Genomic DNA, 230,686 nt, shown 5'->3' on the forward strand with positions numbered 1-230,686 from the left:
TCAAGAACAGCTCTGCGCACGACACTAAAACGACAAAGGAGAAAACGAAGAACTTGACCATGGCCGCAGACCCGAAGCATACCTAACAGGCGGGGCAGTTCTCAGTGGAAACGACGGGGCAGTTCTCAGTGGCAATCAACAGTGAATCTCATATTTCTGCAAGTGATCAAATAGAAGCCACAGGAAACGCCTTATTAATAACGTGAGAGCTCTCTATGAAGTTGTCAGCCGACATAAGACGTCGGATGCTCCGTTACCCAACTATTCGATAGCAGAGACCCTCTGCGTTGCGCTGCTGTGACGCTCACGACATTATCCCCCTTGAGCGAAATCGCCGAACAAGTCCAGCTTGCGGCGGTTAAGGCGGCGCATGTCCCCACGCCTTATCGTGACGCTGTTGCGGTCGAAAAACTCCAATATCTGGATTGCCACCTTGCGGCCGCTATCGACCCGGTCACGAAAGCGCGCCGCGATGAACCAGCCGCTGTCGAAGGCCGCATCCATATCCGACAATATGCCAATCATTTCGGCGATCGTCGCCCGCAGGAAAAAATGGTCGTGCGCCACTTCATGCACCCGACCCATGCGCCCGGCGAGCTTGAGCAGGCGGCGAATATCTTCCTCCCTTTCGTCCAGAAGTCCCGCAATATCGCGCACGCGCGGCGGACGGAAACGGGCGGCGCCGCCAAGCAGCGGCGCGATGCGCTGCCAGAGCGCCTCGTCGGCATCGCTCATCGTCACTTCATGATCGCGGAGGCGCAGCCACGCACCGTCCAGTCTCAAAAGGTCGGCCTCGACCAGCGCGGCAATGGCGGCGCGAAAAGCCGGTGTGGGCAGGCGCGGTTTCAACAACAGGCGCAGCCGTTCGACACCCATGCCGATCAGGTCCGGATTTTCCGCATGAAAAATGCCAAGGCGCGCCAGAATATCCTCACGTAGCGCATTCCACCGCTCCGGCAACAGCAGGAGCACGGAATTCGGCTGCGGCAGCATCACGGCATCGAGCGCTTGCGCCAGACGTTGCGGATCGTCGGCCAAGGCGCGGTCGCGCAGGAATGCCGCCGCATCAAGATAATAAGGTTCGGCAGACAGCAGCGCCCGCGCCGCCTGCACGGGATCATCGATGGAATGAGCGTCGAGTTGAGCCATGCGCTCCGGGCTGCGGCGCTTGCGCTGCGGCGGGCGCAAATCCAGAAAACGACCGCCGCCGATGGTGCGTTGTGCAGAAACATCCCGGATGACGAAACGGTCTCCTGCCGCCGCCGCGATGGGGCGATCCAGCACCAGTTGCACCCGGTCTTCCGCGCCGGGCCGCAGCTCCTCATCCCGCAGAAGCACGATGCGCGCCCCGACCTCGGCTGCGGCATGATGCAGGCGAACCGGGAACCACTGGCCGACCGGCTTTTTCTCCGAAGGCAGGATTTGCAGCGATGCATCGATGCGGTCCGCCGGGCGGTGAAGGCCGGGCGACAACAGCATGTCGCCCCGATGCACTGCCTCTTTCGATATGCCCTCGCCCGCCAGATTGAGCGCGCAGCGATCACCCGCCTCAGCAGTTTCGCTCGGCCTGTTCTGCGCATGGATGGTGCGGACACGCGCTTCCCTGCCGGACGGGCTGATGAGAAGATGGTCGCCGGTGGCGACCTTGCCGGAAAGCACCGTGCCGGTGACCACGGTTCCAGCGCCCTTGAGCGTAAAGGAACGATCCACCGCAAGACGAAAACGTCCCGAGGCCCGGCGCCCGCCGAATGCATGCGCTTCATTTTCCAGCAAGGTTCTGAGTTCGTCGATCCCGGCCCCGGAAACAGTGGAGACCGCCAGAACAGGAATATCGGCCAGTCCCGTCAGCGCCAGTTCATTGCGGATGGCGCTTTCGACTTCTACGAGGCGTTCCGGCTCGGCAAGATCGGATTTGGTGATGACGGCGACGCCGCGCCGGATGCCGAGCAGGTTGACGATTGCCAGATGTTCCCGCGTTTGCGGCATGATCCCATCATCGGCGGCGACAACCAGCATGACGAAATCGATGCTCGCCGCCCCGGCAAGCATCGTATGCACGAATTTTTCATGCCCCGGCACGTCGACAAAGCCGAGAGTATGCTTTTCATCGCCGGAGAGAGGCAGATAAGCAAAGCCGAGATCGATGGAAATTCCACGTTCTTTTTCTTCTTTCAGCCGATCCGTATCGACCTTGGTCAGCGCCCGCACCAGCGCGGTCTTGCCATGATCGATATGTCCCGCCGTTCCGACGATCATGAGCGGCGCACCGCAAGAGACGACAGATTGTGCAGAAAGCCGTCTTCATCCTCAAGGCAGCGCAGATCGAGCACGAAGGCACCCTTTTCGATCCGCCCGATGACGGGCAGAGGCAAAGCGCGCAATGAACTGGCAAGCGCTGTCAGCGCCGTGCCGCTGCCATCCTTCGGCACAATCGACAATCCGGCGCTTGGAACCGTTGAAAGCGGCAATGCGCCGGAGCCGATCTGGCTGGCGCAATCCGTCACCGCCACGATGAAAGCCGGGCCAAGCGCTTTTTCAAGCTGCGGCTTGAGCCTCGCCGCCTGCGCGGCGATTTCCGACTGCGGGCGCGCGAGATAGCGGATGGTCGGCAGCTTTTCGGAAAGCCGTTCCGGGTTGCGATAAAGTTTCAGCGTCGCTTCCAGGGCCGCCAGCCTGATCTTGTCGACCCGCAAGGCGCGCTTCATCGGGTTCTTGTTGATGCGGGCAATCAAATCGCGCCGCCCGACGATGAACCCCGCCTGCGGTCCGCCCAAAAGCTTATCGCCGGAAAAGGTGACGATATCCGCGCCTTCGGCAACCGCCTCGCGCACTGTCGGCTCATGGGCGAGGCCGAAAGCAGCCAGATCGGCAAGCGTGCCGGAGCCAAGATCATTGACCAGCGGCACGCCCTTGCCTCGCGCGATTGCCGCCAGTTCCGGTGCCGTGACTTCCCGCGTGAAACCTTCGATGCGGTAATTGGAGGTATGGACCTTCAGCACAAGGCCGGTATCGGGGTTGATTGCATTCTCGTAATCACGCGGATGGGTGCGGTTGGTGGTGCCGACTTCGACAAGCCGCGTCCCGGCGCGGGTCATGATATCCGGCATGCGGAACGCGCCGCCGATCTCGATCAGTTCGCCACGCGACACAATGGCTTCCTTGCCCGCGGCAAGGCTGTTCAGCACCAGAAGCACGGCGGCGGCATTGTTGTTGACGACGGTTGCGTCTTCCGCGCCCGTCAGTTCGCAGACAAGCGCGCGCAGATGGTCGTCGCGCTCGCCACGCGATCCCGACACCAGATCAAACTCAAGCGAAACCGCCTGCCGCATCGCTTGCGTGGCGGCCTCGATTGCGGCTTCGGCAAGGATAGCGCGTCCCAGATTGGTGTGCAGGACCGTGCCGGTCAGGTTGAACAGCGGGCGCAGGCTCGACTGCCCGGATGCTGCAAGCAGATGGAGAACCCGTTCCGCCAGATGCGTATTGCTGGAGAGCGAAGCACCGGATTTCACCGCCTCGCGCTCGTCGTGCAGAACCTTGCGAACGGCCTCCGTCAGCGATGCGTGGCCAAAATTCTCCGAGGCTCCGGCAAGTTCGGGCATGTGCAGGATGGCGTCCACAGACGGCAGATGACGCAGTGACGTCTTGATCTGGTCCATGCCGCCTCACAATCCGGCAAGAAGCGGGGAGAAGCCACCTCGCCTGTAAGGCGTCTCGCGCATCAGCATATCAAGGCCGAGGCTCGCAACATCGTCGGCCACCGGATCGGCATCCGCAGACAGATGCTGGTAGATGATCTTGACCCAGCTTTGGCATTCGTCGCAGGTTTCGGCCTTGATGATGCCGCCGCCTTCTTCAACGTGCTTGTAGCCAATGCCCTTTGTGGAACCGCAGCACACGCATTTGACCCGCACATAATGCCAGAGCGTATTGCACACGGAACAGGAGCAGAAGCGCGCGCCATGCGCACCGAGCCAGCCGACGACCATCGAGCTTGACGGCATGCTGCCGCAAGACGGGCAGACGCCATCGGCGACCGGCTTTACCGATTTCGCGTCGAGCGCCGAGGCAAGCCGCGTGAAATGGAGCTGCAATCCCGCCCAGATATAAATATGTTCGGCAATCGCCTGCGGCGGCAGAACACCGGCGAAAAGCGCCTCGATCATCCGGCGGCGCTCATCAGTGCTGCTTTGCGCCACACGCTCCAGCGCATCGGCGGCATCCTGCGGCTTGGCGATTGTGTCGGCGCGCGCGAAAAGCCGGTCGAAGATGGTGTCGAGCGCCTCGTCCGATAGGACATCCGCACGATCGATCGACGGCATGCCGAACTCGCGTCCCCGGACGTTCTCCTGGCGCGCAACGACAGGACCGAGACCAGCCTCGATTTCTGACTGCGCCTCGCTCAGATCGGCGATGAATTCCAGATAGGGTTTCAGCGGGCTGACCGAGGCCAGAAGACGCAGGCGCTCCGCTCGTCTGGCGAAAAGTGCGCCGGGGTCCGGCAATTGCACGAAGGGTGGGGCCGATATTTCGCCGATGACCGTCGGGTCCGGCACCAGATCTTTCTTGCCTGCCATGTCACTCCTCACGAACCCAACGGGCCACGTGGACCACTGAATATGGTCGCCCTCAAATGACGACCGCGTAAGTTCAGGCGGCAGGCTTGCTGCCGCCCTGTTTCACTTTCTGCTTCGATGCCAGTTCGCGCAACCATTTGCGGTGGTGCCGCCATGCCCAGCCGCCGCTCACCGTGCCCCTCGTCATGGCATGGATGGTGCCCTTCACCCAGATCGCGGCATAGACATGCACGATCCAGACGCAGATTGCCGCCACCGCCGCCATGGAGTGAACAAACAAGGCCCATCGCTGCTGGTTGATGCTGGTATAAGACCCGAAATATTCGTTCCAGATCATCAGGCCGGAACCGATCAGGATGATAATCAGGAGCGACATGGACCAGAAAACCAGTTTCTGACCGGCATTATATTTGCCGACTTCGGGCAGTTTTTCCTCATTGCCGGCAATCACGTCATTGGCCTGCGCCAGCCATTGGCTGTCTTCGCGCTTCCATAGATTGGCGCTCCAGAAGCGCAGGAAAAGCCCGAGGAAACTGAAGAACAGGACAACGCCAATCCATGGATGGATGGCGCGTGTCCATTGTCCGCCGCCGAACAGGCCCGACAGGAAAAACAGCGACGGATGAAACATGGCAAGGCCGGAGAGTGCCAGAAGCACGAGGCTGATGGCGGTGATCCAGTGGTTGAGGCGCGCGCCGCCGGAATAGCGATGCACCCGGACCGGCTTGCCGGGCTCTATGCCGTCGCCGCGTTCAACATCCTTGAAATCGGTCCTGCTCATGAGCTTTTTTCTCCCGTGAGCTTTTCGGCCTGTTCCTCGTCATGCTCCGTCACGACATTTGGCCCCTTGAAGATATAATGCAACAGACCCGCCGCGGCGGCCAGCCCCATTGCCGCCATACCCGCATATTTGGACACGCCCTTCCACGCCTCGACAACCGGGCTGATGCGCGGATTGTTCGGCAGGTTGGCATAGATTTCAGGCTTGTCGGCATGATGCAGCACATACATGACATGCGTGCCGCCAACGCCCGGCGGATCGTAAAGCCCGGCATTTTCAAAGCCGCGCGATTTCAGGTCCTTGATGCGGCCGTCGGCCCATTCCTTCATCTCGTCCTTGGTGCCATAGACAATGGCCTGTGTCGGGCAGGCCTTGGCGCAGGCCGGCCCCTGTCCCACCGCGATGCGGTCGGAACAGAGCGTGCATTTATAGGCCTTGTTCGTCACCGGCGAGATGCGCGGAATGTCGAACGGACAGCCCTTGATGCAATAGCCGCAGCCGATGCAGTTCTCATGGATGAAATCGACGATGCCATTGGAATATTGCACGATTGCGCCCGGCGCCGGGCAGGCCTTGAGACAGCCGGGGTCCTCGCAATGCATGCAGCCATCCTTGCGGATCAGCCATTCCAGATTGCCGGTATCGGGATTGTCCCACTCGGTAAAGCGCATCAGCGTGAAGGTATCGGGCGTCAGGTCGTGCGGATTGTCATAGACACCGACATTGACGCCCACTTCCTCATGCGTGTCGTTCCATTCGGCGCAGGCCGACTGACAGGCCTTGCAGCCGATGCATTTCGACACGTCGATGAGCTTCGCCACCTCGGTCTGGCGCTCAGTTGGCGGCGTCACGTTCGACGCCGACCGCCTGATCAGGTCCTTGTCACCGAAACGCGGCTGTTGCGGCGTGACATCGGGATTGGGAACGGGTGGAAACATCTCTAATCCCTCCTATGCCACTGGCGCGCTTGAGCGCTCGATATTGACCAGAAACGCCTTGAACTCCGGCGTCTCGATATTCGCGTCGCCGACGAAAGGCGTCAGCGAATTGGGGCCGAAGCCCTTGCGGGCGGCACCCATGAAGCCCCAATGGAGCGGGATGCCCACCACATGCACCGTCTTGCCGTCGCAGATGAGCGGCTTGATGCGCTTGGTGACCACGGCCTTGGCCTTGACCGAGCCGCGCTTCGACCACACGCGCACCCAGTCGCCCTTGGCGATGCCCTTTTCCTTCGCCAGCTCCTCCGAAATTTCCACGAAGAATTCCGGCTGCAGGACGGCGTTCACATGAACATGCTTGGTCCAGTAGTGGAAATGCTCCGTCAGACGGTAGGAGGTTGCGGCGTAAGGGAATTCCTCCGAAGCCGTTTCCGCGAACTGCTTGAAGTCGTCGTTGAAGACACGCGCCACCGGATTGCCCCGAACCTTCGGTGCAATCACATTGGCGACCGGCGATTCAAACGGCTCGTAATGGGCCGGGAACGGACCGTCGCGCATCATGCCGCGGCTGAACAGGCGCGAGGAGCCTTCCGCATTCATGATGAACGGCCCGACCTCCTGCGGCTTGGCGGTCGGCGCAATGTCCGGCACGTCATAGCCGCTCCATTTCGAACCGTCCCACTCGATGAGCTTGCGGCTCGGGTCCCACGGCTTGCCGTCAATATCGGCGGAGGCGCGGTTATAGAGAATGCGGCGGTTCGCTGGCCATGCCCACGACCAGTTGAGATAGGCGCCCGTCTCATCCGGATCGTGATTGTCGCGGCGGGCCATATTGTTGCCCGCCTCGGTGAAGCAGCCGGAATAGATCCAGCAGCCCGACGCCGTCGAACCGTCGTCGCGCAGCGCCGCGAAGCCGGACAGAAGCTTGCCCGCCTCGGCAACGACCTTGGTAGGATCGGCCGGATCGGTCACCGTGGAAAGCGCGCGGCCGTTCAGTTCCTTGGCCAGCTCTTCCGCCGTCGGCTCGCCCTCATCCGCATAATCCCAGGTGACGTTGAGGATCGGATCGGGGAAAGCGCCGCCTTCCTTGCGATAAAGCTCCCGCAGCCGCAGGAAAATCTGCGCCATGATCCAGTTGTCGGTCTTCGCCTCGCCGGGTGGCGTTGCGCCGGGCCAGTGCCATTGCAGCCAGCGCCCGGAATTGGTGAGCGAACCCTCATCCTCGGCAAAGCAGGTGGAGGGAAGCTGGAACACTTCCGTCTGGATCGAAGCCGAATCCACATCGTTATATTCGCCGTGGTTTTCCCAGAAGCGCGAGGTTTCCGTTTCCAGCGGGTCCATGGTCACGAGGAATTTCAGCTTCGACAAGGCGTCGGTCAGCTTCTTGCGGTTCGGCACCGCCATCAGCGGATTGAACCCCTGACAGACATAGCCGTTGACCTTGCCTTCATGCATCATGTCAAAGATGCGCAGCATGTCGTAGTTCGGCACGTCGAGCTTCGGCAGCCAGTCATAGGCAAAGTCGTTCTCGACCGTCGCCGCATTGCCCCACATGGCCTTCTGGAAACTGACGAAGAACTTGCGATAGTTCTGCCAGTAGCTCATCTGGTTCGGGCGCAGCGGCTTGAAACCGCGTGTCGACATATAGGTCTCGAGATCGGTTTCCTTTTCGACCGGGATATTCATATAGCCCGGCAGGAGGTTGGACATGAGACCGATATCGGTCAGCCCCTGAATGTTGGAGTGGCCGCGCAGCGCATTCATGCCGCCGCCGCGCACGCCGATATTGCCAAGGATAAGCTGCAGCATCGCCATGCAGCGAATGTTCTGCGATCCCTTGGAATGCTGCGTCCAGCCGAGCGCATACATCGACGTCATCGTCTTGTCCGGCGCCGAGCATTCGGACATCATCTGCGCCACTTTCAGGAATTTCTCCTTCGGCGTGCCGCAGATGCGCTCCACCATTTCCAGCGTGAACACGGAAACATGCTGCTTCAAAAGGTTCCACACGCAGCGCGGGTTCTGCAACGTGTCGTCGACGACCGCATAACCATCGTCGCCGATCACATAGTCCCAGCTTGAGCGGTCATAATCCCGCTTTTCCTCGTCATAGCCGGTAAACAGCCCGTCCTTATATTCGAAGCCATCCTTGATGATGTAGCTGGCATTGGTGAAATGCTTCACATAATCCCACTGCACCTTGTCATTCTGGATGCAGTAATTGATGACGCCGAGCAGGAAGGCGATATCCGAGCCTTGCCGGATAGGCGCGTAGAAGTCCGCGACCGACGCCGTGCGCGTGAAGCGCGGATCGACGACGATCAGCTTCGCGCCGCGATGGTGCTTGGCCTCCGTCACCCATTTGAAGCCGCACGGATGCGCTTCCGCCGCATTGCCGCCCATGACGACGACGAGATCGGTGTTCTTGATATCGGTCCAGGAGTTGGTCATTGCTCCGCGGCCAAATGTTGGGGCGAGACTCGCCACCGTCGGGCCGTGTCAGACGCGTGCCTGGTTATCGAATGCAACTATGCCTGTGCTGCGCACCACCTTGTAGGTGAGGAACGCCGTTTCATTGGTGGTGGCCGAAGCCGCGAGGAAGCCTGTCGACGTCCAGCGGTTGACCGTGGTGCCCGCCGCGTTCTTCGCGATGAAATTGGCGTCGCGGTCGTCCTTCAGATGCCGCGCGATACGGTCGAGGGCATCTTCCCAGGAAATCTGCTTGAATTCGGACGAGCCCGGCTCGCGCACCCGCGGATTTTTCAGGCGGGTTTCCGCCTTCACGAAATCCTTCAGCGCCGCACCCTTCGGGCAAAGCGTGCCGCGATTGGTGGGGTGATCCGTATCGCCTTCGACATGGATCAGTTCTGCCTTCTCGCCCTTGCGCACATCGCCCTTGGAATAAAGGATGACGCCGCAGGCGACCGAGCAATAGGGGCAGGTGTTCCGGGTTTCGGTCGTATTGGTCAGCTTGAAGGGACGAATGGATTCGGCATAGGCGCTTTCCACCGCACCGAAACCGAAGGACCCAAGCGCCGAAGCCGCCACCACCGCCCCCGTTCCGCCCAGAAACTGGCGGCGTGAGAGCTCCACATTCATTGCGCTGCACCTCCCTGACCCTCGGAAGAAATGCCAAAGCACATTCTTCCTTAAATTGGACTTGCCTGACAACAGTTCACCGCAATAAACCCAAGTTGTCAACCGAACGGCAGGTTAATTTAATTAACAATAAGACCTATTTATCAATAACATGAATTTCACTGTCATGTATTAATACATCAATCGTTTCACAGGATTGACTTGAAAATCTGATGGCTGATTGACGTTACCGTGTAAAAACGCCAGACTGACAAGGTGGCTTCTTTTGTTGCTCCCGAGTTTCGGGGCCTGAATTTTGAGCAGCTCCTGCCTCGCCTCGGCTTCCTTGCTCCGATGCGACGGGTTGATTTGGCCCTCGGTTCAGGCAGTTTCCAACCGGGCAAAGCCGCATCCGGATTTCCTGAAATCATTGCATGTTCGACACTTTCCGGCCTGGAGGCCGCGAAGCGATTTTTCTCGCGCCAACGCAACAAGAGCAATTCAAAGCATAAAAGGGGATCGTCATGAACCGTCGGGAACTTCTCAAATCCGGTGCGGCCTGCGCCGCTTTCAGCATGCTGCCAAGTTTTGCATCTGCGGCCTCCAACATGTTCGCGCCGCGGCCTTCGGACTGGCGCAGCTTCGAGATCACCACCAGCATCACGCCTGCCGCTTCAAAGGAGGTCATTCGTGTCTGGGTTCCGCTGGCAGGGTTCAATGCCGATGACTGGAACCGCCCGGAGGGCAATCGCTGGACGACCAATGCGAAGGTCGCACGGCTCGACCGCGATCCGGCGAGCGGCACCGGCCTGCTTTATCTCGAATGGGATGGCGGCGAAGAAAACCCGCAGGCCGAAATCATCAGCCTCATCGCCACCCGCGACCGCGCAAGCAACCTCGATACCTCGGCGAAGGCCGTGCCGCTGACCCGTGCCGAACGTGACCGCTATCTGGCCGGGACGCGCCTTGCGCCGGTCGATGGCATCGTCAAGCAAACCGCTGACAAGATCGTCGCGGGTGCGGACAACGATCAGGAGAAGGCCCGCCGGATCTATGATTGGGTCGTCGCCAACACCTACAGGCGCGCCGCGACCCGCGGCTGCGGTGACGGCAATATCGTCGCCATGCTCGACAGCGGCGATCTCGGCGGCAAATGCGCCGACATCAATCCGCTGTTCGTGGCCCTCGTCCGGGCAGCGGGAATCCCGGCTCGCGACCTTTATGGCGTGCGCGTTGCGCCTTCCGCCTTCGGCTACAAGAGCCTCGGCGCGAAGAACGAAGTCATCACCAAGGCCCAGCACTGCCGCGCCGAAATTTACCTCGACGGCATCGGCTGGGTGGCGACCGATCCGGCGGATGTACGCAAGGTGATGCTGGAAGAGGAAAAGGACGGGCTTGGTGCCGACGATCCGCGCGTCGTCGCCGTGCGGCAGAAGCTGTTCGGTTCATGGGAGGGCAACTGGATCGCCTTCAATGATGGCAGCGATATCGCCTTGCCGTCTGCTCAAGGACCCGAACTCGGCTTCCTCATGTATCCGCAGGCCGAAGTCGCAAGTGCCCGGTTGGACTGCCTCGATGCGGACAGTTTCCGCTACGCGATGACCGCGCGCGAGATAACCGTATAATTCCGAGGGTATCATGGATATTGCATCGCCTATTCGTCTCAGCACGCTCGCCCATGGCGGCGGCTGCGGCTGCAAGCTCGCTCCAGCCGTTTTGCAGGATCTGCTGTCGGACCAGCCGGTCATGCAGCCTTTCAGCCAACTTCTGGTTGGCACGGAAACCGGCGACGATGCCGCCGTCTGGCAGCTTGACGACGAAAACTGCGTGATCGCCACCACGGATTTCTTCATGCCGATGGTGGACGATCCGTTCGATTTCGGACGCATCGCGGCCACCAATGCGATATCCGACGTCTACGCCATGGGCGGAACACCGATCATGGCGCTGGCGATCCTCGGCATGCCGGTGAACAAGATGCCCGCCGAAATGATCCGCGAAATCCTGAAAGGCGGCTCCAGCATCTGCGCTGAAGCGGGCATTCCGGTCGCGGGCGGGCATTCCATCGACGCACCGGAACCGATCTACGGACTGGCGGTCATCGGCACCTGCAAGCTTTCGAACCTGCGCAAGAACAGCGGCGCACGTCCCGGCGACAGGCTGATCCTGACCAAGGGGATCGGCGTCGGCATCTATTCCGCCGCCTTCAAGAAGCAGGCACTCGACCGCGCCGGTTATGAAGAAATGATGGCGTCGGTCACGCTCCTGAACCGGGTTGGCGCCGAACTCGGCAAGGATGACGCCGTCCACGCCGTCACCGATGTGACCGGCTTCGGCATCCTCGGCCATGCGCTGGAAATGGCGCGCGGCTCGAATGCAGGCATTGCGCTGGACTATGCCGCCCTGCCCTTTCTCCATCAGGCTGAACATCTGGCGCAGGGTGGTTTCGTCACCGGAGCCTCCACCCGAAATTGGGCAAGCTACGGCCATGATGTGCGGCTCCCCGGTGACTATCCGCTCTGGAAACAGCAATTACTGACCGACCCGCAGACATCCGGCGGCCTTCTCGTATCCTGCGCGCCGGAGGAAGCTGAAAGGCTTCTGGGCAGCATCCGCGCCGCCGGTTATCCCTCTGCAAGCATCATCGGAAAGGTGACGGATGATAAGGGCCGCGTGACTGTGGCCGATTGAATGGAATTGAGGCGGCTCATCAACAGTTCGCTTCACGGATAGGTCAACGCCCTCTGGAAATCGCTGCCGCGAGGCGATAAAGGCAATAGCGCGTCCCGAAAAGTGCGAAGCGGTTTTCGGAAAAGATGCGCGTAAAAAACAAATGGATAATATTTTCCAGAGGGACATTATGGGCTATTTTCCAAGTTGGCGTTTGACATCAAACGCCGTCGTGCTTCCCGACGAGCGCCTTCCGGCCTCCGCCGCCATTCCAATGGGCGTGCAGCATCTTCTTGCCATGTCCGGCTCGACCATCGTCGCGCCATTGCTGATGGGTTTCGATCCCAATGTGGCCGTCTTCTTTTCCGGCATCGGCACGCTTCTGTTCTTCCTGCTGACGGCAGGCCGTGTGCCGAGCTATCTCGGTTCATCCTTCGCATTCATCGCAGTCGTCATCGCCGCGACGGGCTATGGCGGCTCCGGCCCCAATCCCAATATCGCAATCGCGCTTGGCGGCATCATCGCCTGCGGCGCGCTTTATGCGCTTATCGGCCTTGTGGTCATGGCCATCGGCACAGGTTGGGTCGAACGGCTGATGCCCCCGGTCGTCACCGGCGCCATCGGCGTTTCCATCGGCCTCAACCTCGCGCCGGTCGCTGTCGGCCAGTTGAAGGGAAGCGGCACGCATATCACCATCGCACTGCTTACCGTTCTCTGCATGGGCATGATCGCCGCCTATGGGCCGCGTGGAACCAAACGCCTGTCGGTGCTCTTTGCGCTGCTGTTCGGCTACCTGCTGGTCCTCATCCTCGGCAATGGCCTTGGCATCGTGCCGGGCATCGATTTCACCGCCGTCAGCAATGCCGCATGGTTCGGCCTGCCGCATTTCACCACGCCTGAATTCAACTGGCAGGCGATCACCCTCATCGCGCCGGTCGCCATCGTGCTGGTGGCGGAAAACCTCGGCCACATCAAGGCGCTTGGTTCCATCACCGGCCAGAGCATGGACCGCTACATCGGCCGCGGCTTTCTTGGTGACGGCATCGCGACCATGATTTCCGGCTCGGGCGGCGGCACCGGCGTCACCACCTATGCGGAAAACATCGGCGTCATGGCGATGACCAAGGTCTATTCGACGCTGATCTTCGTTATCGCCGCCGTCATGGCGCTGATCCTCGGCATGTCGCCAAAATTCGGCGCGATCCTGCAAACGATCCCGGCTCCGGTTCTGGCCGGTCTTGCCGTTTCGGTGTTCGGCCTGATCGCTTCTGCCATGGCGCGCATCTGGATCGTCAATAAGGTGGATTTCGCGGATTCCCGCAACCTGTTCACCGCTGGCGTGGCGCTGATTTTCGGCGCTGGCGACTTCACCTTGAAGATCGGCGAATTCGCTCTCGGCGGCATTGCCACGTCGACCATTGCTGCACTGGTTTTCTATCAGCTGCTTGGCATCGGCCGCCGCGACAAGCCGGCCGAATAAAGCCAGCCAGCCAAATAAAACAGGAAGGAGCGGGCATCCGTCCGCTCCTTCCACTGCCGAAGCAGGTCCTGCTTGATTGGCATCAAATACTGCATCTCTATATTCGTCTATGTCCGAGAATGACGATCAATCGGATGAGACGGGTTCCATGCTGTCAGACCTTTTCGAACATAACCGGCAGTGGGCCGCGGAAAAACGCCGGGAAGACCCTGAATATTTCAGCCGGCTGTCATCCATGCAGCGCCCGGAATATCTCTGGATTGGCTGTTCCGACAGCCGTGTCCCGGCCAATGTCGTCACCGGATTGCAGCCGGGCGAAGTGTTCGTGCACCGCAATGTCGCCAACCTCGTCCACCGCGCCGATCTCAACCTGCTGTCGGTGCTTGAATTTGCGGTCGAGGTGCTGGAGATCAGGCACATCATCGTCTGCGGTCATTATGGATGCGGCGGCGTGCGCGCCGCCATGGCCGGATATGGCCACGGCATCATCGACAACTGGTTGCAGCCGGTGCGCGATATCGCGCAGGCCCATGAACAGGAGCTGGACCGCTTTACCGACCCCGAAGAGCGCCTGAACCGGCTTTGCGAGCTGACCGTCGCCTCGCAGGTGGAAAGCCTGTCGCGCACGCCGGTTCTGCAATCGGCCTGGAAACAGAACAAGGATATCGTCGTGCACGGCTGGATTTACGGCCTCAAGGATGGCCTGTTGCGCGACCTTGAATGCGACTGCACGAAAAGCGTGCTGCATTTTTCATGTCAGCACGCGGGATGATCTGCAAGCAGCTTTTCGGCCCTGATGCGCATGTCGGGCGCAAGTTCGGACGAGCGCCGCGCAATCTTGTCGAAACAGACAGACGTTACCTCATTGACCGCACGCAGTTCACCGTCGAGCGAACCCAACATCGTCTGGCGAAAGGTGATTGATGAGCGCCCGACTTTCAACACTTGCGAACGGATCGTCAGCAGGTCTCCGGCGGGCACTTCCCGCTTATATTCGGTTGTCGAGCGTACATCCGCCCAGCCAAATGCGTCATCGGGAATTTTTCCTGCAATGTGACCCAAAAGCTGAAAGCTCGCATCGTCGAACATTGCCGCATAATGCCGGACATTCATATGCCCCATGACATCGCACATCCACGGATGCGCGACGCCGACAAAGGTACCGAGGCCGCTCATCGCGCCACCGACTGATAACCACCGAGGAAGGCTGTGAGATTATCGCCGAGTGCATCGCACAGATAGCCGCCTTCCTGCACGATGACGGTCGGCAGTCGAAGCTTTGCGATTGCTTCGGCGATGCGTCCGAAACCGCCGGTCGTGACCGACAACCCGCCGAACGGGTCGCCCTCAAACGGGTCGAGGCCGAGCGCGACCACAATCGCATCGGGCGCGAAGGCTTCGATGCGGCGGAAGGCCGTGTCGAGCGAGGCGAGGAATTCGGCGTCGCCCGATTTGCGCGGCAGCGGCAGGTTGAGATTGTAGCCAAGCCCCGCCCCTTCTCCGCGTTCGTCGGCGTGGCCCCAGAAGAATGGATAGAAACGCACGGGATCGGCATGGATGGAGACGGTCAGCACGTCGGGGCGAGAATAGAAAATGCCTTGCGTGCCGTTGCCGTGATGAAGATCGACGTCGAGGATCGCTACGCGCTGGGCCTTTGAGCGCAGGCGCTCTGCCGCGACCGCCGAATTGTTGACGAAGCAGAAGCCGCCCGCCACATCGGCAAAGGCGTGATGCCCCGGCGGGCGGCAAAGCGCATAGGCCGCAACCTCGCCGCCCAGCACCGCATCGGCGGCATCGACTGCGCTCCACGCACTCCAGCACACGCTTTCCCAAGTATGTTCAGCAATCGGGCAGGCCGTATCGGCCATGTGATAGCCGACCTGCCCCACGGCAGACGCCGGATAGCGGCCATCACGCGCCAGCGGATGGATGTTCGGGATCACCTCTTCCGACGCCTCCTCGATGCGCCGCCAGCGGGCATGGATGTGCTGAAGAAATTCCAGGTATTCCGGCGTATGCACGGCTGCAATCGGGCCAAGGCCGTGATTTTGCGGGCGGATGATCTCGCAGCCTGCGGCCTTCGCACCAGCCAGCAGGCGCTCGACACGCTCCGGCTGTTCGGGGTTCGGCTGCGGCGCGCCGCTGGAAAGAAAGGCTTTCGGGTCGTGACGCTTCTGCTCGACGGCGTAAAAGGCTTTCATGACTGCTCCCTGCTTTGATTGATGCGGGCCAGGCGGGTGAAATCCTCGCCATAGGCGCCGTGATCGCGGTCGGATTCGATCCAGCCGATACCGAGCCGCTCATAAAATCTCTGCGCTGCGATATTGTCGCGGTCGACAGCCAGCCGCAGATAGACGCCGCCCCGCGCCATCGACCAGGAGGCGACATGGCGCAGAAGCACTTCGCCGATCCCGTTGCCGCGAAAGGCTTCATCGACATAGAGGTCCTGCACATAGACGCCGGGCTTGCCGAACCATGTCGAGAAGATGGGGAAGAACAGGGCAAGCCCGGCAAATGCCCCGTCTACCTCGGCGATCAGGCTGGTGAAAGCAGCGTAGGGGCCGAAGCCGTAGCGGCGAAAATCCTCGACCGTGCTGGAGATTCTGTCGGCAGCGCCAAGCCCTTCGCCCATGATGCGGATCGCCTCGTGGATCAATTCGGCATCGGCGGCTTCGCCAAGCCGCACCGTAACGCCTGTTTTGTTGTCCAACACGATTTTCGGCATCAAAACGCCACCCTGTCTCCGCCTTTGAGACCCAGATATTCACGTGCCTCGTCGGGTGTCGCAACGTCCAGCGACAGGCCATCGAGGATGCTTCGGATGCGCCGTACCTGATCGGCATTGCTTTTGGCAAGCTGGCCGCGCCCGTCATAAAGGCTGTCTTCCAGCCCGACACGGACATTGCCGCCCATGGCGGCCGCCATGGTGATCATCGGGATCTGGTGCCGCCCTGCGGCCAGCACGGAGAAGGAATAATCGTCCCCGAACAACTTGTCGGCAATCCGCTTCATATGCATGAGATTGTCAGGGTCTGCCCCGATGCCGCCCAGCACGCCGAAGACGAACTGGATGAACAGATGACCGGATACCAGCCCCCGGTCGCGGAAATGCGCCAGCGAATAGAGATGGCCGACGTCGTAGCATTCGAATTCGAAGCGCGTGCCGCAGCCCTGCCCGAGACTGGTCAGAATACCTTCCATATCCGCGAAAGTGTTCTTGAAGATCGAATGGCGCGTGGCTTCCAGCAGTTCCGGCTCCCATGCGTGTTTCCACTCACGCGGCTTGTCGAGTGCCGGGAACAGCGCGAAGTTCATCGAGCCCATATTGAGCGAACACATTTCCGGCTGCGCCTTGAGCGGCGCGGCTAGCCGGTCTTCCAGCGTCATCAGCGACGAGCCACCGGTGGAAATATTCACCACGGCAGATGTCGATTGCTTGATGCGCGGCAGGAACTGCATGAACAGGTCCGGATTGGCGGACGGCCTGCCGTCATGCGGATCGCGGGCGTGAAGATGCAGGATGGATGCGCCCGCTTCCGCCGCCGCAATGGCTTCGCTCGCAATCTCGTCCGGCGTCACCGGCAGATGCGGCGACATGGAGGGCGTGTGCACGGAGCCTGTCACCGCGCAGGTGATGATCACCTTGCGTTGCGTCTTCTTCTTGTCGGTCATGATCCGGCTTCCTCACGCATTTACAGGTAGATTGAGTTCACGCGCCAGAACCTCCAGCGTGTCGCCAAGAATGGCGGTGATCTCGCCGACCTGTTCGCGGCTCACGATCATAGGCGGGCAGACGAGGAAATGATCGCCCTCGACGCCGCCGCGTGTGCGGCGCGAATAGATGATGAGCCCGCGCTCATAGGCGAGATCGACCATGCGCTGATGGGCGTTCAACTCCTTCGGCAGCGGCTTCATGGTTTCAGGATCGGAAACAAATTCGGCAGCGAGCAGCAGGCCCTTGCCGCGCACGTCGCCGATGAAGGGGAAGCGTTTTGCAAGCCCTACCAGCTCGCCTTTCAGCGCATCGCCCATGCGGGCGGCATTGCCGACAAGGTCAAGACGATCAATCTCCTGCAACACCGCCTTGCCTGCCGCGCAGGCCAGCGGATTACCGGCATAGGTGAAGCCATGCAGGAAGCCGCCCGCGTCCAGAACCGGCTGCACGATGCGGGCTGGTGCCGCCATCGCGCCAAGCGGGCAATAGCCGGAGGCAAAGCCCTTGGAAAGCGCAATCAGGTCTGGCTTGCAGTTCCAGTGGTCGCCGCCCAAAAACTTGCCAGTGCGTCCTGCGCCGCTCATCACCTCGTCATGGATTAGCAGGATGCCATACCGATCACAGATTTCGCGGATGCGCGGATAATAGCTGTCGGGCGCGACAAGCGCGCCTGTGGACGCCCCGCCGATCGGCTCCATGATGAAGGCGAGCACGCTTTCAGGGCCTTCTTCCTGAATCTTCTCCTCCAGCATGTCGGCATATTTCTGGCCGCGCTGTTCCATCGAAAGATTGTCGCGGTCGAGATAGGCGGTCGGCGCCGGAACTTTCGGCATTTCACGCATGATCGGCGCGAAAGGCTCGCTCAAGGCCGCATAGCCGGTGACGGCGAGCGCGCCAAGCGTGCCGCCATGGTAGGATGGAAAGCGCGAGATCACTTTCCAGCGCTTGCCCTGCCCGGTCGCGACCGCCCATTGGCGCGCAAGCTTGATGCAGGATTCGACCGCTTCCGAACCGCCGGAAACGAAGAAAATCCTGTCCAGACCTTCCGGCATCCGCTCTGCGGCCATGCGTGCCAGATCTTCCGCCGGTTCATTTTCGAAATGCAGGCGATAGGCGAAGGTCACGCGGTCCATCTGCTCTTTCATGGCATCGAGCACGTTGCGATTGCCATGGCCGATATTGACCACCATCGCGCCGCTCGACCCGTCGATGACGCGGCGTCCGTCCTGATCCCAGATGTAGATGCCCTCGGCGCGATCCACCAGCGGCCTGCGCAGGCGCGACTGGTAGAAAAGATGCGATGCCGGGCGTTCATTCTGTGCTTTTGTGTTGAGCATGGCGTTACTCTGTCAGCGCTTGAGATATTGGTTGAGAACATTGGCGGTCACGCGCTCGACCATGCGGTCGCCGCGCTTGAGGGCCGCCACCCATTCGCAGCTTCCGGCGTGGAAAACCTCGCCCTTGCCGCGCGGGAAATTGACGATCATGCCGCAGCCGCGCTTGATGCTTTCGACGGCTGCATCTCCATCATTGCCGATCAGCGTATCGGCCACGAATTTGGCATCGGCATCGGAAAGGAACTGGTCGTCGGCTGGAATATCCGCGCTCTCTTCCTTGAGCGACGACATGCCGAGCGCCAATATCTGCAATCCATCCGGTGCGCCGCTGCCTTCTTCCGGCTCCGGCAGTCCGCCCCGGATCACATAGTCGAGCCCGTCGACTTCGTAGCCAAAGGCGTGACCATCCGCGCCGAGAAGATCGCCGTAATAGATGCCGGTGCCAGCAAAGGCCCAGTGTTCGGGGCGATAGACAGGGAAACCGCGCACGCCGCGCGGGGCGCAACCGCCCCAGCCGACATATAGCCCGCGCAATGCGTTGAGGCCGAATGTCTCCGCTGCGGGCCGCCCGGTTTCTTTCGCTTCCCAGCAGCCGCTGGTGCGGCGCGGATCGGCAGAGCGATAGACCGGGTCTTCTGCGCGGGCGCGATATTTGTAGCAGGTCTGCCGCTTGCCATTATCCTCAAGCCGGGTCTGCCACATGAAGTTGCCGGCAAAACGTGCCGCACGACCGCCGCCATCGACATAATTGTCGACGGCATCGCGCATCTCCCATGTCCAATATTCGTCGTGACCGACAAAAACCACGCAGTCATAACCGTCGAGGATTTCCGGCGAGAAATGCAATTCGTGCTGGCTGGCGAGATCGACCGCATAGCCTTCCCGCTCGGCCCAGCGGAAGAACAGGCTGTCATAGCTTGCCCAGCCGGAAGACGCATATTTCTTGGAATAGCCATTGGCATAGGCCCATTCCATATGCGGATAGCGCGGCGGAGCCGCAGGCGGCGTTACAAATTCCAGCGGAACACGAGGCGCATCAGACGGCAGCAGCGCGAAGCCGCGACAGAACGGGCGCTCGATGCTCACCGTCGTCGCATATTGATCGCCATTTGGCCCGGTAATGCCCTGATAATGGTTGGAACCGCCCCAGGTATTATAGGCGGTCCATGTGCCGGTTGCCGCGATTTGCAGGATACGGCCCGGCTTGCGGCCCGCCGCAGGACGCAGGATGAACAGGTGATGGCAGTGGATTGGCTCTCCGTCATTGCCATGCGCTTTCAGCGTGATGCGATAAGCGCCGGAAGGCCAGTTCTCATCCGTCCTGAAGGCAAACGTCGTTTCCCATCCGCAGCCGACAACCGAACATTGCGCCGGTGTTTCCTGCCATTTGCAATCTATCCCGCGCTTGGCGAAGACTGGCGTTTCCACCGCCCCGTCCCGCACGATCTCGATATCGAAACGCGAGGCGGTCGCACTCACCTGCAAATGGACGGTCGCGCCCGGCAGGTAGGAATAGGCGTCGGTGTAGCACCAGATTTCACCGCGCGGACCGTCCATGCCGGGATATTCGTAATAATGGCCGAGGACAGCCTCGCGCCGCTGCGCCGGGGTCAGCCCGAAATCGGGAAAATCGCTAGCGGTTCTCTCGTTCATTGCGGCACCTCACGCAGCCAGATATTTCTTGAGGAAGGAACGGGTGCGCTCCTGTACCGGATTGCTCAAAATCTGGTCCGGCGGCCCTTCTTCCACCACCACGCCGCCATCCATGAACAGGATGCGGTCGGCGACCTCGCCCGCAAAACGCATCTCGTGCGTGACGATCAGCATCGTCATGTGTTCGGCGGCAAGCTGCTTCATGACGGCGTTGACCTCATCCACCAGTTCTGGATCGAGCGCCGAGGTTGCCTCGTCAAACAGCATCACTTTCGGCTGCATGGCGAGCGCACGCGCAATGGCGACACGCTGCTTCTGACCGCCCGACAGGCGTGAGGGATAGACATCGATCTTGTCGGCAAACCCCACCTTCGACAATAGCTCCAGCGCCAGAGCGCGGGCCGCGTCCTTGGCCATGCCCTTGAGCTTGATCGGGCCGAGCGTGATGTTTTCCAGCACGGTCAGGTGCGGGAACAGGTTGAAGTGCTGGAACACCATGCCCATCTGCTGGCGCACCGCATTGATGTGCTTTTCAAAGGCCGGTCCAGCCAGTGGCTGGTTGACCTGCACGCCGTCGAGCCAGACCTCGCCGCCATTCAGCGTTTCCAGATGATTGATCGACCGCAGAAGCGTGCTCTTGCCGGAGCCGCTCGGACCGATGATCGCAACGATCTGGCCGCGCGCCACGGAAAGGTCGATGCCTTTCAGCACTTCCAGCGCGCCGTAAGCCTTGCGGGCGCCCTTCACCTCGACCATCGGCCTTGCCGATTTGGAGCTGCTCATCGCGTGACCTCCACTTTTCTTTCAATGCGCCGCAGGCCTGCTTCAAGCACGAGATTGACCACGTAATAGATGGCCGCGACGGTGATATAGAATTCAAACGGGCTGAAGGTTTCGCTGATGGCAAGCTGGGCGCTGTGCACCAGTTCCGCAATGCCGATGATCGAAACCAGCGACGTATCCTTCAGAAGAACGATCATGTTGTTGCCGATGGGCGGGATCGTGTTGCGGATCGCCTGCGGAATGACGATATAGCGCAAGGCCTGACCATGGCTGAAACCGATGGAGCGGGCACCTTCCATCTGGCCCGGATCGACAGCCACAATGCCTGCGCGGATGATATCCGCATTATAGACCGCAAAATGCAGGCTGAGGCCGATGATGCCCGCGCCAAGCGCCGGGATATCAATGCCGATTTGAACCAGTCCGAAATAGATCAGGAACAGTTGCAGCAGAAGCGGCGTGCCCATGAACAGCCACATGAAGAACCGCACCGGCCATGCAAGGATTGTGGGCGCATAAAGCACCACCAGCGCAAATGCGATGCCAAGCACGAAGCTGAAGAAGGCGGAAGCAACGGTCAGAATCAGCGTCCACCAAAGGCCGGTCAGAAGCAGGTCCGTATAGGGAGAGACGATGCTGAAATCGAGAGCTTGCATCCGGTCCCCCTCACTGCGCCGCGAAACGCTTGTCGAGCAGATCGACCCCGCGCGCCACGACATAGATGATGATCATGTAAAGAACGGCGGCGACGCCGAAAATCTCGAACGGCTTGTAGGTCGAGCCGATGAAGCGCTGCGCGGTATAGGTCAGTTCAACTACCGAAATGGTGGAAACCAGCGCCGAGCCTTTCAAAAGGGCGATGGCGTTGACGCCGAGCGGGCGGATCATCAGCCGGGCGGCCTGCGGCAGCACGACGAGCCGCATGGTCTGGCCGCGCCCGAAGCCAATAGAGCGCGCCGCTTCGCTCTGGCCGCGATCCACGCTCTGGATTGCGCCCCGGATCGATTCCGACATATAGGCGCCGATATTCAGCCCGAGCCCGATGACGCCCGCGGCAAACGGCTCCAGATTGATGCCGATCTGTGGACCGCCAAAATAGAGGATAAAGAGCTGGACAAGGCATGGCGTGCCGCGAAAGACGCTGACATAGGCAGCCGCCAACCCGCGCAGAATGGGGGAGCGCGACAGGCGCGCTGCCACAAGCAATGCTGCCACTGCAAGGCCAAGGATCAGGGCCAGCGCGGAAATTTGCACAGTCACCCATGCCGCCTCTAGAAAAAACGGGAGGACGCGCTGCATCAACGCAAAATCCATCGGAAAACTCCGGTCAATCGGTTCTCAACCGGCCCAGACATATGCCGGGCCGGGATGGCGACAGATCAGCGAATGTCGCTGCCGACCCATTCCATCGAGATTTTCTCGTAGGTGCCGTCGGCCATGATCTCGTCGAGAGCCTTCTGCATGGCTGCCTTCAGCTCCGGATTGTTCTTGCGGATGGCAATGCCGATGGCCACGCTGCCGCCTTCAATGTCCGGCGTATCAAGCTTGCGGACCTTCTGCCCGGTTTCCTTGATCGCCACCATGACCGGGATATTATCGACGACGATGGCGTCGACGCGGCCCGAATTCAGCTCGAGCATCAGTTCCGGCAAGCCCTTATAGGTGCGAATGGTCCAGCCGCCCTGCTCCCGCGCCCATTTCTCATGGGTTTCGCCAAGCGTCACGCCCAGCGTCTTGCCCTTGAGATCATCGAGCTTCTGAACGGCGGAATCTTCCTTCACGAAAACCGCGCGGCCCGCGTGATAATAGGGTCCGACGAAGTCCACGGCCTTCTCGCGTTCCGGCGTGATGGTCATGGAGCCGACGACCGTATCGAACTTGCCTGCACGAAGACCCGCGACGATACCGTCCCACGCCGTGGTGATGAGCTGCGGCTTCAACTTCATGCGCTCGGCAATCGCCGAACCGATGGACGCATCGAAGCCCACGACCTCGTTCTTCTCGTTGACGAAATTGAACGGCGGGTACTGGCCGCTCATGGCGATCTTGAGCTCTCCCGATGCCTTGATCTTTTCAAGATCATCCGCCTGTGCAGGCGCAACCGCGAAGACTGCGGTGGCGGCAATAGCGGCAGCGGCAATGAAACCCGTGAATTTGCTAAACATGTTGTTCCCGACTTCCTCTTGTTGTTTTTCTTGAGGCTTGTTTCTGCCCCTCAATATTCATGATTGCTTTTATGGATGCATTTCGCAAATAGATAATGGGAATGGATCACATAGATTTCATGAATGGATAAACCATGTCGTTGCATCGCCCCGAACGCCTTGTCTGGGATCTGGACTGGAACCTGCTGCGCAGTTTCGTGGTGATCGCAGAGGTGAAAAGCATCACCCGCGCCGCCGAACGTCTCAACCTCAAACAGCCGAGCGTGAGCAATGCCTTGCGCCGTCTGGAAGACCGCATCGGCCAACGGCTGGTGGAGCGTGACGCCACGCATTTTGAACTGACGGAAGTTGGCAAACTGCTCTATGAACAGAGCATTGAGGTCTTCGGCGCCATTTCGCAATTGCCGCAGCTGGTGCGCGGGGTGGGAGATGACGTGACCGGCCATGTCACCATATCGGTCGCAAGCCACATTATCTCGCCGATCTTCGATCAGGCGCTTGCGCTCTTCCACGAACAGCATCCCCGCGCGACCCTGACGATCAACGTATCCGCCAGCACCGAAGTCGCCCGGCTGGTACGGGAGAAGCGCGCTTCGTTCGGTCTGGGGCTGGTGAGCAATCGCGATCCGGCGCTGGATTACACCATGGTCTATCGGGAGTTCTTCGGCTTTTTCTGCGGGCCTCGCCATCGCATGTTCGGCCAGTCGGGACTGACGCTCGCCGATCTGAAGGGAGAACCCTCGGTGTCGTTCCAGACCGACCATATTGCCGACGCGTTGCGCCCTGTGGCCTTGCTGCGCAGCGAAGCGCGGCTTTCGCCGGAGGTGGTCGGCACGTCATCGAGCCTCGAGGAAGTGCGCCGAATGATCATCACCGGCCTTGGCATCGGCCCGCTGCCGCTGCATGTGGCGCGACGCGAGATCGATGACGGTCTTCTCTGGCGGCTGCCGCCCTATGAAAACCCTCCGGCAATCGATGTTTTCCTGATCCACAATCCGGAGACCAATCTCAACAAGGCGGAGAAGGCCATGCTGGCCGGATTAAAGGGGCTGATTGCCTCCACGCCACTGGAAGAGCGTATCTACGGCGATTGACGAGCGGGGGGTAACCCGCTCGCCTATAGGTTTATTCCGCCGGTTCTGCTGCGCATAGCGCATCACATTCGGCAGTTTCCCCCGTAGCGGAGAGGTTTGCCTGACCAAGCGCGACGATGGCCATTGCGCTGAGGCTCGCCACGACCGAAACCCAGAAGCCGTTTGCTGCGCCGAAATTGTCGACCACCCAACCGGAAACAAACGCACCGAACGCCATCCCGATACCGATGCCGGTCATGACCCAGGTTATGCCTTCGGTCAGCATCGTCTCAGGCACGCGGCGTTCGATGAGGCCGAAGGCGGTAATGAATGTCGGAGAAATCGCAACACCGCTGACGAACACCGCCGTTGCCAGAAGCACGGTCGATGTACCCGCGAACGGGAGTGGCAATGCCGTCAGCGCCAGCACGCTGACCGCAATCAGTAACTGGCGTTGCAATGGAATGCGGATCGACAATGCGCCAAGCGTTATCCCCACAAGAAACGAACCAATCGCATAGACACCGATGACGATGCTGGCTGCGCCGGGCTGGCCAAGCTCACGCGTGATCGCCACCGCGCTGACTTCAGCCGTCGCAAAGGTCGAGCCGACGAAAACCAGCGCCAGCGTGATGATCTGAACGGGACGCGACCAGATCGCGGAACGTTGCGGATTGTTGCGGTCGAGCGCGCGAACCGGCGGCTCGCTGGAACGCTGAAGCAGGAAAGCAACCGTACCCACGGCGAGGAAAGCCGTGCTGATTAGCATTCCCGCTTCCGGAAACAGCGAAACCGCCAAGGCCACGGAAAGGGAAGCACCCGAAATATAGACCAGCTCGTCCGCCGCCGATTCGAACGCAAAAGCCGTGTTCAGTTCGGGACGGTTGCGGAAAATTTCCGTCCATCTTGCCCGCACCATGGCCGGAATGCTGGGCATGGCACCGGCAAAGAATGCCGAGAGGAACAGGGTCCAGTTTGCCCAGCCCTGATTTGTAGCCAAGATCAGGAAGACGAAAGCGATCACCGAAACGACTGTAGCAGGCATGATGATACGACTTTGCCCGTAACGATCAACGAGCCGTGAAATCTGCGGCGACAAGAACGCATTCGTCAGCGCGAAAGTCGCCGAAACGGCGCCCGCCAGCCAATATTCGCCACGGGTCTGCGCAAGCATGGCCACGATGCCGACCGGCACCATCGCGAAAGGAAGCCGGGCGAAAAAGGCAGCCGCCGAAAAACCGATAGCGCCCGGAGCGCTGAAAATCTCTCTGTATGGATTGGACATCGGAGTAGGTCCTTGAAAGGGGGAAATTGCATCACTTACATACGGTCCGTATGTTAATTAAATAATTGATACGCGGCGTATGTCAACTAATATACGCGGCGTATCTGAATAAATGGAGCCGCCATGCGTAAACCCCGAAGCGAGATGATTGCCGAAACAAGGACGAAGCTGATGGCGGCGGGCCGCAAGGCTTTCGGCACCGTTGGTTACACGGAGGCTTCGATGGATGATTTCACCGCCTCCGCCGGGCTGACACGCGGCGCGCTCTATCATCATTTCGGCGACAAGAAGGGTCTTTTGCGGGCCGTGATCAATGAAATCGATTGCGAGATGGCCGCAAGGCTATGCACGATTTCCGCGAAGGCGCCCAACCGGTGGCAGGCCTTTGTCGACGAGAATGTCGCCTATATCGAAATGGCGCTTGAGCCTGAAATCCAGCGCATCATGTTTCGCGACGGACCGGCGGTGTTCGGCGATCCATCCTGCTGGCCGAGCGCCAATGGCTGTATCCGCACCATCACCACAAGCCTCGATGCCTTGCGTGAGGAAGGCGTCATCGTCGATATCGATTCGGAGGCTGCCGCACGGCTGATCAATGCGGCCAGCAGCAGCGCGGCGCAATGGATCGCCAATTCAGACGATCCCCAAGCCACCTCGAAGCGGGCGGTCAAGGCATTCCGGACGCTTCTCGAAGGCCTGTTGAAGCGGGAGGGTTGAGCTAACCCGACACGATCGAGGTGAAATCAGCCATGCCCGCGAAACGGGCGGCGCGAACCTTGCCGTATTTGCTCTTATCGATGACAAGATGTTTTTCGACGGCGCGCTGCATGGCCATCTGCTTGATCGGTACTTCGTGAAAATGCGAGCACGTGACCCCGTGCTGCTCATCGACACCGCCAGCCGACAGAAAAGCCTTGTTGATGTTGACGCGCTTCAGGACATCGATCCCCTCGTCGCCCGAAAACGATGCCGCCTCCGGGTGGTAGAGCCCGCCCAGAACGATGAGACGCACATCGCTGCGCTGCGACAGGATTTCGGCGATGTTGAGCGCGTAGCAGACGACCGTAATATGCTGGTTCTGCGGAATGCGGTGGGCCAGGTGGGGCATCGTGGTGCCGCAATCGATAAAAACCGTGTCATAAGGTTCGATCAGCGCGGCTGCCGCGGCACAAGCCTGCGCTTTTGCATTGGCATGGCTGTCCTTTTCAAAATCAAAGACATAGTCGCCGTTCGCGCCATCTTGTGTGGGGATAATGTAACCACCCAAACAATTGAGCGCACCGCCGTCGCTGCCTATATCGCGGCGGATCGTCATTTCAGAAACGCCAAGACGCGCTGCCGCATCGCGCAGACGAAGCACGCCAACTTCATCGACCAGCGCCGCCAGTTCGGCGATCCGCTCTTCTTTCCGGCTGATTCTGCTCAAGCTGTCCCCAATTCCTGCAATCTGATCACTCGTTTATATGTCCGTGACATTTCACGCAATTGCGATCATCCGACCTTGACAGGTCGAACACAAATGTGAAACGATCCAAACATAATGATCGGATTGTAACATTATAATTCGCATTGTTGGGAGGATATGACAACAGGGTTTTGCGCGCGCCGGACAGAATTCCGTTCGCAGCGTCAAACAGGCGGGAAAGCAGATTGATTTCGCCCGGCAGGGAAGCCGGGCTTGGAGGAGAACGCCGACGCACTCACCGTTCCTGAGATGCGTCGGCGTAGCAACAGTTGTGCCTGTCTGAGCCATCCAAGGCAGACGGCCAGGAATTCCCAGGGAGGAAAAACCGGTGAAAAAATTTCTAGCATCCGTGGCGATTGCCATGTCCGTTGCCGTTCCGAACGCTTTTGCGGAAGGCGTTGTTGATACGTCGAAGATCAACAAGGAACTCATCACCACGGCCAACGACAAGAAGTACACCATCGCGACAGTTGTGAAGGTGGATGGCATTGCATGGTTCGACCGCATGCGCGACGGCGTCGACCAGTTCAAGGCCGATACCGGCAATGACGTCTGGATGGTCGGTCCGAGCCAGGCGGACGCCGCGGCACAGGTGCAGATCGTCGAAAACCTGATCGCACAGGGCGTGGACGCCATTGCCATCGTGCCGTTCTCGGTTGAAGCCGTGGAGCCGGTTCTGAAAAAGGCGCGCGAGCGCGGCATCGTGGTCATCAGCCACGAGGCATCCAACATCCAGAATGTCGACTACGACATCGAAGCCTTCGACAACAAGGCTTACGGCGCCAACCTCATGAAAGAACTCGGCAAGTCGATGGGCGGCAAGGGCAAATATATCGCCACTGTCGGCGGACTGACCGCCAAGTCGCAGATGGAATGGATCGACGGCGCCGTCGAATACCAGAAGGCCAACTTCCCGGAAATGGAAGAAGCGACCGGCCGCCTCGAAACCTATGACGATGCCAATACCGACTATAACAAGCTCAAGGAAGCGATGACCGCCTATCCGGACATCAAGGGCATTCTCGGCGCGCCGATGCCGACTTCTGCCGGTGCCGGACGCCTGATCGCCGAAGGCGGTCTCAAGGGCAAGGTCTTCTTCGCGGGCACGGGCCTCGTCTCGGTGGCTGGCGAATATCTGAAGAACGACGACATCCAGTATATCCAGTTCTGGGACCCTGCGGTTGCGGGCTACGCCATGAACATGCTGGCGGTCGCTGCGCTTGAAAAGAAGAACGACCAGATCAAGGCCGGTCTCAATCTGGGCCTGCCGGGCTATGAAAGCCTGCTTGCGCCGGACGCTGCCAGGCCGAACCTGCTCTATGGCGCAGGCTGGGTCGGCGTGACCAAGGAAAACATGGATAAGTACGACTTCTGATATCCATGGAGGTTGGATGGGAGGGGTCCCCCGGCTCCTCCCGCCCGACCAAACGCATTCCAGCCTTGCACGAGGCCCCAATGAGTGAAAATCTGATCGAACTGCGCCATATCGGAAAACGCTTCGGTGGCGTCAGGGCGCTGGACGATGTTTCCTTTGCCATCAAGCCGGGCGAAATCCACTGCCTGGCAGGCGAGAACGGCTCCGGTAAATCCACCATCATCAAGGTCATGTCGGGCGTCTACACGCCGGAGGACGGCGAGATACTGATCGACGGCAAGCCGGTCGGCAAGCTCGATCCGGTCAAGTCCGTTCATCATGGCATTCAGGTGATCTATCAGGATTTCTCGCTGTTCGGAAACCTGACCGTTGCCGAAAATCTGGCCATCAATACTTTTCTCATCGAAGGCCGCAAGGGCGTCGACTGGAAGCGCGTGCGCGAACTGGCGCAGAAGGCGCTGGACAGGCTTGGCGTCAGCATCGACCTCGACGCGGATGTGGACAGCCTGCCGACATCGGGCAAGCAGATCGTGGCGATTGCGCGCGCCGTCATGGCTGACGCCCGCCTCATCATCATGGACGAACCGACAACCGCACTGACGCGGCATGAAGTCGACGCGCTGTTCAAGATCGTGCGCGATATTCAGGCGCAGGGCATCGCCGTGCTCTTTGTCAGCCACAAGATGCGCGAGATGCTGGAAATCAGCGAAAGGCTGACCGTCTTCCGCAATGGCAAGAAAGTTGCCGAAGGCCCGATTTCCGATTTCGACGAGCCGTCGATCACCCGCGCCATGACCGGTCAGGAACTTACGTCGGACCATTATCACTGGACCCCGCGCGAGGGCGCTTCGGCCAGTCCGACGCTTGAAATCACCAATCTTTCCGTTCCCGGTTCCGTGGAAAATGCCAGCCTCACCCTGCATGCGGGCGAGATCGTCGGCATATCCGGGCTGATCGGCTCGGGCCGCACGGAACTGGCGCTGGCGCTCTTCGGCATGAAGCCGGATTTCACCGGCACCGTGCATATCGACGGCAAGCAGGTCCACCCGAAAACCGTGCAGGAAGGGATTGCCTGCGGCGTCGCCTATGTGCCGGAAGACCGTCTGACGGAAGGCCTGTTCCTGACGCAATCGATCGAACGTAACATCATCGTCACCTCGATCGAGAAATTCGTGCGTGGTCTCTTCATCGACCGCGGACAAGCCGATGCCACCACCCGCGACATGTTTTCCGCAATGCACATCGTCGCCCCCGGTCCGCATACGCCGGTCAATCACCTCTCAGGCGGCAACGCGCAGCGCGTGGTGCTGGCGCGCTGGCTTCTGACGGGCGCGAAAGTGCTGATCCTCAACGGGCCGACCGTCGGCGTCGATGTCGGCTCCAAGGCGCAGATCCACAACATCATCCGCAAGCTCGCGCGCGATGAAGGGCTGGCCGTGTTGATGATTTCCGACGATGTGCCCGAGCTGGTGCAGAACTGCAATCGCGTGCTGGTGATGCATCGCGGACGTTTCGTCGATGAGCTTTCCGGTGAAACCATGACCGAAGATGCCGTCAACGACCGGCTCAAGACGCTGAATTGAGGAACCGGCACATGAAATTCTTCCGCAGTACCGAATTCATCATTGCCTGCGTTCTGTTCGCGGCGATGGTCATTATCGGCCTCATCAATCCGGCATTCTGGTCGCTGGACAACATCTTCGGCCTTCTGCGCTCCAATGTCGTGATCGGCATCATGGCGCTCGGCGTTCTGCTGGTGATGATTTCCGGCGGCATCGATGTTTCCTTCACCGCCTTTGCCATCGCGGCCATGTATCTGACCGTCCGCGCCATGGTCTATCTCGGCTATGACGGCGTGTTTATTCCGTTTGTGGCGGCAACGCTGATCGGCCTGCTGCTCGGCGCATTCAACGGCTTCATCATCCATCGCTTCAAGATGATCCCGCTGATCGTGACGCTCGGCACCGGCTCCATCGTGCGCGGGCTGGTGCTGGGCCTTGTCGGCACCAGCATCGTCAACATCAACAAGATGCCGAAGGAACTGATCGAGTTCGGCAAGACAGACGTGATTTCGCTGACATCGGCCTCCGGCACGGCATTCGGCCTGACTGCGATGTTCGTCGTCTATCTGGCGCTGGCGCTGCTGATCCACCTGATCCTCAACCATACGATGATCGGGCGCAGCGTTTATGCCTATGGCGGCTCGCCGGAAGCGGCAAAGCGCGTCGGCTTCAACACCCGCCGCACGATCTTCTTCGTCTATTGCGTCGCCGGGGCGCTCGCAGGCTTCGCGGGGCTTCTGCATTCCTCGATGATCTGGCTTGCCAATCCGCGCGATTTCGTCGGGCTGGAGCTGGACGTGATCGCAGCCGTGGTTCTGGGTGGCGCATCGATCTTCGGCGGGCGCGGCACGGTTCTCGGCACGCTGATGGGCGTCTTCATGCTCGTCATGGTCAAGAACTCGCTCATCATCATGAAGGTGGACACCACATGGCAGCGCGTCGTGGTGGGTCTCATCATCATCGTGGCCACCGCCATCACCGCATGGCGCGACCGCAAAAGCATAGCCTGAGGAGACAAGCGACATGAAACAGTCATTCGACATGCGCCGCATCCTTGGCGGAGACAACAACATCATCCAACTCATCGTCATCACCGTGCTGGTCTTCGCGCTGATGACCTGGATGAACCCGGACAAGTTCCTGCGCTATTACAACTTCGAATCCATCAGCTACATCATGCCGGAGCTTGGCATCCTCTCCATCGCCATGATGATTGCCATGCTGACGGGCGGCATCGACCTTTCCGTGGTGGGCATCGCCAATCTGGCGGGCATCGTCGCGGGCGTCTATTTCCACTCCTCCATGGTGCAGGCGGCACAGGCTTCCGGCTCGGGAATGCTGTTCTACACCATCATCGGCATATTGCTCGCCCTGCTGGTCGGGCTTGTGTCGGGGCTGGTCAACGGGCTTCTGATCGCCCGGCTGCGCATCACGCCGATCCTTGCCACGCTCGGCACCGGACAGGTGCTGATGGGGCTTGCCCTGGTTCTGACCGGCGGGCCTGCCATCGTCGGTTTTCCCGATGCGTGGAACTGGGTCGGCAACGGCAAGCTGTTCGGCATCGCTACGCCTTTCCTGCTGTTCATCGCGGTGTGCATCCTCGTGGCAATCCTGCTGACGCGCACGACGCTTGGCATCAATCTTATGCTGATCGGCACCAACCCGCGGGCGGCCGTCTTTGCCGGTATCCGCAAGGAGCGCATGGTCCTCTATTCCTACATGCTGACCGGCGTGCTCGCCTCCATAGCCGGGATCATCCTCTCGGGCCGCACCAACGCCGCCAAGTCGGACTATGGCGCATCCTACCTGCTGCAAGCCGTGCTGATCGCCGTTCTCGGCGGCACCAATCCGGCTGGCGGCAAGGGGCGCGTGCTGGGCATAGCCATCGCGCTCGTGGCACTGATGCTGCTTTCCTCCGGCTTTCAGATGATGCGGTTCTCCAACCACCTCATCGATTTCATCTGGGGCGCTTTCCTCATTCTCGTCATCGCGATCAACGCATCGCGCAATCAGGGCAGGTGATCCCTTATGCAGGACATCGAATTTCATCTTCGCCGTCAGGATTTTGTCCAACAGCCGCATGTGATCGCCAACACCTATGGCCTCAGCGTCACCGCCTTTCGTTATCCAAGCGGCATTGAGGCGCTGCTGGTCGAGAACGAACGCGGCAACATCATCGTGCTGCCCTTCATGGGCCAGATGATCTGGGGCGCGGAATTCGACGGCGTGGACCTTACCATGGGCAACAGCTTCTCCTTGCCGCGCCCGGCAACCACCATCGTCGAGACCTACGGCTGCTTTGCATTCCACAGCGGCATCCTGCGCAATGGCTGTCCTTCGCCTCAGGACAATCATCTTCTGCATGGCGAAATGGCCTGTGCGAAAATGGACAAGGCCGGTCTTCTGTTTGGCCAGGACGAGCGCGGCGCCTTTGTCGAAATCACCGGCGAATATGAATATGTGATGGGCTTCGGCGCGCATTATCTGGCACGGCCAAGCGTGCGTCTTCATGCCGACGAAACGCTGTTCGACATCACCATGGACGTGGAGAACCTTTCATCCGCCCCGATGGAGCTGATGTATATGTGCCACGTCAATTTCGCCTATGCGGAAGGCGCGCGGATCGTGCAGCCGGTGCCCTATACGCCGGATCATGTGCAGGTGCGCACCGCCGTTCCGGGCCATGTTACGCCCAACGACGATTACCTTTCGCTGATCGATGAACTGGCCGCCGACCCGGCCGCGATGGAAGTGCTGGACGAGCCGGAGCGCTACGATCCCGAGCAGGTCTTCTATATTCGCGGCCTGCCGGAAGATGCCGACGGCAACACGCATCTGATGATGCAGCTTCCCGAGGGCGACGGTTTCGGCATTTCCTACCCGACCGACATCTTCCCCAAGACCGTGCGCTGGATTCTCGTGAACGGAGACGCTCAGGTTGCAGCCTTTGCCCTCCCCTCGACCTGTGAGCCGGAAGGCTATCTGGCCGAAAAAGCCAAGAACAATGTGCGGCTGCTGGCGTCGGGCGAGCGCGCCGTTTTCCCCGTGCGCGTCGGCTATCTCGATACGACAGCCGCCGAACGGTTTGAAGCCACGATCAAGGCACTCTGACATTTCAAAGGAACGTCTCATGACCAGAAAGATCGGAGTGGTCGGCTCCAACATGGTGGACCTCATCACCTATGTGAACCGCATGCCCGGCCCCGGCGAAACGCTGGAAGCGCCGACATTTGAAATCGGCTGCGGAGGCAAGGGCGCCAATCAGGCGGTAGCTGCCGCGCGCCTTGGCGCGGATGTAATGATGGTCACGCGTGTGGGCGACGATATTTTCGCCGACAACACCATCCGCAACCTGAACGAGTTCGGCGTCGATACGCGCCATGTGCGCAAGGTTCCCGGCAAGTCGAGCGGCGTCGCCCCCATCTTTGTCGAACCGTCCGGCGAAAACTCCATCCTGATCGTCAAGGGCGCCAATGCCGATCTTCTGCCCGCCGAAGTCGACAAGGCGGCCGACGATCTGAAAGTTTGCGGCCTCATCCTGATGCAGATGGAAGTGCCGGTCGAAACCGTCTACCACACCATCGCCTTTGCCGCCGAAAACGGCATTGAAACCATTTTGAATCCTGCGCCTGCCGCTGCCGATCTCGATCCCGAGCTGATCCGGCAGGTGACCTTTCTCGTGCCGAACGAGAGCGAACTGGCAATTCTCTCCGGCCTGCCGACCGGCACGGATGACGAAATCGTCACCGCAGCGCGCTCGCTCATCGCGCGCGGCATCCGCACCGTCATCGTTACGCTTGGCGGGCGCGGCGCGCGCATGATTACGGCAAGCGAAATCGTCAATATTCCGCCGGTCAAGGTCACGCCGAAGGACACGACCGGCGCAGGCGACGCCTTTATCGGCTCCTTTGCCCGCTTTTATGCCGAAACCGGCGATGTGGAAGCCTCGCTTCGCAAGGCGGCCCTTTATGCAGCCCATTCCATCACCCGGCCCGGCACGCAGAAGGCCTATGCCAGCCGGGAAGAATTCGAAACGTTCTGCCGCGACCACGCCCCCTCGACCGAATGCGCCTGATCGCAACTGAACCCATGAACGGACAATGAAATGACCGAAGCCCTCCCCCGCAATAACGGGACACCGCTCAAACCGGAATGGTTTGAGGACGTGTCCGTCAATCGCAGCGCGTCCGAGCGCCGCGCCGCCACGATCAGCGCTCGCCGTTCGGTCAAGAAGGAATATCAGGCCGCGTGGCTCATCCGCGCCATTCAGTGCATCGACCTGACGACACTTGCCGGCGATGATACGGCGGGCCGCGTGCGCAGGCTCTGCGCCAAGGCGCGCCGCCCGGTGCGCGAGGATATTCTGGAAGCGCTGGGCCTCGCAGATGCAGGCATCACCACCGGCGCGGTCTGCGTTTATCCGACCATGGTTCCGCATGCTGTCAAGGCGCTTGAAGGTTCCGGCATTCCGGTCGCCTCGGTAGCGACCGGCTTTCCCGCCGGTTTGACGCCGTTGCCGCTTCGCCTTGCCGAAATCACCTATGCGGTGGGTGAGGGCGCGCATGAAATCGACATTGTGATTACCCGCGAGCATGTGCTGACGCAGAATTGGTCAGCCCTCTATGACGAGATTGCAGCCATGCGCGAAGCCTGCGGCGACGCGCATATGAAGGCGATCCTCGCCACCGGCGACCTCAACACGCTGACCAATGTCTATCGCGCTTCGATGGTGGCGATGCAGGCAGGTTCGGATTTCATCAAGACCTCGACCGGCAAGGAAGACGTCAACGCCACCTTGCCCGTGAGCCTGACCATGGTGCGGGCACTACGCGATTATGGCGAGCTTTCCGGCCAGAGCGTCGGCTTCAAGCCTGCGGGCGGGCTCAAGACCGCCAAGGATGCGCTCGCCTGGCTGACGCTGATGAAGGAAGAACTTGGGCTTCGCTGGCTGGAGCCTGATCTGTTCCGCATCGGCGCATCGTCGATGCTCGGCGATATCGAACGGCAATTGGAGCACTTCGTGACCGGACGCTACTCCGCCGCCAACCGTCACGCTGCTGCATAAGGAATTCCAGAATGCGACCCATCAAGGACATTCTCAAGACCATGGAATACGGACCTTCCCCCGAAGCAAACGGCGATGTGAACCTGTGGCTGGAACAGCATGGCCGCTCTTTCGGCCACTATATCAACGGTGCATTCGTCAAACCGGAAGGCCGCAAGGCGATTGCCGTCGCCAATCCGGCCAGCGGCGACAAGCTCGCTGAAATCATCTGCGGCAATGCGGAAGATGTCGATCAGGCCGTGAAAGCCGCGCGCGCGGCTTTCGGCAAATGGTCGAAACTCTCCGGCTATGAGCGCGCCAAATATCTCTATGCCATCGCCCGCCATATCCAGAAGCGCGAACGCTTTCTGGCCGTGCTGGAAACCATGGACAATGGCAAGCCGATCCGCGAAACCCGCGATATCGACATTCCGCTCGCTGCCCGCCATTTCTACCATCATGCAGGCTGGGCCGAGATGGTGGAAGACGAGTTCAAGGGCTTTTCGCCGGTCGGCGTCTGCGGTCAGGCGATCCCGTGGAACTTTCCGCTTCTCATGCTTGCCTGGAAGATCGCGCCAGCACTTGCCGCCGGTAACACGGTGGTGCTGAAGCCTGCCGATCTGACGCCGCTTTCGGCCATCGCCTTTGCTGAAATCTGCCATGAAGTCGGACTGCCTGCCGGTGTCGTCAACATCGTGCAGGGCGACGGCACCACCGGCGCGGAAATCTGCGGCCATGGCGGCGTGGACAAGGTGGCCTTCACCGGTTCCACACAGGTTGGCCGCGTCATCCGCGAACAGATTGCCGGATCGGGCAAAAAGCTGTCGCTGGAACTGGGCGGAAAATCGCCCTTCATCGTGTTTGAAGACGCCGATCTCGATGCCGCCGTCGAAGGCGTGGTCGATGCGATCTGGTTCAATCAGGGCGAAGTGTGTTGCGCCGGTTCGCGCCTGCTGGTGCAGGAAGGCATTGCCGACCGCTTCTATGCCAAGCTCAGAAAGCGCCTCGAAAGCTTGCGTGTTGGCGATCCGCTCGACAAATCCACCGATGTCGGCGCTATCGTCTCCCCCGGTCAGGTGAAGCGCATTTCCGATCTGGTCCAGAAGGGCATCGAGGAAGGCGGCGAACTGTGGCAGACGCCGAACCCGCTTCCGGCAAAGGGCAATTATATTGCGCCCGGCTTCTTCACCGGGGTGGATCAGGCCTCGACTGTCTGTCAGGTGGAAATCTTCGGGCCGATTGCGGCAGCGACAACGTTCCGCACACCGGATGAAGCCGTCTCCCTCGCCAACAATACACGTTATGGGCTTGCCGCGTCGATCTGGTCTGAAAACATCAATGTCGCGCTTGATCTTGCAGCGCGGGTGAAGGCTGGTGTCGTCTGGATCAACTGCACCAATATGCTGGATGCGGGCGCAGGCTTCGGCGGCTACCGCGAAAGCGGCTTCGGTCGCGAAGGCGCGCGCGAGGGCATGTACGAATACCTTGTTTCCGACTGGGAAAAGGCACTCCCTTCGGCCAAGGTTGCGGAAGCCTTCGTGCCATCGGCATCGCCCGCCGGTGATGACAAGATCGCCGTCGACGGCATCGACCGGACAATGAAGAACTATATTGGCGGCAAGCAGGCGCGCCCGGATGGCGGCTACAGCTATTCGGTCATCGGCAAGGGCGGTGCGGTCATCGGTCAGGCTGGCATCGGCAACCGCAAGGACATCCGCAACGCAGTGGAAGCGGCGACCAAGGCTGGAAGCTGGGGCGCAGCAACAGCCCATAACCGGGCGCAGGTGCTCTATTATCTTGGTGAAAACCTTGATGCCCGCCGCGCGGATTTCGTGGCACGGCTGATCGAAAGCACCGGCGTCAACGAGAAAAAGGCGGAAGAGGAATTGGAAGCCTCACTGCGCCGCATCTTCTATTATGCCGCGCAGGCCGACAAGTTCGACGGTGCGGTGCACTCCACCAAGTCGCGCCATGTGACACTGGCGATGAATGAACCGTGGGGCGTGATGGGTGTCGTCTGCCCGGACGAAGCGCCGCTTCTCTCCCTTGTTTCGCTCGTGCTTCCCGCCATCGCCATGGGCAACCGGACTGTGGTGGTGCCCTCAAGCCGCCATCCGCTGATCGCAGGCGATTTCTATCAGGTGCTCGACACGTCAGACGTGCCGGGCGGCGTGGTCAACATTGTCACCGGAGAGCGCGACCTTCTGACGAAGACGCTGGCCGAACACGACGATGTTGCCGCTATTTGGTATTTCGGCTCACGCGAGGGCAGCGCGATGGTCGAGAAGGCTTCTGCCGGCAATCTCAAGGCCACCTGGGTCGGCAATGGCCGTGTCCCCAACTGGCTTAACAAGGCCGACGGACAGGGCCGTGATTATCTGCGCCGGGCCATTCAGGTGAAGAATATCTGGGTGCCTTACGGAGCATAAAAGCTGAAAGGCCCGCTTCGGCGGGCCTTTTGCTGAGCATTTACTGTGGCACCCACAGAATGGCGTCCGGATTGATCCCGAGTAGCAGCGCCTGCGCGACTGCGCGCGCCTTCAACTCTTGGCTTGCTTCCGGATCGCGCGACAGCACCCAGAAGTAACTGCGCGTAGAACCGACGACAATCGACCACTGATAGCCCCCTTCGTCGATATCAACGATATTGTAGCCGCCATAGAACGGCCCGAAGAAGGAAACTTTCAACGCGCCTTCGTCGGGAGACCGGACAAAACGCGCGGTCCCGGTGGCTTGCGTCCAGCGTCCTTTCCACGGATCGAATCCGCGATTGACCACTTTGACCGTTTGATCGGGATTCAACGAATATTCCGCAGTCGTGCGCGTCAGGCCGCGCTCAAAACGGTTTTCAAGCCGCCCCACTTCGTACCACTTGCCGAGATAGCGTGTGAGATCGAAGGGTTTAACAGGAACTATTCCCTGCGGAATTTGCGGCGAACTTGCCCGTGTCAGCGCGTATCCCACTGCCAATCCCGTCAGGCCGAGGGCGAGTTTTCCAAATCTCATCGTCTTCCCTTCTTTTCGCATGAAGAGAAAAACCGATGCCCGGGCGATTGGTTCCCCACAGCTGGCAGGACGCCCCGCAACGTCATCCAACTGTCACGCAATCCGAATAAAAGCTCCCAAGTCATTTGGATTGCGGGAAAATGTTACACTCCTCTAATATAAAAGCGGATATTGCCGTTCGGGCAGAGGGGCTGAATCTTGCCTACGGTCCGGCCACGATATTGAAAAATATCGATCTTTCCCTGCCGCGCGGACAGACACTCGCCCTGCTGGGGCCGTCCGGTTGCGGCAAGACCACCCTGCTTCGTCTCGTCGCCGGTCTTCTCGCTCCAACGAAGGGATCGATCACAATCAACGGCATCACCGTGGCAGATGCCGCGACGGCCACCTTCGTCCCGCCTGAAAAGCGGCACCTCGGCATGGTGTTTCAGGATTATGCGCTCTGGCCGCATATGACAGTTTTCGGCAATGTGTCCTTTCCGCTCGAAATGCGCGGGTTTGGCCGCGCCGAGCGGGAAAAGCGCGTTGCCTCGGCGCTCGCCCGCGTTGGCCTCGCCGGGTTCGGCGAGCGTGCGATCAGCGATATGTCGGGCGGCCAGCAGCAGCGTGTCGCCATTGCCCGCGCCATCGTTGCCGAACCGGGACTGGTCCTGTTCGACGAGCCGCTTTCCAATCTCGACCGGGAACTGCGCGAAAACATGGTCACCGAGATCGGACAGCTTGTGGCCAATCTGGGCCTGACCGCGATCTATGTCACCCACGACCAGAGCGAGGCCTTTTCGCTGGCCGATCAGGTGGCTGTCATGCGCGCAGGTGTGATCGAGCAACTGGCGGCACCTGAGGCGCTTGTCGCCGAACCCGCCACGCCGGAGGTTGCCGATTTCCTGCGGCTCGGTTGTGTCGTGCCAGTCGACCAGCGCGACAATGCCTACAAGATCGCGCGCACCGAAATCCACATCGCCCACGGGTCCGCCGCCGGACAGGCAACGCATGTGCTGTTGCCGTCACGCTCCGTGCGCAGCGTTCCCCATCACGAAGCAGCAATTCCCGCGACCGTGCTGCGCTCGCAGTTTCGCGGTGACGGTCATCTGACCACAGTGCGCATCGGTTCTGAGCAGGACGGTCACGAACTGACCTATCTCGACAGCATCCGCCTTTCACCCGGCGTTCCGGTCGGTATTTCGGTCGATGCCAATCAGCTCCGCTGGTTCTCGAAATAAGACCATTCCATCAGGCAACATCTCAGGAGACACAGATGAAAAAATCCATCCTCGCCGCGGGGCTTGCGCTTGTCACCGCTTTGCTGGCCAGTACGGCAGCCTATGCAGACATCACCGTCTATTCGGCTGGTCCCGGCAGCCTGATCGAAAAGCTTGCCGCAGGCTTCACCGCCAAGACCGGCGCGAAGGTCAACGTCTTCCAGGCCACAACCGGCAAGGTGATGGCGCGCATTGAAGCGGAAGCCGCCAATCCGGTTGTCGATGTTCTGATTTCGGCATCCTGGGACACGGCAACCGACTTCGCCAAGCGCGACTGGCTGGTGGCCTATACCAGCCCGAATGCCGAGAAAGTGCCGGACTTCCTCAAGAATGAAACCGCTGTCGCGCAGGGCGTTTCGGCCCTCGGCATCGCCTGGAACCCGGCAAGCAAGACGCCAAAGCCTGCCGAGTGGGCCGATCTCGCCAAGCCCGAATACAAGGATCTGGTCAATCTGCCGGACCCGGCACAGTCGGGTGCAACCTTCGAGCTCATCGCCGCCCTTCAAGCCCAGCAGGGCTGGGACCTGTTCAAGAACCTGCATGAAAACGGTGCCACTGTCGCCGGTGCCAATGCGGAAGCCTTGAACCCCGTCCTTCAGGGCGCGAAGGCCGCCGTGTTCGGTGCCGTCGATTACATCTCGCTTGCCGGCAAGGCGAAAGGTGAATCCATCGACGTCATTTTCCCGACGTCGGGCACCGTGATCGCGCCGCGCCCGGCCATGATCCTCAAATGGTCGAAGAACCAGGATGAGGCCAAGCAGTTCATCGACTACATGCTGTCCGACGAAGGCCAGAAAATGGTTGCCGACACCTATCTGATGCCTTCGCGCACCGACGTTCCGGCCAATCGCCCGCTGATCGGCGATCTGAAAATCCTGCCGATCGACGCGAAGGAAGTCTACGGCAAGCGCGACGAGACGCTGAAGGAATTCGGCGCCGCCTTCGCAGCCAGCAACTAATATTTGAGGGGCAGAAAGACATGACGACAGGCAGTACGGCGGCTCGCAATCCGCTCGGGTTCGTTGCGGTTGCCGGGCTCGCATTCATCGTCGCGGTGCCGTTTGTCTTCATCGTTCTTCAGGCTGTCTTTCCGCAACTGGGGAGAGGCTCGCTGGCCGAGCCTTTCCTGCACCTCCCGGCCCTGTTTGAAGACCCCAAGCTTTTGCGCATGAGCGGGAACACTGTGCTGCTGGGGCTTTCGGTGGTCGTGCTTTCCGCCTTCATCGCTGTTCCGCTCGCCGTTTTCCGTGCGCTCTACAAGGTGCCTTTTGCTGTGCTGTGGGATGTGCTGATGCTCGTGCCTTTCATGATCCCGCCCTATATCGCCACGCTTGGCTGGATCATGACGCTACAGCCGCGCGGCTATCTGGAACAGCTCGCCGGTTTCAATCTGGCACCCTTCCTGTTCTCGGTCAGCGGCATGAGCTTCGTCATGGCGCTGAACACGTTTCCGCTCGTCTATTTTGCGGTGTCGCGCACGATTGAAGCGGTTGGTGCGCGCTATTCCGATGTCGGTCGCGTATTCGGCGCTTCGCCGTGGCGATCCTTCTTCCGCATCACCCTGCCGCTGGCGACACCGGGACTTGCGGCAAGCCTTCTTCTGGTTTTCGCCGCAGCCATCGAGGAATATGGCACGCCAGCAGCCCTTGGACGCCGTTCCGGCTTTGAAGTTCTGGTGACGGAGATCGATCTGCGCATTTCCGACTGGCCCATTGACCTGGCAGGTGCTGCCGTCTTTTCGCTAGCGCTTGTCTGCCTGTCGCTGGCGGCTTTTCTGGTCCAGCGCTGGATATTGACGCGCCGCTCCTATGTGACGACCGGTGGCAAGCCGCAGGCAAAAGACAAGCGCCCGCTCGGAGCGCTCACCATTCCTGTGGTGGCTCTCTTCGCCCTCGTCGCCTTTGCTGCAACGGGCGTTCCCCTCCTGGCCATTCTGGCGACTGCTCTTTCCAAAACGGTGTCCGGCGGGCTGGTAGCGTCGAACCTCGGCTTCGATAATTTTGCCGCCATTGCCGAAAACAGCGCGGGCGGTATGCGTGCGCTCGCCAACAGCCTGTCGCTTGGCGTTGCAAGCGCCCTGCTGACCGGACTGCTCGGCGCGGTTGCTGCCTATGCCGTCGTGAAGATGCGTTTTCGCGGACGCTTCTGGCTCGATATACTGACCGTGCTGCCCAATGCCTTGCCCGGCGTCGTTGTCGCGGTCGGCCTCATTCTGGCATGGAACCAGCCTGCCCTGCCCGTCTCGCCCTACAACACACCGCTGATCCTGCTGCTTGCTTATTGCTGCATTCTTCTGCCGCAGCCGATCCGCTACGCATCGGCTGCCTTCCACCAGATCGGCGACAATCTGGAAGCTGCAGCACGTGTTTGCGGCGCAAGCAGCTTCACCGCTTTTCGCCGCATCATGCTGCCGCTGATCGCCCCTAGCCTCATAACGGCGATGCTGCTGGTCTTTGCCGTTGCCACGCGCGAACTGGTCGCATCCATTCTGGTTGCGCCGGTTGGAATGCAGACCATTTCGATCTTCATCTGGCGGCAGTTTGAACAGGGATCTGTCGGCCTCGGCATGGCCATGGCATTCATCGCCATCCTCATCACCACGCTTCTGCCGCTCGTCCTGATGGGCTTGTTGAAGCGCTCGGGCCTCGTGAGGATGTGACACAAATACCGCACCGCCCGGAGACGATGCGGATTTCTGTTAAAGCGCGCGGATTTTGCGGGCGGTTGCCTGCAACAGCGTGAACGCCTCAAAACGCCTGTCATGCCATTTGACGCGTTCGGCATCCGGCCTGTTCACCGCACCGAGTCCCGACATGGCGTGCATGGCGGCGGCAAGATCGGAATACGCGCCAGACGCAACCGCGCCCAGCATGGCCGAACCGAGCAGAACCGGCTCCGGCGACGTAGACGCGGCAATGACGAGGCCCGTCGTATCGGCAAGCACCTGCCGCACGAGATTGGAACGCGCCGCGCCGCCGGAAACCACGATAGTATCGGTTTCGATGCCCTTGGCTGTCTGCGCCTCCACAATCTGCCGCGCGCCATAGCCAAGCCCGCACAGACCGGCGAGATAAAGCCCGGTCAGGCTGTCAAGCCCAGCATCGAGATCGAGCCCGGCAATAACCGCGCGTGCATCAGGATCAGCGAACGGCGCCCGGTTGCCGAGAAATTCCGGCACGACATGAAGGTCACCGATAATCGCAGCCGTTTTTTCAACGCCACCCCTTGCTTCCACTTCAGCAGCAAGGCTGTCGGCCAAGCTCTTGCCCTGCGTAGCCGCCTGCTTTTCGGCTTCCGCCGCGAAAGGATGCATGTGGATCAGGTGATCGATAGCAGCACCCGCCGCCGACTGCCCGCCTTCATTGAGCCACAGGCCCGGCACCATGGCCGAATAATACGGCCCCCAGACGCCATCCACGAAAACCGGCTGTTCGGTTGTGGTCATGGTGCAGGCCGACGTGCCGAAGACATAGGCCATGCGCGACAATATCCGGCCTTCCGAACCGCGCGCGCCCACCGTTCCGATACCGCCCGCATGGGCGTCGATCAGACCGGCGGCAATCGCTGTGCCCGGCACGAGACCAAGCTCGGCCGCTGCCTCTGCGCTCAGGCCACCAAGCTTTTCGCCGCCAGCACGAACGTCGGTACCGATGCGGGCGAAATTTTCGTCCGCCAGTTCGCCGAGGCCAACTTGCCGGAAATAGGCTTCATCCCAGCGCTTTTCATGGCTGAGATAAGTCCATTTGCAGGTGACTGTGCAGGCGGAGCGCGCCAGACTGCCGCAGGATTTCCACGTCAGGAAATCGGTCAGATCGAAAAACTGCCAGGCAGCGGCGAAGGTTTCCCGCTTGTTTTCCTTCAGCCACAACAGCTTCGGCGTTTCCATTTCGGGCGAAATAGTGCCGCCAACATAGTCGAGAACCTTGGCCTTCGTCGCATTGATGCGCTCGGCCTGAGCGACTGCGCGATGATCCATCCACACGATGATATCACGCACGGGATCGTTGGACGGACCGACGGCGAGCGGCTTGCCGCCCTCGCCCAGCACCACCAGCGAGCATGTGGCGTCATAGCCGATACCGGCAATGCGCGCCGGATCGACACCCGCAATCTTGACGGCCTCGCGCACGCTTTCGCACACCGCCTGCCATATATTGGCGCTCGACTGTTCGACAATGCTGCCCGCCTCGCGCCAGATGGTAATGTCGCGCTTGGCCGAAGCAAGCATGGTGCCGCTGCCATCGAAAAGACCGGCGCGGGCGCTGCCGGTGCCGACATCGACGCCCAGATAATAGCTGGTCATGGTCGCTCCCATCTACAGATCAAGGCTCTGCGGAAGAATGACCAGATCGCGAATGGTGATGTTGCGCGGGCGCGTCAGCATGAACATCACCGATTCCGCAACTTCTTTCGCTTCCATAAGGCTGCCATTGGCCAGCGCCTCGTCCAGCTTGGCCTTGGGCCAATCGCTGATGAGAGCGGTGACGACCGGCCCCGGCAGGACGCCGCCGACGCGGATACCATGCGGGGCGACCTGACGGCGCACGGTATGCACAAAGGCCTGAACGGCATGCTTCGACGCCGTATAGATCGGCTCCCAGATCACCGGCACGACACCGGCGACGGAGCTTGTCATGATGATATCGCCGGTCTTGCGCTCCATCATATGCGGCAGCACCGCATGGATGGTGCGAAAGGCTGCATTGATGTTGAGGTTCAACATGCGGTCCCATGCATCCGGGTCGCCTTCCCACAAGGGGCCGCCGATATAGGCACCGGCATTGGCGTGAAACACGTCGAGCTGGCCAGCCTGTTCGAGAATCTGCGGCATCATGGTGGCGACCGACGCCGGATTGAGCAGATCGATGACCAGCGGCTTCGCCTTGTCGCCGAGTTCGGCGCATTTTTCGACCAGCGCCTTCTCGTCACGATCGACGAGAAACACCGTCATGCCCGCTTCGATCATATGCTTTGCACATTCAAAGCCGATGCCGGAGGCGGCACCGGTGACGGCGCCCACTTTTCCATTGAGATCCTGAGCCATTTTTTCAGTCCTTAGCGGTTTAGGCGCGGCCGTGCGACTGGCGCGAGCGGCGGGCAAGAGAATCGACGATCACGGCGATGGCAAGCACTGCGCCTGTAATCATGTAGCGAAGCGAAGAGGACAGATCGAGCAGCGTCAAACCGCTGGCAATCGACTGGATGACGATAATGCCGAGCAAGGCCGACCATGCGCTGCCGCGTCCGCCGAAAAGGCTGGTGCCGCCTATGACGGCTGCCGCGATGGCGTTGAGATTGACGTCACCGGTACCGGCCTGCTGGCTGGAGGAGGCAAGGCGCGACGCTGCGAGAATGCCACCGGCTGCGGCGAGAACCGAACAGGTCATGAAGGCCGACATATAGATGAACTTCACATTGATGCCAGCACGGCGCGCAGCTTCGCGGTTACCGCCGACGGCCTGCATGGCGCGGCCCCATTTGGTGCGGGTGAGCGCGTAATTCATCGCAATCACCAGCGCCACGAACAGGCCGAACATCCACGGCACGCCGCGCGACTGGTTGAGATAGAACACCGCGCCACCGACAATAACGGTGATGACAATGGCCTTGAGCGCGATCCCAGCTGACGACGGCGCCGACAGTCCGGCCTCACGGCGGCGCTGGGCGGAGCGAAATCCGGTGAAGAAGATGGCAAGCCCGGCAATCAGCACCAGCGCATAGGAAAGCGGGCGCGGCATGACCAGAAGCTGGCCGAAGCTGACGAGCCACGAGCCGTAAGGCAGGTTGATGGAGCCGGTATTGCCGAGCAGATAAAGCTGAAGGCCGAGCGCTGCCAGCAGACCAGCCAGCGTGGAAACGAAGCTTGGCATGCTGAAGCGGTTATAGAGAAAGGCGTAAAGCAGGCCGATCAGCGCGCCGGTGCAAAGTGCCGCCAGCATCGCGACCCCGACAGGCCAGCCGTGATTGACCCAGAGCACGCCGACGATGGCCGACGCCAGACCGCTAACCGAACCGACCGAGAGGTCGATCTCGCCAAGCATCAGGATGCAGACGATGCCGAGTGAAATCACGCCGATGGTCGAGCAGTCGAACAGCAGGTTGACGAGGTTGTTGCTCGACAGAAAGACCGGATTCAACGTCTGGAAGACGGTCCAGATGATGACTAGGCCGACGATAACCGGCAGCGATCCAAGATCGCCCGAACGAACACGGTCGAAGAAGTTGCGCAGCGCGCCTGAAACGCCTTCGTCATGGCGCACGCGTGTATCCTGGCGGTCGAGAGGGGTATTTCCGGTTGCCTGGTTCATTATGCTTCTCCCCGATCATGGGCCTGACCGGCTTCATGCTGCGCCTGCCGCCGTTCAGCGCGGCGGGAAACGGAATTGCTGCTCGCGCCAGTAATGGCCGCGACCAGTTCCTCATTCGAGGAATCCGGATAGAAAACACCGTTGTTGCGGCCAAGGCGCAGCACGACGATGCGGTCTGCCACGGCGCGCACGTCTTCCATATTATGGCTGATCATCAGGACGCCGAGCCCGCGATCGCGGACGCGCTCGATAAGATCGAGAACTTCAGCCGTCTGCGCAACGCCCAGCGCTGCCGTCGGCTCATCAAGCATGATGAGCTTCGGATCGAGCAGCAGCGAACGCGAGATCGCAACCGTCTGGCGCTGGCCACCGGACAGCGAAGCCACCGGCTCGCGCACGCTTGGAATGCGCGCCGACAATTCGTTCAGAAGCTTCCACGCCTTGATTTCCATCGACACTTCGTCGAGGCGATAAGGGCTCATTTCGCGGCCAAGAAAAATATTGGCGACGACATCGAGATTCTCGCACAGCGCCAAGTCCTGAAAGACCGTCGCGATGCCGAGATCAAGCGCTACGCCGGGCGAGGAAAGCACAACTTTCTCGCCGTTGAACTCGATGGTGCCGGATGTCGGCTGATGCACGCCTGCCAGCGTCTTGATGAGGGTGGACTTTCCCGCGCCATTATCGCCGACAAGCGCGACAACCTCGCCCGGAAAGACTTCCAGATCGATATCGGTCAGCGCTGAAACAGCGCCGAAATTCTTGGATATGCCGCTGAGGCGCAACACTGGTTGCCGCGACGATGCGGTTGGTTTGTTTTCCTGGGACATGGTTCGCTTTCCCCGGCATATCGTACGATATGCCATTATCGCATGAACTCGCCCGACCAGAATACTGGCCGGGCGTATCGTTGCTTACTTGGTGATGCCGAGCTTCTTGCAGCCTTCGGCATAGCGGTCGACGCACAGCGTATCAGCGGAAACGATGTTCTTGTCGATGATCTCCGCCTTGAGATTTTCTGCCGTTACGACCACCGGAACGAAGAGCTTCGACGGCGTGTTGTAGAGCGTGGCTTCGGCCTTCGGGGTTTCGCCGTTCAAAAGCTGACCCGCAACGCGTGCAGCTTCCGCAGCGACAATTTCAGACGGCTTGTTGATCGTGTTGTACTGATCGCCCGAAATGATGAGCTGAAGTGCTGCAATCGTCGCATCATTGCCGGTAACCGGCGGAAGCGGATCGATACCGGCGGCCTTCATGGCTGCAATCGCGCCGCCTGCGGTGCCGTCATTGGCAGCCACCACCCCGACGATCTGGTCATTGAAGCGGGTGATCTGGCCGCTGGCCCATTGCTGTGCCTTGCTCGGCGCCCATTCCGGCGTGTCATATTCGGCAAGCGTCTTGTAGCCGCTATCCTTAAGTCCGGCATGAATGCCGTTCTTGATGAGACCGGCTGCGGCATCGGTCGGCGAACCGTTGATTTGCAGAACGCCGCCCTTGTCGCCCGGCACGCCCTTGTCCTTCAGGTTCTTGACCAGCGATTCCGCAATCGACTTGCCAATGGCTTCATTGTCGAACGACACGTAGAAATCCGACGTCGCATCCGGGATCGGGCGGTCATAGGCGATGACCTTGATATCCTGCGACTGGGCGAGCTTGACCAGCGAAGCTGCCGCTGCCGTGTCAACCGCATCGAGCACAATCACCTTCGCGCCCTGCGAAATAACCGAGTTGAACTGCTGCTGCTGCTTGCTCGCATCGCCATCGGCGTTGAGATAAAGCACCTTGCAGCTTTCGCAGATTTTCTTCATCTCTGCGGCAAAGCCCGGATAATCGCGCTCCTCGTAACGTGTCGATGCCTGATCCGGCATCAAAAAGCCGACTACCGCATCCTTCACTTCCGCCTGCGCATTGCTTGCGAAAGACGACAGCATCACCGCAGCGAAAGCTGCCTTACCAAACATATTCTTCATGCCTCACTCCCACTGTTCTTCAGCTCCGGTTCGCACAACCTGGCAAGCGGATTCCAATCCCGCCCGGCTCCGTATTTCTCAGGTAGTGGCCTCCCACTCCATGATCCCGCTCCTTCGTAGCCTTCGCATTGCGGCCTATCAGAGCAAAATCATGTTGCACCATCGATAGTGCAACATCACCATCGCTTAACATCCCCTATCCGGTCAAGAGGGAAATGATGAAGAAACAGGGCCGATTGCCACCCCTCCCACTTGCAGCCAGCGGTCTCGACCCGCTAAGATCATGCTTCCATTCCAACGGATAAGCATGTTTGATGAGTGTTTCCCGCAAAGTAACCATCTATGATATATCGGAGAGAGCGGGTGTATCCGCCTCTACAGTTGCTTCCGTCATGAATGGGTCGTGGGAAAATCGAAGAATTACCAAAGCAACAGCGGATAAGGTCAGAATAATAGCCGGCGAGCTCGGCTATACAATCAACCTTCAAGCACGAGGGCTGCGCATATCGAATTCCGGCCTGATCGGCATGATCTTGCCTATGCTGGACAATCGCTATTTCAGTTCGATGGCGGCCTCGTTCGAAACGGTGGCACGTTCAAGGAATCTTATTCCCGTTGTGGCCAGCACATTGCGCGACCCGCAGCAGGAACGCAGCACTGTGGAAACATTGATTGCCCATAATATCGATGCGCTGCTGATCGCAGGCGCCACCGACCCCGACAGTGTCGCCAAACTCTGCGAAAAGGCCCACCTGAAGCATATCAATGTAGACCTGCCGGGCAGACACGGCGCCTCCGTAATCAGCGACAATTACGATGGCGCTCGCCAGCTTACCCGTCACATTGCCGAACGCAGATCACGTCGCAAGGAAAACAGTTTCTATTTTATTGGTGGCGTCGACAGCGACCACAACACGCGTGCGCGCGTGCGAGGCTATCAGGATGAGCTGGCTGCGCAGAACCTTCCGGTTCACGCTGGCACGATCATGACAAATGGCTACGGCCCCGATATCGCTGCAAAAACGATCCGGGATATCTACAACGAATTGAACGGACTGCCCGAGGCATTGTTCGTCAACTCGACGAGCCCCTTTGAAGGCATCGTGAGCTTTCTAAAAACGCTTCCGGTTGACGAGGTTCGAGAATGTTCCATCGGATGCTTCGACTGGGATCCCTTCATCGAGGTTCTCCACTTCCCGGTCGTTATGGCCCGGCAGAATGTTCAGGCAATGATCGAACGCGCCTTTGAACTTCTCGACGAACCCGCCCAAACAACCGATCTGCCGGAAATGATACCTACGGAACTGATCATCCCTCGCGGTGTTTGAACTTCAATCGATTGACCATCGAAACATGTCAGCCAAAGAGCCTCTCAGCGATGGGCGGACAGAGGTGGCTCGGGAAAATTGAACCGTTGTGATAAGTGGCTTTCGGCCTTTGAACACGGCAGTATGCCGGGAACAGGAGCCAAGATGACGAAACGCCCCCGCCGCAATCATAGCACCGCCTTTAAGGCGAAAGTCGCGCTCGCCGCGATCAAGGGGGAAAAGACAATGGTCGAACTCGCGCAGCAGTTCGACGGGATCTGTTGCAAAAATTTCGGTTGGGCAAAGCGTGGCCTACCGCTGGACGCAACTATGCTGCAAGTGCTGTGAATTGTTGTTTGAGTGAAGCGGTGCGGTTGACCCGAAATTGCCTTGCAGCTTGCGCATCATGTGAACCAATTCAATACCGGCAAGCGTGATCCAGGCGGCCGGCTTCGAACTTGAAGCCGAGCATCGACCGGATCCGGCGCTTGACACGGCGGTGATCCTGCTCGATGGCATTGTTCATGTATTTGCTGGATCGGATAGCGATGGGTCCTCCGGCCTGCCGCAACGGTTCTCCGCATCGGACTGCATGATGGCCATGCGGTTGGTCTGGCTGCCGTCAATGGTGATCCGTTCCGGCTTGCCATGGCGCGCCAGAACCTTGCGCAGAAAGCGCTTCGCGGCCTGGAGATCGCGGTTTGTGGTGAAGTAGAACTCGACCGTATCGCCATAGTTGTCGAGGGCGCGATACAGATAAAACCACGCGCCTTTGACCTTTACAGAAGTCTCGTCGAGGTTCCATTGCCGCGCGACCTCGCCTTTTCTCCGATTGAAGCAGTCAAGCAGCTTGGGGCTGAAATGCAAAACCTGAGCTTCAAGCCCAATCAAAATTGGCGGATCGTCTCACGCACCTGATCATCAATATGATCCGTGACTTTCTTGGCGGCTTCACGTTTTTCGGTGGCCCGAACGATACTCGTTTCGCTCTCTTCAAGAATTTTCAGATACTTGGTTTTCAAGTCGCTATTCTCGGGGACGGCACCGATGTTTTCTCGGATGCGCTCCTGCTCTTCAGCAAGCCGCTGAATATCTTCACTGGTTTTTTCCAATTCCCTGTGCGCATCGACCTGCTTCCTGCGTGCCTCGGCCAGCTGTGCAAGCTTTTCCGCTACTCCCTTGTCGGCGGCGGAAGACGACCAGCCAAGCAGAACGTCCGGTTCCGCGTCAGCCAGTGTGTAGCTGTTGTTTAGGAGCAATTCGTCTACCGCGGTGACGGAAGCTTCGCCCCCCGCTTCAACATTTGCCTGCAACCGGTGATGCGTGGCGGTTCGACCGTTCTCTGCTTGCGACACAAACGACCAGCCATCACGAACCGGATGTTCGATCACGATTGTCCGTTCACCATCCAGAGCACCCGAAATCGTATAGGTTGTGGTTTCCAGCAGTTTTTCTGTCGTGCGGATCGTCCCATCCACGATTTTGATATCCACGATCTTCTGCGTTGGCTTGCGATCCTCGGTTACGGTCACTTTCCGGTCCGTGGCAAAACTTGCCATGCGTGTATCGCCCTTGGGCAAGCCCGTGAGTTCGGCATCACCAATATAGCCTGCATTGGCATCATAAACGGTCAGGATACCGCCCGGCATGCTTGCGCCCGTCGAATTGCTGATCTTGATCGCCGCAATCGGATGGCGCAGCTTGCTTCCCGCGGTATAGACAGAAACCATCTGTGCCTCCACCGAGGCATCCGCAATAGGGACCGAGAGGGTATCGCCATTTGCCAGATCATAGCTGCCGGGCAAATCGAACGTGGCTGAAGTGTCGCTTTCGGTGGCAGTTGCGCCAGTCTCCGCCTCCCCTGTCCCACCCCCATAGTCCGCAGGAGCCGGCGCTGCTGCCGCCTGGTCTGCTACAGTCTCCATGGTTGGCGCCATCATGGCTTTTTTATCGGAAGCGGCGCGCGTCCGAACTCGATTTGACAAGTTGCCTGTATCGGGAGCCGCCACATTATCCGACGCCGTGTTGACGACGACTTCTGATCGTTCTTTCCAGTAGAGCTGATGCAAGCGCTGTTTCAGAGTAACGGGATCGGCGGAGGACAGAGCGATCTTCACACCTTTCCAATCTACTCCGCTGGCATTTTCAAGTATGGCCCACGCCTGAAGACGAGCTTTGGCGTCCTTGCCGACGACCACCCGATAGGCTGTCTTCCAGATCGGCGCAGCGATCACATAGCTAAGCCGAACTTCTTGTCCACCAACTCCGGCAATATGTACATTAACGACACGTGCACCGTCATTCTTTGCGCGTCCCGTCGCCGCAACCGCGTCGGCCAGTTTCTGGCGCATCTCCGGATCTTCGACTGTCAGCGCGGCATCGTCGCCCAATTTGAGTGTGTCAATCCTGTCGTCCTTGCCAAGCACCGTCAGCAATGCACGTTCTGCCGTTTTCTCGCTGCCGCGCGTTTCCACGCCAAGAACCTTGCCCATCACTGTTTTTCCGCCACTCGTGACCGATACCACCGTGCCTTGCATGGACGCGAGTAGTGCAGGCGCTGACACCAGAGTTTCAGGCGTGAACGGCAGGCCCTTGAAAGTCTCCTCGAGAGGCCTGGGTCCGGCGAGCGATATCCGATCGATCGTTCCAGCGTTGCCATTCAAGACGAGGCTTTTCAGAATATCGTCCACCTGGTCGAAAGGCACTTCGATCTGTATCGTTCCGTCAGCCGTTAGGGTGGCTTTTCTGGAAATTTCCGCCAGTCCGCCAGAGGACAACCGGATCGCGTCGATCCCACCGCTATCACCCGCTACGGCGATACCGGAAAGTGCAGTGCCAAGGAGCAGTGCGGCAGCCCCGGCTACATGGATGCGTTGGAACACGGTTAAATCTCCTCAGAACAGAATCGGCGTAGGGCCTTATCGTTTTCGGAATTTCGGTCAAAACTTCGGCTTCGTCGTGGCTTTTTCCGCCATACAGACGTTAATCATCGATTTGATCCCAGAATAGGAAGCCTGCATAGCCATCCACAAGTGTCTTATGGAGGATGGCCAGCCCCGATACGACGGAAGGCCGGACGAGCGGCCCTGCTGGCTATGCTTCCAGCATAATCGTGTGCACGGTCGCAGCCTGCACGGCTTTTGGCGAATAGACCAGGGGACAATGGTCGCCCTCAAGCCAGCGAGGAAGAAGGTCCTTATAATGGGGTGAGCCGGGCAGGCCAGACTGTCCCGGATTGTTGACAAACAGGCTGTTGTCCCATTCTCCCACATCGATCACTATCCGAACCGACGGACCAGCCAGAACAGAAAAATCATTGAAGCGGTAATTGGCATAATTGAGAGTGGAGCTGCTACCGCCCAACTCCAAAGCCTCGAGGGACCAAGCCTCCTCCGTCAGAGATTGCAAGGGATGAGACAGCTTGAGTTGATGAACACGGCCCCAAGACCATTCCTCCGGTCTCTCTCCCATCAATGACACGCATTCTGCCCAGGCGTCATCAAGACTTTGTGCAATATCCTTGTGGACATTTCCAACCGGCTCCGCTTCTTCCAGCCATTCCACGATGCTGGGAGCATCGAACGGCATGAGCATCGGAATGATATGGGGCTCCGCGCCTTCCCTTCGGGCGACAAATGGGCCGAGATGCTTGCTGAGCCAAACTTCAAATAAAGCGGCAGGAGCTGAATTTGCTGCCAGATTACCGTCCCAGTTTCGAAGCAGTTGCCATGCGGCGGTTTCGTCCGTCACCTCCATCGCTTTCAGGCATTTCAGAGCGCGCGCGGCAATCGGCGAAAAGGTCGAACATTGCAATTCCACGCAATCCTCAAGGGAAATCAGCGTATCGCGCGACAGTTCCCGATGCAACGTATCATGCCTGCTGCTGTCGAGCCATTCATAGCCAATGGTCGGGCTTGCGGCAGCCCACTCATCCGGTACGTTCATCGCATTGGCGGTCGCGATGAAACCACGCGCGGGATTGATCTCGGACGGCCCTGCTTGCGGGAGCAGATAACCGTTCCATTCGTAGCGCCCATCACCGGGAACGGGTAACAAGCCATCCCAATTCTGACGTATGGGCGACGCACCGGAAGGTTTCCATGCAATCTTATTGGTCGTATCCGCGTAAATGTGATTGACGGACGGACAGCCCCATCCATTCAACGCTTCGGCATATTCCGCATAGCTCCTTGCCTTCATGACGGAGAGGCTGGCCATGTAAGGTGCCATACCAGCATCCATCCAGACGGTTCGCAATCCAAAAGCCCTGTTGTTCTCAGCATCCCGATAGATGACAGGGCCATGGCGGGTAAACTCCAGCGTCACCGTCTGGTCTGGACAACCTTTTACTGGAATGGCTTCCGTAATGGTCGTGACTTTTTCCCAACCATCCCGATAGGCATATTGCTCAGGATCATCTTCACGGGTCCGATAGACATAGATATCTTCCTGATCCGCCCCGAAAATGGTGAGCCCGAAAGCGGCAGTCCCGTTATGGCCCATCGATATCCCCGGTACCATTGGTTCACCGGCACCGATCACATCAAGGCCCGGCGCAGACAGATGCACTACGTAACGGATAGACGGCAAGACATGCGTTCGATGCGGATCAAGCGCCAGTATCGGGCGCCCTGTAGTGGTTTTCTCGGCTGAGATTGCCCAATTGTTTGAGCCTTCTTCGAAGGAAGCCCTGATGATCTCTCCAGAGGGCGCAACGGTCGTCCAGAGAGCTGCGTTCTCAAGCGTGGCCGCAAGCCTGTCACGGGAAAAGGTCGCCGGACTGACGGCAAGGTTGAAATCACGCAAAACTCGATCCGTCATGATCGCCGGATCAAACCCGTTGACCGGCTTTGAGACAACGCCATGCGACAACTGCTTGCGCAACCTATCAAGCCTTGCGCCAAGCTCGCTTCCAACAGCGGCCATCACCTTTGACCGTAACAATTCGGAAGATGCATTGCGTGTCAGCGAGTGGGTTCGCACACGCACCACATCTTCCGCCTTCCATCGGTCGGGGCGATGGCCAAGCAGCGTAAATTCCGGCGGAAGTGGTATCGAACCCGCATCGCAGGCATCAATATAGGTATTGATCCCGTTGGCGAATGCGAAGCAGATTTCTTCCGAGTGAGGACCGTAGGCTTTCCATTCGGGTGCCATATCGCCACGATAGAGAAACAGCCGCGCCGCCCTGTCCTGTTCGAGATAGCCGGGACCGAAATCCCGCGCCAGCAGGCCAAGACCGCGCTTGCGCGCGATATCGATCTGCCAGAGGCGATCACGTGCGGCATTCCAGCCTTGCGCGAAGAAAAGATCATGAAGATTGTTCGCCTGGATATGGGCTACTCCCCACTGGTCCACCCTGATCGTAACATCTTCCTTAAGGCCTGGAACCTCATGGGCTGCAAGTCGCTTCTCGTCGCGCATGGCCGCATCCGTTTTGTTCAGTTGAGCCGCAGAAACAGCCCTGCGTGGAGACGCGCCCGTTCTATCAGGCTGTCCTCGAAGATATGTTCACCCAGGGTATGGAGACCTTCGCCCCGAACGCCGATGGAATCGAGCGTCGGCACGCCAAGTGCGCCTGTGAAATTGCCGTCCGAACCACCACCCGAACTCTGGGCCGTCATCGTGAAACCGATCTCCTTCGCAATATCGTTGGCGAAGTTGAAGAGCTCCATGTCCTGCGGCTGCCCGTGATCCCAAACCGGGCGCGTGACGCCACGCGTCACGATGAATTCCACATCATCTTTCACGCCGGCAAGCGCCAAGATGCGAGAAACACCCTCTTCCAGATCCTGCTGGGTCTTGGCCATGCTGAGTGCTTCCGCCTTGCAGCTCGAAGATACGCAATTGACCCATTGTCCCGCATGAATGACACCGACCGAAAAGGTGCAGTCATCTGTGGTGAGCGCTTCAATATCGATGATCTTTTCCGCCATGCGGCGGATGGCGGAACGGCCTTCCTGAAGCATCCAGCCAGCATGGCTCGGACGTCCAACGGTTTCAAGATTATAGCGTGCAATCGCGTAACGCCCCACGACGGCCCCGCCGTCGCGACGCGCCGGCTCAGGGACAAGCACATATTTGTTTTTTAGTGCTTCCTGTTCGATCAAATCACGTGTGGAGGGCGTTCCGACTTCTTCATCGGGCGTCAGCAGGAACGTCACCGGCAGCTTTGTCGTCAGTCCCGAACGGGCGATCTGGCGCATTGCCTCGAGGGCCACGAAATTGCCGCCCTTCATATCCTGGATGCCCGGCCCGTAAATCTTACCGTCCTCGCGGCGATAAGGGTTCACATTGATGACGCCGAGCGGATGGACCGTATCGAGATGGCCGGAAACCAGAATACCCGGCCTGCCTTGATCCGCATGCGGAAAACGGGCGCGCAACGACCCGCCAAAGCCCATGCGTCCGGGTATGATTTCCACGCTCGCACCGGCAGCAGCAAAATCATAGGCCGCAGTGTCAACCATGCGGTTCACAGCGGTCGCGTCGAAGGTCGGACTTTCTGTTTCGATCCATGGACGCAAGCGGGCAATCATATCATCGAGATCAAACGGCAATTCATGCGCACTCATGCGGAAAGTTCCTTATTCACTGGCAAACGGGTTTCCACGATCCGGGCATAGATCGACGATCCGATTGGCAACGTCGCGGGATCGAGCGTAAAGGCGGGATTGTGGAGGGCGGCTTTGCCGCCATGCAGCACATTGATGTAAGCACCGGGAACGCGGGCGAGCATGTCGGCGAAATCTTCGCTGCCCATGAAGGCGGGGCAATCCTCGGTCACGTTTTCCTCGCCCAGCACATCGCGTGCTGCGGCGATATAAGCGTCGGTTAATTCATGATCGTTGCGCAGAACATCAAACACGTTGCGGATATCGACATCGACAGTAATGCCGAAACCTGCAGCGATACCGGCACAGATCTCGCGCAGGCGGGTTTCGGCAAGATCGCAGACCCGCTTTTCGAAATAACGGATCGTGCCGGTGATCGTGGCGACTTCCGGCACGATGTTATAGGCACTGCCGGTATGGAATTGCGTGCAGGAGACGACACAGGCTTCCGTAGCTGGAATATTGCGGGACACAATGGTTTGCAGTTGGCCGACGAGATCGGCACCGATCACCAGCACGTCACGCGCATTATGCGGCTGGGCCGCATGGCTGCCCTTGCCGGTCAGCTTGATGTCGAAAAAGCTGGCGCCCGCCATGGCTGCGCCCTTGCGGATCGCGGCTTTGCCCAGTGTACCAAGAGGCTGATTGTGCATTCCATAGATTTCATCACAGGGAAATCGCTCGAAAAGCCCTTCCGAAATCATCCTGCGCGCTCCACCAAGGCCTTCTTCGGCTGGCTGGAAGACGAAAACCGCGCTGCCTTCGAAATTGCGCGTTGCCGCCAGATACTGTGCGGCGCCAAGCAGCATTGTCGTGTGTCCGTCATGACCGCACGCATGCATGCGCCCCGGGTTCTGCGAGGTGTAAGGGACGCCGGAAATCTCATCGATGGGCAGTGCGTCCATATCGGCGCGCAGGCCGATGCGGCGATTGCCACCATTGCGCCCCGTCAGTATCCCGACGACACCAGTTCCGGCGATGCCGGTATGAACTTCATCGAAACCCCATCTTTCCAGCAGACCGGCCACAACGCCGGAAGCATGTTTCTCCTCGAAGCCAATTTCGGGATGACGATGGAGATCTTCGAAAACCGCGCGCATCTCGCCGGCTTTCTCCTCAATAAACGGTATGATGGGCATGATTTCATTCCTGTTTGAAACTTTGAAGAGGACCAGGGCTGCCACCGGCAGCCCTTCGATCAGGCTGCAGGACGTCCCGCGGCAAAATCCCAGAAGCGGCCCGGGGCGGCTTCGATCAACGAACGCGTATAGTCGTGGGAAGGATTGCCAAGCACGTCCGCGGCGTTACCCTGCTCCACAACCTGGCCGTGCTTCATTACCAGCACTTCATCGCAAATCTGTGCCGCAACACGCAGGTCATGCGTGATGAAAATGATCGCGATGCCGGTATCCTTCTGCAATTCTGCCAGAAGATCGAGAACCTGCGCCTGCACGGAGACATCGAGCGCAGACACGGCTTCATCGGCAACGAGAATGTCCGGGCGAAGAGCGACGGCACGCGCAATCGCGATGCGCTGGCGCTGCCCGCCCGAAAACTGATGCGGATATCGTTTCAGCGCATCTTCCGGCAATGAAACGATCTTGAGCAAACGCCTCGCTTCGGTGACCGCATCCTCATAGGGAACGCCATAGTTCAGCGGCCCTTCGGTCAGGCTCTGTTCGATGGTCCAGCGGGGATTGAGCGAGCGGAACGGGTCCTGAAAGACCACCTGAAGTTTTTTGCGGAACGGCTTCATGTCGCGTTTTCCAAGATGTGCAATGTCACGTCCACCCACGACGATTTGTCCTTCCGTCGGCTCAATCAGGCGCATGATCGAACGCGCCACGGTGGTTTTGCCTGAACCGGATTCGCCAACAATGCCGAGTGTTCGGCCCGGCTGGAGGTCGAAGCTGACCGCGCGCGATGCCTTGACGCCGGGCTTTCTGCTGAAAAGGCCCCCGCTTCGATAAGTCATACCGAGATCACGCACCCGGATGACGGCTTCGCGCTCTTCGTGCCCGCGCGCAGGGCGAGGAATGAGACTTGGTACGGAGCCAAGCAGATCCTTCGTGTATTGCTGTTGAGGTTCAGACAGAACCTGACGAATGGTGCCACGCTCCACGATTTCGCCGCTGCGCATGACGCAGACGCGGTCCGCGATCTCGGCAACGACGCCCATATCATGCGTGATGAACAGAACCGCTGTTCCGTGCTTTTCCTGTAGCTCCGCGATCAGGGACAGAATCTGCTTCTGTGTCGTTACGTCGAGCGCTGTGGTCGGCTCATCAGCAATCAGAACCACGGGCTCCAGGATAAGCGCCATGGCAATCATGATGCGCTGGCGCTGCCCGCCCGACAACTGATGCGGATAGCTTTGATAGATGCGTTCCACGTCCGGCAGATGGACCTGCTCCATGATATTGATGACTTTGGCACGCTTGGCGGCAGCCGAAAGCCCGGTATGGATATCCAGAACTTCCGTGATCTGCTCTCCGACCCGCATCACAGGATTGAGTGCGGTCATCGGCTCCTGAAAGATCATTGAGATGCGCGTGGCACGCATCTTCTTCATATCGGCTGGCGAAAGTTGCAGCAGGTCCCGCCCGTCAAGGCGGATTGCACCACCCGTCACGCGCAGTGCGTTTTGCGGCAAAAGCCCCATGGCTGTGAGGGATGTGACGGATTTTCCCGAACCCGATTCACCTACGAGACAGACGGTTTCGCCTTTTCGAATATCGAAGCTCACGCCGCGAAGTACAGGCGTGCCGGCGGGAAGTGCCACGGCAAGATTATCCACTTCCAACACGACGGGCTCTGCCGAAAAGTCACGATTTCGCAGTTCCATGTCAGCCCTCCCGCTTTTTCAGGCGCGGATCGAGCGTATCGCGAGCCGCATCGCCCAGAAGGTTGATAGAAAGGACGCATAGCGTCAGCAAAAGTCCCGGCCAGAGCACGATCGACGGCTTGATGCGAAAGAACTGGCGCCCTTCCGCCATGATGTTCCCCCAGGTCGGTATCTCGGTGCTGATGCCAGCTCCGAGAAAGGAAAGAATTGCTTCGGTAAGGATCGCCGATGCAACGATATATGTGCCCTGCACGATCAGCGGTGCCATTGTGTTCGGCAGAAGATGACGAAACAGGATTTTCGGTGTGCTGGAACCGAGCGCCAAGGCGGCCTCGACATAAGGCTCCTCTCTGGCACTGAGAATGACTGAACGGACCAGACGCACCACCCGGGGAATTTCCGGAATGGTGATCGCCACGATCACCGAGCCAATGGAGGGCCCATTGAGCGCGACCAGCGCAATGGCGATCAGGATTGAGGGCATCGCCATCAGAGCATCCATCATGCGCATGATGATTGCATCGGCAGTACGGAAGAAGCCGGCGATAAGACCGATGAATACACCAACCATTATCGAGGAAACCGCCGCGAAAAGCCCGATGAGGAGGGAAATGCGTCCCCCGAGGATCATACGTGAGAAAAGGTCCCGACCGTAATTGTCCGTGCCAAGCAGATATTCGTCCGAGGGTGGCTTGAGGCGCATCATCGGGTTCATGGCGAGTGGATCGTGGGGTGCGATCCACGGAGAGACAAGGGTGAGAAGAATGATTGCGGCGAGAAGCAAGGCAGCAATCAGCGGTCCGATGCCAACGCGGGCGACGCGCGGCAGCGAAAACAGGCGAAGCATCCAGTGCATGCCAGCCGATGTCGATTCTGTGCGCATCAATAACGAATCCTCGGGTCGAACAATGTGTATGAAAGATCGATCAGCAGATTAACGAACACATAGAGTGCACTCGTCAGCAGGATCATGGCCTGAATTACCGGATAATCACGGGCAAGCACCGCATCGACCGTCAGGCGGCCGATACCGGGTATGTTGAAGATGCTTTCGGTAACCACGACGCCGGAGATCAGCAGCGCAAACCCCGTCCCCACAATGGTAACGACAGGCACGGCCGCATTTTTCAAAGCGTGCACGAACAGAAGACGGCGATCACTCACACCCTTGGCGCGCGCGGTGCGGATATAATCCTCGCCCAGAACGTCCAGCATCGCTGCCCGGGTCATGCGGGCAATCAGTGCGATATAGATGGAAGCCAGTGTCAGCGCAGGCAGGATTGCCCGTTCCATGAAGGCGCCCAAACCCGCCGAGATCGGCTTGAACCCCTGTACCGGCAGCCAGCCCAGATTGACCGAAAAGACCAGCAACAGCACATAGCCGACAAGAAAAACCGGGACGGAAAAGCCGAGGACGGAAAAGCTCATTACCAGATAGTCGATCCACGAGCGGTGGCGCCATGCGGCAAGTACACCCATAGGGATAGCGACAAGGACCGCGATGATGATGGTCAGGACAGCGATCGAAATCGTCGGTCCGATGCGCTGCGAAACCATATCAAGAACAGGCACGCCCGAAATCAGCGAAACACCAAGATCGCCCTGAAAGATCCTTCCCATCCATGTGAAATATTGCGTCAGGATCGGTTCATTAAGGCCCATGGCCTCACGAATACGCTCCAATTGCTCCGTCGTCGCAGCATCCCCCGCGAGAATTGCAGCCGGATCGCCCGGCGTCAGTCTCAGGAGGAGGAATACGAAAATCGATACCAGCAACAACACCGGCACCAGTGCAAAAATGCGTTTTAGGAGATAGACAGCCATATGCACGCCCCGCGTGATGCGGAACCGGCAGGAAAAACCGGCTCCGCGGTGGACTGGGAGTTATCGCGCCCGGAACAGATGAGCACGATAACCGCGGGCAAAATTACTCTTCGGTCTTCTTGACGTTCCAGAAGACCGGCACTGGCGAACCCAGCATATCGATGACATTGGCACGACGCCCCTGAGGCGGGTTGTATTCGCCGAGGGGGATGTAGAGTACATTTTCAAGCGTGTGCGCCTGGATCTTCTCGATCACAGCTTTCTGATCTTCAGGCGTCTGAGCTGAAATATACTCTTTCTTCAACGCTTCGATCTTGTCATCCTGCGGCCAGCCGAACCAGCCTTGATCGCCGCGGCCATTCAACATGACCGAGTTCAGCGGCGTCCAGATTTCCGGTATCTGCCAATTCGTGAAGAAGATATTCCATCCCCCCTTGGACGGTTCGTCCTTGGACGCGCGGCGGCCAACCAGCGTTTGCCAATCCATCGGCTGCATGTCGACATTAAACCCGGCGGCTCGCAACTGTTGTGCGGCAACAACAGGCTGCGGCGACAAGCTGGTAACATCCGTCGGCTGCATCAGCACAACCGGCTTGCCGTCATAGCCCGCCTTCTGCAACAGCGCCTTCGCTTCTTCGATATTGCCCTGCCCTGTGATGCTCTCGGAACCGACATTGGTGGCATTGGGCGTTCCGCAACCAAAGATCGCTCCACAAACCTTGTAATAGTTCGGATCAGCCATCAGCGCGGCAAGCACCGGCTCCTGCGACATGGCGAGAAAAGCGGCGCGGCGGATATCGGGATTGTCGAAAGGCGGTTGCTTGAAGTTGAGACGGCCCATCGTCTGGTATCCCAGAGGATCTCGCTGCTCCAGCACAACACTGTCGTCACCTTCGAGCAATGGAACAAGATCAACGGGAACCTGCTCGATATAGTCGATCTCGCCGCTGGTCAGGGCGTTTACCGCTGTCTGCGCATCGGTCATCGTGACCCAGCGCACCTTGTCGACATTGACGACCTTGCCGCCAGCCATCCAGTTTGCCGGTTCCTTGCGCGGAACATAATCCTCATTCTTGACGTAGCTCACGCCGACGCCGGGCTGGAACTCACCCGGCACGAATTTGAACGGGCCGGAACCTATGTGTTCGGTGATGGCCGTGTCCGCCGGCGTCGCCGCGATACGCGCTGGCATGATGAAAGGAGGCAGAGCCGCCTGCTTGGCCAGTGTATCGAGGAAGGGCGCAAACGGCTCCTTTAGGGTCCAGACAAGGGTTTTGTCATCGGTCGCCTTGAGTGAATCCGTGATGTCCATGATAAGCTGGCCGCCAGCATCGCGCTTGGACCAGCGCTCCAGTGAAGCCACGGCATCAGCAGCAGTGACAGGCGCTCCATCGTGGAATTTCAGACCGTCGCGCAGCGTGAAAGTATAGACCTTCTTGTCGTCTGAAACGGTCCAGTCCGCCATCTGCGGCTGCGGCTTGAAGTTCTCGTCTACGGCGATCAACACGTCATAGATCATATAGGCATGATCGCGCGTGATATGCGCAGTCGTGATTATCGGATCGAGAATGCGCAAATCCGAATGCATCACGGCCGTGAGCGTGGTTTCCGCCCATGCGTTGCCAGCGCCCAGAGCAAACAAGGAAGCGGCAACGCCATATTTCAGCCTGCGAAGAACGGGGCCAGGTTCAGGAGATTTGAAAAACTGCATCTGCTTGGGTTCCTCTGAAGGTTGTTTTTGTTTTTATTTAAATTCCGGTCCGAGCGGCTCCAGCCGTATGCCCGAACGCAAATTTTTCCATGACAGTCTGGCCGGGCTGAGCGGCATCGCGCCCGGTGCGGTGCAGACCAGAAGTTGTTCGGCTATGGGTGCAAAGTCTGCACGAAAATGTACCGAGCTCTTGTTGACGAGAATGGCTTCCTTCTCCGGCTCGATACCCACCATGCGATAAAGCGCACGATCGGCCATCTGGGCGAGATTGGTGGTGACGACGATCCGTGTGCCGCCCAGACGCAGACAGGCTGACGGCCCCATGTTCAGCCAGGTTCCACCATAATAGGGTCCTGTCGCATGAGCCTTGCCGTCGGAAAGCTTTTCCACGGTAAACAGGGCCTTGAACGGCGCGTCGCCCTCTATCCCCGACTTGCCGCCGAGCGCAATTTCCACCGCCGCTCCCTCTCCGGCCTGATGTGCAATCCTTGCCGCTTCCGGGTCATGAATGCAGCCGATGGAAGCCCGCTCCGCGCCACAGGCAACGAGTGCGCGAAGCATCCCGGTTGTATCAGAACTACCACCTGCTCCCGGATTATCCTGCGTATCCGCGATGATGATCGGTCGGCGCGCATCGCGCGCTAGCTCAATCGCCTTCGCCACTCCCTCCTCCGGCTGATAGGCCGTACCGGCAAAGGAAGGTTCGGCCGCGGCCAATGCGGCAATGACCGCGTCTGCATGGGCCTCAACGGCTGTCCGATCCCAACCATAGGCGAAAACCGACGGGCCGCATTCGGCAAAGTCTGCCGCCGGAAAGCCCATGAACAAGGATGCCGTCAGCACATTCTCAGGCAGCTCCGCCGCCATGGCATAAAGGCCTTTGGCCGGCTCCTCATCCGTACATTGCCAGGCAATCGGGATCAGGTAATCCCCCTGCCGCATTGCCTTGTGCCAGCCTTTCGGCTTGTCCATCAAAGCCTGCAACGCCTGTGCCGCCCGGTAGCCGGTTTCGGCCATATCAACATGCGGATAGGTGCGAAAACCCACCATCACATCGCAATGTTCGAACATCCTTCGCGTGATATTTCCGTGAAGATCAAGGGCGACAGCTATCGGTTCGGTCGGGCGAACCGCACGGACACGCGCAAGAAGCTCCCCTTCGCCATCGTCGACATGCGCGGCGACCATAGCACCATGCAAGTCGATGAAGATCCCGTCGAGCTGGCCGCAATCCTTAAGCCCTTCGACAATTTCCGAAACGATGGCTTCATAGGCATCCCGGGTGACCGGGGCGGATGGAATGGCGCCGGCCCACAAAATGGGAACGACTTCCCACCCCGCCTCGCGAGCGAAATCCAGCGCACCGGCAATGCCGAGATTTACATTGCGCGCATTTTGAAGAACCGCCTCGCCGCGAGACAGCGGAATATATCCGCCTCCCTGGACAAACGCCGCCATATCGGCTGGCGCCGAGGCGAAGGTGTTCGTTTCATGCAAGAAGCCAGCCACAGCCACGCGCTTGAGCACGAGCATACTCCCATCTACCGATTTATCCCCAGAGCGAAACCGTGTATCTGTCAGCGATACATCTATATTGTTTTTAATGATAGGAATCAATTTTGCTCCTTGTCAATCTATGAATGGCGACTAAAGCTTGTTCCCATGAACCAATTTCGCGACCTGACCGGACTGTCCACTTTCGACCCTGACGAAGCGGATGAATTCAAAAACGACCCCTTGTTTCTACGTTCGGTTGCGCGCACGGTCGCTGTGCTGTCCGCCTTCCAGAGCGCTCGACACCCGCTATCCCTTACGCAGATAGCGACCGCATCGGGACTTGATCGCAGCGCGACGCAACGCATCGTCAATTCGCTTATGAAGCTCGGCATGGTTGCGCGGGACCCGGAGGATCGCGGCTATCTTCCCGGCTTGCGAATTCTCGATATGACACATGACTTTCTGCGGCTGAACCCGATGCTGCAGCGAGCCAATCCGGTTATGCTGGAACTGCGCCGAAGGGTGCGCGAACGCGTGGATCTATCGCTTTTCGATGATATACGGCTGGTCTATGCCCTGCGTATGCCGTCAAAACACGAAGTCTTCAGCGCTACCATCGTTGGCAATGCGGTTCCCACTTACTGCACGGCGGGCGGCATCGCAGTCCTGTCGCGCCTGCCGGACGACCGGATTGCGGATATCGTAAACCGTTCCGACCTCACCCCGTTCACGCCCTATACGATCACCGATCTTGCCGGCGTAATGGAACAGGTCGATGCGACGCGCAGACGGGGACACTCCGTTCTCTGCCGTCAGTTGCTGGCCCACGAAATAGCAATCGGCGCGCCCGTTACCGATGCAAAGGGTGTGCCCATCGGAGCAATCCATATCGCCGGCAATTTACAGGAATGGTCGGTAGAAAGCTTCAGCGACAATTTTGGGCCCTTGATTGAAAATGCCGCCCGCACGGTTTCCGAGCGTCCCAGGCCTTTCGACGCCAGGAACGCACCCGTCGTCTAATCCGGCCTCGATGATCTCCTGGTTTCGGCCAGAGTCCTTCGGCGTAACCGATTGAACGGATTTTCCCCTCGCTTCATCTTCCCTCCTGAAGCGGCCAGGAGACTAAATAGCGAGTACCGAGATTTTCGACCATCAGCGGTGATGGTTGCGGGATATCTCGGCACAGCACCCCAGCCTTTCCGCGCTATTTTGAAAGAAGCAGTCTGACCTCAATGGTTCAAGGCGCGCTTGAACAGAGGGCCGTGTGCTGCAATGGCTATCTCGCCATAAGTGAGTTCGGCCCACGGCCTATGTGTCCGGCTAGCTCGCCGAAGTGGCCAATCACAGTTTTCCGCAGTATGACGCGATCGAAATCAGTCTCGGCTCGCACCTTTTTCTGTACTTACGAGATGGCCAGGCTGGAACGCCACCCTGGCGGTCGTGATCGGGCCCAGGGCATTCCAGGTCGTGCGATGCATGATCAGCAATGCCTGCCCTGGTTCAGTCTGTAGCAATCTGGCATCGCGGCGATTGGCATTTTCGGCTGAAAATGTCAGGTCAGCTCTCAAATAAGGCGCGTTGCGCACCAACCATTCATTGGCATTCAGTTGCCAGAAATCCGCCTTTTCAAGTTCAGGTGATGCGCGCAGATTGACCCAGCGGTCCTCCAGTTGGAAGGGCTGGCCATTGCCGTAATGCACAGCCCGCATGTGAACGAGAATCTCCCCTTCCGGAAGACCGATCCGCGCCGCAATCTCTGCCGGGATCGGACTTTTTCGCTGTGCTACGACGCGATAACTGTAGACCATGCCGGCCTGTTCGACCTGTTCACGCACAATCGAGATTGAAACTGTCGCCTTGCGCACCGGATCAATCGCTATACGGGTACCGGCTCGGCGGCGGCGATCCAACAATCCTTCGTCGGCCAGAAGCTGCAATGCCTTGTTGACGGTTGCTCGCGCGACGTCAAACTCGATCGCAAGATCGGCCTCGTCTGGAATTCGGTCGCCCTGACGCCATTCAAGTTCAACGATGCGGCGCCGCACTTCGCTGGCAATTTTCTGTGCTTTTGGAGACGTCGAGCCCAGATGGCCGCCAGATCGCTTGTCGATCACATGCACTCCTGCAATCCGCCGATAGAAATCAGGTAATCAGCAATCATACGATCATGGTCAAGTTGCCTGCCATTTCGCATCCTATGACGCCTCGCAGCCCGGACGTCACTGGCTAGCCTATTTGGCATCGAATTTACGTCCTGCAGCCGCGCTCCTGCATTCAACCCTAAGGAGACGCAGCGGCAATTCAACACGCTGAGCGCCGAACGATACATGTCCATTCCGACTTTCGCAATACGAACGCCCACACCGTGCTCGCCAGTTTAGCCCATCGATAAGTTTAAACATATAAAGAAATAAGTTTAGACATATATAAATTTTTATGATTAGCTCAAAGAATAACGAGGCTTTCGGGAGCAAGCCCAGATGCAGATTTTGAAGCATGCCACCGCGCGTAAGGAGGGAAAGCAGAGGAGCTCTCTCCCTGCAGAACGTACTTCCATCATTCTCGAAGACGACCGAGCCGAACGGACCGAAATCCCGGGCCGGGAGTTGAAAATATGAGCGGCCCGCTGACCGGAATCCGAGTGCTCGATCTGTCCCGCGTTCTCGCGGGGCCGTATTGCACGGCACTACTCGCCGATCTGGGCGCGGAAATCATCAAGCTGGAACCACTTTCCGGCGACGACTATCGACATGTCGGGCCGTTCAAGGAGGGTGAAAGTGCCTTGTTCACGCTCAACAATCGCGGCAAAAAAAGCATAGCACTCGATCTTAAAAACCAAGCTGACCTGGAACTGGCGCAGACGCTCGCGGCGCGCGTGGACGTAGTTGTCGAAAATTTCCGTCCGGGCGTTGCCGCCCGGCTGGGACTTGGCGCAGCCGCCCTGCGCGAAGCCAATCCCCGGCTCATCTATTGTTCCATTTCCGGTTTCGGACAGGAGGGACCGTTCAGGGACCTTCCAGCCTATGACCTGGTGGTGCAGGCCATGTCCGGCTTGATGACAGCGACCGGCGAGGAAGGCGGCGCGCCACTGAAAACCGGCGAAAGCATCGCCGATCTGATCGCGGGCCTGTTTGCTAGCTGGTCGATTATGGCCGCACTGGTTCAGCGCAATGCAACGGGGCATGGCGCGACGCTCGATGTTGCCATGTATGACGCGCTGTTTTCGATGTTGACCACCAGCCACGCCCAGCATTTCTACAGCGGCGTTCTGCCAAGCCGTGTTGGCAACCGACATCCGATATCCACGCCTTTCGGCTGTTTCAAGACAAGTGACGGCGAGGTGGTAATCGCAGTGCTGAACGGAGGGCAGTTCGGAAAACTGGCAAAACTGATGGGCAAACCCGAGATTGCTGAAGATCCGCGTTTTGCCAGCGACAGCAGCCGTACCGAGCATGAACCGGCACTCAAGGCACTCATCGAGGAATGGTCGGGCAGCCTGACCACTGAAGACGCGGTGTCTGCGCTGGCAGCGGAAGGTCTGCCAGCGGCGCCAATCTGGAACATCGCGCAGGCCGCCGACAATGAACATGCCACCGCACGCAGCCTTGTCACCCAGCTTGCCCATTCGGTTCTTGGCGAGGTTCCAGTGGTTGGACAGCCCGTTCGTTTCAATGGACACAAGCCCGTCGCTGCGACCGCCGCACCACGACTTGGCGGCGACATCGCAACGGTGTTGAAGGAATTCGGACTGAAGGAGCGCGCATGACGCAGTTCAATGATCCTTGGCATATGCTGGCCGAAGAAGAGAGCCTGTTCTGCGATGTGCTGGAGCGGATATGTGCTGACAAAATTGCGCCGCTGGCGGCAGAGACCGACGAGACATCGCGCTTTGTCGACCGGCAGATCGCCACGCTCGGCGAAGCAGGCATGATGGGAGCCAACTTGCCGGAAGCCTATGGCGGCAGCGGCATTTCCGCGCCCGCTCTGTTGCGAGCCGTGTCGATCGTGGCTGCCGCCTGCGGGTCCACCGCCTCGGCACTGACAGCGCATTATCTGGCAACCGATTCCATTCTGATCGGCGGCACCGAGGCTCAGAAACAGGAGTGGTTGCCCAAAGCTGCCAGCGGGGAAGCGCTCGCCGCCTTCGCGCTCACCGAGCCGACAGCAGGCTCCGATCCTGCAGACATGAAGACACGTGCCAGGCGAATAGAAGGCGGCTGGCATCTCAAAGGCACAAAGTGCTTTATTTCGAACGGCGGTGTGGCCGACTTCATTGTGGTTTATGCAGTGACTGATCCTGCAAAGGCGCATCGAGGTATTTCTGCTTTTATTCTGCCGAAGGATACCCCCGGTTTCGAGGCGGGTCCGGCCGAGAAGACAATGGGCCTCAAAGGCGGCCATGTCTTCACGCTCAATCTGGACTGCACGCTTCCCGAACATGCTTTGCTCGGTGAAGAGGGTAAGGGCTTTCGCACTGCCATGCAAGTGCTCGACAATGGCCGCATTGAAGTGGCCGCCCAATGTCTCGGCCTTGCTGGCGCGGCGATGAATGCTGCCATCGCCTATGCGAAAGAACGCATCATCGGCGGCATGCCGCTGTCGGAACGGCAGGGCATTCGATGGATGATTGCCGATATGGCCCTTGCATATCATTCTGCACTTTTGCTGTCGCAGGAAGCCTCGCGCCAGCGCGATCTGGCGCATCACCATGGTGGACGCTTTTCGCTGGCAGCATCCATGGCCAAGCTCGGCGCTTCCGAAGCAGCCGGGAAAATAGCTGATATAGCGCTGCAAATACATGGCGGTTACGGTTATACGCGTGATTTCCCCATAGAGCGGATCAATCGAGACCTGCGCATTATGCGTATCTATGAAGGGTCCAGCGAAATCCAGCGCATGATCATCTCCGGCAATATGCTGGCCTGACGGGGGTTGGTTATCATCTCGCCCGACTTTTCTGTGAGCGGCCATATCCGGCACCACGTGAAATGTGCTTAATAACGTTCTGTAGGGCGAACATCGCCACGCAGTTTATCTGGGAGAAAATAAAATGACGTTTTCGGGAACATTGAAATCCGCCCTCCTCGGTATCGCCGTGCTGGGCTTGACCATGCCTGCAATGGCCGATCAGCTGTCGGATATCAAGGCGAAGGGCAAGATTGAAACAGCCACCGATATGCACTATGCGCCGTTCGACATGCTGACCAACGGCACGTATGAAGGTATGACGAAGGATCTCTTCGACGGCGTCGCCAAGGAACTCGGCGCAGAGCCGGTTTACCAGGATATTCCGTGGACTGCGGAACTTCCCGGTCTCGAGGTGAAGAAGTTTGATATCGTGATCGCGCCCGTCACCATCACCCCCGAGCGTCTCGAACGCTACGCCTTCAGCCTGCCGATCGCCGACGCCACGGTGGCGCTGGTGCATGCCGCCAGCAACACCGAAATGAAGAAGCCAGAGGACATCAAGGGCAAGACCGTCGGCGTCCAGCAGGGCACGGCTCAGTTCAAGCAGTTGCAGGCTTTTGGTGAGAAGCTCGGCGGCGTGACCGTTAAGGAATACGGGACCACCGACGAGGCTTATGCCGACCTGGCGGCCGGACGTCTGGATGCCGTCGCCGGCTCCTTGCCCAACCTCACCTATCTGGTGAAGACACGGCCGGAAACCTTCGCGATGTTTGACAAGCCGACCTTCGGCAATCCGACCTACTTCGCCTGGGTGGCTCGCAAGGACGCCGACAGTGCAAGCTTCATCAAGGCAGTGAATGACGCGATTCTCAAGATGACGGATGACGGCCGCATCAAGACTATTCAGGAGAAATGGCTGGGCACCTATACCGAACTGCCTCGCGAAGTTCCGACCAAGTGATACGACATGCGGGCAGGAGCAATCCTGCCCGCCACCAAACGGAGCAGCGATGTTTTCCACCTCGACCTTTCTGGCCAGCTTCGGGCCGCTCTTCTGGGCGGCGCGTTTCACGCTGCTGATATCCTTGCTGGGCATCGGACTGGGACTGGTGATCGGCGCGCTGATCTGCGCGGCGGCACTTTCCCGTAGAGTCTGGCTGCGCAGGTTTGCTGCACTCTGGGTGAGTTTTCTGCGCGGGGTGCCGCTGCTGGTGCAGCTTCTGCTTTGCTATTATCTTCTGCCCGTCATCGGCATCAATGTTCCCGCGCTGGTCGCCGCCGTGGTTACGGTCGGCATCTGTTCCAGCGCCTATGTTTCGGAAATCTGGCGCGGTGCGATCATCGCCTTGCCCCCCGGACAGGCCGAAGCCGCAACCGCCATCGGCATGGGTCCGCGCGACATCTGGACCCGGATCATCCTGCCGCAGGCGGCCAGGCTTTCACTGCCTGCCCTAGTCAATGAGATGATCCTGCTGGTCAAGGCTTCGTCGCTGGTTTCCGTGGTCGGCATACTGGAAGTCACACGCGCCAGCCAGGCACAGGCGGCTACCACTTTCCGTCCTCTGGAAGTGTATGTTGCAGCCGCGTGCATCTATCTGCTCATCAATCTTTGCCTCGCCGCACTGGGGCGCTATCTCGAACACAGGATGAGCGCCACATGAGCCTGACGATCCTGCAACAATATTGGCCCATCCTATCGAACGGCTTTGCGCTGACGATCCTGTGCTGGGCGCTGGGTACTCTCTTTGGCATGGCGCTGGGTCTTGTCATCGCGCTCGTGCAGCGCTACGGGCCGCGCCCGGTGTCCTGGCTGATCCAGGCCTATATCGAGATCATTCGCGGCACTCCCTTTCTCGTGCAGCTCTTCGTTCTCTATTATGGCGGCCCGCTGATCGGATTGCGGCTCGAGGCGCTGACTGCGGGGCTTGTGGGCCTGACGGTCTACGGCAGCCCCTATTTCGCCGAAATCTTCCGCGCCGGCTTCCTCGCCGTGCCGGTGGGACAGCTTGAGGCCGCCCGAGCCATCGGCATGTCGGAACCAACCATCGTGCGTCGGATTCTCCTGCCGCTCGGCCTCGTCTCGGCCCTACCTGCACTGGTCAATTTCTCGATCATTCTGACCAAGGAAACTGTGATCCTGTCGATCATCACGGTGCCTGAACTCATGTATTCTGTGCAGCGCATGTCCACGGAAACCTTCCGCTATCTCGAAGCAAATCTCGTATTGGCGCTGTTTTTCTGGGCACTGGTCGAGACAATCTCACGCGCCGGCCGCTGGCTGGAAGCGCGCATAACGAAACATCTGGTTGAAAGGACGTAAGATGCTTGCCGCGTCATCCGTCGAGATCCGCAAGGTCAACAAATTCTACGGCCCCTTTCATGCGCTGAAAGATGTGAACTTGTCTATCCTGCCCGGCAAGGTCACCTGTCTGATTGGGCCGTCAGGCTCGGGCAAGTCCACGCTGCTGCGCTGCATCAATTTTCTGGAGGAATATGATTCCGGCGAAATCAGCATCGATGGGCAGATGATCGGTTATGTCAGCCCAGGCGGTCGCAAGATGCCGGCCAGCAAGCTGCGGGAGATGCGCCGCTCCATCGGCATGGTGTTCCAGCAGTTCAATCTGTGGCCGCACATGACCGCGCTTCAGAATGTCGCCGAGGGACTGCTGCGCGTACGTGGCCTGCCGAGGGCGGAAGCAGAGGCCCGCGCTGCCGAGGCATTGAGAAAAGTGGGACTGTCTGACAAGACAGCCAGCTTTCCTTCCCGCCTGTCCGGCGGCCAGCAGCAGCGGGTGGCCATCGCCCGCGCCATCGCCATGGAGCCGCGACTGATGTTATTCGACGAGCCTACATCGGCGCTCGATCCTGAACTGGTTGGTGAAGTGCTGAGCGTGATGAAGACGCTTGCTGCTGAAGGAATGACCATGGTCGTGGTAACCCATGAAATGGGGTTTGCGGCCCATGTCGCCGATCAGGTGGCCTTCATGGAAAAGGGCGAACTGGTGGGCGTGGACGCTCCTGCCCGGATTCTACATCAACCCGAAGACGCCCGTATTCAGAGCTTCCTGCGCACCTATCACGAACGCAACAGTTTCTGATGGTTCTGTTGCATATGTGGAACGGCCCGTTTAGCAAGGTCTTTTCTGTGTGAACCACCATCGGACGGTTCGGTTTGGAGGTCCGATCCGAATTTCACCCACGGAGAAAATCATGACCGTTCCGATGACTCCCTTCCTGAAGACCACTCTTCGGCTCGATGCCGTGATTTCCGGCGCAGCCGCCCTGTTGATGGTAGCAGGCGCGCAAATGCTTGGGCCATTCCTCGACTTGCCGGTCCCGCGGCTGTTCTGGGCGGGAGTGATGCTGTTCCCTTTGTGGCGTTGCTTGCTGTGCTGGCAGGACGCGAGAACGCTTCGCGCGTCGTGCTTTTCGATATCGTATTGTTAAATGTAGCGTGAGTGCTTGCCAGTTTCGCCATTCTCCTCGCCAGCGTGGCGGAGCCGAACATGTTTGGCGTGTCGCCTTTGTCGTTGCACAGGCGCTGGCTGTCGCATTGTTCGCGGTGCTCCAGATTTCGGCTCTGCGCCAAGCCAGACAGGCACCAGGCTGATCGTCAGACGTTTCCAGTGCCGCGCCTGATCGTGACGAACGCAAAGGCCCAATGCAAAACCATACAGTTCCGATTCCTTGAAATGCGCGCCTGCGCAAGATCCGAGCCTCGTTCAGGATTTGATGCATTGGACGGGCACTAGCGGGATGTCGGAATGATTTACGATGCCGGACGCGAAAGCAACTAGTTGTAGCGCGCTGATGAAGAACGCCGCGCTGGGAGGGTCTGCGTCGTATTGATACGGTGCTCCCGTTCAGCCCTTGTGGCGTCTCCAGTAAATTTTTCTCACGGTGTTAGCCGAATTGGATTCAAACTCACGTCTAAGTGTTACCGAAAGCTTCCGTGAGGTGTGAGCAGACCGTTGTATAACTCGGGCCGCCGATTGCGCTCGAAGTTGAACTCCTCCATTTTGCCATTAACACAATCGTCCAAGTCGCAATCCGCGAACGCTATCTCATCATCCAGCCCGGTTGTCTCGGCGATAACGCGACCATCCGGATGTATGATGCATGATCCCCCCATTAGGTCGACGCCATCTTCCTTGCCAGCTTTGGCCACACCCACGACGAACGTGGAGTTTTGATACGCACCTGCCTGCATACACAGCCTACTTTGAAACATGCGCAGTTCGGGGGTTTGCTTTGCTCGTGGATTATAAACTGGTGTCGTATATCCCAGCACGATTAGCTCGACGCCTTGCAAGCCCATCATGCGATAGGTTTCTGGCCACCTTCGGTCATTGCAAATGCACATGCCTATCCGACCGCCGAAGGCGTCTACCACTGGGAAGCCTAGATTGCCGACCTCGAAGTAATATTTTTCGAGATTCTGGAACGGATCCTCGGGTCGATGATCGGTATGCCCCGGCAGATGCACTTTCCGATACTTGGATACAATGCGGCCATCTTTGTCGACAAGGATCTGGGTGTTGTAACGATGCGTATTCTCACCATCATTCGCAATCTCTGCATAACCAAGGCTGAAGCCAATGCGGCGGCGTTTGGCATGATCAAACAAGGGCTGCACATCACAGTTCGGCATAATGTGCTCGTAAAAAGCGTCAGCATCGGAAATATCGAAACGATACAGTCTGGGAAAAAAGGTCGACAGTGCCAGTTCCGGAAAGACCGCGACATCGCATCCTTCATCCGCCGCCAGATCAAGGAGAGCCAATAACCGACCAACTGTTTCAGTGCGTGGCTCACCGGAATTGACCGGACCCATTTGTGCTGCTGCAATTCTAAGAACACGAGTCATTCTGTTTGCTCCGTTTTGGGCCAGTGAGCGTAACGTGTGTTATTTGCTATTGGAATGTAATGTGTTCCTGTACAGCCGAAGAAAATCTGCTCTGCAGTTCAAATATTCGCGCTGCAAACCTCGCATTCATTCTTCTGCACAAGAGAAACATAGTCTTTCAAACATGATCGCCCTAGAACGCAACGAAGTGTTGCGGCGATACCTCTCGATATTCACGCAAAGGCACCACGAAATTCGCAGGACGGATTGGGCTCTTGAGCTCTCCCCCTTCGTTTGAAAGCACGGACTTGCGCCGATCAGGATCAGGAACCGGGACTGCCGCCATCAACCTGCGTGTATAGTCATGTTGGGGATTATCGAATACTGCCGACCTCGGACCAATCTCAACGATTTCGCCCAGATACATAACTGCCACACGGTGGCTTACACGTTCTACAACGGCCATATCATGGGAAATGAACAAGAATGCTAGATCAAGGTCCTGCTGCAGATCGAGCATGAGATTGATGACCTGTGCCTTGATTGAAACATCAAGTGCAGAGACGCTTTCATCGGCAACGATAACTTTCGGCTTTAAGGCCAGTGCACGCGCAATACAGATACGCTGCCTTTGCCCACCGGAAAATTCATGCGGATACCGCTTTGCCATATCCGGCGTCAGGCCAACCTTTTCCAGCATGTCTGCAACAACTTCCTTCGCTTCCTTTGCGCTACCCAGCCGGTGTTCAACGTAAGGTTCCGCGATAGCGGCTCCCACCGTCATGCGCGGGTTCAATGATGCATAGGGATCCTGAAAGATCATCTGGACTGTTCGACGCATCTCGCGCATGGCCTGCTTGTCGAGGGTCAGAATATTGCGCCCTTCAACGAGGACTTCACCGGAATCCGGTTCGGTCAGTCGCATGACGGCTCGCCCGGTCGTCGATTTTCCGCACCCGCTCTCGCCAACCAGCGAGAGAGTTTCGCCTCTACGAAGGTCAAAGGACACATTTTCAACTGCGTGAACACGTCCGCTCAAGCGGGCCATGAAGCCCGAATAAATCTCAAAGCGCTTGGTAAGGCCTTTGACTTCAAGGACGGGCCCATCGGCCTCATCTACCGTATCTGCCACCTCGACTGGCTTTTCCGAAAGGCCGGTCGCATTGTCTACTATCGGAAACCGCAGGGGATGTTGACGACCCCGCATTGTTCCAAGTACAGGAACCGCCGACAAAAGTGCTCGCGTATAGGGGTGCTTGTTCTGCCGGAAAATATCCGCTGTCTTTCCTGTCTCAACCTGCCTGCCACGAAACATGACGACAGTACGATCCGATATTTCAGCCACCACGCCCATATCATGTGTGATGAAAAGAACAGACGTTCCCTCTTCTTCCTGTAGCGTCTTGATAAGATCGAGTATCTGCCCCTGAATAGTCACATCCAGGGCCGTTGTCGGTTCATCCGCGATCAGCAGTTTGGGTTTTGATGCCAGAGCCATTGCGATCATGACGCGCTGACGCATACCACCCGAAAAACGATGCGGATATTCATCCAAGCGGGAGGCTGCGGATGAAATGCGGACCTTTTCAAGCAAGCGGACCGTTTCAGCGCGCGCATCTGCCTTGGACATTTGTGAATGACAGAGCAGTGCTTCCGAAATCTGGTCCCCGATCGTGAAGAGCGGATTGAGGCTCGTCATCGGCTCCTGAAAGATCATAGCGATTTCTTTGCCACGTATCTGGCGCATTTTTTCTTCCGGGAGTGTCAGAAGCTCACGATCTCCCAGCCTGATACTGCCTTCGATGCGGCTCGTATCCTTCTGCAGAAGGCGCATGATCGACAGCGAAGTAACACTCTTGCCAGAGCCGGACTCCCCGACGATTGCCACCGTTTCTCCAGGATGAACATCGAAGGAAACATCGTTGACAACCGGTTTCCAGTTACCATCGGCCATAAAAGACGTGGTCAGTCCTCGAACGGATAAAACAGGTTCGTTTTTGCCTACCGGTCCAATATTCTCAGCCATCATGATGTTCCTCCACTTTCCTTTAGACCCTTCCGGCCATCAATCCGGCCAACGCAGCAAACCGTCAAAGCGATGCTTGCTTCGCTCCTCAAAGGGCGTGGCGATAAGCTCGTTCGATGCCCGGGCTTTGTCGAGTTCCTCGCCCAACCGTTGAGCAACGATGGTTTCCTGACTTGGATGGAGATTGCAGGGGTCAAGATAGAAATAGTTGTGCTCTACCTCATGGTCACGGGTGATGATCGGCGGGTTGCCCCGCGCAAGAGCGGTTACCAAATCCCAAGCTGTGGTGCGGGCATCAGCTGGCGATACGACCACCCGCAGGCGGTCGAGCGGGTTGTTTGTGGGATCTGGTTCGATCAGTGCTGTGATACCGGGACGGCCATCCAGCGTCTTCTTCCACAGTTCCAGATAGCCGGTCTCCCTCTCTCGGATTGCGGCATGGTCGCGCATTTCCCATGCTTCCAGTGCTGCCATAACGCCGTAAATGCTCTCTTTGCCAACTTTCATTCCGCGCCCGATACCGAGATTTTGCAGGAAAGCATTGCGGACAAGTTCCTTCTTGCCTGCAACGATGCCGGATGTCGGACCACCCAGAAACTTGTGTCCCGAATAGATTGCGATGTCAGCGCCGTTTTTCAGAAACAGCTTCAGGTCGTATTCAGATGCAGCATCCACTATCACGGGCACGCCCTTGGCATGCGCGATCTCGACGAACTCGCTTAGATGCAGAAGGCCATAGTCGACGACGTGGTGTGATACGACATAAACCGCCGCAGCCGTCTTTTCGGTAATCGCATTTTCCATGTGATAGCGATGGGTCGATGTCGCCTGTCCGATCAGGACGACTTTGCCTCCCGCAAGCCGGATGGCCTGATCGACCGGAGCGCCATAACTGACCACATGGCCAGTCTGCACAAGGATTTCATTCCTTTCCGGTGTGGCGTCCGGCAATTTCTCAATTGCGAGAAGATTATTGCCTGTCATCGCACCGGCCACGGCGAGCGTAATGCCTGACGAGCAAGACGCCGTGACGAAACCAGCTTCGCCGCCTGTCAGTCGGGCTATCACTTCACTTGCCTTGCGCTGGAGATCATTGATCTCGACGAAGTGAGGCAGGATCGCCGCCATCGCCTCTATTGCCTCCGGCACGACGATGGATGCGCCGAGCGATGTCATCGTCCCGGAAACATTGATGACTGGCCGAAGCCCGATCTTGCGGCGGATATCATCAGTCATTTCAATTCTCCCATTTCTTTCACTGTCTCAGGCATCGACATTTATGCCATAATAATGTAATAACTTCTCGAATTTCACACGGAGCACTTGATTGAGACTATCGTCAGCCGCTATCCCCACCGAAACATCCCCTGCGGATGACACCGAAACCAAGTCGTCACGCCGCTCGCGCGTGAGCGGTATAGATCGTGCGTTGCAGGTGATTGATTATCTTTATGAAACCGGTGCTCCGGCTGGTCCCTATGCGATTGCGAAAGCGATCAAGGCACCTTTGTCGACCGTGTATGTGACCATCGATGATCTCGTTGAAAAGAACATGCTCGCCCGCAACGCGGACGGTGCGATCTGGCTCGGTGCGCGGCTCTATCATTATGGTCTTGCTTACGCGCGGTCGCTTGATTTCATGAGCGTCGCCACGCACGAGATGCACGATCTGTGCCGCGAAACAAACGAAGCGGTACAACTCTGCGGCCGGGATGGGGACCATATGCTTGTTCTCGCCATGGCGGACGGGCCAAGCCCATTTCAGGTTGCCTCGCGTGTCGGCACAAGAGTACCCTTGAACTGGACTGCATCCGGCCGCCTTCTGGTCGGGCATTTGGCGGAAAATGAACGGATCGAGCTTTTCAAGCGCTGCGCCCGGACTTCCCCCACAGGTCGAGCCGAAGTCGATGCCACAAGTCTTTCGGAGGCAGCAGCGAAAGCGTTTGACGAACGGCTCTCGATCCAGATTGCAGAATCCGACTATGCGGTTGCCTGTATTGCGTCCCCGATTTGCGACCGCGATGGACAATGCGTTGCGACGATCTCCATCGTGCTTCCTGAACAGAAAGTGCTTTCCGACGAAAGCCACTACACCAGTCAGGTGCGAGCTTCGGCGGCGAAGATCGAAAAGCTGATGGGCTGGCGGAATCATTGACGCTGTCCTAGTCGTTCAGGGCGACGATCGCTTCGATTTCAACCGTGATATTGCCCGGCAAGGAACCCAAGCCGACGGCTGAACGCGCATGTTGTCCGGCAGTACCAAACACTTCGATGAAAAGATCAGAGCAGCCATTGATGACATTGGGATGCAATTCAAAGTCCGGCACGGCATTGACCATACCCAAGAGCTTCACCACGCGTTTCACGCGGGAAAGGTCGCCAAGCGCCTCATGCATGACAGCCAGCAGATTGATGCCCGTTAGTCGGGCATCCTGATAGGCTTGATCCACGCCGATATCGCCACCAACCTTGCCCGCACGCAAATGCCCACTCTCTTCCCTAGGCCCCTGACCTGAAAGGTAAAGGATATTGCCCTCCTGCACATACGTGACAAAATTCGCGATGGGCGGTGGCGGCGGAGGCAAAGTTATGCCAAGCGAAACCAACCGCTCATAGGGAGAATGCATTACTTCAGTCGTCAGGAGAGAATGAGACACGAATTTTCCTCATCATTTCGTCGCGGGAGTTCCCCGTTGATTCAGGGCTGTGCGGACAGCATCAGCGCCACGAATAGCCATGGCTATGGCGAACAAGTTTGCGGGCGCGCGGTATATAGCGGCTGGCCGCAATAGCCTCAGCACCGATGACTGCGTAGCGGGGTTCGAACAGCCTGTTCAGTCGAGACACATCGCCATTGGAATCCGTCGCCTCCAGGTCGGCATCGACCAAATCAAAGATCGTGAAATCGGCACGTTGTCCAACGGACAGCCGGTTTTCCACCGAGAGCTTGATCACCGACGCCGGATTATGCGTGACGGCTTCGATGACATTTTCAAACGGCATTTTGACCGACAGCAGCTTGGACATGGTTGTCGCCAAATCCCAGACGGGGAAGTTCATCGAATGGCAGTGCAAATCTGTCGAGATCGAAAATGGAAGGAGACCCCGTTCAATCGCTGCTTCGGCGACCTTGAACGAGAAAGATGCTCCACCATGACCAATGTCCAGCCGGATGCCTTCGCCCGCACAGCGTTCCGCAAGATTGAATAGGTCTTCGTCTTCCATGATGCTGGAGCCGGATTTCCCGTTGAAGCAATGTGTGACCACATCGCCGGGGCCGAGGATTTCCAGAACCTCGTCATAAAGCGCAGGGGGTTCGCCGACATGCACCATCATCGGCACCTTAAGTATCTTGGCGATCTTCTTGCCAAGCTTGACAGGTGTAACGCCCCATGACCCGGTGATGACGTGGCTGGCCCGGACCTTGATGCCGACAATATGCTCGCTATTGGCCGCGTAGCATTCGAGAATACGGTCGAGATCTATGTCTTTGATATCACGTAATTCCGGAACGCGGTTGCAGGCGACAAGGCCGATAGAGCCGAGATTGAGAAAGGCTTTGATCCGTTCTTTGGCCGGTTCGATGATATATTCCCGGAAGCCATGGAAATTCGCCTCCCCCGCCGAACCGGCATCAACGAGCGTCGTCACCCCTCGCTCGGCGCCACACTCCGAAGGACGTATCGAAATATCCGTACCGCCGTGCCAGATGTGGACATGCAGGTCGACCCAACCCGGCGAAATCCAGGCTCCCTTACCATCGACAAGGTGCGCATCAGCAGGTGCATTCAACGACTTGCCGATAGCGATGATGTTGCCGGTCTTTCCTATCAGAATATCGGTCGTCGTATTGGCATGTTCTGCGCCGAAAGCCACCGGCTTGACATTGGTGACAAGAAGCGGCTTCGCCAGTTCACCGGAAATCATATTACAAATCCCTTCGCAGTCTTGGATCGAGCATGTCGCGTAGTCCGTCGCCAACCATCTGGAGCGAGAGGACGGAAAGAATGATGGCGAAGCCGGGGAAATAGGTCATCCAGTCGGCCTGACCGATATATTGGCGCCCTGCGGCTATCATTGTCCCCCAGGTCGGAATTTCGGGGCTGACACCAAGACCGAGGAAGGAAAGTCCGGCTTCTGCGAGCATTGCGCTCGCAAAAAGGAATGTGCACTGAACGATGATGGGTGAAATCAGATTTCTGAGCACGTGCCGTGTCATGATGTGGAATGTAGATATTCCCAGCGACTGGGCCGCTTCCACATAGGGCAGCTCGCGGATCACCAGCGTCGAAGCACGCACGATGCGCGCAAGCCTCGGTGAATAGACCACAGACAGCGCAATGATGACCGTCGCCAGCGACGGGCCGAGCGCGGCGACCAGCGCAATGGCCAGCAGAATGTCGGGGAAAGCCATCATTGCATCGATCAGGCGGGCGATGGGCGTATCCAAACGCTGAAAGAAGCCTGCCAGCAATCCGAGCGTAACCCCTATCAGCGCCGAAAGGACGACAACCGCCACGCCCACCATAAGTGAAAGCCGCCCCGCATAGATCGTACGGGAAAAGACGTCGCGCCCGAACTCATCAGTGCCGAACCAGAACATCTCGCTTGGCGGCTTGAGACGGTTGACGATGGATAGTTTCGAGGGCGAATAGGGCGCAATCCAGGGTGCCAGCAGCGCGAGAATAGCAAAGACCGCAAGCACAATGATACCAGCCGCCACTGTCTTGCGCTTGAATAGCCGACGGATGAACAAAACGCGGTCTGAAGGGGTTTTTTGCGTAGTCGTAACAAGATCGGCCATCAGTAGCGAACCCTCGGATCAACGCACAGATAGAGCATATCGATGATGAAATTAATCAGGACATAGAGCCCGGCGATAACAAGCAGCGCACCCTGAATGACCGGGTAGTCTCGTCGCAGAACCGCGGACACAACAAGATTGCCAACGCCCGGGAGGCCGAAGACCGTTTCAGTCACCACGGCTCCGGATATCAGAACGGCTGCTGTGAGACCGACAACGGTCAGAATCGGGATCAGAGCGTTTTTGAGGGCATGCTTCATTACAACGCGCCGCTCGATCAAGCCTTTTGCCCGCGCCGTGCGAATGTAATCGTCGCCGAGAACATCCAGCATTGAAGCACGGGTAAAGCGCAGGATTAGGGCTGATGAAACCAGCCCCAGTGCGAAGGCGGGGAGGATCAGATGATACATCCGATCCGCAAAACTCGAACCCGGACCGCCATAGCCGGACACCGGAAACAGGTTCAGCCGGACCGCAAAAAACTGCATGAGAATGAGCCCCAGCCAAAAGCTCGGTATGCTTGCCGCTAGCATAGCGACCGTTGTAGCCGCCTGATCGACAAAGGAACCACGCCGGTAGGCAGCGTATATGCCAACCGGCAGCGCGATAATGCAGGCGATAAGAAGCGAAAGAAACGTCAAAAAGAACGTCGGTTCGGCTCGATCAAGCAACGCTGCACCTACCGGCATATTGAGAAAGATCGACTGACCGAGATCGCCTTTCAGGAGTTGGCCGATATAGTAGAAGTACTGAATGAGCAGCGATTGATCGAGACCGAGCCGGGCGCGCAGATCAGCAATGTCCTGCGCCGATGCGTCCGGTCCAAGCATGACAGCGGCAGGATCACCAGGGGTCACCCGGACGATCACGAATACGATCGTCACGACCAGAAACATGACAACGGCCATGCCAACAAACCGCTGCAGAATGTAGCGCACCATACGATCAGACTCTCCAGATTAAACCATTCAGTGAATGCCGACCGGACGGACGGCATTTACTTTCCCGGAAATTACTTCTTCAACGACGCATTCCAGAAATAAGGCCACGGCGCAGGCTCAACACCCTCCAGCTTGGTGGACATCGCCGCGACAGCATTGAAGTCGCCGATCTTGATCAGGGGCAGTTCGTCATAAATAGTTTTTTGAACATCTGCCCACAGCGCAACTCGCTTTTCCAGATTGGATTCGGCCGTGAACGCATCGACTGCGGTTTTACGCGCTGGCGTGTCCCACCAACCCGGTGAGCTGGTTGACAGAGAGCCCATCAAAGCAGGCTCTGGCAGGAAGGGACTGTGCGTTATATATATGTCCCACAGCTTCTGATCAGCGCGGCGCTGAGTCAGCGTCGCCCAATCGACAACCTGCAGATCCACATTGAATCCGGCAAGCTTCAGATATTCGGCAGCTACCTGCGCCATCTTGTAATGGAACTCGTACTGGCGGCTTGTCAGGATGCGCAGCGGTTCGCCATTATAACCGGCGGCCTTCAATTCTTCCGTCGCGGTTTCCGGCTGGGCCACATTATAATTCCCTTCGACGCCAGCCTCGGTATTCCAGACGAAATTGGACGGATAGAAAGCGCCGTCCAACGCGTAGAATTCCGTACTGCCAAACGCAGCCGCGAGCATATCCTCCATGCTCAATGCATGTGTTGCGGCCTTCCGTACCAGCAGTTTCGAGGCCAAACCTTCCTTGGTGTTGAAAACAAAGACAGGATAGCCGAAAGGCTTCAGGAGCAATGGCTGGGAAGCCGTCGAAGATTTGACCTTGTCAAATGACTCGACCGGTATGGAATCGACATATTCATACTGCCCTGAAACCGCTGCTTCGACACGGGTGTTGGCGTCCGGGACCGATACGAAGCGGATTTCATCGAGATATTGATGGCGTGCACCGCCGTAACCGTCGCTCTCACCATCACGCGACTTGTAACCGTCGAAACGCACAAGCTGAATATATTGATCTGCCCTGCGTTCCTTGAGCATATAGGGACCGGTACCGATGAATTCGTTCATCGGTTCAGCCTGCTTTTCCGACGGTAGGATAATCGCCGCAGAATTGTTGAAGGCAAGCAAAGAGGTCAATGGCGCATAAAGCTCCTTGAGCTTTATCGTCACTGTAGCCGGATCAGTCGCCGCGATATTTTCGATAAAGGCCGACGCCTGTTTCCCGCGCGAAGCGAGCTTCGTCCAGCGTTGAAGCGACGCAACCACATCTTCCGAGGTCATACCGCTGCCATCATGAAACTTGATGCCGGAACGCAGCTTAATCTTATAGGTTTTTCCATCCGCGCTGATTTCGGGCAGGCTTTCCGCCAGCAATGGCGTCGGCTTCCATTCCTTGTCGAAGGTATAAAGCGTTTCAAAGATGTGTTGCGTGACGATGCCCACAAGATCTGCAGTGGATACCATCGGGTCAAGCGTCGGGGGTTCACCAATGGTCGCGACATTGATGACGCCACCCTTGTCCTCTGCCAGCGAAACACCGGAACTGAAGACCATGGTAGAAGCAAGAAGGAGTGCTAGTTTGATCCGCAAGGCAGAACCCCATTTTTAAATTGTTCCACAATTATGATATATACGCTTTTATAAAAGAATAGCTGAGAACGAGAGGGTGTCAATGCATCAAAAATCATCGACTGTGGAGAGCGACTGGATACCTCATCGGTGATTGCGTTGAAGGCCTGATTGTTCACTACAAAATGGACGGCGCGCTCTTCCGGGCCAAGTAAACTTATCTCGTCGTTTCCCGCCAACTTCAACGCATGCACGTTGATCGACGAAAAAATGCCTTCTGTCTAATACAGCAATCACCTAATACACTCGTTCATCTGCCAGCAATGCCTCGTGATAGACCCAAAACTCATAAAACGTTGAGCCAGAGTGTTGTCAGGGTCGTTACTCCGGCGGATGACCAGAAAGCCATTATCGACAAAGCTCGTAAAAGGCCGGATCTCCATGCCGCGTCCGCGAAAATACGTTGCAGAAGACGGGTCTCAATGGTGGCCGACCGCAGAATGCCCGCGAGCGCAACTTCCACACGCATGGCAAAAAGCGACCCCGGTTCGGGCGTAGTCATGCGTTCATCGGCAAGATCAACCGGTGAAATCTCCGGATAGTCTGCGAGCCTATGTCCCTGCGGAACACCTACGACCGCCGGTATCGGGCGAGTTTCAATATTGAAAGCGGGTCTGTCGAGCGGACCGTCCACGAAGCCGAGATCGGCTTGTCCGGATGTAAACGCCTCCACCCACCAACGCGGATGGAATGCCGTTGAGAGAGGCATGGATATTGGGGCGCTGTTCGAGAAATCGGGCGAGGAAGCGCGGCATTGATCCCATTTGCAAGCGCCGGCATTGCAGCAATACGCAACATGCCCGCATTCTGATGGCTGATCTCGTCGGCGAAACTCCTGATGCGATTGAGCCCGACTTTGGCCCGCTCGACTTCCTGCAACAGCGTCATGGCCGCCTGCGTTGGGATCAACTGGTTTTCCCGCCGGTTGAAGAGTTTGAGTTTCGTATCGAGGGATGGATTGGTTCTTTGCTGCTGCCAACTCGTGCAACGGTTGGCGTTGCTGATCTGGGCGGCGACACTATGATTGAGATTGTGGCTTCCGCCTACAAGTAATCGATATCTGCTTCCAGATGATCCCCTCGCCAAATCCAAGGGGCTGCCTCGCATTTTGTTTAAACTAAAAATAATCAGGCTTTCTTGGATAATATTTCTTTCATCGACTTCGATGGCACTCTCGAATTCTCAGGAATACCCTTCAGTTTATTCTCTAAATTTGCAGTGACGCGCCATCATTGCGGCGATATCTTCCTTCCCCTCTTCACGAAGTTTTTTGATCGCAGCGCTCATATCTGCAGACCGCTCGTCCTGGCCAAGCTTAAATTTAATTTCCATCTTCTCAATCGGCATTTCGTAGCCGACGATATTGGGCAGACGCCGCACCAGACCTCCACGTCCGAGTTCCTTCATCTGCCAGGGCTTATCACGACCCTTTTCCATGTGCTGCACGAGTTCGTGTAGATGTTTGACGGTAGCTGCTTCCGACAGGATTTTGGGCGTGCCATGAATATGAGCAACCATGAAGCTCCAGGTCGGCGCGCTGTCCCTTTCCGGATACCCCGGATACCATGACGATGACACATAATGACCAGCATCCATCAGGATTGCGATGGATGGCAGGCCGCGTTTCAGAAACTCAACATGATCGTTGGATGCAGCAACATGCGAGACCAGCGTGCCGTTTTCGCCGCGTGTCCGATCCATCATGAAGACAGGGTGCGATATAGCAACGCCACCTTCATGACCGGTGATCAAGGTGCCAAGCACCGTTCTATCAACGAGATCGAAAACCTCGGTCGTATCGGATGGCTGGAAATAGGGCTTTGTATAGAGCATCACTTGTCTCTTGATTTCAGGCGTGAATGGCGGGAAGCCGATTAGACCAGGGGCACATGGCTTCCAACTGACCTGCAAGTTCGAATAGCAGATTTTCCGCCCCATAAGGAGCAATGAACTGGCTGCCGATTGGCAAGCCATCAGACGTTTCGTGAAGTGGAACACTCATCGCCGGCAAGCCAGCAGCGTTGACCGGATGGGTGAAGGTTGTCAGCTCCAGAAACTGCCGAGCAAACCCCTTCCAGTCCGGTGAGCGCACGTCGAGCACGCCAAGCGGAAATGATCCAACCGGCATTACTGGACTTAGCACCACATCGCATTCTTCAAACAGACGACCAAAACTGCGCGCCGTACTGTTTGCGGTCAAACGCGCTTGAATAACCTCCGTCGCAGTCAAGCCATCGCCGTAAGCGGCCAACCCCAGATTTGAGGGTTCGAAATAGAGGTCATTGACAGGCTTTGCCATTGTCGCGGCAACATCCGCCACTTCAATTGCGGTGTAAACGGCGATCAGTTTTTGTACGGCGTCCGCAAGCTGAACGCCGTCAAAATCGGGCTTCACCCGAACAATGTTATGTCCGAGCCGTTCGCACAACGCAATCGTCGCCTCAAGTGCTGCGACTGTTTGCTCGTCCAGATCATGTCGAAGATCGGACTTCTGCCAGACGCCGATGCGAAGCTTGCCCGGCGCTATTCTGACACTGTTGACGAACAGGTCCGTCTTGGCCGGGGCGGCGTAAAGCGAACCCGGTTCAAGCGCATCTGTCAGATCAAGCATCATTGCGGAATCGCGAACCGAACGCGTCAACACATGATGGCTGACCATTCCGCCCCAGTTTTCTGTGGAGACCGGACCACATGGGACACGCCCACGCGATGGACGCAGCCCGAAAAGCCCGCCACAAGATGCGGGAATACGGATCGAGCCCGCACCATCATTACCATAAGCCACGGGCACCATACGTGAAGCAACCGCTGCTGCTGCACCGCCGGAAGAACCGCCAATGCTGCGTGTCACATTCCAGGGATTGAGTGCCGGACCGTGCAGCGAGGATTCCGTTGCGATATTGCAGGAAAACTCAGGCAAATTGGTTTTGCCTACCACCACCAGACCAGCGGATTTGTACCGTTTGACGAGTTCGTGATCGCGCTGCGAGATATTTCCCTCGGCCGCACGACATCCAAAGGACATTGCTGCACCGGCATAGGAAGGACAATCATCCTTTAACAAAACCGGAACACCGCTGAGCGGACCCTCTGGCAGCGATTTAAGCTGTTCTTCCGCCTGATCGCGCATCTCATGGATCACAGCATTCAGCTCGGGATTGCACCGATCAATCGCTGCAAATGCCTCATGAACGGCCTCACGCGGCGACAGAATTTTTGCGCGAATGGCCTCTCCCAGACCGACGGCGTCGGCCCGGGTGTAGTCAAAGGATGTAGACGTCATGGGGTATCCCAATGCTAAGCTCGTGAAGCGGAGCGTTTTACTGTGCCTTGCTGATCGTCCAGAAACGAAGCGTATCACCAGCCCAGCCCTTGAAATGGTTCACTTTTGGGCCGGCAGCTGTGATCGATGGCAGGTTTACCAGACCAAGGATCGGAACCTGCTCACCCATCAGCGTGTTGAGTTCGTTGAAGAGCTTCTTGCGTTCTTCGACGTCGCTCTTCGCTGAAACCTGCTTGAGAAGGTCTTCCGCCTTGGCATCGTCCCACTGGCGCGCGGCATCGGCCTTCTTGTCACCGATCATCGACTGGAAAGACAACAGCGGATCAAGGCGGGCCGAATAAGCGAAAACGGCAAGTTCATATGCGCCACGACGATACTGATCGAGCTGGGTCGCCCAGTCACGCACTTCGAGTTGCGCATTGATGCCGGAGGCTGCAAGGAATGCCTGAACAATCGTGGCAACCTGCACGCGGTTCTGGCGGTTGGCGACCAGAAGGCTGATCGGTTCGCCCTTATAGCCTGCCTTGGTCAGCAGCTCCTGCGCTTTGGCTGGATCATAAGCAGGCCAGGCAGCCGCCTGATTATCCGAATAGAGGGTGTTTGGTGCAATGACCGACGGGTTTGGCGCGTACATGCCCTCACCGATCGCCGCTGCCAGTTGGTTAAGATCGATGGCGTGAGCAATCGCCTGACGCATCTGCGGATCTTTCAGCTTATCGGAAGTTGACTGAATTTGAAGTACCATCCATGCAGGCGTCTGCTGCACATTGACCTTCATGCCCTTCGCTTCCAGATCCTTGACGGCAGTTGGCTCTACTTCATCGATGAAGTCGATCTCACCGGAAAGCAGCCCATTTGTGCGCGTGCTTGAATCTGGAACAGTCATGAACTGAATGGTCTTTACATGACCTTTCTTGTTCCCTCCCAGACCGTCGGCATCGCCGGACAGAGCCGAATAATCATCGAAACGGGTCAGGTCCAGATAACGACCGCGCTCCCATTTGGAAAATGCATAGGGACCGGTGCCAATCGGCTTTACAAATTTGCCATCTGCATCAACGGATTCCGGGCTCAATATCCAGGGGGTGCACTGGATGGTAGCCATGGTGATAACGAAGTTTGGCGCAGGTGCTGCAAAGCTGAAGCGCACCGTGCTGTCATCAACAGCCCCCACCGACTTCAACTCGGAATCGACCTTGCCATTATAGCGATTGACGCATTGAAACGCTGTATCCGGCTTGAGATAACGCTCGAAATTCCATGCGACATCCTTGGCGGTCAGTTCCTTGCCATTGTGGAACTTGACGCCTTTACGTAACTTGAATTCATAGACCGTATGATCGGCATTCGTGGTCCAGCTCTCAGCCAGCATCGGCTTGATTGCAAGATCGTCGCCATAAGCAACCAGACCTTCGGCAATGTGGGCAACAACCATATCGGCATTGGCATCGCGATTGACGCCCGGATTGATGCTCGCAACATCAGAGTGAATGGCGACGCGCAAGGTCTCATCGTCTGCAGCATGTGCTTGAAAGGATGTGGCGCTGAGACCAAAAAGCGCAATGCTGAGTGCAGAGCGGATTGAAATTGGATTGAACATTTTGGTTTCCCCTTTTTGTTTTTGATTTTGCGGTATGGTCAGCGTTGTGACCTCAGCACATCCGCGAAAAATGCTTCGACCGGCTCCAGCACTTTGAAAGGCTCGTGAGCGACGCCCGGCACCCTGTCCCTGCGAACCGCGATGCCATGCGTTTCAAATGACTTTGCCAGTGCCTCAATACGGTCAATCCGACACTCGCCTTGCAGATCAGCTCCGTCCATCCAAAGCGCGCTGCTACGCGGGATGCCGATTTCCCAAGTCGCGGTGTCTTCCTCACCGATCACTGTTTGAACCGTCACGGCCTTCATTGCTTCAAGATCGAGCCGGCAGCCAAAACGCGCTTCAACATCGCGAACGCCGACCCACCAGTCATAATCGGAATTGAGTAGAGTCACGATGCCCGGCGCTCCGATAGAGACCGCCTTGAGCCTGTGAGGATGCAGCATGAAAAAGCGCTGGCAGAATTGCCCGCCGCCCGAAAAGCCGTACATGAGGGCGCGATTGCTTTTGAGGCGATATTTGGCGGCCACTTCGTCGATCATCGACAGCAGAATATGATCAAAGCGAATGCCGTGGAACTCAATGCGCTTGTAATTGGCAAGATCGCCCTTCACGACGATGCCGGCTGGAAACAGCGGTGCCAGTACAATGCAGCGGTTCTCTCGCGCAAAATTTGCAAAGTGATCGCGGTATTGTGCCGCCGTCCGTCCCGTCCCGTGGATGATGACGAGCAGTTCGTGCGTCTCGGTGCCGTCTTCATCATAGTCCTCGGGGACATAAAGGCAGTAACTGAAACGCTGATCGAACTGACTTGCAAAAAACGTGGTTGCCCCAAAATCGTAGAAGCTGAGTTTTTTGCCATGGCCCTGCCGCTTGGTGACAGGCTTTTCCTCAGTGATGGACATGACCGCCTGCCTCTCCCGGTTTCGTATTTGCATTATCGCCGCGCCATTTGAGTTTGACGCCGCCCTCGCCCGTTAGTTCGAGCATTGGAATGGCTGACAAAAGACGGCGGGTATATTCGTTTTGTGGCGCGTCGAAAATCTCGTCGCGCGTTCCCTGCTCGATAATGCGACCGTCATTCATCACGACCACACGATCGGCAATTTGTTCAACCACGCCCAGATCGTGGGTAATGAACAGGCACCCGAAGCCATAGCTCTGCTGCAGCTTGGCGAAGAGATCGAGAACCTGCGCACGCACCGTTACGTCAAGGGCCGAAACTGCTTCATCGGCAATGACAAAAGCGGGACGGCGAACGAGCGCACGCGCAATCGCCACACGCTGACGCTGACCACCCGACATTTCATGTGCATAACGATTGGCATAGTCTCCACCGAGGCCAACATCCTCCAGTGTTTCGCGAACACGATATACTTTCTGGCTGGACGAAAGCTCTTTCGAGAAACGCAGCGCCTCACCCACCAACTCGCCCACTTTCATGCGGGGGTCGAGCGATGAATAAGGGTCCTGAAACACCATCTGTGTGTGATAACGATAATCCTGATAATGGGATGAACATCTCTCGACAGGCTGCCCCTTGAACAGCAGCTTCCCTTCGCTCGGCTTGATTAATCCGGCCATCACACGCGCGGCTGTGGTCTTGCCCGAACCGGAGCCACCAACCACAGCAACAACCTCGTTTGGCAGAACGTCAATCGTAACCCCATGCAGAGCACGCTTGCCGCCAGCTTTCTTGAACCAGCCACCCCGGCCTTCAAAATCGACAACAAGATCGCGCACGCTGATCAGCGGATCAGCCTTTGGAACCACGCGCGCAGGCCCACGAACCGGCAACGTCGAGAGCAGTTTGCGGGTGTAATCATGCCGAGGCTTTGCCAGAACATCAGCGGTATTGCCCGTTTCAACCACTTCACCATGGCGCATCACAACCACACGGTTGGAATAGCGTGCAATCATTGGAAGATCATGGCTGATCAGCAAAACGGTCGTGCCACGCTCCCGCGTGAGATCGACCAGCAACTCCATAACCTCGCGCTGGATAACCGCATCAAGCGCTGTGGTCGGCTCGTCCGCGATCAGCAGATCAGGCTTCATGAGCATCGCGCAGGCGATCATGATGCGCTGGCGCATTCCGCCTGAGAACTCATGTGGGAACGCCTCAATCGCCCGATCAGGATCGGCGATCCCGACACGCAACAACATGGCTCTGATCCAGTCGGCATGTTGCGCTTTGTCAGCTGGAAAGTGCAGTTCAAGCCCTTCTTCAAGCTGCCGCCCGATGGTCAGTGACGGAGTGAGCGAAGTCATCGGCTCCTGAAAGATCATGGCAATGCCATCGCCACGCAGCCCGCGTAAAGCGGTCGGCGACATCGTTGACACGTTCTGCCCCTTGAAGCGGATCACACCATGACTTGTTTTAATGGACGCCGGAACCAGCCTCATGACCGCCCGCGCGAGCATCGTTTTGCCGGAGCCGGATTCACCAACGATACCGAGAATTTCGCCAGCTTTTATGGAGAAGGAAGCGCGCTTGACGATCTCCAGCGCACTGTCGCCAACACGCAAGCTGACATCGTCGATTTCAAGCAGGAGCGCTGAAGTCATGAGCGCCTCCTCATGCGTGGGTCGAGGCGGTCGCGCAACGCGTCACCAAGAAGATTGATACCAAGCAGCGACAGCGAAATTGCAAGGCCGGGGAAGATACCAAGCCAAACGGCCTGCTCAATGAAATTGCGGCTTCCCGCGAGCATATTGCCCCAAGTCGGCGCTGGCGGCGGCACACCCAGACCCAGAAAGCTGAGCGAGCTTTCTGCGAGAATTGCCCAGCCGCACATGGACGTTGCCATGACCAAAACAGGTGCCAGGCAGTTGGGCAGAATGTGGCGCACCATGGTATAGATTTCCGAGTTCCCCATGACGCGGGAAGCCTCAACGAACTCCCGTTCACGCAGACTTAAAACCGTGCCACGGACCACGCGGATCACCGAAGACATATAAGCCAGAGCAAGTGCCAAGATGATGCCATTCTTGTTGGCACCAAAGACGGCCAGCAAACCAAGCGCCATCAATATGCCGGGGAATGCCAGCAGAGCATCATTGACCATCATCAACAGCCGGTCGAACCAGCCACGCAAGAAGCCGCTGATCGCCCCGACAAGCACACCGCCGAGGGTGGCGAGAAAGACGGTGAACACGCTGATTGAAACACTGGCCGATGCGCCTCTCATAAGGCGGCTCAGCTGGTCGCGCCCAAATTCATCCGTACCCAGCCAATGCGCAGCGCTTGGCGGCGCAAGGCGCGCGGCAAAGTCGAGGGCCAGCGGGTTGTAAGGCGTCCAGAAGGAACCTACCACCGCTATCGTGAGAAGCGTTGCGGTCAGGGTCCCGCCAATAATCGCGTTGAGAGAGAGATTTTTCATTTCGCCGTCACCTTCGGGTCGAAGAACGGATAGAGAAGGTCCACAATCAGATTGACCAGCACATAAACGCAGGCAGTGAACAGCAAACAGCCCTGAATGACGGGATAATCGCGGGCAAAGATCGCATCAACGAGAAGCCTGCCAAGTCCGGGAATCGTGAAAACCGTTTCCACAACAGCAATACCGCCAAGCAAATTGCCAAGGATCAGCCCCAACAACGTCCAAGTCGGGCCGAACGCATTACGGAAAGCATGGCGCGACATCACGGTTGCTTCTGACAGTCCCTTGGCGCGGGCATGGGTAATGTAATCAAGGTTCAGCACCTCAAGTGTCGAGGCGCGCGCCATACGCAGAATGACGCCGATTTCATGCAGAAACAGTGTTGTGATCGGCAGAACCAGATAGAGAAACGCTTTCCATGGGTTCTCACCAAAGCTGACATAGCCGACAACCGGCAACCAGCCGAGCTTGAGGCCAAAGGCCAGCAACAGCAGCAAGCCCATCCAGAATGCCGGAACCGAAAGCAGCAAGGTGGCACAGGTCACAAACGCCAGGTCGGTCAAACTGTTCTGCTTCCAGGCTGCGATCATTCCAAGCGGAACAGCGACAAGCGTGGAAAGCACCACCGCTGACAAGACGATACGCGCACTCACCGAAAAGCGCTCCAGAACCAGCGAAAGAACCGGCTGCTGGTTGGCAATGGAAACACCGAGATCACCATGCAGAACATTGCCTCCCCAGATCAGGAACTGGGTGAAGACGCTGTGATTGAGGCCCAGCTGCTCGCGCAGCGCGGCTAGCGTCGCAGCATCCGCAGAATCGCCCAGCATCAGGGCTGCAGGATCGCCCGGTATCAACCGGACAATCACAAACACAGCCACTGCCACGATCAGCAACGTTGGAATGGCCATGCCTATTCTGGAAAGCGCAAAGCGCAGCATTTCTTTAGCCTTCGATAAAGAGAGATTTCGCGCGTGGCGCGGCATCGGACGGTAGCGGCGTATAATCCTGCAGACAGTAGGTCGCAAACCGGCGGTTCAAGGCGGGCAGCGGCGCGATTTCCATCATGCCAAGCGCTGCTTCCATCACCACCATGGCCACTGTGGCCGTGATGTTATCGTGATTGCCAGGACGTGGCGGGCGGCAGACAGCATAAGGTGTCAAGAAGTCGTCAAACAGCGCTTCCTTCAGCTCCCTACGGCCAATTCTCCCGTCATGCGATTCAAGAGATTGGCGAACCCGCCAATCCCGGTAGAAGCTTTCAGGTACAAACGGAATGCCGGTGTCGCGCAGCTTCGTCAGCGCAATCGGGCTGACCCAATGATTGGCGTGAACGATCAAATCGTTCTCCGGCAAGATTGGAAAGGATTCGTCCGGCGCACATTCAAAATCGATGCCGAAACCAGCACTTGTTGCAATCATGATGTTGTTCGAGCAGGATTTTGGTGTCGAGGCCACAGCCTTGATTGCTTTCGCAAAATGCTCTTGCTCAAGCACCTTGCGACGCACGAGACCCAAAGGAACACCCAGCTTCTTATAGTCGCGTTCGCATTCGAGATAATTGGCGGTGATCGAAATTCCAGCTTCATTGAAGCCGCTGCGCGCCAGCCCCCCAGCCTCGACAAACGTCACAAAATCGGGACCGTTATTATTGCGAACACGCAGCACAATACCTGTTTCCACACATTCAGAACGCCAGTCCCAGTTCTGGCCATGAACCAGATTACCAGAAGCACTTTTTGCAGGCATGATGAGAGCACCGGTACAGCCATCATCCTGCTCTTCGGGATCCGGAGAACCCGTTTCAGCACGCGCCATCGCAACGACTTCCGTGCGCGCATTGATCATGACGATCTGCTCAAACGGCACATCCGCACCTTTGGCGATGCCGCGCATTTCCTCGACATAGGACGCGTCGAATTCCTCAATCCGGCCAGCAAATTCTTCGATGAGGCTTTGCCTGCGTTCAGGCGAAAGACCAAACACGTCAAGCGTGCTGGAATAAAGACCAGCGCTACGCCGGATGCGTTCCGCTGCCAGCACCCCATACTGGCGCCCGCGCTCTTCCGGTACGCCCGAAACTGTAATGAATGGAAATGGGGCAACTGACATACTCAATCCGTATTTTGTATTTTGTATTTTGTATCCTCTTAATACAATTCACATTCAATCATTGCGGAGTCAACAGTTTTTTATTAGAATAAGGAACAATTTGATTTCTACCCTTCCTACAGAAAGTCAGCCTGTCATTCCAATGGGATAGGCTATACGAGAAAGAAATGGCCTGTTGCGAAATATCCCGTATTCTTTGAGCATAAGTTCATGGGAGAACGCACATTCAGGGGGCGCTGCGCGTGAATATGGACATTAAGAGATCAACAGAAGGCGAATCCGGTCTGAGCAGTCTTCAGGCGGAAGTCGCACATAAAATGGTCTCGCTCATATCCGCTGCACGCTGGAATATCGGTGACCGGCTGTCGGATGCTGCCATTGCAAAAGAGCTCCGTGTATCGCGGTCGCCCGTGCGTCAGGTGCTCAATCTTCTTGTGCAGCAGGGTATTGTCACTCAGACTCCCAATCGCGGATATCAGCTGCATCGCATTCCGGAACCGGACGAACTCAACGACAATCTGTTGCCGCCATCGGAGGCGGAAGAGCTCTACCGGCGCCTGATGAGCGCGCGCGCCTCTGGCGCTGTTGGCGACGAAGTGTCGGAAGCTGAACTTGCCGATCAGTTGGGTGCGACACGCGGCGCGGTGCGTCGGGTTCTGATGCGTTTTGCCACCGAAGGTCTCGCAGAGCGCCTTCCGGGCCATGGATGGCGCTTTGCAGAGTCGCTCGATAATGAGCGCGCGGTCAACGAAAGTTACGCCTTCCGTCTGGTGATCGAATGCGGTGCGCTTTCGCAAGCCGACTACGCGCCTGATCTCAGCCAGCTCGCAGCTCTGCAACGTGAGCAGAATGAAATATCGGTTCTGCCGATCCAGAGTCTCACACGGGATCTGTGGTTCAACGCCAATGCAAACTTTCACGAAACCATTGTTTCGTGGGCGAATAATCGGTTTTTCACGCAATCAGTCCGGTGGCAGAACCATCTTCGCCGCATGACGGAATATTCCGACTTCGATCGTTTGGGCGAAGAGCGTATTCGCAAGGCTTGCAAAGATCACTTAGGCATTCTCGAAGCCATCGAGAACAGGGATTTTGAATTTGCTGCAGCTTTGCTCAAACGCCATATAATTCGTTCGGGCGCTGAAGATGTTTAGATCACGATCTCACTTTTGGCATCGGTAGGGTCCACACGACAATATATAGCGCGATACTTGGAAGACAGGGAACCGTTGTCCAGGCAGCTAGCAAAAGAAATGATCGAGAAAGTTCTGGATACTTCTCTTTCCGATGCCTGATTTGCCTCACGGAAAGCGGCGATGTCACGTTATCGGCCTCAATACCCGATGCGAAGCCTAGCAAAGCATAGTCGGCGATAGTCTGCCATTTACAGGCAGTAATTTCTGCGCTTGTTCCGAAATGCCGACGGAGCAAGCTCATATCGAGCCAAAAACGCGGCCGAAAAATTTGCGGGAACCGGATAACCACAAGCGACAGCAATTTCGGCTATGGGGAGGTCGGACGTGGCCAGCAGCCTGCACGCGGTGTCCATCCGGATTTCCGTAAGGAAGGCAAAAGGAGTGCAACCCACTTTCTGCCGGAAGAGCCGGGCGAAATGATATTTGCTGATGGAGGCTTCGTTTGCCAAATCCTCAAGTGTCAATTCATCTGCAAATCGCACCGACATGAGCTCAATGACACGCGCGAGGCGGCTGTCAGTGATTATGCCCGCTGAACGATTTTCATCCATCCCCGCATTGATCCCGTAGCGGGTTACGAGATGAACAGCGAGCCATGCCGCAGCGGTTCCTGCATATAATTCATCGACACCGCTACGCATCGCCTGCATGAGGTTTGCAAACATCTGGGCGACTGCGGGGTCGCGTTCGACAAGAACATTGAAGGATGGGGTCTGCGCGGATTGCCCGATGCGGCGCAAATGTTCGAACGCTGCCTGCAATTGTCCAAGGGGCAGATAGAGCAACGCACTTTCTGCCATTCGGTTTGGCGCGATGGTCAATCGTCCACGCGTTGGCTCACCGCCCCTACCCATCCCGATTGAGCCTGGCTGACGAATGGATCGATGCCATCGTCCGCCGCGATAGATGTCGAGATCGTAACGCCCTGCCACAGCAAGGCCAATGGTCTGGTCGGGCGTGATAATGGAAGAATAGTCGTCCTTTGAGGATGTAAACCAGTGACGATCAAGCAGCAGCGATGTCCAGCCGAGTGCCCGGCTCGACTCCTGTCTTACGCTTGGCAGGGCCTTCAAGCAGGCAAGGCTTTGCGTTGCGATCTTATATCCAGGCTCTGTCACAAGCATTTTCCTTTTTGGTTCATGCAATGACATCTTGCGCAATTCTTATGCGTCGTTGCGCTTCAATTCACGTGAACTTATGCGCGCGCGCAGATCCGTTTATTAGCAGATTCTGATGCAGCTTTGTGATAAAATTCTGATGGGAACACCATGTCCAGAATGAATTCGATGGCACCTGTTTGGATCACAAAAGTCACGGCTAACCGCAGCGCCTATATTGTTGGAGCGGTTATGGCTGATCTGCGTGTCCGGTCTGCTTCAGGCCTCAGGACGGCATCCGCTTTTACTGAATTCGGTGCGCTCTGGTGCGGGCTGGCTACAGGCCCGGTCATGCGCGCAGCCGGATATATGGGCAAGTCGTAATGAAACCAAGTCGGTGTTTGCCCCGCTGACTCCTCGAAAGGAGAATTGCAATGACGAGTGAACCGATCCGCGATCCGGCCAAGGATCGCCTGCTGACGCCGCAGAATTCTGCTTTTATCATTATCGATTACCAGCCGGTACAGGTGAACTCGATCGCCTCCATGGATCGCCAGTTGTTGTTGAACAACATAGCGGGCACGGCAAAGGCTGCTGTCGTCTACGGCTTGCCGATCATCCACTCGACCGTGAACGTGAAAACGGGACTGAACAAACCGCCTGTCCCGCAGGTTCAGAAGGTGCTGGCGGATTATCCCACATATGACCGCACGACGATCAATTCGTGGGAAGACGTCGAGTTCCGCAAAGCTGTGGAAGCAACGGGGCGCAAGAAACTGATCATGACAGCCTTATGGACGGAGGCCTGTCTGACATTTCCCGCAATCGATGCGCTGGCTGAAGGCTACGAGGTCTATGTTGTGGTCGATGCGGTCGGGGGAACCTCGGTCGCAGCGCACGATGCCGCCTTGCGCCGTATCGAGCAGGCTGGTGGAAAGATGATCAGTGTTGCGCAGCTGTTCTGCGAACTTCAGCGCGACTGGTCGCGTAGCAAGACCGTTCCGGCTTTCATGAATCTCTTCATTGAGACCGGCGGTACGGCAGGAATCCAGTTCTCCTATGATCGAGGCGAATAAGCCGGTCTGAACGCGTGGCGGCAACCGTTGTTTCCCGGTTGCCGCTCGTCCGCGCACGAGTCCTGCGAACAGCATTAGCTTGTCTGGTCGAGGAACGATGCTCCCATCGGCAAAGGAGTTGATCATGAACGAGGTTCATGTGGTAGCCGTTCTCTATGCGAAAGAAGGCCATGAGGACGCTTTGCAGGCTGATCTGACCACGGTTGCGCAGAAATCGGCGCAAGAGGACGGCAATATGCGATACGAGCTGTTTGCTGACGCAAACGACAGTCGGAGATTTGTGCTGGTAGAACATTGGCGCGATGCCGAGGCTCAGCAGCGGCATCACAATCATTCAGCCCATATCGCGCATTTCCACGCCCATGGCGAGAAGAATGTCGAGCGTCGGGAAGCCGTTCATCTGCTCAGACATATCGTCTGATCGGCTATATTGTCTTTGTGACCTCGCGCAGGATGGAGCGCAGCCATGTAACCGCAGGATGCGCACCAAACGTATTATGCGACAGCATATCGATCTGTGTACCCGGCAGGTGATAGGGCGCCTCGTGAAGAACGAGGCCATAGGTATCCTTGTGGGTTTCCGCGACACTGCGCGGCACGAGCGCAATCATATCCGTCACGGCCACCAGCGGCGGCACGGCTAGAATGAGAGAAACAGTTGCGCCAATATGGCGTGACAATCCGGCTTCCCGCAGCAGCCCTTCGAGAAAAGGCGGGTTGCTGGTTACGAATGCGCGTTCCAGCCCTTCCTGTTCCAGCATGCCGGCAGTTTCCATGGCGGCACGTCCGGACAGCAGGACATCGACATGGGGATAATGTCCCAGCGTCTCAATCGTCATGGGGCGGGATGCGGCGGGATGGTCCTTGCGCATGATCCAGACACTGTCGACCGACAGGAGCGGTTCGCGTCTGAAACGGCTGGGAATCCGTCCGAAAGCGCCGACAACCAGATGCAGCGTGCCGCGATCCAGTTCTTCGACCAGATTGAGGTCGTTAAACAGGCGAAGCCATAATCTTATGCCGGGTGCTTCCCGTTCGAGCCGTTGCAGAACCGCTGGAAAGAGAGCGCCTATGTAAAAATCGGACGTGGCGACCACGAAACTCATATCCGCAGTCGCAGGGTCGAACCGATCAGGAGAGAGCGCAGCCGATATATCCGCCAAAGCCGCGCGTAACGGCTGCGCCAGTTCCTCGGCCCGGGGCGTCGGGTGCATGCCCTTGGGGCCGCGCACGAACAACTCGTCCGACAGCATATAGCGCAATTTTCCAAGGGCGTGACTGACCGCCGACTGGGTAAGGTTCAGTCTCTCCCCGGCTTTCGTGACGTTACGCTCTTCCATAAGGGCGTTGAAGACACGGATCAGATTAAGATCGATATTATGAATTGCGCTCATGATTTGAATTATAACAAATCATTTCAATCATGGAAGGTGCGTCATCATATTAGCTCCAACAATCGCCAGCGAGTTCTGTGAGCCGCAGGCGATTCCATAGACAACCAACTCAGGAACCGCGTGTCATGAGCAAGCCGGTTATTCTCTTTCAACAGCCAACTCCAGCCGAGGAAAAGCAGGAGGGCCCCAAAACAGCCGGAAAGTCCCGCCGCCGGGCCTATCTCAGCCTTGCCCGCGCGTCGGTGATTGTTGCCGGGATTGGCCTTGCCATCGTCATTCCACTTGGCTGGGGCCAATGGGTTGCGGGCATGACCAACCAGACAACTGATAATGCCTATCTGCGCGCCGACACAACGCCAGTCAGCGCTGAAGTTGGCGGGCGCATCGTGCGCCTGTTGGTGGAAGACTACCAGCACGTCAAGGCCGGTCAGTTGCTGATGGAGATCGATCCGACCGAGTATCAGGCAAGGGTGGATCAGGCCGGGGCAAGCGTGGCCGCCGCACAGGCCGCAATCCGTAATGCGCAAAGCAACATTACCTTGCAGCAGCGTGTGATCGAACAGGCGGAAGCCGGACTGGCGGCGCTCAATGCCGATCGCGAACGCGTCGCCAGCGAAGGCCAGCGCCAGACATCCTTGACGAAAAATGGCTGGTCGACAGCGCAGAAGCTGGAAGCCGCAATCGCCGACGTCAAGCGCATTGAGGCGCAGGTTGCCGAGAAGCAGGCCGAAATAGCAGCCCAGCGCCAGAAACTGGATGTTTTGGCGACCCAGTCCGATCAGGCAAAGGCGGAGTTGAGCAATCAGCAGGCCGCCCTAGCTCTCGCGCAGATTGATCTGGAGCGTACGCATATCACGGCCCCCATTGATGGCGTCGTGGGTGTCAGCGGTGCGCGCGAGGGACAATTTGTGCGGGCTGGTTCGCAGCTCGTTTCCGTGGTGCCGGTCTCGAAGCTCTACGTGGTCGCCAATTTCAAGGAAACGCAATTGGCCAAGTTTCGTCCCGGGCAGGTCGTCAGCGTTACGGTCGACACATTTCCCGGCAAGGAACTGCGGGGTCATGTAGAACGTCTTTCGCCGGCAACCGGATCGGAGTTCAGTCTCCTGCCGCCGGATAATGCCACGGGCAACTTCACGAAAGTGGCCCAACGTGTCGGCGTGCGCATTGCGCTTGAAAAGGACGGCGAACTCGATGCCCTCCTTCGACCGGGGATGTCGGTCGTAGCAACGGTGCATACCGATCAATATATCGAAACAGCAGCCAGGCTCATCCAATAGCTGGGTAAGCGCGTCCCTTCGAAACCATAGTCTTGAAGGGACGGCGGGAGTTGGAAAATCATGTCCGCTACCACAACAGTTCAAGGTTCTACACCGCCAAAGACCGCCAGTCTTCCGAACGCGCGGGCGCTGATCGGCGTTGCCGCCGTTCTTCTTGGCACCGTAACATCGTTGCTAAATTCCCGCCTTACCGATATCGGGCTTGCCGATATTCGCGGCGCGCTGGGCGCTGGCGTGGATGAGGCGAGCTGGCTGACCACAGCCTATGTCGTTGCCGAAGTTGCGGCCATACCGTCAGCAGTCTGGTTGCGTTCCATTCTCTCTCCGGCCCGCGGGGTATTGATCGGCGCGCTCATCTTCACGATAGCTTCCATGGTGGCTCCCTTCAGCCCCAATATCCAGACATTGATCAGCATTCAGGCCATACGCGGTTTGAGCGCAGGCATTCTGATACCCATGGCTTATGCTGTTATCATGCGGCACCTGCCGCAGCACTTGCGGCTCTACGGCTTGTCGCTCTATGCCTTGGCGTCGTCACTGACGCCCAGTCTTGCCGTAAGCATCGAGGGCTGGGTGATCACCCATCTGTCATGGGAATATCTGTTCTGGATCAATATCGTTCCGGGCAGTCTTACCCTGCTGGCGGGCGCCTATGGCCTTGCGAACGACCCCATCAAGTTTCTGCGTTTTCGCAGACATGACGGGTTCGGGTTGCTGGCATTGTCTCTCGGACTGGCCGCACTGGTAACGGCGCTCGATCAGGGGAACCGTCTCGACTGGCTTGAATCGGGACTGATCGTCGGACTGTCTGCATCTGCACTGCTCTTGCTGGGGGTCTATATCGTGCACTCATTGCTGCACCGTGATCCCGTGGTCAGTCTGCGCCTGTTCGCCCGGTGCAATATCGGTTTCAGCCTGTTGCTGATGTTCGCCATGCGCATCGGGCTGATGACCTCCGCTTATCTTTTGCCGCAATATCTGATCCGCATTCAAGGATATCGCGCACTGGAAAGCGGCACGATGTTCTGGGTATCGGCCCTGCCCCAGATGGTTTTAACGCCATTGGTGGCCTGGCTGGTCTACAGAATAGATCCGCGCGGTTTGGCTGCTTTCGGACTGATGCTGTTCGGCGCCGGTGTTCTGATGCTGTCCAATCTTACGCATCTTTGGACATCGGACCAGATATTGCCTTCGCTGTTCGTGCAGTCCGTCGCCGCGCCATTCACGGCCATACCGTTGATGGTGCTGATAACGGAAGAAATCAGCATCCGGGAAATACCGTGGATTGCGTCTCTGGTTCACATCGTGCGCACTGTCGGCACGGCCATCGGCCTTGCTCTGGTCAGCACATTCACGCGCATGCAGGAGCAATTGCACTCCAATCTGCTTGGCCTTCATCTGGAGCGCGGCGCAGTCGACGTGCAGTCTCGCATAGAAAGATCAGCCGCCATGCTGGAAACGCACAACAGCGACTCGGCGGTCGCAACCGCTCAGGCGACGGCTTTGCTGGCCAGAACCGTTCAACGCGAGGCTTTCGTGCTGGCTTACAGCGACATGTTTGTCGTGATCGGCGTTGTCATTGTGCTGATGGCACTCGTGACGCTTTTCATGCGCCGCCCCACGCTGCCGGGAAAGTTCCTTTAGTGCAGAAAGTCAGCGAAGCCGTTCTGTTTTATAGGACACCGGGTCTCCGAAACAGGCACTACTCAACCCCGCGCACCGCAATTACTTTCAAGGACATGAAGCGCCGCTGTTCTTCAAGGCTTCGCCGCGTTCTTGCCTTAGGGCTAAATCTCGATAGGAAATGGACATGAGAAAATTTGTACTGCCGATCTTCGCTTCGTTGTTGTCGGTTTCAGCCGCTCAGGCAGCCGACTACAAACTGGACCCACTGCATACCAAAGCGATCTTCTATATGGATCACTTCAACACATCGACAAACAGCGGCGGCTTTTACGAAATCGGCGGCAATATCTCTTTCGACGCCAAAACGATGGATGGAAAAATCGATATCTCAATTCCGGTAAAGACGCTGAACACAGGTATAGCCGGGTTTGATAAGCACGTAAAAAGTGCCGACATACTGGATGCGGAAAAATTTCCGACCATCGAATTCAAGTCGACCAAGTGGAATTTCGCCGGAGAAAAGCTGGCGTCGGTGGATGGCGATCTGACCATAAAGGGAAAGACCCTGCCAATCCAGCTCACGGCCACCAAATTCGGTTGCTACCAAAACCCGATGTTCAAGGCGGAAGTCTGTGGCGGCGATTTTGAAACAACCATCGATCGTACCCAGTGGGGCGTGGACTTCCTTGTAAAGGAAGGCATGACCAAGATGGTTAAGCTTGAAATTCAGGCCGAAGCAATCAAGCAGTAAGCCGGTCGGCAAGCCCTCCTTTATGAGGGCCTGCCGTGTGATTTGTTTCCCTCATGGTCACCTGCGCCCGGGGTTTGGCAGCGGTGATCATGAGAGACACGTCTGAGGTCAATCGTCCGCGGCAAATGGTGCGTAGCCTCAATTGAGAACCAATTTGACAAGCAAAGGAACAACAAGCGACGTTGCGATGGCATTCAGCGCCATGGCAATTCCGGCAAAAAGCCCCGCTGTTTCATCAACATCGAAAGCGCGGGCGGTTCCAATACCGTGGGACGTCAATCCGACCGCAAACCCACGTGCGGCATAGTTTTTTATCCGCATGGCGTTCATCAAAGGGGTTACGACCAGCGCCCCTATGATACCGGTAAGCACGACCAATACGGCGGTCAGCGACGGTGTGCCGCCAAGAGTGGAAGAGATTGCCATTGCAACCCCTGCGGTCGCTGATTTCGGCAGGAACGAAATCAGCACTTCGTTGGAAAGATTGGCCCACTCGCCCATGACAAGGATGGATAGAACAGCGAAGAAGGACCCCACGATCAGCGCCGCGCCCATTGGAATGAGCGTCTTTCGTACTCGCTGCCATTGGCGAAATAACGGGACTGCAATGGCAACAGTGGCCGGGCCAAGCAGAAAGTGGATGAACTGGGCTCCCTCAAAAAAGCTCTCGTAGGGAACCTCGAAAATCAGAAGCAGACTGGAAAGCAGCACGATTGAAATCAGAACAGGATTGGCCAGCGGATGCCGTTTCAGTCGGACGGAAATATTCGTCGCCAGAATCCATACGCATAAGGTGAGGGTCAGCCATAGCAACGGTGAAGCGGATAGATAAACCCAGAGTTCGAGCGGGTGTTTCATATGACTATCTCCGCTCCATGAAATGCTGCACGAGAACGAATGTCCAAACCGTCACTGCCAATGTGAGAACTGCTGAGACGACGACGATTGCCAGAATTTCCGTGGCTTGGCCCTGTATCTGCTTCCACATCGCTACCACCCCGACGCCGGCCGGCACAAAAAGCAGACCGAGATTGGCAAGAAAGCCGTCGGCGGCAGTTTCGGCTTCGGCAAAGACGTTCCAGTTAAACAGCTTGCATAGCTGCATGGCGACAAACAGAAGCACGAGCCCCACGACGGGGCCCGGTATGGGGAGCCCGCTCATGAAGATGATGCTTTCGCCCAACAGCTGGAACAACAATAGCAGCGCTATACCTTTGATCATGAAGGCTTCATCTCCGGTTCAAATCTCAAGAGCCAAGGTAACGACCGGCGGTCCTGCCGTCTATACGGTCGGCAGTCATAGTGTTTCTGATATGCGGGAGCATATGCCCTTGAACGAGTTTAAATCAAAGGCACTTTCAGAATACCGGGTTTCCAAAAAGTGCCTTCTTGTACAGTGGTAAGCAGTACCAATATTATACTCAGTAACTAATAGATACCAATGACTTGGGCTGTCAGCATGGCCTGAAGGAGAGAATGATATGGAATTGGGCGTATATAGTTTCGGGGATGTGCAGAAGAACGCGGCGACCGGCGAGCTTGGCTCGACAGCGGATGCAACGCGCAACTTGCTTGAGGCTATTCAGCTCGCCGATGAGGTTGGCCTCGATTACTTCGGTATTGGTGAGCATCATACGCGTGAGATGCCTGCTTCTGCTGCAACCGTTATTCTGGGTGCGGCGGCGTCGACCACGAAGAACATCAAGCTTGGCAGCGCGGTAACCGTGCTGAGTACCGATGATCCGGTGCGTGTTTACCAGCAGTTTGCTACCGTGGACGCGCTGTCCAATGGCCGCGCCGAAATTACCGCTGGTAGAGGGTCTTCAACCGAATCCTTCCCGCTTTTCGGACATGATCTCAACGATTATGATGAGCTTTATGCCGAAAAGCTCGATCTGCTTTTGAAGATCAATGAAAGCGAAAAAGTTACCTGGCAGGGTAAATTTCGCCCGGCGTTGAACGATGCGCTTGTTGTGCCGCGTCCCGAGAGCGGTTCGCTGTCGGTCTGGCTCGCCACCGGAGGCAATCCGCAGTCGTCGGTTCGCGCTGGCCTGCTCGGTCTGCCGATCTCCTATGCGATCATCGGTGGGCAGGCCTCGCGTTTCGCGCCATTGGCCGATCTTTATCGGCGTGCCGCCAAGCAAGCGGAAATCGCACCGGAAAAAGTGAAGGTCTCGGTCGCAACGCCGGGCTTCATCGGGGAGGACGCTGCAGAAGCGAAGGAATTCTTCTGGACTCATTGGCATGCTGTCATGGAGCAACTTGGCAAAATCCGTGGTTTCGCACCGCCGCCCCGTTCGCATTATGACCGCGAGGCAAGTGGTTCAGGCGCACTTTTTGCCGGTAGTCCGGAGGAAATCGCCGAACGGATCATCGAGTTGCACAAGCACCTCGGCCATATGCGGCAGTTTTTGCAGATGGATGTCGGACAAATGCCCCACAAGGCATTCCTGCGTTCGATAGAACTGCTGGGCACCAAGGTAAAGCCGCTTGTCGATGCGGAGCTGGGCTCTGGAAAATAAACAGGAGCAAACGGAATATGCTCATATCTCAGGTCAAAACTATCGGCATACTGGGTGCTGGCCGTGTCGGCACCGCCATAGCTCGTCGCGCACTTGCGGCGGGTTATGCGGTGCGAATGGCAACCTCCAAAGCGCCGGAAGAAATCGCGCTCGTACTGGAAATCATGGTGCCGGGCGCTCACGCCGATACAGCGGAAAATGTGATTGCAGCTGCCGATATCGTCGTGCTTGCACTGCCACTTTCCAGATATCGCAGTCTTGTGCCGGAACAGTTGACCGGTAAGATCGTTATCGATGCCATGAACTACTGGGCACCGACGGACGGAACGATAGCCGAGTTTGAAGGTGAGCGTTCAAGCAGTGAGATCGTGCAGGATTTCCTGCCGGGTGCCCGGCTGGTGCGGAGCTTCAACCATATGGGCTATCATGAAATAGATGAGGAGGCCCGTTCGGAAGGTGATCCAGAGCGACGCGCGTTGGCCGTTGCCGGAAACGATGCTGATGCACGCCAGGCGGTGGCTTCGTTTATCGACCGTATCGGCTTCGATCCTGTCGATGCCGGGCCACTGGCCTTCAGTCGTGCGTTCGATACCGGCACGCCGCTGTTCGGCGCGATTATCAATCGAGCAGATATGGAACGTGCTTTACAACTGCCGCAAGCTGGTTAGCCAGTCGTAAATTGGGAGAAGACTGAAATGGCCGATATGATAATGGGCAAGGAAGATACGGGCGTTCGCAACGGACGTTATGTGGCCCGTATAGACGGCGTTGAAGGTGAAACTGAAATCACTTTCACCAAGCGCGGTCCCAACCAGATCAGCGCCGATCACACCGGGGCACCGGACAGCATGAAAGGTACGGGATCGGCTGCGGCGCTCGTCACTTTCATGATTGAGGATGCGCGCCGGGAGGGAATAAAAATCATACCGCTTTGCCCCTATGTCCGGGCGCAATATCGCAGACATCCTGAATGGGCCGATGTGATGACCGTGCCGCCGGGAGAAGACCCGGCGGTCTGATTTCTTTTTTGCAATATCTTGGTGAAGGGCACAAAACCCCTGCCCTGCCGTGGGCGAGATTTACATCTCGCCCTGCTTCCGCCGATATAAAAAATACCAGCCAAGCAAAGCTGACAGGAAGACCAGCCCGCCCGCCAGCCCCGGCAGGATGAAGGGCTGAAGCTTTGCAAGCAAAGGCGTCGGGCCGCCATTGCGCGCTGTCTCGACATCCTCAACAGAAACCTTGACGTCAGAATTGCCGAAACGGTTCAGGACATAATTTGCGATCTCCGCGATCTGGGTATCGGAGAGCGCGTTGACATAGGACTGTGGTCCAAACCCTGGCATCAAGATTTCGTGGCCACCGGTTTCCCGCTCAACGCCATAGAGGATGGTGGAGATGAGATTGGCAGGATTACGCGATCCGATGGTCGTGTTGTTGAACAGGGATGGGTATGCCTGTCCCTCACTGCCAGCCGCTTCGGGTTGATGGCAGCTCGCGCAATAGCCGCTATAAAGCTCTGCGCCGGTTTTCAGACTGTTATGGGAGTTTTCCGGAAAAAGTCCGCGAATGGCGGCTTCGTCCGACCCCTTGCCCGTAAACGCATGACGGGCTGTCTTGTCCTGCGGATCGCGCACAGGACTGGTTGATTTCAGGTAGACAGCAAGCGCTTTCAGATCGCTGTCTGGAAGGTGTTGCAAGCTGTTTTGAACGGCCTCCGCCATGCCACCGGCGGCTTGTGCCTTGCCCTCGACATGTCCGGTACGGAAATACTGCATCAGTTCCGTTTCAGTCCAGCCGCCAATCCCGCTTACCGGATCTGAGGTGATGTTTGGCGCGTACCATGAACCAACCATACCACCTGTCAGTTCCGCGTTTGCCGTCTGCCCCATCAGGATATTGCGTGGAGCATGGCACGACGCACAATGGCCCAGCGCGCCAGCCAGATAAGCGCCCCGGTTCAGCTCATCGCTTTTCGCCGGATCGGGCGCAAATGGCTCACGGTTGGCGAAAGCAAGATTCCAGGCCATCATTGAGATGCGGATATTGAACGGGAAGGGAAGCTGTGTCTGCGCTTTCGCCGGCTCGTCCACTGGCTCGACGCCATTCATGAAATAGGCGTAGAGAGCGTGAATATCCGCGTCCGTGATCTCGCCATAGGCATCGTAGGGCATGGCCGGATAGAGGTGACCGCCATCCTTGCGAATGCCCTTGCGCACAGCGTTGGCAAAATCTTCTTCGGAATAGGTGCCTATGCCGAATTCTTTCGACGGCGTGATATTGGTCGAATAGATCGTTCCCAGAGGCGATACGATGCCATAGCCACCAGCGAACGGCTTTCCACCGCGCGGAACCGTATGGCAGGCCATGCAATCGGCTGCGGTCGCGACGGCCTTGCCTTGCTCAACCAGTGCGTTCGTAGCCGGAGACTGGGCATTTGCCGATCCGGACAGAGCCAACAAGGAGACGGCGCTGATCAGGAGGGTGCGAAGGTGGAACACATTTCTGTTTGTTGCCTTGCCCATTTTCACGCTCCCAAACGCCTGGAAATGTCATCTGCTGCCTTGATGCCAAGCGCCGCCATGGTGAGCGTGCTGTTGACCACGCTCGCCGATGGCATGGCCGAACCGCCTGCAATCCAGAGGTTCTCGTGATCGTGAGCCCGGCAATTGCCGTCGACAACGGAATCCTTCGGATCGCTGCCCATGATGCAGCCGCCCATGATGTGATTGTTGGCATTGAGCGAGGTGGTGATGTGGAGGTCCGTAGCGTCAAACAGTCCTGCAATATGATTGAGCTGCTGGACGGCTGCGTCATAGCCTTTGCGGACATAATCGCCGACATCATAATAGACATCCGGGCAAGGAATCCCATGGGGGTCCATGCGCGTCTTGCTGAGCGTAACACGATTATCCGGATGCGGAAGCGGCTCCAGGCTGATTGAGAGATCCACACCGTGGATCGTGCGCTTGCGGATTTCCGCGTCTAGTTCCGGCCCCACGAGCCCCTTCTTCAAGGCCGCGCTGGTGGCTGATGTCACTTGGGTGATGTTGTTGAGAATCATCTTGTTGGACGAATATTCAGACCGGAATGCTCCGTCTCGCGGCCCGACAAGGCAGCTGGACTGCGCAGGCCCACGGCCAATCCAGAGCGGCTCATTTGCCTGAAAGAAGCAATGGAAGCCGGAATGATCCATCATGTTGCGCCCGACCTGATCCGATGAATTGGCGATGCCGGCGGGGTTGCGTTCATTGGCGGCGGCGAGCAGCAGGCGGGGCGATTCCAGCGAGTTGCAGGCAATAACGAAAGCTTGCCCGGTTGCCTTGTGCGAGCGGTGCTGGCTGTCGTACCAGTGAATAGCCGTGATGCGGTTGTTTTCATCAGTGTCTATTCGATAGACGACGGATTCCGCCAGAACCACAGCGCCTTTGGCCTCGGCGGACACCACTGAGTGGATGCCGTTATACATGGCGCCTATCGGACATATAGGCTGGCAATTATTGTTGCCGCAGCAGGTGGGACGGCCATTCCAGGGTCTGGTGCTGCGCGCCTGCGGGATCGGCACGGAACGATAGCCATGCTGGTTGACGACCTCGGCAAAGCGCTTGTCGCCAAAGCTCCACGGCACCATGTCCATCGGATAGGGACGGCTGCGTTCGGGTGGCGATTGCAGCGCCGGATCGTTCGGCCCGGCGACGCCCATGGCTTCTTCCACCCGGCAGTAATAGGGCTCCAGCTCGTCATAGGAGATCGGCCAGTCGCGCCCCACGCCATAGGTGGAATACATCTTCAGATCGACCGGAAGGTGACGCCAGCTTGACGCCGCCCAGTGCCAAGTCGTTCCGCCGACCGTTTTCAGATAGCCCTGCTTGAAGCCTTTTCCGTCCGGCCCCGACAGGCCGACATAGTTGTTCTCCGGCCAGTAGAGCGGGGCCGGAGCCCATTGCGACTGCGGGTAGAGCCCCTGAAAGTCCGACCCGGCACGGTTTGCGAAGGGCATATTGCGCCAGTTCTCGACAGCCTGCGCGCGGTCAATGCGCAAACCCGCATCAAGCACGAGAACGGATTTGCCCTCCCCTGCAAGCTGATCGGCGATCAACGCGCCGACAACACCGGAACCGACGATCACGACATCTGCGGTGGCGTCACCATTATCAAAGACGGGGGATTTCATCTTACAGCACCTTCGGGACGTTGACAGGCATACGGCTGATTTCCGGCGGCAGGTCCGTCCACCAGATCGGTCCCTTGTTGCAATAGGTCGGGACTACCAGTCCGTCGGCCACGGGCCGATACATGAGCGCATCGTGATAGGCCACAACGACGGGGCCATTGCGGGTCGTGACGGTGCCCGTATACCAGGCGGTCACGATAGCCATGACGGCATCGCCAAGCCCCTCTTGCACGGCCGCAGCCTTCAGCATGTTGGGTTGAGGATTTTGCGTGGCGAGGCGACCAAGTTCCTGAACTGTTTTGGAAAATGTAGGATCGTCGCCAAGGAACGCTTCGTAAATTCGCTCGGCGGTATGTGGGGAAAGGTCTCTCTGCCCGGTCACAGCGTGAGAGAGGGCAAGAAAGGACGCTTGCTCCCCGTCAGCAGCCGAAGATGGCTGGGCGGCCAGACCCGCATCGTAGCTTGTGATGCCTGTCAACACGAATGCCGCGCCGGCCAGCAAAGTGCGGCGGGTCATGTACATGGAGTTGGACCGCAATGGAAAAACGGGTTTGTTCGTCATGAGAGATATCCCCACGCGTTCAGGATTTCAGATACTCGAATAGAAATTATTCCAAGTAATTCCCTGGTCGGTAATTATGTCTTCTGAATAGGTAAAAGCCGATAAAAATCTTCGGGCCGCCCTTGAAACAGGGCGACCCGAATAATGTTACTTGGCGCTCTTCGCGTTCACGGTCGTGTAGCTCGTGATCAGGTTGCGGTAGTCGGGGATGTGGTTGGAGAACAACGTTCCCAGACCTTCCACATCGTTGCGCCAGTCGCGATGCAGTTCGCAGGCAGTACCAAACCAGGTCATGAGCTGAACGCCAGCCGCGCTCATACGGTCCCAGGCCGAGTGGCGTGTCACGTCGTTGAAGGTGCCGGAAGCGTCGGTGACGACGAAAACTTCAAAACCGGCTTCGATAGCCGAAAGCGCCGGGAAGGCCACGCAGACTTCGGTAACGACGCCAGCGATGATGAGCTGCTTCTTGCCGGTCGCCTTGACGGCCTTGACGAAGTCTTCATTGTCCCAGGCATTGATCTGGCCGGGGCGCGGAATGAAAGGCGCGTCGGGGAAGATTTCCTTCAGTTCCGGCACGAGCGGACCGTTCGGGCCGTCTTCGAAGCTGGTGGTCAGGACCGTGGGCAGGTTGAAATATTTGGCCAGATCGGCAAGCGCCAGAACGTTGTTCTTGAACTTGTCCGGATCGATGTCGCGAACCAGCGACAGGAGGCCGGTCTGGTGGTCGACCAGAAGTACAGCTGCATCGTTCTTGTCCAGTCGAACATAAGGTTTCGTCATGGTCGTCTCCTTTGAATTACCCGCAAGTGGGGATGCTACGTGAACCATCGAACGGCCCTTTGCGGGTTTCAGAGCCATTTGGCATGGTTGGTATGCGTTACCGGTCGAACCGGTTCCGGGCCGCTGCCCCGGGGGCAGAAGCAGCGGCCCGCCTGCCTCAACCGAGCGGTTTCAGATGCGCCTCGATAGCGGTACGTCTTCCTTCCAGAAACGGTGGCAGGGAAAGGTTTTCGCCCAGGCTTTCCAGCGGTTCATCGACCGTGAAACCCGGACCGTCCGTTGCGATCTCGAACAGGTTCCCCGCCGGTTCGCGGAAATAGAGCGAGCGGAAATAATAGCGTTCCACCTCACCGGAATTCGGGATACGGAACTGTGACAGCCTGGCGGCCCAGTCACGGCTTGACTGGACGTCAGGCGTGCGGAAGGCGACATGGTGTGCGGCACCGGCACCCTGGCGCGCTCGGCCAAGCTCCGGCTGCACGGCGACATGCAGTTCGGATGCCGCGCCGCCCTCGCCCATGCTGTAGACATGGACCTCGCCCTTGCCGTCCGGCGAGGCATATTGGCGGTCGCGGCTCATTTCGAGCACATGGGTGAGCAACGTATCGGTGGCCTCAAGCTGGGGCACGGAGATGGTGATGGGCCCAAGCCCGCAGAGTTGATGCTCGGTAGGCACCGGGCTCCGCTCCCATGGCTGCGCCAATCCGGCGCCGCCGTCTGCGACCAGCCTGAGACGGTGGCCGTCGCCGTCTTCGAAATCGAGCGAAGCCCTTCCATCGATAATCTGTACCGGACCAGCAGCCACGCCCGCATCTGACAAACGGGCAGCCCAATATTCGAGATTGTTCTCGTTGCGCACCCGAAGTCCTGTGCGGCTGATGGACGAGGTTCCGCGCCTTTCGCGCTCCACCGGCCAGTCGAAGAAGGTCAGTTCGGTTCCAGGCGTCGCCGCACCGTCGGAATAGAAAAGGTGATAGGCGCTGGTATCGTCCTGATTGACGGTCTTCTTGACCAGGCGCAGGCCGAGCAGCTCGGTGTAGAAGCGCTTGTTAGCCGCGACGTCAGCGGTGATCGCAGTCAGATGATGAATGCCCGTCAACTGCATTTGAAAAACTCTCGCATTTGATACATTCACAGCCTGATCGATTTCGGCAGGCAAAGTAAGCAATCTATCCGGAAACGCAGCGTTCGCGATTTGCGAACGCATGCATGGTTGCTTCTCGTCGGGTTTCGGCAATAATCGCTATATGAGGTGGACAATCGACGAAATCAGGACTTTTCTGGATGTGATGGAGACCGGCACGGTCTCGGGCGCAGCCGCGCGCTCCAATCTTTCCAAATCGGTCGTCAGCAAGCGTATCGCCGAATTTGAAATGGCGGTGGGAGCGGCTCTTTTCCAGCGCCATGCGGGGCGCATAACCCCGACCGACAGCGCGCAGGAGCTGGCGCTCCGGCTCCGCCCGTCGCTGGCTGAAATGACCAATGCAGTGGAAAGTGCCGGCTGGGGCATGGCCGGCTTGCGCGGCTCGCTGGCGATTTCAGCGCCGATGAGTTTCGGGATCCGGCATCTCAGTCCGATCATTGCCGATTTTGCTCGTCAGCATCCCGATCTGGAAATAATGCTCGACTATGACGACCGCCTCATTGATCTGGTGCGCGGCCGTTTCGATCTTGCAGTCAGAATCGGACAATTGCAGAATTCCGGACTGATGGCGCGCAAACTTTGCGAAGACCCCCGTGTGATGGTCGCAAGCGCCGACTATCTTCGCCGCCGCGGCACCCCCACCACTCTGGCCGAATTGCAGGACCATGACTGCATTGGCTATCTCAATCTGCAATCGGCGAGCCTGTGGCAATTTATGGAGCCGGGCGAAACGCCGGTGGGTTTTGCACCGAAAACCAGAATATCCGCCAATAATGGCGAGGCCATGTGCGATATGGCGATAGCAGGGCTTGGCATTGCGCTGCTGCCGCTGTTTATCGCTTATAAGGCGCTGGAAACGGGGCAGCTTGTGAAGGTTGCAGAAAATCTCCGGCCCATGCCGCTGCCCATCTCCGCCGTCTGGCATCCGGTGAAACCAATGCCCATGAAATTACGCGCGATTCTCGACCATCTGGCCAAGGGATTTTCGCAACTCCCGATCTGAATGAGATAATCGCACAAAGGACCATCGGCAGCTTAAAACGGCGCCACAAATCCCTTCGTGTTCCGAGGTCGATGACGTGTTGCCGGACAAGCTGGCGGTTACGCGCCTATAATGTGCGGAGCCCTGTATCCCAGTTTCCCAAGCACATTTCTGGTATCCACGATCAGCGCTGCTTCTTTCACGATGCACTCGTAATCGACGGCGTCGTGGTCAGTGGCAATCAGCACGGCGTCATACTGATTTAACTGTTCTGCCGAAAGAGCGACCGACTTCTTGCCCATCAGGTGGAGGAACTCGCGAGTGCGTGGTATCTCGTCGACGAACGGATCGTGATAATCGGTCCGGCCACCGCGTTCTTCGATAAGTTCGATCAGGCGCAGCGACGGGCTTTCCCGGATGTCAGGCACGTTTTTCTTATAGGCCAGACCGATGATCAGAACGGTCGAGCGGCTGAGAGCCTTGCCGGCGCGCATGTCGAGCGCTTCCGCCAGCCGCCCGATCACATAACGCGGCATCGCCGAGTTGATTTCGCCCGCCAGCTCGATGAACCGTGTCGGCAGCTCGAATTCGCGTGATTTCCAGGTCAGGTAGAAGGGATCAATCGGGATGCAATGACCGCCAAGCCCAGGGCCGGGATAGAACGGCATATAGCCAAAGGGCTTGGTCTTCGCGGCTTCGATGACCTCCCATATATCGATACCCATCGCCGTATAAAGGGTCTTGAGTTCGTTCACGAGAGCGATATTCACGGCGCGGAAGACATTCTCCGTCAGCTTTACGGCTTCCGCGGTTGCGTTGGAGGAGACGGGCACCACGGTCTTGACGACTGCGCCATAGAAGGCAGCCATCAGTTGTTGCGCTTGCGGGCCGTCGCCGGAAACGACCTTCGGTATTGTCGAGGTTTCGAAATGGCGGTTGCCCGGATCTTCACGCTCGGGCGAAAAGCCGAGGAAGAAATCCCGGCCGGACTTCAGGCCGGTTTCTTCCAGAATTGGACGCACCACGTCATCGGTCGTGCCCGGATAGGTGGTGGATTCCAGCACGACGAGTTGTCCGGGACGCAATGTGGATGCGATGGACCGGCTCGTCGCCACCACAAAGGAAAGGTCCGGGTCGCGATGCTTGGTCAGCGGCGTGGGTACGCAGATGATGACGACATCGCAGGCAGCCAGCGCGTTGAAATCGGTGGTCGAAGCGAAGCGGTCGGCCTTGCTGACCCTCGCCAGCACGTCATCCGGCACCGCTTCGATATAGGATCGATGTGCATCGAGCGAAACGATCTTTTCCACATCGATGTCAAAACCAGTGACACGGAAACCGCTGGCAGCAACGGTGACGGCAAGCGGTAGCCCCACATAACCGAGGCCGATAACGCCGACACGCGCGCTCCGGTTCTGGATGCGATGGGCTAAATCATGAAAACTGGCCCGGGAAACGGTCAAAGGAGCGTCTTTCTTTAAATGGAAAGCAAGGATCGATGACGGACCGCGCGCAGTCCTTTTCCCCACATCATTTTCATCAAATTAGCAGGTCCTGACCCTAGATGGCTTGATTGCCGAAACCTGTCAAGAATGCCTGACCCTGTTTCCCAATTGCGTCACTGGCACATCATCGCCTTATCCCACGCAAAACTGTTTCGCACCTTTGCCGGAATGCACTAAGCTCAGAATCTCGTGATTTGAATTCTGTTCGCAGCTTCCTAACCATCGTTTTTCGCATCTCCCATGCAAGGTTTTTCACGCTTTGCCGGAAGTGCATTTTATAGGTCACAACCATGCGCAAGACCCAAACCGGCGTATCGACCGTCCTTCTCGACAAGGCCGCCGAATGGCTGACGCGATCATCGATGGCGGGAGAGACCTTGCAAACCATCCTTCTGGGGTTTTGCGAGCGCCTCGCCGCCGCTGGCCTGCCGGTCGCGCGGGCGCATATGACATTCTCGATGTTGCATCCCCTTTATGATGCCGTCGGTTTTACATGGCATCGTACACAGGGCCTGACCATTGAGGGATACAGGCACAGGCAGGGCGAAAATTCCGAACGTTTTCGCGCAAGTCCGTACTACTATCTGCTTTCCAACAAACTCGACCATCTGCGTCGTCGCTTCACACCGGATTCCGTCGATGAATTTCCGGTCTTTACAGAGCTGAAACAGCAGGGAATGACCGATTATCTGGCATTCATCCAGCCATTCGGCGCTCATTCCATGCAGGGCATGATGGGATCGTGGGCAACGGACAGCCGCTCCGGCTTCGATGACGACATGATTGGCGCTCTTCTGAAACTGCAAAGTCATCTGGCGGTTGCAGCGAAAATCGCTGTGCTCAGCAAACTGACGGACAGCATGCTGACCACCTATCTGGGCGGCGATGCCGGCCGGCGCGTTCTCAACGGCCAGATCAAGCGTGGCGATGGCGAAACCATACGAGCAGCACTCGTCATGGGCGATATGCGCCAATCCACCGCGCTTGCCGAGAAAGAGGGACGGCAGGTCTATATCGACACGCTCAATCAGTTCTTCGATGCTCTGGCGGCTCCGTTCAACCGCAATGGCGGCGAGATTCTCAGTTTCATCGGCGACGGCTTTCTGGCCGTTTATCCGTGTGGCCGCCACCGCGAACCTTCGGTTGTTGCCTGTCAGGCGGCGCTTTCGGCTCTGGCTCAAGCGCAAGCCAATGTGGCCGGTCTGAACCGGGAGCGCCGAAAGAACGGCAAGTCTGCCATCCGATACGGCGTCGGGCTGCATGTGGGCAATGTGATGTTCGGAAATGTCGGCCTGCGAGACCGGTTGACCTTCTCGGCCTTCGGTTCCGCCGTCAATGAGGCGCAGCGCCTGCAAGCCTTGACGAAGCGATTTTCGTCGGAAATTATCGCCAGCGGAAATTTCGTGAATTATAGCGGCGGGGACTGGGTAAAGCTTGGGGACGAAAAGTTGCGCGGTGTGGGGCAGAAAGTGACGGTCTATCGTCCAAACTCGCTGACATGTTGTAATGCGGACGAACTGGCGGACGGCTTCAACGCAGGCGGGTTGTCCGAAGCGGAACAGATCATGCTGCTCTATCGCGACGCGGATTCAAAGGTCTCCCAAAACACGGGGGAGAAAGCCACAAAATGAAGCGTGTCGTCCTTTCTCTGGCTGCGCTCCTGTTCATCGCGATTCCGGCGGCGGCGGTAGCAATGGAGCCCTGGAATACACCTCGCGGCGATGATTTCGAAGGCACCGATTTTTCTCCGTCAGGCGGTCTTTATTATCGTCGCAATTTCGAGCAAAGCGCAGGCACTGTCGAATTTCAGTCAGACGTGACCTTCAAGGGCAACAAGGCGCTGAAACTGAGCGTCAAACCCCTTTGCCCTCAAACCAAGAAAAATTGCAGCGAACGCGCGGAAATTTGGGAGAAGACCGATCAACGCGTGCCTTACGATCAGGGTATCTGGTACGGATTTGCCGTCCGGTTCGCCGACCCCATTCCCAGTGGCGACCACCGCTATCTGATAGCGCAGTGGAAACGTGAGATCGTACCGGGCGCGGAGGGTGATTTCAGCCCGTTTCTGGCGCTTCGGCTGAACAACGGCAAGCTTTTCGCGACGGTCGAGACCAATTATATCACGCCCGCCGAAGTAAACGCCAAACCTTCCGAGCCTGAAGGCACGCCGGTCTGGTTTCGCCCGGATGTCAACCAGATGCGTGCTCTGGTCGCCAGTCAGGAGGGCTGGACCACGCAGGACGATCCGCGTTTCGATAGCAGGACGAGCGCGATGACCGTCATCGATCGCGGCAATAAACTACCGTCGCCGCAGTCCGGCTGGATCGACTTTGCGATCTTTACGAAACCCGGTCCTGACGGGTCCGGGCACATAGAGATATTTGCCAACAACAAATGGGTTGTCACGGTGAAGGGCCGCATCGGTCACAATGATCCGGGACTGGGCGCCAACCAGTATTTCAAGTTCGGGCCTTACCGGGCTGCCGACAAGACGGACTGGACGCTTTACTACGATCATTTTCGTCGTTCCTCCCGCTGCGAGGACGTGATGGAGGCAAAATTCTGCCCGGTTTTTTGATCGGGCCGCAGGGGACGTTCGACTGCTCTGGACACGTCGTTGACGCTGCGCTAGGCTCAATTCGTGGCCGCGAAAGACGCTTTGGGGATCGGTAATTTCGCATGAAGTCGAGTACGGATCTGTTACGCGTCGAGGGGCTGGATATTTCCTTTTCCACGCTGGGCAACAAGTGGAGCGTCGTCAACGATGCCAACTTGCGCATTCTGCCCGGCAAGGTGACAGCGCTCGTTGGCGAATCCGGCTCCGGTAAATCCGTTATCAGCCAGTCAATCATGGGAATTCTGCCTCGCAATGGCCAGGCCGAAGGGAAGATTCTGTTCACCGATCCGGTGAATGGCGAGACGACGGATATTCTCAAGCTGGTGAATGACGGGCCTGAAATTCGCGCCCTGCGCGGCAGCCGTATCGCCAAGATATTCCAGGAGCCGATGACGTCGCTGTCACCGCTCCATACAGTTGGCAACCAGATCAGCGAAGTGCTGACGATCCATGCCGAGATGACGAAGGCCGAGCGGCGCGCCCGCACGGAGGAAATGCTGGGGCTGGTTGGCTTCTCCAACCCGTCGCGGACGTTCGACATGTATCCGTTCGAGCTTTCCGGCGGAATGCGCCAGCGCGCCATGATTGCCATGGCGTTGATCTGCCGCCCGGCGCTTCTGATCGCCGATGAGCCGACGACGGCGCTGGACGTGACAATTCAGGCGCAGATTCTCGAATTGCTTCGCGATTTGCAGCATAAGCTCAACATGGCGATGCTGTTGATCACACATGATCTTGGCGTGGTGGCCAATCTGGCCAATGAAGTGGTGGTCATCTATCACGGACGAATTCTGGAAGCTGGGCCGGTGGAGGAAATTTTCCGCAATCCGCAGCATCCCTATCTGAAAGGTCTGATGGCTGCTGTTCCGCATTTCAACATGCGCCCCGGCGAGCGCCTGAAGGCCCTGCGCGAAGTTCCGGTTCAGGCCGAAACGCTATGGAAGAAGAAGCCGCCTAAGGGCGACGCGCCGGAAATCTTGCTGTCCGTGCGCAATCTCACCAAGGAATACACCATTCGCAAGGCGGGCCTGTTCGGCGATGACAAGGCAGCTTCGGTGCGCGCTGTCGATGGTGTCAGTTTCGATATAAAGCGCGGCGAATGTCTGGGCCTCGTCGGCGAAAGCGGCTCGGGAAAAACGACAGTCAGCAAAATTTTGATGCGGGCCGTCACGCCCGATCAGGGTTCGGTTACCTTCGATGATGGCGACGGACCGGTCGATGTGCTTGCCGCCGAGGGCGCGCAGCTGATGGATCTGCGCACAAAAATCCAGATGATATTTCAGGATCCGGTCTCGTCGCTTTCGCCGCGCATGACTGTCGGCAGCATCCTGAGCGAGCCGCTTGAAATCCACAAGCGCGGCGACAAAGCCTATTGTCAGCAGAAAGTGCGGGCGCTGATGCAGGCGATTGGCCTCGATGAGCGCTATCTCAGCCGTTATCCGCACAGCTTTTCCGGCGGTCAGCGCCAGCGGATCGGCATTGCGCGCGCGCTGGCGCTTGGGCCGCAGCTTGTGGTCTGCGATGAGCCGGTGTCGGCGCTCGACGTTTCAGTGCAGGCCCAGATTCTCAATCTTCTGAAGGATCTTCAGAAGGAACTCGGCCTGACCTATCTTTTCATCTCGCACAATCTGGCGGTGGTCGATTACATGGCCGACCGGATCGCCGTCATGTGCGGCGGACGGATCGTCGAACTGGCGCCAAGCGAAATCATTCTGCGCAGGCCGGTTCATCCCTATACGCAGGCCCTGCTTGCCGCCATACCGTTCCCGGACCTCGACAGGCCGCTGGATTTCGATACCCTGCGTGGCAGCGGGGCGTCGGATCGGCGTGGCTGGGGGCCGCTTTTTTCCGGGGAGACGGGCGATCTGGCGTCGGTCGATCTTGGCAACGGCCATCTGGTTCTGGCGAGCAGTTCAGCGACGATCGGGGAGTTGAGAAATTGATTACCCGCAGAACATTGCTGGGCGGCGTAGCCGCCTCTCTTCTCCCGCTTCCAGCTCTTGCCGACTGGGACCTTGAGCCGGATTTTTTTGACGCGCATCTGCTCGCCCGCAGCCTGCCGCCGATTGGCGAACGGATTCCCGCGCAGCCGCGTGTCGTTCGCATGAAAGACATGGGGCGCCAGCCGGGCCGTTATGGCGGAGAGCTGCGCACGATCATCGGCAGCCAGAAAGATATCCGCTACATGACCATCAACGGTTATGCGCGTCTGGTGGGCTATAATGAGCGGCTTGAATTGCAGGCCGACATTCTGGAATCCTGGGAGGCGCAGGACGACCGGATTTTCACCTTTCATCTGCGCGCAGGGCATCGATGGTCGGATGGCCAACCGTTTACAGCCCTGGATTTTGCCTATTGGTGGAATGATGTCATTCTCAACCCGGATCTGACGCCGGATGGCGGTGCGCTTGAACTGCGCATCGATGGCAAGCTGCCGCAATTTGAGCTGATTGATGAGCGGACTGTCCGTTATAGCTGGCAATCGCCGAACCCGGATTTTTTACCCAGTCTGGCGGCCACACAGCCCATAGTCCTTGCCGGGCCGTTTCATTATCTGCGCCAGTTCCATCCGAAATATCAGGATCCGTTCCGCCTCTCGTCGCTCATGAATCTGTATCGCGTCAAGAAATGGACCGAGCTTCACACGAAGGTTTCCCGCCAGTATCGACCGGAAAATCCTGAACTGCCGGTTCTCGATCCATGGCGCAACATGACAGCGCCGCCAGCCGAACAATTCGTGTTCGAGCGCAATCCCTATTTCCATCGCATTGATGAGAATGGGCGGCAATTGCCCTATATCGACCGGGTTATCCTCAATGTCAGCTCATCCTCCATCATTCCGGCCAAGGCCGGGGCCGGAGAAAGTGATCTTCAGGCGACGAATATCGATTTTACGGACTATGCCTTCCTGAAGGATGCCGAAAAACGCTATCCCGTGAAAGTCCATTTATGGAAGCTGATACGCGGATCACGTCTCGCGATCCTGCCCAATCTCAACTGCGCGGACGATGTGTGGCGCGGTCTTTTCAGGGATGTTCGCGTCAGGCGGGCTCTTTCGCTTGGCATTGACCGGCATGAGATCAACATGGCGGTGTTTTATGGACTGGGTACGCCCAGCGCCGACACCTTGCTGCCGGAAAGCCCGCTCTATAAGCCTGAATATGCCAATGCGTGGATTCAACACGATCCCGATCAGGCCAATGCGCTGCTCGATGAAGCCGGTCTGCAAAGGCGCGATGCAAACGGCATCCGCCTGTTGCCGGACGGGCGGCTCGCGGAGATCACGATTGAATCGGCAGGTGAAAGCACGCTGGATACGGACGTGCTGGAACTGGTCACGGATCATTGGCGCAAGATCGGCATAGCGCTATTCACCCGCACCAGCCAGCGTGATATTTTCCGGTCCCGTGCCATGGCAGGGCGGATCATGATGTCCATATGGTTCGGGCTTGAGAACGCCGTTGCCACCGCGGATATGAATCCTGCCCAACTGGCGCCAAGCTCCGACGATCAGCTGCAATGGCCGCTCTGGGGCATGTATCAGCTGTCGCTCGGCGCAAAGGGCAAGGCACCCGATCTGCCTGAAGCGGTTGAGCTTTGTACGCTACAGAAGCAATGGCGCTCCTCCGCGCATATGAGCGAGCGCTCCGAAATCTGGCACAAGATGCTTTCGATCTTCACCGATCAGGTGTTCTCGATCGGTTTGGTCAATGGCACGCCGCAGCCGATCCTATACACGTCTTATCTGCGCAATGTCCCGGAAAAAGGATTATGGGGCTTCAATCCGACCTCGTTTCTCGGCGTCTATATGCCGGATACGTTCTGGTTGGCCGACACGCCCGAGAGCCCGAAGCAAAAACTGGCGGGAGAGGGCTGAGATGCTGCGCTATATTCTCTGGCGCATCGCCGCCATGGTCCCGACCTTGCTGATTATCTCGGCGCTTATCTTCACGATCATTGAGCTGCCGCCGGGAAATTTCTTCGAAAGCCAGATTGCCGAGCTTCAGGCGCAGGGCGAAACGGTCAATCTTCAGGAAATCGAGGCGATGCGCCGCCAGTACGGTTTCGACAAGCCACCGGTCGTGCGCTATTTTTACTGGGTGGGCGGAATGCTCCAGGGGGACTTCGGCTATTCGTTCGAATATCAGCTGCCGGTCAGCGAGGTGGTCGGCGACAGGCTGTGGCTGACGATCCTCGTCTCATTTTGTACCATTGTCCTGACCTGGCTGATTGCCTTTCCCATCGGCATGTATTCGGCGACGCATCAATATAGCTGGGGCGATTACGGGTTTTCACTGTTCGGGCTGCTCGGCATCGCCATTCCGAACTTCATGCTGGCGCTGATCCTCATGTATTTCGCCAATATCTGGTTCGGAACGTCCATCGGTCACCTGATGGATCAGAAATATATTGCCGAACCCATGAGCTGGGCGAAGGCGAAATCCATTCTGGAGCATCTGTGGATTCCGGTGATCATCGTCGGAACGGCTGGAACTGCGGGCATGATCCGGCGGCTGCGCGCCAATCTTCTGGACGAGTTGCAGAAGCAATATGTCATGACGGCGCGGGCCAAGGGCCTGCATCCGTTCCGCGCTCTGGTGAAATATCCGCTGCGCATGGCGCTCAATTTCTTTGTGGCCGACATCGGCTCCATCTTGCCGACGATCATATCGGGCGCCGAAATCACGGCAATCGTGCTGTCGCTGGAAACCACGGGGCCGATGCTGATCAAGGCGCTGCAAAGCCAGGATATGTATCTGGCCGGGTCTTTCCTGATGTTCCTTGCGTTTCTGACGGTTATCGGAATGCTCATATCCGACATCGCCCTGGCGATCCTGGATCCACGCATCCGGCTGCAAGGGGGGCATAGAAAATGAGCACCATGCTTCCGCCGCCGGGCGCGCCGCTTCCCCATTTCGTGTCAGACGCGCCGTTCGATCCATATTCCGTCGAGAAGATGACGGATGCGCAGGCGAAAATCCATCTCGCGTCCAACCGCCAGTTGATGTGGTGGAAGTTCAGGCGTCACAAGCTTGCGCTTGTATCCGGCATTTTCCTGATCCTGCTCTATGGCGCTATCGTCATCGCGGAATTTCTGGCGCCGTATAATCTGCATACGCGCAACGTCGATTTCATCCATGCCCCTCCGCAAAGGGTGCATCTGTTTCACGAAGGAAAATTCGTCGGGCCATTCGTTTATGGTCGCCAGATGACCCTCAATATCGATACGCTGCGGCGCGTCTACACTGAAAACAGAGCGGATGTGCAGCGGCTGCGTTTCTTCTGCCGGGGCGACAATTACCGGTTCTGGGGGCTGTTCAGCAGCAATTTTCATCTGGTCTGTCCGGCACCGGATGGACAGATGTTTCTTTTTGGCACTGATCGCCTTGGCCGCGACGTGCTGTCCCGTATCATTTATGGCGCGCGGATTTCGCTGACCATCGGCCTTTTGGGCGTCACTATCAGCTTCGTGCTCGGCATTATCATCGGCGGCATTGCGGGTTATCGCGGCGGCTGGTTCGATCTGATCGTCCAGCGGATCATCGAAGTCTTGCAGGCCTTGCCCAGCCTGCCATTGTGGATGGCGCTTTCAGCGGTGATGCCGATTTCATGGAGCCCGATCCTGATCTATTTCGGCATTACCATCATTCTGGGCATGCTGGACTGGACCGGGCTCGCGCGCGCCGTTCGCTCGAAAATCCTTGCGCTGCGCGAGGAGGACTACGTTCTGGCTGCCCAACTGATGGGGGCAAGCAGCCCGCGCATCATCGGTCGGCATCTCGTGCCCGGCTTCATGTCGCATCTGATCGCGGCGGCCACCATATCGATCCCCGGAATGATTCTTGGGGAAACAGCGTTGAGTTTTCTAGGACTTGGGCTTAGACCTCCTATAACGAGCTGGGGAATCCTTTTAACCGAGGCCCGTAACGTCAGTGTCATCGCGTTCTATCCTTGGCTGCTTCTGCCCATGGTTCCCGTCATTCTAGTCATTCTCGCGTTCAATTTTTTGGGAGATGGCTTGCGCGATGCAGCTGATCCTTACAGATAAACGCAATCATGAGGCCACACCGCGTGCATTTTCCCAGCATCGCCGTCTTTACCGGTTCTGAATATTTCACCTTGAATGAGCTGCAAGCATGTCCTGCACCGGAAAGGTTTTGAACATGATGCGCCGTTTTGAGGATGCGCGTATTCTTATGTACAGTCACGATACGTTCGGGCTGGGGCATTTAAGGCGTTGCAGAACCATCGCGCATGCGTTGGTCGAGGATTATCGTGGATTGAATGTTCTGATCATGTCGGGCGCCACGATCGCGGGCGCTTTCGATTATCGCGCCCGCGTCGATTTCGTGAAAGTGCCGAGCGTCATCAAGCTGCGCAACGGCGAATATACGTCGATGGCCCGCCATATCGACCTCCATGAAACGCTGAAGATGCGCCAGTCGATCATTCGCCATACGGCGGAGACCTTCCAGCCCGATATCTTCATCGTCGACAAGGAGCCGATGGGGCTGAAAGGCGAGGTGGAGGAAACGCTGGCCTATCTCAAGGCCCGCGGCACCAAGCTGGTTCTCGGTCTGCGTGAGGTGATGGATGCGCCGCATCTTCTGGAAGCGGAGTGGAAGAAGAACGACGTCATCGAGAAGATCGACCGGTATTACGACAATATCTGGGTTTACGGGCCGCCGGATTTCTACGATCCGCTGGTCGACATGAACGTGCCGGAGAGCGTTCGCCGCAAGATGAATTTCGTTGGTTTTCTCCAGCGCAGCCTCGCACAGGACAAGACATCGTCGCCGCATGTTCCGGAGGGGGACTATATTCTTGTCACGACCGGGGGTGGCGGCGATGGCGCCGATCTGGTGCGCAATGTCATCAATGCCTATCGACAAGTGCCGGAACTCAACCATCGCGCCTTCATCGTCCTCGGCCCCTATATGCCTGCAAAGGAACGGACGAGGCTGCGTAAAAGCGCCCAGAATATTCCCCATCTCGAAGTGATCGAGTTCGATAACCGCATGGAAGACCTGATCGCCGGTGCAAAAGCCGTGGTCGCCATGGGCGGCTACAACACCTATTGCGAGATCTTGTCGTTCGACAAACCAGCGCTGATCGTTCCGCGCACCGAGCCGCGAGAGGAACAATTGATCCGCGCCAGCCGGGCGGCCGAGCTCAATCTGATCGAAATGCTACTTCCGGAGGAAGCCGCCAATCCACAACGTCTGGCGGATGTTCTGCAACGTCTGCCCGACCGGGTGCCGCCATCGGAGGGCAATAGTGATATGCGTCTGGAAGGGCTATCGCATATTTCCCAAATTGTCGGGAAATGGCTGGATGAGAGCGAGCAGAAAGCGGCTGCGGAGATACTCATTGCTGCAAAATAATCCGGCATCCATGCCTGTTCGTCGAAAATTGCTTGTGGTGTTGAAGGGCTATCCGCGCCTTTCGGAAACTTTTGTCGCGCAGGAACTTCTGGGGCTGGAGCGCGCCGGCTTCGACCTGACGCTCATTTCGATGCGCCGCCCGACCGACAAGAAACGGCACCCGATCCATGACGAGATCAAGGCTCGCGTCGTCTATCTGCCGGAATATCTTTATGAGGAGCCGTTGCGGGTCTGGCGTGGATTTCTGGCGGCTTGGCGTCGCCCCGGCTTTCGTCCGCTTTTGCGCCAGTTCTGGAAGGATTTGCGGCGGGATTTAACGCCCAACCGCGTGCGGCGGCTGGGACAGGCGATGGTGCTTGCCCATGAATGGCCGGACCGGGGCGAATGGCTGCATGCGCATTTCATCCACACACCGGCCTCGGTGACGGCCTATGCAAGCCTTCTGACCGGCGTGCCATGGACATGTTCTGCGCACGCCAAGGATATCTGGACTTCGCCGGACTGGGAGCTGGCGGAAAAGCTCGGGCGCGCCCGCTGGAGCGTCACCTGCACACGCACCGGTTATGAGCATATGCTTGGCCTCACCGCACGCAAGGAAGCGGTTCATCTGAGCTATCACGGGCTTGATCTCGACCGCTTCGGCCTCTTCGAAATGCCGCGCTCGTCGCGAGACGGAACCGACGCCCGCGATCCGCTGCGTATCCTCAGCGTTGGACGGGCGGTGCCCAAGAAGGGCTATGACGTGCTTTTGCATGCGCTGGCATTGTTGCCGCCCGATCTCCACTGGCGCTTCACGCATATTGGCGGCGGCGATGAACTGGCTCGTTTGAAGCCACTGGCTGAAACCCTTGGCCTCGCCGACCGGATCGAATGGAAAGGCGCGCTGGCGCAGGAAGAAGTGCTGGAGCATTACCGTCAATCGGACATCTTCGCGCTTGCATGCCGCATCACGGCCGATGGCGACCGCGACGGGCTGCCGAATGTGATTGTCGAAGCCTCAAGCCAGAATCTTGTCTGTGTCTCGACCAACATATCCGGCGTCCCGGAACTGTTGAGCGACGGCGAAAACGGTCTTCTGGTGCCTTCCGAAGACGCGCAAGCTTTTGCTGCCGCGCTGGCCCGGCTTGCGCCAGACCCACAATTGCGCCATCGGCTGGGGGCGGCGGCAGAGCATCGTGTTCGTCATCATTTCGATCACCACGCCAGCATTCGCCAGCTGACGGATCTGTTTGAGCGGGAATGGATGAAAGCATGACCGGCAGCCCTGAAACGCCCGGCCCGAAAGTCCTGTTTTATGTGCAGCACCTTCTGGGGATCGGGCACATAGCGCGGGCAAGCCGCATTGCGTCGGCAATGAAGGATGACGGTTTCGACGTGACCGTGGTGACAGGCGGCCTTCCCGTTCCGGGGTTTCCGGCGGACGGTATTCCGGCAATTGCGCTGCCTCCGGTCGTCGCCAGCAATGCCGGTTTTTCCGGTCTTGCCGACGAAAATGGCCAGCCAGCGGACGAAGCTTTTCTGGCGCGGCGGCGGGATGAGCTGCTGGAGATATTTCACCGGTTGAAGCCGGATATGGTCATTATCGAGGCCTTTCCGTTCGGGCGGCGGCAGATGCGGTTTGAGCTTATTCCGCTGATCGAGGCCATCGAAAATTCCACGCCGCGCCCGAAGCTCATCACGTCCGTGCGCGACATTGTTCAGCAGCGGACAAAACCGGGCCGCAACGAGGAAACCGTTGCTCTCATCCAGGCCCATTTCGACCGTGTTCTGGTGCATGGCGATGAGAATTTCGTGCCTTTGTCCTATAGTTTTCCGCTGGCGGAAGAAATTGCCGGCCGTATCGTCCATACGGGTCTGGTTGCGGCTCCACCCGCGCCTGCCAGCCCGGAAAAATTCGATATTGTCGTCTCCGCAGGCGGCGGCGCGGTGGGAGCGGCATTGGTGAATGCCGCGATTGGCGCTGCCCGACGGCACACGCAGCGCAGCTGGTGTGTCATCGCTGGTCCCAACCTGCCGGAAGCCGATTTCCAGAAGCTCCTGCAAGACAGCCCGTCCAATGTGCAGGTCGTGCGCTTCCGCAAGGATTTTCCATCGCTATTGCAGGGAGCCGAGATTTCGGTATCGCAAGCCGGATATAACACGGTCTGCGATCTGTTGCAGGCGGGATGCCGGGCCATTCTGGTGCCGTTCACGCAAGGCGGGGAAACGGAGCAGGCGGTAAGGGCTGCGCGCCTTGAGGAAATGGGGCTTGCCATTGCCATTTCCGAAGATCGTCTCGATGTTCAGGTTTTAAGCGACGCCATTGCTGAGGCGCTTGAAAATCCGCCGCCGCCCGCCGCCGCGCTGGATCTCGACGGAGCCCGAAAAACGGCCCGCTACCTTCGTTCTCTCCGATAAGATATACGCGAATGCGGATTCCCCGTTGGGCAGACATGCTATAAGATGACTGCCAATATGCGCGGCCTACCAGAAACCGGTTCAAAGCCTGAATGACAGCACCGACAAAAGCCCGTTTTCCATCCGAGCGTCTGTTGCGAAAAGCTCGGCTGGCATCCGGCCTTGTCATGGTAACGTTCCTCGCGCTGCACATGAGCAATCACGCGCTGAATCTGATTTCGCTGAATGCGGCGGAAAAAGGCAGGCTGCTCTTTCTGCTTGTTTGGCGCAACCCGGTTGGAACAACGCTGCTCTACGGCGCTATTTTCATCCATCTGAGCCTTGTGCTTCGCTCGCTCTACAAGCGGCGCTCGCTGAAATTGCCATTCGGCGAAACCATGCAGATTCTCTTGGGCCTACTGATCCCGCTTCTGATCATGGAACATGTGATCGGCACCCGCATCCGGCATGAGCTGGTGGGCTATAGCGATACCTATCGAAGTGTCATTCATACGCTGTGGGTGGCGTCGCCTTTCAACGGCATGAAGCAGAGCGTCGCTCTTCTCGTCGCGTGGACGCACGGATGTATCGGCATCTATTTCTGGCTTCGCCCGCGCCGCTGGTTTCAACGCACCGCGCCGCTTTTGTTGAGCATGGCCATTCTGTTGCCTGTCCTTGCTTTGCTAGGATTTGCAAATTCCGGACGGTTGCTTGCCAGTATTCCGGTGGAAGCGGCCTCCTTGTCCGGCGGCGAGACCACACGGCTTTCGCGCGCCATTGACGCGGCAAGCCAGTTTCAAATCAGGCTGGCGCTTTACGGCCTGTTCGGCGCGGCTCTGGCGCTGCTGTTTATGTGCCGTGCCATGCGCAGCCGGCGTGAATGGGCAAACCAGATCAGGGTCACTTATCCCAGCGGCGAAATCGTAGCTGTTCCACGCGGCTTCAGCATTCTTGAAGCCAGCCGGTCTGCCGGGATTCCGCATTACTCGATATGCGGCGGCAAAGGCCGTTGCTCCACTTGCCGCGTCAGGGTGGTCAAGGGCGGCGACGAATTGCCGGAACCCGGTTCCATCGAACAGGAAACGCTGCGTCGTATCGGTGCAGACGGCGATGTTCGCCTCGGTTGCCAGTTGCGTCCGGAAAAAGATGTCAGCGTGGTGCCCCTCCTCATGCCGGACCCCGACATCGCTTCGGAGGGCGCGGCGCAATTGACCGTCGCCGGGCAGGAGCGGGACATTACGGTTCTGTTTTGCGACTTGCGCAGCTTCACACAGCTGGCAGAAACCAAGCTGCCTTACGATGTCGTTTTCCTTCTGAACCGATATTTTGCAATTGTCGGGCAGGCGGTTCAGCAGGTCGATGGCAGGCTGGATAAATTCATCGGGGATGGCGCCATGGCGCTGTTCGGGCTGCGCGGATCAAGCGAGGATGGTTGCCGGAATGCCCTTGCCGCCGCGGCGCAGATCGTGCGGGATATAGAGCGCCTCAACGAGGAAATGGCCGATGAACTTTCGCTGCCATTGCGGGTCGCCATCGGCATCCATACCGGCCCTGCCATTGTCGGAACCATGGGCTACGACAAGGTGAAGGGGCTGACGGCGGTGGGCGATACCGTCAACGTTGCCAGCAGGCTGGAAAGCGTCGCCAAGGAACAACAGGCGGCAATCGTCCTGTCGGAACCCGTCGCAACTCGCGCCGGCATGCCGGTCGAAGATCTGGAGGCGGAAGATATTGCAATTCGCGGGCGATCAAATCCGCTTCGGGTCTATGTGGTTTCAGCCGAACAGGCAGCCTTGCTGGCGTGACGCCAGCCGGTGTTTAACCCGGTGAAAATCGCGTGCTTGTTTGCCGTATACTGTGCCAAGCGAACGATTTTACCGGTATAAACAAAAAGATAGAGTAGTTTTCATTAATCGCATATAGGAAGAAAAAGCATCCTGTTGATCTGACGTCTGGTGCCCCATGGAAAAAAGCCTAGCCCGCTATATCTGGTCCTCGACACGTCTTCAGCAGGCATGGATTCTTTTGGTCGTCGCACTGTCGATGATCCCCTATTTTCTGTCGTTCGACCTGCCCAAGCAGATTATCAACGGACCCATTCAGGGCAGCGGGTTCGAGACGCCGGGTGCGACGCAGACCTTCATGCGCATCGCCTATAACATCCCCTATTTCGGAGAGGTGGTGTTCTTTGGCGGCTTGCAGCTCAACCGCATCGAGATGCTGGTGGGCCTCAGCCTGGTGTTCCTGCTTCTTGTCGTCGTCAATGGCCTCTTCAAGCTCTATATCAACACCTATAAAGGTCGCCTTGGCGAGCGCATGCTGCGACGCATTCGCTTCGAGCTGATCGACCGGGTTTTGCGTTTTCCGCCCCATCATTTCAAGCGGGTCCGCTCGGCGGAAATCGCGACGATGATCAAGGACGAAGTGGAGCCGATGGGCGGTTTCACCGGTGATGCGTTCGTGCAGCCCGCTCTTCTGGGCGGGCAGGCGCTGACGGCGCTGATCTTCATCGTGATGCAGAATTTCTGGCTCGGTATGATCGCAGCCGCCATCGTCGCGGTGCAGGGCATCATCATCCCCAGAATGCGCAAGCGCCTGCTGGAGCTGGGACGCCAGCGCCAGCTTACGGCCCGTCAGCTTTCCGGGCGGGTGGGTGAGATTGTCGATGGCATCAGCACCATTCACAGCAATGATACGTCCAATTTCGAGCGCGCCGATATCGCCGAGCGGCTGGGGCGCATCTTCAAGATCCGCTATGATCTTTACCAGTGGAAGTTTCTGGTCAAGTTCATCAATAACTTCCTGGCGCAGGTCACGCCGTTCCTCTTCTACATGCTCGGCGGCATCTTTGCCCTGCAAGGCCGTCTCGATATCGGTCAGCTTGTGGCAGTGATCAATGCGTACAAGGACCTTCCGGGACCCTTGAAGGAACTGATCGACTGGGACCAGTCGCGGCAGGACGTGCAGGTTAAATATGCGCAGGTCGTCGAGCAGTTCAGCGTCGATAATCTGATCGATCCGAAAATCCATGCGGTCGAGTACCAGACAACCCCGCCGCTGAACCATTCAATCGTTGCATCCAATGTGACGGTTCTGGATGATAGCGGCGGACGCCTGCTCGAAAATCTCAATATCGAAATCCGCCCGACCGAGACGGTTGCCGTCATCGGACCGGCTGGCAGCGGCACCGAGGTTTTCGCCGAGCTTCTGGCGCGGCTTGTCTGGCCCGATTCAGGACGGCTGACCATTGACGGGCACGATATTTTTGCCCTGCCGGAATCGGTCACGGGTCGCCGCATCGCCTATGCCTCGTCAGATGCCTATTTCTTCAGCGGGTCGCTGCGCGACAATCTGCTCTACGGCCTCAAGCACGCGCCATTGACCGAAGTCCAGTACGACGGGGCTGCGGCGATGGAGCGACACTGGCAGGTCCAAGAGGCGAAGAGAGCGAAGAATCCGGCCTTCGACCTGAATAGCGATTGGGTCGATTACGGGTCGATGGGCATATCGGACGCATCCGAGCTCTACAAGGTCGTGCGCCCCGTGCTGGAGGCCGTGATGATCAAGCAGGACATCATCGATCTGGCGCTGCGCTCACAGGTCGATACGATTGCGCATCCGGCGCTGGTGGATCGTATCGTGGAATTCCGGCAGGCCTTGCGCGACAGGCTTGAACAGGAAGAGCTTGCCGATCTTGTCGTTCCATTCGAGCCGGATATTTATAATCCGCAGGCAACTGTCGGCGAAAATATGCTTTTCGGCGTGCTCGACCGTTCGTCCATGACGATCCGGCAACTGGCCGCGCATCCTTTCTTCAAAAAGGTCATGAGCGAAAACGATCTCCATGTGGATCTTTATCATATGGGCCGCGAAATTGCGGAAAACGCGATCGAGCTTTTCCGGGATCTGCCGCCCGACCACCCGTTCTTTCAGCAGCTTACATTCATGCGTCCGGAGGATATTCCGGACTACCAGCTGCTGCTGCAGAAATTGAAAGATGTCGAGGTGGGAGCCGTTTCACCGGAGGACTGGGGCAGCATCGCTCGCCTGAGCTTCGCCTATATCGAACCGCGCCATCGCTTCGGCTTGCTGACCGATGCCCTGAAAGCCAAGATCGTTGCGGCAAGAAAACAGGTGGCGCAGGACATGCCGCCCGACCTGCAAGCCGTCATCGAGACCTATCATCCGGACAGGTTTATTTCGAGCGCTAGCCTGCTCGACAATCTGCTTTTCGGCAAGGTGAGTTACGGGCAGGCGGATGCCATGGGACGCATCCGGGCGATCCTGATCGACCTTTTCGAGGATCTGGGCCAGTCCGAGGCGATCCTTTCGATAGGGCTGGATTTCGACGTCGGCTCAGGCGGAAAACGCCTGACTAGCGTCCAGCGCCAGAAGATCAACGTGGCGCGCGCCCTGCTCAAGCATGCGGATTACGTGATCTTCAGTAGACCCTTGCCGGCGCTGGACCAGCGGATACAAATTCAGATCGCGGAAAATATTATGCAAAATCTCCATAAAGAGGGACATACTCCCGCTATAATATGGGCTTTGAGTAATTTTCCTCTCGCCAGTAATTTTGATCGCGTTATCGTATTCAAAGGCGGTCGTCTGGTTCAGGATGGCACCTACGAGGCGCTGCTCGCGGAGGGTGGCGTGTTCAAGGAACTGGTGGCGCAATAGACCTGTCCGGCGGTTGCCGTGGGATCGATCTGGAGAGCAGGGGGAAGGAAATGGTGGGTTCATGCTTCTAAAAGACGAAGTGGAGATGTTGCGACGCATTCCGCTTTTTGCCGGTGTAGCGCCGGCGAAGCTGAAGCTCCTCGCCTTTACCTCCGACCGGGTCAGCTACAAGGCCAATCAGTCGCTCTTTCAACAGGGTGATGTGGCGGACGCAGCCTATGTCATTCTTTCGGGCAATGCCGATATTCTCGTCGACACGCCGGACGGAGCGATCAAGATCGCGGAAGCGCAGCATGATTCAATCGTGGGCGAGATCGGCATTTTGTGCGACGTATCGCGCACCGCAACGGTGACTGCGTCCACGGCGCTTGAGGCCCTGCGCATCAACAAGGAAAACTTCCTGAAGCTGCTGGCCGATTATCCCGAAATGACGATCGAAATCATGCGGGTTCTGGCCAACAGGCTGAGCCAGACCACAGCAGAACTGACGCAGGAGCGCAGTCGGCATTAGAGCGCCGATCTGATTGGATCAGATCGGCGCTCTAACTATTTATTTTACGGCGCATTTTTTCCGAAAACCGTTTCACACTTTTCGGAATGCGCTCTAGGCAGAATGGATGGAGCCGTCGCTGAGCGCGATCCGAAAATTACGTGAAGGCAGGCCGCCCAGATAAGCCTCCATCATGCGCAACAGAATGCCGATTTTGTCCTGCAAGCTGCCCGGCTCGTCGGTTCTCAACGCAAAAAGCGCGATGAATGTCTTGTAGATGCGCAGCCGGTGCGGACATATCCACCCAAGCGCCAGTTCGCTTGCCTTGCGCAGGCGGTACCAGTCGCCCAGCAAATCCACAAACGATAAGCTTTGAAGTGTCTCGTCATGCAGGGCATGTTCGGCACAGAAAGCCCTGATTTCGTCCTCTGAAGCACGATCTTTCCGTATAGCGATGAATATGCCGGTCGCCTCGTCCATGCCCATGGATGAGGTCTGCCTGACCAGAAATACTAGGTCGGTCAGCATCAGAGATTTGGCGACCGCAGCCAGATCTTTCGGCCATTCCTTGCGCAGATAGCGGTGAAGGACGAGCTGCTGCACGTGTTCGGATAAAAACGAACCATAGTCCGGCGTATCGAGAATGGCGCCGACGTCCTTGCGGGAAACCGCCAGTTCCGTTCGGTATTGTTTGTCGAGATTAACGTCCCGGGCAAGCCCGTCGAGCATGACCGTTTCGATATGGATGTCACTGCCGTTTGCTTTGACGATCTTGAAGGCGGGTGGAAAGGCCACAAGCGACGGCACGCCGACATTGATCAGCCAATCCTGGCCGACTTTTGCCATTGCCGTGTCATTGATATGCAGGTGGCCGCTGAAATGGACGCCAATTCCGGTCTTCGCAACGGCTTCCACCGTTGCCGGTGCGGGCGTTCTTTTGACGGCTCCGGTCGGGCCGAGGAGCGAAAATTCATCCGCACTTGTGCCGTTCAGCATGTCGATGGCCGGATAGTGCGAAAAGGCAAGCAGGCATTTGCCGCTTTCGCGCGCGCGTCGGGCCACGTCCTGCATCCATTGAAAGAGAAACTGCTTATGTTCCATCATGGCGTTCCAGCCAGCATTGGTGCTGTCCACGAAGGCTCGCGCTTCTCCGTCCGCAAAGTCTCCATCGCGTGGCGCAAAGACATTGGCATCAAGCATGAGCAGCCAGAGACCGGGTGCAGGTTCCACCAGATAGGATGCATCCATGAGGGTGTAGCGGTTACGACCGTCCGGCGAGGTTGTATGATAAAGTCGGCTATCGGGCGCATCGTCTGTTCCAAAAGGCGTTTCCCAATGCAGGTCGTCTTCCCTGCGAAAAAAGCCGAGACCGCTTATCACCTGCAAGCCTTCAGGATAGCCCTTGCAGTACATTTTGGGCGTAAGAACAAAGCCATTCGCCTCGTTATCGATGAACTCTGTGCTGCTTGCCACGAAAGTGTAGCTGCCGTCAGCGTTTAGCAGGCGCTTGCCGTGATGACGTCCGGCAGGGCCGAAAATATCGTGATTGCCGGAAACCGCGGTGAAAACCATCCCATGGGCATGCCGATAGGAATCGAGCACGCGCTGAAGCGCGGCAAGCGTCGAGACCTGGCCATCATCGGAATAATCACCCAGAAGGACAACGTGCTTGATCTGGCGTCTGGCAACCTCATCGAGTGCTGCGCTGAGCGCATGATAGCTTTCGTTGAAAACGCGTGTCGAGCGAACCGTATCGGTCAGCCGCCGCGCAGTCATGAGGCCGTTTTCGGTTTCAATTCCCTTGAAATCATAGTCGCCATAGAGATCGTGGAAATGTGCGTCGGCGATGACGGCAATGGTCGGCAACATGGCAAGGGACATGAAGGAGGAAATCCTGTTCCGGTGGGCAGTGGATAATAGATGTCATAAAGTTTAAAAAACAGATTGCTATCGCCTGCCAGTGGATTGAATGTGGCATTTGCACCCGGCCGAACGCAGGCGGGGCTATATTGAGTGGCGAGTACGATGACGGATAGTGAAATAACGGTCCGATTCTGGGGAACGCGTGGGAGCCTTCCTGTTTCGGGCCCTGATTTCGAGCGCTATGGTGGAAATACGTCCTGCATAGAGTTGCAGTGTGGTTCGCGCAGGCTGATCTTCGATGCCGGTTCGGGTATCCGGGAAGCCGGAGAGGCGATGACTGCGGAAGGCGTATTGCAGTACGACCTGTTTTTCACGCATTCGCACTACGATCACATCATGGGTCTGCCTTACTTCCACCCGGTCTTTGATCCTGCGGCGCGGGTGAAATTCTGGTCCGGCCATCTGCATGGCCAAATGACAACCCGCGAGCTGCTCAATCAGTTCATGCGGCCGCCATTCTTTCCCATCGCGCCGGATATCTGGAAAGCCACAGTCGAATTTCAGGATTTTCAAGCAGGCGACACCTTGTCCCCAAGCGATGGCGTGACGATACGCACGGGCAAGCTTAATCACCCCGACGGCGGCGTCGGTTATCGCATTGAATGGGCGGGAAAGTCGGTGGCGCTCATTTACGATACGGAGCATGTCGGGGATCAGCTCGATCCCAATGTGCTGGCTCTGATCGAAAATGCCGATCTGATGGTCTATGACTGCACCTATACCGACGACGAAATGAAACGCTGCTTCGGCTATGGTCATTCGACCTGGCGTCACGGTGCGCGGCTTGCAAAGGTCGCGGGCGTGAAGCGCTTTGCGCTGTTTCACCACGCGCCCACCCGCACGGACGACGCGCTGGATGAATGCGAACGGGCAACGCAGGAACTGTTTCCGATGGCCTTCGCAGCCCGTGACCGTCAGCTTGTAATTGTCTGAGACTCAAGACAGAAGGTCGGGCAAACGCTTCCAGACGATCCCCGGCTTTTGTGTGGTGATGCCGAACAGCGCGTCCAGAAAATCCCACGCCGCTTCATCGTGCACGAGATGATGCGCCAGAATGCCGATTGGTTCATCATCGCCGTCGAAGCGCTGTTTCATCTGGGTGACCATATCGGCCACCAGATCGCCATGCGGACGGCAACCGCGTGTTCCATGCCAGTCCATAAGATCGACATGGGTATTGATGCACGGGATTTCGCCCGGCTCGGTTGTGGCCGGGCCGAAAACCGAAAGCGCGGCGAAGCCTGATTTTTCCAGCTCAACGCGAATGCTCGGATCGATCCGGTTCCACGGCGGAACCAGAACCGGCGAAAGCTGCCCGCGATAGAGCGTTTCCAGTTTGGAAAGCCCTGCTTCCAACTGCCCCAGAACCGTCGCAAGTGGCCGTTCCGCACCAAGCTCCTGCTTTTTCTGACCGGGTGCGGCATGGCTTTCATGCGACCATCCGTGGACGGTGACCGTGACAAGATTTTTGCCGGAAAGATGGTGTGCCAGCGCCTGACCCGTTGGCGCCGGTATGACCGCAAGGGCAAGCGGTACATGGTAGCGGTCAGAAAGCGCGATCAATCGATCCAGTGCCGGTGTCGGCTCCACCGCATCGTCATCGCGCAGCCAGAACCGGGCAAGACGTCCAGCATCCGACCAGCGCTGCATCTCGGACAGCAAGGGTTCCCAAGTGGATTGATCCATCATCCCTTCGCCTTCCCGTTTTCGCCCATAAGACCCTGCAGAAGCCCGTTTATCCTGATTGCCGCCTGCTCAAGCGACCGTTCGTCATGTACAAAACGCCGGGCTGCTTGTCCAAGCACCAAAGCGTCCTGTGGATTGTCGAGAAGCGATCGAATGGCGTTGGCATAGGCTTCAATGTCGCCTTCTTCGACCAGAAGACCGGTCGTGCCGGACATGACGACTGCGGGGACGCCAGCTGTCGCCTGCGCAATAACGGGCAAACCGGCAGCTTGGGCTTCCAGATAGGCTATGCCATAGGCTTCTCCGACGCCGGGCCACACATAGATGCCGCCCGCTTGCAACAGGGCGGCGATTTCCGTTTCACTTTTCTGCCCGACCCATTCGATCCGATCCCCGAACGGGGAAAAAAGCGCTTGGACAGCCGCTTTTTCGGGGCCGTCGCCGATAATGCTCAAGGTCCAGTCCCGATCTTCCAATTGCGCCAGAGCCGATGCAAGCATGTCAAAACTTGCTAATTTATCGCCTTTTCGCATCATGGCGATGGTTACAAGCCGGGCGGAATCGCGGTTGGGAAGCTGTCGATAGGGTGCAACATCGATAAATGGCGGCAGAAGCGCAAGCGAAGCCTCGGGCATCAGCTTTGCAAGACCAGCCCGGTCGCGCGCGGTGAAGCAGAGGTTGAGGGCGGCTGTTGCAACCGCGTCCCGGACACTTTCCTGCTCGGCCTGCCAGCCATCAGCATCGCGCTTTCCGGCATACGACGCTTCAGCCGTCACATAGGGTATGTCCAGTTCCTTGCAAATAACTGGCCCAAGCAGATCGGGTGACTTGTAATAGACGTGATATGAAAACCAGAGGTCCGGCTTGGGCGTATTTTTCCAGCGTTGGCGAAGCCGCTGCAATTCATCCTCGGCTTCATTGCGCAATGCCGCGTAGGCATCAGGCGTTCTGTGAAAGCTTCTCAGATGCGAGACGACCTCCACTTCATGCCCGGCCATCTCCAGCGCCCGGATCAGCAAACGCGCCATCATCCGATCTCCTGAAGGCACAGGATGATCAGGGGACTTCAGCGGTGCATAAAAACATATCTTCATAGTTACCAATCGTAGCCAGAATCACGAGGGCACCTTGCAACCATTTGCCGGAGGCCGCCAGACACTATAGGCGGCAAAAGCGGATCGCCGATACTTGGACTTGCTTCGGAAAAGCGGAGAAGTTTTCGATGGCGCGAGGCGCATCAACAAGGGGCTGCGTCGTCAATGCTTTCCTCAAGTCGCTGAACTGGATTCACAAGGCTTCCCCCGGCGAAGTGGCCGATGCCGTGCCGGAGGAATATCTGCTAGGCGACCGCGCGCTTTACAAAACCGGATTCGAAAAATCCCGCGCCATGTCTTCCGAAAGGGGTCTTATTGCGGAAGACGAGTTCAAAAGCGTGCATGAACGGCTGAAAGCCCTCGATCCGCATCCGAAGAGAGCCATCGAGCATTTGTCGAAGCAGGACCGGTGGCGGCAGCTACCGTCCACCGTCCAGTTTTTGCAAGAACCACATACCCATCGCCAGACCGAGATTGCCGAGCTTGCGGCCTACAGGAAATCGCCAATGCCGGACGTTAGCAAAAACGTCCAGCTCGGCGTCATCGCCGCAGATTGCTTTGGCCATGATCTCGGCTACTATGTGAGAGGTGGCAATCCCGTGTCCCGAATAACCCTGTGCGTAGTACACATTAGGCTTAATCCGCCCGAGTTGCGGGATGCGATTGATCGAAACACCGTCCATCCCGTGCCAAGCAAACTCGATTTCGACATCGCGAAGCTGCGGCAAGGTTCTCTCGATGGCTGGGCGGATCGCTTCGACCAGATTTGCGGTATCCCGACCGCTATAGTTTGTGCCGCTGCCGAAGATCATCCGATTGTCCGCGGTCACCCGATAGTAATCAAGCACGAAGCGGGTGTCGTAGATTCCATAGCCCTTTGGGCTGATACTGCGCGCCAAGGCATCCGTCAGTGGAGCGGTGGCGATGATGTCAAGCGAGATTGGGAAGAGCATTCCAGACAACTTGCGCTGACCGAGTTTGTGATAGCTGTTTCCGGCAATCAATACGCTGTCGGCAGTAACGCGCCCTAGGGCAGTCTCCAGCACGGGACGCCGGCCGTAGATCAATTTCTCGACGCGAGTCTCGGTGAAGATATGTGCGCCGAGATTACGGGCGGCGTCGGCCTCGCCCAGGCAAAGGTTCAAGGAATGGACATGCATGTTGCGGCGGTTCACCAGTCCAGCGGGATAGATCTGGCTTCCGACATACTCCCGGAGCGCATCACCCCGCACAAGCTCGACCTGATCGCCCATGCCGTGCTGCTGGGCAGCACGCTCCATTTCCTCCAGCTCAGGAATGTGAGACATATTCCATGCCGCGTGGACGTGGCCATGTCTCAGGCTGCATTGTATTGCGTATTTTTCCACACGTTTCTGGATGATATCATGACCACGCCAGCGCAGGTTCCAGATATATTCCGCCGCTTCTTTACCAAGGGTCCGACGAAATTCCCGCTCCATGGCTCGATCGCCAGATAGCGAGCCGGTGATTTGCCCACCATTGCGCCCGGACGCGCCCCAACCAACGCGATTGGCTTCGAGCAGCGCCACACGCACACCACGCTCGGCAAGCTCCACAGCGCTGGCGACGCCTGTGAAGCCGCCGCCCACGATGGCGACATCAACGTCCAAGTCACCATCCAGGATTGGGAAAGGGTCAATTTCGTTGGCTGTCGCGGCGTAATAGCTGCGGGGATAGTTTTCCGTCATATTTTTTGATCCCGGCTCGAGATAGACGTTATGGCGACTGTCGATAGGTCTGGACTTCAAAATCGGTCACCCGATCAGCGAATACCCCCTGTTCCTGTCGCTTGCATGCGACGAACGCTTCGACGAATTCGGGATGCAGAATGGATTTGACCCTTGCGGAAGCCTCGAAAATATCGAGGGATTCTTTCCAGTCCCGCGCCAGGTTCGATAGATTGATATTGTGAGAATTTCCGGTGACCGGCCCAGGCGGCTGGACCTTACGCTGAAGCCCATCCAATGCCCCGCCCAGGATAGCGGCAAGGACGATATAGGGGTTGGCGTCTGCTCCCGCGACGCGATGTTCGATACGTCTTGCCGAGGGAGGACCCGCAGGGATGCGAAGAGCACTGGTGCGGTTCTCATAGCCCCAGGCGATCTTTGTGGGCGCCAGTCCTCCGGGACATAACCGCCTGTAGGAGTTCAGATGCGGCGCGAAAGCCAGAGTCATTTCGGCCATGCTGTCGAGCAGGCCGCCAACTGCATGGCGCAACGCGTCACCTCCCCGCGAACTCTGATCGTCAAAGATGTTATGTCCGTCTTGGTCCAGAATGGAGAAATGCACGTGCATGCCGCTTCCGGCATGTCCCCGGAGTGGTTTGGCCATGAAGCTGGTGACATAGCCATGAGAACGGCCGACGTTACGAATAATCTGCTTGAAAAGCACCGCATCGTCGGCGGCTTTCAGAGCATCAGCCTGATGCAGAAGGTTGAACTCGAATTGCCTTGGCGCGCCCTCAGACGTGGCGGCTTCGACCTGTATGTTACACGCGGCCGCGTGAGCGTATATTTTCTCTAGAACTGCCGAGGCCTGGACAAGCTCAGCCACCGAATAGATATTGTCAAACGCCGGAGGCACAGCGTCATATATGACTTCCATTGACCCTTTCGGTTGGTCATCGAAAAAGTAGAATTCGATTTCGGTTGCTACAACGGGACGCAAACCAAGCACATCATAGCGCTTCAGTACTTCGGCCAACAAATGTCGCGCGTCCGCGAAGTAAGGACTGCCATCCTCCTTACTCATCCACAAATGGAGCAGTGGCTGATCGCCGTTCTCTGCCCATCCCAGATCACACAGACCGCGACCTGTCGGATGGCATATGCCGTCCAGATCCCCTTTCTCCAACGTGAGATGCGTACCAACAACGTCTGTGCCCCAGATGTCTACCCCCACAGATGACATCGGCATTCGCGTGCCGCTGCGAAGTGTGCCCTCGAGCTTGCGCCAAGGGAGACGCTTGCCGCGAAGAATGCCGTTCATATCAACTATCGCCGCGTAGAAAGCACGTGGCGGCTCGGTGGTCACGGCAACCGTCGCACCACTCATGATCGCGGGCTGATTCATACTTCTCTCCGACATGGAATTCCAAATACAAGTCTCTCCAACGAGAGACGCTTCCGTTTCTCCGCTCACACTTCTGCTCAAAATCGCTTCTGGCAATCCCTGCCCGGACTGATCTGGGATCGGACGGGTGGCGAGGCATGGATTTTTGATCCCGGTATTACGCGGATCAGAGATCATGTAGTCGTAGCTGTGGGACAGAGCGTTTGAATACGCGAGTTAGATAGAGCAGGTAAAGGAAGCCCGTTCCCAACCAAATCAAGCCCACATCAAATGTGTTGGCCGACAGATTGGCCCACAGCCATAGTGTTAGCAGAAAGCCGATACCTGGTAGCACTCCATAGCGAATTGCATCCCACCCTTGGCGTCTGTTCCCATCCAGAAAGCCGGTCTTGATTACCGCAAGATTGACGAACGAAAACCCTGCCAAAGCACCAAAGCTGATCATGCTGGCAGCCTGTTCGAGTTCGATGGTCAGGGCCAAGAGCGATGTGGTCGCTACGACCAGTATCGCGCAGACAGGCGTACCAAACTTGCGGCTAACGGCGCCAAACACGTTTTGCGGGAGTACTCGATCACGCCCCATCGCATAAAGAATACGGGACACGCTGGCTTGTGCAGCCATGGCCGAAGCGAATGTGCCCGACATATAGGCGGCTGTGAAGAAACTGACCAGGAACGCCCCGCCAGCTTTGCTCATTACGTCCCGCGAGGCCGAGTCCGGGTCGGGGAACGAGCGCCAATCGGGATAAATCATGTGCCCGGTCCAGGATGCTATAATAAACAATAACCCGCCTATGAGCGTGCATAGCATGATGGCGCGAGGAATGGTGCGGCGCGGCTCGCGCGCCTCCTCCGAGAGCGTAGAGACCGCGTCAAAGCCTAGAAACGAAAGGCACAGGATCGCCGAGCCTGCCACGATCGTCCCAAGCTTCATGTCCGAGCTATAGAATGGCGCAAGGATCGAAGTCGTGCCATATCGCCCGAAAGATGTCAGGAAAAGTGTAAGGAATACGGTCAGAAAGATAAGCTGAAAGGCAATGATGAGGAAATTCATTCCCGACACGATCTTGATACCGAGAATATTCAGACTGGTCACGAGCAGGATCGCGCCAATAACCCACAAATGTGGAGATATGGCAGGAAAATATTGCGACATATATATGCCGATTAAAATAAAGTTGAGCATCGGCAGAAAGATGTAATCCAGCAACAAGGCCCACCCAACCATGAAGCCTATGTGGCCACCAAACGCTTTTCTTGCATAACTATAGGCCGATCCGGCTACAGGGTACGCCTCCACCATTCGGCCATAACTGTAGGCCGTGAAGAACATGGTCATCAGGGTGAGCGCATAGGCAGTTGGCAGATGTCCCTCCGTGACGGTAGTTACAATGCCGTACGTGTCGAAAACGGCAAGCGGCACCATGTATGCCAAGCCAAACGCGATAAGGGCCGGCATTCCCAGGACCCGCCGCAATGCTGGCCGATTGCCAGTGTTTCCGATACCGGAACCGATCTCCTCGGGGGTATATGGGGCATCCTGTAATGGATTGTCGCCATTTATTTCGCGATTCATAGTTTCCTCCCTATTTCGCGATGCGTTATGTTTTCGACGATGGCCCGTTGGAAATGCCCCCTTCTCCGATCTAGATTGATTTCGAATGCAACTATGCTGCGAAGCAACGAATGATTATTGATAAAATGTACTTAGGATTACCAAAAAATAATTTGCCGATGAACCACCTTCTCAAAATATTATATAGTTAATATTAAAGCATAGGCCGATTATTTTTAATTGAAATCAAAATAAGCTTTGACATTTAGTATACCCGCGTTCCGCAGTGGATCGAGAGGTGCTACTGTGGCACGACAATTTTTGCGCGAAGCGGCAACCATGCGCAATTCGCAAAAAATTGCCGACGCTTTGTTTGATACTGGAAGGATTGGCGCAACAATCTTGGTGGATGGCAGATCACGATTGTAGATCCCCATAAAGTGCGAGGCTTGTCCTGTCCGCGCAGCCAGTCAAGATAGGTCGACACTAAGGATGGAATCTGGATGCGGGTGGCCGGCATCCCCCAGCTGTTCTCGCGAAGGCATCTCGACGCCAGCTTGCTGGTCCTTCTGGCAGCTGGAGTTGGACATTGGTTCTACAGATTAGAGCCGCTAGGAAAATGTACAGCGCCCAGTCGGATCGGCGCACCTGCTTCACATTTTTGACATGGCAAGCGGCCCCGGTTTCAGTCCGGACCGCCTTATATTTAGGCTTCAAAAAGTTCACATCAGCCTTATGTCGCAAGTCAAAGCTTGACGGCATTCCCCTGTACCCGCAACTGGAGATTGCGGCAGGCGGCAATAAATTCCGAGGCTACTTTTATTGTCAACGGGATCAGTCTCTCATCCATATCAGTTTCAATATCCGTCGTTGCAGCAATGGCATCGCGCCGGCGGTAAATCCGATACACTTACAATGGGCAAAGGCGTCGGCAAGCCGAGGCGCGTGCTACTGGTGACGAGAGCGGGCTTGCAAAACCATATGCATGATCCCGCTTGGGGGCAACTCAGCGCACCTTTCGCGAGCCCGTAAATCTGCCTTCGTTGCCCGAGGTCCGGCAATAGGCTCCCGCTTCTGCGAGTTCTGAGAGCTAATGACCAAGGTCACACTTGGCCTTGACCAGAAAGATTGCGGCAGCAAGATTGCAACATCTTGCTGCCATTCATCCAACTCAGGCTTCTGGTGAGTAACCGAAGGTCACAGCCGGGTTTTCGGCTGTTTCCACCCAGATACTCTTTGCCTGCGTATAGGCCATCAAAGCATCCTTACCGCTCGAGCGACCGTAGCCGCTGCGTCCGAAACCGCCGAACGGTGACATAACCGAAATGGTCTTATACCCATTGATCCAGAAGGTTCCGGCCCGCACGCTGGCCGCAACACGGTGAGCCCGCGCAACATTCTCTGTCCAGACAGCACCGGCCAGTCCGTAAGCATTGTCGTTGGCAAGTGCAATTGCTTCGGCTTCGTCATCGAAAGGCATGACAGCCACGACCGGGCCAAACACTTCCTCCCTGGCAATCGTCATTGCGGGATCCACACGATCGAGGATTGTCGGAGCGTAATAGTAACCTCCAGTTTCCCGCAAAGCTTCCGGCTTTCCGCCTCCCGCCGCGAGCACCGCACCATCCGTCACGCCGTCGCGCACCATCTGGTCGATCTTCGACCATTGCCGTGCATTGTTGATCGGTCCGATATGCGAATTGTCGTCATAGGGATCGCCCACAACGATACGGCTTGCAGCATCGGCGTAACGCTCCACGAACTCCTGATGAATGGAGCGGTGAACCAGCAGACGCGAACCTGAGACGCAGCTCTGCCCCGCTCCGCTGAAGATCGCCGATTGCGCGCCCATCAATGCACGGTCCATATTGGCATCAGGGAAGACAATATTGCCGGATTTTCCGCCCAATTCGAGAATGCACGGAACAACGTTCTTCGCGGCTGTCGCCGCGATCGCAGAACCGGCCTGCGCCGAACCGACGAAAACGACGAGACCGGTGCGCGGATGAGAAACCGCAGCCTGCCCGGCAGTCGGCCCCCGCCCGGCGATTACATTCACCAGACCACGCGGCGCACCGCCCAGTTCGCACATCAAGCCGAGAATAAGCGTGGAGAGCGGCGTCAGCTCGGATGGCTTGATGACAACGCCATTGCCTGCGCAGATTGCCGGTGCGATCTGCCATCCTCCGGTAAACAGAGGCGCATTCCACGGCGTGATCTGCGTGACGACGCCAATGGGCTCATGGCGCGTATAATTGAGATGGCTGCTCGGCACCGGAATCACATCGCCATAGAGCTTGTCGCACCAGCCAGCGTAATATTCGAACATCTCGGCAACGCGCACGGCTTCGCCACGAATGTCGCGGATAGGACGCCCGGCAGAACGGCTTTCGATTTCGGCGATCAAAGGAGCGTGTTCGCGAATGCGCCGGGCGATCTCATTCATCACGCGACCCCGTGCCGACGCCGTCAGGGCCATCCATTCCTTTTGCGCGCGGGCGGCGCTATCCATCGCCGCATCGATAATCGACTGATCGGCATCCTTGAAGGAAGCGAATACCTTGCCGGTTGCCGGATCGGTCAGCTTCTGTTCGTCACCGCTTCCGACGACGATTTCACCATTCACGAAACTGCCGATCTCACTCTTCGGAAAGAAGCTCTGAAAAATTTCGGCAATGCGCGCGGCCTGTGCTTGGGGGTCAATTGGGTGCGTCATTATTCTGGCCTTTACTTCGATGAGACGGGTTGGAAAGCGCCCATGCGGGTGAAGTCGTCGCGGTCTTCAAGATGGCCCGAGCCAGCCCAGAGCTTCGCCACAACGGATGTCAGAGGGATGTCTGCGCCGGTGCGTTCGGCCAGTTCTTGCGCCAAGCGCACATCCTTGCGCATCAAGCCCATCGTGAAACCACTGTCGAAACGGTCGTTCATTATCCAGGTCGGAAAGTGAACCTCGCTGATCATGGATTTTCCTGACGCCGCATTCAGAACACGAAGGGCGGATTCAGGGCTTATTCCGGCGGCAAGCGCCAGTTTCAGGCCCTCGCTGGTTGTCACCATATGAGCTGCGGCAAGCAGATTGTTGACGAGCTTTGCAACATTGCCTGCACCGCTCGGTCCCACATGCAATGCCTTGGCCGCCATGGCTTCGATAACGGGTTGGGCGAGCGACAGATCCGCATCGCTGCCACCGATCATCATTGTCAGTTGGCCCGACGCAGCACCGGCCGGGCCGCCGCTCACGGGATGGCTGGAACCGTGGGCGCCAAGGTGCCGCTTCCCGGCCAGGTTGTGAAATTCAGCGACGAACTTATGCAGATCAATGGCGGAGAGTCCTATATTCTCGCCTACCTGCCGGACGAATATCTGTTCAACGTCCGCAAGGGCATGACCGTGAATGTTTCCGGGGGAGCGCAGTCTGCCAAGGGTAAAATCGAAACTATATTGACCGTTGCCGATGCCCTGCCCGCGGAGTTCCAGAACATGTTCCGTCCGCGTGACCGGTCCCGGCTGATCCGCATCGCGCTTGAGAATGAAAATCCCTTCGCAGTATCCCAGAAGGTAACGATTTCCGGCTGCGCTTTCGGATATTGCTGGGCCAAATAGCGGTTACAAACTGCCGCTTTCCATAGCAACTGTGCCGACGCGACGGGTTCGTTTGCCCAGGCACGGTTGCCAGGAGGTACTGTTTGACAGCTTGACTTGATCGTTTCTGCGCAATCAGGAACCTGCTTGCCTCTATTACGAAAAGTTATTATTTCAGATCGTCCCAGAGCGGTTCTTTTAACGGAATCGACAGAACCGCTCCAACTGTTTGTTTTGGCGCATTTTCCAACGCAAAGCCGTTTCACACTTTTGCTGGAAATGCTCTCGTTTCAATGAAAGCCGCGTGAACTTTGCCGGAACAGAATTCGAGAATGGAGACGCAGCCGGCGGTCATTCAGGTCAACGATTTATTCGTCGACTATGACGGTTCGCCTGCGCTGACATCCGTTGACGTTTCAGTCAGCGCCGGTCGGATAACTGCGATATGCGGCGCCAACGGTTCGGGCAAAAGCACATTGTTGCGCTGCATGGCGCGCCTGCAAAAGCCTTCGCGCGGCGTAGTGCTTTTTGAGGGGCACGACATAAGCCGCATGCGCCGCAACGAACTCGCCAGAAAGGTCGCGGTGCTGGGGCAGATGCCCGAAGTTCCTGCGGGCCTTACGGTCGAGGAGCTCGTTGAAAATGGCCGCCATCCCCACCGGGGATTGCTCTCGCGTCTGGGGCAGGCGGATCGGGCCATAATCGCGCAGTCGATTGCACAGGTCGGTCTGGAGAACCTTCGGCACCGACAGGTCGCTTCACTGTCGGGCGGTGAGCGGCAGCGAGCCTGGGTGGCCCTTGCGCTCGCGCAGAACCCTTCGGTGCTCTTCCTTGACGAGCCGACGAACTTTCTCGATATCCGCCATCAGTCCGAGCTGCTCACACTTCTGAAAAAGCTGAACAAAGAGCGCAACCTCACCATCATTGCCGTACTCCACGATCTCAATCAGGTAATGGAACTGGCGGACGATGTCATTTTGATGCGCAAGGGCCAGCTTATGGCCTCGGGCACCCCGCAAAACGTTCTGACGAAACAGCATCTCAAGCAAGCCTTCGAGTTCGACATGGACGTTATCGCTCATCCGGTCCTGCCGATCTCCTTCTGCCTGCCGCGCTGGATTGTCGATGATCACGATCAGGCCGCGCGATGACGCCACGGCATGCCGTCGCGGAAGCCGCGAAGCCAAGGATCCATGTTTTCAGCCTTTTCATACTGGCGACAGTGCTCCTGCTGGGGCTGATTATCGCCGAACTTGTCATCGGCAGCGGTAACGTCGCGCTCTCCGATGTTTTGCAGGCGCCATCGCGGCCGCAATCGCTGGCGCAAATCATCATCGAAACCATCCGCCTGCCGAGGGCTCTTGCCGCCGTTCTGGTCGGCACCGCACTCGCGGCAGCAGGTACGGTCATGCAGACGGTGTTGCGGAATCCTCTTGCCGCACCTGACATCCTGGCTGTGACCAGCGGTGCGCAACTGGCTCTCATCATTGCAAGCCTGTTGCTTCCATTCGCTTTTCCGGGTTTTCTCGCGACCATCCTCGGTGGAGCCATCGGCGGCGGTCTCTGTCTTCTGGTGGGTGGCGGATTGCGTGCGCATCCGGTCCGGCTTGCGCTCGCTGGGGTAGCTATCTCCCTCGCCTTCTCAGCGCTGTCATCCGCGATTGTTCTTATGGCCGACGATCGGGCATCGGGCGTTCTTCTATGGTCGTCAGGTCTTCTGGAGCAATCCGGCTGGACCAAGGTTGCTTCACTGGCGCCCGCAATATTGGGCGGAATATTGCTGCTTGCCCTTTTGGGACGGCAGTTCGATGTGATGGCGCTCGGCAATGATATGGCCTCGGGCCTCGGATTGGGGAAAGCGCCCGCCGTCATCGGTTTGCTGGCTACGGTTGTTCTTTCCGGAGCGGCGGTTTCCATTGCGGGGCCGATTGGCTTCATTGGCCTTGCGGTCCCGAATTTCCTGCGGGCCGTGGGTTTCCACAAACACGGTATGCTGCTGCCCGCCGCTGGCCTTTTGGGGGCAATCGCACTTCTCGCAGCCGATGTTTCAGCGCAACTGTTGAGCAACAATGGCACGATCATCCCAACCGGCGTTCTTGCCGCCTGTTTCGCGGCCCCTGTCCTCATTCTGGTTCTGCGCAGGATCAAGGGGGAGATGCGCACGCGCGCAAACGTCGTTTCGGAAAAGGTTCTGTTTCAGCGGAAAACTGTGCTTTATTCCGCTCTCGTCGGTATGATGCTGGCGGCTTTCCTGCTTGGCCTGCTCTTCGGCGATGGAGTTGCCGGTTGGCAAACCGATTGGAACACTGTCTCCGCACTGCGCATGCCCCGCGTGTTGATTGCCATGGGAGCGGGAGCGTTGCTGGCATGCGCTGGCCTGCTGCTTCAGCTCGTCACACGCAATCCGCTTTCAGGTCCGGAAACTCTGGGCTTGTCGCAAGGGGCAGCGCTTGCCGGACTTGCCGGCCTTTTGATCGGTGTCGTGCCCGGCAGCCCGCTATTCGCGCTTCTCGCGGTGCTTGGGGCAGGTCTGGTCGTCTTGTGCATTTCCCTCCTTTCGGCCCGCATGTCGCCGGAGCGCACGGCGCTGACCGGCATCGCGGTTGCCGCCAGTCTCTCCGCCGTCAGCACCATCATTGTCATTGAAGCCAAATTACAGGTCGCGGAAGCGCTTTCCTGGCTGGCAGGGTCCACGCATGGGCGAAACTGGCAGGATGTGGCGGCGCTCGCACCCTGGCTCGTCCTCATTCCGTTGATGATGGTGCTGGCAAGGCGGTTCGATATTCTGGCGATGGGGCGGGACGAGGCGGAATCCATCGGTCTCAATACAATGTCCGCCCGCCTCTGGACGATGCTTTTGGCCTCGCTGGCGGTGGCCGGTGCCGTGGCGACGGTCGGTGCAATAGGCTTCGTGGGGTTGATCGCGCCGCATGCTGCCCGTTTGTGCGCTGGCGCGCGCTATCGCGAGCTCGTGCCGGTTACAGCCCTTATGGGAGCCATTCTCACCGCCTTCGCGGATATGTTCGGAAGGACGCTTATCGCACCGCAGGAAATTCCGGCAGGGATCGTTACCGCCTTCATCGGCGCGCCTTTGTTCATTCTATTGATGCGCCGTCAATCGCGTTGACCGCCCTTCAGATGGGCAAAGCGCTTTCCACACGGTCAAGCAGACGCAACATCGACCGTGTGGAACCGAAGGGCCAGATATCGGGGCCGACAGCGTGCACCTGATTGCTCGCAACCATCGGCAGGACCGGCCAGAGGGCACTTTCCGTCAACTCGCGCGGCGGCTCATCGCCAAGAAGGCAGAGATGCGTATCGGCGCCCAGCGTGGCGAGATCTTCGAGCCCCAATGTCGTAAAGCCGAAGGATTGGCTACCCAGATCGACAGCCGGTGAAAATCCGGCTTTCACCAGCGTCATCATCACAGCGGAATTGGTTGTGAAGACGCGCAGACGGGCAACGCCCGGCAATGGCTGCGCGATGACGATCCTCGTTTCCTGCGGCGAGCGCTTCGCCCTCGCAGCGGAAAGACGGTCTTCAAAAGAGACCCATTCCTTGCGCGCTTCCGCTTCCCGCCCGACCGCCTTGCCAGCGGTCGATAGCCCGGCTTCCATGTTGCTGTAAAAATCCGACTTCTCGGAACCCGTATCGATCAGCAAGGTTGGCGAAATTTCGTTCAGGCGAGCCGCAATGGCGCCATGGCGCAGCGCGGACGTGATAATAAGATCGGGCTTCAGCCGCATCAGGGCTTCAAGGCTTGGCTGCTGACGTCCGCCGACATCGACCGCTTTGGAAAGCTTACCGTTCTCGATGTTCACCCATTGGCGGTATCCCGCCAGATCGGCAATACCGACCGGGACAATATCGAGCGAGAGAAGAATCTCGGTCGCAGCCCATTCGAGCGTTACAATTTTCAACGGCTCTGCACGGGCGACAGAAGTGAGGGCAGCCATGGCGGCCCCCACAAGAATATCACGCCGCGAAAAAACTGTTACCATCGAACGCTCGTCGTCGCCACGATGGAACGACCCTGGCCATAATAGCACTGGCTTGTGGAATTGCAGCCAGCCACATATTTCTTGTCGCCGAGATTATAGGCGTTGACCTGCAGGCGATAGTTGCCGAAGTCGTAGCGCAGAAACGCATCGACCAGCGTATAGGACGGCACATAGAAGGTGTTGAGCGTGTCGCCCGCCGTCTTTCCGATGCGGCGCACGCCGCCTCCGACGACAAGGTTTCCTTCGATATTGCCCGGCAGCGGCATGTCGTAGCTCAGGAACAGGGATTGCTGGTTCTTCGGCACGGTATAAGGCAATTTGCCGATCTGGGCAGGATTCTGGCTTTCGCTGACTTCCGGGTCCTGGAAGCTCAATGCGCCGGTGACGTTGAGCCTGTTCCAAAGACGTGCGGTTCCCTCGAGCTCGACCCCGCGAACCCGCACCTCGTCGGTCTGATAATAAACGCCGGAGATGCGGTTCACGACATTTTGCTGCTCCGCTTCGAAAGCCGAAAGCGTGACAGTGTAATCCTCTCCCTCCGGTGCATATTTCAAACCCACTTCCTTCAGGGTGCCGGTCGTGGGTTTGAGCGGCGTATCGGCGAGCGTCAATGTCGGCAGGAAGGAAGTCGAGTACAGGGCATATGGCACGAAGCCTGAATCGAACAGATATGCCACGCCGACGCGGCCGGTGAACTTGTCGGGGTCCTGTTCGTAATCCGTGGTCTTCCCCGATGAAAGTGCGGTCTGCTCGGAACGGATGCTGACGAAATCCTTGCGGCCGCCCAGCGTGACGCGAAGCTTGCCCGCTTCGATCTGGTCCTGGACATAAAGGCCGGTCTGGTACTGTTTCTGCAAAAGCCGTGTCGTCGGAGACAGCTCGGCGAGAGGCTGGTCGTAGGTCGGATTGAAAAGATCCTGCGACGGGCCGCTTGCCGAAGCGGTATAATTATCGAGGCGTTGCCATTGCTGGTCGACGCCCACAAGCAGCGTGTGCGCCAACGGCCCCGTATCGAAACGCGACTCCAGTTGCGTATCGAAGGCTATCGCATCAAGTTCGGGCTGGGCCAGATAGTTGGTTCGCGGGATCGTATGACCATCCCAGCCCTTGGTCGGAATGACACCGGTGAACAGATTGCGGTAATCCGTCTTCATATGCGAATAGCGAAAATTCTGGCGCACGGTGAACGTGTCGTTGAAGCGGTGTTCGAAATCATAGCCCACATAACCGATCTCTTTCTTGTAGATCGCATTGCGCGGGTCGCCATCGGAAAAGTCGCGTGAGATCGTCTGCCCAGTCGGGTTTGGCAATACGCTGCCATAGGCCGGGATGATGACGCCAGCCTGCCCCATATTGTCCTTCAGGTAGCCGCCGGAAACCACAAGGCTGGTATCCGCATCGGGCCGCCAGGCAAAACTGGGATTGATCGCAATGCGATCGTTCTTGCCCAGATCGTAAGACGTGTTGCTATCGCGGAAAATTCCGTTCAGGCGATAGGTGAAGCGGGGATCGTTGTTGATCGGCCCTGTAATATCGACACCGAATTCCTTGCGTTCAAAGCTTCCGCCGCGCAGATAAATTTCCCGCGAAGCTTCGGCCTGCGGCTGCTTGCCGACCATATTGACGATGCCGCCGACATTGCTCTGGCCAAACAGGGCGGAACTCGGGCCGCGCAGGATTTCCACGCTTTCCAGAGAATAGGGTTCGACAACAAAGCCCGAATAGCCGCCGGATTGGCTGGCAATCTGGGGAATGCGCAGGCCATCCAGATAAAGGTCAGCCGGAAAGCCGCGCACGGTAAAATAGTCAGAACGAACATCGGCACCATAACGCTGTGCATTCACATTGGCGCTATAGAGCATCGCTTCGCTGACCGACTGCACCGCGCGGTCATTCATATTGTCACGCGTGACGACCGAAATAGACTGCGGCGTTTCGCGGATTGGCACGTCACTTTTGGTTGCGGCACGGCTGTACTCGGCAATGTAACCTTCCACAGGCGCACGCGGGCCTTTCCCACCCGACGTCTGTATCTCAATCGTGTCGAGCTTGAGGATTCCAGCCTCTTGCGCTGCTGATGGCGCCGCGATTGCGATGGAAGCCGCGCCACCAAGAATTGCGGTTTCCAGCAGACATTTGACGCTCGTCCGTCGCGACTTCTTTGTGCCCTGTTTGCGCGCAGCACCACTCGTATTCAATTCGGCTCTCCTTGCCGACCGGCAAGCGGGCGGCACGTTACCCCGCTGGCTGATCATGGCTGCGGGCTATGCAATGATTTTGGCGTTGCGCAAATTTGAATTTCAGAATAATTCTAATTTGTGCTTATCAATGAACGCGTTACGCGGCTGAATATATTTCAGCAACCTTGATGGAGTCAGGCCAAACTCCGTTGCAATCGGGTCAAAATTCTGCAATTTCCGTCAAATATGACAATTTCAGTCAAATTGGGCCAAACGGAAATTTGCATGCGACCGAAACACGCCATCGACTATCAGAATTTACCGCGGCCTTTGGCAGTCATGCGGCGTGAATACAAAACCGGCATGAATTTTGGCTGGCATAGTCATCGGCGCGGACAATTGCTCTACGGGAATACCGGTTACATGACGGCGCTGACCGAAGAGGGCGCTTTCATGCTCCCCACAGGTTACGCCGTGTTATTGGGACCGGATCTGCCCCATGCGGTGGAAACGTTCGGTGAAACGGAAATGTACTCGGTCTATGTGGAAGAGAACATTTCGCGGGATTTGTGGGAAGAAACGCGCGTCCTCAAAGTCTCCGCATTGCTCGACGCCAGCATTCAGGCGCTTGCGAATGAGCCCGTGCTTTATGACGAAAACGGACGCGGTCGGCATCTTTCCGCTCTCATTCTGGACGAAATCCGCTGTGCGGACAGACAACCGCTGACAGTACCGCTTCCAGCAGAAAAACAGCTGCGAAAACTGTGCCGGAATCTACTGGATGATCCGGGCCTGGACCTTACCATCGATGATTGGGCCGAACAGGTGGGTATGAGTCGGCGGACGATGACACGCAAATTTCGGCAGGAAACAGGCATGAGCTTTATCGAATGGCGTCAGCGCCTGCGCGCTTCCCACGCCATGCGCCGACAGGCTGAAGGGGTCCCATTGGCCGTGGCGAGCGTGGAAGCGGGCTATCAAAGCGTTTCAACGCTGCGCAAAGTCATGAAAAACCTCAGTCTGGCATGACAGCTCCACGTTCATCGAATACCCACAAAGGCTGGCTCATTTTCAGGGTAAGATCATTCTCTTGTCTCTGCGGTAGTATTGTCGCCAGGGGACCAACTACCGCGACCTTGAGCAAATGATGGGCGAGCCGGGTGTGCCTGTTGATCATTCTTCAACTTAACCGGCGATCTTCGCGGTAAGGCAAATTACGAAGTTGCGAGGCGCGGTTTTGATGAAAACTGAAGCAATTTCCTTCGGAGCATCGGATTAAGTCTCTTTTCGACACTTCCATGGAATACGACCGAAAAAGAAATCAAAGCGACCATTGTCAATGCAAGCGCACTTAACGGTGAAACGTAATCGAGTAGTTTTGCAATCGCGATATAACCGACGTTCTGGTGCAGCAGATAAAGTGAGTAGGTTGCGCCACCTAGAATACTAATAATGTTAAAGTATCGCTCGTTAATTTTTAAATGGAGCATCAATAAGAATATAGCTATCGAACAAAGAATGATTGCAGCGATTACCACAGAAGAAAACGTGGTCGAGTAAGCGGCTTCAGCCCATTCTATACCTGCAGTTGCTGTATATATCGAATAACAAGCAGCGCTAATGAATAGAACACACGCATAGTATGAAAACTGTTTGTGGAGGCGATTCAGGACGATTCCCATCGCAAAGAAGCCGCTGTGTTCTGTAATGAAGAGGTTCTGAAGATGTTCGGAGCCGATATAAAACTCATTTGTCAATGAAAAGGCCAGCCAGATCGGAATAATCCTAAGGATATTCTGGAATTGACCGAGGGCTAAAATTATAAATATCCAACCATAAAAGATGACCTCGAGGACAATTGACCAGTATGCGCCATCAACGAATGGCTCGCCAAGCAATTTGGAAAAGATGATTGTGTTGGCCAGATACTGGCGCATGCTGACATGAAATAACGGATTTGACGAAAGCCATATTGTAGCGGCGGTCAAGGTCATCATCATTAAGAAAGTAGGGTAGATGCGCGTGAATCTCGCGATCATGAACGACCAGGGCCTTTGGCCTTCGGCGGAGTAAGCAATTACATACCCACTGATAATGAAGAAAACGCTGACCCCCAATGACCCATAGCTCGCTATGGCTTTCATTGTTTCGGGGATATTGATTGCTGGCAATTCACCAGCGGCTTCACCGCGAAACGCGAAATGGTAGCACATGACGGCAAGCGCAGAAATGATGCGCAATATGTCGAGACCGTAGATGTGGCTGTGATGCGCGGAGCTCTTCATGGAATTAACCCGAAAGGTATGCGTTGAACTTTGCAGCGGGATGTCGCGCCTGTCAGGTTGAGTTCGCCCCAATCATGCTGCTGTCTGAAGCTGCACATCAGCAAAACCAAATGTTCTCAGATAATTGCATTTGGTGATCGCTGAAATAACCAGTTCTTGTTGGCGTCCTGTAAAAACGAAAGTTTTCTGGCTGGAGACATCCCACCGGCGCACCCAATCAAGATCAAACAGCCTGCAGCTGACGCAATCATCCTTCGAGCGCGTTTCGATCCGATTGGATCAGATCGGCGCTCTAACTGTTTATTTTACCGCGCATTTTTTCCGAAAACCGTTTCACACTTTTCGGAATGCGCTCTAAATTTTTAGTAAAAGCCATTTGCCACCCCAGATTACATAGCATTGTTGAATAACCGTTTTTGGATATGTGGCAAGCGAATAATTATAAGATGGATTGGGCCAATTGGCCCGGTTGCAAAAATTCCAATTGGCTGAGGAGAAGCCTTCCCACGCCTGGGTCACGCGGCTCTGGCGCCGAGATTCTGCTCGAGCATTGCCACAACCTCGGTGAGCGAGGTGTGTCCGTTGATCCTTCGACGAACTGTCGCTGGGTCAAAGATTCGCGCCGGAGACCGAAAAGCGATTGCGCTGTCACTGGCGCCGATCCGCCAATATTTCCAGAACAAGAAGCATCAGGCCGAAGGGCCTGATGTATGTGGTTTCAACAAAGATAAGGAAGCTTCACTCGAAATCCATCGGCAGCACATCGGCCGGGATGTTCTGATAGCTGACGGGGCGCAGAAAGCGGCGGATGGACATGGTTCCAACGCTGGTTGCGCCGAAATTGGTGCTGGCCGGATAAGGCCCGCCATGAACCATCGAATCGACCACCTCCACCCCGGTCGGGAAGCCGTTGGCCAAAACGCGTCCAGCCTTGCGTTCCAGAACCGGCAGGAGCTTGCGGGCTGAAGCGGCATCATCCTTGTCCATATGCAAGGTTGCCGTCAGCTGGCCTTCAAATCCCTTGGCCAGATCCACCATGTCGTCGACCGACTTGACGCGAACGACAACCCCGAGCGGGCCGAACACTTCTTCGCCGATCGTGTGATCGCCAAGAAAGGCTTCGCCGGTTGTCTCATAGAGATTGGGCGAAGCTTCGCGACCCTTGCTTTCGTTCGCCAGCACGGGTTTGACGGAGTTGCGGCTGTCGAAATGCGCCTTGCCGCCCCGATAGGCCTTGGCAATGCCGTCGGTCAGCATGACCTGCGGAGCGACCTTTTCCAAAGCGCTGCGGGTGGACTGCACAAAGCTGTCGGCGTCCGATCCGTCGATAACCACGGCAATTCCCGGATTGGTGCAGAACTGACCGGCACCCATGGTCAAGGACGCGGCCCAGCCTTCGCCGAGCGACGAGGCGCGTGTTTTCAAGGCTTCCGGCAGCAGGAACATCGGATTGACGGAGCCAAGTTCTCCGAAGAACGGGATCGGTTCCGGGCGCTGTGCGCACAGGTTGAACAGGGCGCGACCGCCTGCCAGCGAACCCGTGAAGCCGACGGCCTTGATCAGCGGATGCGTGACCAGCGCTTCGCCGACTTTGCGGTCGCCACCCTGGATGAGGCTGAACACGCCCTTCGGCATCCCGGTCCGGGCAATAGCGGCATGAATGGCGTCAGCGACGATTTCGCCGGTGCCGGGATGGGCGGAGTGGCCCTTAACCACAACCGGGCAGCCTGCAGCAAGGGCAGCTGCCGTGTCGCCGCCAGCGGTCGAGAAAGCGAGTGGAAAATTGGAGGCCCCGAAAACGGCAACCGGGCCAATCGGACGCTGCATCAGCCGGATTTCCGGACGCGGCGCTGGCTTCCGATCCGGCAGGGCCTCGTCAATGCGACGATCCAAATAGTCACCCTTGCGGATATGGCTGGCAAAAAGGCGGAGCTGGCCGGTGGTGCGTCCACGCTCGCCTTCAAGTCGGCCTGCCGGCAGGCCGGTTTCCTGCGTGCCGATTTCCGTGATGGCGGCAGCGCGTGCTTCGATTTCGTCGGCGATGGCTTCAAGGAATTGAGCGCGTTCTTCGCGGCTCGTATAGCCATAAGTCCAGAAAGCATCTTCCGCCGCTTCGCAGGCGCGCGCCACCAGAGCGGGCGTCCCGACAGCAAATGCATAGGATGGACCGCTCGCAGGTGTCGAGGCAAATGTCGCCTCCCCTACCACCCATTCACCAGCGATCAGATGGCATCCGTGGGGCTTAAAAATCATTGTCATTTCCATTTCTGGTCTATTCACAAATGCATAATATGTATTTGGTGATAGACGTCAATACATCATATGACTCTCACATGCGGTCTTGTTCTACGCAATCAGAATTGCTACACGATTGAAGCACAACCAAGGAAAGCTTGCGGTGACGAACAAAGACAAGGACACATCCCGCTCAACTGGCAATCTTGTCGCCAAGGTGAGTGAACAGCTGCGGCGATCCATACAGTCAGGCGAAATAACGCCCGGAACGAAGTTGCCGAGCGAAGCACGGCTTACTGAATCTTTTGGCGTCAGCCGCACCGTCATTCGCGAAGCAATCGCCGCGTTGCGGGCTGACCGGCTGGTGGAAGCAAGACAAGGCGCGGGCGTCTTTGTACTCGAACCCCAGCCTCCAGAAACAGCTCCCTTCCAAAACCTAGATTATCAGCGCATTTCTTCCGTCATAGAACTGCTGGAACTGCGAACCGGCGTGGAAGTTGAAGCTGCGGGACTTGCCGCCTTGCGTCGTTCGCCGCAACAGGAAGAAGCCATCATCAATTGTCACAAGCAGGTTCTGGCCTGCCTCGAATCCGGTCAACCCACGAGCGAGGCAGATTTTGCCCTGCATCTTGCCATTGCCGACGCCGCCAACAATCCGCGCTTCCGCGAGTTCCTGGCAATGATCGGCAGCGGTGTCATTCCCCGCGCCGCGCTTCAGACCGGTACAGATACCAGTCCCGGTGATTATATCGCCCATTTGCACTGGGAACACGCGCAGATCATAGAAGCCATATTCAACGGCGACGAAAACGGTGCGCGCGAGGCGATGCGCCGCCATTTGAAGGGGAGCCAGACCCGCTATCGCGCCATTCTGCAGAGAACACATGATAACTTATAATATAAGTTATTGACACTTATCATCTGACTAGGCTAGGTCCTATGTGTAGTTTTCCAGAAGGGATCGACACATGGAACCGCAACTCATCAAACAGAAACTGGGCGCTGGCCTGCTTTCGTTTCCGGTCACGCATTTTGATGCGGAGGGAAATTTTGCGCCTGAAAGCTATAAGGCGCATGTCGAATGGCTTTCGGGTTTCGACGCCCCTGTGCTGTTCGCAGCGGGAGGCACGGGTGAATTTTTCTCTTTAAAACCCGACGAAATTCCAACAATCGTTTCGGCCGCCAAAGAGGCCGCAGGCGGAAGTGATACGGCCATCGTCTCTGGTTGCGGCTATGGCACCGAGGTTGCCATCGAGATCGCGAAATCGGCAGAAAAAGCTGGGGCGGATGGAATTTTGCTTCTGCCCCATTACCTGATCGATGCCCCGCAGGAAGGGCTTTTTGAACATATCAAACGGGTCTGTCAGTCCATCGGTATCGGCGTCATGGTCTATAACCGTGACAATTCGGTTCTTCAGGCTGACACGCTGGCCCGCCTTTGCGATGCCTGCCCTAACCTCGTCGGTTTCAAGGATGGCGTCGGCGACATCGGTCTGGTTCGCCAGATTACGGCAAAGATGGGCGACCGGCTGACCTATCTCGGCGGTATGCCAACGGCAGAACTCTTCGCCGAAGCGTATCTCGGCGCGGGCTTCACCACATACTCCTCGGCGGTTTTCAATTTTGTTCCGGGCCTGGCTGTGGAGTTCTACAAGGCATTGCGAGCAGGCGACCGCACAAGCTGCGAGCGTATCCTCAATGAATTCTTCTATCCGTTTATGGCGATCCGCAGCCGCCGCAAGGGCTATGCCGTTGCCGCGGTCAAGGCTGGCGTACGCCTGCAGGGCTTTGCTGCCGGTCCGGTTCGTGCCCCTCTTTCTGACCTGACCAGGGAAGAAGAAGGCATGCTTGAAGCTCTGATTGGCAAATATGCCCGCAAGCAGGCGGCCTGACACCGTACTTAAAAACAGAAGCCGCAGTTTATAGCTGCGGCTTCTTGATGCCTTCACGTCAGGGAAGCTACCATTTCCCTGAGACGCGCACAGGCTTTGACCAGTTCTTCTTCCGAAGCCGCAATTGACAGGCGGATAAAGCCTGGGGCTCCAAAGGCAATGCCCGGGACACTGGAAACGCCGAAATCATTCAGCAGATATCCTGCTACGTCAGTATCGGTTCGAAGGACGCTGTCTGCACCGGTTTTGCGGCCGAAAAGCTTTTCAACACCGATGAAAGCGTAAAAAGCGCCATCGGGTTTGAGGAAATCAATATCCGCAATCTGCGCCAGATGGGCGGCCACCAGATCAGCGCGGCGGCTGAAGGTTTTTGCCGCCTGCGCCACATAGGCCTGATCACCGTCAAGGGCTGCCTGCGCCGCCGCCTGCGCGATAGAGCATACGGAAGTCACGCTTTGCGATTGCATCTTGTTGATCGCGGCAACAAGGGCTTTGGGACCTGCGGCATAGCCGACGCGCCAGCCCGTCATGGCATAGGTTTTGGAGACACCGTTGACAATGAGCGTGCGTTCGCGAAGCTGCGGACACGCAGTCCCGAAAGATATGAACGGCACCTCGCTTAACAGAACATGCTCATAGATCTCATCGGAGAGAATAAGAATGCGCTCGTGCTTTCCAAGGACATTGGCGAGTTGCGCATATTCATCTTCGCTATAAATGGCGCCCGTCGGATTGGACGGGGAATTGAGCATCAGCCAGCGCGATTTGGGCGTAATAGCCGCCGCAAGCTGGCTCGCCGTCAGTTTGAAACCGGTTTCCGGTCCGCAAGGCACGAAGACCGGCTTGCCGCCATGCAATGCGACAATATCGGCATAGGATACCCAGCATGGCGTGGGGATAATCACTTCATCCCCTTCTTCCAGCGTTGCCAGAAACGTGTCGAACAGTATCTGTTTGGCGCCGTTGGCTACGGTCAGTTCATCAATGCTAAATTCAAGCTGGTTGTCGCGGCTGAACTTGGCAATGATGGCCTTGCGAAGCGATTCCGTGCCAGCGGCGGCACCATAATGCACACCACCGGCTTTCACAGCCGCATAGACAGCATCCAGAACGTGGGTGGGCGGTTCAAAATCAGGTTCACCCAGAGAAAGATCAACAATGTCTCGGCCCTCGGCGCGCAGTTTCCGGGCGGCCATGGCGACGGCCATGCTGGGGGATGCCTGAATGCCCGATGATCGACGATTTTCGTACTGCATGGGAATACTCTTTATTCGTGAGATAAAAGAAGCCGCCCGCGTGGGACGGCTCACGTGGGGCGGCTTGCGGGGATGTTCAGGATTATCCATTCACGACATAATCAAAATCCCGGTCGCGTTTGACGGCTTCCGCGTCTCGCTTGTCGAGTGGGCCGTAACCGCCGCCGCCGGGCAACTGCAGGATGAGCCTGCGACCGGCAGGAACATGCTGGCGTCCCTTGGCGTTCAACACCGTACCGTCGTCGAGAAGGACTGCGCCAGCGGCTCCGTCTTCTCCCCCTTCGCGCCCACGCGGCGGGTGCTTGATGCGGTCGAACATTGCGTTGAAATAAATCTCGTGCCCTTCGGTTGGAGCGATTTCCACCACCTGACCGAGACCGCCGCGGAACTGACCGGCACCACCTGAACCATCGCGCAGTTCCTTGCGCCAGAAAATGACCGGCCCGACATGCTCGGTTGCCTCAATCGACATTGAATGCACACCGCTCGGGAAAGCCGTGGCGCTCAATCCGTCCAGGTGCGAGCGCGCGCCGGTGCCGCCGCTGTTGAACAGCAGCACTTCCGCACGCTGGCCGCCATCCCTCGGGGCATCCTTGCCGGTGAGCGGACGTGCGCTGACATGCAGGTTCCAAAGCGCACCAGAACCTTCGGCAGGCACTTTTCCCGGCAGCATCTTGTGGACTGCACCGAGCACCGCATCGGGCACAAGATGGCCGAGCACGTGGCGCACTGAAACGGGAGCCGGACGCTGCGCATTGAGGATGCAGTCTTTCGGCGCTGTCACCTTGAACGGCAGCAATGAGGCATGGTTGTTGGGAATTTCCGGTGCGAGCGAGCATTTCAGGCCATAGCAGGCATAGGCGGCAGAATAGATCAACGGACAGTTGATGCCCTTGGGGCTGGGTGCCGATGTACCGGCGAAATCGGCAAGGATATGATCGGCATGCACGTCTATCCGCACGGCAATGTCGATTGGATCGCCGTAACCATCGACGCGCATTACGTTGGAATAGGTGCCGTGCGGCAGGCTGGCCAGGCGTTCCAGCGTCGCGTCATAGCTGCGCTTGAAGATGAAATCGGCCAGGCCTTCCAGATCATCAAGCTGGAATTCATCCATCATGTCCATCAGGCGGCGGTGACCGATTTCATTGCAGGCTGCGAGCGAATAGACATCGCCGACGACCTGATGGCTTTCGCGCACATTGTTTCGCAGTATATTGACCAGGTCCTTGTTGACCACACCGCGCTCGGCAAATTTCATGATCGGCACGAAAATGCCTTCTTCATAAACCTCGTTCGCGTCTGGGCCGAAGCCGCGCCCGCCAACATCAACCACATGGGCCGTGCAGGCAAAGAAGCCAGTCAGTTTGCCCTTGCGAAAGCTGGGCGACACCACCGTGAAGTCATGCAGATGGCCCGTGCCTTTCCATGGGTCGTTGGTGATATAGACATCGCCCTCGTAGATGTTTTCGCGACCTATGTCGTTGATGAAGTGGCCGACCGCTTCCGCCATGGCATTGACGTGGCCGGGCGTACCGGTCACAGCCTGCGCGATCATGAGGCCTGCGCGGTTGAAGACACCTGCGGAAAGGTCGCCGGATTCACGCACGCTGGTGCTGAAAGCGGTACGGATGAGAGTGACGGCCTGTTCCTCAACAACGGAAATCAGGCGATTCCACATGATCTGCATATGAACGTCGGAAATGGGTTTCTTTGTCATGTGAGACGGCTCCTTGGAGCATTTCCAGCAAAAGTGTGAAACGGTTTTGCGTTGGATAATGCGATAAAACAAATAGTTAGAGCGGTTCCGGAGATTCTGTCAGAACAGGAACCGCCCTAGGCGGCCTTGGCGCGCAGCAGCAGGCATCCATCGGCCTGCATGATCGCTTCGCGGCTGGAGGTGACAACGGTCGAGGTTTCGCGTTCGGTGATGATGGCGGGGCCAGCAATCCACTCGCCTGGTTTCATGGTTTCGCGCTCGACGATCGAGGCTTCGAGGAAACGCTCTTGGAGAACATCGAACACCTGACGCGTCGCGGATATGGCGGCTTGCGCCTGTTTCTGAATCGGCTTTGCAGGCGTTGGGGCAGCGGCGTCTGCACTTGCGCGCAACGACCAGCTGACAATCTCGACATCGAGATCATCGATCACGCGGCCGAAGAAACGCTCATAGCATTCGTCAAAAAGCGTGCGGAACAGCGTCGCATCCGCATCGCTATAGTCGCGGACGTCAATCGTAACCGGCACTTCCCAGCCCTGTCCGGCATAGCGCATGTAAGCGGTGCATTCGAGCGTCGGGCTGGCATCAGGCGCGCCTGATCGAACGAAGGAAGTTGCTTCCTCGACCAGTTCCCTGATGACCGCATTGATGGCCCTGCCTTCAAAGCGGCTCAGGCGGCTATAGGCACTGCGTACCGATTCAAAGCCGAAGGGCGCACGCAGAAAACCGATGGCCGAACCGACGCCGGCTCCGGGCGGAATGAGAAGATCGGTCACGCCGAGTTTTTCACACAGGCGCGCGGCATGAACCGGAGCGGCACCGCCAAAGGCGATCATGGTGAATTCCGACAGTTCCTTGCCGTTCTCAACCGCATGCATGCGTGCGGCATTGCTCATGTTCTCATCCACCACTTCGCTCAGACCATAGGCGGAAGTGGCAATGTCGGAACCGAGCTTGGAGCCGATATCGGCGTCCATCGCTTTTTCCGATGCGGAGCGCGAGAGTTGCATCGTGCCGCCCGCAAATGTATCGGGGTCGAGGCGGCCCAAAATGACATCGGCGTCCGTAACGGTAGGATGAGTGCCGCCGCGATCATAGCAGGCAGGCCCGGGTTCCGATCCCGCGCTATGGGGTCCGACGCGGATCTGACGCATGGAATCGACGGTTGCAATTGACCCGCCGCCCGCACCGATCTCGACCATTTCGATCACCGGAATGGAGATCGGCATGCCGCTTCCCTTCTTGAAGCGATAGGTACGCGCCACTTCAAAGGTTTTGGAGGTTTTGGGCATCTGCTGCTCAATAAGGCAGATTTTTGCGGTCGTGCCGCCCATATCGTAAGAGACGACCTGATCGAGCTTGTGATTGGCCGCAATGTGGGCCGCGAAGATCGCGCCGCCGGCGGGACCGGATTCAAGCAGGCGAACGGGAAATTCGATGGCGCTTTCAATGCTGATGATACCGCCGCCCGAATGGATCATGAAGACGGGCGCGACAAGGCCCTCTTCCCGCAGTCGCCCGACAAGACGATTGAGGTAAGACGCCATCAGCGGCTTGACATAGGCATTGGCGCAGACGGTGTTAAACCGCTGGAATTCGCGCATCTGCGGCGAGACTTCAGAGGAAATCGATACGGACAGACCGGGCTTTTTGGCGAGAATACGCTCGCGGAAGCGGCGCTCATGCTCGCCATTGAGATAGGAATGGATGAAGCCGACGGCGACACTTTCGTAGCCTTCCGCAATGATGCGGTCGCAAAGCGCATCGACTTCTTCTTCATCGAGCGGCTTCAAAACCTCGCCACGGGCGCCGATGCGTTCGTTAACAACCAGCCGGTCGTTACGCGCAACAAGCGGCGCGGGCAGCACGATGTCGAGATCATATTGTTCGAAACGGCTTTCCGTACGCATTTCGATCACATCGCGAAAACCTTTGGTTGTCACCAGTGCGGTTTTCGCGCCGCGTCGTTCAATCAGCGCATTGGTGGCAAGTGTCGTTCCGTGAATGACAGTGTCGATCTGATCAAGCTTGACCCCGGCTTTTTCAGCCACTTCCCGAATGCCCTTGACGATGGCATTTTCGGGAAATGCATAATCCGTCAGCACCTTGGTTGAATGAAGGGTGGAACCCACTTCCATTGCCACGTCGGTGAAGGTTCCGCCGATATCGACACCCACCCTGATCAGTTTGCCATCTATCGTCATTTTCTGCTTAACTCCCAGAAAGATATCCCGGAAAGGGACGAATACGTTGTGTTCTGTCACGGCTCAGGTTCGGGCACGTGTTTATCGGTTCCCGCAAAAGGCCTTGCGGGTTCATGTCTTTGAATACTGGAGACTTTGGATGTGCCGGTGCGTTTCACACGCACCGGGAAAGCTTATGTGTTGGCGTTATTGCTTGCCGGTGAAATCCACCCCTTCAAGCGTGGTTGGCAGCTTTGGACGGTCGACGCCGATCCACTTCTTATAGAGCGTATCCAGCGAACCATCTGCGTTGTGGCGCGTCACGAAATCATTGAGAAAATCAAGCATGGCCTGATCGCCCTTGCGCACCGCCATGGCCTGGATATTGTCCGCAGCCTTGTATTTGCGAACATATTTGTCCCCATTCCCAGTGTTCTGGATCACAAGGCCATAGGTGAGGCTGCCCAGGATCGCATCAACCTGGCCCGACAGAAGCGCCTGCACGGTGGTGGCGTCGTCGTCAAAACCCTTGATTTTTGTGCCCGCGGGGGCGGCCTTCTTGAGGATCGGCTCGAAAGCGCTGCCGCGATTGACGCCGATCGTGTATTTGGCGAGATCCTCGTTGCTGTTGATCTCGGCGTCCTTTTTACCCCAGACCGTGATGTCATTGGCCGAATAGGGAAGCACGAACTGGATAACCTTTGCGCGTTCGGGCGTGATCGTCATCGAGGGCACCAGAAAATCGACCATGCCGTTGGTCAGCAGCGGAATGCGGTTTTGCCCTGTCACGCGCTCGAACTTGACCTCGACGCCCAGCTCCTTAGCAATGAGATTGGCCACATCGATGTCAAAACCACCATTCTTGCCGTTCTCATCGATGAAACCCCATGGAAACTGATCCATCTGTACGCCGATGACGGCCACGCCCTTGGCCTTGATTTCCTCCGGGCTTGCGGCTTGCGACGCACTGACAGACAAGGCCGATGCGACGAGGCTGGTTGCAAGGCTGAGGGCAATCGCGGAACTCTTGAAAACTGCGTTGATCATGTTCTTACCTCTGGTTTGTTTTATCGTTGATTAGCGTGAAGCGTTCAGCCGCTTCTCGATCCGGGCGCTGTAATAAGTGAGCGGCACGCAGATGATGAAATAGATGAGCCCCACGGTGCCGTAGACCTTCATCGGCTCAAACGTGATATTGGCCATCAACTGTCCTGAACGGGTGAGTTCAGTCAGTCCGAGCAGCGCGGCCAGCGCCGTTCCCTTTATCAAATTGACCAGAAAGCCGATTGTCGCCGGAAGACCAATACGAAAGGCTTGCGGCAGCACGACATCCTTCATGCGATGGAAATAACCGATACCGAGTGCGCGGGCGGCCTCGTCCTGCCCGGTGGGAACAGCCTGAATGCTGCCGCGCCAGATCTCCCCCAGAAAAGCACTGGCATGCAGCGAGAGGCCGATGATGAGCGCCACCCAGATGTCAACCCGAATACCCAGAATGGGCAGGCCGAAATAGACGAAGAACAGCTGGATCAGCAGCGGTGTACCCTGAAAAATCTGGATATAGGCCGACATCAGATAGCGCAGCCACCTTTTCGTGGCGGTGCGTCCCAGCGCTACGACCAGACCGCCCAGCCCCCCGAAAGTGAAGGCAAGGATGGAAAGAATGACGGTCCATTTTGCACCATCGAGAATGAAGAGAAATTCGGAGAAACCAAAACTGCGGATCATCTTGGGACCTCACTTCGACGGATAGGAAAAATAGGTCCTGCCGATGATTTGCAGAACAATCGAGAAGAATTGCGATAAGGCCAGGTAGATGACGCCGAGCACGAAATAGATTTCAAAGCTGCGGAAGGTTTCTGAATCAATCATCTGTCCGACATAGGTCAGTTCTTCCGCAGAAATCGACGCCACCAGGCTTGAATTGAGCATCATCAGGATGAACTGGCTGCAAAGCGCGGGATATACAGCGCGTATAGCCGGACGGAAGATGATGAAACGATAGATATCGAAGGTATGAAGCCCAAGCGCCTTGCCAGCTTCGATTTGGCCCGCCTTGATCGATTCCACGCCGCCGCGCACGATTTCTGCCGCATAAGCCGCGCAATTGAGCGTCATGGCGAGAATGGCCGCCTGTTCGGCGGAAAGCGTCACGCCCAGCGAGGGCATGCCGAAGAAGATGAAGAACAATTGCACCAGAAACGGTGTATTGCGGATCAGCTCGATATAGCCGAAGGCTGTGAGCGAAATCACCCGCACCGAACTCATCCGCATCAGCATGAAGACGATGCCCAGCGCCAGGCCCAGGACCATGGAAATGGATGAAATCTTGAGCGTCTGGATCGCACCGTTGAGGAGCGCGGGCCAGGCTGCCAGAACCGGCCCCATGTCGAATGTGTATTGCATCAAATTATTCTCCCATTCGCGGCCATTTCCCCTTTGTTTCTTAGTGGTTCAGTATCTGGCCCAAAAATGCCTTGGCGCGCTCATGCCTTGGATTGCCGAAGAATTCAGCCGGTGGCGCGCTTTCGATGATTTCGCCGCGGTCCATGAAGATGACGCGATGAGCGACCGCGCGCGCAAAGCCCATTTCATGGGTCACACAGATCATGGTGATGCCGTCGTCAGCGAGACTGACCATTGTGTCCAGCACTTCCTTGACCATTTCCGGGTCAAGTGCCGAAGTCGGTTCGTCGAACAGCATGATCTTTGGCCCCATGCAAAGCGCCCGCGCAATGGCAACGCGTTGCTGCTGACCGCCGGAGAGTTGTGCCGGATATTTTTCGGCCTGCTCGGCAATATGAACACGCTTGAGGAAATGCATCGCCTTTTCCCGAGCTTCGGCGAGCGAGTTCTTGTGCACGCGGCGCGGCGCCAGCATGCAATTTTCCAGCACTGTCATGTGCGGAAACAAGTTGAACTGCTGAAATACCATGCCGACATCGCGGCGAATATGATCGACATTGGCGCCGGTATGCCCCAGGCGAGTGCCATTTACATCGATAATGCCGTCCTGAATTTCTTCCAGGTAATTGATGCAGCGGATCAGTGTCGACTTGCCCGAGCCGGATGGACCGCACAGCACGATATGCTCACCGCGGTCGACCTCCAAATTGATATCCTTGAGAACATGGAGCTGGCCATACCATTTGTTGACCGCATTCATCGTGATGGCTTTATCAGACATCTCATTCTCGCTTCGTCTATATTTGCAGAAGGAAGCCAGCGCTCAAGGCTGGACTTCAAAAATGGCGTCGACTTCAACGGCAAAACCGCGCGGCAGGGAACCTGCGCCCAGGGCCGTGCGGGCATGATGCCCCTTCTCCCCCAGCACTTCGATGAGAAGATCGGATGCGCCATCGATCACTGCCGGATGATCCTTGAAATCAGGTACGGCATTCACGAACCCCCGCACCTGCAAACAAGCTGAAATTCGATCGAGATCGCCATCAAGGGCGAAGGCCGCCCGCGCCAGCAAATTGAGCGCACAAACGCGCGCTGCCTGATAGGCTTCTCCGACATTCATGGTGCTGCCAACCAATCCGAGATAGCAGTCAACCCCATCGACACGCGGCACCTGACCGGAGATATACAACGTATGACCACTCAGCCTGTATGGTACATAGGCGCCACTGGGCGCTGTTAGCTCGGGCAGGATAAGACCCAATTCCTTCAGTCTGGCTGAAACCAGTCCCATTATATTTCCCCTTATTCTATCCGGAACACACGTATGACCAGAAGGCGCGTACGTCCGCTCAAGACCACTTTGAGAGCACGCATCCCACCACTCTGTCCATGAGGCCGGCGGATTGAGGTCGCGCAGCCGAAGCCAACTCGCCTTCCCCATCGACAATCCCAGAGATTTGATAAGTGATATTATGACTATGCCATTTGTTATGATGATAGGTTTGCTAAAATATTATCACTTGTCAAGACGGATATTTTGGAGGCGACATAAGGCGAAGCCGGTCACACAAGAACCATTTAATGAAATAATTTCCGTCGTTTAAGAACGAAAAACCAAACCATGCAGCGAATTATTGACCAAAAAAATTTTCATCGTGGCCACCCCATATGATGAGTCTCTTTCGGACGAAAACCATTCCATTTCCGTGAAAGAGAGGGGAAATTCATGGTGAAATCTGAGTCGAGACCTACAAGATAATATCTCTATATCAGTGATATTATCTTGTAATTCTATTCACGACATCGTATCAATCACAAACAACCTGATCGGCCAAATTGGAACTGACGGACATTGAAGACGCTCACCGCACGGACAATTGAAAATCTTAAGGCCTTCATTCGCGATGGCGATTTTAAAACCGGGGACAAGCTGCCTACGCTGGTGGAGCTTGGCGAAACGCTGGGCGTCAGCCGTACGGTCATCCGTGAGGCCATTGCAGAACTTCGCTCTGACGGTCTGCTGGAAGTGAAGCACGGCGTTGGGGTTTTCATCCGCGATTTCGAAAGGCTGCGTTTTTCAGGCGATGATGTTTCGCCGCTTGAGCCTTTGGCGCGGTTGTCGCTGCCATTCATGGACCTGCTGGAATTGCGCATGGCCTTTGAGGTCCATGCTGCGGGATTGGCCGCGCAACGGCGCTCCTGGGCGCAGGAGGCCAATATGTGGGAAGCACTCAAAAAATTCGAGGCGTCCGTTGACGACGAGGCAGCACTGGATGAGATGGATTACATCTTTCACCGCTCGATTGCCGAGGCGACCAACAATCAGGCCTTTATCGAGTTTTTCAGCGTCATGAGCCTGAAAATCCTGCCGCAGCCCGCATTTTCGAGCGATCTCAATCCTGCATTGATTACGCCCGATTATATTCGCAACAGCGTGACTGAACATCGTGCGATCTGCGAAGCCATCAGTGCGGGGAACGCAGACGCCGCGCGCGACGCCATGCAGGCCCACCTCGCCCGCAGCCACCAGCGCTATCGCGGTTTCAACGGCAGCATCGGATCGCCTCTAAGCAATGTGACGGAGCCTTGAGGCTGGTCAGAAGCGCCGACCATGTTTCTACCGCCAAAATTGATCTCTTTGGCGGTAGAAATAGTTCCAAGAAATTTAGAACTTTACGCTCAGCCTGGCCTTGCCCGCATTTTGATTGAAGCTTGAACCATACTGACCTGAATATTCAAGGCCCAGCGTCGTCTGATTGCCAAGATCAATATCAAAGCCAGCCTTGATAATTGCGGTGTCCTTCGCAATTGGCGCGCCAGCCACTTCAAATATCGTTCCGGCATCGAATGCGGCTGCTGTCGTCGGAATGGTATCGCCATAGGCGTGCTGCCAGCCAACCGTACCGCTAAGCCGGGCATTCATGCTGCCCAATACGACTGGAGCGGAAGCGCGAAGACCAATTGTGCTAAACGTGGTTGTCGTCGATTCTTTTCCAATCCGGAGCGCTGCATTCCCGCCATGCTCATTGAACCGGTCGGTTTGCAGGCGCACCACTGCGACATTTGCGAATGGCTCGATGGCCGCTCCGTTCAGATCAAGACGATGCGAGAGTTCGCCGAATGCCTGAAAGCTGTTTGCGCTGTAATCGGCATCGAGACTTTCTGAAAAGCCGGGGAAGGCGACAAGGCGATCCGTTTCGATCTTGTGCCAGCTATAGGCAAGGCCTGCCTTGAGCGTGGTCGCGTTCCACTGGGTGCCGCCATAGATTCCCAGATGGTAGTTATCACTGTGGCCAGACGAGTTGCGATCATTCACATCGAAACTGGTGCGGCTATAGCCTGCGAGAGCACCCAGCCTCCAGTTTTCGACGACTTCCGCGTCATAGCCAGCAACAAAGCCGCCCGTCGATTGCTTCAGCTTGCCAGCATTTCCATCCGCGCCGGTTTCACTCCATTGACCGAGCGCCTGCCCCCAGATTGCTGCGCGCGGCGCAGAAACCTGCGTCGAATCCGTATCCGTTGCGACCGACGATGATGCAGCATGCTGCCCCCCGCCACCAAACGCCGCGTCGACGCGGTCCATAACGGCATTGCGAACGATGGAGCTGTCATTGATGAGCGCAGTTCGCGTCGAAGCATGGATTTCACCCGAAAGCGCATTGAATGCGCGACGCGCATTCTCTTCGCTGTCCTGCATGACGACCGTATCGTAAACGGCATTACCAGCACCAAGATTCTCGACAGCTACGGCCACCGATTTCTGATTGCCTGTCTTCGCCGTTGCAGCAAAGTCGACATTGTTGCGAGCAATGTCGAGATAGACCGCATTGGGGTCATAGGCCAGACCAAGATCGACGAAAGGCATGTTCTGGCTCAAATCGCCGAACGTACCCGCAATGCCGCCTTCAGCACTCAAAATGGTGTAGCGCTTGCCCGGCATATAGGTGCCAGCGGATTTTTCAATATAGACCTTCGCGCCACCAAGCGTCGCCTTTCCGCTGACATCGATGCGGTCGCTTTTACCGGAGGCATCAATTTCCGCGACGTAAGTGGCTTCCGCATCAAAGGCCAGATCGCCAGTGACCTTCAGCGTGCCGATAGAATTGCCCGGTGCGATGATACTGCCGGCGCCGGCATAAAGGCCTCCCATTGAACCTGCACCACCCAGATGAGCGCCGTTTTCCACGCGAACTGTGCCACCAAGGAATGCACCTGAATGGGATGCGTCACCAATGACAAGACCGCCTTCTTTTACAGTTGTCCCACCTGTATAGGTGTTGACGCCATTCAAAACCAGAACACCAGCGCCGGACTTCGTGAGACTGCCAGTGCCATCGATATTGCCGTCGAAACGGGTATTGGCGATCTGGTCAACGGTCAGAGCTGCCGAGCCAAGGCTCACTGTACCGCCCTCGCCCATCAGTGACGACATGCTCACATCGAAATTGTTGAGATCGAGCTTGCCGCCATTCACCGCGAAAGCCGTGTGGTCGACGAATGCCCCGCCCACGCCAGCCTGCAGCACTCCGCCTTCCACCAAGGTTCCGCCTTTATAGCTGTTTGCCTGCCCCAGAACGAGCGTACCGGCTCCACGCTTGAGCAGTGCGCCCTCACCTGTGGCTTGCTGCAGCAGCGTCACGCGGTTGTTGGCATCCGCGATGTCGATCCATCCAAGCCCCTCAAGCGACACGGTGCGATCCAGCTTTTTCATGTCGCTGCCCGTTATACGCAAGCCGCCATCAATGAGACGCAGCCGCGCATCGGCATTGCCAAGAGCTGCATCTTCGCTGACAAGGATCGTTCCGCCGTCGGTGACTGCTGTTTCACCGATGAAGGAATGATCATCGATGCAATAGTCCTTGATCGCCTGCTGGAAGCGCGCATCCGTGCTGTCGCAGTTGAGCAATGTCTTCTTTTCTTCAAGCGTCAGATCGCTCAGAATCGGTTTGCCATTGGCATCCGAAATCTGGCCGAGATAGAGATCTCTGCGTTGATTGTTTCGCGTTAGAACAAATTCCTTGTTCTTTTCCGCAAAACCATAAGCATTGGCGCCCCAAACGAGACGCGTCTTGCTGGTTTCATTTTCCGAATAGGTCTGGAGCTGCGGGCCAACCCATCGAAAATCATGCGCAACCGGTTCATGATCGGAGATTGCTTCCGGCTCGCGGCCCGGCCGGGTGACTTTTACGTCCTTGATCACTCCCGTGTAGGGATCATTGGGATCATCCACAATCTCATACCATTTTCCGAATGGCCGCGAGACGAGAAAGTGATCGATCTTGGCACGGTCCCAGCTCGCCCAGGTATTGGTTGCGTCTTCGCCTGCCGATGGCCATGTGGTGCTGCCATCGTTGAGATCATGTGGCTTGAAATCTTCGCGGACGGCATCAGTCTGGAGCAGCATATACTGCTTCTTGAGCACATTCATCGTGACCGGCGTGTTGTTGGCAACCGCATAGGTTTCGTCTTGCAGCCCGACATTCTTCCCGGCCTTGTAGGCAGCGGAAAGAGCGTCGCCCCATTGCTTCCACGACAGGGTGTCGATGTCCTGTCCGGCATAGGCTTCCTGAATGACCGCACGCATCGTCTGCTGATCGGCGTTGAGAACATATTGGCGCGTCAGATCGCGATAAAAAGTGTTGCCGTCAGATTGCTGCATCAGTCTGATCTGCGCATCGATGTGATGAAGGCCGCGCTCGGAAACATCTCCCGCATTGAAATCGCCCATGACGATGATTGGCTGGATGGCCCCTTTTGCCCATGTGTTGAGGGCTTTGGCTTCATTCACGCGACCGGTTGACCCATCCGCATAATCGAGATGAACCGTGCCGATGAGCGTCTGCGGACGCGAGCCCTGGGCATCCAGCTGAGTATAGCTGACATAGCGACCTTGCGTATTTCCGCCCAGATTGATCGTGCCGAACTTGCCCGGCAAACGCGAAATGATACCCACATCGCCGACCTGCACATTACCGTAAGTGCCGCGGCCCGCCGTTTGGAGGAAATCAGGTATGCGGGTCACATAGGTACTACCGTTGACTTCCTGCATCCCCAGGACATCGAAATTGGCGGCTGCCATAAAATCCGCTGTCAATTCCGGGTTCTGCTTGAACTTGTTCCAGATATTGAGCGTCATGATGCGGATGTCATAGCTATCGGCTGCGCGTGCCGGAGCGGCAGCAATTCCTGCGACTGCGACACCGCATAAAAGCTGCGCCGTTAAAGCCAAAAATTTTCCGTTACGTTTGGTCGTCCCCGGTACCATCCCTCGGTCCTTTTCTTGGAAGGTGCTTCCATTTCGGTGCGACAGCCAGATTGACCATCCAACTTCAACCGCTGCTGAAATGACAGAGTTCAATGTCACTTTTATTACATTTTACTCTCCGGCAGGGCATCTGGACTCCAGAACGGGAGGTCCTCGACAGTAAATGTCATTAATATTACATTTTTATTCGCTATCGATTCAGGAAGATATCCATATTTCAACCCCACAATTTCCTCGCCTCATTCAACGCGGAAATGAAATATGGTTCTGAGAAATCAGGCGCATAAGGACGCAACGACAAACATGAGCGAAATTTCCGGTTCCGGTAGCAAAAAGGAAATCCGGCAGCAGATGTTGTTGCAGTGGATTGAGAACAGCCACTATGTTTCTCTTGAAGAGATCGCAGAACGGTTCCGTGTCACCACCCAGACAGCGCGGCGCGACATTGCTGATCTGGAGCATCGCGGAAAAGTCCGAAAGCTGCATGGCGGTGTGTCGCAACTGGCGCCGCTTGATCCCCTGACCTACCGTCAGCGCAGACATGATCGAGCAGATGAGAAGGTGCGAATTGCCGAAGCTGTCGTCGCGCTCATTCCCGATGGCGCTACTGTTTTCCTCGACACCGGTACGACCTGCGAAGCGATTGCCAATGCGCTTGTCAGCCGAAAGCGGCTGCACCTCGTCACTTACAGCTTGCGATCCGCCGCCATCATCAGCGAGAAGACGGATTTCACCCTCGCCGTTCCCGGTGGGTTCGTGCGCCCTATCGATGGGGGAATGTTTAGGGAAGACACACCGGAATTCATTCGGCGTTTCAAGTTCGACTATGCCATCATCTCCGTGAGCGGCATCGATGATGACGGCGATCTATGCGACGACGATCATACGGAAGTAGCCGTCGTTTCAGCAGCGCTCGGGCAGGCTGCACACAAATTGCTCGCAGTCGATAGCTCGAAATTTGGCAAGCGTGCCATGGTGAAGCTTGGTTCGGTTCGCGACGTCACCGCCGTCATAACAAATGAAATGCCCGCTCCGATTTTGGCCCGCATGCTTGAGGAAGCCGATATTCCCGTCATTCTCTCGTGACCGGCAGACCGGCAGGCGTTAACATCTATAGACGTACAATGTGCTGCTCCCCGCGTGGGCAGAGCCTTCCTTCCGGAAGCGGCGACGATCTTTCTGACGCGCCGAACCGACACCCGCAACCTTCAGAACCGGGCCGAAAAGCGCGCTTTTTGGATCGCATATTCGGCTCTTATATCCTACTGATAAATATGGCTTTCCGAATCCCTATTAAACCTAAATGGGCATTAGGTTTTGTCCGGCTGACGGTCGTAAAGGGCTGTTGAGGGGAATTATGAAGCGGCATTGCGCGCTGGTTCTTCAGATGCCAGCATGGCCTGCTTGATAGTTTCAAGGCTACCCTGATTTGGTTAAGAAATCCACCCCTGAAAACAGGAAGCGGGATAAGCGGCAAGGAAAAATCTATCTACTCGCCCTCTCCCAGAGAAAAGCTCGTCGTCCGAACGACGGAGCTTCCCAAGAATGAGGCTGGGCGGAAATCGGCCGATCTGATGAATAGAGTTGCCCTCTCCTTCCCCGCCGCCAAGACGCTCTGACTTGATCCGGGAGCCGCCGCGCGGTCATCTTGCGTTATGGGATTGCGGTACGGGACTTTCGCTAACCCGCGTTTGGGCGAGCGCGCCGGGACGAAACCGGTATCGTCACCTTCGCGACCTGCCGGGAATGACGCGATTATAGAGTGTCTTGAGCCGTCCGCATCAACGACGGACCAGATAGAGATGATCTCAGCTTGCAAATACATAAAGACTGTCCATCGCCTACACCGTCAAGGGGACCGTTTCTGCCGTCGCATCTGGTGCATCTCCACGAGCCGCTTTGCATCATTTCGGTTTCGCAATGATCGCGGCGCTGCCGCGCCCCAGAGAATCGGCCCCAAGCGATTCTTCCACCGAAAAGCCACGCCTGTTCGATGTGGAAACGGACTCTTCCCGATTGAAATTCCGGGCCAGTTTAGGGCCTCGAATTTTAGACCGCCGTCTAAAATGCGTAAAAGCTCATAAAAACAAGGGGATACCGAAGATCCTGCCGAATCGATAAAATTTGGCTTAATTTTAATGTCGGCGCTAACTCTTTGTTAATTCGGCTGCCCCTTGCGATAGAATAAGAATCGGACATAATGACGGTATTTAGGCGGTATCAGTTCCAATGCCGTCACTAGGGACACCAAGCAAATGAATATCGCAAATCCGGCAGCAGCCTTGTCGTTTGACGACATGATATTATCGCAAGGGCGCGAGATTTCTCGCAAGCTCAATCTGCTGCGTCACGAAAACTTTCCGCCGGATGCGCGCAAGAACATGCTGCGCCAGTTTTCGATGGCCGAGGCCGCCTATTTCCTCGGCGTCTCCCCCAGCAATCTCAAGAAATTACATCTTGAAGGCAAGGGAGTCGAGCCGACCATTCTGACAGGTGGTCGCCGCGCCTATAGTGTCGAGCAAATTCAGGAACTGCGCCAGTGGCTCGACCAGAACGGTCGTGCTGAGGTCAAGCGCTACGTTCCCCATCGTCGCGGCAACGAAAAGCTTCAGGTTATCGGCGTCGTCAACTTCAAGGGCGGCTCGGGCAAAACCACGACGGCCGCGCATCTGGCGCAACATATGGCGCTGACCGGCCATCGCGTCCTTGCCATCGATCTCGATCCGCAGGCTTCGCTTTCTGCCCTGCACGGCATCCAGCCCGAACTCGATGAGTTTCCCTCGCTCTATGAGGCAATTCGTTACGATGCCGAAAGGAAGCCTATTCGCGAGGTTATCCGGCGGACGAACTTCCCCGGTCTTGATATCATTCCAGCCATGCTGGAGTTGCAGGAATATGAATATGACACCCCGCTCGCCATGCAGAATGGCGGCGAGGGCAAGACATTCTGGAACCGCATCGCGAAGGCTCTTGCCGACGTCGACAGCGACTATGACGTCGTGGTCATCGACTGCCCTCCCCAGCTCGGCTATCTGACGCTAACGGCGCTTTCGGCTGCGACTTCGGTGCTGATCACCGTTCATCCGCAAATGCTCGACCTGATGTCCATGTCGCAGTTCCTGCTGATGCTCGGCGATATTCTGAAGACGGTTCGTCAGGCCGGCGGCGCGGTACAGCTGGACTGGTTCCGCTATCTGATCACGCGTTACGAGCCGACCGATGTCCCGCAGGCGCAGATGGTCGGCTTCATGCAGAGCATGCTGGCTTCGCATATGCTGAAGCACCAGATGCTGAAATCGACGGCGATTTCCGATGCCGGTCTTACCAAGCAGACACTCTACGAGGTCGAGCGTTCATCGATGAACCGCGGCACCTATGATCGCGCGATGGAAGCCATGGAAGCGGTCAATTCTGAAATTCGCAGCCTCGTTCATGAGGCATGGGGGCGTTAGACTGCCGTCTAAAACGGCGAATAGTGAATAAAATCAGGTCTCTGACCGGTTTGAGGGTTTAGGAATGGCACGGAAGAACATATTCGAAAGCGTTATGCGGGACGAACCGGCGGCTGGACAGGGTTCGCAGTCGGTCGAAAACGTATCGCGCCGGTTCGGTGCCGCCAAATCTCTGTCCGCCTCGATCGACGAACTGGCAAAGCAGGCAGCCCAGAAGCTTGATGGCGAAGCCATTGTCGAGCTCGATCCGGCGCAGCTGGACGTTTCCTTCGTGGCCGACCGCCTGCCGGAAGCGCATGACGAAGAATATCAGGAGCTTCTGCAAGCCATTCGCGAGCGTGGACAGGACAGCCCTATTCTGGTTCGTCCGCATCCGGAGACCAGCGGTCGCTATATGATCGTTTTCGGTCATCGCCGCGTGCGGGTGGCCAGGGAACTGGGCATCAAGGTCAGGGCGGTCATCAAGCCCCTCGCCGATCTGGAACATATTCTGAGCCAGGGTCAGGAAAACTCCGCCCGGGCCAATCTGAGCTTCATCGAGCGTGTTTTCTTTGCGGCTCGCCTCGAAACTCTCGGCTTCGAACGGGAAGCCATTCAGGCGGCGTTGACGGTGGATTATCAGACCCTGTCGAAGATGCTGACCATTCCAAAGGCGGTTCCGGAGCATATTCTTCTGGCGATCGGCCCGGCCAAAGGCATCGGGCGTGACCGCTGGCTGGAACTGCGCAAGCTGATTGAAATTCCCGGCAAGAAAGATGCAGCCGAAGAGCTTCTCGCAACTTCAGCCTTTGAAAATGCGTCGTCTGTCGATCGTTTCGAGCAGCTTTACGGCTATCTGAAAGGCGGAAGGCCGAAGAAGCCGGTCACCAAGGCCGCTTCGCGTCCCGGCACCAGCTGGACGGCTTCAGACAAGTCCGTCAGCGCCGTTGTCAAACAGAATGGCAAATCGGCTACATTGGCGCTCAGTGCCGCCAACGGGCCGCGTTTTGCCGATTGGCTTTCTCGCAACCTGGATGCGCTCTACGCATCATTCCAGAGCGAGGAGAAGTAAGTAGCGTACAGGCCGGAGCGTTTGCATCGGTCTGATTGTGTAAGGCATGTCTCCCGGAAACCGGACTGGTTCAGGATCATGACATGCTTGATTAACTTGTAAGCGTGTTTGCGTCGAAACTGTTCAGGAAAAGGAACGAGACAGCAAAAGAAAAAGGCCCCCAAACGTCGCCGTGTGGAAGCCCTTCTCATTGGTTTAGCAGCTAGAGAATCGCAAATCCACGAATCACTGTCAAGTGCAATTAGCGTCATTTCGGCGGGTGGATTTCTTTTGCCTTGTGGAAGGTGAAAGAAAATGGAGATTCAATTGGCCTCGACGCCGTTTGGCAGTCGAAGGATGACGCTTGCCTTGTTGGCAAGTCAACAGAATACACGGCAGATTGCGCCTGGAACGGTTGCCGACAAGTGGCAGCTGCATCGCTGGCTGTGTGAAGCAAAGACGCTGTTCAGCCTGAATGATCGCTCTCTGGCGGTTCTTTCGGCGCTCCTGTCTTTCTATCCTGAAACGGAACTGAACGAGCAGAGCAGCCTGATCGTGTTTCCGTCCAACAAGCAACTGGCATTGCGCGCCCATGGCATGGCGGACGCGACGCTGCGGCGTCATCTGGCGGCGCTGGTCGATGCCGGTTTCATTCTCCGGCAGGATAGCCCGAATGGAAAGCGTTATGCGCGTCGCGCCAAGGGTGGAGACGTGCAGATTGCTTTCGGCTTTTCGCTGGCGCCGCTTCTGGCCCGTGCCTGTGAACTGGAACGTGCTGCCGAACAGGTGAGGGCGGAAAAGACTGCATTGCGCGAAATGCGCGAGCGGCTGACTTTGTTGCGCCGCGATATCAGCAAGCTTGTCGAATTTGCCGCTCAGGCAGAACTCGGCGGTGATTGGCAGGACATCCATCATCGTTTCCGCCTCATCGTCGACAGCATTCCGCGTCGTGCGGAGCATGCAGAACTGGCAGCTTTGGTCGAATCCTTGCTGGCCATTCGTTCGGAAATCGATAACGCATTGAAAATTCATCAAAATGTTGAAAATTTGCGCGGCAATGAATCTCAAAATGAGCGGCAGCAAATTGAATCGAATCCAGATTCCCATTTTGAAAGGGCAACGCCTGAATTTATCGACCAGCGCATAAATAACATCACCAGCGCCTCTCCCGAACCCACCGTCTCGCTCGACATGGTGCTTCGCTCCTGTCCGGAGATCACAGCCTATGCAGTCTCATCCATTCGGCATTGGCAGGATCTGGCCAATACGGCAGAGAAAGTACGTTCCTTCCTCGGGATCGATGCAAAGCTCTATGATCTCGCAAAGAAGGTGCTTGGAACCCATAATGCGTCAATCGTGATTGCCTATATCCTGCAACGCTATGAGCAAATTCAGTCCGCTGGAGGCTATTTGCGCATTTTGACGGAAAAGGCTGCTAACGGCTCTTTCTCGATCAGACCGATGCTTATGGCTGCGCTGAATGGGCAAAATCGTTAACCATAAGTGCCTGTCAGCATGACAAAACCTAATGGCTATTTAAGTTTCGTATCGTTCATGAAACGCAGGAAGATCAAGCGGTCCTATTGCGGCTGAAAAGCGGTTACAAAAGCTTTCGGCAATGGCAAAGGATGATCGCCTGCCAGCATTTCCGGCCGTTGTGCCGATCCCTGATGCAACTCAAATGTCAGTCTTATGAGGACTGTGAAAGACCAGCGGCGGAGGACACAATGACGGCAGAACTCAACGTTGGTCCTGAGCCTGAATGCGACGGCGACGCGAACGGCGGCGAGGGCGCAATGTGTTGAGGTCCTGCGCCTGATCGGTCTTATGACGTGGGGGAGGCGAGAGAAGGCGCATGATGAAAAGGATGCAGCACCCGATGGTGAATATCCAGAATATCTCGTCGGTGAGATCGTTGATCATGGCGCAATCCAGAGCAAACCGCTTGTCCGTTTCCGCGACGCGCGAAACACTATTGCGCGATCCATATCGCCTTGCGGAACCTTGGCCAAGTCACGAAGCCGTGCTTTATCGCCGCGCCAGTGGCAGCCAGGCATCGCGGTCCTGTGGATGGCTCAAAGGCGCTGGTCGCGAACTTCATGCCGATCTGCGATAGTTTGATGATGCTGCCATTCACAATCCATTGTTGCGGCCCGGTGCTCGCCGCTGATTTTCGAGACCCGCAAGACATTTTGAGCTGGTCGCTGACACGTCCGGGGTTCGTCCGGGCGCGTTCCGTCGCCTGGCTGGAAGTGCGCAATGACGATCTGACGCTGGATGTCGATCCGGCAATTTTATTGCAGGAAAGACTGGCAGAAGCCGGTTATGGCGAAGCCGTGCAGATGATGACCTCGCGCAGCGTGAAGAAGCATCATGTCGCAATGCGGTGCTCCGGCGAAGCGCAAGCTGCCTGTCTTGCCACTGTCGGTCTGTCGAATGCGGGGAGGGTGGGTGAACGGGCGCAGATGATGATGCCAGCCGGAACGATCAATCTTCTGGTTCATATAGACAGGGCCTTGTCGGTCGCAGCCCATTTGGAGGCAATGTCGATTGCCGCCGAGGCGCGCACCGCTGCCATTATGGAACTAGGGCTCGATATTGGCGGCAGGGCAGCAACGGGTACCGGCACGGATTGCATTGCGGTTTCCGCGCCGCAAGGGGAGCCGGGCGCATCCTATGCAGGCTTGCACACGGATATAGGTGCCGCCCTCGGTGGTGCTGTTTATGATGCAGTGTCCGAAGGCGGCAGGCTCTGGATGAAAGAGCAGGGCTTTTGATCGATCAGGCTTCTGCGACAGCGCCTTTCGGCTTCAGGCGCAGGATAAGCGGCACCAGAACAAGCGCAACAATCGGGAAGACCAGCCAGTTGATGGTTTCCCACCCGGAGGAATGCAGCAGCGACCCGGCGAAGAAGGAAGCGCAGGCCACAGTGCCGAACATGATGAAATCATTGGCGCCTTGAGCCTTGCCGCGTTCAGCCGGGGTGTGGCAGTCCGTCACCATGGCGGTGGCGCCGATGAAACCGAAATTCCAGCCGATGCCGAGAAAGATCAGCGCTCCCCAGAAATGGCCGACGTCGAAACCGCCGAGCGCGATGATGGCGGAAAAGGCGATCAGCACCAGCCCGAGCGCCGTTATCTTTTCCTTGCCGAAACGGGTGATGAGCTTTCCGGTGAAGAAGCTGGGGCCAAACATGGCCAGCACATGCCACTGGATGCCAAGGGCCGCATGATCGACGGAATGGCCGTGGCCAACCATGGCGATGGGCGCTGCCGTCATCACGAAAGTCATCAGCGCATAGGAACAGACACCGGCGGCCACGGAAAGCATGAAGCGCGGCGAACGCAGGATTTCGCCAAGCGGTCGGCCTGTATCATGGACAGCGTTCGGGTCTTTCCTGATTTTGGGCGCGCGCAGCATGAAAAGGACGGGGAGGGCGAGAAGACCCAGAACTGCCTGGCTGAGGAAACTGCCCGCAAACATCGCGTCGGGAATGCTGTCGCGTGTCCAGATGACGAGCTGCGGCCCGACAATGGCCGCGACAAGCCCGCCCACCATGACCCATGATATGGCGCGCGCCTTCATGTCGCCCGTTGCCGCATCGGTGGCGGCAAAGCGATAGCTCTGGACATAGGCGGCATAGAAACCGGCGGTCAGCGTGCCGAGACAGAAAATGAGGAAGGAGGCTGCGAAAATGCCTGCGGCGGCAATCAGGCCCGCCGAAACGCCGACAAGCGCGCCCAGCATATAGGCATTGCGGCGTCCGAACTGGCGCATGAAGAAAGCGGCAGGCAAGGTGCCCAGCGCAAGGCCGAGATTGAACAGGCTGACGGGCAGCGTGACAAGCGCCGGATCGGAGGAAAGTTTCTGCCCCACCAGACCGCCGAGCGAAATCACGATAGGCGGGCTGGAAGCGCCGAGAGCCTGTGCAATTGTCAGGATAATAATATTGCGCCGTGCAGCCGTCATGTCGGTCATCGCCAACCCCTCAATGGAAGAAATAGGGAGGGTTTTATTGGAAAGCGCATTTGCCCGCAAAATTATTCTATCGCCCGATCAGGAATTTTTCGGCATCACGAGGAATGCAACTGTCGGGATAATGTCGTCCGGCTGTCATCAAGTGCTTCTAGTCTGCAGCTTCACTGTTCGATAGGGAGCCAGCAATGTCCGATACTCTTTCCCAGCAAAGTCTGTTCAAGACCAGCCAGTTGGAAGAAGCCGATGCCGATCCGCGCAATCCGTCCGATAATCCCACAATGGGCGAAATCATCAGCCGCCGCTTTTCCCGCCGCGGCTTTCTGCGCGGATCGCTCGCTGTCTCGGCCATTGCGGCAACCGTCAGCCCGCTCGCGCTGATGAGTGCAGGCGATGCGCGCGCCGCGTCCGGTTCGGCCTTTTCCTTCAAGGAAGTCGAGGCTGGCGTGGACGCCCATCACCATGTCGCGGAAGGCTATGATGCCGATGTGCTTTTGCGCTGGGGCGACAGGCTTTTCGCCGATGCGCCGGAATTCGTCCCGACCAAACAGTCAGCCGAGGCGCAGGCGCGCCAGTTCGGCTATAATAATGATTATGTCGGCTATATCGCCATCGACGGATCGCCCGAACACGGGCTTCTGGTCGTCAACCATGAATATACCAATCCGCACCTGATGTTCCCCGGCCTCGTCAAGATCGTCGACGGCAAGGTGGAGCAGGCTCCGCTCTCGAAGGAACAGGTGGATATCGAAATGGCTGCCCATGGCGGCACGATTGTCGAAATCCGCAAGCAGGACGGCAAATGGCAGCCGGTGCTCGATGGCGCGAAAAACCGCCGCATCACCTCCAATACCGAGATGGTGCTGAGCGGCCCGGTCGCGGGTCACGACCGCGTCAAGACCAATGCCGATCCGTCCGGCACCAGGGTTTTCGGCACGATCAACAATTGTGCGGGCGGCGTCACCCCATGGGGCACCTACATCATGGCCGAGGAAAATATCCACGGCTATTTCATCGGTGAACTGCCGGAAGGTCACGCGGAAGCGGCCAATTACAAGCGCATGGGCATTCCCGAAGGTTCGTATGAATGGGGCCGTTTCTACGACCGTTTCGACGTTTCCAAGGAGCCGAACGAGCCGAACCGCTTCGGCTGGATTGTCGAGGTTGATGTGTCCGACCCGAATTCCGTGCCGAAGAAGCGCACCGCGCTTGGCCGGTTCAAGCATGAGGGCGCGGAATCCATCGTCAGCAAGGATGGGCGCGTGGTCTTTTATCTCGGCGACGACGAACGCTTCGATTATGTCTACAAGTTCGTGACGGCGGGCAAGTTCAACCCGGATGATCGCGCCGCCAATATGGACCTGCTGGATGAAGGCACGCTGCACGTGGCCAAATTCCATGAGGACGGCAAGGTGGAGTGGATGCCGCTGGTGTTCGGTGAGGGTCCGCTGACCGAACAGAACGGTTTCAAGAGCCAGGCTGATGTGCTGATCGAAACGCGGCGCGCTGGTGATCTTCTTGGCGCTACCAAGATGGACCGTCCGGAAGACGTGCAACCGAACCCGGTGAATGGCCGCGTCTATGTCATGCTCACCAACAATACCAAGCGCAAGGACGATCAGGTGGATGCCGCCAATCCGCGCGCCAAGAACGCCTTCGGCCATATCATCGAGATCGAGGAAGACGGGCAGGATTTTGCCGCCACGACCGGAAAATGGGAAGTGCTGCTGAAATGCGGCGATCCTTCGGTCGCCGAAGTCGGTGCCAGCTTCTCCACCGATACGACGCGCAATGGCTGGTTCGGCATGCCGGACAATGCCGCCGTCGACAGCGCTGGCCGGCTGTGGGTCGCAACCGATGGCAACAGCAACAAGGATACAGGCCGTACCGACGGGCTTTGGGCGGTCGACACGGAAGGCGATGCGCGCGCGACCTCGAAACTGTTCTACCGCGTGCCGGTGGGGGCGGAAATGTGCGGTCCGCTGTTCGCACCCGACGATAAGACGGCCTTTGTCGCCGTGCAGCATCCGGGCGATGGCGGCGAGGACTGGGACGGTCATGGCCGTCCGTCCTATTATGAAGACCTGTCCACCCGCTGGCCGGACTTCAAGGACGATATGCCGGTGCGGCCTGCCGTAGTGGCAATCACCAAACAGGGCGGCGGCAAGATCGCTGTGTAGTAACTTTATAAGGCAGTCGGCCCCCGGTGAAAGCCGGGGGCCTTCGTCAAAGCTTCATGGAAGCGTCAAGCCAGCGATACAAAGCCAGCCTAATTGCATCCCTGTATTTGAATTCCAACGGGGACTTATCATGATATCGCGTCTTGTCGCCTCGACCATGCTTGCCGGTGCCGTCGCATTGGCGCTTCCGGCCTCCGCTGAAGAAAAGGCTTTTCCGGCCACGCTCAAGGCCCATGCCATCCTGCCGGCGAACACCATCATCGCTGCGCCGGAGGATGCGGCTGAGCATCTGAAGACCTCGGGCAAGTTCACCACCGCCGACCGCAAGCGCGCTGAGGGCATCGGCACGGTGGAAGGCAAGGACGGTGTGCGCAAGACCGGCCTTTCGGTGCCGTTCGACGGTCAGCCGGTACAGGGCTTTTCGGGTATCAAGACCATGGAAGACGGCAGCTTCTGGTCGCTGTCCGACAATGGTTTCGGCTCCAAGCTCAATTCGCCCGATGCCATGCTGATGCTGCACAATGTCAAATTCGACTGGGACAAGGGAACGGTCGAGCGCGTCAAAACCGTGTTCCTCAGCGATCCAGACAGGAAGGCTCCATTCCCGATCGTCATGGAAGGCGCGGAAAAGCGCTATCTCACCGGCGCGGATTTCGACGTGGAATCCATCCAGCCGGTGGCGGATGGTTTCTGGGTCGGCGAGGAATTCGGCCCGTTCCTGTTGAAGTTCGACACGGAAGGCAAGCTCACCGATGTGTTCCCGACTTTTGTCGGGGAGAGGGAAGTGGTGTCGCCGGACAATCCGAAGCTCGCTCTGCCCGCCAATCCGAGCCTCAAGCTCCCGGCCTATAATCTGAAGCGTTCCGGCGGCTTCGAGGGGCTTGCCATGTCGAAGGACGGTACGAAGCTTTATGGTCTTCTGGAAGGCCCGTTGTTTGTCGATGGCGCGCCGGAAAAGACCGAGAGCGGCAAGACGGGCTTACGCGTCATCGAGTTCAGCGTGGCCGACAGGAAGTGGACGGGCCGCTCCTGGCTTTATCCGCTGGCGGAAGGCGGCGAAGCCATCGGCGATTTCAACATGCTGGATGAAACCACGGCGCTGGTCATCGAGCGCGACAACGGCGTCGGCACGGCGGACAAGGCCTGCGCCGATCCGAAGAAGCCGCAGGCCGATTGCTTCGATGTGCCGTCGAAGGTGAAGCGCATCTACAAGATCGCGTTTGACGACAGCAATGTCGGCAAGGACGTGCGCAAGATCGGCTATATCGACCTGCTGGCCATTGCCGACCCGGAAAACAAGCGCCGTCAGGGCGGGCGCGAGGGCATTTACGACATGCCGTTCCTCACCATCGAGAATGTCGACCGCGTGGACGACACGCATATCGTGGTCGGCAATGACAACAATCTGCCGTTCTCGGCAGGCCGCGCGCTCGACAAGGTGGATGACAACGAGTTCGTCCTGCTGGAAGTGGGCGAGTTCCTGAAAGCCGAGTAGGCTTTCCTCGATTTTCAACGAAGCCGTATGGCGGCCTGCCCTTGCACCGGGCTTGCACCGGGCAGGCCGCCAATGCTCTACTTGGTCGTATAGCCGCCATTGACGAGGATGGTCTGTCCGGTCATCCACCAGCCTTCCGAAACCATGAAGCGGATATAGGGAACGATGTCCTCGATATCGGTAAGTCCGGTTCTGGAGAATTTTGAGAGTGCCGCCGCGCTCATGTGATAGGCGACCGCGTCCGCGCCTTCCGCCGGATAGAAGAACGGCGTGTCCATCGGGCCGGGGCCGATTGCGGTTACGGATATGCCGCGTTCGCCGAATTCCTTGGAAGCCGCGCGCGTGAAATGCTCGACCGGGGCCTTGGTGCCTGCATAGGCTGCATAGAACGGCGTGTAGGCGCCGAGCAGCGATGTTACCAGCGTGCAGATCTTGCCATTGTCGTTGACGTGCTTGCCTGCTTCCTTCAGGAAGAAGAAAGCTGACTTGGAATTGACGGCGGTCATCTCGTCATATTCGGCTTCCGAAACCTCGACGATCGGCTTCTTCAAAACCTTGCCGACAGTATTGATGGCGATATCGGGACGCCCGATGGCGGCAATCGCGTCCGCGAAGAGTTTTTCCATCGCACCGGCGGTGGTGAGATCGGCCTGAAAGGAAACCGCTTCCGCGCCAGCCGCCTTCACGGCGGCCACGGTGGCGTCGGCATCCGCTTTGGCCGAGGCGCTGTTGTAGTGGATTGCGATGGCCTTTGCCCCGTGTTCGGCAAGATCACGGGCGATCAATCCGCCGAGGTTCTTGGCGCCGCCGGCGATGATAACAGTTTTGCCCTTGATGCTGTGGTCTGTCATGGCTTCAACCTTCTTTTCCGATGCGTCCGCGTTACGCGGCCGCTTTCAGGCAGGAAGAGTATCGTCTACAATAGCCTTATAAAGACGGTCATTCTGACAACACCTGTCAGAAATGATGGACAATGGAGGGCAGAACATCTTGGATCGCATCGACCTTTTCCGTGTCTTTGCCCGTGTTGTCGAATGTTCGAGCTTTACCCGCGCTGCCGATACGCTGGGCGTGCCGCGCTCCTCGGTTTCGGCGGCGGTTCTCGAACTGGAGGGGCGTCTCGGCGCGCGGCTCCTTCACCGCACCACCAGAAGCGTGTCGCTGACGCAGGACGGTGCCGCCTTCTATGAACGATGCCTGAGCCTGATTGCGGATGTGGAAGAAGCGGAAAACCTGTTCCGCAATACCGCCGCGCCATCCGGTACGTTGCGGGTCGACGTTCCCGGACGCATCGGGCGGCTGATCGTTGCGCCCGCCTTGCCCGCATTTCTGGATGCCTATCCGGAAATCGATATACATCTGGGAGTGACGGATCGCGCCGTCAATCTTGTCGAGGAGAGTGTCGATTGCGTTCTGCGCGTCGGGCCATTGACCGATTCCGGGCTGATTGCCCGTTCGCTCGGAGAGCTTCCGCTGGTCAATGTGGCGAGCCCCGCCTATCTGGAGCGGTACGGCATTCCCGAAGCGCCTTCCGACCTTTCCGCGCATTGGGCGGTCAATTATGCCTCGCCGTCGAGCGGGCGCGTCGAGCCTTGGGAATGGGTCGAGGGCGGCGTATTGCGATCCATGCCGGTGCGCGGCCGCGTCACCGTCAACAATGCCGAAGCCTATATCGCCTGTTGTCTGGCCGGTCTCGGCCTCATCCAGATTCCCGCCTATGATGTCAAACACCACCTGGAAGCGGGCGAACTGGTGGACGTGATGGCCAATATGCGCGCCGAGCCGATGCGGATGACGTTTCTCTATCCCCACCGCCAGCATCTTTCCCGCCGTCTTCAGGTCTTTGCCGACTGGCTGGAAGAATTGCTGAAGCGGGAGCTGCACTTCAAGCCGGAGCCGGATTGACGACAAGGCTTTTCTCTCTGTGCATGGTGGCAAGCCCGGCGTGGAAGTTTTGTTTCGGCGCAGCTATTGTGCGGCGATCAAGCGATGGAGAAAGCCGTTGAAGATTTTTATTTTCGGCAGTGTGAATGTGGATGTCAGCGCGCGGATGGCCGCGCTGCCGCGTCCGGGACAGACCGTGAATGCATCGGGCTATGGCATTGGCCTCGGCGGCAAGGGCGCCAATCAGGCGGTTGCGGTCGCAAAGCTTGGCGGTGACATTCGCTTCGTCGGCGCTGTCGGTAACGATGCATTCGGCGAACTGGCCGTGAAGCAGATGCAGGAATTTGGCCTCAATACCGAAAGCGTGCGCGTGATCGACGGTGTCGATACGGGCATGGCGATCATTCAGGTCGAGGAAGCGGGGCAGAACACGATTGCGGTTTGCGCCGGGGCCAATGCGCGCTGGTCGGTGGCCGATATCGATGCCTATGCAGCCGACATCGCCAGGGCGAAGATCACGCTGTTGCAGCGCGAGGTTCCCCATGTTGCCAATCTGGCCGTGGCAAAAGCCGCGCGGGCGGCAGGCGGCAGCGTTCTGCTCGATCCGGCCCCGGTCGGCGATGCAAGCCGCATGGCGGACCTGATTTCATTGAGCGATATTATTTCTCCCAACGAAACGGAAGCCGCTGAAATCACCGGCATCGAGCCGACCGATCTGGCTTCCGCGGAAGCTGCTGCGCGCAATCTGCTGGAGCGCGGGCCGAAGACGGTCATCGTCAAGCTTGGAAGTCGTGGTGCATTGCTGGTGACGGCGGACGAGGTGAAGCACTTCGAGCCGTTCAAGGTCGATGTGGTGGATACGGTCGCTGCTGGCGACAGTTTCAATGGCGGTTTCGCGGTCGCCTACTCGCAGGGCCAGTCCCTGCACGATTGCGTGCGCTACGGTTCGGCGGCAGGTGCGATTGCGGTCACGAGAGCGGGGGCGGGCGCGGCTGCGCCGACCGCTGCGGAAGTGGCAGCGCTTCTGCAAAATAAGGCAAAATGAAGAATAGCGGCAATTTGCGCCGGTTTCGCTCGATTTGAGCGAAAAACTGCTCAAAAACACCACCTCAAATATGGCGAAGAAGCCGCGAGAATAAGGCTCTCGCGGCTTTTTTGTGGCTAAATTATGATCTAGAGCATGATCCCGAAAAGTGGACTTCCGGTTTCGGGATCAGGCCCAGATAAAATCAAAGCGTTGCCAGACGCTCGGTCAGCAGGCTGAAGAAGCCATCCGCATCCACATCCTTGATGAAGAGCGCGTTCTTCGGACGGTCGGTTACTTCCCACCAGTCGACGACTGTTTCGCCGATGGTCAGCTCCGAATTGATCTCGATTTCCACATTGCATTCCCGCCCGGAATAAAGTTCCGGCTTGATGAGATAGGCGATGACGTTCGGGTCGTGCAGCGGGCCGCCGTCGGTTCCGTACTTGGCTTCGTCATAGCGTTCGAAGAATTCGAGCCATGCCGCAACCACTTCGCCGACATGGGTGCCGATGCCGCGAATGGCGGCGATGCGCTTCTCGGTGGTCAGCACCTTGTGCGTGACGTCGAGCGGCATCATGGTGATCTTGATGCCGGACTTGAACACCACTGCTGCGGCATGCGGATCGACATAGATGTTGAATTCCGCCGAGGGCGTGATGTTGCCACCCTCGAAATAGCCGCCGCCCATCAGCACGATTTCCTTGACGCGTCCGGCAATCTTCGGCTCGCGGATCAGCGCGGATGCGATATTGGTGAGCGGTCCGAGCGGGCAGAGCGTGACGGTGCCGGGTTCTTCCTTCATCAGCGTTTCGATAATGAAATCAACGCCATGCTTTGCCTGCAGCGGCATGGTCGGGGCGGGCAGGTCGTAGCCGTCGAGGCCGGTCTTGCCATGCACGTTTTCAGCGGTCACGAGCGGGCGCACCAGGGGGCGGATGGAGCCTGCAAACACTTTTGTGCCCGGCTTCTTCGCCACTTCGCAGATCGTGCGGGTATTGACTTCGGTGCGCGCCAGCGGGCCGTTGCCTGCGACGGCGGTAATGCCGAGAATGACGAGTTCCGGGCTTGCCAAGGCCAGAAGAATGGCGACGGCATCGTCCTGACCGGGATCGGTATCGATAATGATTTTACGGGCCATGATGGTTTCCTGATGAGGGGATTTAAAGGGCGTTTCGCGCCGCTTCGACCGTCTGGTCGACAAGCGCGTCGAAGGAGATTTTCGCCGGGCGGCGCATATAGGTGACGATGTCGTCGGCCAGAAGCGGCTTCGACCACCGTTCGGCGATGATGCCGGAACCGCGCTGGATAGCGATCATGCTCAGAATCTGCGCGGCATTGCAGTCGACGTCGTGGCCGATGCCGCAGACGATTTCGAGCGTGCGGTCGAAGTCGCCTTCGCCGAACCAGAGCGCGATAACCTGCGCGGCTGCATTCGGATAGACGTGAATCCAGTTATATTCGGCATATTCCGCATCGCATTTCGCCCATGCATCCTGCCAGTTACCGGCAGAGCGGCAGGCGTCGAGCGCAAAGGCCAGAACCGCGCCATACTCGGTCTCGACCGGGAAAAGCGCTGCCGTTGAAACCAGCAATTCGCGCGTATCGCTCACCACAAAGGCGCGCGCCGCCATGACGGCGTTGAAGACTTCGCCAAGAATACCGTTTCCGGCATGGGAGATTTCCGCATCCATGAAGGCAAGGCGGGCAGCTTCGCGGGCGCGGCCCGGCACGACCATGCCGCAGATCGTGCCGCGCATCTGCGCGCCGATCCATTCGTCGAACGGATTGTCGCAAATGCCGGTTTCAGGCGGGGTAAGCCCGCGCCGCATGTTGGAAAGCGCGATTGCCTCCGCCGACCAGCCAAGCGGGATCAGCGAGGTCCAGCGCTCGGCAATGTCGGCGCTGGTCACGGCAGAACCCTTGTCGCCGAAGGCTTCGAGAAAGGCGATCTCGAAGGTGATGTCGTCATTATAGGTGTTGGGCTCGCGCACATAGTCGCGGATCGGGCCGAAAACTGCCATGATGTTTTCCGCCGTATAGCCTTCAAGCGCCGTGCCAGCCGCAGCCCCGACAAGTTGCGCCATCCATGCGGCGGCTGTGCGGTCGCGGAAATCATCGGACTGGATGGCATAGAGCACATCGTCCGGCCATTGAACGGCGGCGTCGAATTCCTCCCATGAGCCGTAGCGCACCGTCTTTTGCGACGGATGGTCGGGGTCGGGTTGTGCAGCGCGCATCAGGACGCGCAGGCGCATGTCGATGCGATAGAGCGTTTCAAAATCGCCTTTTCCAAGTGCTGCCAGCCCGTCGCGCAGCAGTTCTTCGTAAGGCGCAAGGACAAAGCCCTTGTTTTCCAGCGATTGCAGCGCGCCTGCCATCAGGCACTCGGGCGCTGCCGATCCCGGCACATTGCTTTTCCAGAACATGGCCATGAGATCGTCCTGCGCCTTCATGACGGCGCTCGCATCCCATGTCTGTTCTTCCGCCGTGCGTATGACAGGCTTTGTGTCGCGCAGCAGGTCGCGCGTCAGTTCCCAGGCTTTCATTTCATTCTCGTTTCAGGCTCATTTCAGGAGTTTTTCAGTTGCTTGGCGCGGCGCTGGCGCCGCGCCGCGTGGATCGTCAGCACGACGACCGGGACGAGATAGGGGATCATCTGCATCAGCTCGAAAGGCAGGCCAAGGCTTTGCAGCGTGATGGCGAAACCTTCCGCCGCCGCCAGAACCAGGCTCGCCACGAGCGTTCCCCATGCGGTGCCCTGTCCCATGACTTCCGCCGCAATGGCGATGAAGCCGCGACCGGCGGTCATGTTCTGGGCAAACCAGGTGACATAGCCGAGCGACAGATAAGCCCCCGCCGCACCGCCGAAGAGACCGGACAGGACAAGCGCCATCATCTGCACGCGGCCCGTATGGATACCGGCGGCGCGCGCCGATTTCGGATCGACGCCGGTGGCGCGCAGATGCAGGCCGAAGCGCGTGCGCATCATCAGGAGGCTGACTGCCGGGACGGCGAGAAGGGCTGCGAAGGTGAGTACATGGATATTGCCGATGAAAGGCACGGCAAGGCTTGGCAGCGCGCCGCTTTTGAGCGCGCCCGACATGCCCTTGTCGCCCGTTGCCAGATAAAGCCCGAGCGTGGTTGCCGCAGCAGCCGCGATGTTGAGCGCGATGCCGGTCATGATGAGGTCGGTGCCAAGCCGGTTGACCGAAAGCGACATGAGCAAGCCGAGAAGCGCGCCGACGACAAGCGCCGCCAAAAGGCCGATGGCCGGGCTTCCCGTCGCGGCACTGGCCAGAACGGCGATGAGGGCCGCGACCAGCATCATGCCTTCCATGCCGATATTGAGCACGCCCGCGCGGTCGGAAATCATCACGCCGAGAGCTGCCAGCAGCAATGGCGTCGCCACGCGCAGGATCGTGCCGATGAAATGCGGGTCGAAAATCTGTGCGAGAACGGTGCTCATGCCTGTACTCCCGGCTGCACTGCGGCTTGTTCTCCTTCGCGATTGCGAAGGTTGCGGATCAGCCGCAGGACGGTCGGATGATTGTGAATGACGCTTGCCGTCGCGCCCACCATGATGGCGGCGGTTACAAGCCCCACCACTTCGGTCGGGATGTTCATGTTGCGGGCCAGAAGATCGCCGCCCACCTGCACGAAACCAAGGAAAAGTGCGGACGGAACGAGCAGGAACGGGTTTTCGCGCGCCAGAATGGCGACGACGAGGCCGGTCCAGCCGTAACCCGGCAGATCGAGCCAGGCAAAGCGGGCATGAAGGCCCAGAACTTCCAGCGCCCCCGCCATGCCCGCCACCAGTCCGCCGACAATCTGTGCGCGCATGATGATGCGTTTCAGCGGCAGGCCAAGGTGATTGGCAAAGCCGGGGCTTGAACCTGCGATACGGATATTGAGGCCGGAGCGCGTCCAGTAAAGCCAGATGCCGCCAGCGATGCAGGCGAGGATTGCAATGATCGAACCGCTGTTGAGGCGGGTACCGGCCAGAAGGCGGTCGAGCTTGGCATCCGCCGGAATCTTGAGCGACATCATCCCGCCCGCAGCCGGATCGCGGATGACATAGTTGAGGACGAAGAGGCCGAGAAACAGGAAGGCATAGTTGAGGACGAGCGAGGTCACCATTTCCGATGCGCCGAAACGAAGCCGCAGCGCTGCTGGAATAGTGCAGGCGAAACTGCCTGCCACCGCGCCGCAAAGGATCGCCACCGGCAGCGAGAACCAGCCGAGCGAAGGGAGCAGAACGGCACCCGCCACCGCGCCGAGCGCGCCGAGGAAGAAGCCGCTTTCCGCGCCCAGATTGAACAGGCCGGAGCGAAACATGATGGTGATCGCAAGGCCGGTCAGCATGATCGGCGTTGCCGCCTCCACCACATTGCCCATATGGCGAATGCTGCCGAACGGTCCGAGGAAGAAGGTTTTGAGAACGCCTGCCGGGTTGTCCTGCATCAATGCCAGCGGCACAAGCAGAACGGCCATGATGACGCCGATCACCAGCACGGTCAGGAAGAATGGAATGAGATAGGAAATCAGTCTGCGCATTATATACGTGTCCCCAGCATATACGGTCCGAGGACGGCTGGTGTTATGTCTGGTCCGTTTTCCAGAACAGCGACGATGCGTCCATTGAAGAAAACGACGATACGATCGCTCAAACGCAGCAATTCGTCGAGATCGGCGCTGATAAGCAGCACGGCGCAGCCGCCTTGCGCCACTTCATCGATGCGCCGATGCAGGAAGGCCGCCGCTGAAACGTCGATGCCGCGCGTCGGCTGGTCGGCGATCAGGAATTTCGGATTGGTGGCAAGCTCGCGCGCGGCGATGAGCTTTTGCGCATTGCCGCCGGAAAGGGAATCGAGCCGCTCGGTAATCGCGCCCGCGCGCACCGAATATTGCCTTATCATGCCGCTGACGCGCGCCTTGATGGCGTTCCAGCGCAGGAAAGGCCCCCGGAATATTTGCCTGTCAGCGGTAATCGATCCGGCTCCGGCTATGGCGTTTTCGGCCAGGGACAGGCCGGGTGCGCCGCCTTGCGAAAAGCGGTCCGCTGGCAGATGAGCAAGCCCTTGCTTGCGCCAGCTTGCCGTGTCGGCGCGCAGCATGTCCACGCCGTTGAGGCTGATCGTGCCGCTGGCCGCTTCCGCAAGGCCGGAAAGCACGGATACGAGGCCACGCTGGCCGCTGCCATCGACACCGGCAACGCCGACGATCTCACCCGCGCCAACGGTCAGGTCCACATCCTTGATGCGGTCTGCCGGATCGGCGGCTTTCGTCGTGACGCCCTTCATGTCGAGAACGGTTTTCATCGCGCCGTGCTTGTGGGCGCGTTGGGGAATGTCGACCGCGTGGCCCATCACCATCTGCATGATGGCGTCGTCCGGCACGTCGGCAAGCTTTTCCGTGCCCGCGACGGCACCGGCGCGCAATACGGTCACGCTTTCGGCCAGCTCGCGCACTTCATTCAGCTTGTGGGAAATGAAGAGGATGGTAATGCCTTCGTCGCGCAGCGATTTCAGCTTGCGCATCAGCTCCTCGATCTCCGGCGGCGAGAGAACGGCGGTCGGCTCATCGAGGATCAGAAGCCGCGTGCGGCGCGCCAGCGCCTTGAGGATTTCAACCTTCTGCTGGGCGGCGACGGAAAGCGCGCCCGTGGTCGCGTCCGGGTCGGCGTGCAGGTCATATTGCTGCATCAGCGCCTCGACCATTTTGCGCGCGCCCGCGCGGTCGATCAGCCCGGCCTTCACCGGTTCATGGCCGAGAATGATGTTTTCGGTAACGGTCAGGGTCGGCACGAGCGAGAAATGCTGGTGCACCATGCCGATGCCTTGTGCGGCGGCGTCTTCCGGCGACCATGCGGCGATATGCTTGCCATCGACAACGATTTCGCCCGCCGTGGCATTTTCGATGCCGAACAGGATCTTCATGAGCGTCGATTTGCCAGCGCCGTTCTCGCCGCAAATGGCGTGGATGGAACCGGCGCGGATCGAAAACGACACGTCGCGAAGCGCCTCAGTGCCGTTCGGATAGACCTTGCTCACATCGCGGAAAGCGACGATTGGGCGGAAGGCGACGATAGCATCGCCGCCTTCAATATTTTCAGCTGGATTTTCCACGATCAGGGACGAACCTTGTTGCGGGTCGCGTTGAGATCCTCGGTGCTCATGCCGAACGCGGTCGGAACCGTGATCTTGCCCTCGGAAATCTCGTCGGAAGCCTTCTTGATGGCGTCCTTCATTTCCTGCGTGGCCATGGAAGCCATGTTGCCGTCCTGCACGATGCCGACAGCGCCTTCCTTGAGGCCGAGCGCTTCGGCCTTGCCGAACGGCAGGTCGCCTGCCTTGAAGCGCTCATAGGCTTGCAGGAGGCTGACATCGACATTCTTCAGAACGGAGCTGACAACCTGCTTGGCAATGGCCGGGTCGCTGTCCCTGAAGATCGCTTCCTGATCGGAATCGACGCCCAGCACATATTTGCCGGTTTCCTTGGCAGCCGAAAGCTGGCCGAGGCCGGTCTGCGAGGCGACGACGAAGCCGAGCGCGACATCGGAGCGATACTGCGCGAGACCAAGCTCCTTGCCCTTGGCAGCATCCATGAAGGAGCCGGCATAGGAAATGGCGATCTTGGCGTCGGGCAGGACGGCTTGCGCACCGGCGATATAGCCGACGAGGAAGTCGTTGATGACCGGAATGTCCATGCCGCCGAGGAAGCCGAGGTTCTTGCCGGTATCGCCGAGCTTGCCGTCCTTCAGCAGCGAAGCCGCCAGCATGCCGCCCAGATAAGAGCCTTCGTTCTGCTTGTACTGGATGGAATAGACATTGTCGTAGCCGCCTTCTTCATAAGGCACGCTTGCATCATAGAGGATGTATTTCTTGTCCGGATATTGCTGGGCGACCGAGCCGACGGTTTCCGACATCTGGTAGGTGCCGCCGATAATCAGGTCCCAGTCCTGTTCGGACGCATCGAGGAACACCGGCTCCCATTTGGTCGGATCGTCGCCGATTTCGAGAATCTTGGTCTCGACGTCGTCGCCATATTTGTCCTTGATCATCTTCATGCCCTTGGCGGCGCTGTCGAAGAACGACTTGTCGCCGAGCGCGCCATTGATGATGAGCAGGATCTTGTCCTGGGCCTGTGCCGCCGTGGTGGCGAATGTGCCCATCGCCGTCGATGCGGCAAGGGCAAAGGCAAGGCTGATTATTCCCCGTCTGGTGGATTTGATCACAACAGAACTCCAATGCTGTAGCGTTATAGAGATGGATTTTCTGCTTTGGATAATTTGCCTCCACCCACAGAACCCCCACACCTGGGGAGCGATCAAACGCTGACCGCGGGTGCGAGTCAATCGCCAAACTTTTTGCCCGCTGTGGACAAAGCCAGTCTGTTGCGCGCAACCATTTGTTTCATCGCATTATCGCAACGCAAAACCGTTTCACACTTTTGCTGGAAATGCTCATAAAGCCATCGCTTATTTCAACAAAGCCTGGTTGGGGTGGCGGAGCGTCGGGTCGAACGGGTTGAGCCGTTGTGAGATGATGGCGGCTTCCTTGCGCAGAAGTTCCGTCACCGTCTGCTGGCGCTTTTCGGTGAGGCGCGCGGCAAGCGTGCCGATGCTCAGCGCTGCCACCGCCTCGCCATCGCGGTTGAGGATGGGGACGCCGAGGCCCGCCATGCCGTCGATCATGTTGAAATTGAAGGTCGCAGCGCCCGTTTCGCGCACTTCCGCAATCATGATGCGCAGGTCAACCTCGTCCACTGCGGATTTATCGAGAATGCGGGGCATGTTGAAGCGGATGATCGCCTCGCGCTCTTCTTCCGGCAGGAAGGCGAGAATGGCAAGGCTGCCCTGGCCGATGCCGAGCGGCACCTTGCCGCCAATATCGCCGGTAAAGGAGCGGATCGGAAACGGCCCCTCCACGCGGTCGAGGCAGACCGCGTCGAAATTGCTGCGCACGAGCAGGAAGACCGTGTCGTTGAACGTGGTCGACAGGCGCAGCAGCGACGGGCGGGCGATGCTCAATATGCCGTCGCGCTGGCGCGCCTGCGCCGCCATCGCAAAAAACTCCAGCGACAGGCGATAGGCCTTCTTGTCGGGAAGCTGCTCGACAAGGTTTTCGGCGATCAGCGTCTTCAGCAGGCGATGCGCCGATGGCTGGCTGAGTTCGAGGTCGCGCGCCAGATCAATGAGCCGCACGCCGTCATCCGTGCTGGCGGCGAGACCCTTCAAAATATGGATTGCCTTCACCAGACTTGAGTTAAGCGCGGCGCCGGATTTCGGATTCTCAGATATATCATCCATAAAATTGCTTCCAAATTCTGCATTTTGAAAGAAATATATAATTTCTTCCGGATTTGAAAATTATAATTTGCATTCCAGCGGATTTTTCCGCCATCTAAAACCGTCGCCAATGGGAAGGTCCGGCAAGGCATTGGAGAAGTGCCCGCAAGCGGATCGGCGGTTTTACTTGGAATCAAGGGGAACGCTGCGGCTGCGTAAGCGGCCGGACGGTCATGCGTTCAAACGGACAAGTCGGATCAGCGCTTCAAGCGCGGTCAGCCGCTCCCGCCAGCCAGCCCGACGAAGAGGCGACGTGAAACAACATCACGGCGCTTCCGCTCCCCCGCATCATTCCGCGGAAGTCAAGCCGAGAGGGAGACGCAATGAGCTTTTTGACCCTGTCCGGAATTTCGCGCCACTATGGCAAGTTCGCGGCTGTCGACAATTTCAACTTGGCGATTGAAAAGGGCGAGTTCATTTCGCTTCTCGGCCCTTCCGGCTGCGGCAAGACCACGACCTTGCAGATGATCGCCGGTCTGGTGACGCCGACGGCGGGCACGATCACGCTCGACGGGCGCGAGATCACGCGCCTTGCGCCCGCCAAGCGCGAGCTTGGCGTCGTCTTCCAGAGCTATGCGCTGTTTCCGCATATGACGGTGGCGCAGAATGTGAGCTTCGGCCTTGAAATGCGCAATGTGCCGAAAGCAGAGCGCGAAAAGCGCGTGCGCGACGTGCTGGAACTGGTGCATCTGGGCGCGCTTGCCGACCGTTATCCGCGTGAAATGTCGGGCGGCCAGCGCCAGCGCGTGGCCATTGCCCGCGCGCTGGTCATCAATCCGCCGGTGCTGCTGCTCGACGAGCCGCTGTCCAATCTCGATGCGCAGCTGCGCGAGGAAATGCAGTTTGAGCTGCGCCGCATCCAGCGCACCGTCGGCATCACCACCATCATGGTCACGCATGACCAGGCCGAAGCGCTGTCGATCAGCGACCGCATCGTCGTCATGGAAAAGGGCGTCATCACGCAGGTCGACGCACCCTACAAGCTTTATGAGCATCCGCATAACCACTTCATTTCCAATTTCGTCGGCAAGTCGAACTTCCTCAAGGCGCGCGCCGAAGGCGACATGATCGCGCTGGCCGAAACCGCGATCCGCTTTCCCGCCAATGGCAAACAGGTCTCTGGCGAGCTTTCCGTCTTCATCCGCCCAGAAAAAGTGCAGCTCGTGGCAGCGGGCGAGGGGCATATCGCCGGTGAAGTGACGACGCGCTATTTCATGGGCGCGCAGTGGCTGCTCGGCGTGACGACGCCTGCGGGCCAGCTTTCGGTGGCGCTTCCCAATCTCGGCAACCCGCCGCCGGCGGAAGGCACGTCGGTCGGCCTTAGCTGGAACCACGAGGATTGCCGCATCCTCACCGCAGGGGTGAACTGAGCATGTCGGCCGTCACCTCACAGGATATAACGCCTACGCCAAAGCAAAGGCGCGATCTGACGCCGCTCTTTCTGGTCGGGCCGTCGACGCTTCTGTTCTTCGCGCTGGTGCTGCTGCCGCTCGGCCTTACCGTGCTGCTGTCCTTCAACAGCTACAGCTATGACAAGGGCATCGAGAACGTCTACACGCTTGCCAATTATGTGCAGGTCCTGAAAGACCCCTATTACCTTTCGATCTTCTGGCGCACGCTCAAGCTCGCGCTCATCACCACCGTCATCACGGTGCTGATCGGCGTGCCGGAAGCCTATATTCTCTCCAACATGCGCAAGCCATGGCGCTCGATCTTCCTGCTGGTCATCATCGGGCCGCTTCTGGTTTCGGTCGTGGTGCGCACTTTCGGCTGGAGCATGCTGCTGGGCCGCAACGGCCTCGTGAACAGCGCGCTCGACATGGCGGGCCTGCCGACGACGCAAATTCTCTACAGCGAAACGGCCATCGTCATCGGCCTCGTGCATATCATGCTGCCATTCATGGTGATCCCGGTCTGGACCGTGCTGCAAAAGCTTGATCCGTCGGTGGAAGCCGCAGCGCTGACGCTCGGCGCATCGCGCCTGACGGCATTGCGCCGCGTGGTGTTTCCGCAGGCGGTGCTTGGCATCCTGTCGGGCAGCCTCATCGTATTTGCGCTTTCGGCCAGCTCGTTTGCCATTCCGGGCCTGCTTGGCGGGCGCCGTCTCAAGATGGCGGCAACCGTCGTCTATGACGAGTTCCTGATCGAGCTGAACTGGCCGCTGGGCGCCGCCATCGCCATCATCGTTCTGGTCGCCAATCTCGTGATCATGATTGCCTATAACCGTCTGCTCGAAGGGCAGGCCAAGAAGAAGCTGGGATAAAGCCATGGTCAAGAACGGTCCCTTTGCCCTTTTCTTCCACACGCTGATCGTCATCTTCATGCTGGCGCCGATGGTTGTGGTGTGCCTTGTGGCCTTCACGCCGGAAAACACGCTGACCATGCCGTGGAGCGGCCCGAATGCAGGCCTGTCGCTGCGCTGGTTCGAGGCCGTGTTCGCGCATAATGATTTCATGGCGTCGTTCTATAACAGCGTGCAGCTCGCATTTTTCTCGGCAACGATTTCCACGCTTCTTGCCGTGCCCTCGGGACTGGCGATTGCGCAGTATAATTTCCGTGGCCGCGATGCGCTGAACGCGCTTTTCCTGTCGCCGCTCATCATCCCGCATCTGGTGCTGGGTGTGGCCTTCCTGCGCCTGTTCTCGCTGATGGGCTTTACCGGCTCCTTCGTCTGGTTGGTCGCAGCGCACTCGATTGTCGTGACGCCCTATGCGCTGCGCCTGATCCTCGCTTCGCTCGGCAGCATGGACCGCAATGCGGAAAATGCGGCGCGCACTCTGGGCGCTGGTGAGTGGACCGTGTTCCGCCGCATCACCCTGCCACTGTTGCTGCCGGGTCTGTCGGGCGGATGGCTGCTTGCCTTCATCAATTCGTTCGACGAACTCACCATGTCGATCTTCGTCACATCGCCATCCACGGTCACGCTGCCGGTGCGCATGTATATGTATGCGAGCGAATCCATCGATCCGATGATGGCGGCGGTTTCGGCCCTGATGATCCTCGTTGCCACCGTAACCATGATTATCATCGATCGCATGTTCGGTCTCGACCGGCTGCTGGTAGGCAAGGGCTGAGCAGGCAGATCATGACCATCCCGGTTTCTTCTGCGGCGGCTCAGTTTCGCAGACGGTATCGGCTGGCCGAACAGCCGCTCGGCTTCTCGCTCGACGGCGTGCGCTGCGAGGGACGCCGCGGCGATACCGTGCTGACCGCCATTCTCTCCGTGCAGGGCAAGCTGCGTCATACCGAGTTCACGGGCGAGCCGCGTGCGGGCTTCTGCCTGATCGGTGCGTGTCAGGATTGTCATGTCATGACCGTTGAGGGCCACAAGCTTCGTGCCTGCACCACGCTTCTGGAAGAGGGCATGGCCTTTGTGACGGAGCCTGTGAAATGAGTGCGGTGCTCGATCCGGTTATCGTTGGTGCTGGTCCGGCAGGCATTCGCGCCGCCGAAACGCTGGTCAAGGCGGGCCTCAGGCCCATCGTGCTTGACGAAGGCTTTCGTTCCGGCGGCCAGATCTATCGCCGTCCGCCGCTCGATGACGGGCGCAGCTATCGCAACCGTTACGGGTCGGAGGCGCACAAGGCCGAAGCGCTGCACAAGAGCTTCGACGCCTTGCGCGGCGCAATCGATTATCGCCCGCAAACGCTGGCGTGGAATATTTCGCGCGGGGAAACCAACCGGCTCGACCTTTTGACCGATGGCGTTCACGGCCAGTTGCCCTACAGCCATCTCATTCTGGCGACGGGCGCGACCGACCGGGTTCTGCCGTTCAAGGGCTGGACCAAGCCGGGCGTCTACACCCTCGGCGCATCGCAGACGGCGTTGAAAGCACAAGGCTGCACGGTTGGCGAGCGCGTAGTGTTCATGGGTTCCGGTCCGCTGCTTTATCTGGTGGCCTGGCAGTATCATCATGCAGGCGCCAAGGTTGTGGCGGTGCTGGATACGGCGCCTTTCGCATCCAAATTTCATCTGGCGCATCTGGCGCTTTATGCCCCGCGCATTGTGGCGCTCGGCGCTTGGTACGGCCTGCGCCTGAAGCTTGGCGGCGTGCCGATCCATTATAATGTGCGTCCCGACGAAGTTCTGGGCGAGGGCCATGTCGACGGCATTCGCTTTCGCACCGGCAATCGTGTGCGCGAGGTTCAGTGCGATGCGCTGGCTTATGGGTTTGCATTGCGTCCTGAAACCCAGCTTGCCGATCTCGCCGGTTGCGATTTCCGCTTCGAAGAACGCGACCGCGCCTGGCTTCCCGCTGCCGACAGGCTTGGCCGCACCAGCCGCATCGGCGTCTATGTGGCGGGCGACGGCGCAGGCATTGCCGGCGCGGATGCTGCTGAAATTCGCGGCTCATTGGCCGCGATTGCCTTGCTGCGCGACAGGGGCCTGCCGTTTGACGAGGGCGCGGAACGCGGCCTTCTCGCAAGGCTCGATCATATCTATCGCGAGCGCCTGATCGTCGAAAAGGCATTCCCGTTCCCGCGTGACTGGTTCGACACGATTGCTGGCGACGTCACGCTGTGCCGCTGCGAAGAAATCGCGCTTAGCGACGCGCAGGCGGTCATTGGAGATGGCGGCGCGCGCGAGATCAACCGGCTCAAGGCGCTGACCCGCGTCGGCATGGGGCGCTGTCAGGGTCGCATGTGCACGGCGGCGGCGGCGGAACTTCTGGCCGCGATGCAGGACAAGACGCCCGCCGAAACAGGCCGCATCCGCGCTCAGGCCCCGGTCAAGCCGATCCCGCTTGGTTTCGGCGCTCCGGCGAGGGAGGACGTTTCGTCATGACAAGGCGTCTTCAGGCCGATGCGGTCATTATCGGCGGCGGGATCGTCGGCGGTTCGGCAGCGCTTTTCATGCGTCAGGCCGGATTGTCGGTCATCCTGCTCGACAAGGGCTTTTGCGGCGCGCAGGCCAGCGGCATCAATTATGGCGGCGTGCGCAGGCAGGGCCGCGCGCCGGAACAGCTACCGCTTGCTCAGCGTTCGCACGCATTGTGGGCGCGCCTGCCGGAACTCATCGGCATCGATGGCGAATATATCCGCAGCGGCCATCTGAAGCTTGCCCGCACCGAAGAGCATTTCGCCAGGCTTGAGGCTTATGCGGCCACGGTCAGGCCGCTCGGCCTCGATGTGGAGCTGATCGGCGGCAATGCAATCCGCGAGCGTTTTCCATGGCTCCCGGGTGATGTGGCGGGCGCTTCGCTCTGCGCGGAAGACGGCCATGCCAATCCGCGTCTGGTTGCCCCTGCCTTTGCCCGTGCGGCACTGGCTGCTGGCGCGACGGTGCTGGAAAATACGCCGGTCATCGAAGCGCGGGAGACCGGCGACGGCTTTGCCATTCTGGCCGGTGATGGTGTCGAAATCCGCTCGCGTCTGCTGTTCAATTGCGCCGGTGCCTGGTCGGACCGGTTCGCGGCCTCGTTCGGCGAGCCGGTGCCGCTTCAGCGCATCTATCCGTCGATGGTCGTTACCGAACCGATGCCGTTCCGCCTGCCGATGAGCCTTGGCGAGGAAGGCGGCGGCTTCTATGGGCGTCAGGTCACGCGCGGCAATTACGTCATGGGCGGCGGGCGCGGCACGCCGCTTGAAAACCCGGACTTCTCGCGGCCTTCGGTCAATGCCGCTTCCTCGGTGATGCTGCGCGCCATCGAACTGTTCCCGCATCTGAAAAATGCCCAGGTTATCCGCTTCTGGTCGGGCACTGAATCGGAAATGCCGGACGACAATCCGGTCATCGGGCCAAGCAGCCGGGTCAACAATCTCTTTCACGCCTTCGGCTTTTGCGGCGCCGGTTTCCAGACCGGCCCGGCTGTGGGCGCCATTCTTTGCGATCTCGCCGTGAGGGGCGAGACGGAAACGCCGATCGACGCCTTCCGCATCGACCGGTTCGATATGAACTCAAACCACAAAGGGGAGTAGCATGAAGTACATCACCAAAACCGCCCTGCTGGCGCTCGGCCTGTCGGCAGCCTTCGCTTCGGCCGCATCGGCTGAAACCAAGACGCTCTATATCGGCATGAATGGCGGCAATATGGAGAAGGCCTATACCGAGCATGTCCTGCCGGAATTTGAAAAGGCCAATGACGTCAAGGTCGTTGTCGTGCCGGGCACCTCGGCGGATATTCTCGCCAAGGCAACCGCGCAGAAAGACAAGCCGCAGATGCATGTCATGCTGCTTGACGACGGCGTCATGGTGCGCGCGATCAATGCGGGCCTGTGCCAGAAAATCTCCGACGATCCGGTTCTGGCCGACATTCAGCCTGCCGCGCGCCTCAAGGACGACATGGCCATCGGCGTCGATATGGGCATGACCGGCATTGCCTATAACAAGAAGCTTTTCGACGAAAAGGGCTGGGCCGCCCCGACCTCGTGGATGGATTTTGCCGACGAGAAATATGCGAATGCCGTTGTGTTCCAGTCGGCTTCCGCCTCGACTTTCGGCCTGCATGCCTTTCTGATGTTCAACCGCATTCAGGGCGGCGACGACAAGAACCTCGAGCCGGGCTTCGAGAAGTTCCCCGACATGATCGGCAAGAACGTTCTGGAATTCATCCCGTCCTCGGCCAAGATTTCGGAAATGGTCCAGACCGGCGAAGCGGCAATCTTCCCGCTGACGCCAACCGGCGTGAACAACCTGAAGGACAAGGGCATTCCGGTTGAATATGCGCAGCCCAAGGAAGGTTCCGTCGTCCTCGCCGTGACCGAATGCGTGCTGGCAGGCAACAGCGAGCCTGAACTGAGCCAGAAGCTCGCGCATTACCTGCTTTCCGCCGATGCGCAGAGCAAGGCGCTCGACCATGGCAATGTCATCCCGTCGAACCAGAAGGCCAAGGCCGGTTCGCCGGAAGCTCAGGCCAAGCTCGATGCCTTCAACGGTTACATGAAAACCGCCAAGACGCTCGACTGGGATGCGGTCAATGAAGGCCGCCAGCAGCTCAACAGCCGCTGGAACCGCACCATCGAAAAGTAAGATCAGCACCGTGATCTGAAAAAGCCCGCCTTGGGAAACCGGGGCGGGCTTTTTGCGGCAAGACCGCTTACGCATCGCCTGCCGATATTGTAGCTTGCGCGCAAATCATCCGGCAAATCGATGGATCGGGGCAAGCGTGAATAAGGCGGCAGCACTCGCATTATCTGGAATTCTGGTGGCGGCACCTGCGCTTGCCGAAGACAACTGGAAGCCTGTCGAGGAAATCAAGTTCTACGCCATCGCCGGGAAAACCGGCCCGGAACTTTATGAATCCATCGGCGAGCGCGGCCCCAAGATCGGCGGCGGCAAGACCCGCGTCATCGCCCATACCAGCTATGTGCTGACCTGGGACCGGCAGTTCGACCGCTCCAACAATGCCTGCACGATCCTGTCAGCCACGCCAAAGCTGAAGATCACCTATACGCTGCCGAAGCCCTCGCAGAAACTGGCTTCCCCGGTGAAGGAACATTGGGAGACCTTCTATGAAGGCATCCGCAAGCATGAACTTGTGCACGGCGACCATGCCAAGGACATGACGCGGGAGATCGTGCGCCGCACAGTGGGCCTGTCGGTTCCAGACGATCCGAAATGCCAGAAGATCCGCAAGGTGCTGATCAAGGAAATCACCGATATGGTCGACGTGCAGCGTGCCCAGGGCCGCGCCTTCGACCGTGTGGAGATGGGCAATGGCGGCAATGTCCATCAGCTCATTCTGGCGCTGGTGAACGGCGGCTGATTGATGGAACTGCTCTGACCCTTTGTTTTTATCGCATTATCCTACGCAAAACCGTTTCACACTTTTGCTGGAAATGCTCCAAGTCATTCCCAGTGGTTCAAGCAAATAGGAAATGCTTCAGAGCAAGTCTTTCCACGCTTCAGAAATGGACGCAAGGATAAGTTTCGGGATTCTACGCTAACGACTCTGGCCTCCGCCCCGGCTATCTTCAATCATCAAACAGACCAAACAGAAAAACCCGTCAGGCACGCCTCTATTCGAGCGTGTTGGTGGATTTGCTTCGGTTTTTTCTGGATGGCACGAGTGAAGTGGCAGTGTTGGAGGCTCTCGTGAGTATAAATTTCAGATCGTCAGGTATATCTGCGGAGCGCATGGCGACACGGCGCATCCTCGTTGCAGGTGGAGCAGGCTTTCTCGGTTCTCACCTTTGCGAGCGTCTTTTGAGCGAAGGAAACTTCGTCATCTGCGTCGACAATTTTTCGACGGGGCGGCTTGAGAACCTGCGCAATCTCCTGCGTTACGACACGTTCAGCTTCGTGCGCCACGATATCGTCAATCCGATCGACCTGCCGGTGGACGAGATTTACAATCTGGCTTGCCCCGCCTCGCCGCCGCATTATCAGGCCGACCCGGTCCATACGATGAAGACGAGCGTCATCGGTTCGCTTAACCTGCTGGAACTCGCAGCGCATTATCAGGCGCGGATTTTCCAGGCATCGACTTCGGAAGTCTATGGCGACCCGCAGACCCATCCGCAGCCGGAAGCCTATTGGGGCAATGTCAACTCCTTCGGCCCGCGGTCCTGCTATGATGAAGGCAAGCGCTCGGCCGAAACGCTGTTCTACGATTTTCACAAGCAATATGGCGTCGATATCCGCATCGTGCGCATCTTCAACACCTATGGCCCGCGCATGCGGCCCGATGATGGGCGCGTCGTGTCGAACTTCATCGTTCAGGCGCTCAAGCGCGAAGACATCACCATCTATGGCGACGGCTCGCAGACCCGTTCCTTCTGCTATGTCGATGATCTGATCGAAGGTTTCTGCCGGTTGATGAGCAGCCGGATTCAGCAGCCCGTCAATCTCGGTAATCCGGGCGAGTTCACCGTGCGCGAACTGGCTGAACAGATCATCGCGCTGACAGGTTCATCCTCGCGCATAGTCCATCGTCCGCTGCCAACCGACGATCCGCGCCAGCGCCGCCCGGACATTACGCTCGCCAAGCGCGAGCTTGGCTGGGAACCCCAGATAGCGCTTGTCGAAGGACTGAAGCAGACCATCGCCTATTTCGAACGCCAGCTTGTCAGGCCATCGGGCGAGCTTTTCGAGGTGGCGAGATGACACGGCCCAACATCCTCGTCACCGGCGGCGCGGGCTTCATCGGAAGCCATACGGCCAAGCTCCTGCATGAAAACGGATTCTCGCCGGTCGTATACGACAACCTGTCGACGGGCCATCGGTCTTCCGTGCGCTGGGGCGAGTTTGTCGAGGGGGACACGCTTTCTCAAGATCAGCTTGTCGCTGCGATCAGAAGCTTCGATCCGGCCGCGATCATTCACTTTGCGGCCTCGGCCTATGTGGGGGAATCCGTCACGGACCCGGCGAAATATTATCGCAACAATGTCGGCGGCATCCAGTCCGTTCTGGAAGCAAGCCGCCTGACGGGCGGACGCCCTGTCATCTTTTCGTCGAGCTGCGCCACCTATGGCATTCCGGATGTGCTGCCGATCCGTGAAGGGCAAACGCAAAACCCGATCAATCCCTATGGGCGCACGAAACTGATCGCCGAACATATGCTGGCCGACTATTCGGCAGCCTATGGCTTGCCCTATGCGGCGCTGCGCTACTTCAACGCTTGCGGCGCCGATCTGGATGGCGAACTGGGCGAAAAGCACGATCCCGAAACGCATCTGATACCCCGCGCCATGCTGGCTGCGGCGGGAAAGGCGGATTGCCTCGAAGTTTATGGCGATGATTACGACACGCCGGACGGCACCTGCATCCGCGACTATATTCACGTGGTCGATCTGGCGCGGGCCCATGTGCTTGCGGTCGAGCATCTGCTGAATGGCGGTGGCAATCTGGTTCTTAATCTGGGAACCGGGCGCGGAACATCGATCCGGGAAATCGTGGATGCGATAGACCGGCTGACCGGTCGCGCGGTGCCTGTCGAGATGCGCCCGCGCCGGGCGGGCGATCCGCCGGTGCTTTATGCCGATCCGGCTGAAGCGGCTGCGAAGCTCGGCTTCCGCACGCTTCATTCCGATCTCGACACGATCATCCGCACGGCAGCACCCTTCTTTGGTCTGGAGATGCGGTCATGACACGGCGCGATCTTCATGCTGCCTTTGATAGGGGTAAACCGGAACCTTTGCTGGCGCCGATCTTTACGGGCCGCAAGCGGGTGGAATATGTGGTGGGCATTGTGCTCTGGGCACTCGCCATCGCCTATTTCTGGCAATGGTGGTTCATCAGCGCAACGCACAATCACCTGCTCGGTTCCATTCTGGTGACGGCGCTTCTGGCCTGGATAACGATCCTGCCGCTTTACTTCATCACGGTTTTCTTCCACGCGGCACGCCCGACCGGGCCGCTTCGCATCCCTGCCGGAAGCCGTGTTGCGATGGTCGTCACCAAGGCCCCGTCGGAACCCTTCGCGGTGGTGGCTGAAACCTTGCGCGCCATGCTGGCGCAGGATGTGCCGCACGATACATGGCTTGCCGACGAAGACCCATCGCCCTCGACGCTTGCCTGGTGCCGCGAGCATGGCGTTTTCGTTTCCACGCGCAAGGGCCGTGCCGACTATCACCGGCAGAGCTGGCCGCGCCGCACCCGCTGCAAGGAAGGCAATCTCGCCTTCTTCTATGACCATTATGGCTATGAACGCTATGATTTCGTTTCGCAGCTCGATGCCGACCATGTGCCGGAACCGGGTTATCTCTTCAATATATTGCGGCCTTTTGCCGATCCCGCGGTCGGCTATGTCTCCGCACCAAGCATCTGTGACCGCAACGCCCGTGAAAGCTGGTCGGCGCGCGGACGCCTCTATGTGGAGGCGAGCATGCACGGCTCCCTGCAGGCCGGTTACAATGGCGGCTTCGCCCCGGTCTGCATCGGTTCCCATTATGCGGTGCGCACGGCGGCGCTCAAGGAAATCGGCGGTCTTGGGCCGGAACTGGCCGAGGATCATTCCACGACCCTGTTCATGAACGCGCATGGCTGGCGGGGCGTTCACGCGCTGGACGCCATCGCCCATGGCGACGGTCCGCGCACCTTCGCCGATCTTGTGACGCAGGAGTTCCAGTGGTCGCGCAGCCTTGTGATGATCCTGCTGCAATATACGCCGAAGCTGATCGGGCGGCTGCCGCTGCGCCTCAAGATCCAGTTCCTGTTCTCGCAGCTCTGGTATCCGCTCTATGCCTTCTTTCTGGCGCTGACATTCGTGCTGCCGATAGCCATCCTGGTCTACGGCGATAATTTCGTCAGCGTCACCTATCCGGCCTTCCTGATGCACTTCATGCCGCAGTCGCTGGTGATTTTGGCGCTGGCATTCTGGTGGCGGTCAAGCAGGACGTTCCGGCCCGTCGACGGCAGGATTTTCAGCTGGGAGGCGATGCTGTTCCTGCTGGCGCGCTGGCCGTGGGTTCTGGCTGGCACCTTCGCGGCTTTCCGCGACTGGCTGACCGGTTCCTTTGTCGATTTTCGCGTCACGCCGAAGGGTTCTTCGGAAGTTGATCCGGTGCCGCTGCGGGTGATCGCTCCCTATGCGCTGATCTCCGGCCTGTCCATTCTGCCGGTGCTCTTCGTCAACGATGCCGACCAGACGCGAGGCTTCTTCATCTTCGCCATCCTCAATGCGTGTTTCTACCTGTTTCTGATGGCGATGATCGTCATCCAGCACACGCGGGAAAATCAGGTGCGGATGACGAGCCGCCTCTATCGACCGGCAATGGCATGCAGTTTTACGGCGCTGGTGGCGCTGACCGGCTTCACGACCGCCGAACGCGGACGCGACGGCATTGAGGCTCTGAGCTGGGGCACGAAAAGCTTCACGATCTTTGACGACCGCTTCTCGGTAGCTGGTGCCGGTCGAGGCGGGCGCGACGTGCACAGGACAATCTTCAATCCGCGCTGGCGCACCAACGGTGCCAGCGCAGCAAATTAGCGCATGTCTGCCGAAAGCGGGAACCGGTTTCGGGCAAGGACATGCGTAAAACAAACAGAGAGGCGCGACGGTTATGAAGATCGCTGTCATCGGTACGGGATATGTCGGATTGGTCAGTGGCACATGCTTCGCGGCATGGGGACACGAGGTCGTCTGTGTCGACAAGGATGCCCGGAAGATCGCCCGGCTGGAGCGCGGCATCGTGCCGATCTATGAGCCGGGGCTGGATGAATTGGTGGAACGCAACTTCGCCTTTGGCCGTCTCCGGTTCACCACCAATCTGGCGGAAGCCGTCAGGGGCGCGGCGCTGGTCTTCATCGCTGTCGGAACGCCGGCCCGTGCGGGTCACGGCGATGCGGACCTGTCTTTCGTCTATATGGCCGCCCGCGAACTTGCGCCTCTGATCGACGACAACAGCGTCGTCGTGGTCAAGTCCACTGTTCCGGTCGGCACTGGCGATGCCGTGCAGAAGATCATCGGCTCGGTTCGCAGGCCCGGCACATTCTCCGTCGCCTCCAATCCGGAATTTCTGCGCGAGGGTGTCGCCATCCGCGATTTTCTCGAACCGGACCGTGTTGTCATCGGCGTGGAGGACGAGCGGGCGCGTTCCGTGCTTGTGGCCCTTTACGCGCCGCCGCTCGAAGCCGGAAAGACGCCGATCGTGATCACGCAGCGCCGGACGGCCGAACTCATCAAATATGCGGCCAATGCCTTTCTGGCCACCAAGATCACCTTCATCAACGAACTGGCGGACTTGTGCGAGGAAGTTGGCAGCGATGTCACCGAACTGGCGCTCGGCATGGGGCTGGACAAGCGTATCGGCACCAGTTTTCTCAATGCGGGGCCGGGCTATGGCGGCTCCTGCTTCCCGAAGGATACGATTGCGCTGTTGCGCACCGCCCAGGACCACGGGGTGGCCTTGCGGCTGGTCGAGGAAACCGTGACGGTCAATGAAGCGCGCAAGCGCCGCATGGCGCTGAAGGTGCTGGATGCGCTTGGCGGCAGCGTCGAAGGCCGGACGGTTGCCATCCTCGGCCTGACATTCAAACCCGACACGGACGACATGCGGGACGCGCCGTCCATTCCGCTTATCGAGACCTTGCAGCGCTTCGGCGCCAGCATTCGCGCCTATGATCCGGCGGGATTGGAGAATGCCCGCCGCCTGCTCGGCGACGTCGAGTTCCATGACGATCCCTATGAATGCCTCAGCGCCGCCGACGCTGCCGTGGTGGTGACCGAATGGGACAGCATTCGCAAGCTCGATCTTGCCCGGGTGATGCAGATCATGCGGGACCCCGTGATCGTTGACCTGCGCAATGTCTTTTCACCGGCGATTGCCGGAAGCCTGGGCTTCCGGATTTCGACAATCGGCCATCCTGTTCAACAGCGGCAGGAAACAAGAGCAACAAACGTTCTGCCGCAGGCGCGCATCCGTCAATCGCAAGACCCTTTGGCGGGTGCGCGCAACCTGAAGGTCGTGGGAGGTTCAAATGAAACATTCGAAGTTTGAGGGTCGGCGGACCCCATCGTTGCGGTGCGGGCGCGTGCTGTCATTGCTCGCGGTGCTTGCCGGGCTGAGTGCGCCAGCCGGTGCGGCGCCATCCACAAGGGATGCCCTGCCGGACGGCGCCCGCCCGATGACGCCTGCCGAGCTTTACATGCTCTATCATGACAAGAGCTGGCAGTGGGCCGATGGCGCTGGCCGGATGGAAAGCCGGAACCGCCGGTTCAGCGCTCGCGTCGACGGCGAGAAGGGCAAGGCATGGGCCGAAGGACGCTGGCGGATCACATGGTCGGGCCAGATGTGCTTCGATGCGAAATGGCATCTGGCTCAGGGCATTTTCCCCAACAAGACCTGTTTCTCGCACCGTATCGCGGATGGGACGATCTATCAGAAACGAGAGCCGAACGGCGTCTGGTATGTCTTCCGCCACGCGGGCGGAAACAAGGACGACGAGGCGCGCAAGCTCATCTCCATCGAAACGATAACACCGGCCACGGAAGCGCTCAATCTGGCGCTGCCGGTCGCCCAATCACCAACGCAATAAAGGAGGCGGCGATGAAAACCTCATATAAAATAGCAACAGCCATTCTTGGCGTCGTGCTGCTTTCAACAGCCGTCTACGCCGCCAGCGGTGTTTCGGGCGCCAATGTCGACACCCGCAACATGTTCCACGACAAGCGCCCGGTCATCACTCCCCAATCCATCACGTTCGGAGCCTATGACCCGCACGGGGATTTCACCAACGATCCCAATTCCCGCATCGAGCATCTGTTCCTGCCGTGGGAAGATGTGGACCTGACCAGCCTTTCGGCGGCGGATGCCTATGCGCAGGAACGGGGCCGCGAACTGCTGATCACCGTGGAACCATGGTCATGGGCGCGCGACTGGCGGGTTGCGCCGGACGACCTCTTGAGCGGCATCGTGGGTGGCCGTTACGATTCCAACATGGCCGCCGTCTGTTCGGCTGCGTCGAAGCTGAAGAGCCCGGTCACGATCCGCTGGGCGCAGGAAATGGACGACAAGACAGGCCAGTTCACCTGGTCCTACTGGTCGGCGGAGGGCTATATCCGCGCCTACCAGCACGTGGTCAGCGTCTGCCGCAAATCCCTGCCGCATGCCAAATATATGTGGTCGCCGAAGGGAGACGAGGGGCTGCAAGCCTATTATCCGGGCGATGGCTATGTCGACGTGATCGGCCTGTCGGTGTTCGGCTACGAGCCCTACGATATGCTGGAACTGGGCCGCGCATCCACTTTCGTCGAACGCGCCAAACCGGGCTATGACCGGGTGGTCGGGTTCGGGAAGCCGATTGTCATCGCGGAACTCGGCTATGAGGGAAGCGACGCCTATGTCCGCGCCTGGGCGCAGGAAACCAACAAGCCGCAAGCCGAATTTCCAGCACTGACCGCAACCGTCTACTTCAATGACCGCGAAGTCTATCCGTGGCCACGTGGTGTCGGGCGGCCCGACTGGCGGGTTGCAAACCATCCGCTCGATTGATCCGCGAGGCGGATCAATTTGCGCTCCAACATCTGAACAGGATTACGACAATGTTTTCGATCCGTTTGAGAACCGTCAGTGCGGCGCTGGCCGTGCTTCTTCTGGCAGGTGCTGCCGATGCCGCGCCGAAGCAGAAAGCCGACGATCCGGTCGCCGCCAAGGCTGCTGCTGCGGCGCCGCTATCAGCCAGGGCACTTGAGGCGCTTTATTCCGGCAGGACATGGAAATGGAAGGATGGCGGCGGCTATTTCTCTGCCGACAGACATCGTTTCATCGCCTGGTCGCAGAAGGGCAGGGCGTGGTCTTACGGGCAGGGGCGCTGGTACGCCACTGACAGCGGCAAGCTTTGCCTGCAAGCCTATTGGGTCAACAAGATGGGCGGCGGCGGCGACACGACCTGCTTCCTCCATCGCGAGAAAGAAGGCGTCATCTACCAGAAGCGCTCGCTGGGCGGCACGTGGTACGTCTTCCGCAACAATCCGCCGCGCCCGTCCGACGAGGCCGCCAAGCTCCTGCGTGGCGACCGCGTAAGCAAGGGACTGGCGCGCATGAAAGCCGCAGCGAGCTGATCGCGAGGCGAACATGCCGGCTCGCCGATCTGTATGGCGTTTCGGCGAGCCGGTGTGACTGGCGCGTGCTTCACCCTGGAGCGCGTTTCGATTTGATTGGATCAGATCGGCGCTCTAAAGCTTTCTATTTTGAGCCTAATCTTATCGACCCTCGTTTCACTCCGGTCGGATTATGCTCTAGTTGCGGTTGAAGCAGCGGGATTTCTGCCCAAAGCCGCTCGGCGTGCACACGAGGGACGTGCCGCTTGCATATTGCGAGGCGGAAACCTTCATGACCTTTGCCGATCCCGGCTTGTTGTAGCGAACCTGACCGTTTGTCTCGACCTTGGCGCGATAAACGGAAATCGTTTCGCTTTTCTGCTTGCGGGCATCCTTGGCTTCGGCGCCTGCCGTCAGGCACAATGAAGCAGAAAGTCCAACCACTATAGCGGCAGCCCATTTCAAGCTTGCGCGGCGCACAGTAAATGCAAATACATTGTTCATGCGATTGCCTCCGGTTGTTATTACCGTGCTTTCTATCGGATGCGTTTTAATATTCTGGCCGGATTTTCCTGAAAATTTTCATCAAATGGGATGCAATTATCTTCCTTCACAAGCCGATTCCGGCCAACTCCAGGCGAAGCCGGAAAGCAGGTCTTCGCTGTGCATGAGGATACCGGCTGCGGCTCCCAACGGATAGCTGGCAGATAATGTTCCGGCTTATTTTGATTTTATACGTGCAAATGCTAATATCACGACAAGGACTTGGGATGAGGTGTGCTTTCCCTGGCCCCCGGTTTGGTTTTGGGAGTTGCCGTGACATCCCCGAGCGACAAGGCCACGAATGATCTGAAGCCGGAATTTGTGGAGCGCCGCCAGTCAGCGCGCGTGCCGCTTGCGAGGCTTGGAGAAGAAGCCCGAAGCACCAATATTCTGGCCCCGCTGGTCTTCACGACCGAACAAATGGACCCCTCCGCGCAGTTTTCCGCATGGCAGCAGCACGTGGCTCCGCTCTATGATGTGCGGTTGCCGGACGGGGTGAATTCCCGGCAGGGATTTGCGGTTCACCAGAAAGTCTGGGATCTGCGTGGCATGCTGCTCGTGGAACAGACAGCGCCCGCGTTCAGCTATGAACGCACGGCGGAAAAAGTCCGTTTCAGCCCAATCGATCACTGGCAGATCAGCTTTATGCGCAGTGGCCGCTCATGGACCTCGGTGGATGGCCGTGTGGCGGAAAACGAACCCGGCATGATCAATATCCGTTCGTTCGGCTTTCCGTTTCGTGGTCGTGCGCTGGCAGCCGAAGCGGTGCTGCTGATCATTCCGGTTGACCAGTTCGCGGGGCTTGGCGGCATGCCGGAAGCGTGCAACAACGCGACGCTCGGCGGCTATCGTGCCAAGCTTTTGATCGATTTCGTATCGACCATTCAGGCGGGGCTGGACCGTATAACAGCCGAAGACCTGCCCGAATTGCGCGCTGCACTGCGCCAGCTTATATTCGACTCGATCGTTCCTCTGGTGAAGGAGAGCGACGCGAACGGGTCCAACGCCTCTCTGTCTCTGATGACAAGGGCCAGGCGGTTTATCCAGAAAAACCTCATGTCTCGCGATCTCACGCCCGATGCGCTCAGCCGGGAACTTGCGATTTCCCGCACGCATCTCTACCAGCTTTTTGAGGGCTCGGGCGGGGTGCTCAACTATATCCGCCAGAAGCGGCTGTTTGCAGCGCATGAACTGCTGGCCGATGCATCGGAAAACCGCAAAGTGTCGGATATTGCGCAATTGCTGGGGTTCGAGACCGCCGCCAATTTTACACGGGCCTTCACGCAACATTTCGGCTACAGCCCGACCAATGTGCGCAAGGCCCTGCCGCGAAACGACGGCATTGGTGAGGGGCAGCCCGATGCGAACCGCTCCGTTACATTTGCCAGCCTGTTACGGACATTGGCCATGTTCGATACATGACGGCGTAGATGAATGGGCTTTTCCGCCCGGTCATTCTCGATCGGGCATACGCAAAAAATGTTTCGTATTCTTGTCGAGCAACACCCACTCATGCTTCGACTGCTCGAATATGGATAGGGTTGGTGGCGGAAACGCCGGATCGGCAAACGAACCCACCGCCACCCCGATCAAGGACGGGGCACCTTCTGGCAACCAATAGACAGTTGAGCCGCAGCTTGGGCAGAAATGCATCCGGACCTTGCGGCCGCTCTCGGCTGTCCGAATGAATTCTGCCGATACACCTGAAATCTCAACACAGCCTATCGAGTAGAAGGCATTCGCGCTGAACGGCGAGCCTGTTCTTCGCTGGCAGGCGAAGCAGTGGCACAGGGCTGTCAATTTTGGTGGCTCATGTGGTGTTATTCCAAGAGCCCCGCAAGCGCATTGAGCATAGGTCATCGATTTCTCCTGCATGTGAGATTGCATCGTGGGAAGGGGAGAGGATCGGAAAGGAAGCTCGGAAAGGCTTTGAATCCGGCTGCAACTGTGGCAGCGCCTGAACCGAATATTGCGCATTATTATCGTTCATCGCTTTTTCGACAAGCTGAAATAGAGACAATTTCTTATACTTGCTTTTGGAAAAGATTTTGCAGACGCTGTGCCCTGACTCCCATCGGGGAGGACACAAGGGAGGAAAGACATGCAGCATTACAGACTGAAATCGCTTTCCCTTGCCGCAGCCATTGCCGTTGCAGGTCATCTGCCTTCGGCCTATGCGGCGTCGCCAGCCCCGGCGGAAGGCCAGAACGGGATGGTGGTAACGGCACAGCATCTGGCGTCGCAAGTTGGTGTCGATGTGCTGAAAAACGGCGGCAATGCCGTCGATGCGGCGGTCGCGGTCGGCTACGCGCTGGCGGTCGTTTATCCGACTGCGGGCAATCTTGGCGGGGGCGGTTTCATGACGATCCGCTTCAAGGACGGCAAGAGCACCTTTCTTGATTTTCGCGAGCGCGCGCCGCTGGCGGCTACCAAGACGATGTATCTGGACAAGGACGGCAAGCCCGTCAAAGACGCCAGCACTGAAACCTATCTTGCCATCGGCGTGCCGGGAACGGTGGCTGGCCTCGAGGAAGCACGCGAAAAATACGGCACCCGCAAGCGTGAGGAGCTGATCTACCCCGCGCTGAAACTCGCCAAAGACGGCTTTACGCTGGAGCTTGGCGACATTCTTTCCTTCGCCGACGGCAATGAAAGACTGGCGAAGGACCCGGCAGCTGCAAAAATCTTCCTGAAGGACGGAAAGCCGCTCGGTCTGGGGGAGAAGCTTGTCCAGCCTGATCTTGCAAAGTCGCTCTCGGTCATTTCGGAAAAGGGTCCGGCAGCCTTCTATAAGGGTGACATCGCCGATCTGATCGTCAAATCGAGCAAGGAAAATGGCGGCATTCTCGCCAAGGCCGATTTCGAGCAATACAAGGTCCGCGAACTGGAGCCGGTCAAATGCAGCTATCGCGGCTATGATATCGTTTCATCGCCGCCGCCTTCCTCGGGCGGGCTCATCATCTGCGAAATCCTCAATGTGCTTGAGGGCTACCCGATTTCCTATCTGGGCTACGGCTCGGCAGAAACCACGCGTTTGATGGTGGAAGCGATGCGCCATGCCTATGTCGACCGCAACACGGCGCTGGGCGACCCGGATTTTGTCGAAAATCCGGTCGAAAAACTCACCAGCAAGGACTATGCCGCGGAAATCCGTAGCCGCATCGACCCTTATCGCGCCGGTGTCAGCGAGGCGCTGAAGCCTGCCGAATTCAAGGAATCCAACGAAACGACGCATTATTCCATCGTCGACAAGGATGGCAATGCGGTTGCCGTGACCTATACGCTGAACGGCTCGTTCGGCACGGCCAAGGTGGCCGAAGGCACCGGCATTCTGCTCAACAACGAGATGGATGACTTCACCATCAAGCCGGGCGTGCCCAATCTCTATGGCCTCATACAGGGTGAAGCCAATGCCATCGAGCCGCGCAAGTCGCCGCTGTCCTCGATGAGCCCGACCATCGTATCGAAGGACGGCAAGCCGTTCATGGTCATCGGCAGCCCCGGCGGTTCGCGCATCATCACGATCACGCTGGAGGCGATCATGAATGTCATTGACCATGGCATGGATATTCAGGAGGCGATTGACGCTCCGCGCATCCATCACCAGTGGCTACCTGACCGGGTCTATATGGAAGCAAACGCGCTTTCGCCCGATACGATCCGGCTCCTGACCGGCATGGGCTACACGGTCGGCGAGGACCATAACTGGCCGGTCTGGGGCGAGGCGGCAGGCATTCTTGTCGGCGGCAAGAACATGGCGGCAATCGAAAAGGGCGGCGACAACCGCTATTACGGTGCTATCGACAGCCGCGCCGTCGCCGGTGCCGCCATCGGCTATTAGAGCGTGGACCGCTCCGGTGCCTGATCGCTCGAACGAGGAGACGAGATATTTCACGTCTCCTCAGGATTTGAGGCTGTGCGGGATCAGCTTTTGCCGTTGATGCGCGCAGTCTTCAAAATCTCAATGACCATTTCGGATGCCTTGTTGAGCGAACCGACCGGCAGGAACTCGTAAATCGAGTGGAAGTTGTGCGCACCGCAGAACAGGTTGGGGCAGGGCAGTCCTTTTTCGGATAGCACCGCGCCGTCATAACCGCCGCGCATCGGCAGCGGCGTCGGCTCCACGCCTATTGCCTTCATCGCCTCAAGGGCAAGCGCGACCGGATAACGGTTTTCGCCTTGCAGGCTCTCGGCTGCGTTGCGGTAGACGGCCTTGTAGTCCACGTGAACCGTGCCCTCGCCATGGAGCTGGTTGAAACTCGCGGCCAGGTTTTCAATGAACATGCGGCGCGTCTCATATCCGTCCTTCGTGAAATCGCGGATATCGATGACAAGGGTTGTCTCGGCCACGGTTCCCTGAATGCCCTTCGCCCAGTAATAGCCTTCGGTGCCTTCCGTATATTCGGGACGCTCGCCGCCAGGCATCATTGCAATGAATTGCTGGGCATAGAGAATGGCATTGCGCAGCTTGCCCTTGGCCGACATCGGATGGGCGGGCTGGCCCTTGAAGGTGAGACGGAACTCACCGGCATTCCAGTTTTCATAAACGATCTCGCCCACCGCACAGCAGTCGAGCGTATAGGCGAAATCGGCATTGAGGGACGCCACGTCGAGCGCCTTGGCGCCGAGCAATCCGATTTCCTCATCGGGAACAAAAACGACCTTGACCGTGCCGTGCTCGATTTCGGGATGGCTGGTCAGGACCTGCATGGCATGCATGATTTCGGCAATGGCGGACTTGTTATCGGCCCCGAGCAGGCTGGTGCCGTCGGTCACGATGATCCGGTCGCCGACATAGCGTTCCAGTTCGGGAAACTCGGCAAGCCGCATGGTGGCGCCGGTCGCCTCGTTGAGCACGATATCGCCGCCCTTGTAATCGACCACATGAGCGCGGGTATCGGTCGTGTATTCGCTGGACGTATCGAGATGGGCGACCCATGCGATTGTCGGAAACTGATGATCGGCATTGGAGGCATTGGCAGGCAGCGTGCCGACGACGATTGAATGGTCGCGCTCCTCAACCTCCATGCCCATGGCGCGCATTTCGCTGGCGAGCAGCTTTGCGAGATCGGTTTGCCCGGCGCTCGACGGGAGTTCGCCCGCATTGGGCACGGCGGTCGTGTTGATGCGGGTATAGGCTAGAAAGCGGTCTACGATATCCATATTTTTCTCGGTCATTGGTCAGAATCGACCCGGATTGCATACAGGCAAAAAAGAATAGCGGGCGTTTCCGCCCGCCAACCGTAATTCACCGCCAGTTATTCCTCGATGTCGACATCTTCAAACAGGTAGCCGCCAAAAGGATCGATGCGGAAATCCTTGACCTTCTTGCTGACCGGCTGTTCGACGATCTGATGGGCGATTGTCAGCCAGGGAGCCTGTTCCTTGAAGACGACCTGCGCCTGCTCATAGAGCTTGGTGCGCTCGGCCTGATCGGTCGTCAGCTTGGCTGCCTGAATGAGCTTCTCGAAATCCTCATTGCACCAGTTTGCGCGGTTTGCGCTGCCGATGGCCTTGCAGCTCAAAAGTGCGGCGAGGAAGTTGTCGGGATCGGCAATGCCGCCGGTCCAGCCAAGCATGACGGCGCCATCGCGGTCCTTTTCCAGCGAGCGCTTGAGATATTCGCCCCAGTCATAGGTTACGATTTCGGCTGTTACGCCCACCTTGGCGAAGTCGGCCTGCATGAGTTCGGCAACGCGGCGCGCATTGGGCATGTAAGGCCGCTGCACGGGCATCGCCCAGATCTTCATCTTCAGGTCCTTGACGCCCGCCTCATCGAGCAGCTTGCGCGACTGTTCGGGATCGTAGGCATCGTCCTTGACGTTCTTGTTGTAGCCCCAGACGCTTGGCGGCAGCGGATTGACCGAAGGAACAGCCGAGCCCAGATAGACCGCATCGATGATCGCGGCCTTGTTGACCGCCATGTTCAGCGCCTTGCGCACGCGCACATCGTCAAACGGCTTTTGCTGGGTGTTGTAGGCGAGGAAGGACAGGTTCAGGCCTTCCTTGTGCAGCATTTCGACAGCCGGGTCCTTCTTCATCTCCGCAATGTCGGCGGGGTTCGGCGCGGCGATGACGTGGCACTCGCCCGACTTCAGCTTCTGATAGCGCACTGCCGCATCCGGCGTGATTGCAAAGATGAGATTGTCGATCTTCTGCTTGCCCGCCCAGTAATCGGGATTGGCCTGATAGCGGATGGCGCTATCCTTCTGATAGGCGACAAACTGATAGGGGCCGGTTCCGACAGGCTGCTGGCTGAACTCGGTGATGCGGCCTTCCGCGACAAGCTTGTCGGCATATTCCTTGGACTGAATGACGGCGAATGTCAGCGACAGCGTCGAGATGAACGTCGCTTCGGGATGCGCCAGCACAAACTTGACGGTGTGGTCGTCGATCTTTTCGATCTTCTCGATCAGCGAAGGGAAGGAATAGGCCCCGAATTGCGGCCATGCGCCCTGATTGTAATACGGGTTTTCCTTGTTTCCCTGACGGTCGAAGGTGAAGATCACATCGTCCGCATTGAATTCACGCGTCGGGGTGAAAAAGCTCGTGGTGTGGAACTTCACGCCCTTGCGCAGATGAAACGTGTATTCCTTGCCATTGGCGGAAACGTCCCAGCTTTCCGCAAGGCCGGGTTCCAGCTCGGTCGAGCCGCGCTTGATCTTGATTAGCCCGTTGGACACATTGCGTGCCGACGCATCATAGACGGCGCCGGATGTCGTTTGCGCAGCATCGAACATTTCGGGAGATGCCTCTGAGCAATAGATCAATGTCTTGGCGAAGACCTGTCCAACTGCCGTGCTGTTGAGCGCAGCCGCGACCAGCGCGGCTGAAAATAGTTTTCCGTATGTGTTCATGAGGCTGCATTCCCTTGATGACGACGCGACCCACCTTCGGTGGTGTGTTGTTCAGGATCGACTTTTCCAGATGATTCTAAACAGCGGTGCAATTTTTATATGAGCGCGCAAAGGTGTATGAAGCAAGCTGGTCTTTGGAGTTCCAGCCGATAATTCGCAATTGCCGGGCCCGCTTCCGGCGAGAGAACCGCATTTGCAGGCCGTGGGAAAGTTCAATAACCTCCCCAACCGGATCGAATGACGAATGTCGGTGGGTGCAATATTCTGTCTGAACAAAGGCTGATACCGGAATGCAATCTATGAACGTCAACAGCCGCCGGGGAAATATCCGATCTGGCCTGCTCCCGTTTTTCATATGGTTGCTGTTCAATTGTCTGGCGATTGGCAGCCTTGCCGCCTACCAGCGCACCGCACTGTTGTCGGAGCTTCAGGCTGCGAGCTTCACGCTGCATCGCGAGGCCTCGCAGCGCGCAGGCCAGCACGATGCCCATCTGACGGCACTTTCCACGATTGCCCAGTCCAAGGCGCGAATGTCCGATGTTTCACAGGACGATGTCTTCTTCGAAGTGGCGACGACGATCACCCGTTTCTATCCGCGCATCGACGAAATTCAACTCGTCCCGATGGACCCGACCCTGCCCGTGACCGGCACCAGGGCGCTGGAACCGGCGCTCGCTGACACCATACGGGCGGCTGTCCGTTCCTATCGCGGCCTTCCGGAACTGCTGGCGCCATCCGCGCGGCCCGGCCATTACATGATGGTAAAACGCAGCCCCAATACGGACAATCCGCATGACGGCCTCGCCCTGTCCATCGATGCGGGAAGCCTCATCAGCTCCGACGATGCATTCTGGAGCGGTAAAGGTGTGGCGCGACGCATCCTCCTGCCCGACGGCACGGTTCTCTTCAGTCATCCGGCTTCCTTTGACGCTGTCGATTTCTCCAAGAAGCTCGGCAGTGCCTCGCAGCCGCTGCTTTTCCAGACTGCCCTTGCCATGAGCTGGGGCGACCTGCTGCCGTTCGACCAGCTTATACCGCTCCTCATCCTCACCAATCTGCTGTTCTTCGGCGGATTAATCATCATTCGCCAGACGCAACGCACCCGCCATGCCGAACGCCGGGCGGAATTGAGCCGCTTTGAGGCGCGTCTGGCCCACGCGTCACGCGTCAACACGATGGGCGAAATGGCAAGTGGCATGGCGCATGAACTGACCCAACCCCTGACCGCCCTTCTTGCCGGTGCGCAGGCCGGGCGCCGTCTGTTGAGCCGCAACAATATGACGGCCCTCGCCGGTGCGCTGGACGATATGGTCGAGCAGGCGCGGCGGGCATCCGCCATTCTGGACCGGCTGCGCAACTGGTCCCGTCCGCAACGCGGGCAGACCGTGCATGCTGACCTGCGCGTTTCGCTTCAAAATGTGAAGGCGCTGCTTGCTTCCGAAGCGGCCCGGCAAGATGTCGGAATCGAACTTGTCCTGCCCGACACACCTGTGGTGGCAGCAGTTGACCCGGTTGAAATGGAGCAGGTTATGTTCAATCTTCTCCGCAATGCGATTGAATCCTTCCATGCGGATGATCGGGACCGGCGCGTCAATGCATCCCTGAAGACCGAGCGGTCGATGGCAATTCTGGAAATTGCGGATAATGGTCCAGGCGTCGCGCCCGAGCTGTTGCCGCGCCTCTTTACTCCGTTTACCACAAGCCGCCCGGAAGGGACCGGCCTTGGTCTGGCGCTCAGCCAGCGGCTGGTCGAACGTTTTGGCGGCGAGATTTCCTATATCCAACAGGAGCGTGGCGCGCTGTTTCGTGTTGTGCTGCCAATCGCCGAAGATAAGGGAAGCTAAGGGAATGGCCCAGCCGGTCTATCTTGTCGATGACGATGAAGCGGTGCGCAAGTCGCTCAGCCTGCTTTTGTCCACGATTGACATTGAGGTCAGGAATTTTTCCGACCCAACCGCGTTTCTGGCGCAATTGCCGCGACTGCAGCCGGGATGCCTGATCTTCGATATTCGCATGCCGGTGATGACGGGCCTGAAACTGCAGGAGCGTCTGGCCGGGCAGGGCATCGACTGGCCGGTGATCATCATTTCCGGCCATGGCGACATCGAGGCCTGCCGCCGGGCCTTTCGAAATGGCGCGGTGGACTATCTTTCCAAGCCTGTCGACGAGCAGGACCTGATCGACGCCATCCAGAAGGCGCAACAACTGCTTGAACACCGGCTTGGCAGCAAGGCGCTGCGAGCCGAAACGCTGGCGTTGCTGGCTACATTGACGGCGCGCGAGCGCGAAGTGCTTGGCCGTATCGCGCAAGGTTTCACAACCCGGCAGATTGCCGATGGGCTCGAACTGTCGCCGCGCACGATCGACAGCCATCGTGCCGCCATCGGGGCGAAACTCGGCACGACCTCGCAGGCGGAAATGACGCGCTTGTGGCTGGAAGGACAGGCCAATCCGTAGAACTACCGAGAAGTTTGTAAGAGTTACGGATTCCGTCGCTCGCTAACCAAAACTAGATGTTCCTCGTCACAACTGAGGAACGACCATGATCCGTAAACTTGCAATTGTCGCCCTGTCGATGGCTCCGGCTACCGCTTTCGCCCAGACTCTCCCCACCACGCCTTATCTGCCGCTCGATCTGGCAACCAAGGCCGCACAGGCTGCGCTGGATGCCTGCGTCGCCAAGGGCAGCAATGTAAGCGTCGCAGTCGTTGCACGCGACGGGGCGACCAAGGTTCTGCTCAAGGCCGACCTGTCCGGCCCGCACACCGGCAACAGCGCCGAAGGAAAGGCGTTTACATCAGCGGCTCTCGGCCGCGATTCCGGCGAGCTTGCGGAATTCATCGCTTCGAAGCCAGCCAATAACGGCATGCGCGACATGGATTCTCGCTTCGTTATCCAGGCGGGCGGCCTGCCGATCAAGATCGGCGATGCGCTGGTTGGCGGTATCGGCGTCGGCGGAGCGCCGTCCGGTGCGATCGACGCGGAATGCGCTCTCGCGGGCGTGCAGGCCATCACGGCAAAGTAAGAAAAACGGTCGGGACTGGCCTTGCCCGGTCCCGACCGTTTCGCGTTTTTGGGAGACATGCTCCAGTGGCTGGCTCAGGCGAGCCAGAACAGAAGGCAGGCCATTCCAAAACCAAGAAGCCCGATAAGGGTTTCTAGAACCGTCCATGTTTTCAGCGTCGTCTTCACGTCCATGTTGAAGAAGCGTCCGACCAGCCAGAAGCCGGAATCGTTGACATGGGACAGCATGACCGAACCCGCCGCGAGGGCGATCACTACCGCTGCGGTCTCAAGCCCGTGATATCCGGCGGCCTGAACGGCAGGCTGAACAAGTCCGGCAGCGGTTATCAGCGCTACCGTCGCCGACCCCTGCGCCACGCGCAAAATCGTTGCAATCAGGAAGCCCGCCACGATGACAGGCAGTCCGGTATCTGCAAAGGCGTTTGACAGGGCATCGCCAATGCCGGAGGCGCGCAGGACGCCGCCGAACATTCCGCCTGCGCCCGTGATCAGGATGATGGAACACACCGGACCGAGCGCTGAATCGAGAATGCGTTCCACGCTGGCTGCATCCCTGCCGCGCCGCGGCCCGAGCACATAGGACGCCACCAGCACGGCCACCAGAAGCGCAACCGGAGTCGATCCGAACATTCGCGCCAGCTGATACCAGTTCGCATCGGCGCTGACCCAGCCTTGCGCGCGGGCAAAATCGAGGCCCGTATTGATGAAAATCAGAACCAGCGGCAGCAGAAGAAGCAGTATAACCAGGCTGGGGCTCGGAGGGTTTACAGCCTCTTTTACACTCGCCGCCTCGAAATTGTCAGGGACAGGAAGATTGATCCGCTTGCCGATCCACGCACCGAACAGGTGTCCGGCGATAAACCAGACGGGGATGACGACCACGATGCCGACAAGAATGAGAAGCCCCACATCCGCGCCCAGCAGCTCGGATGCTGCAACAGGCCCCGGATGCGGGGGCACGAAAACATGCATTACCGAAAAGGCGGCAGCGACTGGAATGCCATAGAGAAGCAGACTTCCCTTGAGACGCCGCCCGACGGTGAAGACCACCGGGAGCATCACGACCAGCCCGGCATCGAAAAAGATGGGGAAGCCGAAGATGAGCGACGCGATGCCAAGCGCCATGGGCGCGTGGTCTTCGCCGAACCGCCGGATGAGATCGTCGGCAAGCGCCTGCGCGCCGCCCGATATTTCAAGCAACCGGCCAAGCATTGCGCCAAGCCCCACCAGAAGCGCCACCCCGCCAAGGGTGGAACCGAAGGCAGAGGTGATCGTCGTGAGGATATTGCCTGCCGGGATGCCGGTCGCGAGCGCTGTCAGAAGGCTGACGATCACAAGCGCGACGAAGGCATGAACACGAAACCGGATGATGAGCAAAAGCAATAAAAGGACAGCGCCAACCGCTATCGAGATGAGCGCACCTGCACCCAACGTCTGCTGGAATTCCTGCATGCTTCATTCCTTATATGGGAGGAGCCCGTTTGATCCATTGCGCCCAAAAAGGTGTTTCACACTTTTTGGGATGCATGTTAGGCAAATTACCTATCATCGTCGCCCGGAAAAGCAAATTACACGAAATAGTGCTTTAAACACAAAAAAACGCCCCCTTTGCAGGGGGCGTTGACCAGAGACCGGATGAATTTATCAGGCTGGCTTGATTGTGTTCAGCAGATTGCCGATCGAGCCTTCGACCGAAGGGCGAATATCGTTGCGCCACAAGGCAAAAGCGACATTGGCTTCGATAAAGCCGGCCTTGGAGCCGCAGTCGAATGTCAGGCCCTGATAATTGAAGCCGAAGAATTTCTGCGCGTCGGCAAGCTTGAGCATGGCATCGGTCAGCTGGATTTCATTGCCAGCGCCTTTTTCCTGCTTGCTCAGAAGCTCGAAGATTTCCGGTTGCAGGATATAGCGGCCATTGATGTAAAGATTGGAAGGAGCCGTGCCTTTGGCGGGCTTTTCGACCATCTGCGTGATCTCGAAACCGCTGCCGATGGTCTCGCCCTTGCCGACGATGCCGTATTTATGCGCCTCGTCCGGATCGCATTCCTGCACGGCGATGACATTGCCGCCGGTCTTTTCGTAAAGCTCGACCATTTCCTTCAGGCAGCCCTTCTTGGACTGCATGACCATATCCGGCAACAGAAGAGCAAACGGCTCGTCGCCGACAAGCTCGCGCGCGCACCAGACCGCATGGCCAAGGCCGAGCGGTACCTGCTGGCGGGTGAAGCTGGTCGTGCCTGGCTGCGGCTGGATATCCTGAAGATGCTCCAGTTCCGCCGTCTTGCCGCGCTCGGCGAGCGTGGAATAAAGCTCAACCTGCGCATCGAAATAGTCTTCGATGACTGCCTTGTTGCGTCCGGTGACGAAAATCAGATGTTCGATACCAGCTTCGCGCGCCTCATCGACCACATATTGAATGACGGGCTTGTCCACGACCGTCAGCATTTCCTTCGGGATCGATTTGGTGGCGGGCAGGAAACGGGTGCCAAGACCTGCGACAGGGAACACGGCCTTGCGAATTTTTCGGATCGAACTCATTCCTCTCCTCGATTTCACTATTTCAGATTTGCTATCAAAGCATTGAAACGACTGAATTTCAAATAAGGCCTTTTCATTAAAGAACGACGAAATTGCGAGATGCGTCCCATCACATTTAATGCCCGGTCTTAATGTTGCTTGATTCAAAAATTTTTCGAAACTTCCGACAAATTTCAATCGAGACCAGCGATGGTAAACCAATTGCTAACCGACAGGTTCTAATTTGAACGTTCAACAGTTTGGTCTGGAATTTTCTGCTGGCTCAAATTCAACACAGGATGGTATTAATTGATGAATGCAATCCGGAGCGAGCAGAATCCAGGTCGAAGGAAAACGCGCCGGTATCGGCTAAATTTGATTGCAGAAGGGAAACACAGAATGCTGCGATTTCCATTCACGGTGAGCCCGTCAATGAAGCTGAAAGCTGCAACGGTTGCGATAGCTGCGCTCGCCTCAACGCTTACAACCGGTTCCGCACTGGCTGATGCGCAATTTCGCCAATGGGTCGCCAGCTTCCGTCCTGTCGCCATAAAGGCGGGTGTTTCGCCGTCCACGTTCGACCGCGCATTTCGCGGCGTGGATGCGCCGGACCCGGTGGTGCTACAGAAGGCCCGCTATCAGCCTGAATTTACCGAGCCCGTCTGGAACTACATCGATAACCGGGTGAACGAGCAGTCCGTCGCAGTCGGGCAGAGCATGGCGCGCAAATGGGGGCCATGGCTCCAGCGCATCGAGCAGCGGTTCTCGGTCGACCGCAATATCCTGCTCGCCATCTGGTCGATGGAAAGCAATTACGGTGAAATCCTCAAGCGGGATGACGTCATGCGCGATGCCGTGCGTTCGCTGGCCACGCTTGCCTATGCGGACCAGCGCCGCGCCAAATATGGCCGCACCCAGCTCATTGCCGCAATGAAGATTCTCCAGACCGGCGATATCGACCGCGGCCATCTTTCCGGTTCCTGGGCCGGTGCGCTCGGCCACACGCAATTCATCCCGACCAGCTATCAGGCATACGCTGTCGACGTGGATGGCAATGGCAAGCGCGATATCTGGAACTCCGTTCCCGACGCGCTTGGCACGGCAGCGAACCTCCTGCACCGCAATGGCTGGCAGCCGGGCCGTACATGGGGCTATGAAGTGGCGCTTCCGGCGGGGCGCAAATTCCCGTCCGGCTCGCTCACCGTCGCCGAATGGCAGAAAATTGGCGTCGTTCGTGCCAACGGACGCGCGTTTCCCGATCCAAACGAGACAGCAACGCTGAAAGTGCCGGATGGGCGTCAGGGCCCGGCCTTCCTGATGACCAAGAACTTCTTCGTGCTGAAGCGCTATAACAATGCCGACAAATATGCGCTGGCCGTCGGTCTGCTGGCGGACCGCATTGGCGGCTATCAGGGTCTGCGGCAGGACTGGAATCGCCCGTTCACCCCGATTTCGATGAACGAGCGGCTGGAGTTGCAGACGCATCTGAAGGCACTCGGCTATTATGACGGCAATATCGATGGCAAGATCGGCTCCACTTCGCGTGCGGCCATCGAAGCCTTCCAGCAGCGCAACGGACTTCAGCCGGACGGACATCCAAGCAAGGAAGTTCTGTCGGTCTTGCGCCGTCGCTAAACTATCGAGCAGAACGAATGGGGCGCGCTTCTGATCAAGTGCGCCCCATTTTGTTTTTGCGGATTGCCAAGCTAGAGCGGTTCCTATTTTTACTGAATCCCCGGAACCGCTCTAACTATTTGTTTAGTCGCATTTTCCAACGCAAAACCGTTTCACACTTTTGCTGGAAATGCTCTAATATACCGGCCATGAAGGCAGGACGGATGCGTGAAAATCGGATTATGGATAGTCGGCTGGTGAAAGCTGCTGGCGTCATGCTGGCGGTGGCAGCGTTGCTGTTTTCAGGTGTCGCCACGGCCTTCGCACAGGAACGTCCGCGCACGCTTTTCGATCTCCTGTTCGGCTCGCGGCAGGCGCAACCCCAGCGCCAATATGAGCGGCCCGCCCCGCAACGCGCACGGCCAAAACCGAAACGGGCCAAGCCGGTCTCGCCCGCGTCACGTCCGGCGCCGCCGCCAGCGGCAAGCCCTGCGGTCGAAATCATCGAGAAAAAGCCGGATGCGAAAAAGATTCTCGTCGTCGGTGATTTCATCGGCGACGGCCTGGCCGAAGGGCTCGGCGTCGCTTTCGCGTCCGACCCTGATCTCAAGGTCGTTTCCAGGATTAACGGTTCATCGGGCTTTGTGCGCAACGACCATTTTGACTGGCCCGACAATATCGGCAAGATACTCGACGAGGAAAAACCGGCTGCTGTTGTGGTGATGATCGGCTCCAACGACAGGCAGGCGATCACCGAAAAAGGCGCAAGCCTGCCGCCCCGGTCGCCGGAGTGGAAGGAAGAATATCAAAAGCGCGTCGCCGCCTTCATCAAGGCGATCAACGACAAACAATTTCCTCTCGTGTGGATCGGGCAGCCGCCGTTTCGCCCGAAAGGCATGTCGCAGGATATGCTGGCACTCAATGAAATCTATCGCACGGCCACCGAAAAGGCGGGCGGAAAATTTGCCGACGTCTGGGACGGTTTTGTCGATGAAGACGGCAATTTCACCCAGACCGGCTTCGACATCAACGGCCAGACCGCGCGTCTGCGCGGCAATGACGGCATCAACATAACTTCGGCAGGCAAGCGCAAGCTCGCCTTTTATGCGGAAAAGCCGCTTCGCGCCTATCTCGGCGGCGCGAAGGAAGAGGATCAGCCGCTGCCGGCGGCAGGCGCGCCTGATCCGTCAAAACCGGTTGATCGCGTGGCTCCGGTCAGTATTCGCGATATCGACAAGGATGATAGTGGCGTTCTCCTGGGCGGTAACCTCGCAGTGCGTCCGCAAGCCGCACATCCATCCCGGACAGAAGGCAAACCATCGCCCGGACGTGCGGACGATTTTTCCTGGCCGCAGAAGAGCGCAAATCCCTAATTTTTTGGCCGCATCGGCACGATTGAACTATCCCTTGACTGATAGTGCGAAGATTTTCGCTGCCCATATAATTCTAATTGCTACATTTCCCGCTGTTCACATGGGCGTTTGCATCGTCTATCAGAAGGCACCGTCTGCCTGAAAAGGCTGTACAGGAAGGGCGCTGTTGCTTCCGCGAGAGCGAGTTGCTTTGAGCGCCCGTCAGAAAACAAGAGGCGTTTGAATGAATATTGCATCAAAGCCTTCTGTCGATCCACATCGGGAGGAGGAACCCCATCTTGCACGTAATCTGTCCAACCGACATCTCCAGCTGATCGCCATCGGCGGCGCCATCGGCACCGGCCTTTTCATGGGATCGGGCAAGACCATTTCGCTGGCCGGTCCTTCGATCCTGCTCGTCTATGCGGTGATCGGCTTCATGCTTTTCTTCGTCATGCGGGCGCTGGGCGAAATCCTGCTGTCCAATCTGGAATATCGCTCCTTCGCGGATTTCGCGGGCGATTATCTGGGGCCATGGGCGCAGTTCTTCACCGGCTGGACCTATTGGCTTTGCTGGATCGTGACCGGTGTGGCCGATGTGGTCGCCGTTTCGGGCTATGTCTCGTTCTGGTTTCCTGAACTGGCCCTCTGGATACCGGCCCTCGGGCTGATCTTTACGCTTCTGGCGCTCAATCTGCCCACGGTGCGCAATTTCGGCGAAATCGAATTCTGGTTCGCGCTCATCAAGATCGTGGCCATCGTCGCGCTGATTATCGCTGGCGTCTACATGCTCTCGACCGGCTTTACGCTTCCGAACGGCAGCCAGGCATCGGTTGCGCATCTTTGGAATCATGGCGGCTTCTTCCCCAACGGTTTCCTAGGCTTCGTCGCCGGTTTCCAGATCGCGGTCTTTGCCTTCGTCGGCATTGAACTCGTGGGCACTGCTGCTGCGGAAACCAAGGACCCGGTGCGCAATCTGCCGAAAGCAATCAACTCGATCCCGATCCGCGTGGTGCTGTTTTATCTCGGCGCCCTGTTCGTCATCATCACGGTCATTCCGTGGAATCAGGTGGACCCGAATTCGAGCCCCTTTGTTGCCATGTTCTCGCTTGCCGGTCTTGGCATTGCGGCGCATGTGGTGAATTTCGTCGTGCTGACTTCGGCAACGTCGAGCGCCAATTCCGGCATCTATTCGACCTCGCGCATGATCTACGGCCTGGCGACTTCCAAACTGGCACCGAAGGCGCTCGGCAAGCTGAACAAGCGAAAAGTACCGGTTAACTCCCTGTTCTTCTCGTGCGTTTTCCTGCTCGCGGGCGTGGTCCTGCTTTATGCGGGCCAGAGCATCATTGAAGCCTTCACCATCGTCACGACGATTTCGGCGCTGCTTTTCATCTTCATCTGGTCGGTCATTCTGGCGTCTTATCTGCAATATCGCCGCAAGCGCCCGGACCTGCATGAAAAGTCCACCTTCAAGATGCCCGGCGGACGCGCTGCCGTCGTGATGGTCTTCGCTTTCTTCGCCTTCATTCTCTGGGCTCTGGCGCAGAAGCCGGACACTGCGGCGGCGTTGAAAATCACGCCTTTCTGGTTCGTGCTTCTCGCTATCGCTTATCTGGTGATGAAGTCACGGCGCAGCCAAAGCTAGACCTGCTAAAGACGCGAAAAGCCCGGAGTTTCCTCCGGGCTTTTTCAGTTTTAATCTCTTTTCTTCTAACGCGGTAGAACCGAGCTTCCCATCAAGTCCGCATCGATGGCATGGGCCGCCTGACGGCCTTCGCGGATCGCCCAGACAACCAGCGACTGGCCGCGACGGATATCGCCTGCCGCATAGAGCTTGTCGACATTGGTGCGATAATCGCGGTCGTTTGCGCTGACGGACCTGGAGCCGCGCCGGTCGGTGGCGATTTCGAGCTTCTCGCCCAGTTCCTTGACCACGCTGTTTTCAGCCGGTCCGGCAAAGCCGATGGCGATGAAGGCAAGATCGGCCTTGATGAAGAACTCGGTTCCGGCAATCGGCTTGCGCTTTTCATCGACCTGACAGCACTTCACATGGGTAAGGCGGCCATCCTCGCCGATGAACTCCAGCGTTGCCACCTGAAACTCTCGCGATGCGCCTTCCGCCTGACTGGAAGAGGTGCGCATCTTGGTCGCCCAATAGGGCCAGACGCTGAGCTTGTCTTCCTTTTCCGGCGGTTGCGGGCGGATGTCGAGCTGGGTGACATTGACCGCGCCCTGACGGAAAGCCGTGCCGACGCAATCCGACGCCGTATCGCCACCGCCGACAACCACGATATGCTTGCCGCCTGCGAGAATCGGAGCCGCAGGCCAACCGACAGACTCGATGTTTTCACGGCCAACGCGCCGGTTCTGCTGCACGAGGTAGGGCATGGCATCATGGACGCCATCGAGATCGGCGCCGGGAATTCCCGCCGGGCGCGGGGTTTCCGATCCGCCGCAATAAAGCACCGCGTCATAGGTATCGAGCAACCCCCGCAGCGGCTTGTCGACGCCGATATTGACGCCGCAATGGAAACGCACGCCCTCGCCCTCCATCTGCGCGACGCGGCGGTCGATCAGGTGCTTTTCCATCTTGAAATCGGGAATGCCGTAGCGGAGCAACCCGCCGGGGCGGCTTTCGCGCTCATAGACATCAACCATGTGGCCGGCGCGCGCAAGCTGCTGTGCAGCGGCAAGGCCAGCCGGACCGGAACCGATGATGGCAACAGACTTGCCGGTCTTGTTGGCGGCAGGCTGCGGCACGATATGGCCGAGTTCATAAGCCTTGTCGCCCAGCGCCTGCTCAACCGTCTTGATTGCAACGGGTGTGTCTTCAAGGTTGAGCGTGCATGCTTCCTCGCAAGGGGCAGGGCAGATGCGGCCCGTGAATTCCGGGAAATTATTGGTCAGATGCAGGTTGCGGATCGCCTGATCCCAGTTGTTGTTATAGACGAGATCGTTCCAGTCCGGGATCTGGTTGTGTACCGGGCAGCCCGTCGGCCCATGGCAGAACGGAATGCCGCAATCCATGCAGCGCGCTGCCTGCTTCTGCACTTCGCCATCCGTCATTGGAATGGTGAATTCGCGGAAGTGACGGATACGATCCGACGCTGGCTGGTACTTTGCCACCTGCCGGTCGATTTCAAGAAAACCAGTTACCTTACCCATATTATTCTCCTCTCGCTGTGCGAGGCTCGCGGTGCCGTGCGCCATCCCAGGCGCACAAGCACTGCGTTTTAACGATGGCTCTTACTCAGCTGCGACGCCGATCTGCATACGCTCCATCTCTTCCAGAGCGCGGCGATATTCGACCGGCATGACCTTCACGAATTTCGGACGATAGCTTTCCCAATTGTCGAGAATATCCTTCGCCCGCGTCGAGCCCGTGTAGTGCAGGTGGTTGGCGATCAGCTGCACCAGACGTTCCTCGTCATGATGGGTCATGTTGGCGGAAACATCCACACGGCCCTTGTGCATGAGATCACCGCCATGGTGATGCAGCTTTTCGAGGATGTCGTCTTCTTCCGGCACCGGCTCCAGTTCGACCATCGCCATGTTGCAACGCTGGGCGAAATCGCCTTCCTCGTCGAGCACATAGGCGACGCCGCCCGACATGCCCGCCGCGAAGTTGCGGCCCGTCTGTCCGATGACAACAACCACGCCGCCGGTCATGTATTCGCAGCCGTGGTCGCCCACACCTTCGACAACCGTGACCGCGCCGGAGTTGCGCACGGCGAAACGCTCGCCTGCAACGCCGCGGAAGTAGCATTCGCCTTCAAGCGCGCCGTAGAGCACCGTATTGCCGACGATGATCGAATCCTCGGCGACGATGCGCGTGTCTTCCGGCGGGCGCACCACGATGCGGCCACCCGAAAGGCCCTTGCCGACATAGTCATTGCCATCGCCGATGAGTTCGAGCGAGATGCCGCGTGCGAGGAACGCACCGAAGGACTGGCCAGCCGTGCCGCGAAGCGTAACGGCGATAGTGTCTTCCGGCAGGCCCTTGTGGCGAAAACGCTTGGCCACTTCGCCCGAGAGCATCGCACCGGCAGAACGATCCACATTCTTGATCTCCACGTCGATCTTGACCGGCTGACGCTCTTCGAGCGCAGGCGCGGCAAGCTCGATCAGCTTGCGATCCAGAATATCGTCAATCGGGTGATGCTGGCGCTCGGTCCAGTAAATCTCGTGCTTCTCGGCCTCCGGCTTGTAGAAGATGCGGCTGAAATCCAGCCCCTTCGCCTTCCAATGGTCGATCATCGCCTGCTTTTCCAGAAGCTCGGTCTCGCCGATGATCTGTTCCAGCCGGGTGAAACCCATGGAAGCCAAAAGCGCCCGTACTTCTTCGGCCAGATAGAAGAAGAAGTTGATGACGTGCTCCGGCGTTCCCTTGAAGCGCTTGCGCAGGACAGGGTCCTGCGTCGCCACGCCCACCGGACAGGTGTTCAGGTGGCACTTGCGCATCATGATGCAGCCAGCGGCAATCAGCGGAGCGGTCGAGAAACCGAACTCGTCGGCCCCCAGCAGCGCGCCGATGACCACATCGCGACCGGTGCGCAAACCGCCATCGACCTGAAGCGCCACGCGGGAGCGAAGCCCGTTCAGGACCAGCGTCTGGTGGGTTTCAGCAAGGCCGATTTCCCATGGGGAACCGGCGTGCTTCAGCGAGGTGAGCGGCGAGGCACCCGTGCCGCCATCATAGCCCGACACGGTGATGTGGTCGGCACGCGCCTTGGCAACACCGGCGGCAACCGTGCCCACGCCCACTTCCGACACCAGCTTGACCGAAATATCGGCAGCCGGATTGACGTTCTTCAGGTCGTAGATGAGCTGCGCCAGATCTTCGATGGAATAGATGTCATGGTGCGGCGGCGGCGAAATGAGACCGACGCCCGGCGTCGAGTGACGGGTCTTGGCGATGGTGGCATCGACCTTATGGCCCGGTAGCTGACCGCCTTCGCCGGGCTTCGCGCCCTGCGCGACCTTGATCTGGATCAGATCGGAATTGACCAGATATTCCGTCGTCACGCCGAAACGGCCCGATGCCACCTGCTTGATGGCGGAGCGTTCCGGGTTCGGCGTGCCATCGGGCAGCGGATAGAAACGATCCGGCTCTTCGCCGCCTTCGCCGGTGTTCGACTTGCCGCCGATGGCGTTCATCGCGCGCGCCAGCGTGGTGTGGGCTTCTCTGGAGATAGAACCGAAGGACATGGCGCCGGTCGAGAAGCGCTTGACGATCTCCGAAGCCGGTTCGACCTCGTCGATGGAAACCGGATTCAGGCCGCGATCGGCTGCGAAGCGAATGTTGAACAGGCCGCGAATGGTCTTGGCTTGCGCCGACTTGGAGTCGAGCATGCGCGTATATTCAGTGAAGGTCTCCGGGTTCGACGTGCGCACGGCATGTTGCAGCTTGGCGACCGCGTCCGGGTTCCACATATGGGCTTCGCCGCGCATGCGGTAGGCATATTCGCCGCCCACTTCCAATGCGGTCAGCAGCACCGGATCGTTGCCGAAAGCGTCGGTATGACGGCGCACGGTTTCCTCCGCGACTTCCTCCAGCCCGACGCCTTCGATGCTGGTGGCGGTGCCGAAGAAGAACTTGTCGACGAAGCCCGACTGGAGGCCAACGGCGTCGAAAATCTGCGCGCCGCAATAGGACTGGTAGGTCGAGATGCCCATCTTGGACATGACCTTGAGAATGCCCTTGCCGATGGACTTGATGTAGCGCTTGACCACTTCGTTCTCGTCCACTTCCGGCGGGAACTCACGGCGGCGATGCATGTCGAGCAGCGTGTCGAAGGCGAGATAGGGGTTGATCGCTTCTGCGCCATAGCCTGCAAGGCAGGCGAAATGATGCACTTCGCGCGGTTCGCCCGATTCGACCACGAGGCCGACAGAGGTGCGAAGCCCCTTGCGGATCAGATGATGGTGCACGGCAGCTGTCGCCAGCAGAGCCGGGATCGGAATGCGGTCCGGCCCGACCTGACGATCCGACAGGATAACGATGTTATAGCCGCCGTGGACAGCCGCTTCCGCACGGTCGCAAAGGCGTTCGATTGCGCCATGCATGCCCGCAGCGCCTTCGCCGACATTATAGGTGATGTCCAGCGTCTTGGTGT

The 230,686-nt window shown here is 58.0% G+C and carries 190 protein-coding genes and 4 pseudogenes (1 of these 194 cut by a window edge); 93 read left to right on the forward strand and 101 right to left on the reverse strand.

The annotated features are described in order from the left end of the window. Window positions 1–312: 312 nt before the first annotated feature. From selB to fdnG, 6 genes are all read right to left on the reverse strand, one after another. On the reverse strand, window positions 313–2,256 hold the full coding sequence (selB, locus tag AC0TOF_RS07100; RefSeq protein ID WP_473767677.1) for a selenocysteine-specific translation elongation factor: 1,944 nt from the start codon (window positions 2,254–2,256) through the stop codon (window positions 313–315). Continuing rightward, window positions 2,253–3,656 (reverse strand): L-seryl-tRNA(Sec) selenium transferase, encoded by a 1,404-nt coding sequence (selA, locus tag AC0TOF_RS07105; RefSeq protein WP_473767678.1) that lies wholly within the window; start codon window positions 3,654–3,656, stop codon window positions 2,253–2,255. Before selA ends, selB begins: the two co-directional genes overlap by 4 nt. Window positions 3,657–3,662: 6 nt before the next feature. Continuing rightward, window positions 3,663–4,574, reverse strand: coding sequence for a formate dehydrogenase accessory protein FdhE (gene fdhE, locus AC0TOF_RS07110; RefSeq protein WP_473767679.1), 912 nt, complete (start codon window positions 4,572–4,574; stop codon window positions 3,663–3,665). Between the two features lie 73 nt (window positions 4,575–4,647). Next, complete coding sequence (locus AC0TOF_RS07115; RefSeq protein WP_473767680.1) at window positions 4,648–5,355, reverse strand: formate dehydrogenase subunit gamma; 708 nt, start codon at window positions 5,353–5,355, stop codon at window positions 4,648–4,650. Next, complete coding sequence (gene fdxH / locus AC0TOF_RS07120; RefSeq protein ID WP_473767681.1) at window positions 5,352–6,293, reverse strand: formate dehydrogenase subunit beta; 942 nt, start codon at window positions 6,291–6,293, stop codon at window positions 5,352–5,354. Before fdxH ends, AC0TOF_RS07115 begins: the two co-directional genes overlap by 4 nt. A gap of 12 nt (window positions 6,294–6,305) precedes the next feature. Then, window positions 6,306–9,392 carry a formate dehydrogenase-N subunit alpha gene (gene fdnG / locus AC0TOF_RS07125; protein WP_473767682.1) on the reverse strand — a complete coding sequence of 1,029 codons (3,087 nt, stop codon included), beginning with the start codon at window positions 9,390–9,392 and terminating at the stop codon, window positions 6,306–6,308. A gap of 503 nt (window positions 9,393–9,895) precedes the next feature. Here fdnG and AC0TOF_RS07130 point away from each other — a divergent pair. The 4 genes from AC0TOF_RS07130 (at window position 9,896) to can (ending at window position 14,293) form a co-directional block, all read left to right on the forward strand. After that, window positions 9,896–10,996 carry a transglutaminase-like domain-containing protein gene (locus AC0TOF_RS07130; protein WP_473767683.1) on the forward strand — a complete coding sequence of 367 codons (1,101 nt, stop codon included), beginning with the start codon at window positions 9,896–9,898 and terminating at the stop codon, window positions 10,994–10,996. A 13-nt stretch (window positions 10,997–11,009) separates the two neighbouring features. Further along, on the forward strand, window positions 11,010–12,062 hold the full coding sequence (gene selD, locus AC0TOF_RS07135) for a selenide, water dikinase SelD (RefSeq protein WP_473767684.1): 1,053 nt from the start codon (window positions 11,010–11,012) through the stop codon (window positions 12,060–12,062). A gap of 169 nt (window positions 12,063–12,231) precedes the next feature. Beyond that, window positions 12,232–13,521: a solute carrier family 23 protein gene (locus AC0TOF_RS07140; RefSeq protein WP_473767685.1), complete on the forward strand. Its 1,290-nt coding sequence runs from the start codon at window positions 12,232–12,234 to the stop codon at window positions 13,519–13,521. Window positions 13,522–13,669: 148 nt separating this feature from the next. Continuing rightward, a complete protein-coding gene (gene can / locus AC0TOF_RS07145) occupies window positions 13,670–14,293 on the forward strand; it encodes a carbonate dehydratase (protein WP_473767686.1) in 624 nt (207 codons plus the stop codon). Here the strand turns inward: can and AC0TOF_RS07150 are convergent. From AC0TOF_RS07150 to AC0TOF_RS07195, 10 genes are all read right to left on the reverse strand, one after another. Next, window positions 14,278–14,697 (reverse strand): acyl-CoA thioesterase, encoded by a 420-nt coding sequence (locus tag AC0TOF_RS07150; protein WP_473767687.1) that lies wholly within the window; start codon window positions 14,695–14,697, stop codon window positions 14,278–14,280. The two genes, can and AC0TOF_RS07150, sit on opposite strands and share 16 nt — an antisense overlap. Then, window positions 14,694–15,722, reverse strand: coding sequence for a histone deacetylase family protein (locus AC0TOF_RS07155; RefSeq protein ID WP_122001206.1), 1,029 nt, complete (start codon window positions 15,720–15,722; stop codon window positions 14,694–14,696). The genes AC0TOF_RS07150 and AC0TOF_RS07155 overlap by 4 nt, the downstream gene beginning before the upstream one ends. Beyond that, the gene (locus AC0TOF_RS07160) at window positions 15,719–16,246 is read right to left on the reverse strand and encodes a GNAT family N-acetyltransferase (RefSeq protein ID WP_473767688.1); all 528 of its coding nucleotides are present in this window, start codon (window positions 16,244–16,246) and stop codon (window positions 15,719–15,721) included. The genes AC0TOF_RS07155 and AC0TOF_RS07160 overlap by 4 nt, the downstream gene beginning before the upstream one ends. Continuing rightward, complete coding sequence (gene kce / locus AC0TOF_RS07165; RefSeq protein ID WP_122001208.1) at window positions 16,246–17,193, reverse strand: 3,5-dioxohexanoate:acetyl-CoA acetone transferase; 948 nt, start codon at window positions 17,191–17,193, stop codon at window positions 16,246–16,248. The genes AC0TOF_RS07160 and kce overlap by 1 nt, the downstream gene beginning before the upstream one ends. A 12-nt stretch (window positions 17,194–17,205) precedes the next feature. Further along, window positions 17,206–18,573, reverse strand: coding sequence for an aminotransferase family protein (locus AC0TOF_RS07170; protein WP_473767689.1), 1,368 nt, complete (start codon window positions 18,571–18,573; stop codon window positions 17,206–17,208). Between the two features lie 12 nt (window positions 18,574–18,585). Further along, complete coding sequence (locus tag AC0TOF_RS07175) at window positions 18,586–20,226, reverse strand: N,N-dimethylformamidase beta subunit family domain-containing protein (protein WP_473767690.1); 1,641 nt, start codon at window positions 20,224–20,226, stop codon at window positions 18,586–18,588. 9 nt (window positions 20,227–20,235) lie between these two features. Beyond that, window positions 20,236–20,982 (reverse strand): amino acid ABC transporter ATP-binding protein, encoded by a 747-nt coding sequence (locus tag AC0TOF_RS07180; protein WP_473767873.1) that lies wholly within the window; start codon window positions 20,980–20,982, stop codon window positions 20,236–20,238. 23 nt (window positions 20,983–21,005) lie between these two features. Beyond that, entirely contained in the window at window positions 21,006–21,665 is a 660-nt protein-coding gene (locus tag AC0TOF_RS07185; RefSeq protein ID WP_473767691.1) for an amino acid ABC transporter permease, read from the reverse strand. 10 nt (window positions 21,666–21,675) lie between these two features. Beyond that, window positions 21,676–22,323, reverse strand: a complete 648-nt coding sequence (locus AC0TOF_RS07190; RefSeq protein ID WP_122001213.1) for an amino acid ABC transporter permease — start codon at window positions 22,321–22,323, stop codon at window positions 21,676–21,678. Between the two features lie 65 nt (window positions 22,324–22,388). Next, complete coding sequence (locus AC0TOF_RS07195) at window positions 22,389–23,174, reverse strand: ABC transporter substrate-binding protein (RefSeq protein ID WP_176024815.1); 786 nt, start codon at window positions 23,172–23,174, stop codon at window positions 22,389–22,391. Window positions 23,175–23,308: 134 nt separating this feature from the next. On the opposite strand from AC0TOF_RS07195, the gene AC0TOF_RS07200 reads away from it, so the two are divergent. Then, window positions 23,309–24,268, forward strand: a complete 960-nt coding sequence (locus AC0TOF_RS07200; protein ID WP_473767692.1) for a LysR family transcriptional regulator — start codon at window positions 23,309–23,311, stop codon at window positions 24,266–24,268. A 31-nt stretch (window positions 24,269–24,299) separates the two neighbouring features. Here the strand turns inward: AC0TOF_RS07200 and AC0TOF_RS07205 are convergent, their stop codons facing one another. Further along, the gene (locus AC0TOF_RS07205; protein ID WP_122001216.1) at window positions 24,300–25,532 is read right to left on the reverse strand and encodes an MFS transporter; all 1,233 of its coding nucleotides are present in this window, start codon (window positions 25,530–25,532) and stop codon (window positions 24,300–24,302) included. A 123-nt stretch (window positions 25,533–25,655) separates the two neighbouring features. On the opposite strand from AC0TOF_RS07205, the gene AC0TOF_RS07210 reads away from it, so the two are divergent. Continuing rightward, entirely contained in the window at window positions 25,656–26,249 is a 594-nt protein-coding gene (locus tag AC0TOF_RS07210; RefSeq protein ID WP_473767693.1) for a TetR/AcrR family transcriptional regulator, read from the forward strand. Window position 26,250: 1 nt separating this feature from the next. Here the strand turns inward: AC0TOF_RS07210 and AC0TOF_RS07215 are convergent, their stop codons facing one another. Beyond that, window positions 26,251–26,958: a DeoR family transcriptional regulator gene (locus AC0TOF_RS07215; RefSeq protein ID WP_473767694.1), complete on the reverse strand. Its 708-nt coding sequence runs from the start codon at window positions 26,956–26,958 to the stop codon at window positions 26,251–26,253. A gap of 367 nt (window positions 26,959–27,325) precedes the next feature. Here AC0TOF_RS07215 and AC0TOF_RS07220 point away from each other — a divergent pair, with 367 nt between their 5' ends. From AC0TOF_RS07220 to AC0TOF_RS07255, 8 genes are all read left to right on the forward strand, one after another. Then, a complete protein-coding gene (locus AC0TOF_RS07220) occupies window positions 27,326–28,372 on the forward strand; it encodes a substrate-binding domain-containing protein (RefSeq protein WP_473767695.1) in 1,047 nt (348 codons plus the stop codon). Between the two features lie 80 nt (window positions 28,373–28,452). Further along, on the forward strand, window positions 28,453–29,955 hold the full coding sequence (locus tag AC0TOF_RS07225; RefSeq protein ID WP_473767696.1) for a sugar ABC transporter ATP-binding protein: 1,503 nt from the start codon (window positions 28,453–28,455) through the stop codon (window positions 29,953–29,955). 11 nt (window positions 29,956–29,966) lie between these two features. After that, the gene (locus tag AC0TOF_RS07230) at window positions 29,967–30,944 is read left to right on the forward strand and encodes an ABC transporter permease (protein ID WP_122000741.1); all 978 of its coding nucleotides are present in this window, start codon (window positions 29,967–29,969) and stop codon (window positions 30,942–30,944) included. Between the two features lie 13 nt (window positions 30,945–30,957). Next, the gene (locus tag AC0TOF_RS07235; RefSeq protein WP_473767697.1) at window positions 30,958–31,956 is read left to right on the forward strand and encodes an ABC transporter permease; all 999 of its coding nucleotides are present in this window, start codon (window positions 30,958–30,960) and stop codon (window positions 31,954–31,956) included. A gap of 6 nt (window positions 31,957–31,962) precedes the next feature. Then, on the forward strand, window positions 31,963–33,045 hold the full coding sequence (locus AC0TOF_RS07240) for an aldose 1-epimerase family protein (protein WP_473767698.1): 1,083 nt from the start codon (window positions 31,963–31,965) through the stop codon (window positions 33,043–33,045). 19 nt (window positions 33,046–33,064) lie between these two features. Then, window positions 33,065–34,009: a ribokinase gene (rbsK, locus tag AC0TOF_RS07245; RefSeq protein ID WP_473767699.1), complete on the forward strand. Its 945-nt coding sequence runs from the start codon at window positions 33,065–33,067 to the stop codon at window positions 34,007–34,009. A 30-nt stretch (window positions 34,010–34,039) separates the two neighbouring features. Then, on the forward strand, window positions 34,040–34,999 hold the full coding sequence (deoC, locus tag AC0TOF_RS07250; protein WP_122000745.1) for a deoxyribose-phosphate aldolase: 960 nt from the start codon (window positions 34,040–34,042) through the stop codon (window positions 34,997–34,999). A gap of 11 nt (window positions 35,000–35,010) precedes the next feature. After that, a complete protein-coding gene (locus tag AC0TOF_RS07255; protein ID WP_473767700.1) occupies window positions 35,011–37,407 on the forward strand; it encodes an aldehyde dehydrogenase family protein in 2,397 nt (798 codons plus the stop codon). Window positions 37,408–37,447: 40 nt separating this feature from the next. Here AC0TOF_RS07255 and AC0TOF_RS07260 read toward each other — a convergent pair whose 3' ends face one another. Next, window positions 37,448–37,984 carry a lipocalin family protein gene (locus AC0TOF_RS07260; RefSeq protein ID WP_473767701.1) on the reverse strand — a complete coding sequence of 179 codons (537 nt, stop codon included), beginning with the start codon at window positions 37,982–37,984 and terminating at the stop codon, window positions 37,448–37,450. A 140-nt stretch (window positions 37,985–38,124) separates the two neighbouring features. On the opposite strand from AC0TOF_RS07260, the gene AC0TOF_RS07265 reads away from it, so the two are divergent. From AC0TOF_RS07265 to AC0TOF_RS07275, 3 genes are read left to right on the forward strand one after another with little or no spacing between them, the layout of a single operon-like run. Beyond that, window positions 38,125–39,204, forward strand: a complete 1,080-nt coding sequence (locus tag AC0TOF_RS07265) for an ABC transporter ATP-binding protein (protein ID WP_473767702.1) — start codon at window positions 38,125–38,127, stop codon at window positions 39,202–39,204. Window positions 39,205–39,239: 35 nt separating this feature from the next. Further along, window positions 39,240–40,202: an ABC transporter substrate-binding protein gene (locus AC0TOF_RS07270; RefSeq protein ID WP_473767703.1), complete on the forward strand. Its 963-nt coding sequence runs from the start codon at window positions 39,240–39,242 to the stop codon at window positions 40,200–40,202. Window positions 40,203–40,222: 20 nt separating this feature from the next. After that, window positions 40,223–41,902, forward strand: a complete 1,680-nt coding sequence (locus AC0TOF_RS07275; RefSeq protein ID WP_473767704.1) for an ABC transporter permease — start codon at window positions 40,223–40,225, stop codon at window positions 41,900–41,902. Window positions 41,903–41,941: 39 nt separating this feature from the next. Here AC0TOF_RS07275 and AC0TOF_RS07280 read toward each other — a convergent pair whose 3' ends face one another. The 5 genes from AC0TOF_RS07280 to AC0TOF_RS07300 all read right to left on the reverse strand — a co-directional run bounded on the left by AC0TOF_RS07280 (window position 41,942) and on the right by AC0TOF_RS07300 (window position 47,512). Continuing rightward, window positions 41,942–43,546 carry an FGGY-family carbohydrate kinase gene (locus tag AC0TOF_RS07280; protein WP_473767705.1) on the reverse strand — a complete coding sequence of 535 codons (1,605 nt, stop codon included), beginning with the start codon at window positions 43,544–43,546 and terminating at the stop codon, window positions 41,942–41,944. 12 nt (window positions 43,547–43,558) lie between these two features. Beyond that, window positions 43,559–44,287, reverse strand: coding sequence for an SDR family oxidoreductase (locus tag AC0TOF_RS07285; protein WP_473767706.1), 729 nt, complete (start codon window positions 44,285–44,287; stop codon window positions 43,559–43,561). A 19-nt stretch (window positions 44,288–44,306) separates the two neighbouring features. Beyond that, complete coding sequence (locus tag AC0TOF_RS07290; RefSeq protein ID WP_473767707.1) at window positions 44,307–45,551, reverse strand: sugar ABC transporter permease; 1,245 nt, start codon at window positions 45,549–45,551, stop codon at window positions 44,307–44,309. Then, entirely contained in the window at window positions 45,551–46,381 is an 831-nt protein-coding gene (locus tag AC0TOF_RS07295) for an ATP-binding cassette domain-containing protein (RefSeq protein WP_063620529.1), read from the reverse strand. The genes AC0TOF_RS07290 and AC0TOF_RS07295 overlap by 1 nt, the downstream gene beginning before the upstream one ends. A gap of 84 nt (window positions 46,382–46,465) precedes the next feature. Beyond that, a complete protein-coding gene (locus AC0TOF_RS07300; RefSeq protein WP_473767874.1) occupies window positions 46,466–47,512 on the reverse strand; it encodes an ABC transporter substrate-binding protein in 1,047 nt (348 codons plus the stop codon). Window positions 47,513–48,060: 548 nt separating this feature from the next. On the opposite strand from AC0TOF_RS07300, the gene AC0TOF_RS07305 reads away from it, so the two are divergent. Together AC0TOF_RS07305 and AC0TOF_RS07310 are read left to right on the forward strand one after the other, a co-directional pair. Beyond that, complete coding sequence (locus AC0TOF_RS07305) at window positions 48,061–48,849, forward strand: substrate-binding domain-containing protein (RefSeq protein ID WP_473767875.1); 789 nt, start codon at window positions 48,061–48,063, stop codon at window positions 48,847–48,849. 144 nt (window positions 48,850–48,993) lie between these two features. After that, window positions 48,994–49,101: pseudogene (locus AC0TOF_RS07310) on the forward strand (transposase); the annotation flags it as partial. Window positions 49,102–49,156: 55 nt separating this feature from the next. Here the strand turns inward: AC0TOF_RS07310 and AC0TOF_RS07315 are convergent. The 10 genes and pseudogenes from AC0TOF_RS07315 to AC0TOF_RS07360 form a co-directional block, all read right to left on the reverse strand. Beyond that, window positions 49,157–49,698: pseudogene (locus AC0TOF_RS07315) on the reverse strand (IS6 family transposase); the annotation flags it as partial. A 17-nt stretch (window positions 49,699–49,715) separates the two neighbouring features. Then, window positions 49,716–51,518: a DUF4139 domain-containing protein gene (locus tag AC0TOF_RS07320; protein ID WP_473767708.1), complete on the reverse strand. Its 1,803-nt coding sequence runs from the start codon at window positions 51,516–51,518 to the stop codon at window positions 49,716–49,718. A 403-nt stretch (window positions 51,519–51,921) separates the two neighbouring features. After that, window positions 51,922–54,252 (reverse strand): penicillin acylase family protein, encoded by a 2,331-nt coding sequence (locus AC0TOF_RS07325; protein WP_473767709.1) that lies wholly within the window; start codon window positions 54,250–54,252, stop codon window positions 51,922–51,924. A 17-nt stretch (window positions 54,253–54,269) separates the two neighbouring features. Next, complete coding sequence (locus tag AC0TOF_RS07330) at window positions 54,270–55,403, reverse strand: M20/M25/M40 family metallo-hydrolase (protein WP_473767710.1); 1,134 nt, start codon at window positions 55,401–55,403, stop codon at window positions 54,270–54,272. Continuing rightward, window positions 55,400–56,581 (reverse strand): M20 aminoacylase family protein, encoded by a 1,182-nt coding sequence (locus AC0TOF_RS07335; RefSeq protein ID WP_473767711.1) that lies wholly within the window; start codon window positions 56,579–56,581, stop codon window positions 55,400–55,402. The genes AC0TOF_RS07330 and AC0TOF_RS07335 overlap by 4 nt, the downstream gene beginning before the upstream one ends. A 59-nt stretch (window positions 56,582–56,640) precedes the next feature. After that, window positions 56,641–58,287 (reverse strand): ABC transporter ATP-binding protein, encoded by a 1,647-nt coding sequence (locus AC0TOF_RS07340; protein ID WP_473767712.1) that lies wholly within the window; start codon window positions 58,285–58,287, stop codon window positions 56,641–56,643. Window position 58,288: 1 nt separating this feature from the next. After that, complete coding sequence (locus AC0TOF_RS07345) at window positions 58,289–59,134, reverse strand: ABC transporter permease (protein WP_473767876.1); 846 nt, start codon at window positions 59,132–59,134, stop codon at window positions 58,289–58,291. Between the two features lie 35 nt (window positions 59,135–59,169). Beyond that, complete coding sequence (locus AC0TOF_RS07350; protein WP_122000830.1) at window positions 59,170–60,111, reverse strand: ABC transporter permease; 942 nt, start codon at window positions 60,109–60,111, stop codon at window positions 59,170–59,172. Between the two features lie 103 nt (window positions 60,112–60,214). Further along, window positions 60,215–61,822 carry an ABC transporter substrate-binding protein gene (locus AC0TOF_RS07355; protein WP_473767713.1) on the reverse strand — a complete coding sequence of 536 codons (1,608 nt, stop codon included), beginning with the start codon at window positions 61,820–61,822 and terminating at the stop codon, window positions 60,215–60,217. 33 nt (window positions 61,823–61,855) lie between these two features. Then, complete coding sequence (locus tag AC0TOF_RS07360; RefSeq protein WP_473767714.1) at window positions 61,856–63,355, reverse strand: M81 family metallopeptidase; 1,500 nt, start codon at window positions 63,353–63,355, stop codon at window positions 61,856–61,858. Window positions 63,356–63,484: 129 nt separating this feature from the next. On the opposite strand from AC0TOF_RS07360, the gene AC0TOF_RS07365 reads away from it, so the two are divergent. Continuing rightward, complete coding sequence (locus AC0TOF_RS07365) at window positions 63,485–64,339, forward strand: IclR family transcriptional regulator (RefSeq protein ID WP_122000833.1); 855 nt, start codon at window positions 63,485–63,487, stop codon at window positions 64,337–64,339. Window positions 64,340–64,692: 353 nt separating this feature from the next. Here the strand turns inward: AC0TOF_RS07365 and AC0TOF_RS07370 are convergent, their stop codons facing one another. Beyond that, window positions 64,693–65,433 carry a GntR family transcriptional regulator gene (locus AC0TOF_RS07370; protein WP_473767715.1) on the reverse strand — a complete coding sequence of 247 codons (741 nt, stop codon included), beginning with the start codon at window positions 65,431–65,433 and terminating at the stop codon, window positions 64,693–64,695. Window positions 65,434–65,933: 500 nt separating this feature from the next. Here AC0TOF_RS07370 and AC0TOF_RS07375 point away from each other — a divergent pair, with 500 nt between their 5' ends. The 7 genes from AC0TOF_RS07375 to AC0TOF_RS07405 all read left to right on the forward strand — a co-directional run bounded on the left by AC0TOF_RS07375 (window position 65,934) and on the right by AC0TOF_RS07405 (window position 71,674). After that, window positions 65,934–67,085, forward strand: coding sequence for a CaiB/BaiF CoA transferase family protein (locus tag AC0TOF_RS07375; protein WP_473767716.1), 1,152 nt, complete (start codon window positions 65,934–65,936; stop codon window positions 67,083–67,085). Further along, on the forward strand, window positions 67,082–68,245 hold the full coding sequence (locus AC0TOF_RS07380) for an acyl-CoA dehydrogenase family protein (RefSeq protein ID WP_473767717.1): 1,164 nt from the start codon (window positions 67,082–67,084) through the stop codon (window positions 68,243–68,245). The genes AC0TOF_RS07375 and AC0TOF_RS07380 overlap by 4 nt, the downstream gene beginning before the upstream one ends. 124 nt (window positions 68,246–68,369) lie before the next feature. After that, on the forward strand, window positions 68,370–69,188 hold the full coding sequence (locus tag AC0TOF_RS07385) for a transporter substrate-binding domain-containing protein (RefSeq protein ID WP_122000837.1): 819 nt from the start codon (window positions 68,370–68,372) through the stop codon (window positions 69,186–69,188). Between the two features lie 49 nt (window positions 69,189–69,237). Next, window positions 69,238–69,888 carry an amino acid ABC transporter permease gene (locus tag AC0TOF_RS07390; protein ID WP_112670922.1) on the forward strand — a complete coding sequence of 217 codons (651 nt, stop codon included), beginning with the start codon at window positions 69,238–69,240 and terminating at the stop codon, window positions 69,886–69,888. Continuing rightward, entirely contained in the window at window positions 69,885–70,547 is a 663-nt protein-coding gene (locus AC0TOF_RS07395) for an amino acid ABC transporter permease (protein ID WP_473767718.1), read from the forward strand. The genes AC0TOF_RS07390 and AC0TOF_RS07395 overlap by 4 nt, the downstream gene beginning before the upstream one ends. Before the next feature lies 1 nt (window position 70,548). Next, window positions 70,549–71,325 (forward strand): amino acid ABC transporter ATP-binding protein, encoded by a 777-nt coding sequence (locus tag AC0TOF_RS07400; RefSeq protein WP_473767877.1) that lies wholly within the window; start codon window positions 70,549–70,551, stop codon window positions 71,323–71,325. A gap of 112 nt (window positions 71,326–71,437) precedes the next feature. Beyond that, the gene (locus AC0TOF_RS07405; RefSeq protein ID WP_473767719.1) at window positions 71,438–71,674 is read left to right on the forward strand and encodes a hypothetical protein; all 237 of its coding nucleotides are present in this window, start codon (window positions 71,438–71,440) and stop codon (window positions 71,672–71,674) included. Between the two features lie 490 nt (window positions 71,675–72,164). Here the strand turns inward: AC0TOF_RS07405 and AC0TOF_RS07410 are convergent, their stop codons facing one another. The 3 genes from AC0TOF_RS07410 to AC0TOF_RS07420 form a co-directional block, all read right to left on the reverse strand. Further along, window positions 72,165–73,094: an N-carbamoyl-D-amino-acid hydrolase gene (locus AC0TOF_RS07410; RefSeq protein ID WP_473767720.1), complete on the reverse strand. Its 930-nt coding sequence runs from the start codon at window positions 73,092–73,094 to the stop codon at window positions 72,165–72,167. A gap of 172 nt (window positions 73,095–73,266) precedes the next feature. Continuing rightward, window positions 73,267–75,102: an ABC transporter ATP-binding protein gene (locus tag AC0TOF_RS07415; RefSeq protein ID WP_473767721.1), complete on the reverse strand. Its 1,836-nt coding sequence runs from the start codon at window positions 75,100–75,102 to the stop codon at window positions 73,267–73,269. A 36-nt stretch (window positions 75,103–75,138) separates the two neighbouring features. Then, window positions 75,139–76,335, reverse strand: a complete 1,197-nt coding sequence (locus AC0TOF_RS07420) for an aminotransferase class V-fold PLP-dependent enzyme (RefSeq protein WP_473767722.1) — start codon at window positions 76,333–76,335, stop codon at window positions 75,139–75,141. A gap of 91 nt (window positions 76,336–76,426) precedes the next feature. Between AC0TOF_RS07420 and AC0TOF_RS07425 the strand changes: the two genes are divergently transcribed. Beyond that, window positions 76,427–77,254, forward strand: coding sequence for an IclR family transcriptional regulator (locus tag AC0TOF_RS07425; RefSeq protein WP_473767723.1), 828 nt, complete (start codon window positions 76,427–76,429; stop codon window positions 77,252–77,254). A gap of 7 nt (window positions 77,255–77,261) precedes the next feature. Here AC0TOF_RS07425 and AC0TOF_RS07430 read toward each other — a convergent pair whose 3' ends face one another. The 6 genes from AC0TOF_RS07430 to AC0TOF_RS07455 form a co-directional block, all read right to left on the reverse strand. Further along, window positions 77,262–77,726: a RidA family protein gene (locus tag AC0TOF_RS07430; RefSeq protein ID WP_473767878.1), complete on the reverse strand. Its 465-nt coding sequence runs from the start codon at window positions 77,724–77,726 to the stop codon at window positions 77,262–77,264. Window positions 77,727–77,817: 91 nt separating this feature from the next. Continuing rightward, entirely contained in the window at window positions 77,818–79,026 is a 1,209-nt protein-coding gene (locus tag AC0TOF_RS07435) for an amidohydrolase/deacetylase family metallohydrolase (protein ID WP_473767724.1), read from the reverse strand. Between the two features lies 1 nt (window position 79,027). Further along, entirely contained in the window at window positions 79,028–79,903 is an 876-nt protein-coding gene (locus AC0TOF_RS07440; protein WP_473767725.1) for an ABC transporter permease, read from the reverse strand. Then, window positions 79,903–80,844 (reverse strand): ABC transporter permease, encoded by a 942-nt coding sequence (locus AC0TOF_RS07445; protein WP_473767726.1) that lies wholly within the window; start codon window positions 80,842–80,844, stop codon window positions 79,903–79,905. The genes AC0TOF_RS07440 and AC0TOF_RS07445 overlap by 1 nt, the downstream gene beginning before the upstream one ends. A gap of 71 nt (window positions 80,845–80,915) precedes the next feature. Continuing rightward, window positions 80,916–82,406 (reverse strand): ABC transporter substrate-binding protein, encoded by a 1,491-nt coding sequence (locus AC0TOF_RS07450; RefSeq protein WP_473767879.1) that lies wholly within the window; start codon window positions 82,404–82,406, stop codon window positions 80,916–80,918. Between the two features lie 361 nt (window positions 82,407–82,767). Continuing rightward, the gene (locus tag AC0TOF_RS07455) at window positions 82,768–83,190 is read right to left on the reverse strand and encodes a LysR substrate-binding domain-containing protein (protein WP_473767727.1); all 423 of its coding nucleotides are present in this window, start codon (window positions 83,188–83,190) and stop codon (window positions 82,768–82,770) included. 101 nt (window positions 83,191–83,291) lie between these two features. Here AC0TOF_RS07455 and AC0TOF_RS07460 point away from each other — a divergent pair, with 101 nt between their 5' ends. Continuing rightward, on the forward strand, window positions 83,292–83,534 hold the full coding sequence (locus AC0TOF_RS07460) for a hypothetical protein (protein ID WP_473767728.1): 243 nt from the start codon (window positions 83,292–83,294) through the stop codon (window positions 83,532–83,534). 147 nt (window positions 83,535–83,681) lie between these two features. On the opposite strand, the gene AC0TOF_RS07465 is transcribed toward AC0TOF_RS07460, so the two are convergent. From AC0TOF_RS07465 to AC0TOF_RS07500, 8 genes are read right to left on the reverse strand one after another with little or no spacing between them, the layout of a single operon-like run. Continuing rightward, a complete protein-coding gene (locus AC0TOF_RS07465) occupies window positions 83,682–84,314 on the reverse strand; it encodes an FMN-binding negative transcriptional regulator (protein ID WP_473767729.1) in 633 nt (210 codons plus the stop codon). A 16-nt stretch (window positions 84,315–84,330) separates the two neighbouring features. Then, the gene (locus tag AC0TOF_RS07470) at window positions 84,331–85,764 is read right to left on the reverse strand and encodes an amidase (RefSeq protein ID WP_473767730.1); all 1,434 of its coding nucleotides are present in this window, start codon (window positions 85,762–85,764) and stop codon (window positions 84,331–84,333) included. 37 nt (window positions 85,765–85,801) lie between these two features. After that, on the reverse strand, window positions 85,802–87,364 hold the full coding sequence (locus AC0TOF_RS07475) for an ABC transporter substrate-binding protein (RefSeq protein WP_473767731.1): 1,563 nt from the start codon (window positions 87,362–87,364) through the stop codon (window positions 85,802–85,804). 38 nt (window positions 87,365–87,402) lie between these two features. Continuing rightward, window positions 87,403–88,269 carry an alpha/beta hydrolase gene (locus AC0TOF_RS07480; protein ID WP_473767732.1) on the reverse strand — a complete coding sequence of 289 codons (867 nt, stop codon included), beginning with the start codon at window positions 88,267–88,269 and terminating at the stop codon, window positions 87,403–87,405. Further along, on the reverse strand, window positions 88,256–89,932 hold the full coding sequence (locus AC0TOF_RS07485) for a dipeptide ABC transporter ATP-binding protein (RefSeq protein ID WP_473767733.1): 1,677 nt from the start codon (window positions 89,930–89,932) through the stop codon (window positions 88,256–88,258). Before AC0TOF_RS07485 ends, AC0TOF_RS07480 begins: the two co-directional genes overlap by 14 nt. Beyond that, window positions 89,929–90,747, reverse strand: a complete 819-nt coding sequence (locus tag AC0TOF_RS07490) for an ABC transporter permease (protein WP_473767734.1) — start codon at window positions 90,745–90,747, stop codon at window positions 89,929–89,931. The genes AC0TOF_RS07485 and AC0TOF_RS07490 overlap by 4 nt, the downstream gene beginning before the upstream one ends. Continuing rightward, window positions 90,744–91,688 carry an ABC transporter permease gene (locus tag AC0TOF_RS07495; protein ID WP_473767735.1) on the reverse strand — a complete coding sequence of 315 codons (945 nt, stop codon included), beginning with the start codon at window positions 91,686–91,688 and terminating at the stop codon, window positions 90,744–90,746. The genes AC0TOF_RS07490 and AC0TOF_RS07495 overlap by 4 nt, the downstream gene beginning before the upstream one ends. 4 nt (window positions 91,689–91,692) lie before the next feature. Then, complete coding sequence (locus AC0TOF_RS07500; RefSeq protein ID WP_473767736.1) at window positions 91,693–92,859, reverse strand: C45 family autoproteolytic acyltransferase/hydolase; 1,167 nt, start codon at window positions 92,857–92,859, stop codon at window positions 91,693–91,695. Window positions 92,860–93,107: 248 nt separating this feature from the next. Here AC0TOF_RS07500 and AC0TOF_RS07505 point away from each other — a divergent pair, with 248 nt between their 5' ends. Further along, the gene (locus AC0TOF_RS07505; protein ID WP_473767880.1) at window positions 93,108–94,013 is read left to right on the forward strand and encodes a GntR family transcriptional regulator; all 906 of its coding nucleotides are present in this window, start codon (window positions 93,108–93,110) and stop codon (window positions 94,011–94,013) included. A 230-nt stretch (window positions 94,014–94,243) separates the two neighbouring features. On the opposite strand, the gene AC0TOF_RS07510 is transcribed toward AC0TOF_RS07505, so the two are convergent. Then, window positions 94,244–95,206: a helix-turn-helix domain-containing protein gene (locus AC0TOF_RS07510; protein WP_473767881.1), complete on the reverse strand. Its 963-nt coding sequence runs from the start codon at window positions 95,204–95,206 to the stop codon at window positions 94,244–94,246. A 198-nt stretch (window positions 95,207–95,404) separates the two neighbouring features. Between AC0TOF_RS07510 and AC0TOF_RS07515 the strand changes: the two genes are divergently transcribed. From AC0TOF_RS07515 to AC0TOF_RS07525, 3 genes are all read left to right on the forward strand, one after another. After that, window positions 95,405–95,536, forward strand: coding sequence for a hypothetical protein (locus AC0TOF_RS07515; RefSeq protein WP_473767737.1), 132 nt, complete (start codon window positions 95,405–95,407; stop codon window positions 95,534–95,536). A 50-nt stretch (window positions 95,537–95,586) separates the two neighbouring features. Beyond that, on the forward strand, window positions 95,587–96,228 hold the full coding sequence (locus tag AC0TOF_RS07520) for a hydrolase (RefSeq protein ID WP_122000824.1): 642 nt from the start codon (window positions 95,587–95,589) through the stop codon (window positions 96,226–96,228). Window positions 96,229–96,352: 124 nt separating this feature from the next. Further along, window positions 96,353–96,649, forward strand: coding sequence for a putative quinol monooxygenase (locus AC0TOF_RS07525; protein ID WP_473767738.1), 297 nt, complete (start codon window positions 96,353–96,355; stop codon window positions 96,647–96,649). A gap of 4 nt (window positions 96,650–96,653) precedes the next feature. Here the strand turns inward: AC0TOF_RS07525 and AC0TOF_RS07530 are convergent, their stop codons facing one another. Beyond that, the gene (locus tag AC0TOF_RS07530; protein ID WP_473767739.1) at window positions 96,654–97,622 is read right to left on the reverse strand and encodes a LysR substrate-binding domain-containing protein; all 969 of its coding nucleotides are present in this window, start codon (window positions 97,620–97,622) and stop codon (window positions 96,654–96,656) included. A 125-nt stretch (window positions 97,623–97,747) separates the two neighbouring features. Here AC0TOF_RS07530 and AC0TOF_RS07535 point away from each other — a divergent pair, with 125 nt between their 5' ends. The 3 genes from AC0TOF_RS07535 to AC0TOF_RS07545 all read left to right on the forward strand — a co-directional run bounded on the left by AC0TOF_RS07535 (window position 97,748) and on the right by AC0TOF_RS07545 (window position 101,276). Continuing rightward, window positions 97,748–98,899, forward strand: a complete 1,152-nt coding sequence (locus AC0TOF_RS07535; protein WP_473767740.1) for an HlyD family secretion protein — start codon at window positions 97,748–97,750, stop codon at window positions 98,897–98,899. 60 nt (window positions 98,900–98,959) lie between these two features. Continuing rightward, entirely contained in the window at window positions 98,960–100,543 is a 1,584-nt protein-coding gene (locus AC0TOF_RS07540) for a DHA2 family efflux MFS transporter permease subunit (protein ID WP_473767741.1), read from the forward strand. A 160-nt stretch (window positions 100,544–100,703) separates the two neighbouring features. Next, window positions 100,704–101,276: a YceI family protein gene (locus AC0TOF_RS07545; RefSeq protein ID WP_473767742.1), complete on the forward strand. Its 573-nt coding sequence runs from the start codon at window positions 100,704–100,706 to the stop codon at window positions 101,274–101,276. A gap of 138 nt (window positions 101,277–101,414) precedes the next feature. Here the strand turns inward: AC0TOF_RS07545 and AC0TOF_RS07550 are convergent, their stop codons facing one another. Next, complete coding sequence (locus tag AC0TOF_RS07550) at window positions 101,415–102,134, reverse strand: LrgB family protein (protein WP_122000845.1); 720 nt, start codon at window positions 102,132–102,134, stop codon at window positions 101,415–101,417. 4 nt (window positions 102,135–102,138) lie between these two features. Then, on the reverse strand, window positions 102,139–102,498 hold the full coding sequence (locus tag AC0TOF_RS07555) for a CidA/LrgA family protein (RefSeq protein ID WP_122000846.1): 360 nt from the start codon (window positions 102,496–102,498) through the stop codon (window positions 102,139–102,141). A 259-nt stretch (window positions 102,499–102,757) separates the two neighbouring features. Between AC0TOF_RS07555 and AC0TOF_RS07560 the strand changes: the two genes are divergently transcribed. From AC0TOF_RS07560 to AC0TOF_RS07570, 3 genes are read left to right on the forward strand one after another with little or no spacing between them, the layout of a single operon-like run. After that, entirely contained in the window at window positions 102,758–103,798 is a 1,041-nt protein-coding gene (locus tag AC0TOF_RS07560) for an LLM class flavin-dependent oxidoreductase (RefSeq protein ID WP_473767743.1), read from the forward strand. Between the two features lie 17 nt (window positions 103,799–103,815). Then, window positions 103,816–104,466: an NADPH-dependent F420 reductase gene (locus tag AC0TOF_RS07565; RefSeq protein ID WP_473767744.1), complete on the forward strand. Its 651-nt coding sequence runs from the start codon at window positions 103,816–103,818 to the stop codon at window positions 104,464–104,466. 27 nt (window positions 104,467–104,493) lie between these two features. Continuing rightward, window positions 104,494–104,817 (forward strand): GNAT family N-acetyltransferase, encoded by a 324-nt coding sequence (locus AC0TOF_RS07570; RefSeq protein ID WP_473767745.1) that lies wholly within the window; start codon window positions 104,494–104,496, stop codon window positions 104,815–104,817. Between the two features lie 60 nt (window positions 104,818–104,877). Here the strand turns inward: AC0TOF_RS07570 and AC0TOF_RS07575 are convergent, their stop codons facing one another. From AC0TOF_RS07575 to AC0TOF_RS07595, 5 genes are all read right to left on the reverse strand, one after another. Then, window positions 104,878–106,323, reverse strand: coding sequence for a c-type cytochrome (locus tag AC0TOF_RS07575; RefSeq protein WP_473767746.1), 1,446 nt, complete (start codon window positions 106,321–106,323; stop codon window positions 104,878–104,880). A gap of 2 nt (window positions 106,324–106,325) precedes the next feature. After that, the gene (locus AC0TOF_RS07580) at window positions 106,326–107,972 is read right to left on the reverse strand and encodes a GMC family oxidoreductase (RefSeq protein ID WP_473767747.1); all 1,647 of its coding nucleotides are present in this window, start codon (window positions 107,970–107,972) and stop codon (window positions 106,326–106,328) included. A 1-nt stretch (window position 107,973) separates the two neighbouring features. Then, on the reverse strand, window positions 107,974–108,534 hold the full coding sequence (locus AC0TOF_RS07585; RefSeq protein ID WP_473767748.1) for a sugar dehydrogenase complex small subunit: 561 nt from the start codon (window positions 108,532–108,534) through the stop codon (window positions 107,974–107,976). Window positions 108,535–108,681: 147 nt separating this feature from the next. Further along, on the reverse strand, window positions 108,682–109,314 hold the full coding sequence (ycaC, locus tag AC0TOF_RS07590) for an isochorismate family cysteine hydrolase YcaC (protein ID WP_122000853.1): 633 nt from the start codon (window positions 109,312–109,314) through the stop codon (window positions 108,682–108,684). A 157-nt stretch (window positions 109,315–109,471) separates the two neighbouring features. Next, window positions 109,472–110,419, reverse strand: a complete 948-nt coding sequence (locus AC0TOF_RS07595) for a ring-cleaving dioxygenase (protein WP_122000988.1) — start codon at window positions 110,417–110,419, stop codon at window positions 109,472–109,474. A gap of 142 nt (window positions 110,420–110,561) precedes the next feature. Between AC0TOF_RS07595 and AC0TOF_RS07600 the strand changes: the two genes are divergently transcribed. Further along, window positions 110,562–111,461: a LysR family transcriptional regulator gene (locus AC0TOF_RS07600; RefSeq protein ID WP_473767749.1), complete on the forward strand. Its 900-nt coding sequence runs from the start codon at window positions 110,562–110,564 to the stop codon at window positions 111,459–111,461. A 98-nt stretch (window positions 111,462–111,559) separates the two neighbouring features. On the opposite strand, the gene AC0TOF_RS07605 is transcribed toward AC0TOF_RS07600, so the two are convergent. Next, a complete protein-coding gene (locus tag AC0TOF_RS07605) occupies window positions 111,560–112,903 on the reverse strand; it encodes a nucleotide sugar dehydrogenase (RefSeq protein WP_473767750.1) in 1,344 nt (447 codons plus the stop codon). A 332-nt stretch (window positions 112,904–113,235) separates the two neighbouring features. Between AC0TOF_RS07605 and AC0TOF_RS07610 the strand changes: the two genes are divergently transcribed. The 12 genes from AC0TOF_RS07610 (at window position 113,236) to AC0TOF_RS07665 (ending at window position 130,514) form a co-directional block, all read left to right on the forward strand. Beyond that, window positions 113,236–114,576 carry an adenylate/guanylate cyclase domain-containing protein gene (locus AC0TOF_RS07610; protein WP_473767751.1) on the forward strand — a complete coding sequence of 447 codons (1,341 nt, stop codon included), beginning with the start codon at window positions 113,236–113,238 and terminating at the stop codon, window positions 114,574–114,576. Beyond that, window positions 114,573–115,523: a polysaccharide lyase family 20 protein gene (locus tag AC0TOF_RS07615; protein ID WP_473767752.1), complete on the forward strand. Its 951-nt coding sequence runs from the start codon at window positions 114,573–114,575 to the stop codon at window positions 115,521–115,523. The genes AC0TOF_RS07610 and AC0TOF_RS07615 overlap by 4 nt, the downstream gene beginning before the upstream one ends. Before the next feature lie 101 nt (window positions 115,524–115,624). Beyond that, complete coding sequence (locus AC0TOF_RS07620; protein WP_473767753.1) at window positions 115,625–117,505, forward strand: ABC transporter ATP-binding protein; 1,881 nt, start codon at window positions 115,625–115,627, stop codon at window positions 117,503–117,505. Beyond that, window positions 117,502–119,439, forward strand: coding sequence for an ABC transporter substrate-binding protein (locus tag AC0TOF_RS07625; RefSeq protein WP_473767754.1), 1,938 nt, complete (start codon window positions 117,502–117,504; stop codon window positions 119,437–119,439). Before AC0TOF_RS07620 ends, AC0TOF_RS07625 begins: the two co-directional genes overlap by 4 nt. A gap of 1 nt (window position 119,440) precedes the next feature. Then, entirely contained in the window at window positions 119,441–120,439 is a 999-nt protein-coding gene (locus AC0TOF_RS07630) for an ABC transporter permease (RefSeq protein WP_473767755.1), read from the forward strand. Beyond that, window positions 120,436–121,611, forward strand: coding sequence for an ABC transporter permease (locus AC0TOF_RS07635; protein ID WP_473767756.1), 1,176 nt, complete (start codon window positions 120,436–120,438; stop codon window positions 121,609–121,611). The genes AC0TOF_RS07630 and AC0TOF_RS07635 overlap by 4 nt, the downstream gene beginning before the upstream one ends. A 115-nt stretch (window positions 121,612–121,726) precedes the next feature. Continuing rightward, a complete protein-coding gene (locus AC0TOF_RS07640; protein WP_473767757.1) occupies window positions 121,727–122,947 on the forward strand; it encodes a glycosyltransferase family protein in 1,221 nt (406 codons plus the stop codon). Window positions 122,948–122,957: 10 nt separating this feature from the next. Then, entirely contained in the window at window positions 122,958–124,202 is a 1,245-nt protein-coding gene (locus AC0TOF_RS07645; protein WP_473767882.1) for a glycosyltransferase, read from the forward strand. Continuing rightward, on the forward strand, window positions 124,199–125,344 hold the full coding sequence (locus AC0TOF_RS07650) for a glycosyltransferase family protein (protein ID WP_473767758.1): 1,146 nt from the start codon (window positions 124,199–124,201) through the stop codon (window positions 125,342–125,344). The genes AC0TOF_RS07645 and AC0TOF_RS07650 overlap by 4 nt, the downstream gene beginning before the upstream one ends. Before the next feature lie 92 nt (window positions 125,345–125,436). Next, complete coding sequence (locus AC0TOF_RS07655; RefSeq protein WP_473767759.1) at window positions 125,437–127,128, forward strand: adenylate/guanylate cyclase domain-containing protein; 1,692 nt, start codon at window positions 125,437–125,439, stop codon at window positions 127,126–127,128. Between the two features lie 157 nt (window positions 127,129–127,285). Beyond that, a complete protein-coding gene (locus tag AC0TOF_RS07660) occupies window positions 127,286–130,003 on the forward strand; it encodes an ABC transporter ATP-binding protein (protein WP_122000861.1) in 2,718 nt (905 codons plus the stop codon). Between the two features lie 61 nt (window positions 130,004–130,064). Further along, window positions 130,065–130,514 (forward strand): Crp/Fnr family transcriptional regulator, encoded by a 450-nt coding sequence (locus AC0TOF_RS07665; protein WP_122000862.1) that lies wholly within the window; start codon window positions 130,065–130,067, stop codon window positions 130,512–130,514. 93 nt (window positions 130,515–130,607) lie between these two features. Here the strand turns inward: AC0TOF_RS07665 and AC0TOF_RS07670 are convergent, their stop codons facing one another. After that, a complete protein-coding gene (locus AC0TOF_RS07670; protein WP_473767760.1) occupies window positions 130,608–132,374 on the reverse strand; it encodes a metallophosphoesterase family protein in 1,767 nt (588 codons plus the stop codon). A gap of 144 nt (window positions 132,375–132,518) precedes the next feature. On the opposite strand from AC0TOF_RS07670, the gene AC0TOF_RS07675 reads away from it, so the two are divergent. Further along, on the forward strand, window positions 132,519–133,349 hold the full coding sequence (locus AC0TOF_RS07675; RefSeq protein ID WP_473767761.1) for an MBL fold metallo-hydrolase: 831 nt from the start codon (window positions 132,519–132,521) through the stop codon (window positions 133,347–133,349). 3 nt (window positions 133,350–133,352) lie between these two features. Here AC0TOF_RS07675 and AC0TOF_RS07680 read toward each other — a convergent pair whose 3' ends face one another. Then, window positions 133,353–134,105 (reverse strand): polysaccharide deacetylase family protein, encoded by a 753-nt coding sequence (locus AC0TOF_RS07680; RefSeq protein WP_473767762.1) that lies wholly within the window; start codon window positions 134,103–134,105, stop codon window positions 133,353–133,355. Beyond that, window positions 134,102–135,196, reverse strand: coding sequence for a glycosyltransferase family 4 protein (locus AC0TOF_RS07685; protein WP_473767763.1), 1,095 nt, complete (start codon window positions 135,194–135,196; stop codon window positions 134,102–134,104). The genes AC0TOF_RS07680 and AC0TOF_RS07685 overlap by 4 nt, the downstream gene beginning before the upstream one ends. Window positions 135,197–135,354: 158 nt before the next feature. Here AC0TOF_RS07685 and AC0TOF_RS07690 point away from each other — a divergent pair. After that, window positions 135,355–135,564 (forward strand): annotated as a pseudogene (locus AC0TOF_RS07690) (ABC transporter substrate-binding protein); the annotation flags it as partial. Between the two features lie 51 nt (window positions 135,565–135,615). Here AC0TOF_RS07690 and AC0TOF_RS07695 read toward each other — a convergent pair. From AC0TOF_RS07695 to AC0TOF_RS07715, 5 genes and pseudogenes are all read right to left on the reverse strand, one after another. Continuing rightward, complete coding sequence (locus tag AC0TOF_RS07695; protein ID WP_473767764.1) at window positions 135,616–136,905, reverse strand: NAD(P)/FAD-dependent oxidoreductase; 1,290 nt, start codon at window positions 136,903–136,905, stop codon at window positions 135,616–135,618. Window positions 136,906–136,933: 28 nt separating this feature from the next. Continuing rightward, window positions 136,934–138,289: a glutamine synthetase family protein gene (locus tag AC0TOF_RS07700; RefSeq protein WP_473767765.1), complete on the reverse strand. Its 1,356-nt coding sequence runs from the start codon at window positions 138,287–138,289 to the stop codon at window positions 136,934–136,936. A 166-nt stretch (window positions 138,290–138,455) separates the two neighbouring features. Beyond that, a complete protein-coding gene (locus AC0TOF_RS07705) occupies window positions 138,456–139,865 on the reverse strand; it encodes an APC family permease (protein WP_473767766.1) in 1,410 nt (469 codons plus the stop codon). A 1,150-nt stretch (window positions 139,866–141,015) separates the two neighbouring features. Continuing rightward, the gene (locus AC0TOF_RS07710) at window positions 141,016–142,560 is read right to left on the reverse strand and encodes an aldehyde dehydrogenase family protein (RefSeq protein WP_473767767.1); all 1,545 of its coding nucleotides are present in this window, start codon (window positions 142,558–142,560) and stop codon (window positions 141,016–141,018) included. A gap of 11 nt (window positions 142,561–142,571) precedes the next feature. Then, window positions 142,572–143,096: pseudogene (locus AC0TOF_RS07715) on the reverse strand (NAD(P)-dependent oxidoreductase); the annotation flags it as partial. Here AC0TOF_RS07715 and AC0TOF_RS07720 point away from each other — a divergent pair. The 3 genes from AC0TOF_RS07720 to AC0TOF_RS07730 all read left to right on the forward strand — a co-directional run bounded on the left by AC0TOF_RS07720 (window position 143,088) and on the right by AC0TOF_RS07730 (window position 146,553). Beyond that, window positions 143,088–143,447: a hypothetical protein gene (locus tag AC0TOF_RS07720; protein WP_473767768.1), complete on the forward strand. Its 360-nt coding sequence runs from the start codon at window positions 143,088–143,090 to the stop codon at window positions 143,445–143,447. The pseudogene AC0TOF_RS07715 and the gene AC0TOF_RS07720 overlap by 9 nt on opposite strands. Window positions 143,448–143,758: 311 nt before the next feature. Next, entirely contained in the window at window positions 143,759–144,577 is an 819-nt protein-coding gene (locus AC0TOF_RS07725; protein WP_473767769.1) for an ABC transporter ATP-binding protein, read from the forward strand. Beyond that, the gene (locus AC0TOF_RS07730) at window positions 144,574–146,553 is read left to right on the forward strand and encodes an iron ABC transporter permease (RefSeq protein ID WP_473767770.1); all 1,980 of its coding nucleotides are present in this window, start codon (window positions 144,574–144,576) and stop codon (window positions 146,551–146,553) included. Before AC0TOF_RS07725 ends, AC0TOF_RS07730 begins: the two co-directional genes overlap by 4 nt. A gap of 7 nt (window positions 146,554–146,560) precedes the next feature. On the opposite strand, the gene AC0TOF_RS07735 is transcribed toward AC0TOF_RS07730, so the two are convergent. Continuing rightward, window positions 146,561–147,427 (reverse strand): iron-siderophore ABC transporter substrate-binding protein, encoded by an 867-nt coding sequence (locus AC0TOF_RS07735; RefSeq protein ID WP_473767771.1) that lies wholly within the window; start codon window positions 147,425–147,427, stop codon window positions 146,561–146,563. Then, a complete protein-coding gene (locus tag AC0TOF_RS07740; protein WP_473767772.1) occupies window positions 147,421–149,682 on the reverse strand; it encodes a TonB-dependent siderophore receptor in 2,262 nt (753 codons plus the stop codon). The genes AC0TOF_RS07735 and AC0TOF_RS07740 overlap by 7 nt, the downstream gene beginning before the upstream one ends. Before the next feature lie 264 nt (window positions 149,683–149,946). Between AC0TOF_RS07740 and AC0TOF_RS07745 the strand changes: the two genes are divergently transcribed. After that, window positions 149,947–150,636: an AraC family ligand binding domain-containing protein gene (locus AC0TOF_RS07745; RefSeq protein WP_473767883.1), complete on the forward strand. Its 690-nt coding sequence runs from the start codon at window positions 149,947–149,949 to the stop codon at window positions 150,634–150,636. A gap of 185 nt (window positions 150,637–150,821) precedes the next feature. On the opposite strand, the gene AC0TOF_RS07750 is transcribed toward AC0TOF_RS07745, so the two are convergent. Then, on the reverse strand, window positions 150,822–151,892 hold the full coding sequence (locus AC0TOF_RS07750) for an acyltransferase family protein (protein ID WP_473767773.1): 1,071 nt from the start codon (window positions 151,890–151,892) through the stop codon (window positions 150,822–150,824). A 738-nt stretch (window positions 151,893–152,630) separates the two neighbouring features. Beyond that, the gene (locus tag AC0TOF_RS07755) at window positions 152,631–154,145 is read right to left on the reverse strand and encodes an aldehyde dehydrogenase (NADP(+)) (RefSeq protein WP_473767774.1); all 1,515 of its coding nucleotides are present in this window, start codon (window positions 154,143–154,145) and stop codon (window positions 152,631–152,633) included. 145 nt (window positions 154,146–154,290) lie between these two features. On the opposite strand from AC0TOF_RS07755, the gene AC0TOF_RS07760 reads away from it, so the two are divergent. Together AC0TOF_RS07760 and kdgD are read left to right on the forward strand one after the other, a co-directional pair. Then, window positions 154,291–155,025: a FadR/GntR family transcriptional regulator gene (locus AC0TOF_RS07760; protein WP_473767884.1), complete on the forward strand. Its 735-nt coding sequence runs from the start codon at window positions 154,291–154,293 to the stop codon at window positions 155,023–155,025. A 70-nt stretch (window positions 155,026–155,095) separates the two neighbouring features. Beyond that, window positions 155,096–156,019, forward strand: coding sequence for a 5-dehydro-4-deoxyglucarate dehydratase (gene kdgD, locus AC0TOF_RS07765; RefSeq protein ID WP_473767775.1), 924 nt, complete (start codon window positions 155,096–155,098; stop codon window positions 156,017–156,019). A 53-nt stretch (window positions 156,020–156,072) separates the two neighbouring features. On the opposite strand, the gene AC0TOF_RS07770 is transcribed toward kdgD, so the two are convergent. The 8 genes from AC0TOF_RS07770 to AC0TOF_RS07805 all read right to left on the reverse strand — a co-directional run bounded on the left by AC0TOF_RS07770 (window position 156,073) and on the right by AC0TOF_RS07805 (window position 164,875). Further along, window positions 156,073–157,275 (reverse strand): pyridoxal phosphate-dependent aminotransferase, encoded by a 1,203-nt coding sequence (locus tag AC0TOF_RS07770; protein WP_473767776.1) that lies wholly within the window; start codon window positions 157,273–157,275, stop codon window positions 156,073–156,075. A gap of 82 nt (window positions 157,276–157,357) precedes the next feature. Continuing rightward, window positions 157,358–158,995, reverse strand: coding sequence for a hydantoinase B/oxoprolinase family protein (locus AC0TOF_RS07775; protein WP_473767777.1), 1,638 nt, complete (start codon window positions 158,993–158,995; stop codon window positions 157,358–157,360). Window positions 158,996–159,111: 116 nt separating this feature from the next. Beyond that, window positions 159,112–161,199, reverse strand: coding sequence for a hydantoinase/oxoprolinase family protein (locus AC0TOF_RS07780; RefSeq protein ID WP_473767778.1), 2,088 nt, complete (start codon window positions 161,197–161,199; stop codon window positions 159,112–159,114). A 186-nt stretch (window positions 161,200–161,385) separates the two neighbouring features. Continuing rightward, window positions 161,386–162,225, reverse strand: coding sequence for a transporter substrate-binding domain-containing protein (locus tag AC0TOF_RS07785; protein WP_473767779.1), 840 nt, complete (start codon window positions 162,223–162,225; stop codon window positions 161,386–161,388). A gap of 30 nt (window positions 162,226–162,255) precedes the next feature. Then, entirely contained in the window at window positions 162,256–162,906 is a 651-nt protein-coding gene (locus AC0TOF_RS07790; protein ID WP_473767780.1) for an amino acid ABC transporter permease, read from the reverse strand. 9 nt (window positions 162,907–162,915) lie between these two features. After that, a complete protein-coding gene (locus AC0TOF_RS07795) occupies window positions 162,916–163,584 on the reverse strand; it encodes an amino acid ABC transporter permease (RefSeq protein ID WP_006470770.1) in 669 nt (222 codons plus the stop codon). A gap of 40 nt (window positions 163,585–163,624) precedes the next feature. Next, complete coding sequence (locus AC0TOF_RS07800; RefSeq protein WP_473767781.1) at window positions 163,625–164,365, reverse strand: amino acid ABC transporter ATP-binding protein; 741 nt, start codon at window positions 164,363–164,365, stop codon at window positions 163,625–163,627. A gap of 42 nt (window positions 164,366–164,407) precedes the next feature. Continuing rightward, window positions 164,408–164,875, reverse strand: coding sequence for a RidA family protein (locus tag AC0TOF_RS07805; RefSeq protein WP_473767782.1), 468 nt, complete (start codon window positions 164,873–164,875; stop codon window positions 164,408–164,410). A gap of 561 nt (window positions 164,876–165,436) precedes the next feature. Between AC0TOF_RS07805 and AC0TOF_RS07810 the strand changes: the two genes are divergently transcribed. Then, complete coding sequence (locus AC0TOF_RS07810; protein WP_473767783.1) at window positions 165,437–166,174, forward strand: FadR/GntR family transcriptional regulator; 738 nt, start codon at window positions 165,437–165,439, stop codon at window positions 166,172–166,174. A gap of 75 nt (window positions 166,175–166,249) precedes the next feature. On the opposite strand, the gene AC0TOF_RS07815 is transcribed toward AC0TOF_RS07810, so the two are convergent. Next, the gene (locus AC0TOF_RS07815) at window positions 166,250–169,849 is read right to left on the reverse strand and encodes an autotransporter domain-containing protein (RefSeq protein ID WP_473767784.1); all 3,600 of its coding nucleotides are present in this window, start codon (window positions 169,847–169,849) and stop codon (window positions 166,250–166,252) included. A 261-nt stretch (window positions 169,850–170,110) separates the two neighbouring features. Here AC0TOF_RS07815 and AC0TOF_RS07820 point away from each other — a divergent pair, with 261 nt between their 5' ends. The 4 genes from AC0TOF_RS07820 (at window position 170,111) to repC (ending at window position 175,828) form a co-directional block, all read left to right on the forward strand. After that, window positions 170,111–170,935 carry a DeoR/GlpR family DNA-binding transcription regulator gene (locus AC0TOF_RS07820; RefSeq protein WP_473767785.1) on the forward strand — a complete coding sequence of 275 codons (825 nt, stop codon included), beginning with the start codon at window positions 170,111–170,113 and terminating at the stop codon, window positions 170,933–170,935. A gap of 1,169 nt (window positions 170,936–172,104) precedes the next feature. Beyond that, window positions 172,105–173,301, forward strand: coding sequence for a plasmid partitioning protein RepA (repA, locus tag AC0TOF_RS07825; RefSeq protein WP_122000889.1), 1,197 nt, complete (start codon window positions 172,105–172,107; stop codon window positions 173,299–173,301). A 64-nt stretch (window positions 173,302–173,365) separates the two neighbouring features. After that, a complete protein-coding gene (repB, locus tag AC0TOF_RS07830; RefSeq protein WP_473767786.1) occupies window positions 173,366–174,352 on the forward strand; it encodes a plasmid partitioning protein RepB in 987 nt (328 codons plus the stop codon). Window positions 174,353–174,646: 294 nt separating this feature from the next. Continuing rightward, a complete protein-coding gene (gene repC, locus AC0TOF_RS07835) occupies window positions 174,647–175,828 on the forward strand; it encodes a plasmid replication protein RepC (protein ID WP_473767787.1) in 1,182 nt (393 codons plus the stop codon). Window positions 175,829–176,071: 243 nt separating this feature from the next. Here the strand turns inward: repC and AC0TOF_RS07840 are convergent, their stop codons facing one another. Further along, the gene (locus AC0TOF_RS07840) at window positions 176,072–176,254 is read right to left on the reverse strand and encodes a hypothetical protein (protein ID WP_122000892.1); all 183 of its coding nucleotides are present in this window, start codon (window positions 176,252–176,254) and stop codon (window positions 176,072–176,074) included. A gap of 143 nt (window positions 176,255–176,397) precedes the next feature. On the opposite strand from AC0TOF_RS07840, the gene AC0TOF_RS07845 reads away from it, so the two are divergent. Beyond that, window positions 176,398–177,108, forward strand: a complete 711-nt coding sequence (locus AC0TOF_RS07845; RefSeq protein ID WP_473767788.1) for an adenosylcobinamide amidohydrolase — start codon at window positions 176,398–176,400, stop codon at window positions 177,106–177,108. Between the two features lie 4 nt (window positions 177,109–177,112). Here AC0TOF_RS07845 and AC0TOF_RS07850 read toward each other — a convergent pair whose 3' ends face one another. After that, window positions 177,113–178,309 carry an MFS transporter gene (locus AC0TOF_RS07850; protein WP_473767789.1) on the reverse strand — a complete coding sequence of 399 codons (1,197 nt, stop codon included), beginning with the start codon at window positions 178,307–178,309 and terminating at the stop codon, window positions 177,113–177,115. A 185-nt stretch (window positions 178,310–178,494) separates the two neighbouring features. Here AC0TOF_RS07850 and AC0TOF_RS07855 point away from each other — a divergent pair, with 185 nt between their 5' ends. Further along, window positions 178,495–180,486 carry a PhoX family protein gene (locus AC0TOF_RS07855; protein ID WP_473767790.1) on the forward strand — a complete coding sequence of 664 codons (1,992 nt, stop codon included), beginning with the start codon at window positions 178,495–178,497 and terminating at the stop codon, window positions 180,484–180,486. Between the two features lie 130 nt (window positions 180,487–180,616). Then, window positions 180,617–181,981: an esterase-like activity of phytase family protein gene (locus AC0TOF_RS07860; protein WP_473767791.1), complete on the forward strand. Its 1,365-nt coding sequence runs from the start codon at window positions 180,617–180,619 to the stop codon at window positions 181,979–181,981. Between the two features lie 77 nt (window positions 181,982–182,058). Here AC0TOF_RS07860 and AC0TOF_RS07865 read toward each other — a convergent pair whose 3' ends face one another. Next, a complete protein-coding gene (locus AC0TOF_RS07865) occupies window positions 182,059–182,832 on the reverse strand; it encodes an SDR family oxidoreductase (RefSeq protein ID WP_473767792.1) in 774 nt (257 codons plus the stop codon). 139 nt (window positions 182,833–182,971) lie between these two features. Between AC0TOF_RS07865 and AC0TOF_RS07870 the strand changes: the two genes are divergently transcribed. Together AC0TOF_RS07870 and rbsK (AC0TOF_RS07875) are read left to right on the forward strand one after the other, a co-directional pair. Further along, entirely contained in the window at window positions 182,972–183,886 is a 915-nt protein-coding gene (locus tag AC0TOF_RS07870; protein ID WP_473767793.1) for a LysR family transcriptional regulator, read from the forward strand. A 145-nt stretch (window positions 183,887–184,031) separates the two neighbouring features. Then, a complete protein-coding gene (gene rbsK / locus AC0TOF_RS07875; protein ID WP_473767885.1) occupies window positions 184,032–184,910 on the forward strand; it encodes a ribokinase in 879 nt (292 codons plus the stop codon). 184 nt (window positions 184,911–185,094) lie between these two features. Here the strand turns inward: rbsK (AC0TOF_RS07875) and AC0TOF_RS07880 are convergent, their stop codons facing one another. From AC0TOF_RS07880 to AC0TOF_RS07910, 7 genes are all read right to left on the reverse strand, one after another. Further along, window positions 185,095–186,030 carry a nucleoside hydrolase gene (locus AC0TOF_RS07880; protein WP_473767794.1) on the reverse strand — a complete coding sequence of 312 codons (936 nt, stop codon included), beginning with the start codon at window positions 186,028–186,030 and terminating at the stop codon, window positions 185,095–185,097. Window positions 186,031–186,052: 22 nt separating this feature from the next. Then, window positions 186,053–187,438 carry an ADP-ribosylglycohydrolase family protein gene (locus tag AC0TOF_RS07885; protein ID WP_473767795.1) on the reverse strand — a complete coding sequence of 462 codons (1,386 nt, stop codon included), beginning with the start codon at window positions 187,436–187,438 and terminating at the stop codon, window positions 186,053–186,055. A gap of 23 nt (window positions 187,439–187,461) precedes the next feature. Continuing rightward, the gene (locus tag AC0TOF_RS07890) at window positions 187,462–188,358 is read right to left on the reverse strand and encodes an ABC transporter permease (RefSeq protein ID WP_473767796.1); all 897 of its coding nucleotides are present in this window, start codon (window positions 188,356–188,358) and stop codon (window positions 187,462–187,464) included. Then, window positions 188,355–189,446, reverse strand: coding sequence for an ABC transporter permease (locus tag AC0TOF_RS07895; RefSeq protein WP_122000902.1), 1,092 nt, complete (start codon window positions 189,444–189,446; stop codon window positions 188,355–188,357). Before AC0TOF_RS07895 ends, AC0TOF_RS07890 begins: the two co-directional genes overlap by 4 nt. Continuing rightward, window positions 189,446–191,017 carry an ABC transporter ATP-binding protein gene (locus AC0TOF_RS07900; RefSeq protein WP_473767797.1) on the reverse strand — a complete coding sequence of 524 codons (1,572 nt, stop codon included), beginning with the start codon at window positions 191,015–191,017 and terminating at the stop codon, window positions 189,446–189,448. Before AC0TOF_RS07900 ends, AC0TOF_RS07895 begins: the two co-directional genes overlap by 1 nt. Window positions 191,018–191,019: 2 nt before the next feature. Further along, window positions 191,020–192,126, reverse strand: coding sequence for a BMP family ABC transporter substrate-binding protein (locus AC0TOF_RS07905; protein WP_473767798.1), 1,107 nt, complete (start codon window positions 192,124–192,126; stop codon window positions 191,020–191,022). 243 nt (window positions 192,127–192,369) lie between these two features. After that, window positions 192,370–193,200, reverse strand: a complete 831-nt coding sequence (locus AC0TOF_RS07910; RefSeq protein ID WP_122000905.1) for an IclR family transcriptional regulator — start codon at window positions 193,198–193,200, stop codon at window positions 192,370–192,372. 362 nt (window positions 193,201–193,562) lie between these two features. On the opposite strand from AC0TOF_RS07910, the gene AC0TOF_RS07915 reads away from it, so the two are divergent. The 15 genes from AC0TOF_RS07915 to AC0TOF_RS07985 all read left to right on the forward strand — a co-directional run bounded on the left by AC0TOF_RS07915 (window position 193,563) and on the right by AC0TOF_RS07985 (window position 208,681). After that, on the forward strand, window positions 193,563–194,609 hold the full coding sequence (locus tag AC0TOF_RS07915; protein ID WP_473767799.1) for an ABC transporter ATP-binding protein: 1,047 nt from the start codon (window positions 193,563–193,565) through the stop codon (window positions 194,607–194,609). Between the two features lie 2 nt (window positions 194,610–194,611). Further along, window positions 194,612–195,502 (forward strand): ABC transporter permease, encoded by an 891-nt coding sequence (locus AC0TOF_RS07920; RefSeq protein WP_473767800.1) that lies wholly within the window; start codon window positions 194,612–194,614, stop codon window positions 195,500–195,502. A 4-nt stretch (window positions 195,503–195,506) separates the two neighbouring features. Beyond that, a complete protein-coding gene (locus tag AC0TOF_RS07925) occupies window positions 195,507–196,313 on the forward strand; it encodes an ABC transporter permease (protein ID WP_112584873.1) in 807 nt (268 codons plus the stop codon). Window positions 196,314–196,324: 11 nt separating this feature from the next. Next, the gene (locus tag AC0TOF_RS07930; protein WP_473767801.1) at window positions 196,325–196,633 is read left to right on the forward strand and encodes a (2Fe-2S)-binding protein; all 309 of its coding nucleotides are present in this window, start codon (window positions 196,325–196,327) and stop codon (window positions 196,631–196,633) included. Then, entirely contained in the window at window positions 196,630–198,024 is a 1,395-nt protein-coding gene (locus AC0TOF_RS07935) for an FAD/NAD(P)-dependent oxidoreductase (RefSeq protein ID WP_473767802.1), read from the forward strand. The genes AC0TOF_RS07930 and AC0TOF_RS07935 overlap by 4 nt, the downstream gene beginning before the upstream one ends. Further along, entirely contained in the window at window positions 198,021–199,157 is a 1,137-nt protein-coding gene (locus tag AC0TOF_RS07940; protein ID WP_473767803.1) for an NAD(P)/FAD-dependent oxidoreductase, read from the forward strand. Before AC0TOF_RS07935 ends, AC0TOF_RS07940 begins: the two co-directional genes overlap by 4 nt. Window position 199,158: 1 nt before the next feature. Beyond that, on the forward strand, window positions 199,159–200,208 hold the full coding sequence (locus AC0TOF_RS07945) for an ABC transporter substrate-binding protein (RefSeq protein ID WP_122000910.1): 1,050 nt from the start codon (window positions 199,159–199,161) through the stop codon (window positions 200,206–200,208). A gap of 136 nt (window positions 200,209–200,344) precedes the next feature. Then, a complete protein-coding gene (locus AC0TOF_RS07950; protein ID WP_473767804.1) occupies window positions 200,345–200,944 on the forward strand; it encodes a DUF922 domain-containing Zn-dependent protease in 600 nt (199 codons plus the stop codon). Between the two features lie 371 nt (window positions 200,945–201,315). After that, window positions 201,316–202,284, forward strand: coding sequence for a UDP-glucuronic acid decarboxylase family protein (locus AC0TOF_RS07955; protein ID WP_122000911.1), 969 nt, complete (start codon window positions 201,316–201,318; stop codon window positions 202,282–202,284). Then, window positions 202,281–203,267 carry a UDP-glucose 4-epimerase GalE gene (gene galE, locus AC0TOF_RS07960; RefSeq protein ID WP_473767805.1) on the forward strand — a complete coding sequence of 329 codons (987 nt, stop codon included), beginning with the start codon at window positions 202,281–202,283 and terminating at the stop codon, window positions 203,265–203,267. The genes AC0TOF_RS07955 and galE overlap by 4 nt, the downstream gene beginning before the upstream one ends. Further along, window positions 203,264–205,108, forward strand: a complete 1,845-nt coding sequence (locus AC0TOF_RS07965; protein WP_473767806.1) for a glycosyltransferase family 2 protein — start codon at window positions 203,264–203,266, stop codon at window positions 205,106–205,108. Before galE ends, AC0TOF_RS07965 begins: the two co-directional genes overlap by 4 nt. A gap of 73 nt (window positions 205,109–205,181) precedes the next feature. After that, window positions 205,182–206,618 (forward strand): UDP-glucose dehydrogenase family protein, encoded by a 1,437-nt coding sequence (locus AC0TOF_RS07970; RefSeq protein ID WP_473767807.1) that lies wholly within the window; start codon window positions 205,182–205,184, stop codon window positions 206,616–206,618. Next, window positions 206,599–207,156 carry a DUF995 domain-containing protein gene (locus AC0TOF_RS07975; protein ID WP_473767808.1) on the forward strand — a complete coding sequence of 186 codons (558 nt, stop codon included), beginning with the start codon at window positions 206,599–206,601 and terminating at the stop codon, window positions 207,154–207,156. The genes AC0TOF_RS07970 and AC0TOF_RS07975 overlap by 20 nt, the downstream gene beginning before the upstream one ends. Window positions 207,157–207,167: 11 nt before the next feature. Then, on the forward strand, window positions 207,168–208,112 hold the full coding sequence (locus AC0TOF_RS07980) for a glycoside hydrolase family 26 protein (protein WP_473767809.1): 945 nt from the start codon (window positions 207,168–207,170) through the stop codon (window positions 208,110–208,112). 50 nt (window positions 208,113–208,162) lie between these two features. Beyond that, complete coding sequence (locus AC0TOF_RS07985) at window positions 208,163–208,681, forward strand: DUF995 domain-containing protein (protein WP_122000998.1); 519 nt, start codon at window positions 208,163–208,165, stop codon at window positions 208,679–208,681. Window positions 208,682–208,858: 177 nt separating this feature from the next. On the opposite strand, the gene AC0TOF_RS07990 is transcribed toward AC0TOF_RS07985, so the two are convergent. Then, window positions 208,859–209,164, reverse strand: a complete 306-nt coding sequence (locus AC0TOF_RS07990; RefSeq protein WP_473767810.1) for a hypothetical protein — start codon at window positions 209,162–209,164, stop codon at window positions 208,859–208,861. Between the two features lie 312 nt (window positions 209,165–209,476). Between AC0TOF_RS07990 and AC0TOF_RS07995 the strand changes: the two genes are divergently transcribed. Beyond that, window positions 209,477–210,625 carry a helix-turn-helix domain-containing protein gene (locus tag AC0TOF_RS07995; protein ID WP_473767811.1) on the forward strand — a complete coding sequence of 383 codons (1,149 nt, stop codon included), beginning with the start codon at window positions 209,477–209,479 and terminating at the stop codon, window positions 210,623–210,625. A gap of 30 nt (window positions 210,626–210,655) precedes the next feature. Here AC0TOF_RS07995 and AC0TOF_RS08000 read toward each other — a convergent pair whose 3' ends face one another. Then, the gene (locus AC0TOF_RS08000) at window positions 210,656–211,063 is read right to left on the reverse strand and encodes a GFA family protein (protein ID WP_473767812.1); all 408 of its coding nucleotides are present in this window, start codon (window positions 211,061–211,063) and stop codon (window positions 210,656–210,658) included. Window positions 211,064–211,304: 241 nt separating this feature from the next. Between AC0TOF_RS08000 and ggt the strand changes: the two genes are divergently transcribed. After that, window positions 211,305–213,044, forward strand: a complete 1,740-nt coding sequence (gene ggt / locus AC0TOF_RS08005) for a gamma-glutamyltransferase (protein ID WP_473767813.1) — start codon at window positions 211,305–211,307, stop codon at window positions 213,042–213,044. 83 nt (window positions 213,045–213,127) lie between these two features. On the opposite strand, the gene pepT is transcribed toward ggt, so the two are convergent. Continuing rightward, window positions 213,128–214,366 carry a peptidase T gene (gene pepT / locus AC0TOF_RS08010; protein ID WP_473767814.1) on the reverse strand — a complete coding sequence of 413 codons (1,239 nt, stop codon included), beginning with the start codon at window positions 214,364–214,366 and terminating at the stop codon, window positions 213,128–213,130. A 95-nt stretch (window positions 214,367–214,461) separates the two neighbouring features. Next, window positions 214,462–216,060 (reverse strand): ABC transporter substrate-binding protein, encoded by a 1,599-nt coding sequence (locus tag AC0TOF_RS08015; protein ID WP_473767815.1) that lies wholly within the window; start codon window positions 216,058–216,060, stop codon window positions 214,462–214,464. 299 nt (window positions 216,061–216,359) lie between these two features. On the opposite strand from AC0TOF_RS08015, the gene AC0TOF_RS08020 reads away from it, so the two are divergent. The 3 genes from AC0TOF_RS08020 to AC0TOF_RS08030 all read left to right on the forward strand — a co-directional run bounded on the left by AC0TOF_RS08020 (window position 216,360) and on the right by AC0TOF_RS08030 (window position 219,085). After that, window positions 216,360–217,904, forward strand: coding sequence for a sensor histidine kinase (locus AC0TOF_RS08020; protein ID WP_473767816.1), 1,545 nt, complete (start codon window positions 216,360–216,362; stop codon window positions 217,902–217,904). A gap of 4 nt (window positions 217,905–217,908) precedes the next feature. Then, window positions 217,909–218,517, forward strand: a complete 609-nt coding sequence (locus AC0TOF_RS08025) for a response regulator transcription factor (protein ID WP_473767817.1) — start codon at window positions 217,909–217,911, stop codon at window positions 218,515–218,517. A gap of 85 nt (window positions 218,518–218,602) precedes the next feature. Beyond that, a complete protein-coding gene (locus AC0TOF_RS08030) occupies window positions 218,603–219,085 on the forward strand; it encodes a GlcG/HbpS family heme-binding protein (RefSeq protein WP_122000924.1) in 483 nt (160 codons plus the stop codon). A gap of 74 nt (window positions 219,086–219,159) precedes the next feature. Here the strand turns inward: AC0TOF_RS08030 and AC0TOF_RS08035 are convergent, their stop codons facing one another. Continuing rightward, complete coding sequence (locus AC0TOF_RS08035) at window positions 219,160–220,536, reverse strand: GntP family permease (protein WP_473767818.1); 1,377 nt, start codon at window positions 220,534–220,536, stop codon at window positions 219,160–219,162. 192 nt (window positions 220,537–220,728) lie between these two features. Continuing rightward, on the reverse strand, window positions 220,729–221,622 hold the full coding sequence (gene galU / locus AC0TOF_RS08040; protein ID WP_473767819.1) for a UTP--glucose-1-phosphate uridylyltransferase GalU: 894 nt from the start codon (window positions 221,620–221,622) through the stop codon (window positions 220,729–220,731). A gap of 378 nt (window positions 221,623–222,000) precedes the next feature. Between galU and AC0TOF_RS08045 the strand changes: the two genes are divergently transcribed. From AC0TOF_RS08045 to AC0TOF_RS08055, 3 genes are all read left to right on the forward strand, one after another. Beyond that, complete coding sequence (locus AC0TOF_RS08045; protein WP_122000926.1) at window positions 222,001–223,236, forward strand: lytic murein transglycosylase; 1,236 nt, start codon at window positions 222,001–222,003, stop codon at window positions 223,234–223,236. A 203-nt stretch (window positions 223,237–223,439) separates the two neighbouring features. Then, the gene (locus AC0TOF_RS08050) at window positions 223,440–224,588 is read left to right on the forward strand and encodes an SGNH/GDSL hydrolase family protein (protein ID WP_473767820.1); all 1,149 of its coding nucleotides are present in this window, start codon (window positions 223,440–223,442) and stop codon (window positions 224,586–224,588) included. 223 nt (window positions 224,589–224,811) lie between these two features. Further along, entirely contained in the window at window positions 224,812–226,215 is a 1,404-nt protein-coding gene (locus AC0TOF_RS08055; RefSeq protein WP_473767821.1) for an amino acid permease, read from the forward strand. A gap of 65 nt (window positions 226,216–226,280) precedes the next feature. On the opposite strand, the gene AC0TOF_RS08060 is transcribed toward AC0TOF_RS08055, so the two are convergent. Together AC0TOF_RS08060 and gltB are read right to left on the reverse strand one after the other, a co-directional pair. Then, on the reverse strand, window positions 226,281–227,735 hold the full coding sequence (locus AC0TOF_RS08060; RefSeq protein WP_473767822.1) for a glutamate synthase subunit beta: 1,455 nt from the start codon (window positions 227,733–227,735) through the stop codon (window positions 226,281–226,283). Between the two features lie 81 nt (window positions 227,736–227,816). Next, a protein-coding gene (gene gltB, locus AC0TOF_RS08065; protein ID WP_473767823.1) for a glutamate synthase large subunit crosses the window boundary here: on the reverse strand, window positions 227,817–230,686 show its 3' portion. It continues 1,882 nt past the right edge of the window; the window shows 2,870 of its 4,752 coding nt (coding positions 1,883–4,752); its start codon lies off the right edge, out of view; its stop codon occupies window positions 227,817–227,819.

The sequence above is a fragment of the Ochrobactrum sp. PL_is501 genome, from assembly GCF_055816895.1.

Excerpts from the sequence above, each read along its gene's own strand:
- AC0TOF_RS07270 (WP_473767703.1), top strand. The coding sequence starts at position 39,240 with ATGAAAAAATCCATCCTCGCCGCGGGGCTTGCGCTTGTCACCGCTTTG.
- AC0TOF_RS07615 (WP_473767752.1), top strand. The coding sequence starts at position 114,573 with ATGAAGCGTGTCGTCCTTTCTCTGGCTGCGCTCCTGTTCATCGCGATT.
- AC0TOF_RS07430 (WP_473767878.1), bottom strand. The coding sequence starts at position 77,726 with ATGCATTCTCCCTATGAGCGGTTGGTTTCGCTTGGCATAACTTTGCCT.
- AC0TOF_RS07740 (WP_473767772.1), bottom strand. The coding sequence starts at position 149,682 with ATGATCAGCCAGCGGGGTAACGTGCCGCCCGCTTGCCGGTCGGCAAGG.
- AC0TOF_RS07700 (WP_473767765.1), bottom strand. The coding sequence starts at position 138,289 with ATGAATCAGCCCGCGATCATGAGTGGTGCGACGGTTGCCGTGACCACC.
- AC0TOF_RS07935 (WP_473767802.1), top strand. The coding sequence starts at position 196,630 with ATGAGTGCGGTGCTCGATCCGGTTATCGTTGGTGCTGGTCCGGCAGGC.
- AC0TOF_RS07910 (WP_122000905.1), bottom strand. The coding sequence starts at position 193,200 with ATGGATGATATATCTGAGAATCCGAAATCCGGCGCCGCGCTTAACTCA.
- AC0TOF_RS07200 (WP_473767692.1), top strand. The coding sequence starts at position 23,309 with ATGTCGTTGCATCGCCCCGAACGCCTTGTCTGGGATCTGGACTGGAAC.
- AC0TOF_RS07470 (WP_473767730.1), bottom strand. The coding sequence starts at position 85,764 with ATGACGTCTACATCCTTTGACTACACCCGGGCCGACGCCGTCGGTCTG.
- AC0TOF_RS07400 (WP_473767877.1), top strand. The coding sequence starts at position 70,549 with ATGCTTGCCGCGTCATCCGTCGAGATCCGCAAGGTCAACAAATTCTAC.
- AC0TOF_RS07235 (WP_473767697.1), top strand. The coding sequence starts at position 30,958 with ATGAAACAGTCATTCGACATGCGCCGCATCCTTGGCGGAGACAACAAC.
- kdgD (WP_473767775.1), top strand. The coding sequence starts at position 155,096 with ATGGAACCGCAACTCATCAAACAGAAACTGGGCGCTGGCCTGCTTTCG.
- AC0TOF_RS07780 (WP_473767778.1), bottom strand. The coding sequence starts at position 161,199 with ATGACGATAGATGGCAAACTGATCAGGGTGGGTGTCGATATCGGCGGA.
- AC0TOF_RS07515 (WP_473767737.1), top strand. The coding sequence starts at position 95,405 with ATGGCTGATCTGCGTGTCCGGTCTGCTTCAGGCCTCAGGACGGCATCC.
- AC0TOF_RS07735 (WP_473767771.1), bottom strand. The coding sequence starts at position 147,427 with ATGGTAACAGTTTTTTCGCGGCGTGATATTCTTGTGGGGGCCGCCATG.
- AC0TOF_RS07465 (WP_473767729.1), bottom strand. The coding sequence starts at position 84,314 with ATGCTCTATACAAAGCCCTATTTCCAGCCATCCGATACGACCGAGGTT.
- AC0TOF_RS07600 (WP_473767749.1), top strand. The coding sequence starts at position 110,562 with ATGAGGTGGACAATCGACGAAATCAGGACTTTTCTGGATGTGATGGAG.
- AC0TOF_RS07330 (WP_473767710.1), bottom strand. The coding sequence starts at position 55,403 with ATGAGTGCGCATGAATTGCCGTTTGATCTCGATGATATGATTGCCCGC.
- AC0TOF_RS07630 (WP_473767755.1), top strand. The coding sequence starts at position 119,441 with ATGCTGCGCTATATTCTCTGGCGCATCGCCGCCATGGTCCCGACCTTG.
- AC0TOF_RS07670 (WP_473767760.1), bottom strand. The coding sequence starts at position 132,374 with ATGTCCCTTGCCATGTTGCCGACCATTGCCGTCATCGCCGACGCACAT.
- AC0TOF_RS07440 (WP_473767725.1), bottom strand. The coding sequence starts at position 79,903 with ATGGCCGATCTTGTTACGACTACGCAAAAAACCCCTTCAGACCGCGTT.
- AC0TOF_RS07790 (WP_473767780.1), bottom strand. The coding sequence starts at position 162,906 with ATGATCCGCAGTTTTGGTTTCTCCGAATTTCTCTTCATTCTCGATGGT.
- AC0TOF_RS07975 (WP_473767808.1), top strand. The coding sequence starts at position 206,599 with ATGAAACATTCGAAGTTTGAGGGTCGGCGGACCCCATCGTTGCGGTGC.
- AC0TOF_RS07990 (WP_473767810.1), bottom strand. The coding sequence starts at position 209,164 with ATGAACAATGTATTTGCATTTACTGTGCGCCGCGCAAGCTTGAAATGG.
- repA (WP_122000889.1), top strand. The coding sequence starts at position 172,105 with ATGAATATCGCAAATCCGGCAGCAGCCTTGTCGTTTGACGACATGATA.
- AC0TOF_RS07175 (WP_473767690.1), bottom strand. The coding sequence starts at position 20,226 with ATGAACGAGAGAACCGCTAGCGATTTTCCCGATTTCGGGCTGACCCCG.
- AC0TOF_RS07345 (WP_473767876.1), bottom strand. The coding sequence starts at position 59,134 with ATGCTTCGCCTGTTTTCGCTGCCGCGCGTCGCCCGCGTTGGCATCGGA.
- AC0TOF_RS07890 (WP_473767796.1), bottom strand. The coding sequence starts at position 188,358 with ATGAGCACCGTTCTCGCACAGATTTTCGACCCGCATTTCATCGGCACG.
- AC0TOF_RS07920 (WP_473767800.1), top strand. The coding sequence starts at position 194,612 with ATGTCGGCCGTCACCTCACAGGATATAACGCCTACGCCAAAGCAAAGG.
- AC0TOF_RS08055 (WP_473767821.1), top strand. The coding sequence starts at position 224,812 with ATGAATATTGCATCAAAGCCTTCTGTCGATCCACATCGGGAGGAGGAA.
- AC0TOF_RS07550 (WP_122000845.1), bottom strand. The coding sequence starts at position 102,134 with ATGAAACACCCGCTCGAACTCTGGGTTTATCTATCCGCTTCACCGTTG.
- selD (WP_473767684.1), top strand. The coding sequence starts at position 11,010 with ATGGATATTGCATCGCCTATTCGTCTCAGCACGCTCGCCCATGGCGGC.
- AC0TOF_RS07530 (WP_473767739.1), bottom strand. The coding sequence starts at position 97,622 with ATGAGCGCAATTCATAATATCGATCTTAATCTGATCCGTGTCTTCAAC.
- AC0TOF_RS07130 (WP_473767683.1), top strand. The coding sequence starts at position 9,896 with ATGAACCGTCGGGAACTTCTCAAATCCGGTGCGGCCTGCGCCGCTTTC.
- AC0TOF_RS07325 (WP_473767709.1), bottom strand. The coding sequence starts at position 54,252 with ATGCGCGACGAGAAGCGACTTGCAGCCCATGAGGTTCCAGGCCTTAAG.
- AC0TOF_RS07520 (WP_122000824.1), top strand. The coding sequence starts at position 95,587 with ATGACGAGTGAACCGATCCGCGATCCGGCCAAGGATCGCCTGCTGACG.
- AC0TOF_RS07185 (WP_473767691.1), bottom strand. The coding sequence starts at position 21,665 with ATGCAAGCTCTCGATTTCAGCATCGTCTCTCCCTATACGGACCTGCTT.
- AC0TOF_RS07645 (WP_473767882.1), top strand. The coding sequence starts at position 122,958 with ATGCCTGTTCGTCGAAAATTGCTTGTGGTGTTGAAGGGCTATCCGCGC.
- deoC (WP_122000745.1), top strand. The coding sequence starts at position 34,040 with ATGACCGAAGCCCTCCCCCGCAATAACGGGACACCGCTCAAACCGGAA.
- AC0TOF_RS07375 (WP_473767716.1), top strand. The coding sequence starts at position 65,934 with ATGAGCGGCCCGCTGACCGGAATCCGAGTGCTCGATCTGTCCCGCGTT.
- AC0TOF_RS07455 (WP_473767727.1), bottom strand. The coding sequence starts at position 83,190 with ATGCCTCTCTCAACGGCATTCCATCCGCGTTGGTGGGTGGAGGCGTTT.
- AC0TOF_RS07650 (WP_473767758.1), top strand. The coding sequence starts at position 124,199 with ATGACCGGCAGCCCTGAAACGCCCGGCCCGAAAGTCCTGTTTTATGTG.
- AC0TOF_RS07855 (WP_473767790.1), top strand. The coding sequence starts at position 178,495 with ATGTCCGATACTCTTTCCCAGCAAAGTCTGTTCAAGACCAGCCAGTTG.
- AC0TOF_RS07485 (WP_473767733.1), bottom strand. The coding sequence starts at position 89,932 with ATGACTTCAGCGCTCCTGCTTGAAATCGACGATGTCAGCTTGCGTGTT.
- AC0TOF_RS07150 (WP_473767687.1), bottom strand. The coding sequence starts at position 14,697 with ATGAGCGGCCTCGGTACCTTTGTCGGCGTCGCGCATCCGTGGATGTGC.
- AC0TOF_RS07965 (WP_473767806.1), top strand. The coding sequence starts at position 203,264 with ATGACACGGCGCGATCTTCATGCTGCCTTTGATAGGGGTAAACCGGAA.
- AC0TOF_RS08060 (WP_473767822.1), bottom strand. The coding sequence starts at position 227,735 with ATGGGTAAGGTAACTGGTTTTCTTGAAATCGACCGGCAGGTGGCAAAG.
- AC0TOF_RS07355 (WP_473767713.1), bottom strand. The coding sequence starts at position 61,822 with ATGCAGTTTTTCAAATCTCCTGAACCTGGCCCCGTTCTTCGCAGGCTG.
- AC0TOF_RS07640 (WP_473767757.1), top strand. The coding sequence starts at position 121,727 with ATGATGCGCCGTTTTGAGGATGCGCGTATTCTTATGTACAGTCACGAT.
- AC0TOF_RS07595 (WP_122000988.1), bottom strand. The coding sequence starts at position 110,419 with ATGCAGTTGACGGGCATTCATCATCTGACTGCGATCACCGCTGACGTC.
- AC0TOF_RS07180 (WP_473767873.1), bottom strand. The coding sequence starts at position 20,982 with ATGGTCGAGGTGAAGGGCGCCCGCAAGGCTTACGGCGCGCTGGAAGTG.
- AC0TOF_RS07535 (WP_473767740.1), top strand. The coding sequence starts at position 97,748 with ATGAGCAAGCCGGTTATTCTCTTTCAACAGCCAACTCCAGCCGAGGAA.
- AC0TOF_RS07880 (WP_473767794.1), bottom strand. The coding sequence starts at position 186,030 with ATGGCCCGTAAAATCATTATCGATACCGATCCCGGTCAGGACGATGCC.
- AC0TOF_RS07985 (WP_122000998.1), top strand. The coding sequence starts at position 208,163 with ATGTTTTCGATCCGTTTGAGAACCGTCAGTGCGGCGCTGGCCGTGCTT.
- AC0TOF_RS07775 (WP_473767777.1), bottom strand. The coding sequence starts at position 158,995 with ATGACAAAGAAACCCATTTCCGACGTTCATATGCAGATCATGTGGAAT.
- AC0TOF_RS07555 (WP_122000846.1), bottom strand. The coding sequence starts at position 102,498 with ATGATCAAAGGTATAGCGCTGCTATTGTTGTTCCAGCTGTTGGGCGAA.
- rbsK (WP_473767699.1), top strand. The coding sequence starts at position 33,065 with ATGACCAGAAAGATCGGAGTGGTCGGCTCCAACATGGTGGACCTCATC.
- AC0TOF_RS07785 (WP_473767779.1), bottom strand. The coding sequence starts at position 162,225 with ATGATCAACGCAGTTTTCAAGAGTTCCGCGATTGCCCTCAGCCTTGCA.
- selA (WP_473767678.1), bottom strand. The coding sequence starts at position 3,656 with ATGGACCAGATCAAGACGTCACTGCGTCATCTGCCGTCTGTGGACGCC.
- AC0TOF_RS07580 (WP_473767747.1), bottom strand. The coding sequence starts at position 107,972 with ATGAAATCCCCCGTCTTTGATAATGGTGACGCCACCGCAGATGTCGTG.
- AC0TOF_RS07255 (WP_473767700.1), top strand. The coding sequence starts at position 35,011 with ATGCGACCCATCAAGGACATTCTCAAGACCATGGAATACGGACCTTCC.
- AC0TOF_RS07795 (WP_006470770.1), bottom strand. The coding sequence starts at position 163,584 with ATGCAATACACATTCGACATGGGGCCGGTTCTGGCAGCCTGGCCCGCG.
- AC0TOF_RS07675 (WP_473767761.1), top strand. The coding sequence starts at position 132,519 with ATGACGGATAGTGAAATAACGGTCCGATTCTGGGGAACGCGTGGGAGC.
- AC0TOF_RS07140 (WP_473767685.1), top strand. The coding sequence starts at position 12,232 with ATGGGCTATTTTCCAAGTTGGCGTTTGACATCAAACGCCGTCGTGCTT.
- AC0TOF_RS07745 (WP_473767883.1), top strand. The coding sequence starts at position 149,947 with ATGCGGCGTGAATACAAAACCGGCATGAATTTTGGCTGGCATAGTCAT.
- AC0TOF_RS08030 (WP_122000924.1), top strand. The coding sequence starts at position 218,603 with ATGATCCGTAAACTTGCAATTGTCGCCCTGTCGATGGCTCCGGCTACC.
- galU (WP_473767819.1), bottom strand. The coding sequence starts at position 221,622 with ATGAGTTCGATCCGAAAAATTCGCAAGGCCGTGTTCCCTGTCGCAGGT.
- AC0TOF_RS07730 (WP_473767770.1), top strand. The coding sequence starts at position 144,574 with ATGACGCCACGGCATGCCGTCGCGGAAGCCGCGAAGCCAAGGATCCAT.
- AC0TOF_RS07460 (WP_473767728.1), top strand. The coding sequence starts at position 83,292 with ATGGCTGATCTCGTCGGCGAAACTCCTGATGCGATTGAGCCCGACTTT.
- AC0TOF_RS07435 (WP_473767724.1), bottom strand. The coding sequence starts at position 79,026 with ATGATTTCCGGTGAACTGGCGAAGCCGCTTCTTGTCACCAATGTCAAG.
- AC0TOF_RS07805 (WP_473767782.1), bottom strand. The coding sequence starts at position 164,875 with ATGGGACTGGTTTCAGCCAGACTGAAGGAATTGGGTCTTATCCTGCCC.
- AC0TOF_RS07510 (WP_473767881.1), bottom strand. The coding sequence starts at position 95,206 with ATGTCATTGCATGAACCAAAAAGGAAAATGCTTGTGACAGAGCCTGGA.
- AC0TOF_RS07160 (WP_473767688.1), bottom strand. The coding sequence starts at position 16,246 with ATGCCGAAAATCGTGTTGGACAACAAAACAGGCGTTACGGTGCGGCTT.
- fdxH (WP_473767681.1), bottom strand. The coding sequence starts at position 6,293 with ATGTTTCCACCCGTTCCCAATCCCGATGTCACGCCGCAACAGCCGCGT.
- AC0TOF_RS07350 (WP_122000830.1), bottom strand. The coding sequence starts at position 60,111 with ATGGCTGTCTATCTCCTAAAACGCATTTTTGCACTGGTGCCGGTGTTG.
- AC0TOF_RS07390 (WP_112670922.1), top strand. The coding sequence starts at position 69,238 with ATGTTTTCCACCTCGACCTTTCTGGCCAGCTTCGGGCCGCTCTTCTGG.
- AC0TOF_RS07505 (WP_473767880.1), top strand. The coding sequence starts at position 93,108 with ATGGACATTAAGAGATCAACAGAAGGCGAATCCGGTCTGAGCAGTCTT.
- AC0TOF_RS07820 (WP_473767785.1), top strand. The coding sequence starts at position 170,111 with ATGGTTCTGAGAAATCAGGCGCATAAGGACGCAACGACAAACATGAGC.
- AC0TOF_RS07750 (WP_473767773.1), bottom strand. The coding sequence starts at position 151,892 with ATGAAGAGCTCCGCGCATCACAGCCACATCTACGGTCTCGACATATTG.
- AC0TOF_RS07980 (WP_473767809.1), top strand. The coding sequence starts at position 207,168 with ATGAAAACCTCATATAAAATAGCAACAGCCATTCTTGGCGTCGTGCTG.
- AC0TOF_RS07525 (WP_473767738.1), top strand. The coding sequence starts at position 96,353 with ATGAACGAGGTTCATGTGGTAGCCGTTCTCTATGCGAAAGAAGGCCAT.
- AC0TOF_RS07665 (WP_122000862.1), top strand. The coding sequence starts at position 130,065 with ATGCTTCTAAAAGACGAAGTGGAGATGTTGCGACGCATTCCGCTTTTT.
- AC0TOF_RS07225 (WP_473767696.1), top strand. The coding sequence starts at position 28,453 with ATGAGTGAAAATCTGATCGAACTGCGCCATATCGGAAAACGCTTCGGT.
- AC0TOF_RS07155 (WP_122001206.1), bottom strand. The coding sequence starts at position 15,722 with ATGAAAGCCTTTTACGCCGTCGAGCAGAAGCGTCACGACCCGAAAGCC.
- AC0TOF_RS07865 (WP_473767792.1), bottom strand. The coding sequence starts at position 182,832 with ATGACAGACCACAGCATCAAGGGCAAAACTGTTATCATCGCCGGCGGC.
- AC0TOF_RS07445 (WP_473767726.1), bottom strand. The coding sequence starts at position 80,844 with ATGGTGCGCTACATTCTGCAGCGGTTTGTTGGCATGGCCGTTGTCATG.
- AC0TOF_RS08000 (WP_473767812.1), bottom strand. The coding sequence starts at position 211,063 with ATGACCTATGCTCAATGCGCTTGCGGGGCTCTTGGAATAACACCACAT.
- selB (WP_473767677.1), bottom strand. The coding sequence starts at position 2,256 with ATGATCGTCGGAACGGCGGGACATATCGATCATGGCAAGACCGCGCTG.
- AC0TOF_RS07340 (WP_473767712.1), bottom strand. The coding sequence starts at position 58,287 with ATGGAACTGCGAAATCGTGACTTTTCGGCAGAGCCCGTCGTGTTGGAA.
- AC0TOF_RS07115 (WP_473767680.1), bottom strand. The coding sequence starts at position 5,355 with ATGAGCAGGACCGATTTCAAGGATGTTGAACGCGGCGACGGCATAGAG.
- AC0TOF_RS07300 (WP_473767874.1), bottom strand. The coding sequence starts at position 47,512 with ATGTTTGGTAAGGCAGCTTTCGCTGCGGTGATGCTGTCGTCTTTCGCA.
- AC0TOF_RS07495 (WP_473767735.1), bottom strand. The coding sequence starts at position 91,688 with ATGCTGCGCTTTGCGCTTTCCAGAATAGGCATGGCCATTCCAACGTTG.
- ycaC (WP_122000853.1), bottom strand. The coding sequence starts at position 109,314 with ATGACGAAACCTTATGTTCGACTGGACAAGAACGATGCAGCTGTACTT.
- AC0TOF_RS07695 (WP_473767764.1), bottom strand. The coding sequence starts at position 136,905 with ATGACGGAAAACTATCCCCGCAGCTATTACGCCGCGACAGCCAACGAA.
- AC0TOF_RS07295 (WP_063620529.1), bottom strand. The coding sequence starts at position 46,381 with ATGTCCCAGGAAAACAAACCAACCGCATCGTCGCGGCAACCAGTGTTG.
- AC0TOF_RS07405 (WP_473767719.1), top strand. The coding sequence starts at position 71,438 with ATGACCGTTCCGATGACTCCCTTCCTGAAGACCACTCTTCGGCTCGAT.
- AC0TOF_RS07660 (WP_122000861.1), top strand. The coding sequence starts at position 127,286 with ATGGAAAAAAGCCTAGCCCGCTATATCTGGTCCTCGACACGTCTTCAG.
- repC (WP_473767787.1), top strand. The coding sequence starts at position 174,647 with ATGGAGATTCAATTGGCCTCGACGCCGTTTGGCAGTCGAAGGATGACG.
- AC0TOF_RS08025 (WP_473767817.1), top strand. The coding sequence starts at position 217,909 with ATGGCCCAGCCGGTCTATCTTGTCGATGACGATGAAGCGGTGCGCAAG.
- AC0TOF_RS07415 (WP_473767721.1), bottom strand. The coding sequence starts at position 75,102 with ATGATGGCTGAGAATATTGGACCGGTAGGCAAAAACGAACCTGTTTTA.
- AC0TOF_RS07770 (WP_473767776.1), bottom strand. The coding sequence starts at position 157,275 with ATGCAGTACGAAAATCGTCGATCATCGGGCATTCAGGCATCCCCCAGC.
- AC0TOF_RS07925 (WP_112584873.1), top strand. The coding sequence starts at position 195,507 with ATGGTCAAGAACGGTCCCTTTGCCCTTTTCTTCCACACGCTGATCGTC.
- AC0TOF_RS07230 (WP_122000741.1), top strand. The coding sequence starts at position 29,967 with ATGAAATTCTTCCGCAGTACCGAATTCATCATTGCCTGCGTTCTGTTC.
- AC0TOF_RS07305 (WP_473767875.1), top strand. The coding sequence starts at position 48,061 with ATGCTGGACAATCGCTATTTCAGTTCGATGGCGGCCTCGTTCGAAACG.
- AC0TOF_RS07720 (WP_473767768.1), top strand. The coding sequence starts at position 143,088 with ATGGCTGGAACCGTGGGCGCCAAGGTGCCGCTTCCCGGCCAGGTTGTG.
- AC0TOF_RS07635 (WP_473767756.1), top strand. The coding sequence starts at position 120,436 with ATGAGCACCATGCTTCCGCCGCCGGGCGCGCCGCTTCCCCATTTCGTG.
- AC0TOF_RS07385 (WP_122000837.1), top strand. The coding sequence starts at position 68,370 with ATGACGTTTTCGGGAACATTGAAATCCGCCCTCCTCGGTATCGCCGTG.
- AC0TOF_RS07500 (WP_473767736.1), bottom strand. The coding sequence starts at position 92,859 with ATGTCAGTTGCCCCATTTCCATTCATTACAGTTTCGGGCGTACCGGAA.
- AC0TOF_RS07585 (WP_473767748.1), bottom strand. The coding sequence starts at position 108,534 with ATGACGAACAAACCCGTTTTTCCATTGCGGTCCAACTCCATGTACATG.
- AC0TOF_RS07860 (WP_473767791.1), top strand. The coding sequence starts at position 180,617 with ATGATATCGCGTCTTGTCGCCTCGACCATGCTTGCCGGTGCCGTCGCA.
- rbsK (WP_473767885.1), top strand. The coding sequence starts at position 184,032 with ATGGCCGCGCTGCCGCGTCCGGGACAGACCGTGAATGCATCGGGCTAT.
- AC0TOF_RS07380 (WP_473767717.1), top strand. The coding sequence starts at position 67,082 with ATGACGCAGTTCAATGATCCTTGGCATATGCTGGCCGAAGAAGAGAGC.
- fdhE (WP_473767679.1), bottom strand. The coding sequence starts at position 4,574 with ATGGCAGGCAAGAAAGATCTGGTGCCGGACCCGACGGTCATCGGCGAA.
- AC0TOF_RS07565 (WP_473767744.1), top strand. The coding sequence starts at position 103,816 with ATGCTCATATCTCAGGTCAAAACTATCGGCATACTGGGTGCTGGCCGT.
- AC0TOF_RS07930 (WP_473767801.1), top strand. The coding sequence starts at position 196,325 with ATGACCATCCCGGTTTCTTCTGCGGCGGCTCAGTTTCGCAGACGGTAT.
- AC0TOF_RS07280 (WP_473767705.1), bottom strand. The coding sequence starts at position 43,546 with ATGACCAGCTATTATCTGGGCGTCGATGTCGGCACCGGCAGCGCCCGC.
- AC0TOF_RS07335 (WP_473767711.1), bottom strand. The coding sequence starts at position 56,581 with ATGCCCATCATACCGTTTATTGAGGAGAAAGCCGGCGAGATGCGCGCG.
- AC0TOF_RS07725 (WP_473767769.1), top strand. The coding sequence starts at position 143,759 with ATGGAGACGCAGCCGGCGGTCATTCAGGTCAACGATTTATTCGTCGAC.
- AC0TOF_RS07480 (WP_473767732.1), bottom strand. The coding sequence starts at position 88,269 with ATGTCCATCACTGAGGAAAAGCCTGTCACCAAGCGGCAGGGCCATGGC.
- AC0TOF_RS07710 (WP_473767767.1), bottom strand. The coding sequence starts at position 142,560 with ATGACGCACCCAATTGACCCCCAAGCACAGGCCGCGCGCATTGCCGAA.
- AC0TOF_RS07610 (WP_473767751.1), top strand. The coding sequence starts at position 113,236 with ATGCGCAAGACCCAAACCGGCGTATCGACCGTCCTTCTCGACAAGGCC.
- AC0TOF_RS07450 (WP_473767879.1), bottom strand. The coding sequence starts at position 82,406 with ATGGTCTTCAGTTCCGGTGTTTCGCTGGCAGAGGACAAGGGTGGCGTC.
- AC0TOF_RS07195 (WP_176024815.1), bottom strand. The coding sequence starts at position 23,174 with ATGTTTAGCAAATTCACGGGTTTCATTGCCGCTGCCGCTATTGCCGCC.
- AC0TOF_RS07290 (WP_473767707.1), bottom strand. The coding sequence starts at position 45,551 with ATGAACCAGGCAACCGGAAATACCCCTCTCGACCGCCAGGATACACGC.
- AC0TOF_RS07190 (WP_122001213.1), bottom strand. The coding sequence starts at position 22,323 with ATGGATTTTGCGTTGATGCAGCGCGTCCTCCCGTTTTTTCTAGAGGCG.
- AC0TOF_RS07365 (WP_122000833.1), top strand. The coding sequence starts at position 63,485 with ATGAACCAATTTCGCGACCTGACCGGACTGTCCACTTTCGACCCTGAC.
- AC0TOF_RS08035 (WP_473767818.1), bottom strand. The coding sequence starts at position 220,536 with ATGCAGGAATTCCAGCAGACGTTGGGTGCAGGTGCGCTCATCTCGATA.
- kce (WP_122001208.1), bottom strand. The coding sequence starts at position 17,193 with ATGACCGACAAGAAGAAGACGCAACGCAAGGTGATCATCACCTGCGCG.
- AC0TOF_RS07680 (WP_473767762.1), bottom strand. The coding sequence starts at position 134,105 with ATGATGGATCAATCCACTTGGGAACCCTTGCTGTCCGAGATGCAGCGC.
- AC0TOF_RS07275 (WP_473767704.1), top strand. The coding sequence starts at position 40,223 with ATGACGACAGGCAGTACGGCGGCTCGCAATCCGCTCGGGTTCGTTGCG.
- AC0TOF_RS07620 (WP_473767753.1), top strand. The coding sequence starts at position 115,625 with ATGAAGTCGAGTACGGATCTGTTACGCGTCGAGGGGCTGGATATTTCC.
- AC0TOF_RS07575 (WP_473767746.1), bottom strand. The coding sequence starts at position 106,323 with ATGGGCAAGGCAACAAACAGAAATGTGTTCCACCTTCGCACCCTCCTG.
- AC0TOF_RS07800 (WP_473767781.1), bottom strand. The coding sequence starts at position 164,365 with ATGTCTGATAAAGCCATCACGATGAATGCGGTCAACAAATGGTATGGC.
- AC0TOF_RS07395 (WP_473767718.1), top strand. The coding sequence starts at position 69,885 with ATGAGCCTGACGATCCTGCAACAATATTGGCCCATCCTATCGAACGGC.
- AC0TOF_RS07540 (WP_473767741.1), top strand. The coding sequence starts at position 98,960 with ATGTCCGCTACCACAACAGTTCAAGGTTCTACACCGCCAAAGACCGCC.
- can (WP_473767686.1), top strand. The coding sequence starts at position 13,670 with ATGCTGTCAGACCTTTTCGAACATAACCGGCAGTGGGCCGCGGAAAAA.
- AC0TOF_RS07885 (WP_473767795.1), bottom strand. The coding sequence starts at position 187,438 with ATGAAAGCCTGGGAACTGACGCGCGACCTGCTGCGCGACACAAAGCCT.
- AC0TOF_RS07755 (WP_473767774.1), bottom strand. The coding sequence starts at position 154,145 with ATGATTTTTAAGCCCCACGGATGCCATCTGATCGCTGGTGAATGGGTG.
- AC0TOF_RS08020 (WP_473767816.1), top strand. The coding sequence starts at position 216,360 with ATGAACGTCAACAGCCGCCGGGGAAATATCCGATCTGGCCTGCTCCCG.
- AC0TOF_RS07475 (WP_473767731.1), bottom strand. The coding sequence starts at position 87,364 with ATGTTCAATCCAATTTCAATCCGCTCTGCACTCAGCATTGCGCTTTTT.
- AC0TOF_RS08015 (WP_473767815.1), bottom strand. The coding sequence starts at position 216,060 with ATGAACACATACGGAAAACTATTTTCAGCCGCGCTGGTCGCGGCTGCG.
- repB (WP_473767786.1), top strand. The coding sequence starts at position 173,366 with ATGGCACGGAAGAACATATTCGAAAGCGTTATGCGGGACGAACCGGCG.
- AC0TOF_RS07410 (WP_473767720.1), bottom strand. The coding sequence starts at position 73,094 with ATGACTCGTGTTCTTAGAATTGCAGCAGCACAAATGGGTCCGGTCAAT.
- AC0TOF_RS07210 (WP_473767693.1), top strand. The coding sequence starts at position 25,656 with ATGCGTAAACCCCGAAGCGAGATGATTGCCGAAACAAGGACGAAGCTG.
- AC0TOF_RS07705 (WP_473767766.1), bottom strand. The coding sequence starts at position 139,865 with ATGAATCGCGAAATAAATGGCGACAATCCATTACAGGATGCCCCATAT.
- AC0TOF_RS07970 (WP_473767807.1), top strand. The coding sequence starts at position 205,182 with ATGAAGATCGCTGTCATCGGTACGGGATATGTCGGATTGGTCAGTGGC.
- AC0TOF_RS07940 (WP_473767803.1), top strand. The coding sequence starts at position 198,021 with ATGACAAGGCGTCTTCAGGCCGATGCGGTCATTATCGGCGGCGGGATC.
- pepT (WP_473767814.1), bottom strand. The coding sequence starts at position 214,366 with ATGGATATCGTAGACCGCTTTCTAGCCTATACCCGCATCAACACGACC.
- AC0TOF_RS07955 (WP_122000911.1), top strand. The coding sequence starts at position 201,316 with ATGGCGACACGGCGCATCCTCGTTGCAGGTGGAGCAGGCTTTCTCGGT.
- AC0TOF_RS07170 (WP_473767689.1), bottom strand. The coding sequence starts at position 18,573 with ATGCTCAACACAAAAGCACAGAATGAACGCCCGGCATCGCATCTTTTC.
- AC0TOF_RS07420 (WP_473767722.1), bottom strand. The coding sequence starts at position 76,335 with ATGACTGATGATATCCGCCGCAAGATCGGGCTTCGGCCAGTCATCAAT.
- AC0TOF_RS07260 (WP_473767701.1), bottom strand. The coding sequence starts at position 37,984 with ATGAGATTTGGAAAACTCGCCCTCGGCCTGACGGGATTGGCAGTGGGA.
- AC0TOF_RS07915 (WP_473767799.1), top strand. The coding sequence starts at position 193,563 with ATGAGCTTTTTGACCCTGTCCGGAATTTCGCGCCACTATGGCAAGTTC.
- AC0TOF_RS07840 (WP_122000892.1), bottom strand. The coding sequence starts at position 176,254 with ATGATCAACGATCTCACCGACGAGATATTCTGGATATTCACCATCGGG.
- galE (WP_473767805.1), top strand. The coding sequence starts at position 202,281 with ATGACACGGCCCAACATCCTCGTCACCGGCGGCGCGGGCTTCATCGGA.
- AC0TOF_RS07850 (WP_473767789.1), bottom strand. The coding sequence starts at position 178,309 with ATGACCGACATGACGGCTGCACGGCGCAATATTATTATCCTGACAATT.
- ggt (WP_473767813.1), top strand. The coding sequence starts at position 211,305 with ATGCAGCATTACAGACTGAAATCGCTTTCCCTTGCCGCAGCCATTGCC.
- AC0TOF_RS08045 (WP_122000926.1), top strand. The coding sequence starts at position 222,001 with ATGCTGCGATTTCCATTCACGGTGAGCCCGTCAATGAAGCTGAAAGCT.
- AC0TOF_RS07205 (WP_122001216.1), bottom strand. The coding sequence starts at position 25,532 with ATGTCCAATCCATACAGAGAGATTTTCAGCGCTCCGGGCGCTATCGGT.
- AC0TOF_RS07265 (WP_473767702.1), top strand. The coding sequence starts at position 38,125 with ATGTTACACTCCTCTAATATAAAAGCGGATATTGCCGTTCGGGCAGAG.
- AC0TOF_RS07570 (WP_473767745.1), top strand. The coding sequence starts at position 104,494 with ATGGCCGATATGATAATGGGCAAGGAAGATACGGGCGTTCGCAACGGA.
- AC0TOF_RS07895 (WP_122000902.1), bottom strand. The coding sequence starts at position 189,446 with ATGCGCAGACTGATTTCCTATCTCATTCCATTCTTCCTGACCGTGCTG.
- AC0TOF_RS07655 (WP_473767759.1), top strand. The coding sequence starts at position 125,437 with ATGACAGCACCGACAAAAGCCCGTTTTCCATCCGAGCGTCTGTTGCGA.
- AC0TOF_RS08050 (WP_473767820.1), top strand. The coding sequence starts at position 223,440 with ATGCGTGAAAATCGGATTATGGATAGTCGGCTGGTGAAAGCTGCTGGC.
- AC0TOF_RS07560 (WP_473767743.1), top strand. The coding sequence starts at position 102,758 with ATGGAATTGGGCGTATATAGTTTCGGGGATGTGCAGAAGAACGCGGCG.
- AC0TOF_RS07815 (WP_473767784.1), bottom strand. The coding sequence starts at position 169,849 with ATGGTACCGGGGACGACCAAACGTAACGGAAAATTTTTGGCTTTAACG.
- AC0TOF_RS07360 (WP_473767714.1), bottom strand. The coding sequence starts at position 63,355 with ATGCTCGTGCTCAAGCGCGTGGCTGTGGCTGGCTTCTTGCATGAAACG.
- AC0TOF_RS07945 (WP_122000910.1), top strand. The coding sequence starts at position 199,159 with ATGAAGTACATCACCAAAACCGCCCTGCTGGCGCTCGGCCTGTCGGCA.
- AC0TOF_RS07240 (WP_473767698.1), top strand. The coding sequence starts at position 31,963 with ATGCAGGACATCGAATTTCATCTTCGCCGTCAGGATTTTGTCCAACAG.
- AC0TOF_RS07545 (WP_473767742.1), top strand. The coding sequence starts at position 100,704 with ATGGACATGAGAAAATTTGTACTGCCGATCTTCGCTTCGTTGTTGTCG.
- AC0TOF_RS07490 (WP_473767734.1), bottom strand. The coding sequence starts at position 90,747 with ATGAAAAATCTCTCTCTCAACGCGATTATTGGCGGGACCCTGACCGCA.
- AC0TOF_RS07285 (WP_473767706.1), bottom strand. The coding sequence starts at position 44,287 with ATGGCTCAGGATCTCAATGGAAAAGTGGGCGCCGTCACCGGTGCCGCC.
- AC0TOF_RS07685 (WP_473767763.1), bottom strand. The coding sequence starts at position 135,196 with ATGAAGATATGTTTTTATGCACCGCTGAAGTCCCCTGATCATCCTGTG.